The 229217-nt window shown below is 67.3% G+C and carries 222 protein-coding genes, 5 tRNA genes, 3 rRNA genes and 2 pseudogenes (2 of these 232 running past the window's edge); 62 read left to right on the plus strand and 170 right to left on the minus strand.

Annotated features, from left to right (window positions below; genetic code table 11):
• Together ACXYX3_RS17230 and ACXYX3_RS17235 are read right to left on the minus strand one after the other, a co-directional pair.
• Positions 1-670 carry the start of a purine-cytosine permease family protein gene (locus ACXYX3_RS17230; RefSeq protein ID WP_458608343.1) on the minus strand. It extends 722 nt beyond the left edge of the window, so the window shows 670 of its 1392 coding nt (coding positions 1-670); it begins with the start codon at positions 668-670; its stop codon lies beyond the left edge, outside the window.
• Positions 671-736: 66 nt separating this feature from the next.
• Positions 737-1345 carry a mycothiol-dependent nitroreductase Rv2466c family protein gene (locus ACXYX3_RS17235; RefSeq protein ID WP_241205979.1) on the minus strand — a complete coding sequence of 203 codons (609 nt, stop codon included), beginning with the start codon at positions 1343-1345 and terminating at the stop codon, positions 737-739.
• A gap of 85 nt (positions 1346-1430) precedes the next feature.
• Between ACXYX3_RS17235 and pepN the strand changes: the two genes are divergently transcribed.
• Entirely contained in the window at positions 1431-4016 is a 2586-nt protein-coding gene (gene pepN, locus ACXYX3_RS17240; protein ID WP_458608344.1) for an aminopeptidase N, read from the plus strand.
• Positions 4017-4125: 109 nt separating this feature from the next.
• The gene (locus ACXYX3_RS17245) at positions 4126-4518 is read left to right on the plus strand and encodes an HNH endonuclease (RefSeq protein WP_458608345.1); all 393 of its coding nucleotides are present in this window, start codon (positions 4126-4128) and stop codon (positions 4516-4518) included.
• Between the two features lie 17 nt (positions 4519-4535).
• Here ACXYX3_RS17245 and ACXYX3_RS17250 read toward each other — a convergent pair whose 3' ends face one another.
• Genes ACXYX3_RS17250 through ACXYX3_RS17260 form a run of 3 tightly spaced genes read right to left on the minus strand, consistent with a single transcriptional unit; the run spans position 4536 to position 5800 of the window.
• Complete coding sequence (locus tag ACXYX3_RS17250; RefSeq protein WP_241205976.1) at positions 4536-5012, minus strand: DUF5130 domain-containing protein; 477 nt, start codon at positions 5010-5012, stop codon at positions 4536-4538.
• On the minus strand, positions 4999-5241 hold the full coding sequence (gene ctaJ / locus ACXYX3_RS17255) for an aa3-type cytochrome oxidase subunit CtaJ (protein ID WP_241205975.1): 243 nt from the start codon (positions 5239-5241) through the stop codon (positions 4999-5001). Before ctaJ ends, ACXYX3_RS17250 begins: the two co-directional genes overlap by 14 nt.
• A 25-nt stretch (positions 5242-5266) precedes the next feature.
• Positions 5267-5800 (minus strand): HNH endonuclease, encoded by a 534-nt coding sequence (locus ACXYX3_RS17260; protein ID WP_374238387.1) that lies wholly within the window; start codon positions 5798-5800, stop codon positions 5267-5269.
• 290 nt (positions 5801-6090) lie between these two features.
• Between ACXYX3_RS17260 and ACXYX3_RS17265 the strand changes: the two genes are divergently transcribed.
• From ACXYX3_RS17265 to ACXYX3_RS17275, 3 genes are read left to right on the plus strand one after another with little or no spacing between them, the layout of a single operon-like run.
• A complete protein-coding gene (locus tag ACXYX3_RS17265) occupies positions 6091-7272 on the plus strand; it encodes a catalase family protein (protein ID WP_458608346.1) in 1182 nt (393 codons plus the stop codon).
• A gap of 38 nt (positions 7273-7310) precedes the next feature.
• Positions 7311-9905 (plus strand): helix-turn-helix transcriptional regulator, encoded by a 2595-nt coding sequence (locus tag ACXYX3_RS17270; protein ID WP_458608347.1) that lies wholly within the window; start codon positions 7311-7313, stop codon positions 9903-9905.
• 39 nt (positions 9906-9944) lie between these two features.
• Positions 9945-10334, plus strand: coding sequence for a globin (locus tag ACXYX3_RS17275; RefSeq protein ID WP_458608348.1), 390 nt, complete (start codon positions 9945-9947; stop codon positions 10332-10334).
• A gap of 85 nt (positions 10335-10419) precedes the next feature.
• Here ACXYX3_RS17275 and ACXYX3_RS17280 read toward each other — a convergent pair whose 3' ends face one another.
• From ACXYX3_RS17280 to ACXYX3_RS17320, 9 genes are all read right to left on the minus strand, one after another.
• Complete coding sequence (locus ACXYX3_RS17280; protein ID WP_458608349.1) at positions 10420-11061, minus strand: DUF8010 domain-containing protein; 642 nt, start codon at positions 11059-11061, stop codon at positions 10420-10422.
• Positions 11058-11486, minus strand: coding sequence for an acyl-CoA thioesterase (locus ACXYX3_RS17285; RefSeq protein ID WP_458608350.1), 429 nt, complete (start codon positions 11484-11486; stop codon positions 11058-11060). The genes ACXYX3_RS17280 and ACXYX3_RS17285 overlap by 4 nt, the downstream gene beginning before the upstream one ends.
• 7 nt (positions 11487-11493) lie before the next feature.
• Complete coding sequence (locus tag ACXYX3_RS17290) at positions 11494-16392, minus strand: NAD-glutamate dehydrogenase (RefSeq protein WP_458608351.1); 4899 nt, start codon at positions 16390-16392, stop codon at positions 11494-11496.
• 91 nt (positions 16393-16483) lie between these two features.
• Positions 16484-18157, minus strand: coding sequence for an energy-dependent translational throttle protein EttA (gene ettA / locus ACXYX3_RS17295; protein WP_241205968.1), 1674 nt, complete (start codon positions 18155-18157; stop codon positions 16484-16486).
• A gap of 99 nt (positions 18158-18256) precedes the next feature.
• Positions 18257-18718 carry a single-stranded DNA-binding protein gene (locus tag ACXYX3_RS17300; protein ID WP_458608352.1) on the minus strand — a complete coding sequence of 154 codons (462 nt, stop codon included), beginning with the start codon at positions 18716-18718 and terminating at the stop codon, positions 18257-18259.
• A 167-nt stretch (positions 18719-18885) separates the two neighbouring features.
• Positions 18886-20910, minus strand: a complete 2025-nt coding sequence (locus tag ACXYX3_RS17305) for a bifunctional copper resistance protein CopD/cytochrome c oxidase assembly protein (protein WP_458608353.1) — start codon at positions 20908-20910, stop codon at positions 18886-18888.
• A 34-nt stretch (positions 20911-20944) separates the two neighbouring features.
• The gene (locus ACXYX3_RS17310; RefSeq protein WP_458608354.1) at positions 20945-23293 is read right to left on the minus strand and encodes a glycerol-3-phosphate 1-O-acyltransferase; all 2349 of its coding nucleotides are present in this window, start codon (positions 23291-23293) and stop codon (positions 20945-20947) included.
• Complete coding sequence (locus tag ACXYX3_RS17315; RefSeq protein ID WP_458608355.1) at positions 23290-24924, minus strand: HAD-IB family hydrolase/lysophospholipid acyltransferase family protein; 1635 nt, start codon at positions 24922-24924, stop codon at positions 23290-23292. The genes ACXYX3_RS17310 and ACXYX3_RS17315 overlap by 4 nt, the downstream gene beginning before the upstream one ends.
• Positions 24925-24941: 17 nt before the next feature.
• A complete protein-coding gene (locus ACXYX3_RS17320) occupies positions 24942-26432 on the minus strand; it encodes a wax ester/triacylglycerol synthase family O-acyltransferase (protein ID WP_241205963.1) in 1491 nt (496 codons plus the stop codon).
• Between the two features lie 75 nt (positions 26433-26507).
• Here ACXYX3_RS17320 and ACXYX3_RS17325 point away from each other — a divergent pair.
• A tRNA-Arg gene (locus ACXYX3_RS17325) sits at positions 26508-26580 on the plus strand.
• A gap of 23 nt (positions 26581-26603) precedes the next feature.
• Here ACXYX3_RS17325 and ACXYX3_RS17330 read toward each other — a convergent pair.
• The gene (locus tag ACXYX3_RS17330) at positions 26604-29213 is read right to left on the minus strand and encodes a CocE/NonD family hydrolase (protein ID WP_458608356.1); all 2610 of its coding nucleotides are present in this window, start codon (positions 29211-29213) and stop codon (positions 26604-26606) included.
• A 274-nt stretch (positions 29214-29487) separates the two neighbouring features.
• Here ACXYX3_RS17330 and ACXYX3_RS17335 point away from each other — a divergent pair, with 274 nt between their 5' ends.
• The 6 genes from ACXYX3_RS17335 (at position 29488) to ACXYX3_RS17360 (ending at position 35967) form a co-directional block, all read left to right on the plus strand.
• Positions 29488-30807: a PE-PPE domain-containing protein gene (locus tag ACXYX3_RS17335; protein WP_458608357.1), complete on the plus strand. Its 1320-nt coding sequence runs from the start codon at positions 29488-29490 to the stop codon at positions 30805-30807.
• A gap of 5 nt (positions 30808-30812) precedes the next feature.
• Positions 30813-31409, plus strand: coding sequence for a class I SAM-dependent methyltransferase (locus ACXYX3_RS17340; RefSeq protein WP_458608358.1), 597 nt, complete (start codon positions 30813-30815; stop codon positions 31407-31409).
• A 111-nt stretch (positions 31410-31520) separates the two neighbouring features.
• Entirely contained in the window at positions 31521-32879 is a 1359-nt protein-coding gene (locus tag ACXYX3_RS17345; RefSeq protein WP_458608359.1) for an HNH endonuclease signature motif containing protein, read from the plus strand.
• 11 nt (positions 32880-32890) lie between these two features.
• Complete coding sequence (locus ACXYX3_RS17350; RefSeq protein ID WP_458608360.1) at positions 32891-33655, plus strand: acyl-[acyl-carrier-protein] thioesterase; 765 nt, start codon at positions 32891-32893, stop codon at positions 33653-33655.
• Between the two features lie 92 nt (positions 33656-33747).
• Entirely contained in the window at positions 33748-35016 is a 1269-nt protein-coding gene (locus ACXYX3_RS17355; protein ID WP_458608361.1) for a histidine phosphatase family protein, read from the plus strand.
• A gap of 111 nt (positions 35017-35127) precedes the next feature.
• Positions 35128-35967: an IclR family transcriptional regulator gene (locus ACXYX3_RS17360; RefSeq protein ID WP_458608362.1), complete on the plus strand. Its 840-nt coding sequence runs from the start codon at positions 35128-35130 to the stop codon at positions 35965-35967.
• Positions 35968-35974: 7 nt separating this feature from the next.
• Here the strand turns inward: ACXYX3_RS17360 and ACXYX3_RS17365 are convergent, their stop codons facing one another.
• Positions 35975-37042 (minus strand): acyl-CoA dehydrogenase family protein, encoded by a 1068-nt coding sequence (locus tag ACXYX3_RS17365; RefSeq protein WP_458608363.1) that lies wholly within the window; start codon positions 37040-37042, stop codon positions 35975-35977.
• A 93-nt stretch (positions 37043-37135) separates the two neighbouring features.
• Here ACXYX3_RS17365 and ACXYX3_RS17370 point away from each other — a divergent pair, with 93 nt between their 5' ends.
• Positions 37136-37942: an acyl-CoA dehydrogenase family protein gene (locus ACXYX3_RS17370; protein ID WP_458608364.1), complete on the plus strand. Its 807-nt coding sequence runs from the start codon at positions 37136-37138 to the stop codon at positions 37940-37942.
• A gap of 4 nt (positions 37943-37946) precedes the next feature.
• On the plus strand, positions 37947-38699 hold the full coding sequence (locus tag ACXYX3_RS17375) for an enoyl-CoA hydratase (RefSeq protein ID WP_458608365.1): 753 nt from the start codon (positions 37947-37949) through the stop codon (positions 38697-38699).
• A 3-nt stretch (positions 38700-38702) separates the two neighbouring features.
• Here the strand turns inward: ACXYX3_RS17375 and ACXYX3_RS17380 are convergent, their stop codons facing one another.
• From ACXYX3_RS17380 to ACXYX3_RS17415, 8 genes are all read right to left on the minus strand, one after another.
• Positions 38703-39836, minus strand: a complete 1134-nt coding sequence (locus ACXYX3_RS17380; protein WP_458608366.1) for a dihydrolipoamide acetyltransferase family protein — start codon at positions 39834-39836, stop codon at positions 38703-38705.
• Positions 39833-40852 carry an alpha-ketoacid dehydrogenase subunit beta gene (locus ACXYX3_RS17385; RefSeq protein WP_458608367.1) on the minus strand — a complete coding sequence of 340 codons (1020 nt, stop codon included), beginning with the start codon at positions 40850-40852 and terminating at the stop codon, positions 39833-39835. Before ACXYX3_RS17385 ends, ACXYX3_RS17380 begins: the two co-directional genes overlap by 4 nt.
• A 1-nt stretch (position 40853) precedes the next feature.
• Complete coding sequence (gene pdhA, locus ACXYX3_RS17390; RefSeq protein ID WP_458608368.1) at positions 40854-41933, minus strand: pyruvate dehydrogenase (acetyl-transferring) E1 component subunit alpha; 1080 nt, start codon at positions 41931-41933, stop codon at positions 40854-40856.
• A gap of 100 nt (positions 41934-42033) precedes the next feature.
• Positions 42034-42852 (minus strand): HpcH/HpaI aldolase/citrate lyase family protein, encoded by an 819-nt coding sequence (locus tag ACXYX3_RS17395; RefSeq protein WP_458608369.1) that lies wholly within the window; start codon positions 42850-42852, stop codon positions 42034-42036.
• On the minus strand, positions 42849-43331 hold the full coding sequence (locus ACXYX3_RS17400) for a MaoC family dehydratase (protein WP_458608370.1): 483 nt from the start codon (positions 43329-43331) through the stop codon (positions 42849-42851). The genes ACXYX3_RS17395 and ACXYX3_RS17400 overlap by 4 nt, the downstream gene beginning before the upstream one ends.
• The gene (locus ACXYX3_RS17405; protein ID WP_458608371.1) at positions 43328-44488 is read right to left on the minus strand and encodes an acyl-CoA dehydrogenase family protein; all 1161 of its coding nucleotides are present in this window, start codon (positions 44486-44488) and stop codon (positions 43328-43330) included. Before ACXYX3_RS17405 ends, ACXYX3_RS17400 begins: the two co-directional genes overlap by 4 nt.
• Complete coding sequence (locus ACXYX3_RS17410; RefSeq protein WP_458608372.1) at positions 44485-46467, minus strand: acetyl/propionyl/methylcrotonyl-CoA carboxylase subunit alpha; 1983 nt, start codon at positions 46465-46467, stop codon at positions 44485-44487. The genes ACXYX3_RS17405 and ACXYX3_RS17410 overlap by 4 nt, the downstream gene beginning before the upstream one ends.
• Before the next feature lie 2 nt (positions 46468-46469).
• Positions 46470-48020 carry a carboxyl transferase domain-containing protein gene (locus ACXYX3_RS17415; RefSeq protein WP_458608373.1) on the minus strand — a complete coding sequence of 517 codons (1551 nt, stop codon included), beginning with the start codon at positions 48018-48020 and terminating at the stop codon, positions 46470-46472.
• A 99-nt stretch (positions 48021-48119) separates the two neighbouring features.
• On the opposite strand from ACXYX3_RS17415, the gene ACXYX3_RS17420 reads away from it, so the two are divergent.
• Complete coding sequence (locus ACXYX3_RS17420) at positions 48120-48740, plus strand: SACE_7040 family transcriptional regulator (RefSeq protein WP_241205945.1); 621 nt, start codon at positions 48120-48122, stop codon at positions 48738-48740.
• 3 nt (positions 48741-48743) lie between these two features.
• On the opposite strand, the gene ACXYX3_RS17425 is transcribed toward ACXYX3_RS17420, so the two are convergent.
• The 3 genes from ACXYX3_RS17425 to ACXYX3_RS17435 all read right to left on the minus strand — a co-directional run bounded on the left by ACXYX3_RS17425 (position 48744) and on the right by ACXYX3_RS17435 (position 51060).
• Complete coding sequence (locus tag ACXYX3_RS17425; protein ID WP_241205944.1) at positions 48744-48899, minus strand: DUF6131 family protein; 156 nt, start codon at positions 48897-48899, stop codon at positions 48744-48746.
• Positions 48900-48928: 29 nt separating this feature from the next.
• Positions 48929-49132: a hypothetical protein gene (locus ACXYX3_RS17430; RefSeq protein WP_011781249.1), complete on the minus strand. Its 204-nt coding sequence runs from the start codon at positions 49130-49132 to the stop codon at positions 48929-48931.
• Between the two features lie 101 nt (positions 49133-49233).
• Positions 49234-51060, minus strand: a complete 1827-nt coding sequence (locus ACXYX3_RS17435; protein ID WP_458612128.1) for an alpha/beta hydrolase family protein — start codon at positions 51058-51060, stop codon at positions 49234-49236.
• Between the two features lie 123 nt (positions 51061-51183).
• Between ACXYX3_RS17435 and ACXYX3_RS17440 the strand changes: the two genes are divergently transcribed.
• Positions 51184-51978, plus strand: a complete 795-nt coding sequence (locus ACXYX3_RS17440) for an MmpS family transport accessory protein (RefSeq protein ID WP_458608374.1) — start codon at positions 51184-51186, stop codon at positions 51976-51978.
• Here ACXYX3_RS17440 and ACXYX3_RS17445 read toward each other — a convergent pair.
• Positions 51975-53294 carry an MFS transporter gene (locus tag ACXYX3_RS17445; protein ID WP_458608375.1) on the minus strand — a complete coding sequence of 440 codons (1320 nt, stop codon included), beginning with the start codon at positions 53292-53294 and terminating at the stop codon, positions 51975-51977. The two genes, ACXYX3_RS17440 and ACXYX3_RS17445, sit on opposite strands and share 4 nt — an antisense overlap.
• A gap of 26 nt (positions 53295-53320) precedes the next feature.
• Here ACXYX3_RS17445 and cmrA point away from each other — a divergent pair, with 26 nt between their 5' ends.
• Positions 53321-54127 carry a mycolate reductase gene (gene cmrA, locus ACXYX3_RS17450; RefSeq protein WP_241205941.1) on the plus strand — a complete coding sequence of 269 codons (807 nt, stop codon included), beginning with the start codon at positions 53321-53323 and terminating at the stop codon, positions 54125-54127.
• 10 nt (positions 54128-54137) lie between these two features.
• Here cmrA and ACXYX3_RS17455 read toward each other — a convergent pair whose 3' ends face one another.
• On the minus strand, positions 54138-55730 hold the full coding sequence (locus tag ACXYX3_RS17455) for a helicase HerA-like domain-containing protein (RefSeq protein ID WP_458608376.1): 1593 nt from the start codon (positions 55728-55730) through the stop codon (positions 54138-54140).
• 43 nt (positions 55731-55773) lie between these two features.
• Here ACXYX3_RS17455 and orn point away from each other — a divergent pair, with 43 nt between their 5' ends.
• Both orn and ACXYX3_RS17465 read left to right on the plus strand, forming a co-directional pair.
• Positions 55774-56409 (plus strand): oligoribonuclease, encoded by a 636-nt coding sequence (orn, locus tag ACXYX3_RS17460; protein ID WP_458608377.1) that lies wholly within the window; start codon positions 55774-55776, stop codon positions 56407-56409.
• Positions 56410-56437: 28 nt separating this feature from the next.
• Positions 56438-56513 (plus strand) — tRNA-His (locus ACXYX3_RS17465).
• Positions 56514-56611: 98 nt separating this feature from the next.
• Here the strand turns inward: ACXYX3_RS17465 and ACXYX3_RS17470 are convergent.
• Entirely contained in the window at positions 56612-56824 is a 213-nt protein-coding gene (locus ACXYX3_RS17470) for a hypothetical protein (protein WP_458608378.1), read from the minus strand.
• 101 nt (positions 56825-56925) lie between these two features.
• Between ACXYX3_RS17470 and ACXYX3_RS17475 the strand changes: the two genes are divergently transcribed.
• Positions 56926-57858, plus strand: a complete 933-nt coding sequence (locus ACXYX3_RS17475) for a hypothetical protein (protein WP_458608380.1) — start codon at positions 56926-56928, stop codon at positions 57856-57858.
• 4 nt (positions 57859-57862) lie between these two features.
• On the opposite strand, the gene ACXYX3_RS17480 is transcribed toward ACXYX3_RS17475, so the two are convergent.
• A complete protein-coding gene (locus ACXYX3_RS17480) occupies positions 57863-58231 on the minus strand; it encodes a tyrosine-type recombinase/integrase (protein WP_458612129.1) in 369 nt (122 codons plus the stop codon).
• A 76-nt stretch (positions 58232-58307) separates the two neighbouring features.
• On the opposite strand from ACXYX3_RS17480, the gene ACXYX3_RS17485 reads away from it, so the two are divergent.
• Both ACXYX3_RS17485 and ACXYX3_RS17490 read left to right on the plus strand, forming a co-directional pair.
• Complete coding sequence (locus ACXYX3_RS17485) at positions 58308-58496, plus strand: hypothetical protein (RefSeq protein WP_458608381.1); 189 nt, start codon at positions 58308-58310, stop codon at positions 58494-58496.
• Positions 58497-58523: 27 nt separating this feature from the next.
• Complete coding sequence (locus ACXYX3_RS17490; RefSeq protein WP_458608382.1) at positions 58524-59105, plus strand: hypothetical protein; 582 nt, start codon at positions 58524-58526, stop codon at positions 59103-59105.
• Positions 59106-59125: 20 nt separating this feature from the next.
• Here the strand turns inward: ACXYX3_RS17490 and ACXYX3_RS17495 are convergent, their stop codons facing one another.
• The 7 genes from ACXYX3_RS17495 to ACXYX3_RS17525 form a co-directional block, all read right to left on the minus strand.
• Positions 59126-60298, minus strand: coding sequence for a hypothetical protein (locus tag ACXYX3_RS17495; protein WP_458608383.1), 1173 nt, complete (start codon positions 60296-60298; stop codon positions 59126-59128).
• A gap of 69 nt (positions 60299-60367) precedes the next feature.
• Entirely contained in the window at positions 60368-60838 is a 471-nt protein-coding gene (locus tag ACXYX3_RS17500; RefSeq protein ID WP_458608384.1) for a DUF4411 family protein, read from the minus strand.
• A complete protein-coding gene (locus tag ACXYX3_RS17505; protein ID WP_458608385.1) occupies positions 60835-62034 on the minus strand; it encodes an XRE family transcriptional regulator in 1200 nt (399 codons plus the stop codon). The genes ACXYX3_RS17500 and ACXYX3_RS17505 overlap by 4 nt, the downstream gene beginning before the upstream one ends.
• 388 nt (positions 62035-62422) lie before the next feature.
• Positions 62423-63334: an MBL fold metallo-hydrolase gene (locus tag ACXYX3_RS17510; RefSeq protein ID WP_458608386.1), complete on the minus strand. Its 912-nt coding sequence runs from the start codon at positions 63332-63334 to the stop codon at positions 62423-62425.
• Positions 63334-64131, minus strand: coding sequence for a cyclase family protein (locus tag ACXYX3_RS17515; RefSeq protein WP_458608387.1), 798 nt, complete (start codon positions 64129-64131; stop codon positions 63334-63336). The genes ACXYX3_RS17510 and ACXYX3_RS17515 overlap by 1 nt, the downstream gene beginning before the upstream one ends.
• A gap of 1 nt (position 64132) precedes the next feature.
• Positions 64133-65431 carry an MFS transporter gene (locus ACXYX3_RS17520; RefSeq protein WP_458608388.1) on the minus strand — a complete coding sequence of 433 codons (1299 nt, stop codon included), beginning with the start codon at positions 65429-65431 and terminating at the stop codon, positions 64133-64135.
• On the minus strand, positions 65428-66645 hold the full coding sequence (locus ACXYX3_RS17525; RefSeq protein WP_458608389.1) for a M20 metallopeptidase family protein: 1218 nt from the start codon (positions 66643-66645) through the stop codon (positions 65428-65430). Before ACXYX3_RS17525 ends, ACXYX3_RS17520 begins: the two co-directional genes overlap by 4 nt.
• Positions 66646-66726: 81 nt before the next feature.
• On the opposite strand from ACXYX3_RS17525, the gene ACXYX3_RS17530 reads away from it, so the two are divergent.
• Positions 66727-67746: an Lrp/AsnC family transcriptional regulator gene (locus ACXYX3_RS17530; protein WP_241205934.1), complete on the plus strand. Its 1020-nt coding sequence runs from the start codon at positions 66727-66729 to the stop codon at positions 67744-67746.
• Here ACXYX3_RS17530 and ACXYX3_RS17535 read toward each other — a convergent pair.
• Complete coding sequence (locus ACXYX3_RS17535) at positions 67743-68954, minus strand: L,D-transpeptidase (protein ID WP_241205933.1); 1212 nt, start codon at positions 68952-68954, stop codon at positions 67743-67745. The two genes, ACXYX3_RS17530 and ACXYX3_RS17535, sit on opposite strands and share 4 nt — an antisense overlap.
• A 191-nt stretch (positions 68955-69145) precedes the next feature.
• On the opposite strand from ACXYX3_RS17535, the gene ACXYX3_RS17540 reads away from it, so the two are divergent.
• From ACXYX3_RS17540 to ACXYX3_RS17555, 4 genes are all read left to right on the plus strand, one after another.
• Positions 69146-69218: transfer RNA gene (locus tag ACXYX3_RS17540), tRNA-Lys, on the plus strand.
• A 367-nt stretch (positions 69219-69585) separates the two neighbouring features.
• Positions 69586-69915, plus strand: coding sequence for a hypothetical protein (locus tag ACXYX3_RS17545; protein WP_458608390.1), 330 nt, complete (start codon positions 69586-69588; stop codon positions 69913-69915).
• The gene (locus tag ACXYX3_RS17550; protein ID WP_458608391.1) at positions 69915-70070 is read left to right on the plus strand and encodes a hypothetical protein; all 156 of its coding nucleotides are present in this window, start codon (positions 69915-69917) and stop codon (positions 70068-70070) included. Before ACXYX3_RS17545 ends, ACXYX3_RS17550 begins: the two co-directional genes overlap by 1 nt.
• A 172-nt stretch (positions 70071-70242) precedes the next feature.
• Positions 70243-70557, plus strand: coding sequence for a hypothetical protein (locus ACXYX3_RS17555; RefSeq protein ID WP_458608392.1), 315 nt, complete (start codon positions 70243-70245; stop codon positions 70555-70557).
• Between the two features lie 254 nt (positions 70558-70811).
• Here ACXYX3_RS17555 and ACXYX3_RS17560 read toward each other — a convergent pair whose 3' ends face one another.
• The 9 genes from ACXYX3_RS17560 to ACXYX3_RS17600 all read right to left on the minus strand — a co-directional run bounded on the left by ACXYX3_RS17560 (position 70812) and on the right by ACXYX3_RS17600 (position 76239).
• Complete coding sequence (locus ACXYX3_RS17560) at positions 70812-71285, minus strand: hypothetical protein (protein WP_458608394.1); 474 nt, start codon at positions 71283-71285, stop codon at positions 70812-70814.
• 16 nt (positions 71286-71301) lie between these two features.
• Entirely contained in the window at positions 71302-71694 is a 393-nt protein-coding gene (locus ACXYX3_RS17565) for a hypothetical protein (RefSeq protein WP_458608395.1), read from the minus strand.
• Positions 71687-72157: a hypothetical protein gene (locus ACXYX3_RS17570; protein WP_458608396.1), complete on the minus strand. Its 471-nt coding sequence runs from the start codon at positions 72155-72157 to the stop codon at positions 71687-71689. Before ACXYX3_RS17570 ends, ACXYX3_RS17565 begins: the two co-directional genes overlap by 8 nt.
• Entirely contained in the window at positions 72157-72432 is a 276-nt protein-coding gene (locus ACXYX3_RS17575) for a holin (protein WP_458608397.1), read from the minus strand. The genes ACXYX3_RS17570 and ACXYX3_RS17575 overlap by 1 nt, the downstream gene beginning before the upstream one ends.
• Positions 72433-72513: 81 nt before the next feature.
• A complete protein-coding gene (locus ACXYX3_RS17580; protein ID WP_458608398.1) occupies positions 72514-73743 on the minus strand; it encodes a hypothetical protein in 1230 nt (409 codons plus the stop codon).
• A complete protein-coding gene (locus ACXYX3_RS17585; RefSeq protein WP_458608399.1) occupies positions 73743-75266 on the minus strand; it encodes a peptidoglycan recognition protein family protein in 1524 nt (507 codons plus the stop codon). Before ACXYX3_RS17585 ends, ACXYX3_RS17580 begins: the two co-directional genes overlap by 1 nt.
• A gap of 66 nt (positions 75267-75332) precedes the next feature.
• Positions 75333-75533: a hypothetical protein gene (locus ACXYX3_RS17590; RefSeq protein WP_458608400.1), complete on the minus strand. Its 201-nt coding sequence runs from the start codon at positions 75531-75533 to the stop codon at positions 75333-75335.
• On the minus strand, positions 75530-76117 hold the full coding sequence (locus tag ACXYX3_RS17595) for a PE-PPE domain-containing protein (protein WP_458608401.1): 588 nt from the start codon (positions 76115-76117) through the stop codon (positions 75530-75532). The genes ACXYX3_RS17590 and ACXYX3_RS17595 overlap by 4 nt, the downstream gene beginning before the upstream one ends.
• A complete protein-coding gene (locus ACXYX3_RS17600; RefSeq protein ID WP_458608402.1) occupies positions 76114-76239 on the minus strand; it encodes a hypothetical protein in 126 nt (41 codons plus the stop codon). The genes ACXYX3_RS17595 and ACXYX3_RS17600 overlap by 4 nt, the downstream gene beginning before the upstream one ends.
• Positions 76240-76347: 108 nt before the next feature.
• On the opposite strand from ACXYX3_RS17600, the gene ACXYX3_RS17605 reads away from it, so the two are divergent.
• On the plus strand, positions 76348-78393 hold the full coding sequence (locus tag ACXYX3_RS17605) for an acyltransferase family protein (protein ID WP_458608403.1): 2046 nt from the start codon (positions 76348-76350) through the stop codon (positions 78391-78393).
• A 7-nt stretch (positions 78394-78400) separates the two neighbouring features.
• On the opposite strand, the gene ACXYX3_RS17610 is transcribed toward ACXYX3_RS17605, so the two are convergent.
• The 32 genes from ACXYX3_RS17610 to ACXYX3_RS17765 all read right to left on the minus strand — a co-directional run bounded on the left by ACXYX3_RS17610 (position 78401) and on the right by ACXYX3_RS17765 (position 108872).
• Positions 78401-80722 carry a polysaccharide deacetylase family protein gene (locus ACXYX3_RS17610; protein WP_458608404.1) on the minus strand — a complete coding sequence of 774 codons (2322 nt, stop codon included), beginning with the start codon at positions 80720-80722 and terminating at the stop codon, positions 78401-78403.
• Positions 80719-81510: a hypothetical protein gene (locus ACXYX3_RS17615; protein ID WP_458608405.1), complete on the minus strand. Its 792-nt coding sequence runs from the start codon at positions 81508-81510 to the stop codon at positions 80719-80721. Before ACXYX3_RS17615 ends, ACXYX3_RS17610 begins: the two co-directional genes overlap by 4 nt.
• Positions 81510-81908 carry a phage tail fiber protein gene (locus ACXYX3_RS17620; protein WP_458608406.1) on the minus strand — a complete coding sequence of 133 codons (399 nt, stop codon included), beginning with the start codon at positions 81906-81908 and terminating at the stop codon, positions 81510-81512. The genes ACXYX3_RS17615 and ACXYX3_RS17620 overlap by 1 nt, the downstream gene beginning before the upstream one ends.
• Positions 81909-81910: 2 nt before the next feature.
• Positions 81911-82132 carry a hypothetical protein gene (locus tag ACXYX3_RS17625; protein ID WP_458608407.1) on the minus strand — a complete coding sequence of 74 codons (222 nt, stop codon included), beginning with the start codon at positions 82130-82132 and terminating at the stop codon, positions 81911-81913.
• Positions 82129-82449 (minus strand): phage fiber-tail adaptor protein, encoded by a 321-nt coding sequence (locus ACXYX3_RS17630; RefSeq protein WP_458608408.1) that lies wholly within the window; start codon positions 82447-82449, stop codon positions 82129-82131. Before ACXYX3_RS17630 ends, ACXYX3_RS17625 begins: the two co-directional genes overlap by 4 nt.
• Before the next feature lie 13 nt (positions 82450-82462).
• Positions 82463-84112, minus strand: a complete 1650-nt coding sequence (locus ACXYX3_RS17635; RefSeq protein ID WP_458608409.1) for a PE-PPE domain-containing protein — start codon at positions 84110-84112, stop codon at positions 82463-82465.
• Positions 84112-84543, minus strand: a complete 432-nt coding sequence (locus ACXYX3_RS17640; protein ID WP_458608410.1) for a hypothetical protein — start codon at positions 84541-84543, stop codon at positions 84112-84114. Before ACXYX3_RS17640 ends, ACXYX3_RS17635 begins: the two co-directional genes overlap by 1 nt.
• Positions 84544-84546: 3 nt before the next feature.
• Entirely contained in the window at positions 84547-84912 is a 366-nt protein-coding gene (locus ACXYX3_RS17645; RefSeq protein WP_458608411.1) for a hypothetical protein, read from the minus strand.
• Positions 84912-86549 carry a DUF7257 domain-containing protein gene (locus ACXYX3_RS17650; RefSeq protein WP_458608412.1) on the minus strand — a complete coding sequence of 546 codons (1638 nt, stop codon included), beginning with the start codon at positions 86547-86549 and terminating at the stop codon, positions 84912-84914. Before ACXYX3_RS17650 ends, ACXYX3_RS17645 begins: the two co-directional genes overlap by 1 nt.
• On the minus strand, positions 86546-87028 hold the full coding sequence (locus tag ACXYX3_RS17655) for a hypothetical protein (RefSeq protein ID WP_458608413.1): 483 nt from the start codon (positions 87026-87028) through the stop codon (positions 86546-86548). The genes ACXYX3_RS17650 and ACXYX3_RS17655 overlap by 4 nt, the downstream gene beginning before the upstream one ends.
• Positions 87021-87974 carry a hypothetical protein gene (locus ACXYX3_RS17660; RefSeq protein WP_458608414.1) on the minus strand — a complete coding sequence of 318 codons (954 nt, stop codon included), beginning with the start codon at positions 87972-87974 and terminating at the stop codon, positions 87021-87023. The genes ACXYX3_RS17655 and ACXYX3_RS17660 overlap by 8 nt, the downstream gene beginning before the upstream one ends.
• Positions 87975-88018: 44 nt before the next feature.
• Complete coding sequence (locus tag ACXYX3_RS17665) at positions 88019-88561, minus strand: HNH endonuclease (RefSeq protein WP_458608415.1); 543 nt, start codon at positions 88559-88561, stop codon at positions 88019-88021.
• 251 nt (positions 88562-88812) lie between these two features.
• Complete coding sequence (locus ACXYX3_RS17670; RefSeq protein WP_458608417.1) at positions 88813-90531, minus strand: Gp37-like protein; 1719 nt, start codon at positions 90529-90531, stop codon at positions 88813-88815.
• A gap of 6 nt (positions 90532-90537) precedes the next feature.
• The gene (locus tag ACXYX3_RS17675; protein ID WP_458608418.1) at positions 90538-91545 is read right to left on the minus strand and encodes a hypothetical protein; all 1008 of its coding nucleotides are present in this window, start codon (positions 91543-91545) and stop codon (positions 90538-90540) included.
• Positions 91542-96893, minus strand: a complete 5352-nt coding sequence (locus tag ACXYX3_RS17680; RefSeq protein ID WP_458608419.1) for a transglycosylase family protein — start codon at positions 96891-96893, stop codon at positions 91542-91544. Before ACXYX3_RS17680 ends, ACXYX3_RS17675 begins: the two co-directional genes overlap by 4 nt.
• A 37-nt stretch (positions 96894-96930) precedes the next feature.
• A complete protein-coding gene (locus ACXYX3_RS17685; protein ID WP_458608420.1) occupies positions 96931-97233 on the minus strand; it encodes a hypothetical protein in 303 nt (100 codons plus the stop codon).
• Between the two features lie 32 nt (positions 97234-97265).
• Entirely contained in the window at positions 97266-97958 is a 693-nt protein-coding gene (locus ACXYX3_RS17690) for a hypothetical protein (protein WP_458608421.1), read from the minus strand.
• Between the two features lies 1 nt (position 97959).
• Positions 97960-98865 (minus strand): Ig-like domain-containing protein, encoded by a 906-nt coding sequence (locus tag ACXYX3_RS17695; RefSeq protein ID WP_458608422.1) that lies wholly within the window; start codon positions 98863-98865, stop codon positions 97960-97962.
• A 14-nt stretch (positions 98866-98879) separates the two neighbouring features.
• Positions 98880-99416: a phage tail termination protein gene (locus ACXYX3_RS17700; RefSeq protein ID WP_458608423.1), complete on the minus strand. Its 537-nt coding sequence runs from the start codon at positions 99414-99416 to the stop codon at positions 98880-98882.
• Positions 99413-99787 (minus strand): hypothetical protein, encoded by a 375-nt coding sequence (locus tag ACXYX3_RS17705; RefSeq protein WP_458608424.1) that lies wholly within the window; start codon positions 99785-99787, stop codon positions 99413-99415. The genes ACXYX3_RS17700 and ACXYX3_RS17705 overlap by 4 nt, the downstream gene beginning before the upstream one ends.
• A 2-nt stretch (positions 99788-99789) precedes the next feature.
• On the minus strand, positions 99790-100149 hold the full coding sequence (locus ACXYX3_RS17710) for a hypothetical protein (protein WP_458608425.1): 360 nt from the start codon (positions 100147-100149) through the stop codon (positions 99790-99792).
• Positions 100131-100577 (minus strand): hypothetical protein, encoded by a 447-nt coding sequence (locus ACXYX3_RS17715; protein ID WP_458608426.1) that lies wholly within the window; start codon positions 100575-100577, stop codon positions 100131-100133. Before ACXYX3_RS17715 ends, ACXYX3_RS17710 begins: the two co-directional genes overlap by 19 nt.
• The gene (locus ACXYX3_RS17720) at positions 100574-100912 is read right to left on the minus strand and encodes a hypothetical protein (protein ID WP_458608427.1); all 339 of its coding nucleotides are present in this window, start codon (positions 100910-100912) and stop codon (positions 100574-100576) included. The genes ACXYX3_RS17715 and ACXYX3_RS17720 overlap by 4 nt, the downstream gene beginning before the upstream one ends.
• On the minus strand, positions 100912-101961 hold the full coding sequence (locus tag ACXYX3_RS17725) for a major capsid protein (protein WP_458608428.1): 1050 nt from the start codon (positions 101959-101961) through the stop codon (positions 100912-100914). The genes ACXYX3_RS17720 and ACXYX3_RS17725 overlap by 1 nt, the downstream gene beginning before the upstream one ends.
• 14 nt (positions 101962-101975) lie before the next feature.
• Positions 101976-102383, minus strand: coding sequence for a head decoration protein (locus ACXYX3_RS17730; RefSeq protein WP_458608429.1), 408 nt, complete (start codon positions 102381-102383; stop codon positions 101976-101978).
• A gap of 8 nt (positions 102384-102391) precedes the next feature.
• Positions 102392-103033: a hypothetical protein gene (locus ACXYX3_RS17735; RefSeq protein WP_458608430.1), complete on the minus strand. Its 642-nt coding sequence runs from the start codon at positions 103031-103033 to the stop codon at positions 102392-102394.
• A 158-nt stretch (positions 103034-103191) separates the two neighbouring features.
• Positions 103192-104364, minus strand: coding sequence for a hypothetical protein (locus tag ACXYX3_RS17740; RefSeq protein WP_458608431.1), 1173 nt, complete (start codon positions 104362-104364; stop codon positions 103192-103194).
• A complete protein-coding gene (locus ACXYX3_RS17745; protein ID WP_458608432.1) occupies positions 104345-105808 on the minus strand; it encodes a phage portal protein in 1464 nt (487 codons plus the stop codon). The genes ACXYX3_RS17740 and ACXYX3_RS17745 overlap by 20 nt, the downstream gene beginning before the upstream one ends.
• A gap of 6 nt (positions 105809-105814) precedes the next feature.
• Positions 105815-107485: a terminase gene (locus ACXYX3_RS17750; protein ID WP_458608433.1), complete on the minus strand. Its 1671-nt coding sequence runs from the start codon at positions 107483-107485 to the stop codon at positions 105815-105817.
• Between the two features lie 6 nt (positions 107486-107491).
• Positions 107492-107977, minus strand: a complete 486-nt coding sequence (locus tag ACXYX3_RS17755) for a phage terminase small subunit (RefSeq protein WP_458608434.1) — start codon at positions 107975-107977, stop codon at positions 107492-107494.
• 44 nt (positions 107978-108021) lie between these two features.
• A complete protein-coding gene (locus tag ACXYX3_RS17760) occupies positions 108022-108474 on the minus strand; it encodes a hypothetical protein (RefSeq protein ID WP_458608435.1) in 453 nt (150 codons plus the stop codon).
• A complete protein-coding gene (locus tag ACXYX3_RS17765) occupies positions 108474-108872 on the minus strand; it encodes an HNH endonuclease (protein WP_458608436.1) in 399 nt (132 codons plus the stop codon). Before ACXYX3_RS17765 ends, ACXYX3_RS17760 begins: the two co-directional genes overlap by 1 nt.
• 272 nt (positions 108873-109144) lie before the next feature.
• Between ACXYX3_RS17765 and ACXYX3_RS17770 the strand changes: the two genes are divergently transcribed.
• Entirely contained in the window at positions 109145-110428 is a 1284-nt protein-coding gene (locus tag ACXYX3_RS17770) for an IS256 family transposase (RefSeq protein WP_434085903.1), read from the plus strand.
• Between the two features lie 159 nt (positions 110429-110587).
• Here the strand turns inward: ACXYX3_RS17770 and ACXYX3_RS17775 are convergent, their stop codons facing one another.
• From ACXYX3_RS17775 to ACXYX3_RS17925, 31 genes are all read right to left on the minus strand, one after another.
• Positions 110588-110941, minus strand: a complete 354-nt coding sequence (locus ACXYX3_RS17775) for an HNH endonuclease (RefSeq protein ID WP_458608437.1) — start codon at positions 110939-110941, stop codon at positions 110588-110590.
• Positions 110942-111056: 115 nt separating this feature from the next.
• Complete coding sequence (locus ACXYX3_RS17780; protein ID WP_458608438.1) at positions 111057-111266, minus strand: hypothetical protein; 210 nt, start codon at positions 111264-111266, stop codon at positions 111057-111059.
• Between the two features lie 95 nt (positions 111267-111361).
• Positions 111362-111541: a hypothetical protein gene (locus ACXYX3_RS17785; protein WP_458608439.1), complete on the minus strand. Its 180-nt coding sequence runs from the start codon at positions 111539-111541 to the stop codon at positions 111362-111364.
• Between the two features lie 215 nt (positions 111542-111756).
• The gene (locus ACXYX3_RS17790) at positions 111757-112566 is read right to left on the minus strand and encodes a hypothetical protein (protein WP_458608440.1); all 810 of its coding nucleotides are present in this window, start codon (positions 112564-112566) and stop codon (positions 111757-111759) included.
• Positions 112563-113876 (minus strand): hypothetical protein, encoded by a 1314-nt coding sequence (locus ACXYX3_RS17795; RefSeq protein WP_458608441.1) that lies wholly within the window; start codon positions 113874-113876, stop codon positions 112563-112565. The genes ACXYX3_RS17790 and ACXYX3_RS17795 overlap by 4 nt, the downstream gene beginning before the upstream one ends.
• Positions 113869-114294 (minus strand): WhiB family transcriptional regulator, encoded by a 426-nt coding sequence (locus ACXYX3_RS17800; RefSeq protein WP_458608442.1) that lies wholly within the window; start codon positions 114292-114294, stop codon positions 113869-113871. Before ACXYX3_RS17800 ends, ACXYX3_RS17795 begins: the two co-directional genes overlap by 8 nt.
• A complete protein-coding gene (locus ACXYX3_RS17805; RefSeq protein ID WP_458608443.1) occupies positions 114291-114485 on the minus strand; it encodes a hypothetical protein in 195 nt (64 codons plus the stop codon). Before ACXYX3_RS17805 ends, ACXYX3_RS17800 begins: the two co-directional genes overlap by 4 nt.
• Entirely contained in the window at positions 114482-115051 is a 570-nt protein-coding gene (locus ACXYX3_RS17810; protein WP_458608444.1) for a hypothetical protein, read from the minus strand. The genes ACXYX3_RS17805 and ACXYX3_RS17810 overlap by 4 nt, the downstream gene beginning before the upstream one ends.
• On the minus strand, positions 115048-115422 hold the full coding sequence (locus ACXYX3_RS17815) for a hypothetical protein (protein WP_458608445.1): 375 nt from the start codon (positions 115420-115422) through the stop codon (positions 115048-115050). Before ACXYX3_RS17815 ends, ACXYX3_RS17810 begins: the two co-directional genes overlap by 4 nt.
• Positions 115415-116188 carry a hypothetical protein gene (locus ACXYX3_RS17820; RefSeq protein ID WP_458608446.1) on the minus strand — a complete coding sequence of 258 codons (774 nt, stop codon included), beginning with the start codon at positions 116186-116188 and terminating at the stop codon, positions 115415-115417. Before ACXYX3_RS17820 ends, ACXYX3_RS17815 begins: the two co-directional genes overlap by 8 nt.
• A 165-nt stretch (positions 116189-116353) precedes the next feature.
• Positions 116354-116905, minus strand: coding sequence for a hypothetical protein (locus tag ACXYX3_RS17825; protein ID WP_458608447.1), 552 nt, complete (start codon positions 116903-116905; stop codon positions 116354-116356).
• Positions 116905-117948: a DUF5131 family protein gene (locus ACXYX3_RS17830; protein WP_458608448.1), complete on the minus strand. Its 1044-nt coding sequence runs from the start codon at positions 117946-117948 to the stop codon at positions 116905-116907. The genes ACXYX3_RS17825 and ACXYX3_RS17830 overlap by 1 nt, the downstream gene beginning before the upstream one ends.
• Positions 117949-118014: 66 nt before the next feature.
• Entirely contained in the window at positions 118015-118911 is an 897-nt protein-coding gene (locus tag ACXYX3_RS17835) for a DUF2303 family protein (protein WP_458608449.1), read from the minus strand.
• 33 nt (positions 118912-118944) lie between these two features.
• Positions 118945-119316: a hypothetical protein gene (locus tag ACXYX3_RS17840; RefSeq protein WP_458608450.1), complete on the minus strand. Its 372-nt coding sequence runs from the start codon at positions 119314-119316 to the stop codon at positions 118945-118947.
• Between the two features lie 233 nt (positions 119317-119549).
• The gene (locus tag ACXYX3_RS17845) at positions 119550-119693 is read right to left on the minus strand and encodes a hypothetical protein (RefSeq protein WP_458608451.1); all 144 of its coding nucleotides are present in this window, start codon (positions 119691-119693) and stop codon (positions 119550-119552) included.
• Positions 119690-119845 (minus strand): hypothetical protein, encoded by a 156-nt coding sequence (locus tag ACXYX3_RS17850; RefSeq protein WP_458608452.1) that lies wholly within the window; start codon positions 119843-119845, stop codon positions 119690-119692. The genes ACXYX3_RS17845 and ACXYX3_RS17850 overlap by 4 nt, the downstream gene beginning before the upstream one ends.
• Positions 119842-120354 carry a DNA N-6-adenine-methyltransferase gene (locus ACXYX3_RS17855; RefSeq protein ID WP_458608453.1) on the minus strand — a complete coding sequence of 171 codons (513 nt, stop codon included), beginning with the start codon at positions 120352-120354 and terminating at the stop codon, positions 119842-119844. Before ACXYX3_RS17855 ends, ACXYX3_RS17850 begins: the two co-directional genes overlap by 4 nt.
• A 229-nt stretch (positions 120355-120583) precedes the next feature.
• On the minus strand, positions 120584-121318 hold the full coding sequence (locus ACXYX3_RS17860; protein ID WP_458608454.1) for a hypothetical protein: 735 nt from the start codon (positions 121316-121318) through the stop codon (positions 120584-120586).
• Entirely contained in the window at positions 121315-122502 is a 1188-nt protein-coding gene (gene bet, locus ACXYX3_RS17865; protein WP_458608455.1) for a phage recombination protein Bet, read from the minus strand. Before bet ends, ACXYX3_RS17860 begins: the two co-directional genes overlap by 4 nt.
• A complete protein-coding gene (locus ACXYX3_RS17870) occupies positions 122499-123572 on the minus strand; it encodes a YqaJ viral recombinase family protein (RefSeq protein ID WP_458608457.1) in 1074 nt (357 codons plus the stop codon). Before ACXYX3_RS17870 ends, bet begins: the two co-directional genes overlap by 4 nt.
• Positions 123569-123838 (minus strand): DUF3310 domain-containing protein, encoded by a 270-nt coding sequence (locus ACXYX3_RS17875; RefSeq protein ID WP_458608458.1) that lies wholly within the window; start codon positions 123836-123838, stop codon positions 123569-123571. Before ACXYX3_RS17875 ends, ACXYX3_RS17870 begins: the two co-directional genes overlap by 4 nt.
• Before the next feature lies 1 nt (position 123839).
• The gene (locus tag ACXYX3_RS17880) at positions 123840-124103 is read right to left on the minus strand and encodes a helix-turn-helix domain-containing protein (protein WP_458608459.1); all 264 of its coding nucleotides are present in this window, start codon (positions 124101-124103) and stop codon (positions 123840-123842) included.
• Complete coding sequence (locus ACXYX3_RS17885; protein ID WP_458608460.1) at positions 124100-124441, minus strand: hypothetical protein; 342 nt, start codon at positions 124439-124441, stop codon at positions 124100-124102. Before ACXYX3_RS17885 ends, ACXYX3_RS17880 begins: the two co-directional genes overlap by 4 nt.
• Positions 124434-125036, minus strand: a complete 603-nt coding sequence (locus ACXYX3_RS17890) for a hypothetical protein (RefSeq protein ID WP_458608461.1) — start codon at positions 125034-125036, stop codon at positions 124434-124436. Before ACXYX3_RS17890 ends, ACXYX3_RS17885 begins: the two co-directional genes overlap by 8 nt.
• 139 nt (positions 125037-125175) lie before the next feature.
• Positions 125176-126000, minus strand: a complete 825-nt coding sequence (locus ACXYX3_RS17895) for a hypothetical protein (RefSeq protein WP_458608462.1) — start codon at positions 125998-126000, stop codon at positions 125176-125178.
• Entirely contained in the window at positions 125997-126647 is a 651-nt protein-coding gene (locus ACXYX3_RS17900) for a DUF732 domain-containing protein (RefSeq protein ID WP_458608463.1), read from the minus strand. The genes ACXYX3_RS17895 and ACXYX3_RS17900 overlap by 4 nt, the downstream gene beginning before the upstream one ends.
• Positions 126644-126901, minus strand: coding sequence for a hypothetical protein (locus ACXYX3_RS17905; protein WP_458608464.1), 258 nt, complete (start codon positions 126899-126901; stop codon positions 126644-126646). Before ACXYX3_RS17905 ends, ACXYX3_RS17900 begins: the two co-directional genes overlap by 4 nt.
• A 66-nt stretch (positions 126902-126967) precedes the next feature.
• A complete protein-coding gene (locus ACXYX3_RS17910; protein ID WP_458608465.1) occupies positions 126968-127300 on the minus strand; it encodes a helix-turn-helix domain-containing protein in 333 nt (110 codons plus the stop codon).
• Positions 127297-127686 carry a GIY-YIG nuclease family protein gene (locus tag ACXYX3_RS17915; protein ID WP_458608466.1) on the minus strand — a complete coding sequence of 130 codons (390 nt, stop codon included), beginning with the start codon at positions 127684-127686 and terminating at the stop codon, positions 127297-127299. Before ACXYX3_RS17915 ends, ACXYX3_RS17910 begins: the two co-directional genes overlap by 4 nt.
• Positions 127683-127904: a hypothetical protein gene (locus ACXYX3_RS17920; RefSeq protein WP_458608467.1), complete on the minus strand. Its 222-nt coding sequence runs from the start codon at positions 127902-127904 to the stop codon at positions 127683-127685. The genes ACXYX3_RS17915 and ACXYX3_RS17920 overlap by 4 nt, the downstream gene beginning before the upstream one ends.
• Positions 127901-128221, minus strand: coding sequence for a helix-turn-helix domain-containing protein (locus ACXYX3_RS17925; RefSeq protein WP_458608468.1), 321 nt, complete (start codon positions 128219-128221; stop codon positions 127901-127903). Before ACXYX3_RS17925 ends, ACXYX3_RS17920 begins: the two co-directional genes overlap by 4 nt.
• A 98-nt stretch (positions 128222-128319) precedes the next feature.
• On the opposite strand from ACXYX3_RS17925, the gene ACXYX3_RS17930 reads away from it, so the two are divergent.
• Complete coding sequence (locus tag ACXYX3_RS17930) at positions 128320-129150, plus strand: helix-turn-helix domain-containing protein (RefSeq protein ID WP_458608469.1); 831 nt, start codon at positions 128320-128322, stop codon at positions 129148-129150.
• A 31-nt stretch (positions 129151-129181) separates the two neighbouring features.
• Positions 129182-129796 carry a hypothetical protein gene (locus ACXYX3_RS17935; RefSeq protein WP_458608470.1) on the plus strand — a complete coding sequence of 205 codons (615 nt, stop codon included), beginning with the start codon at positions 129182-129184 and terminating at the stop codon, positions 129794-129796.
• Here the strand turns inward: ACXYX3_RS17935 and ACXYX3_RS17940 are convergent.
• On the minus strand, positions 129793-131088 hold the full coding sequence (locus ACXYX3_RS17940; RefSeq protein WP_458608471.1) for a tyrosine-type recombinase/integrase: 1296 nt from the start codon (positions 131086-131088) through the stop codon (positions 129793-129795). The genes ACXYX3_RS17935 and ACXYX3_RS17940 overlap by 4 nt on opposite strands.
• Positions 131089-131178: 90 nt before the next feature.
• Between ACXYX3_RS17940 and ACXYX3_RS17945 the strand changes: the two genes are divergently transcribed.
• Both ACXYX3_RS17945 and ACXYX3_RS17950 read left to right on the plus strand, forming a co-directional pair.
• Positions 131179-131269, plus strand: a tRNA-Lys gene (locus ACXYX3_RS17945).
• A 187-nt stretch (positions 131270-131456) separates the two neighbouring features.
• Positions 131457-132350, plus strand: coding sequence for a manganese catalase family protein (locus tag ACXYX3_RS17950; RefSeq protein ID WP_458608472.1), 894 nt, complete (start codon positions 131457-131459; stop codon positions 132348-132350).
• 57 nt (positions 132351-132407) lie between these two features.
• Here the strand turns inward: ACXYX3_RS17950 and ACXYX3_RS17955 are convergent, their stop codons facing one another.
• Positions 132408-132992: a hemerythrin domain-containing protein gene (locus ACXYX3_RS17955; RefSeq protein ID WP_241205931.1), complete on the minus strand. Its 585-nt coding sequence runs from the start codon at positions 132990-132992 to the stop codon at positions 132408-132410.
• Positions 132993-133214: 222 nt separating this feature from the next.
• On the opposite strand from ACXYX3_RS17955, the gene ACXYX3_RS17960 reads away from it, so the two are divergent.
• The gene (locus tag ACXYX3_RS17960) at positions 133215-133811 is read left to right on the plus strand and encodes an SDR family NAD(P)-dependent oxidoreductase (RefSeq protein ID WP_458608473.1); all 597 of its coding nucleotides are present in this window, start codon (positions 133215-133217) and stop codon (positions 133809-133811) included.
• Positions 133812-133823: 12 nt separating this feature from the next.
• Here ACXYX3_RS17960 and htpG read toward each other — a convergent pair whose 3' ends face one another.
• The 3 genes from htpG to ACXYX3_RS17975 all read right to left on the minus strand — a co-directional run bounded on the left by htpG (position 133824) and on the right by ACXYX3_RS17975 (position 136944).
• Entirely contained in the window at positions 133824-135761 is a 1938-nt protein-coding gene (gene htpG, locus ACXYX3_RS17965; protein WP_458608475.1) for a molecular chaperone HtpG, read from the minus strand.
• Between the two features lie 43 nt (positions 135762-135804).
• Positions 135805-136185: a hypothetical protein gene (locus tag ACXYX3_RS17970; RefSeq protein ID WP_458608476.1), complete on the minus strand. Its 381-nt coding sequence runs from the start codon at positions 136183-136185 to the stop codon at positions 135805-135807.
• A 534-nt stretch (positions 136186-136719) separates the two neighbouring features.
• Positions 136720-136944, minus strand: coding sequence for a DUF3618 domain-containing protein (locus tag ACXYX3_RS17975; RefSeq protein ID WP_241205927.1), 225 nt, complete (start codon positions 136942-136944; stop codon positions 136720-136722).
• A gap of 110 nt (positions 136945-137054) precedes the next feature.
• On the opposite strand from ACXYX3_RS17975, the gene bcp reads away from it, so the two are divergent.
• A complete protein-coding gene (gene bcp, locus ACXYX3_RS17980) occupies positions 137055-137528 on the plus strand; it encodes a thioredoxin-dependent thiol peroxidase (protein ID WP_241205926.1) in 474 nt (157 codons plus the stop codon).
• On the opposite strand, the gene ACXYX3_RS17985 is transcribed toward bcp, so the two are convergent.
• The 4 genes from ACXYX3_RS17985 to ACXYX3_RS18000 all read right to left on the minus strand — a co-directional run bounded on the left by ACXYX3_RS17985 (position 137505) and on the right by ACXYX3_RS18000 (position 149872).
• Complete coding sequence (locus ACXYX3_RS17985; RefSeq protein ID WP_458608477.1) at positions 137505-138851, minus strand: dipeptidase; 1347 nt, start codon at positions 138849-138851, stop codon at positions 137505-137507. The genes bcp and ACXYX3_RS17985 overlap by 24 nt on opposite strands.
• Before the next feature lie 19 nt (positions 138852-138870).
• Positions 138871-139263 (minus strand): holo-ACP synthase AcpS, encoded by a 393-nt coding sequence (acpS, locus tag ACXYX3_RS17990; RefSeq protein ID WP_143820172.1) that lies wholly within the window; start codon positions 139261-139263, stop codon positions 138871-138873.
• Positions 139264-139285: 22 nt separating this feature from the next.
• Positions 139286-148576, minus strand: coding sequence for a fatty acid synthase subunit beta domain-containing protein (locus ACXYX3_RS17995; protein WP_458608478.1), 9291 nt, complete (start codon positions 148574-148576; stop codon positions 139286-139288).
• Positions 148577-149140: 564 nt separating this feature from the next.
• Complete coding sequence (locus ACXYX3_RS18000; RefSeq protein ID WP_241207960.1) at positions 149141-149872, minus strand: MerR family transcriptional regulator; 732 nt, start codon at positions 149870-149872, stop codon at positions 149141-149143.
• Between the two features lie 351 nt (positions 149873-150223).
• Here ACXYX3_RS18000 and ACXYX3_RS18005 point away from each other — a divergent pair, with 351 nt between their 5' ends.
• The gene (locus ACXYX3_RS18005; protein WP_241207961.1) at positions 150224-151480 is read left to right on the plus strand and encodes an MFS transporter; all 1257 of its coding nucleotides are present in this window, start codon (positions 150224-150226) and stop codon (positions 151478-151480) included.
• Here ACXYX3_RS18005 and ACXYX3_RS18010 read toward each other — a convergent pair.
• Positions 151477-152688, minus strand: coding sequence for a low temperature requirement protein A (locus tag ACXYX3_RS18010; RefSeq protein WP_458612130.1), 1212 nt, complete (start codon positions 152686-152688; stop codon positions 151477-151479). The genes ACXYX3_RS18005 and ACXYX3_RS18010 overlap by 4 nt on opposite strands.
• Before the next feature lie 104 nt (positions 152689-152792).
• Here ACXYX3_RS18010 and ACXYX3_RS18015 point away from each other — a divergent pair, with 104 nt between their 5' ends.
• Positions 152793-153509, plus strand: coding sequence for an IspD/TarI family cytidylyltransferase (locus tag ACXYX3_RS18015; RefSeq protein WP_241207791.1), 717 nt, complete (start codon positions 152793-152795; stop codon positions 153507-153509).
• On the opposite strand, the gene ACXYX3_RS18020 is transcribed toward ACXYX3_RS18015, so the two are convergent.
• The gene (locus tag ACXYX3_RS18020; protein WP_241207790.1) at positions 153475-154152 is read right to left on the minus strand and encodes an IspD/TarI family cytidylyltransferase; all 678 of its coding nucleotides are present in this window, start codon (positions 154150-154152) and stop codon (positions 153475-153477) included. The two genes, ACXYX3_RS18015 and ACXYX3_RS18020, sit on opposite strands and share 35 nt — an antisense overlap.
• A gap of 92 nt (positions 154153-154244) precedes the next feature.
• Between ACXYX3_RS18020 and ACXYX3_RS18025 the strand changes: the two genes are divergently transcribed.
• On the plus strand, positions 154245-155543 hold the full coding sequence (locus ACXYX3_RS18025) for an acyl-CoA dehydrogenase family protein (protein ID WP_241207789.1): 1299 nt from the start codon (positions 154245-154247) through the stop codon (positions 155541-155543).
• A gap of 4 nt (positions 155544-155547) precedes the next feature.
• On the opposite strand, the gene ACXYX3_RS18030 is transcribed toward ACXYX3_RS18025, so the two are convergent.
• The 4 genes from ACXYX3_RS18030 to ACXYX3_RS18045 form a co-directional block, all read right to left on the minus strand.
• The gene (locus ACXYX3_RS18030; protein WP_458608479.1) at positions 155548-156693 is read right to left on the minus strand and encodes a thiolase family protein; all 1146 of its coding nucleotides are present in this window, start codon (positions 156691-156693) and stop codon (positions 155548-155550) included.
• Between the two features lie 64 nt (positions 156694-156757).
• On the minus strand, positions 156758-157165 hold the full coding sequence (locus tag ACXYX3_RS18035; RefSeq protein WP_458608480.1) for a Zn-ribbon domain-containing OB-fold protein: 408 nt from the start codon (positions 157163-157165) through the stop codon (positions 156758-156760).
• Positions 157166-158374 (minus strand): thiolase family protein, encoded by a 1209-nt coding sequence (locus tag ACXYX3_RS18040; protein ID WP_458608481.1) that lies wholly within the window; start codon positions 158372-158374, stop codon positions 157166-157168.
• 15 nt (positions 158375-158389) lie between these two features.
• Entirely contained in the window at positions 158390-160630 is a 2241-nt protein-coding gene (locus tag ACXYX3_RS18045; RefSeq protein WP_458608482.1) for an acyl-CoA dehydrogenase family protein, read from the minus strand.
• Positions 160631-160747: 117 nt separating this feature from the next.
• On the opposite strand from ACXYX3_RS18045, the gene ACXYX3_RS18050 reads away from it, so the two are divergent.
• From ACXYX3_RS18050 to ACXYX3_RS18060, 3 genes are read left to right on the plus strand one after another with little or no spacing between them, the layout of a single operon-like run.
• On the plus strand, positions 160748-161326 hold the full coding sequence (locus ACXYX3_RS18050; RefSeq protein WP_458608483.1) for a TetR/AcrR family transcriptional regulator: 579 nt from the start codon (positions 160748-160750) through the stop codon (positions 161324-161326).
• Positions 161327-161365: 39 nt separating this feature from the next.
• Positions 161366-161812, plus strand: coding sequence for an SRPBCC family protein (locus ACXYX3_RS18055; protein ID WP_458608484.1), 447 nt, complete (start codon positions 161366-161368; stop codon positions 161810-161812).
• Complete coding sequence (locus ACXYX3_RS18060; RefSeq protein WP_458608485.1) at positions 161809-163608, plus strand: sulfatase-like hydrolase/transferase; 1800 nt, start codon at positions 161809-161811, stop codon at positions 163606-163608. The genes ACXYX3_RS18055 and ACXYX3_RS18060 overlap by 4 nt, the downstream gene beginning before the upstream one ends.
• Here ACXYX3_RS18060 and ACXYX3_RS18065 read toward each other — a convergent pair.
• The gene (locus tag ACXYX3_RS18065) at positions 163591-164241 is read right to left on the minus strand and encodes a TetR/AcrR family transcriptional regulator (RefSeq protein ID WP_458608486.1); all 651 of its coding nucleotides are present in this window, start codon (positions 164239-164241) and stop codon (positions 163591-163593) included. The genes ACXYX3_RS18060 and ACXYX3_RS18065 overlap by 18 nt on opposite strands.
• Before the next feature lie 123 nt (positions 164242-164364).
• On the opposite strand from ACXYX3_RS18065, the gene ACXYX3_RS18070 reads away from it, so the two are divergent.
• On the plus strand, positions 164365-164637 hold the full coding sequence (locus ACXYX3_RS18070) for a WhiB family transcriptional regulator (RefSeq protein WP_241207780.1): 273 nt from the start codon (positions 164365-164367) through the stop codon (positions 164635-164637).
• Between the two features lie 6 nt (positions 164638-164643).
• Here the strand turns inward: ACXYX3_RS18070 and ACXYX3_RS18075 are convergent, their stop codons facing one another.
• The gene (locus tag ACXYX3_RS18075) at positions 164644-165537 is read right to left on the minus strand and encodes an alpha/beta fold hydrolase (protein ID WP_458608487.1); all 894 of its coding nucleotides are present in this window, start codon (positions 165535-165537) and stop codon (positions 164644-164646) included.
• Positions 165538-165703: 166 nt separating this feature from the next.
• Here ACXYX3_RS18075 and ACXYX3_RS18080 point away from each other — a divergent pair, with 166 nt between their 5' ends.
• Positions 165704-165946 (plus strand): hypothetical protein, encoded by a 243-nt coding sequence (locus ACXYX3_RS18080; protein WP_458608488.1) that lies wholly within the window; start codon positions 165704-165706, stop codon positions 165944-165946.
• Positions 165947-166028: 82 nt separating this feature from the next.
• Here ACXYX3_RS18080 and ACXYX3_RS18085 read toward each other — a convergent pair.
• Positions 166029-166112 (minus strand) — tRNA-Leu (locus tag ACXYX3_RS18085).
• Positions 166113-166148: 36 nt separating this feature from the next.
• Between ACXYX3_RS18085 and ACXYX3_RS18090 the strand changes: the two genes are divergently transcribed.
• Both ACXYX3_RS18090 and ACXYX3_RS18095 read left to right on the plus strand, forming a co-directional pair.
• Positions 166149-166529 (plus strand): hypothetical protein, encoded by a 381-nt coding sequence (locus ACXYX3_RS18090; RefSeq protein ID WP_241207777.1) that lies wholly within the window; start codon positions 166149-166151, stop codon positions 166527-166529.
• Positions 166526-166870, plus strand: a complete 345-nt coding sequence (locus tag ACXYX3_RS18095; RefSeq protein ID WP_241207776.1) for a DUF3817 domain-containing protein — start codon at positions 166526-166528, stop codon at positions 166868-166870. Before ACXYX3_RS18090 ends, ACXYX3_RS18095 begins: the two co-directional genes overlap by 4 nt.
• A gap of 1 nt (position 166871) precedes the next feature.
• Here the strand turns inward: ACXYX3_RS18095 and rdgB are convergent, their stop codons facing one another.
• The 11 genes and pseudogenes from rdgB to clpS all read right to left on the minus strand — a co-directional run bounded on the left by rdgB (position 166872) and on the right by clpS (position 174310).
• On the minus strand, positions 166872-167480 hold the full coding sequence (gene rdgB, locus ACXYX3_RS18100) for an RdgB/HAM1 family non-canonical purine NTP pyrophosphatase (RefSeq protein WP_458612131.1): 609 nt from the start codon (positions 167478-167480) through the stop codon (positions 166872-166874).
• Positions 167477-168259, minus strand: a complete 783-nt coding sequence (gene rph, locus ACXYX3_RS18105; RefSeq protein ID WP_241207775.1) for a ribonuclease PH — start codon at positions 168257-168259, stop codon at positions 167477-167479. Before rph ends, rdgB begins: the two co-directional genes overlap by 4 nt.
• Before the next feature lie 100 nt (positions 168260-168359).
• Positions 168360-169134, minus strand: a pseudogene (locus tag ACXYX3_RS18110) (cyclic nucleotide-degrading phosphodiesterase).
• A gap of 58 nt (positions 169135-169192) precedes the next feature.
• Positions 169193-170023 carry a glutamate racemase gene (gene murI / locus ACXYX3_RS18115; RefSeq protein ID WP_458608489.1) on the minus strand — a complete coding sequence of 277 codons (831 nt, stop codon included), beginning with the start codon at positions 170021-170023 and terminating at the stop codon, positions 169193-169195.
• Positions 170020-170706, minus strand: a complete 687-nt coding sequence (locus tag ACXYX3_RS18120; protein WP_458608490.1) for a rhomboid family intramembrane serine protease — start codon at positions 170704-170706, stop codon at positions 170020-170022. The genes murI and ACXYX3_RS18120 overlap by 4 nt, the downstream gene beginning before the upstream one ends.
• Entirely contained in the window at positions 170697-171659 is a 963-nt protein-coding gene (locus ACXYX3_RS18125) for a PLP-dependent cysteine synthase family protein (RefSeq protein WP_458612132.1), read from the minus strand. The genes ACXYX3_RS18120 and ACXYX3_RS18125 overlap by 10 nt, the downstream gene beginning before the upstream one ends.
• Positions 171656-171928, minus strand: a complete 273-nt coding sequence (locus tag ACXYX3_RS18130; RefSeq protein WP_458608491.1) for a MoaD/ThiS family protein — start codon at positions 171926-171928, stop codon at positions 171656-171658. The genes ACXYX3_RS18125 and ACXYX3_RS18130 overlap by 4 nt, the downstream gene beginning before the upstream one ends.
• Before the next feature lie 41 nt (positions 171929-171969).
• On the minus strand, positions 171970-172350 hold the full coding sequence (locus ACXYX3_RS18135; protein ID WP_458612133.1) for a M67 family metallopeptidase: 381 nt from the start codon (positions 172348-172350) through the stop codon (positions 171970-171972).
• Between the two features lie 43 nt (positions 172351-172393).
• Positions 172394-173416: a P1 family peptidase gene (locus ACXYX3_RS18140; protein ID WP_458608492.1), complete on the minus strand. Its 1023-nt coding sequence runs from the start codon at positions 173414-173416 to the stop codon at positions 172394-172396.
• Positions 173416-174000: an oxidative stress transcriptional regulator AosR gene (aosR, locus tag ACXYX3_RS18145; protein ID WP_458608493.1), complete on the minus strand. Its 585-nt coding sequence runs from the start codon at positions 173998-174000 to the stop codon at positions 173416-173418. Before aosR ends, ACXYX3_RS18140 begins: the two co-directional genes overlap by 1 nt.
• Before the next feature lie 7 nt (positions 174001-174007).
• On the minus strand, positions 174008-174310 hold the full coding sequence (gene clpS, locus ACXYX3_RS18150) for an ATP-dependent Clp protease adapter ClpS (RefSeq protein ID WP_241207768.1): 303 nt from the start codon (positions 174308-174310) through the stop codon (positions 174008-174010).
• Positions 174311-174435: 125 nt separating this feature from the next.
• Between clpS and ACXYX3_RS18155 the strand changes: the two genes are divergently transcribed.
• The 3 genes from ACXYX3_RS18155 (at position 174436) to ACXYX3_RS18165 (ending at position 179265) form a co-directional block, all read left to right on the plus strand.
• The gene (locus ACXYX3_RS18155; RefSeq protein ID WP_458612134.1) at positions 174436-175707 is read left to right on the plus strand and encodes a nicotinate phosphoribosyltransferase; all 1272 of its coding nucleotides are present in this window, start codon (positions 174436-174438) and stop codon (positions 175705-175707) included.
• Positions 175708-175711: 4 nt separating this feature from the next.
• Positions 175712-177706 (plus strand): ATP-dependent DNA helicase, encoded by a 1995-nt coding sequence (locus tag ACXYX3_RS18160; protein ID WP_458608494.1) that lies wholly within the window; start codon positions 175712-175714, stop codon positions 177704-177706.
• Between the two features lie 110 nt (positions 177707-177816).
• Complete coding sequence (locus ACXYX3_RS18165; RefSeq protein ID WP_458608495.1) at positions 177817-179265, plus strand: neutral zinc metallopeptidase; 1449 nt, start codon at positions 177817-177819, stop codon at positions 179263-179265.
• Positions 179266-179290: 25 nt separating this feature from the next.
• On the opposite strand, the gene ACXYX3_RS18170 is transcribed toward ACXYX3_RS18165, so the two are convergent.
• Positions 179291-181921, minus strand: coding sequence for a glycosyltransferase family 1 protein (locus tag ACXYX3_RS18170; RefSeq protein WP_458608496.1), 2631 nt, complete (start codon positions 181919-181921; stop codon positions 179291-179293).
• A gap of 206 nt (positions 181922-182127) precedes the next feature.
• Between ACXYX3_RS18170 and ACXYX3_RS18175 the strand changes: the two genes are divergently transcribed.
• Together ACXYX3_RS18175 and glgB are read left to right on the plus strand one after the other, a co-directional pair.
• Positions 182128-184221, plus strand: a complete 2094-nt coding sequence (locus tag ACXYX3_RS18175) for an alpha-1,4-glucan--maltose-1-phosphate maltosyltransferase (RefSeq protein WP_458608497.1) — start codon at positions 182128-182130, stop codon at positions 184219-184221.
• A gap of 4 nt (positions 184222-184225) precedes the next feature.
• The gene (gene glgB, locus ACXYX3_RS18180; RefSeq protein ID WP_458608498.1) at positions 184226-186448 is read left to right on the plus strand and encodes a 1,4-alpha-glucan branching protein GlgB; all 2223 of its coding nucleotides are present in this window, start codon (positions 184226-184228) and stop codon (positions 186446-186448) included.
• A gap of 91 nt (positions 186449-186539) precedes the next feature.
• Here glgB and ACXYX3_RS18185 read toward each other — a convergent pair whose 3' ends face one another.
• The 3 genes from ACXYX3_RS18185 to ACXYX3_RS18195 form a co-directional block, all read right to left on the minus strand.
• A complete protein-coding gene (locus tag ACXYX3_RS18185; protein WP_241207762.1) occupies positions 186540-187445 on the minus strand; it encodes a tetratricopeptide repeat protein in 906 nt (301 codons plus the stop codon).
• A gap of 25 nt (positions 187446-187470) precedes the next feature.
• On the minus strand, positions 187471-187857 hold the full coding sequence (locus ACXYX3_RS18190) for a DUF3817 domain-containing protein (RefSeq protein ID WP_458608499.1): 387 nt from the start codon (positions 187855-187857) through the stop codon (positions 187471-187473).
• 64 nt (positions 187858-187921) lie between these two features.
• Complete coding sequence (locus ACXYX3_RS18195; RefSeq protein ID WP_458608500.1) at positions 187922-189103, minus strand: acetyl-CoA C-acetyltransferase; 1182 nt, start codon at positions 189101-189103, stop codon at positions 187922-187924.
• Between the two features lie 93 nt (positions 189104-189196).
• Between ACXYX3_RS18195 and mce the strand changes: the two genes are divergently transcribed.
• A complete protein-coding gene (mce, locus tag ACXYX3_RS18200) occupies positions 189197-189670 on the plus strand; it encodes a methylmalonyl-CoA epimerase (protein WP_241207759.1) in 474 nt (157 codons plus the stop codon).
• 12 nt (positions 189671-189682) lie between these two features.
• On the opposite strand, the gene ACXYX3_RS18205 is transcribed toward mce, so the two are convergent.
• On the minus strand, positions 189683-189973 hold the full coding sequence (locus tag ACXYX3_RS18205) for a hypothetical protein (RefSeq protein ID WP_458608501.1): 291 nt from the start codon (positions 189971-189973) through the stop codon (positions 189683-189685).
• Positions 189973-190644 (minus strand): endonuclease NucS, encoded by a 672-nt coding sequence (nucS, locus tag ACXYX3_RS18210; RefSeq protein WP_241207757.1) that lies wholly within the window; start codon positions 190642-190644, stop codon positions 189973-189975. Before nucS ends, ACXYX3_RS18205 begins: the two co-directional genes overlap by 1 nt.
• 46 nt (positions 190645-190690) lie before the next feature.
• Between nucS and ACXYX3_RS18215 the strand changes: the two genes are divergently transcribed.
• The 7 genes and pseudogenes from ACXYX3_RS18215 to ACXYX3_RS18245 all read left to right on the plus strand — a co-directional run bounded on the left by ACXYX3_RS18215 (position 190691) and on the right by ACXYX3_RS18245 (position 200082).
• Complete coding sequence (locus tag ACXYX3_RS18215; RefSeq protein ID WP_241207756.1) at positions 190691-192304, plus strand: adenylate/guanylate cyclase domain-containing protein; 1614 nt, start codon at positions 190691-190693, stop codon at positions 192302-192304.
• 106 nt (positions 192305-192410) lie between these two features.
• Entirely contained in the window at positions 192411-193505 is a 1095-nt protein-coding gene (locus ACXYX3_RS18220) for an acyl-CoA dehydrogenase family protein (RefSeq protein WP_458608502.1), read from the plus strand.
• A gap of 1 nt (position 193506) precedes the next feature.
• Positions 193507-194699 (plus strand): annotated as a pseudogene (locus ACXYX3_RS18225) (acyl-CoA dehydrogenase family protein).
• A gap of 5 nt (positions 194700-194704) precedes the next feature.
• The gene (locus tag ACXYX3_RS18230; RefSeq protein WP_458608503.1) at positions 194705-197050 is read left to right on the plus strand and encodes a CaiB/BaiF CoA-transferase family protein; all 2346 of its coding nucleotides are present in this window, start codon (positions 194705-194707) and stop codon (positions 197048-197050) included.
• Between the two features lie 55 nt (positions 197051-197105).
• Positions 197106-198038 carry a LysR family transcriptional regulator gene (locus ACXYX3_RS18235; protein ID WP_458608504.1) on the plus strand — a complete coding sequence of 311 codons (933 nt, stop codon included), beginning with the start codon at positions 197106-197108 and terminating at the stop codon, positions 198036-198038.
• Between the two features lie 56 nt (positions 198039-198094).
• Positions 198095-199579 (plus strand): DNA-3-methyladenine glycosylase 2 family protein, encoded by a 1485-nt coding sequence (locus tag ACXYX3_RS18240; protein WP_458608505.1) that lies wholly within the window; start codon positions 198095-198097, stop codon positions 199577-199579.
• Positions 199579-200082, plus strand: a complete 504-nt coding sequence (locus ACXYX3_RS18245; RefSeq protein WP_458608506.1) for a methylated-DNA--[protein]-cysteine S-methyltransferase — start codon at positions 199579-199581, stop codon at positions 200080-200082. The genes ACXYX3_RS18240 and ACXYX3_RS18245 overlap by 1 nt, the downstream gene beginning before the upstream one ends.
• Before the next feature lie 62 nt (positions 200083-200144).
• Here the strand turns inward: ACXYX3_RS18245 and rrf are convergent.
• The 4 genes from rrf to murA all read right to left on the minus strand — a co-directional run bounded on the left by rrf (position 200145) and on the right by murA (position 206988).
• Positions 200145-200257, minus strand: a 5S ribosomal RNA gene (gene rrf, locus ACXYX3_RS18250).
• Between the two features lie 108 nt (positions 200258-200365).
• Positions 200366-203488 (minus strand): 23S ribosomal RNA (locus ACXYX3_RS18255).
• Between the two features lie 385 nt (positions 203489-203873).
• Positions 203874-205393 (minus strand): 16S ribosomal RNA (locus ACXYX3_RS18260).
• Together the 16S, 23S and 5S rRNA genes form the textbook arrangement of a ribosomal RNA operon.
• A gap of 341 nt (positions 205394-205734) precedes the next feature.
• On the minus strand, positions 205735-206988 hold the full coding sequence (murA, locus tag ACXYX3_RS18265; protein WP_458608507.1) for a UDP-N-acetylglucosamine 1-carboxyvinyltransferase: 1254 nt from the start codon (positions 206986-206988) through the stop codon (positions 205735-205737).
• Positions 206989-207066: 78 nt separating this feature from the next.
• On the opposite strand from murA, the gene ACXYX3_RS18270 reads away from it, so the two are divergent.
• Complete coding sequence (locus ACXYX3_RS18270) at positions 207067-207642, plus strand: cob(I)yrinic acid a,c-diamide adenosyltransferase (protein WP_458608508.1); 576 nt, start codon at positions 207067-207069, stop codon at positions 207640-207642.
• Here the strand turns inward: ACXYX3_RS18270 and ACXYX3_RS18275 are convergent.
• From ACXYX3_RS18275 to fadD1, 16 genes are all read right to left on the minus strand, one after another.
• A complete protein-coding gene (locus ACXYX3_RS18275) occupies positions 207636-208082 on the minus strand; it encodes a DUF2550 domain-containing protein (protein WP_241207375.1) in 447 nt (148 codons plus the stop codon). The genes ACXYX3_RS18270 and ACXYX3_RS18275 overlap by 7 nt on opposite strands.
• A 6-nt stretch (positions 208083-208088) precedes the next feature.
• A complete protein-coding gene (locus ACXYX3_RS18280; RefSeq protein WP_241207374.1) occupies positions 208089-208454 on the minus strand; it encodes a F0F1 ATP synthase subunit epsilon in 366 nt (121 codons plus the stop codon).
• A gap of 36 nt (positions 208455-208490) precedes the next feature.
• Complete coding sequence (atpD, locus tag ACXYX3_RS18285; protein ID WP_241207373.1) at positions 208491-209942, minus strand: F0F1 ATP synthase subunit beta; 1452 nt, start codon at positions 209940-209942, stop codon at positions 208491-208493.
• 33 nt (positions 209943-209975) lie between these two features.
• Positions 209976-210905, minus strand: coding sequence for a F0F1 ATP synthase subunit gamma (locus tag ACXYX3_RS18290; RefSeq protein WP_241207372.1), 930 nt, complete (start codon positions 210903-210905; stop codon positions 209976-209978).
• A gap of 41 nt (positions 210906-210946) precedes the next feature.
• Positions 210947-212587: a F0F1 ATP synthase subunit alpha gene (gene atpA, locus ACXYX3_RS18295; protein WP_241207371.1), complete on the minus strand. Its 1641-nt coding sequence runs from the start codon at positions 212585-212587 to the stop codon at positions 210947-210949.
• 49 nt (positions 212588-212636) lie between these two features.
• Positions 212637-213974 carry a F0F1 ATP synthase subunit B/delta gene (locus ACXYX3_RS18300; RefSeq protein WP_458608509.1) on the minus strand — a complete coding sequence of 446 codons (1338 nt, stop codon included), beginning with the start codon at positions 213972-213974 and terminating at the stop codon, positions 212637-212639.
• Positions 213974-214483 (minus strand): F0F1 ATP synthase subunit B, encoded by a 510-nt coding sequence (locus ACXYX3_RS18305; protein WP_458608510.1) that lies wholly within the window; start codon positions 214481-214483, stop codon positions 213974-213976. The genes ACXYX3_RS18300 and ACXYX3_RS18305 overlap by 1 nt, the downstream gene beginning before the upstream one ends.
• Positions 214484-214492: 9 nt before the next feature.
• Positions 214493-214741: a F0F1 ATP synthase subunit C gene (locus ACXYX3_RS18310; protein ID WP_046361386.1), complete on the minus strand. Its 249-nt coding sequence runs from the start codon at positions 214739-214741 to the stop codon at positions 214493-214495.
• A gap of 71 nt (positions 214742-214812) precedes the next feature.
• On the minus strand, positions 214813-215622 hold the full coding sequence (atpB, locus tag ACXYX3_RS18315) for a F0F1 ATP synthase subunit A (protein WP_241207368.1): 810 nt from the start codon (positions 215620-215622) through the stop codon (positions 214813-214815).
• Positions 215623-215642: 20 nt separating this feature from the next.
• Positions 215643-216116, minus strand: coding sequence for an ATP synthase subunit I (locus ACXYX3_RS18320; protein WP_458608511.1), 474 nt, complete (start codon positions 216114-216116; stop codon positions 215643-215645).
• A 261-nt stretch (positions 216117-216377) separates the two neighbouring features.
• Positions 216378-217583, minus strand: a complete 1206-nt coding sequence (locus ACXYX3_RS18325; protein ID WP_458608513.1) for a glycosyltransferase family 4 protein — start codon at positions 217581-217583, stop codon at positions 216378-216380.
• Between the two features lie 15 nt (positions 217584-217598).
• Positions 217599-218261: an L-threonylcarbamoyladenylate synthase gene (locus ACXYX3_RS18330; RefSeq protein WP_458608514.1), complete on the minus strand. Its 663-nt coding sequence runs from the start codon at positions 218259-218261 to the stop codon at positions 217599-217601.
• Positions 218262-218274: 13 nt separating this feature from the next.
• The gene (prmC, locus tag ACXYX3_RS18335) at positions 218275-219102 is read right to left on the minus strand and encodes a peptide chain release factor N(5)-glutamine methyltransferase (RefSeq protein ID WP_458612135.1); all 828 of its coding nucleotides are present in this window, start codon (positions 219100-219102) and stop codon (positions 218275-218277) included.
• Between the two features lie 23 nt (positions 219103-219125).
• Complete coding sequence (gene prfA / locus ACXYX3_RS18340) at positions 219126-220202, minus strand: peptide chain release factor 1 (RefSeq protein ID WP_458608515.1); 1077 nt, start codon at positions 220200-220202, stop codon at positions 219126-219128.
• A gap of 94 nt (positions 220203-220296) precedes the next feature.
• Positions 220297-220533, minus strand: a complete 237-nt coding sequence (gene rpmE, locus ACXYX3_RS18345; protein WP_458608516.1) for a 50S ribosomal protein L31 — start codon at positions 220531-220533, stop codon at positions 220297-220299.
• 159 nt (positions 220534-220692) lie between these two features.
• Positions 220693-222267 (minus strand): fatty-acid--CoA ligase FadD1, encoded by a 1575-nt coding sequence (fadD1, locus tag ACXYX3_RS18350; protein ID WP_458608517.1) that lies wholly within the window; start codon positions 222265-222267, stop codon positions 220693-220695.
• Positions 222268-222395: 128 nt separating this feature from the next.
• Here fadD1 and ACXYX3_RS18355 point away from each other — a divergent pair, with 128 nt between their 5' ends.
• Positions 222396-223007 carry a TetR/AcrR family transcriptional regulator gene (locus ACXYX3_RS18355; RefSeq protein WP_241207361.1) on the plus strand — a complete coding sequence of 204 codons (612 nt, stop codon included), beginning with the start codon at positions 222396-222398 and terminating at the stop codon, positions 223005-223007.
• Position 223008: 1 nt separating this feature from the next.
• Here the strand turns inward: ACXYX3_RS18355 and ACXYX3_RS18360 are convergent, their stop codons facing one another.
• Positions 223009-223599, minus strand: coding sequence for a maleylpyruvate isomerase family mycothiol-dependent enzyme (locus ACXYX3_RS18360; RefSeq protein ID WP_458608518.1), 591 nt, complete (start codon positions 223597-223599; stop codon positions 223009-223011).
• A gap of 68 nt (positions 223600-223667) precedes the next feature.
• Here ACXYX3_RS18360 and ACXYX3_RS18365 point away from each other — a divergent pair, with 68 nt between their 5' ends.
• On the plus strand, positions 223668-224102 hold the full coding sequence (locus ACXYX3_RS18365) for a MarR family winged helix-turn-helix transcriptional regulator (protein WP_241207359.1): 435 nt from the start codon (positions 223668-223670) through the stop codon (positions 224100-224102).
• Positions 224103-224106: 4 nt separating this feature from the next.
• Here the strand turns inward: ACXYX3_RS18365 and rho are convergent, their stop codons facing one another.
• Positions 224107-226122 (minus strand): transcription termination factor Rho, encoded by a 2016-nt coding sequence (gene rho / locus ACXYX3_RS18370; protein WP_458608519.1) that lies wholly within the window; start codon positions 226120-226122, stop codon positions 224107-224109.
• A 362-nt stretch (positions 226123-226484) separates the two neighbouring features.
• On the opposite strand from rho, the gene ACXYX3_RS18375 reads away from it, so the two are divergent.
• Entirely contained in the window at positions 226485-227741 is a 1257-nt protein-coding gene (locus ACXYX3_RS18375) for an integrase catalytic domain-containing protein (RefSeq protein ID WP_176215952.1), read from the plus strand.
• A 126-nt stretch (positions 227742-227867) separates the two neighbouring features.
• Here the strand turns inward: ACXYX3_RS18375 and thrB are convergent, their stop codons facing one another.
• Together thrB and thrC are read right to left on the minus strand one after the other, a co-directional pair.
• The gene (gene thrB / locus ACXYX3_RS18380) at positions 227868-228830 is read right to left on the minus strand and encodes a homoserine kinase (protein ID WP_241207357.1); all 963 of its coding nucleotides are present in this window, start codon (positions 228828-228830) and stop codon (positions 227868-227870) included.
• Between the two features lie 6 nt (positions 228831-228836).
• Positions 228837-229217: the 3' portion of a threonine synthase gene (gene thrC / locus ACXYX3_RS18385; protein WP_458608520.1), read on the minus strand. 699 nt of this gene lie beyond the right edge of the window; only the last 381 of its 1080 coding nucleotides appear in the window; the start codon falls outside the window, past its right edge; it ends in the stop codon at positions 228837-228839.

Consider the following 229217-nt stretch of genomic DNA (forward strand, 5'->3'; position numbering starts at 1 on the left):
CATAGCCGAACGACGTTCCCACCGTGAGCAGGAAGCCGCCCAGGCCGCCCACCCCCTCGGCAGCCGGTGCGGCGTTCCCGATGTCGGCGTGGGCGAAGATCGCCACCGAGGCCGCGAGGAACACCACCGCGAGCACCGGGAACGAGTACCGCTCGAACGCCTGCACCAGGTTGTGGCCGAAGAACGCCAGCGCGGTCTGCGCAGCCACGATGATCACCAGGCCCAGCAGCGGCCCGATACCGAACAGCGTGGACAGCGCGAACGCACCGCTGACGCTGTTGGTGGCGAACCAGCCCACCCCCGCGGTGACCGACATCAGCACCGAGGGCACCGCATTGCCCTTGAAGCCGAACGCCAACCGCCCCAACACCATCTGCGGCACACCGTGCAGCGGACCGCGGGCCGACAAGAAGTAGTGCGCCAGCGCGCCCAGGCCGGTACCCACCACGATGCCGGCGACCGCCTGCCAGAACGTCATTCCGAACGCGAGCACCGCGAGCATGCCGACGAAGATCGTCGCGAACTCCAGGTTCGGCGACGTCCACGTCCAGAACAGTTGGCTCGGCTTCCCGTGCCGGTCGGCCTCGGCGATGTACTCCGTGCCGCCCGGTTCGACGGCGACCACGCGATCCCGGTAGGAGCCGTCGGTGCTGCGTTCGGTGACTGTCACCGATCTACGGTGAGGGCGGCGTCCTCACTGCGCAACCGGAGGCAACCTGTTGGTAACACACAGCACTCAGTCGAAGGAGGGCGCCTCGGTGCGGGAACGCTTGAGCTCCCAGAAGTGCGGGTAGGACGCGAACGTCACCGAGGCGTCCCACAGCTTTCCGGCCTCTTCGCCGCGCGGGATCTTCGACAGCACCGGCCCGAAGAACGCCACCCCGTTGACGTGAATGGTCGGCGTGCCGACGTCGTCACCGACGGCGTCCATGCCCTCGTGGTGGCTCTTGCGCAGCGCCTCGTCATGGGCGTCCGAGTCGGCCGCCTCCGCGAGTTCGGCGGGCAACCCCACCTCGGCGAGCGATTCCGCGATCACCTGGGTGAAGTCCTTGTTGTCCTGGTTGTGGATGCGGGTGCCCATCGCGGTGTACAGCGGTGCGAGCACGTCGGCGCCGTGGGCCTGCTCGGCGGCGATCGCGACACGCACCGGTCCCCAGGCTTTCTTCATCATCTCCTGGTACTCCTCGGGCAGGTCCCTGCCCTCGTTGAGCACGGCGAGGCTCATCACGTGGAAGTTGACGTCGATGTCGCGGACCTTCTCCACCTCGAGAATCCAGCGGGAGGTGATCCAGCACCAGGGGCACAGCGGGTCGAACCAGAAATCGGCGCGGGACTTCTCGGCCATGAGGTCTCCTCTTCGAGTCGGTGTTGACCGGGTCAACCATCTGGACCCGTCCTGTCTTCCCGGGTTGAGACTAGTGTTGACGACCGTGGCCCTTCCTAATCTGACGCGCGACCAAGCTGCCGAACGCGCTGCCCTGATCACCGTCGACAGCTATCGCGTCGCCCTCGATCTGACCGACGGCGGGGGCTCGCCGAGCGAGAAGACATTCCGTTCGGTGACGACCGTGGAATTCGACGCACTCGCCGGTGCCGACACCTACCTCGACCTCGCCGCTGACTCGATCCGCAGCGCGACGCTCAACGGCGAAGTAATCGACGTGTCCGGCTACGACGAGTCGACGGGCATCCCGCTCGTCGGGCTCGCCGAGCACAACGTCGTCGTCGTCGACGCGGACTGCCGCTACTCCAACACCGGCGAGGGGCTGCACCGTTTCGTCGATCCCGTCGACGACGAGGTGTACCTCTACTCGCAGTTCGAGACCGCCGACGCCAAGCGGATGTTCGCCTGCTTCGACCAACCCGACCTCAAGGCCGCCTTCGACATCACCGTCACCGCGCCCGCGCACTGGGAGGTGATCTCCAACGGGGCGACGATCGAGACCACCGACGAGGACGGCGCCAAGAAGCACACGTTCAAGGCCACCCCGCGGATGAGCACGTACCTGGTCGCGTTGATCGCCGGCCCCTACGCCCGCTGGGACGACGTGTACACCGACGACCACGGCGACATCCCGCTCGGCATCTTCTGCCGCAAGTCACTCGCCGAGTACATGGACGCCGACCGGCTGTTCACCGAGACCAAGCAGGGATTCGGCTTCTACCACAACAACTTCGGCACCCCGTACGCGTTCGGCAAGTACGACCAGCTGTTCGTGCCGGAGTTCAACGCCGGCGCGATGGAGAACGCCGGCGCGGTGACGTTCCTCGAGGACTACGTGTTCCGGTCCAAGGTGACCCGCTACTCCTACGAGCGCCGCGCCGAGACCGTGCTGCACGAGATGGCGCACATGTGGTTCGGCGACCTCGTCACCATGCGGTGGTGGGACGACCTGTGGCTCAACGAGTCCTTCGCGACCTTCGCGTCGGTGCTGTGCCAGGCCGAGGCCACCGAGTACGACCAGGCCTGGACGACGTTCGCCAACGTCGAGAAATCATGGGCGTACCGGCAGGACCAGCTGCCGTCGACGCACCCGGTGGCCGCCGACATCCCCGACCTGCACGCCGTCGAGGTGAACTTCGACGGCATCACCTACGCCAAGGGCGCCAGCGTGCTCAAGCAGCTGGTGGCCTACGTCGGGCTCGACGCGTTCCTCGCAGGCCTGAGGGACTACTTCCGCGACCACGCCTACGGCAATGCGACGTTCGGCGATCTGCTGGGTGCGCTGGAGAAGTCGTCGGGCCGCGATCTGTCCGGTTGGGGACAGCAGTGGCTCAAGACGACCGGATTGAACACGCTGCGGCCCGATTTCGACGTCGACGGCGACGGGACGTTCACCCGTTTCGCGATCGAGCAGGGCGGCGCCAAGCCCGGCGCCGGGGAGAGGCGCGTGCACCGGCTCGCGGTGGGGATCTACGACGACGATGCCTCGGGCAAGTTGGTGCGCGTGCACCGCGAGGAGCTCGACGTGGAGGGGTCGACGACCGAGGTGCCCGGCCTCACCGGGGTGAAGCGCGGGAAGCTCATCCTCGTCAACGACGACGACTTCACCTATTGCTCGCTGCGGTTGGACCCCGACTCCTTGCAGACGGTGCTGGCCCGCATCGCCGACATCGCCGAACCGCTCCCCCGCACCCTCGCGTGGTCCGCGGCGTGGGAGATGACCCGCGACGCGGAGCTGCGCGCCCGCGACTTCGTCGCCCTGGTGATGAGCGGTCTGCACGCCGAGTCGGAAGTCGGTGTGGCGCAACGGCTCCTGCTGCAGGCGCAGACCGCGCTGGGGTCTTACGCGAATCCGCAGTGGGCCGCGGAGAACGGCTGGCCCGCCTTCGGCGACACCCTGCTGGACCTGGCCCGCGAGTCGGCGCCGGGCTCGGATCACCAGTTGGCGTTCGTCAACGCGCTGTGCTCGTCGGTGCTCGCGCCCAATCACGTTGCGGTGCTCGAGACGCTGCTCGACAACGAGCCCGCCGCGGTGAACCTCGAAGGGCTCGTGGTGGACACCGATCTGCGTTGGCGGGTGGTGACGGCGCTGGCGCGCGCCGGCGTGCTCGACGCCGACGGACCGGATACCCCGAAGATCGACGCCGAAGCCGCGAACGATCCGACCGCAGCGGGCCGGCGTCAGGCCGCTGCCGCCGCGGCGGCGCGTCCGCAGGCGGCGGTCAAGGAGTCGGCGTGGCAGCAGGTGGTCGAGGACGACACGCTGGCCAACATCACCGCACGGGCGATCATCGGCGGCTTCGCCGGCCTCGGGCAGGGCGAGGTGCTGGCACCGTTCCGGGACCGCTACTTCGAGGCGATCTCGGGCGTCTGGGAGCGGCGGTCCAGCGAGGTTGCCCAGACCGTCGTGGTCGGGCTGTACCCGTCGTGGGACATCAGCGCCGACGCGCTCGAGGCCGCCGATCGGTTCCTGTCCGATCCCGAGGTGCCGCCCGCGCTGCGCCGGCTGGTGCTGGAAGGCCGGGCCGGGGTCGAGCGGTCGCTGCGCGCCCGCGAGTTCGACGCGCGCTAAGCGTTAGCCCGGCCCGGTACCGCGAGAGCGCGTGTCTGCCCGCGACACGCCGCTCGCGGTCGACGGTCTGCGCGCGCTCGCGGCGCCCGAGCGCGCTTAAGCTCACGCGGTGGCGGTCAGTAACAGTCGCAAGGCGAGGGCGGCGCGCCGGCGCAAGCGGCGCGTCGCGGCCGTCGTCAACGATCTCACCGCCGCCCAGTGGACTGCGATCAAGGCGGCCTGGAACGGCTGCGCCTACTGCGGGTCGACGACGGGCACGGTGCAGCGGGACTGCGTGATGGCGATCTCGCGCGGCGGCCGCTACACCGTCGACAACGTGGTGCCGGCGTGCGGGCCGTGCAACGCCAGCAAATGCAACGACGAGGTCACCGGCTGGCTGCGCCGCAAGCGCCTGGACGAGCGGTTGTTTCTGGAGCGCTACGTGCGCATCCGGGCCCACCTCCAGGCCCTGAACGCCGAAAGTGCACCCACGGTAGTCGCCGACGCCGGCCGGCTACCGTGAGTGCACTCTCGTGAGAATCAGCGCGGGGACACACCTGCCGACAGCACGCGGATGCCGCTGATCAAGCCGTCGATCAGGTTGCCTTCGCGGAACGACGCGGCAGCCGCGGACACCCCCAGCGGTGCGGCCTCCTCGATGCCCCGGCCCTTGACCTTCGCTCCGTAGACCACCTCGATGGCCCGCTGATTGGGCGAGACGGCCAGCAGAACGGCGTTGTCCGGTGTCGGCACCCGACCCAGGATCGCCCGCGCCGACGCTGCGGTGTCCTCGCCGAGATCGCCGATGTACACCGCGAAGCGCGCCTTGGCCGCGCGCGATCCGAACTTCAGCGCGTTGTCCAGCACCACCAGGTCGCGCGTCGGGAAGGGGTAGTGCACCGACAGCTCGCCGGGCTCGGTGACCCCGGAGATCCGTCCGCTGGCCGTGACGACCGAGCCGTACGGCAGTTCGGCCAGGTCGAGTGCTCCGGCCCGGGTGACCTCACCAGTTGCCACTTGCGCCGCCTCCGATCGTGACGTGCGAACCGTGGCCACCATGTCCTTGGTGGCCGTGATCCGCGGGTTCGTCCGCCGCCCACAGGATGGGCTCGTGGGTCCAGGTCTCCGCGAGGTTGTACGTCGCGGGGTGCGGCCCCTTCTTGCGGTAGATCAACAACGCCAGGATGCCGGCGAGTGCGAGCGGAATCAGCAAGAAGCTCGCGTGCAACAGAGCAGTGTTGTTCACGGCCAAACCGTAACGCACGTGCCGGTCAGGCCGCGCCCTCACCCAGGTATCTGACCCACGCCGGGTCGAGTTCCTTCACGCTGGACAGCAACCGCCAGTGCTGACCCTTCGGCGGCATCGGCGCAGAGCGCAGCGTCCAGCCCAGCTCGCTGAGGAGCCGATCGGCCTTGCGGTGATTGCACGGCGAACACGCCGCGACGCAGTTCTCCCACGAGTGCCCTCCACCGCGGCTGCGTGGGATGACGTGATCGACCGTGTCCGCCTTGGCGCCGCAGTAGGCGCACCGGAACCGGTCGCGGTGCATCAGCGCGGCCCGGGTCATCGGCACCCGCGCGCGGTAGGGCACCCGCACGTAGGTGCGCAGCCGGATCACCGACGGGACGACGATCGTGCGACTCGCCGAGTGGATGACCGGGCCCATCGGATCGTCGTGCACCACGTCGGCCTTGCCGCACATCAGCATGACGACCGCCCGCCGCATCGGCAGCGCCGTCAACGGTTCGAACGTCGAGTTGAGCAACAGCACCCGGCGCCGCCCCCAGATCGACGGCTCGGGCATCACAGGGGTCAGAGCGTCGTTACCCGCGGTGAGGCTGTGCAGAGCGCGCGCAGGGGCAGTCGCTGTCGACCCGGTCGAACTCGTCGCGGTCCGGTGGTGCCGGTGGCCGCGACCATTTCTGCGCTGCGCCATACGTCCTCCGCTCGACAGTCCACCACGGATTCTCAGAGATCGCACGACAATTCTGGTCGTGTTCGCTGGTCAGTCCGGTGAACATCTCGTGACCGCTTGCGGAGTGCAGGTAGCGCATTACTCATGCCGGCCGGACCCGATGCCCTCAGACTGGGCCCATGAGCGACGGGGGAACACCCACTTTTCTGCGCTATGGGCCCGGCCTGGCCGCGTTCCCGCCCGGCGAGGACGCCCTGATCTCCCAATTGGTGGCCGACCTGCACCGCAACAACCAGTTCCAGTATCTGAAGAGCCGGTGTTTCGCGAAGTACCGCCGCCACGGCCGCCCGCACGCCATCCGCGATGCGCACGCCAAGAGCTGCGCGGTGTTGTCCGGCGAGCTCACCGTGCACCAGGACCTCGACTCCACCCTGCGGCAGGGCATGTTCGCCGAGCCGGGCGCGACATTCGGTGTGATCGCCCGGATCTCACAGACGTCGGGGGCCATCCGCTCGGATCAGGTGCGCGGCGTGCGCGGCCTCGGATTGAAGATCCTCGGCGTGACGGGACCGAGCGGGGAGCGCGCCGACGCCCGCTTCCCCGACACCAACCAGGACTTCGTGTTCGTCACCGAACCGGCGTTCCTGTTCCGTGACGCCGCCGACTACGCGAAAGCGGGCATGCGCACCGCCCGAGTCCTGACCGCGCTGCCCGATCCCGGAATGTTGGCGATCAACCGCGCCTTGCGGGCGCTGCGCTACGTCCGGAAACAGACCGGGCGTGACCTGCCGCCCAAGTTGCGGGTGTTCGCCGAGGAAAACCATCACCCACTGCGGCAAACGTTCTACACCGCCGCGCCGGTGCGGTTCGGTGACTTCGTGGCAAAGCTGCGAGTGGCACCGACCCCGGCCACCGTTGCCGCCGCCGTCCCGGCGACGATCAGCGACGGTCACTACGACGCCGCGTCACGGGCGGTCGCCTCGTATTTCGCGAGCAAATCCGCCGAGTACGAACTGGCGGTGCAGCTGTGCACCGACGAGGTTCGGATGCCGCTCGAAGATGCCACGGTGGAATGGCCGGAGGACGTGTCGCCCTACCGGCCGGTAGCGACGATCCGGTTCCCAGAGCAAACGGGATATGACGAGGTCCTGCGGGATTTCGCCGACGACGCGCTGGCCTTCAACTCCTGGCGCGGGATCGCAGAACACCGTCCCCTGGGGTCGATCAATCGCCTGAAGCTGCGCGTGTACGAGGCGTCGAGCGAATACCGGCATGCCAAGAACGGGGTTGCCCACGTGGAGCCGCGCGACCTCTCGGCATTTCCTCGCACCGCGTCGCGCCCGCTAACCGACGGTCATTAGCGAGAACTGGCAGTCTCTGCGCACTACACTCACCGAACATGCCGCATGGTTGGCAGCTGCTCGACCGCCCTGCGCAGTTCGACGCGGTACGGTCCGCGCTGACGGGTGCCGGGTCCTTCGGGGCCGTGCTCGTCGGTGATGCCGGCGTCGGCAAGACGACGCTCGCCCGTCTGGTCACCGAATCGGTGCGCTCTCAAGTGCATTGGGTGGCATCGACGAAATCGTCACGCAGCATCCCCCTCGGCGTCTTCGCCCATCTGGTGGGTTCCAGCCCGTCCCGCGACGCGACGGCGCTCCTCGCGTGTGCGCGCGAATCGCTGGTGGCTGCGGGCAACGCCATCGTCGGGGTGGACGACGCGCATCTGCTCGACGAGCTGTCGGCCACGCTGCTGCACCAGCTCGCCGTCGACCAGACCGGCCGGATCCTGGCCACCGTCCGCAGCGGAGAGCCGGTGCCCGACGCGGTGACCTCGCTGTGGAAGGACGGTTATCTGCGTCGCATCGAGCTGCAGCCGTTCAGCAAGGCCCAGAGCATCCACCTGGTCGAATCGGTGATCGGCGGGCGGCTCGAGGGGTTGTCGGCCGACCTGATGTGGCGGTCCTCAGGCGGTAACCCGCTGTTCTTGCGCCATCTGGTCGAGGGATCCATCGACGCCGGAACGCTTCGCAGAGTCGACGACGTGTGGCAGCTGCGCGGCCCGACGGCCGTGCCGTCGGGTCTGGTCGCGCTGCTGGAGACACGGCTCGAACACGCCGGTGATGCCGTCATGACGGCGCTGAAGCTGCTCGCGCTGTGCGAACCGCTCGACGCCGATGCGCTCACCGAGCTCGTCGGTGACGTCGCGGTCGACGAGGCCGAGATGCGTGGCCTGATCCGGTTCACCGAGGACGGCGCCACTCTGAACGCCCGGTTCAGCCACCCCCTCGTCGGCGACGTCGTGCGCACCAAGATCGGCCGGGCCGCCGAGCGTCGGCTCAAAGGGCAAGTGGTGCAGATACTGCGGCGCCGCGAGCTCTCCACAGCGGCGAGCCGGATTCGGATGGCCAATCTTTCGATCGACAGCGATCAGGCTGTCGACGTCGACCTGCTCACCGCGGCCGCCAAGGACGCGATCTTCCTCTCCAACCTGCCACTCGGAGAACGCTTGGCGCGCAGCGCATTCGAGCGCACCGGCAGTCTCGCCTCGGGCGCCCTGCTGTCCCGCGCGCTGCTGTGGCAGGGCATGCCGGCAGACGCCGAGGCGATTCTCGCCCAGTTCGCGCCCGACGATCTCGACGAGGTGCAGCTCGTGCAGTGGGGTGTGCCCAGGGTGTCGACGCTGTTCTGGTCCATGGGTGAGGTGGCCAAGGCGCACGAGGTGCTCGCGCTGGTGCGCGAGCGCGTGCACATCCCGATCCTGGCGCTGATCCTGCGCGCCACCGCGGCCGCGATGGCGGTGCACGAGAACAAGATCGCTGACGGCATCGCGGAGGCGCTGGCCGTGCTGGCGGATCCGCAGGCACCCGAGCAGGCTGTCGAGTTCGCCGCGTTCGCCGCCGGGTTGGCCATGCCCGTCGCGGGCCGCGGCGACGAGTTCGAGCCGATCGCTGCCCGCTGCCGCGCCGAGCAGAAGGCCACCGACGGCATGATCCGCGTGATGGTCCGCTACTGCGACGTGCTCGCGTTGACGCACATGGGTGACTTCGAGACAGCTGCCGAGCGTGCCCTGCGATACGCCGATTTCTCCTCTGTGGGCCAGTTCCTCGCGTGGGCGATCGCCAAGATCATGGCCGGTGTCGTGGCCACCGCGCGCGGCGATTTCCACGAGGTGGTGTCCTCCATCGAGCAGGCCCTGGCCGCCTTGTCCGCGGAGAGCCCGTTGCCCTGGCAGCTGCCGGGACGGTTGCTGCTGGCACGCGCCTATGCCGTCCTCGGACGGATCGGCGAGGCCGAGCGCGTCCTCACCGACGCCGCGGAGCACTCCGGTCCCTCGATGGCGCTGCACGAACCGCAGCGGCTGATCTCGCGGTCCTGGTACGCCGCCGCCAAGGGCATGGAGCGCAATGCCGTCGAGCTGGCCCGGGCAGCGGCGGACAACGCCCGGCGATCCGGCCAGTTCGCGCTCGAGGCCGAGGCGCTGCACCACGCCACCCGGTTCGGGGATCGCACCACGGCCGGCCGGCTCGCCGAACTCGCCCACGTCGTGCACGGGACCGTGGTCCCGTTGTTCGCCCGCCACGCCGCGGCCGTCGCCGCCGGGGACGCCGCGGAGCTGGACGCGGTCAGCGCCGCATTCGAGCGGGCGGGCCTCATGCTCTCGGCCGCAGACGCCGCCGCGCAGGCCGCGCCGCTGCACGACGCCTCAGGAGATCGCCGGTGCACCACCGAGTCGGGGGCCGCCGCGCTGCGGCTCGCCGAGGCATGTGGCGGCGCGTCCACACCCGCCATCAAGACCGCGGCCCGCCCGCTGCCGTTGACTCCGCGGGAGCGGGAGATCGCCGAGCTGGTGTCGGCGGGGCTGTCCAACCGCGAGGTGGCGGAGGCGCTGACGCTGTCGGTGCGCACGGTGGAGGGACACGTCTACCGCGCGTGCTTCAAGCTCGACGTCGCCGACCGCGACGAGCTGGCGCGGCTGATCCGGAAGAAGTCCTGACCGACGGCCGTAGGAGGGCATGGCCCACAATGGGCGGTGATGGATCAACAATCGTTCTACGACGCGGTCGGCGGTCACGAGACGTTCCACCGGATCGTGTCACGGTTCTACGAGCAGGTGCGCGACGACGAGATCCTGCGCCCGCTCTACCCCGAGGATGAGCTCGAGGCCGCCGAGGAGCGGCTGCTGCTGTTCCTCGAGCAGTACTGGGGTGGTCCGCGCACCTACTCCGATCGGCGGGGCCATCCCCGGCTGCGGATGCGGCATGCGCCGTTCCGGATCGGCTACCTCGAGCGCGATGCCTGGCTGCGGTGCATGCACACCGCCGTCGCCGAGATCGACGCGCAGACCCTCGACGACGAGCATCGCGGCGAACTGCTCGCCTACCTCGAGATGGCCGCCCAGTCGATGGTGAACTCCCCGTTCTGACCCCTTTTTTCCCGGCGAACAGACACGAACTCGAGTGACTCGCCCGGGAAATTGCTCGAGTTTGCGTCTCCTCGCCGGGGAGACGTCAGTGCAGGACCACGGCCGGGTCGCCGCGACGGCGGTACACCGTGCCGAATCGGGCGTCGACGCGCAGCCACGTCGCGGTCGCGCGCACCCGCACCACTTCGTCGTCGTTCGCCCGGTCGGGGAGGAACCCCATCGCGGTCAACGCGAACACACACCGCATCGGCACGCCGACCCGGTGATCTCCCGCCGCGACCTCGACGACGTCCTGGTCGAGCAGCGACGTCGGCGGACCGTGCGCTCCGGTGTGCTCGCGGGCCAGCGCCGTGCCGCGCTGAGCCAGCGCGAGCACCTCGCCGGCGGGCACGTCGTCCAAGTGCACGAACCCGGTGTCCGGGGGCAGACCACCCCGCCACGCGGAATCCATCGCGAACCCCGGTTCGACGTAGCCGTCGGGTGACATCGCCGCGAGGCCGCTCAGCAGCGCATCCGCTGCGACGGACAGGTCGGCCGGGCGCACCCGACCCCCGACCGTCCGGCTGGCCAGCACGTCGAACCCAGTGGCCACCCAGGCGGCCACGAGCCCACCGGGACGCTCCCGCAGTCGGACCACCGCGGCCTCGTCGACGCCGCGGGCACGCTCGGTGAACGCCGCGAGGTCGTCCCGATGCGTGGGGTCGAGCCAGAGGCCGCGTTCGCTCATCGGGCCCAGCGGTGCAGATATTCCCGCTGGGCGGCGGAGAGTCGTTGCAGCCGTTGCTCTTCGATGTGCACCGCGGCCAGCTGCGTCTCGGCGATGACGGCGGGTTTGGAATCGGGCGCGGCGCCGACGGAGCGCACCTCGTAGGCGACCGTGAAATCGACCGATCGCACCCGGGTGGTCCACATCGTCACCTGAAGCGGCGAGTCGATCAGCCGCAGCTGCGCCTTGTACGCGATCTTCACGTCGGCGATGAGCAGGCCGATCGTCGTGATGTCCGCCTCGAACGGCTCGCGCAGGAACGGGATTCGCGCTTCCTCGAGGATCGTCACCATCGTCGCGTGGTTGATGTGCTGGTACATGTCGATGTCGGACCATCGCACGTGCACCGGCGCCGTGAAGCCCTGCTGCGTCACCTCTCTCGTCATCCCTGAGTCACCCCGACGTTCCCGTTCCGCTCGTCCTGGTCATGCTGCGGATCTGGCGGGCCGCCACCGACAGCGTCGCCAGGTCGTGCTCACCGCTTTCGTACAGCTCGGTCAACGTCCGGCGGGCGCGAGTGACCCTGTTGTTGTTGGTCATCTCCCACTCCGCGATCTTCTCCTCGCCGTTCTCCTCGGGCTCGCCGACGGCCAGCACATCGAAGCTCAGCGCGCGCAACGAGCCGTAGATGTCATCGCGAATCGCCAACCGCGCCAACGAATGCCATCGATCATCGCGCGAGAGCCGGGAGACCGCGGTGAGCAGGCCGTCGGTGCCGAGGTGATCCATCAGCGCGAAGTAGGTGTCCGCCACCTCCGCCGGGTCGCGATCGTTGATGTCGGCGATGTCGATGACGTCGAGCAGGCTGAACTGGTAGAGCCCGGTGGCCACCTGGAAGGCCAGCTCCTCGGGCACCCCCTGCGCACTGAACTCCCCCGCCTCTTTCATCACGATCGCCCTGTCGTCGCCGCGCAACCACTCCGACATCCGCGGTGTCAGCGCGGCCACCTTGTCGGCGAACCGATTGATCTCGGCGCCCACCGCCAGCGGCTGCGGGCGGTAGTTCAGCAGCCAGCGTGCCGCGCGGTCGATCAACCGGCGCAGATCGAGTGTCATGCGGTCGGTCACGGCCACCGAGGCGCCATCCACCCCGGCGGCGCGGATACGCCGCCACACCTCGCCGACATCGAAGATCGCGTCGACGGCCACGAAGCTGCGCACCGCATCGACCGCCGACACCCCGACGTCCTCGGCGACCCGGTAGGCGAACGAGATGCCCGCGGTGTCGACCACGTCGTTGACCAGCATGGTCGTCACGATCTCGCGGCGCAGCTGATGGCTCCGGATCTCGGTGGCGAAGCGATCCCGCAGCGTCGTCGGGAAGTACGACGGCAACCGCGACGCGAACACCTCCTGATCGGGCAGGTCACCGGCGAGCAGATCGTCTTTGAGCGCCAATTTGACGTGGGCCATCAACGTCGCCAATTCCGGTGAGGTGAGTCCGATTCCGGCTTCGGTGCGACGCCGGATCTCCTTCTCCGACGGCAGCGCCTCCAGCTCGCGATTCAAGCCTCGCTCATCGACGAAGTCCTTGATCATCCGCGCGTGCACCGACAGCATGCTGGCGGCGTTGGCGCGGCTGGTGCCCATCAGATCGTTCTGACTCTCGTTGTCCGCGAGCACGAGTCGGCCCACCTCATCGGTCATCGACAGCAGCAGGTCGGTGCGGTCCTCCGAGGTCACCTTGCCGGCCGTGACCAGCGAATCGATCAAGATCTTGATGTTGACTTCGTGATCGGAGCAATCGACGCCCGCCGAGTTGTCGAGTGCATCGGTGTTGATCCGGCCGCCGATCAGATCGAATTCGATACGGCCGAGCGACGTCACACCCAGATTGCCGCCCTCGCCGATCACCTTGGCGCGCACCTGGTTTCCGTTGACGCGTACCGCGTCATTGGCGCGATCGCCCACGTCGGATTCCGTCTCGGCCTTGACATAGGTACCGATTCCGCCGTTGAACAGTAGATCCGCCGGCGCCTTGAGGATCGCCCGCATCAGGGCCGGCGGCGTCAGCTCGGTGACGCCGTCGTCGATGCCCAGCGCGGCGCGGGCCTCGGCGCTGACCGGGATCGACTTCTGCTCGCGGCTGTAGACGCCGCCACCGGCGCTGATCAGCGAGGCGTCGTAGTCCTCCCACGACGAGCGCGGCAGGTCGAACAGGCGCTTGCGCTCCTGCCACGACCGAGCGGAATCGGGGTCGGGATCGATGAAGATGTGCCGGTGGTCGAACGCGGCGAGCAGCCGGATGTGCTGCGACAGCAGCATTCCGTTGCCGAACACGTCGCCGCTCATGTCCCCCACCCCGACGACGGTGAAGTCCTCGCTCTGGGTGTCGATTCCCATCTCGCGGAAGTGTCGTTTGACCGACTCCCAGGCACCTTTGGCGGTGATGCCCATGGCCTTGTGGTCGTAGCCGACCGAGCCGCCAGAGGCGAATGCGTCGCCCAACCAGAATCCGTAGGACTTCGCGACGTCGTTGGCGATGTCGGAGAACGTGGCGGTCCCCTTGTCGGCGGCGACGACGAGGTAGGCGTCGTCGCCGTCGCGGCGCACCACGCCTTCGGGGGTGATGATCGCGCCCGATGACTTGTCGACGTTGTCGGTCAGATCGAGCAGACCGGCAATGAACAGCCGGTAGCAGGCCACACCCTCCTCGCGGGTGGCGTCACGGTCGACGGCGGCATCCCCGGTGGGCGCCGGTGGCCGCTTGACCACGAACCCACCCTTCGCGCCGACCGGCACGATCACCGCGTTCTTCACCGCCTGCGCCTTAACCAGGCCGAGGATCTCGGTGCGGAAGTCTTCCCGACGATCCGACCAGCGCAACCCACCCCGGGCGACGAACCCGAACCGCAGGTGCACACCTTCGACCCGCGGCGAGTACACGAAGATCTCGAATTTCGGCCGCGGCAGCGGCAATTCGTCGATCAACTCGGGATTCATCTTCAGCGACAACACATTGCGTTCACGCGCCGACCCCGCACGGGTCACGAAGTAGTTCGTGCGCAGCGTCGCCTGGATCATCGAGGCGAACGCCCGTAGCACTCGGTCGGTGTCGAGGCTGACCAGCGCATCGATGTCCGCAGCCACCGCGGCGGCGGCGGCCTGGGCGTCTCGGCGACCCCCGGTTGGGCCTTCGTCGGACGGGCCGGACGGGCCGGACGCCGCCGGATTGAACGCCGCGGGATTGAACAGCGCCTCGAACAGCTCGACCAGCGAGCGCGCGGTACCGGCATTGTTGTTCAGCACGTCCTCGATGTGGGACTGGCTGTACGAGAAGCCGGCCTGCTTGAGGTATTTGGCGTAGGCGCGCAGCACCGTGACCTGCTGCCACGTCAGACCGGCCCGCAGCACCAACTCGTTGAACCGGTCGATCTCGCAGTTGCCGTGCCAGATCGCGGTGACGGCGTCGGCGAACCGCTCGGCCGTCGCATCCCGTTCCTCGCCCGGCCCCGACATCGGGATGCCGCGATGCGGGGAGACCTTGAACTGATAGATCCACACCGGCAGGCCGTCGGGCCGGGTGACGGTGAAGGGTCGCTCCTCGAGCACCGTCACGCCCATCGACTGCAGCATCGGAAGCAACCGGCTGAGCGAGGCCGACTGGCCGCCGAGGTACCAGATCAGAGTCGAGATGCCGTCGTCGGCGGTGCTCTCGGTCTCGTCGAGCACGAGCTTGACGGAGTTGTCCTCGAGGTCCTCGATGATCTCGATGTCGGCCAGGGCGTGCAGCGGGGCGACCGCCTGCTTGTACACCTCCGGGAACGCCCCGGCGTAATGCTCGGCGATGGTCTGGTCGATCGACGCGGTGCGCACCGCACCGAGCATGCGGTCCGCCCAGGTGCGCGCGGCCTCGGTGAGCAGATCCTGGATGCGCGATTCGTTCTCGTCGGAGACGTCGACGTCCTGGAATCGCGACCCCTCGGGCAGGCGGACGGTGAAATGCACCAACGCCCAGGGCGATTCGCTGACGCGCGCGGCGTAGTCGATGCTGATCCCGCCGAGTTCGCGGACCAGGATGTCCTGCATCTCCAGGCGCACGGCGGTGGTGTAGCGATCACGCGGCAGATACACCAGGCACGACACGAAGTGGGCGAGCGGATCGGCTCGCATGAACAGCAGGGTGCGCCGTCGCGAGCCGAGATCGACGACGGCCATCGCCATGTCGAGCAGGGCACGCGCGGACAGCGCGAACAGTTCCGAACGAGGGATGGTCTGGATGATGTCGAGCAGCAACTGGCCCGGGTGGCCGGGATCGCGGTGGGCCATCGCGAGCGCATCGTTGACGCGGCGCGAGACCAACGGGATCTCGAGCACATTGGCGTTCATCGCCGCGACGGTGAACAGCCCGACGAACCGATGCTCGATGGCAGAGCCGTCACCGCCGTCGCCGGGTTGCTCACGCACGACCACGATCTGCGGGTAGGCGCCGTAGCGCAGGAAGCTCGGGATCGTCGCCTGCGCCAACGCGAGCAGTTCGTCTTTGTTCGTCAGCTGGGGCAGCACGTCCTGGCGCAGCCGCAGCACGCCGAGGCGGCTGGCGGCGTCGACGGTGGCCTGGCCGTCGTTCACGGGGCAGCGCTGATAGCCGAGCAGCACGAAGTGACCGTCGGCGAGCCAGCGCAGCAGCGCCGCCACATCTCTGCGGTCGGCGCTGGGAAAGCGCCGACCGCCATCGCTGTCGAGTTCGGCGGCCAGCCCGCGCAGCGCCGCACCCATGTTCTGTGAATCGAGCGCCACCTGGCGCGCGTCGGCGACCACACGGGGCAGCAACCGTTCTGCCTCGGCGAGCGCCCGCCGGTCCACGGCACTGGAGAGCTGCACGTGGACCCACGTTTCGTCGACGCCGTCACCGAACGTCGCCTCCGAGGACGGCACGATGTCGAGGAGTTCACCGCCCGCCCCGCGGCGCACCCGGAAGACCGGATTCATGATCGCCTTGTAGGCGACCCCGACGCGGTGCAGCAGCACGGTCACCGAATCCATCAGCATGGGCGCGTTGTCCGTGATGACCTGCAGCGCGGGACCCACCCCGGAGGAATCGTCGGCACCGTGGACCGCGACCAGCGTGGCCCCGGCGGACCGCTGGCGTCCCAGTCGGTACTGGGCCTCCACCATGGCAGCCCAGCCGTCCGACGGGCGCCGCAGCGGACCGGTGACCGCGCCCTCCGAGCCGGGGGCACCGCCGTGGGGCCCGCGATAGGTCTGCAGGTACGCAGGGATCAGACGATCGATCACCTCAGGGGTCAGGTCCTTCTCCGTCGCCCCGATCGCACCGGGATTCAACGACATCCGCCGCTCCTCCAGTCACACGCCGCGCACCGGCCGCCGTTGGCTGCAACCGGCCGCAGGCGCGATCGGTCACGTGGTCCGCACGACGAGACTATCCCCGTGTCAGCTTGCGGTGGGTGACCCTGTGCGGACGGGCTGCCTCGGCGCCGAGCCGCTCCACCTTGTTCTCCTCGTAGCCACCGAAGTTGCCCTCGAACCAGAACCATTTGGCCTCGTTGTCGGTGTCCCCCTCCCACGCCAGGATGTGCGTGCAGGTGCGGTCCAGGAACCAGCGGTCGTGGGAGATGACCACGGCGCACCCGGGGAACTGCTGCAGCGCGTTCTCCAGCGAGCTCAGCGTTTCCACGTCGAGGTCGTTGGTGGGCTCGTCGAGCAGGATCAGGTTGCCGCCCTCTTTCAGGGTCAGCGCCAGATTGAGCCGGTTGCGCTCACCGCCGGAGAGTACGCCTGCCGGCTTCTGCTGGTCGGGGCCCTTGAAGCCGAACGCCGACACATACGCGCGCGACGGGATCTCGTTCTGCCCGACCTCGATGTAGTCCAGGCCGTCGGAGACCACTTCCCACACCGTCTTCTTCGGGTCGATGCCGGCGCGGCTCTGGTCGACGTAGCTCAGCTTGACGGTCTCACCGATCTTGACGGTCCCGCTGTCGGGCTGCTCGAGTCCGACGATCGTCTTGAACAGCGTGGTCTTGCCGACGCCGTTGGGGCCGATCACTCCGACGATGCCGTTGCGCGGCAATGTGAACGACAGGTCCTTGATCAGCTGCCTGCCCTCGAAGCCCTTGTCGAGGTGCTCCACCTCGACAACCACGTTGCCCAGCCGCGGACCGGTGGGGATCTGGATCTCCTCGAAGTCGAGCTTGCGGGTCTTCTCGGCCTCGGCCACCATCTCCTCGTAGCGGGTCAGACGGGCCTTGCTCTTGGCCTGCCGGGCCTTGGCACCCGAGCGCACCCACTCGAGTTCGTCCTTGAGCCGCTTCTGCAACTTGGCGTCCTTGCGGCCCTGCACGGCGATGCGCTCGGCCTTCTTCTCCAGGTACGTGGAGTAGTTGCCCTCGTACGGGTAGGCGCGGCCACGGTCGAGCTCGAGGATCCACTCGGCGACGTTGTCGAGGAAGTACCGGTCGTGTGTGACGGCCAGGATCGCGCCCTTGTACTCGGCGAGGTGCTGTTCGAGCCACAGCACGCTCTCGGCGTCGAGGTGGTTGGTCGGCTCGTCGAGCAGCAGCAGGTCGGGCTTGGACAGCAGCAGCTTGCACAGCGCGACGCGGCGCTTCTCACCACCGGACAGGTGGGTCACGGGCTCGTCGGCGGGCGGGCAGCGCAGGGCGTCCATCGCCTGCTCGAGCTGGCTGTCGATGTCCCACGCGTCCGCGGCGTCGAGCTCCTCCTGCAGCGCGCCCATCTCTTCCATGAGCTCGTCGGTGTAGTCAGTCGCCATCAGTTCGGCGACCTCGTTGTACCGGTTGAGCTTCGCCTTGATCGCCACGCCCTCTTCGACGTTCTCGCGAACCGTCTTGGTCTCGTCGAGCTGGGGCTCCTGCATCAGGATGCCGACGGTGGCGCCCGGCGCCAGGAACGCGTCGCCGTTGTTGGGTTGGTCCAAACCGGCCATGATCCGCAAGACGCTCGACTTACCGGCCCCGTTGGGGCCGACGACGCCGATCTTCGCGCCCGGAAGGAAATTCAGGGTGACGTCGTCAAGGATGACCTTGTCGCCGTGCGCCTTGCGGACCTTCCGCATCGTGTAGATGAATTCGGCCATGCCTCTGATATCGCCTTTCTCGGGTCTTCGCGATCTGCGAGAGTCCGGGCCCATCCTAGGCGCGGCCGTGATTGCGGGTGAGGGCGGCGGCGCCCGGCGCTACGCGGTGAGCGCCAGTCCGTCGCCCTCGTCGGCGCTCGGCTCGGCAGATGATCCGGTCTCGGTGTCGGAACTGTTTTCCGGGCCGGCGTCGGCGGGTTCGGAGTGGCGACGCTTGTCGATGCGGGCGATGCAGCGCGCCAAGTCCGGCCCCACCGATGTGGCCCTGATCTCCAGCGAGGACCGACGGTTGCCGTCGCGGTCCTCGTATTCGCTGGTGTACACGTTGCCAACAACGATCACCGCGTCTCCCTTCCCCAGGCCCGCGCCGACGCCGGTGACCAGGCGCCCCCAGCAGTTGACCGTCGCGTAGAGCGAGTTACCCGGCTCCCAGGTGCCGTCGGTGGTGCGCCGCCGGGAATTGCTCGCGACGCGGAACTTGAACAGCTCCTGGTCGCCGACCCAGCGACGCTCGGGGTTGGTGACGATCGTGCCGACGACGGTGATCGGTGTTTCGAACATGGCGGTTCTCCTTCTCGAGGCTGCGGCGCGGGCACAGCACCTGCGCCGTCGGTGACACAGCCATTGACCGCCACGGCACCGACAGCCCGGCCGCGCGACAGTCGAGCGCACGGAGAACCTGTGGATGAAACGGGCTCTGGGGACAGCCCCGAGCGACGTACGCCGGATCAGCTGTCGGCGCGGTCGCGCCGGGCCAGTTCGGCCAGCATCGCGTTGTACGCGGCCAGGTCCGCGTCTTCATCGCGGTCGGCGGCGCGGTCGAGCCGGCGCGCGGTCCTGTCGTCGCTGCGACTCCACTGCACGAACAGCGCGATCAACACCACCACGAGCGGCACCTCGCCGGCCGCCCACGCGATGGCCCCGCCCAGCTTCTGATCGGCGATCAGATCGGTGTTCCACGGCAGCGCGAGCGAGCGGTAGAAAGCGCCGCCCATCGCGGTGTCGGTTCCCATCAGCACCACGCCGAAGAACGCGTGCAGCGGGAGCGAGGCGAACACCACCGCGAGCTTGGCGATCGGGGGCAACGGCCGCGGCGTCGGATCGACACCGATCACCACCCAGTAGAACAGGTAGCCGCTGAGCAGGAAGTGCACGTTCATCGCCAGATGCGCGGCGTGGCTGCCGGCCACCGCGTCGAAGATGCCGCCGAAGTACAGCCCGTAGAAGCCGACGATGAACAGCGCGGTCGCGACGACGGGATTGGTCAGCAGCCGCGACACCCGCGAATGCAGGGCCGCCAGCAGCCACTCCCGCGGGCCGGGCGCGGCATCCCGTCCCGCCGTCGGCAAGGCACGCAGCGCCAATGTGACGGGTGCGCCGAGCACCAGCAGGATCGGCACCATCATCGACATCATCATGTGCGCGATCATGTGCATGCTGAACATCGCGGGCATGTACCGGCCGAGGCCCGACGAGGTCGTGAACAGCAGCAGCAGGCAGCCGAGCAACCAGGCCACGACGCGGCCCGCCGGCCACGCGTCCCCCCGGCGCCGCAAGCGCCGGTACCCGGCCAGATAGACCGCGGCGAACACCAGCGCGGCGGTCCCGAACACGAGGTCGAACCGCCAGTCGAACAGCAATCGGCCCACGGTCGGCGGGCCGGCCAGGTCGTAGCCGATCTCGACCGCCGGGATGGACAGGTTCGTCTGCACCGGTGGCGGCGGCGGAGTGCGGCCCAGAGCGACGGCCACCCCGAAGGTCAGGCCGAAGACCACCGCTTCGATCAGAGCCAGCCGGATCAGCGCGCCCCGCGCCGGCGGATCGGCGGCCAGGGCGGCGATCCCGCGGCGCCGCTGCTGCCAACCGAGGATTCCCAGGGTCACGAGTGCGAGCAGTTTGGCGATCACCAACCAGCCGTACCGGGTGTGGATCAGGTCCTCGGGCCGCACCCGCACCAGCGCGTTGATGATTCCGCTGAGCGCCATCGCGACGAAGCACCACAGCGCCACGGTCGAGAACCGCCGCGCCGCCAGGTGGTCGTTCCGACCGGAGCCGCCACGCAACGCGTGCACCAGTAGCGCCAGGAGCCCCCCGGCCCACACCGCACCCGCGATGAGGTGAACCAGGAGGCTGTTGGTCGCGATGTCGTGAGATCCGCCCGAGGACGAATGCCCGGTCAGCGCCAGCGGCAACAGGGTCACCAGGGAGCCGGCGAACAGCACCGGTGTCCACGACCATCGCAGCACCGGAATGCTCACCACCGTCACGACGGCAGCGAACAATGCGGTCCATCGCCACGCGCCCGCGATGTCGATCAGGTCGGCGACGGACCAGATGTCGGCCGGACTCAGCCGCGTCATCAACGGCTGACCGCTGACGTCGGACACGGTCAGCGGCACCATCAGCACCGCGCACACCGTCCAGAACCCCGCCGCCGCGGTCCCGATCCGCAACGCCCGGTAGCCGTCCACATCGAGAACCCCGGTGGACTGCGGCGGCACCAAAAACGCCGCGAACAGGAAGGATCCGGTAGCGACCACCGCGGCGATCTCGCCGGCGGCCTTGACGAACGGCAACCCGTACGTGGTGACCGCACCCGGGTCGGGCAGGCCCGTGGCGGTCAGCGCCTCGGCCAGCGACAGCGCCGACAGCGCCGCCGCAGTCAGGCCTGCCAGCACCGCGACGCCGTAGAGCAGCGGCCACACCGAGGCACTACGCACCCGCGCGGGCGCGGCAGAGCCGGTGAGTGTCATGCCTCAAGCGTATGACCCCTGCGCGAGTGACCTCTCACACCGCCTGTTCGCGCAGCCGCCGACGACTGCGTTCCCGCGCCATGAACTGCTTGCGCGCGTACCGATCGACGGTGTTCATATCGGCCAGGATGCCGCGCAGTTCGTTGCGGAAGGCTCTGCGCCGGTCCTCGAGATCGGCGGCGGGCTCGAGCAGATGTTGGTCGGCGGCGACTTGGCGCGCAGTGGCGAACAGCAGCGCCGACACCGACTCGTTGCTCTGCACACGGCCCTGCGCCACGTACTGCTCCCCCAACCCCAGCGCCTTGGCGGTGAGGTCCTTCTCGGAGATGTCGGCCGGCGCGTCGAGCAGCGCGTCGGCGACGATCTGATACGCCTCGAAGAACGGCCGCAGCAGGGGTCCGGCGATCGTCGGTCGCTTGGCCGCCAGTACCGCGTCGATCCGGTCGCCGCCGGCGGCGACATCGCCTTCCCAGTCGTCGTGCCAGGACATCTCCTCGGCGACGTGCGCACGGAAGGCCGCGGAGTCGGCGAAGTAAAAATCGAATTTCAACAGGTCGCGCAGCCGCATCACCTGCGTCCAGAACGCCTCCACCCGGTCGCCGTCACTGCGGGCGGCGTATGCCAATGCCAGCTCGACCAACGATGTCTCGAGGAACGCGTCGATCAGCGAGTTGCGGTAGAACGCCGCCTCGAGTTCGTCCTGCGGCGCGATGTACCAGACCGTCTCGCGACCGCGGTCCACGCGCGTCACCGGATGACCGCCCGACAGCGCGTCCAACGCGGCGCGCACCCCATCCGGGGTACGTAACCGCAACGCGCTGTTGGTCATCGGTGTCTGCTTGCGCTCGAGATAGTCCAGCGAATCCTGCAGCGTGTGATGCAACTGATCGAGGGTGAGCGCGACCCCGCGGGTCGAGAGCAGCAGCGCCGAGACCAACCCGGTCGCGTTGACCGGGGTCACCTGCACGATGCGCCACGCCACTTCGAACGCCATCTTCTGCAGCGCAAGACGTTTGGCCGCCTCGTCGGTGGTCATCGGACCGTGCGGCTCGCCGAGGTACTCCCGCATCGACACCGCGCGCGGGAACCGGACGTAGATCTTGCCGTAGTTCCGTTCGCCTTGGGCGCGAATGTAGTTGACCAACCAGGACAGACCCTCGGGGGTCTTCTCGCCGCCGCGCGCATAGGACGCGTACTCAGCGGTCTCGTGCAGCTGATCGAAGCTGATAGACACCGGCTGCAGCAGGATGTCGTCGCTCCGGCCGTCGAGATAGGCGTCGGCCACGTACGCGAGCAGACCGAGCTTGGGCGGCAACATCTTTCCGGTGCGTGACCGGGTGCCCTCGATCGCCCAGGCGAGGTTGAACCGCTTCTCGACGATGTAGCCGACGAACTGACGCAGCACGTATTTGTACAGCGGGTCGTCGAGTTTGCGGCGCAGGAAGATCACGCCGGAGCGGCGCATCAGCGGTCCCATCGCGCCGAAGGACAGGTTGATTCCGGCGAATGTGTGTACCGGCGGCAGCCGGTTCTCCTGCATCGCGACGGGCACGATCGCGCCGTCGAGATAGGAGCGGTGGGAGAACAGCAGGACGGCCGGATGGGCCTCGAGCGCGTGGCGCATCGCCTCGACCTCGGTGCGGTCGTAGTCGATGTTGGGATCGAAGCCGCGGCTGAAGATGGCCCTGCCCAGCGACGGGATGAGGTCGACGGAGAACCGGCTCCAGCCGGTGCCCAACTCGTCGAGCATCTCGCCGGCCTTCTCGACCGTCGCACCGGGAATCTGCTCGAGACCCTCGCGGAACCGGGCCGACGACAGCATCTCCGGCTTGATCAGCCGCGGTGACTTGTATTCGGGTCCCAGCAGCCTCAACTCCACGCGCTCGATGGCCAGAATCGCCCGTCGCAGCACGAAACGTGCGAACTCCCGGGGGTTTTCGGCGGTGGTGTTCTCACTCCAGTTCTGGCGCAGTTCGGAGACCTTGGCAGGCTCGCCGGCGACGACGCGGGCACGTGACGGATCCCGCTTGAGGATGCTCCGCTGCAGCACCCGCGGCGGGCAGTAGGTGTCACGTCCCGACAGCAGCGCGACCACCTTCGACCGGGTCGGCAACCCACCGGGCACCCAGAACACCCGCACCGGGACGACCGACCTGTCCTCGTCGGCTTCGAGCATCTCGACCAGCCGGGCCAGGACTCCTGGCGGCGGATCGTCGTCGGCGGGCAGCTTCAGCACCTCGATCTTGCTCTCCGGGTGCGCACTGCGCTGCTCGTCCAACCAGTCGGCGAGCAGCGCCTCCTCCGCGGGCGAGGACACCGATGCGAGGACGAGCGTGTCGTCCACGGCGGTGAACGCCGTGATGTCGTCGGCGCGGACTTTCACGGCCGCCCCTTGGCCGTGGTCGACGTCGTGCTCGACGTGGCAGTCTTCTTCGCCGGCTGCTTCTTGGCCGCGGTTTTCTTGGCCGCGGTTTTCTTGGCTGCCGCCTTCTTCGCCGGCTGCTTCTTGGCTGCCGCCTTCTTGGCCGGGGCTTTTTTCGCCGGCTTCTCCTGGCGCCGATACAGCTCCGGCTCCGGCAGTTGGTCGTGGGGCCAGTCCTTCAGGGTGTCGAGGTAGAGCTGGCGCACCTCGGCGATGCGGTCCTCGAGATTGTCGTGGGTCCAGCCCTCAACCGAAATCGGCGGATACACAACGACATCCACGGTTCCGGGGTTGAAGGTGCTGGAGTCTCGGGCCGCGATCACCTCTGCGTTGCGGATCACGATCGGCACGATCGGGATGCCCACCGACATGGCGATGCGGAAGGGCCCCTTCTTGAATTCGCCCACCTCGGTGGTGTCCAACCGCGTGCCCTCGGGCGCGATCAGGATCGACAATCCCTTGCGGGCGAGTTCCTCGACCTTCTTCAGACCCTCGACGGCCTTCTGTGGATCGTCGCGGTCGATGAACGCGGCATCCATGATCCGGCCCATGGTCCCGACGATCGGGTCGTTCTCGAGTTCCTTCTTCCCGACCGAGGTGAAGTTGTCGCTGACGAGCCTGCCGGCGATCATCGGATCGGCCTGGTTGCGATGGTTGAAGATGAACACCGCCGGCCGTTGTGCGGTCAGGTTTTCCGCGCCCAGCACGTTGAGGTTGATGCCGACGGCCGTCAACAGCGTCCGGCCGAACACGGACGTGAAGAAGTTGACCCCGCTGCGCCGGTTGCGGGTCAGCAACCCGACGCCCAACGCACCCCACGCCACCGGCACCATCGACGCGATGCCTGCCACGGTCCGCAGTTGCGCGACGGGGTTGGCGCCGCTGCGGCTGGTGAACCGCAAGACGGGCCAGCCGCGCTTGGCGGCGACCGCCGCCATCTTGCCCTCCGGATTGGTCGGCCGCGGGTTGCCGACGAGGTACATGAGCGCGACGTCTTCGTCGCCATCGGCATAGAAGTAGCTCTTCGACAGATCAACACCGTTGGCGGTCGCGAACTCCTGTACGGCGCGGGCCTTGCCGGGGCCCCAGATGATGGGCCGCTCGACCTCGCCGGTGATCAACCCGTTCTCGTCGGTCTCGAACTTGTTGCTGAGGATGTTTTCGATGCCGAGGAACCGGGCAACGGGTTCCACCTGCACGGTCAGCGCGGACGAGCTGAGCACCACGGTGTGGCCGCGCGCCATGTGGGCGCGGACGAGCTGCCGCATCTCGGGATAGATGCGGCCGATGATCTTCTGGGCGAAGAGGCGTTCGGCGAGTTCGTCGATGTCGTCGACCGAGTTGCCCCGCAGCATCCGGGCCCCTTTGCCGATCAGGTCCTCGAACTCCGAGCGGCCCAGCTGGTGGTTGAGCCCGGCCTGCACCATGCCGATGAACTCGCCCACCGACATCTGGCGCCGCCGCAATCGGTCCTGGGTCATCACCACCCCGGTGAACCCTGCGACGAGGGTGCCGTCGAGGTCGAAGAACGCGCCGACCTCGGGCCCTTCCGGTGAGGCTTCGATTTCGGCGACCGAACCCGGAAGGCGCATCTGGGGATTGTCGGGGCTCACTGTGCGGCACTTCCCTTCGTCGAAACGGTGTGAGACAAGGGTGACGGGGACTCGGCGGTGAACGTCGCCGGGTGGGCGCGTCCGTCGCCGCCGAGCGCGAGAACTTCGTCGAAGCCTGCCAGCAGACACTGCGCCAACAGCGTCGGATCGGTGATCGCGGCGCGGTCGTAGCGCGCGGTGACGGTGCAGTAGCCGGAGCGGGAGATCAGCACGACCATCATCGCCACGCCGGGCAGTGGGCCGAGTCCGTACTGCCGCAGCACCTGCGCACCGGCGATGAACGTGTCGCCCGCGTAGACCGGCACGTTGCTGGCTTGCACATCGGAGTTCACGATGGAACCGGCCATCGACTCCAGCACGCTGTCGGGCAGCAGCGACACGACGGGCGCGATCGCCCCGACCAGGTCGAGCGCGCGCTCGTCACGCTTACGCGTCATCTGGGTCCTGATGTTGCGGATACGCACCGCGGGATCGGTGAGCCCGATCGGTGCGGCGAGGTTGACGCCGGCGAACCGGTTCCCGCCCGCGGGGTCCGCCTCCGAGCGCAGATTCACCGGGACCGCCATCGGCAACGTGTCGACCGGAACGCCCTTGGCCTGGTGGTAGAGGCGCAGCGCTCCACACAGACCCGCCAGATACGCGTCGTTGATCGAGCCGCCGGCGGCCTTGGCCGCGCGGTGAAGATCACCGAATGCGATGTCGATGGCGTCGCTGCGGCTCGACAGCGAGCGCCGGCGCAGCAGCGGCGACGGGTCGGCGACCGGCCCGATCACGCGGGCACCCGACATCGCGTAGTCGATCACGCTGCCCAGCCGCGACACCGGGTCGCGGACGACATGGCCGGCGGCCTGCGCCGCGCCGAACAGCACGTCGCGCAGCCCGCCGGCGATGGTGCTGGGCAGGCGGTTGAGCCCCTGACGCATCAGGTCGTTGGGCGACAGATCGGCGGGGATGGGTAGCGGCGGCACCGGCTGCTTCGGCGGCTGGCGTTCGAGGTCGTAGAGGTTCGCGAACATCTCGACCCCGCCCACACCGTCGGTGACGGCGTGGCTGAGGTGCACCATCAGCGCGGCCTGGCCGTCGTGCACCCCTTCGATCAGGGTCGCGGTCCACAGCGGCCGGGAGATGTCCAGCGGTGACTGCGCGGCCACCTCGGCGAGATCCATCACCTGCCGGAAACTGCCCGGCTCTGGGACGCGGACCCGGCGGAGGTGGAAGTCGAGATTGAAGTCCGGGTCGACGACCCAGCGTGGCGCTGCGGTCGGCAACGTGGGGATCACGACCTTCTGCCGCAGCCGCAGCACTTTGCGCGAGGCGGTGTCGAAGCGTGCGCGGAAGGTGTTCCAGTCGGGCGTGGTGTCGAGCAGTTCGACGGTCAGGATGCCGGAGCGGGTCCGCGGGTTGGCCTCGCCACGATGCAGGATCTGGTCGAGGGGGCTGAGCTCCTCGGGCAGTCCTGCCGCGTCCAGGTCCGGCGGATCACTCATGGGCACCACGCTAGTCGGCCGCCTTGTGACGCGGAGCGGCTTTACGGCCCGCGCGCGATAGACTCCTCGGGCACTGCCTCCGTAGCTCAGTGGATAGAGCGACCGCCTTCTAAGCGGTTGGCCGCAGGTTCGATCCCTGCCGGGGGCGCTTACCTCTCTACCCGTCTGTCGCTACACCGGCAGCAGGTTCGGCCCCTGGTTCACGCCCGCCGAGGTGGTCGGCAGGCTCACCTCCACGCTGTCGATGTGCACGAATCCGAACTGGGTGAAGTTAAGGAACGGCGTTGCGGTGGTGAAGATCTGCAGCTCCAGCTCGCTGTCGGGGGTCATCGTGTAGGCGATGTCCTCGAGGTCGATCTCGGCGACCTGATCGCGACCGTTGAGGGTGACCGGCACCGGCGAGACGATGTTGCCGACGACGAGCCCGGTGCTCTTGTCGACCACCTGGGCGTAGATGTGACGGCTGCTGCCCAGGCCGCTGTAGTTGATCACCACGTGCGGCGCACCGACGACGTTGGCCTCGCCATCCGGGTTGCTCAGCGGAATCGTGACCGCGTTCGTCGCCACCGAACCGTCGCCCAACCCGTAGGGCAGCGGCACGTCCGGGCTGGGACCCGAACCGCCGATGAACGGGATGATCGGCAGCGTCTTGCCGGTGCTCCACACCGTCGCCGGAACCTTGCTCTCGGCGTCGTAAAAATCGCTCGCGGTCGGCCGAGTCACCGACGACCAGCGATCACCATTCTGATCGGTCCACTCGAATGCGTAGGGCTCCGGGATGGGGAGGTCCTTGACGTACTTCAGCATCCACGTCGCGGTCTCGCTGAGGAACCACACATTGTCGGCATCACCGTTGCCCTGACCCGGCAGGCAGGTGCCGTGGCCGCCGCAGTACCAGATCAGCTTCACATTCGGATTGTTGGCCATGTAGCCCATGTTGATGATGGACTGCTGCAGCGGGAACAACACATCGACGGTGCCCTGGATGATCAGGGTGGGGATGTCGATGTTGCGCACCGTCTGACCCGGGCCGCTGGTCTGCAGCAGCTGAATCTGACTCGGCGTGAGGATTCCGAGCGAGGCGCCGGTGAGGATGCCGCCGTAGATCTGCGGGTTGATCCGCGCCCCGGTCTCGATCAGCCCGAGCAGCAGCAGGCCGGCGTATGAGGTGCGGAACGCGCTGTGCGGGTACAGCGAATCGGGCAGGGTGTTCCAGGCCCAGCCGGGTGCGATGGCGTCGACGCGGTCATCGCTTGCGGCCGTGACGAATTGGATGCCGCCGCCGTAGGAGACGCCGACCATACCCATTCTGGGATCGCCGGCCTTGTCCAGTTCGACGCCGCTCTGCGTTGCGACCCAGCTGATCAACTCGGAGACGTCCTGACCCTCGTACTGCGGGCTGTCGAGTTGCAGTACGCCGCCCGAGGCGAACTCGCCGCGGGGGTCCCACGTGACGACGTTGTAGCCCAGGGAGCGGAATGTGGAGACGAACGGGTCGGCCGGGTCGGTCGCGCCCGGCTGCGCCAGGCCGGGTCCGTTGAAGATGGTCTCGTAGCCTGCCTGACCGTCGTTGTCGGGGACACCCGCCAGCGCGGGGAAGAAGTTGGTGCTGATCTTGGTGCCGTCCCAGGACGTCACGAACGTGGTGAACGCGACCGGCGCGCCCGCCCGCAGCGCGGTGATGTCGACGGAAATGTCCTGCAGCTCAGCGGTTCCGAGCAGACCGGACAGGACGCCCGCCTGCTGCAGTCTCTGCACGACAGGTGTGATGAGCGACGATCCGACGATCGGCAGGCCGGTGATCACGGTGGTGAACTTGGTGTTCTGCGCCACCAGCACCGAGAAGGTCTCCGTGCCGTTCGGCCCGTCGGTGAGTTTCTCGTCGGCGTAGGGCAGGAAGCGGAAGGCTCCTGTCGTCGCGTCCAGGGTCAGCTTGCCGCCGTTGCTCGGCCGATCGATGACGGTGTAGGTGGAACCGTCCGCGGTGGTGCACGTCGTCCCGACGACGCAGCCCGCGATCACGCCCTGCACGACTGCGACCGAGTAGGGATCGATGGCCGTGGGCTGAACGAGCGCGGACTCGCGCCGCGCGCCGGCGAGCAGCAGCAGGTCCGACAACGACCCGCCGACCGGCGCCGAGCCGTTCCCCGACGACGCGGGAGTGAACGCCCGGTCGAGTGCGGTCAGCAGGCCGGAAACCACGGTGCGAGCGGGCGCCTCCTGGACGTCTTGGCTGCGCGGCGTCCACAGCGTGGTCCGCACCCGGGGCTCGGCGGCCTGCTCGCGGCCCGCGACCGCGCGGGGCGTCTGCAGCCAGGACAGAACGCGGGGCTGTTCCGCGGCGGGTTCCGGGTCGTCGGACGGCGCCGATACCGCGTCGACCTCCGATGAGACCTGCTTCTTCTCCACCGTGTCGGAGCGCTTCTGGCGACGGTCGGAGCCGCCACTGCGGGGAGACTCGTCGGCCGAGTCGGCGTCGTCCGCGCCGGCTTCCGCTCTGGCCTCGGCTCGCTTCTGGCGTTGCTCGGCCACCCGGTCGGCGATGCCCTTGACCGTGTCCGACAGCGACGTGCGCTCGGTGCTGCGGTGCTTGCCCACCGGCCGCGTGTCGAGCGTGGCCGAGTCGCCCCGCGGAGAATCCGACTGGGACTGGGACGGGCGTGAGACGGACGCCCCGGTGTCGTCGGCATACGCCACGCCCTGCCCGGTGATGATCGCGGTCCCCACTCCCAGGGCGATCGCCAGGCCGCCCACGCGACCGATATAGCTAGCAGCACTCATGACACAACCTCCGCCGTCACCATCGGAAACGGGGCAGACACTACGCCGACGACGCGATGATCACAGCGAAATCCGGCCAGAGATTTATGACAGCGTCAATTGTCCGAGGCTGACACTTTCCGCCTCAGCCACAACAGCATTGACGCTGCGCCGTGACCGGCAGATCACGCCAGGTCATGTATCAGCGAACGGCCACCGGGGGTTCTTCGGCAAACGCCTCGGACTGCCGGTGAGATACGGTGACCCCGAAAGCGTCGGGGGAGGATACGGGAACATGGCGAAACATCGCAGGAGCGGTCGGGGCAAAGCCGGCGTCGTCAGCGCAGCCGCGATCGGGGTCGCAGCAACGGTCGCCGGTGTCGCAGGCGTGCAGCCGACAGCGCTCTCGGCACTTCCGGTGGACCTGTCCGCACTGATCGTGGTGGGCAGCTCGACCCATCCGGATGGCAGCGGCAACGAGAACTTCTTCGAGGGTCTGTTCAACCAGGCGCCGTACAACCCCGGCGGCCAGCCGGGTGCCGATCTGATCGGCGTGCCCTTCGGTGGCGGCCCCGCGGCGATCGACGCGGCGCTTCAGGCGCACTCGGGTGAAGCCAACGCGGTTCTCGCGTCAGGGTGGGGCGCCGCGAACGCCAGCGTGGTGCTGTCGCGCCTCGATCGCCACCAGGATCCGGCGCTGCCCTCGAGCGTGTTCGTCCTCGACAACAACGTGTCGCGGCCCGATGGCGGATTCGGCACGCGTTACCCGTGGTTCTCGCTCATCGGGGTCAACCCGTTTCCCTCGCCGGTGGACACCGCCGCTGCCGCGGTGGTCGACATCGCCTACCAGTACAACTACAACTCGAATGCGCCCGCGGACCTGCTGAACCTCGTCGCCCACGTGAACTCTTTGGTCGCCTATCTGTACGGCTATCGCGAGCAGGACCAGATCGACCTTCCCGTGGACGAGGCGGGACGCCCGACCGTCTCCTGCGGCGGCGCCAGCACCTGCGCGGTGCTCGCCGGCAGCGCGGACGCAATGCCCTGTAGCGACGCGCGATGCGACGCTCCTGACGGTGACCGCGTGGTCGCCTACGTGACGACTCGCGGGAACACTACCTACGTCACCTACACCACCAAGGAATTGCCGTTGGCACGGCTGATCCGCGACGTCGTTCCCTTCGGCGACGCGATCGCCGACGTCAGCGAGCCCCTGCTTAAAGTGATCGTCGACTCGGCGTACTACGACAACAACCCGATCCCGTCCGACCCGAGTCGGTATCGGCCCGCGCGTCTCGCGCCGACGGTCGGCGAACTCGCCGAGACGGTCGCAAAAGTGCCGGGCGCGGTTCGCGACGGTCTGAAAGCCCTGTCGGACAAGGACACCGAAGCTCCTGAGGTCGAGTCGACCGACAAGGCCGAGATCGAGAAAGCCGACAGCGCCACGACCGGTGCGGAGACGCGTCGCGAGCGTCGGCTGGAGCGAATTCGAGCGCGCGCTGCCGAGCGTGAGGACGCTTCGCAATCGAAAGCCGTTCAACAGAGAGAGGTCTCGAAGACCCCGGCCGACTCACACGGTGCAGCAGACGGAGACGACGCCGATACCGCGGACTGAGGCGGATGGGCCCGTACTGGAACCACAACACCGCTTACCATCCGTGGGTACTGGCACGCGCCCACGGCCGTGACGTCCTCGACGTCGGTTGCGGCGACGGACTTCTCGTGTCGCGGCTCGCGCCGGTGGCCCGCTCCGTCGTCGGCATCGATCCCGACCCTGACGCGATTCGGCGAGCACGCGCGAGACTGGCGGACGTCGCGGGCGTATCCGTCGTCGAGAGCACGTTCGATGAAATCGCCACCACCAGTGTGCGATTCGACCTCATCACCTTTGTCGCCAGCCTGCATCATCTGGACTTGCGGCCGACACTGGCGGCCGCGAAGCAGATGCTGCGGCCCGGCGGTGACCTCGCAGTGGTCGGACTGAGCGCGAACACGACCGTCGCCGACTGGATGTGGTCCGCGTTGTGCTTGCCGGCGGTACGCCTGGGCTCGTGGTGGCACCGCGAGACGCGTGACATCGGCGTGGCCGTCGCCGATCCGCGTGAAAATCTGGCCGAGATCCGCCGCTCCGCGTCCGAGGTGCTGCCGGGTGTGACGATCCGCCGCGCGCTGTACTACCGCTACCTGATGCGGTGGACGAAGCCCCGCGACGGCTGATCCGTTTCTGTCAGTGGGTCACTGCAATCTCTTTGGCCTCAATTGCCCCAGCGGCATATGTCGTCACATCCGAGGCTCTTCTTGTCGGTGGTTCGAACTATTGTTCGAGACGTGGATGTGGTGGCGGACGCGGTGGCGGGAATGCGGGCTCAACTCGCGATCCTGCACGACGCCTGCGACGGGCTGTCCCACCGCGACCTGGTGGTTGCGATGGCGGAGGTCACGTCAGTGATCCGGTCTGTCCCGGCGCTGGAACACCAGATTCTGGCTCGACTCACTGCGGAGACGGAGCCCCGTCGGCTCGGGGAGGCATCGTGGAAGAAAGTACTCACCACCGCGCTGCGGGTGTCCGAGCGTGAGGCGAAACGACGCCTGGCTGACGCCGAGAACCTGGGGCCCCGGCAAGCCCTGACCGGCGAACCGCTGCCACCGGCCTGGGAGGCAACAGCGGCCGCGCAGGCGACCGGCGCCCTGGATGCCGAGCATGTCGCGGTGATCGCGACGTTCCACAAGGACCTGCCCGGGTGGGTCGACGTCGACACCCGCGCCGCCGCCGACCGCCAGTTGGCGTCGCTCGGTGCGGGATTGACCCCCGAGGATCTGAAGAAATCCGCCGATCGGTTGGCGGCGATGATCGACCAAGACGGTCCCGAACCCACCGACGCCGACCAGGCCCGCCGACGCGGCCTTAAGCTCGGCGAGCAGCAGGCCGACGGGATGAGCCGCCTCACCGGGTGGGTCACCCCCGAATGGCGCGCCACCTACGAAGCCATCCAGGCGAAACTCGCCGCTCCGGGGATGTCCAATCCTGATGACGAGACCCCCTGCGTCGACGCAGAGCCCGCTGACGAACAGCGCCGGTCCGACACCCGTAGTGCAGCCCAACGCAACCACGACGCGTGGCTGGCCGTCGGCCGGATGGCGCTGAGCTCCGGAGACCTCGGCTCCCACAACGGGTTACCCGTCACGGTCATTGTTTCCTTAACACTCCAAGAACTCGAGAAGGGTGCGGGGGTGGCGGTGACCGGTGGGGGTTCGCTGTTGCCGATGGCGGATTTGATCCGGATGGCCGCCCACGCCCACCATTACTTGGCGGTGTTCGATCAGCACACCAACGAGCCGCTCTACCTCGGCCGCACCAAACGACTCGCCTCCCCGGCGCAGCGGATCGTGTTGCACTCCTCCGCGCGGGGCTGCACCCGCCCCGGCTGCACCGTGCCCGGCTACTGGACCCAGGTCCACCACATCGAGGACTGGAAGCGCGGCGGGGCCACCGACATCACCAACCTCACCCTGGCCTGCGGGCCGGACAACCGCATGGTCGAGCAGACCGGCTGGACCACCCGCATCAACGACCGCGGCCAGACCGAATGGCTCCCCCCACCCGACCTAGACACCGGCCAACGCCGCACCAACGGCTACCACCACCCCGAACGCCACCTCCTGCCCGAAGACGACCACGGACCGTAGGCTGACCGGCGATGAGCACCGAAGACGTCGACCGTCGGTTGAGCCCGCGCCCCGAGTCGGGCTATGTGTACACCACCTCGTGGCGGGTCGCGACGGGAGATGTCGGCGACGACCTCAACCTGCGCCTCGACGGGGTGGCCCGCTACATCCAAGAGGTGGGTGCAGAAAACCTCGTCGATGCCGGAGAAGCGGAAGAGCACCCGCACTGGCTGGTTCAGCGCACCGTCATCGACGTCATCGAGCCGATCGAGTTCCCCAACGAGGTGACCTTCAGCCGGTGGTGCTCGGCACTGTCACTGCGGTGGTGCACCATGCGGGTGGACCTCGTCGGCAGTGACGGCGGCCGCATCGAGACAGAGGGTTTCTGGATCGCGATGAACGCCAAGACCCTGACGCCGCAACGCGCCACCGACACGCTGCTCGAGAAGTTCGGCACCACCACAACCGAGCATCGCCTCAAGTGGCGGCCGTGGCTGAAGAATCCGGAGACCATCGAACACACCGAGCCGTTCGCGTTGCGCCGCACCGACATCGATCTCTTCGAGCACGTCACCAACACGGCATATTGGCACGCGATCCACGAGGTGATGGCGCTGGCGCCCGAGGTGTGTTCAGCGCCCTACCGGGCGGTCATCGAGTATCGGAAACCGATCAAGTACGGCGAAGACGTCACCCTGGGCTGGACTCGCGACGGCGACCTCGACAATGCCACTGTCCACATCGCGCTGAGCGTCGACAGCGACGTCCGAGCCGCGGCACTGTTGCGCAGCCTCTGAGCCGGTCTCGGTGAGTGGGACTGAACCTTGTCCCCCGTTGACCCGCCGTTCACCGTGGACCCGACCTTGACCAACGGCGGGAGGAACCCTTCATGAAACAGGCGTCTGATCCGGACGTGCCCCACGGGCAGCCAGGCGCGCTGTGGCGCGTTCTCGGCGTCGCTGTGGCCGTCATCGGCTTGCTGATCGGCGCCGCGGTGCCGGCGTCGGCGGCCGAGCTGATGAGAGTGACATTCATCCGCCACGGTGAGTCGGCCGGCAATGCGTCGGGCAACATCGACACCTCGACGCCCGGGCCGGTGCTCACCGCGAAGGGGCAACTACAGGCCGAGGCCGTGGCCGCGCTGCTCTCCGACAACAACTACGACGGCATCTACGCCTCGACGATGGTGCGGACCCAACTCACCGCCGCACCCATGTCCCAGGATCTCCGGCTGCCCATTCAGGTTCTGCCCGGCCTGCAGGAGATCGAGGCAGGCGTATTCGAAGGCACGCCGGAGAGCCAGGCATCGAGCGGCTACGGCCTCTACCCGCTCGCGTGGGCCGTCCAGGGCAATCGCGACCTGCGGATCCCGGGGTCCATCGATGGCAACGAGTTCGACGCTCGCGTCGACCAGGCGCTCGAGGCGATCTACGACAACGGCGATCGCAACGCCGCGATCTTCTCCCACGGCGGCGCCATCATGTTCTGGACGATGATGAACGCCCAGAACCTCACGGCTGCGCAGAAGATCGATCTGCTCAGGACCGCCCCGCTGGGCAACGCCCAGTACGTGATCGTCGAGGGCAACGGCGAGGACGGATGGACCCTGGTCAACTGGAACGGAAAGCTGTTCGCGCCGGAGCCCACTTTCGTCGCCGAGGTGCACCGACAGAGACGGACGTTGAACCGCCAACTCGCCTCCAGCGCGCAGGAGTTCGTCGCGTCATTCGAGTCCCGCGACCTGGCCACCATTGCGGCCGCGCTCAATCACAGCATCACCGACGCGGCGTTCTCGGTCTCCAAGTACCACCGCGCCATTCGGGCCAAGATCATCGACAGCTTCGGCACCAAGAATGATCCGGCGCCGGCGATCTTGCCCACCGACGAGACCACCGATGTCGCGACCGCACGGGCCACCAAGGCCACCAAAGCCACCAAGACCGAGGTGGCCGAGGCGACTCAGGCGCCCGAGGCCAGCGAAACCACTACGCGGACATGGAAACGCGATCGCACCAGGAAGTCCGAGGCCGTGCAGCAGAGCGACGACTCCCCGGCCAAGACCAGAAAACCGTTCGGCAAGCGCCGCAGCCCCGTCGCAAGCAGTGCCGCTGGCGACGGCAGCAAGAGGGTTGCGGACAACCACGACGCCGCGGCCTGACGTCCCTTGAGGAACCGGCTACCGGTCAGCCCCTCTGCCCCACAGGCAGAGGGGCTGATCCGCGTGGCCATTCGGCGCCGCCACCGGGCGTTCGCCGCTACGGTGACTCAGGTGCGGCACGCAGACGTCGAGGGATCTTCGTCAATGGTGGCCCGGGTGTCGTTGATCCTCAACGCGTTCGACCACGCGGGCACCCTGCTGCGCCTGGATCACATCGCGTCCCGAACCGGACTCCCCCGCTCGTCGACGCACCGCATTCTGACCCAGCTGCACGCGACCGGCCTGGTGGAGCACCGGGCCGACGGTTACCGCCTCGCCGCCGCGGCGGTATCCGCCTCCGGCGATCATCAGGCGCTGCGCCGCGTGGCCGCGCCAGTGCTCGAACGCTTGCAGAGCGACACCATGCTGGTCGTGCACCTCGGCGTGCTCGTCGGCGCCGATGTCCACTGCCTGGACAAGATCGCGGGCAGCAGCGGGATCGTGGTTCCGTTCGGCGTCGGTGGGCGCACGCCTGCGCATGCGAGCGCGCTGGGCAAAGCCGCGCTGGCCCAGACGTCCGCGGAGGACATCGATGCGCTGCTCGACCGCACGCTCCGCAAGATCACCCCCGCCACGATCGCCGACTTGCCGACCCTTCACCACGAGCTCGCACGCGTTCGCGCCAGGCACGGCCTGGCCTACGACGACCAGGAACTGGTGGTGGGGCTGGCCAGCGTCGCTGCGGCGATTCGCACACCGGCCGGTGAGATCGCCGGCCTGTCCCTGACCGGTCCCGCTCCTGCCGAGCGCCTGAAAAGAGTCGCGCCGTTCCTGACCCGCGCCGCGCGCGGGATCGCCGACCGGTTGGGCGACGCAGCGGCACCGACGGGCGCCCAGGCAGACCTCGCCGCCGTCACCGACGACATGCTGTCTCGCGTGCTGCGCACGCTGTCCTCCGACGACTGGGTCTGACGCCCGCTCACCAGATCAGATCGTCGATGCTCAGCCCCACGGCGAACCGGCCGGCGACCGTGAGCACCTGCTCGACGTTGCTCGACACGTGCTTACGCGCCGTCTGCACGTCGCGCCACAGACGTTCGATCAACCCCTCGCCGTCGTCTGCGTCCGCGACGACAGCGCGCACGGCACGCACCGCTCGCTCGCACGCCATCACCTGGTCACGCCGGTTGCGCAACACCAGAGCGGAATCGGGATGCCCACCGTCATCGACACACCGGACGAGATCGCGAACGTTGCGCTGGATCTGGCGCAATGACAACTCGATGTCTTTGTCCGACAATGCGATCGAACTCAGCGCCGCACGCCCCGCGCTACCTCCCACGCTTTGCAGCGCGCTCTGAGCCGCACCCAGCAGGGGCATCGTTCCCGCCAGTGTGAACACCGTCGGCTGAGGGAGCCGATCCAGCGCCGTCACCGACGCCTCGCCGTCGAGGTGCAGCCAGCTGAACGCACGGTGGTCGGGCACGAAGGCTCCTGCCACCACGACGTCGTCAGCACCTATTCCCCTCAGACCCAAGCCGTTCCACGTCGGTTCGACGACGAAGTCGGAACTCGGCACCAACACGGCCATGAAATCCTGAGCGGCACCATCGGCTCCGACCCGCAGCGCCGCAGCGCTCAACCAGGACGAGTGCCGCGCACCGGTACATCTCGACCATCGACCCGAGAGCCAGAACCCGCCCTCCCGGCGATGCAGCCGCCCCGTCGGGGCATAGGAGGAGCAGAGCAACGCACGCGGGTCAGGTCCCCAGATTTCCCCGAGCACACGCGGGTCGCGTACCGACAGGCCCCAGCTGTTCACCCCCAACCAACCGGCCAGCCACCCGGTCGACGTGCACGCCATCGAAAGTTCGCGCGTCGCCGTGAGATACGTCCCGAGGTCGGCGTCGATTCCGTCGGGTCGCCGAGACTGCAGAAGCGCGAAGTAGCCTGCATCGTGGAGCGCGGCGATCACGTCCGGGGCCACCTCACCGCGTCGGTCCACCTCGGCGGCCGACGCTGCGATCGCGGGGAGTAGAGATCGCACCGATTCGAGGACGGTTCGAGCGGACGGACTCGACATCGACGATCGGCGTGCCACGATCATGCTTACCACTGACCGCCGTCGAGAAAGGCCGGTATGACGGGTCCGGACACACGGGTTCGCGAATTCGTCTCGCGTATCCATGAACTCGCGATAGCCGACGGCACCCGCGCGTGGCTCGACGCGATGTTTGACATCGGTTCCCTCGAGGCCTCGGCCGCCGGCGGCGCGTGGCCCGACACCACCTTGATCGCACGGGCCCATTGCGGCTGCGGCGAACTCTCCGACGGCCGGCTCACCGGGCGGTGGACCGCGGTCGGCGGAGCCCGCTACGCCGACTGGTTCGTGTTGCCGGCCCGCCACACCGCCCTGTGCCGCGTCCTGGTCCCCCGCGACTGTGTGGCTGTCGGCATCGAACCCCGCGGCGCGGGACTGGCCGAGGTGGCCGCATCCGACGTCGTCGTCGACCCCGGCCACGTCCTGCTCGGCGACGGCGCCACAGCGTCGCTCCTCACCGCCACCGGCGCGGCCGCCGCGGTGCTCGGTTCCACCCAGGGACTCTGGCGCCGACACGTGGGGCAACTCCGCAGCCACCTCGCGGCGTACCACGGCGGCACGACGGCGGACTCCGACGCGGCCCAGGTCGCACGCGCCGCGTCGGACATCGACGCCGCCGAGCTGCAACTGCTCGAATCCGCCACCGCTGAGGCGAGTCTCGAGGACACGGTGTGGGTGTGCCGCCAAGTCGTCGCCCGTGCGCGGGCGGCCGCCGACCGACTGCTCGAACACAGCAGGCACGCACTCGACGCCGATGATGCGGTGACGCAGAGATGGTGCGAGGTGGACGTGGGTGCCCGGGTGGCCGTTCGCCTGTTCGACGATCTGAGCGCCTCGCTACGCTGACCCGATGTCCGATCTGGTACTGACCGAGGTCACCGACCGCGTCGCCCTCATCACCGTGAACGATCCCGACCGCCGCAACGCGGTCACGGCCGAGAGTTCGGCGGCGTTGCGCACCGCCGTCGAGGCCGCCGAGGCTGACCCCGACGTGCACGCGCTGATCGTAACCGGCGCAGGCAAGGCGTTCTGCGCCGGAGCGGACCTGACCGCGCTCGGCAAGGCCACCGAAGACGGGCTGCGGGTCATCTACGACGGCTTCCTCGCCGTCGCGGAATGCAGCCTGCCGACCATCGCCGCGGTCAACGGACCCGCCGTCGGCGCCGGCCTGAACCTCGCCCTGGCCGCCGATGTACGCATCGCCGGCCCGGCGGCACTGTTCGACCCCCGCTTCCAGAAGTTGGGCATCCATCCCGGCGGTGGAGCGACGTTCATGCTGCAACGCGCGATCGGACCGCAGGCCGCGCGGGCCGCGCTGCTGTTCGGACTGCGCTTCGACGCCGAGTCGGCCGTCCGGCACGGGCTGGCACTCGACGTCGCCGACGACCCCGTCGCCGCCGCACGCGCCCTGGCAGCCGGTCCCGCGTCGGCGCCGCGCGACGTCGTCCTCGCGACCAAGGCGTCGATGCGGGCAACGGCCAACCCCGGCATCACCGACATGCACCAACACCACATGGCCGTCGATGTCGAGATCGGCCCCCAGGCGCGTTCGATCGAGTCCCCCGAGTTCGCCGAGCGCCTGGCCGCCGCACAACGCCGATAGCCGTCAGAGATCCAGCAGTGCGGTCGCCGGCGCCTCGATCGACGACCGCAGCTCGGACAGGAACGCGCCCACCTGCGCGCCGTCGGCGACGCGATGATCGAATGCACATGTCAGGCGCATCGTCGAGCGCGCCACCACCTCCCCGTCGACCACCACGGCGCGCGGCCGCAGCGATCCCACGCCGAGGATCGCAGCTTCGGGATGGTTGATCACCGGCACCCCGTCGTCGAGCCCCAGCGCCCCGAAGTTCGACACCGTGAACGTCGACCCCTGCATCTGCGACGGCGTGAGTGTGCCGTCCCGCGCGGCGGCGACGAGACCCGCGACCTCGTCGCCGAGCCGGCGGGCGGTCCGGTTCTGGGCATCCGGCACCACCGGGACCAGCAGCCCGCGCGGCGCTGCCACCGCGACGCCGAGGTGGATCGCCGAATGGGTGTGGATGCGTGGCCCGTCGACAGTGTCCAGCCAGGTGGCGTTGAGCGCCGGATGTCTGAGCAGCGCCGCCACCGTGAGTCGAAGCACCAACACGAACGGTGTCACCGTCGTCGCGCCGACGGATCTGCAGTGGTCGCGTAACCGCAGCAGCTCGGTGGCGTCGACGTCGACCGACGCGTTCGCATCCGGGATCTCGCTGCGCGACAGAGCCATTCGGCGCGCCATCGCCAACCGCACGCCGGTCACCGGCGCGTCAGCCGTCGGTTCGGCAGCCGCGAGCACATCGGCTCTCGTGACGATGCCCTCCGGTCCAGAGCCGTCGATGCGGCCCAGGTCCACGTCGAGGTCGGCGGCCAGCTTGCGCACCGGCGGCTTGGCGCGGACGCGCCGACGGCTGCCGTCGAGCGCGGCATCGGTGCCATAGCCCACCAGCACGGGCGTGCGCTGCGGCTCGCTCCCGGTCGTCTCGATGCGGACGAGCAGGGAGCCGACCGGCAACGTCTGCCCCTCGGCACCGCCGAGTTCGACGACGCGCCCGGCGTAGGGGCTGGGGATCTCCACCTCGGCCTTGTTGGTCTCGACGGTGCACAGCGTCTGGTTCAGCGTCACCTCGTCGCCGACGGCGACGACCCAACTGGTGATGGTGGCATCCTCCAGCCCCTCACCCAGGTCGGGGACGAGGAAGTCGCGCGACGCGCTCATGGCCGGCTCATCGCGTCGTCGATACAGTCGAGCAACCGGTCGACGCCGGGCAGCCACAGTCGTTCCAGCCGGGCCGGCGGATACGGTGTGTCGAAGCCGGTGGCGCGCAGCACGGGCGCCTCCAATTCGTAGAAGCACTCCTCGGAGATCCGGGCCGCCAACTCGGCACCGAAACCCAGTGTGCGCGAACCCTCGTGCATGACCACCGCCCGTCCGGTCCTGCGCACCGACGCCGCGACGGTGTCCATGTCGAGCGGGTTCAGCGTCCGCAGATCCACGACTTCGACGCCCGCGGAACAAGTGTCGGCCGCGTTGAGTGCGGTCGCGACCAGCGGTCCGTAGGTGATGACGGTGACGTCCTCGCCTGGCCGCCGGATCACCGCGCGCCCCAGGGGTTCGGCCGGATTGCGGGTGTCGACGGGTTCGCGGGCCCAGTACCGGCGTTTGGGTTCGAGGCAGATCACCGGATCGCGTTCGGCGATGGAGTACCTCAGCAACCAGTACGCGTCCGATGGCGTGGCGGGGACCACGACTTTCAACCCCGCCGTGTGCAGCCAGTAGGTCTCGGTGGATTCCGAATGGTGCTCCACCGCACCGATTCCGCCGAACGACGGGATGCGGATGGTCACCGGCATGTCGATGTCGCCATGGGTACGCATCCGGTACTTCGCGAGATGGCTGACGATCTGGTCGAACGCGGGCGCGGCGAAACCGTCGAACTGGATCTCCGGAACCGGGACGAATCCGCGGATCGCCATGCCGATCGCAATACCGATGATCGCGGACTCGGCGAGTGGGGTGTCGAAACACCGGCCGTCACCAAACTTCTGGGCCAACCCGTCGGTGACGCGGAAGACACCGCCCAGCGTCGCGACGTCCTCCCCGAAGACCAGCACCCGATCGTCGGCGAGCATCGCATCCGAGAGCGCGCGGTTGATGGCCTGGGCCATCGACAACGCCTCCACCTCCGGTACGTCGTCGTCGAACCCGAAGGGCCGCTCGATCAACTGGGTCATGTCAGACCTCCTCGAGTGCGTCGGCGGCCAGTTCTGCGCTCAGCGCGTCGCGCTGGCGGACCAGGTCGGGTGTGATCCGGTGGTAGACGGTGTCGAACACCTCTCGGATGTCGGCGTCCGGTTCGCTCAGCACTGCCTCGCGCAGCTCGCTGCGCATCCGCTGCACCCGGTGCGCGACACGGTCTTCCAGCCGCTGGGACCACACGTCCTCGCGCTCGAGATAGGTGCGATACCGGGCGATGGGATCCCGTGCGCGCCAGCGATCCACCTCGTCGTCGTCGCGGTAGCGGGTCGGATCGTCGGAGGTGGTGTGCGGCCCCATCCGGTAGGTCACCGCCTCGATCAACGTCGGTCCGTCACCGGCACGGGCACGTACGGCGGCCTCACTCATCACCGCGAAGCACGCGAGGACGTCGTTGCCGTCCACGCGCACCCCGGGCATGCCGTAGCCGTCGGCGCGCGAGGCGATCGACGCCGCGGCCATCTGCCGTTGCACCGGCATCGAGATCGCCCACTGGTTGTTCTGCACGAAGAACACACACGGCGCCCGGTACACCGCCGCGAGGTTGAGCGCTTCGTGCACATCGCCCTCGCTGGTGGCGCCGTCGCCGAGGAACGCGACGGTCACGCTGTCCTCTCCGAGCCGTTGCGCCGCCATCGCGGCACCGACGGCATGCAGGCCCTGCGTGCCGATCGGAATCGAGATCGGGGCGCAGCACTTGTCGGTGAACCCGACGCCGCCGTGCCACCGGCCGCGCCACAGCGCGCCGATCTGCGGTGGCGAGATCCCCCGAACCAGGAACGCGCCGAGTTCGCGGTACTGCGGGAACAGCCAGTCGGTCTTGCGCAGGCAGGCCGTCGCGCCCACCTGCGCGGCTTCCTGCCCGCGGCACGACGCGTAGAGCGCCAGCCCGCCTTGGCGCTGCAGGTTCACGAACTCGGTGTCGAGCTCGCGGGTGACGACCATCGACTCGTAGAGCCAGGCCAGGGTCTCGGGAGGCAGCTGTCTTCGGTATCGGGTGTCCGACGTGGGTGCGCCGTCTGGCGCGACGAGCACAATCGGGTCGACAACACCGGCCATACCGCCTCCTAGGGTCACTGCCGGCGGATCGCGCCGTCAGTCGACTGAGGTGCTCAGCACAGGGGCGGTCGGTGCTGACCTCTGGTGGGAGGTCTGTCCGTCAGCTGCCGGGGTGGGGCGCCAACGCGACGATGCGCTCCGCCCGCCGAAGTACTGGGGCATCCACCATGATGCCACCGAAAGCGAAGACGCCCCGTTGTGTTCGGGCCGTGTCGAGCACGCGGCGCGCCCAGTCGATCTGCTCCTGCGTCGGCGAGTAGGCCGCCCGGATGACTGCGACCTGCGTCGGATGGATGGCGACCTTGGCGTCGAACCCGACCGCGACCGCGTCATCGCTCTCCTCGCGCAGCCCGTCGAGGTCATTGATGTCGAGGTAGACCGAATCCAGCGCGAGACGGCCATGGGCCTTGGCGGCGAGGAGACTCTGCGACCGGACATGGCGGGCGACGTCGCGATAGGTGCCGTCGGGCCAGCGGTTGGCGGTTCCGCCGGTCGCCGCGAACAGGTCCTCGGCACCCCACATGACGGCACAGGTGTTGTCGACGCGGGCGAGCTCGACCACGGCCAACGCACCCAGTGGCGTCTCGACGAGCACGACGACGTCGCGGGGCGCCAATGAGGCCACCTGGTCGGCGGTTTCGGTCTTGGCCAGCATGACGGTGCTGTAGTCGGTCGACGCGAGCGCCTCGAGATCCCGTGCATGATCCGGCGTTCCGGCCGGATTGACCCGCACGACGGTGCGCGCCGGGTCCAGGGGTGTCGCGATCAACGCGGCGCGGGCGGCCTCTCGGTCCTTGGCGGCCACCCCGTCTTCGAGATCGAGGATCACGACATCAGCTGCAGCCGCGGCTTTTCCGAAGCGTTCCGGCCGATCGGCCGGACAGAACAGCCAGCCCGGGCCGGGCGCGTCGAGCATCATGTCTCCCCGTCGGGACGCTTGCGCACCATGGTCTTCCGCGACGCCGTGGCGACGACGTCGCCGTGTTGGTTGCGGCCGGTGTGGGCGAACGTCACGATCCCCTCACCGGGACGGCTCTTGGACTCCCGCTTGTCGGTGACCTCGGTCTCTGCGTACAGGGTGTCCCCGTGGAACAGCGGCTTGGGGAAGGCGACGTCGGCGAAGCCGAGGTTGCCGACGATCGTGCCTTGCGTCAGTTGCGCCACCGACAGACCGACCAGCGTCGACAGCGTGAACATCGAGTTGACCAGCCGCTGATGGAAGGGCGGTAGCGCGTCGGAGAACGCGGCGTCTAGGTGGAGCGCCTGGGTGTTCATGGTCAGCGTGGTGAACAGGACGTTGTCGGCCTCGGTGATCGTGCGGCCCGGGCGATGCTGGTAGAGCACGCCGGTCTCGAACTCCTCGAACCACAGACCGCGCTGCACGACGACCCGGGTCACAGGCCGAGCTCCCGGCCGATCAGCATGAGCTGCACTTCCGTTGTGCCCTCGCCGATCTCGAGGATCTTGCTGTCGCGGTAGTGCCGCGCCACGGCGTACTCGTTCATGAAGCCGTAGCCGCCGAAGATCTGGGTGGCGTCGCGGGCGTTGTCCATCGCCGCCTCGCTGGCCACCAGCTTCGCGACCGCGGCGGCCTTCTTGAACGGCTTGCCCGACAGCATCAGCGCGGCCGCGTCGTAGTACGCCGCCCGCGCGGTGTGCGCCCGCGCCTCCATCCGCGCGATCTTGAACGCGATGGCCTGGTTGGTGCCGATCGCGCGGCCGAAGGCATGCCGGTCCTTGGAGTAGGTCACGCATTCGTCGACGCAGCCCTGGGCGGCGCCCACCGACAGCGCCGCGATGGCGATACGCCCCTCGTCGAGGATGCGCAGGAAGTTGGCGTAGCCGCGGCCGCGCTCGCCGAGCAGGTTCTCCTGCGGCACCCGCACATCGTCGAAGCTCAAGGGGTGCGTGTCCGAGGCGTTCCAGCCCACCTTGTTGTAGGCGGGTTCGGCGGTGAAGCCGGGCGTGGGCACGGGCACCAGGATCGAGCTGATCTCCTTCTTGCCGTCGACCTCACCGGTGACCGCGGTGACGGTGACGAGCTTGGTGATGTCGGTGCCGGAGTTCGTGATGAACTGCTTGCTGCCGTTGATCACCCAGTGTCCGTCGTCGAGGCGCGCGGTGGTCTTGGTGGCGCCGGCATCGCTACCCCCGCCCGCCTCGGTCAAGCCGAACGCGCCCAACGCCTTTCCCGACGCCAGCAGCGGCAGCCACTCCTGTTTCTGCTCCTCGGTGCCGAACCGGTGCACCGGCATCGCGCCGAGCGAGACCCCGGCCTCCAACGTGATCGCCACACTCTGGTCGACCTTGCCGAGTTCCTCGAGCGCGAGGCACAGCGCGAAGTAGTCGCCCCCCATGCCGCCGTACTCCTCGGGGAACGGCAGCCCGAACAGGCCCATGTCGGCCATGCCGGCGACCACCTCGTAGGGGAACGAGTGCTCCGCATCGTGCTTGGCGGCGACGGGCGCGACCACATGCTGTGCGAAGTCGCGGACGGTCTTGGCCAGCTGCGCGTAGTCGTCGGGCAGTGTTCCGGTCGAGAGGAAGTCGGTCATCGCGGTTGCTCCTTGGTCGCCGTGATCCGGGCCAGTACCTGGCCCACTTTCACCTGTTCGCCCGCGCTGACGAGGAGTTCGGCGACTCCGTCGACCGGTGCGGTGAGGGTGTGTTCCATTTTCATCGCTTCGACGGTGACGACGACGGTGCCCGCAGTCACCGTGGCGCCGTCGTCGACGCCGATCGCCACGACCGCGCCGGGCATCGGGCTGGCCAGTTCGGCGTCCCCGCTGTGTTCGTCGTCGGGTCGCACCGGCGCTTCTCGCACCTCCTCGACCACGATGACCCTCCCCCCGGCGGCCAGCCACATCGCGTCGCCGGTGTCGGCCACCAGGTACTCGACGCGCACGCCGTCGATCGTGACAGCGAGCCTCTGATCCTCCAGATCGGCGCGCAGCGAACGAGCGTCACCTCCCTCGACGGCGGCCGTGGCCGCCGTCGGTGTGCCGGTCAGATAGACGTGCTCGGTGCGCTCCCCCGCACGCAGGCGGATCGACACCGGCGCGCGACCGGCGATGCGCCACCCCGAGGGCACCTCCCACGGGCTGGCCGGCTGGGCCGGCCAATCCCTGCGCCACCGGTAGACGGCGGCGGCGATCAGATCGTCCTCGCGCGCCGGCGACGGCGTGAAGTCGGGGAGTCGCCGGTCGAGCAACCCGGTGTCCAGGCGCCCTGCGGTCACGTCGGCGTCGGCCAGCAGGAAGCGCAGGAAGTCGATGTTGGTGGTCACCCCCAGGACCACGGTGTCGGCGAGCGCAGCGTCCAGCGACCTCAGCGCGCCCGCCCGGTCCTGTGCGTGGGCGATGACCTTGGCCAGCATCGGGTCGTAGTCACTGCCGACCACGGTGCCCTCGGCCAGGCCCGAGTCCACCCGCACGCCGGTCCCCTCCGGTTCGCGCAACGCCGCCACGGTGCCCCCGGTGGGCAGGAAGCCGCGAGCCGGGTCCTCGGCATAGACCCGCGCTTCCACCGCGTGACCGTGCATCGAGATGTCGTCCTGGGCGACAGGCAGTTTCTCTCCCGCGGCGATGCGCACCTGCAGTTCGACCAGATCGAGTCCGGTCACCATCTCGGTCACCGGATGCTCCACCTGCAACCGGGTGTTCATCTCCATGAAGAAGAACTCGTCGGGCCGATCGGCGGAGACGATGAACTCCACGGTGCCCGCACCGGTGTAGTCCACGCTGCGGGCGGTGTCGCACGCGGCCGCGCCGATACGCGCCCGCGTCGTCGCATCCAGCAGCGGCGAGGGCGCCTCCTCGATCACCTTCTGGTGCCGGCGCTGCAGGCTGCACTCGCGTTCACCCAGATGCACCACGCCGCCGTGGGTGTCGGCGAGCACCTGCACTTCGATGTGACGCGGGTTGAGCACGAAACGTTCCAGGAACAGGGTGTCGTCGCCGAACGCCGAGGCCGCCTCCCGGCGTGCACTCGTGAGCGCACCCGGTAGCTCGTGGGCGTCATGCACCACGCGCATTCCCTTGCCGCCGCCACCAGCCGACGGCTTCACCAGGACGGGAAAGCCGATCTGCGGGGCGGCGTCGATGAGGTCCTCATCGGTCAGACCGGGCCGCGAGATTCCCGGCACCACCGGAACTCCGGCCGCCGACACCGTCGCCTTCGCCGAGATCTTGTCGCCCATGGTGGCGATCGCCGCGGTCGACGGGCCGATGAACGTGATCCCGGCGGCATCGAGCGCGCGGGCGAATGTCGCGTTCTCCGAGAGGAACCCGTATCCCGGGTGGACCGCCTGGGCGCCGGTGCGCTGGGCCGCCGACAGCAGCGCGTCGATCGACAGATAGCTCTGCCGGGCCGGCGCCGGGCCGAGACGGACCGCGACATCTGCCTCGGCGACGTGCCGGGCGCCGGCATCGGCGTCGCTGAACACCGCGACCGAACGGATCCCCATCGTCCGCAGCGTCCGGATGACGCGGACCGCGATCTCACCGCGGTTGGCCACCATCACCGTATCGAACATCGTCACATCCTGAAGACGCCGTAGGAGACCGGATGCAGCGGCGCCTGGGCGGCGACGGAGAGAGCCAGTCCGACAATTGTTCTGGTGTCGGCGGGGTCGATGACACCGTCGTCCCAGAGCCGGGCGGTCGAGTAGTACGGATTGCCCTGCGCCTCGTACTGGGCGCGGATCGGCGCCTTGAACGCTTCTTCTTCGTCGGCGGTCATGTCACCGCGGACGGTGGCGAGCACTGCGGCGGCCTGCTCACCGCCCATCACCGAGATCCTGGCGTTCGGCCACATCCACAGGAAGCGAGGCGAATACGCGCGTCCGCACATCGAGTAGTTGCCGGCGCCGTAGGACCCGCCGATGACCACGGTCAGCTTCGGCACCCTCGCGCAGGCCACGGCGGTGACCATCTTCGCGCCGTGTTTGGCGATGCCGCCGGCCTCGTAGTCGCGGCCGACCATGAAGCCGGAGATGTTCTGCAAGAACAGCAGCGGGATGACGCGCTGGTCGCACAACTCGATGAAATGCGCTCCCTTGACAGCGGATCCACCGAACAGCACGCCGTTGTTGGCGACGATGCCGACGGGGTGGCCGTGGATGCGGGCGAAGCCGGTGACCAGCGTGGTGCCGTAATTCGCTTTGAACTCGTCGAATTCGCCCCCGTCGACGATCCGGGTGATGACCTCGTGCACGTCGTAGGGCACCCGGGGGTCGACGGGCACGACGTCGTAGAGCTCGGTCTGATCGGCCACCGCGTCCACGGCGGGCGCCTTCTGCCACGGGATCTCGATCTTGGCAGGTAGCGTGCCGACGATGCGGCGGACGATGCGCAGTGCATCGCGGTCGTCATGGGCCAAGTGATCGACCACCCCGGACACCTTGGCGTGCAGGTCACCACCACCGAGGTCCTCCGCAGAGACGACCTCGCCGGTCGCGGCTTTCACCAGCGGTGGTCCCCCGAGGAATATGGTGCCCTGGTTGCGCACGATCACCGATTCATCGCTCATCGCGGGCACATACGCCCCGCCCGCGGTGCACGACCCCATGACCGCGGAGATCTGAGCAATCCCGTTGGCGCTCATGGTCGCCTGGTTGTAGAAGATGCGGCCGAAATGTTCGCGATCCGGAAACACCTCGTCCTGACGGGGCAGGAACGCCCCGCCGGAATCCACCAGGTACACGCACGGCAACCGGTTCTGCAGCGCGATCTCCTGCGCGCGCAGGTGCTTCTTGACCGTCACCGGATAGTAGGTGCCGCCTTTGACCGTCGCGTCGTTGGCAACGATCATGCACTCGCGCCCCGATACCCGACCGATGCCGGCGATCATGCCCGCACCCGGGCACTCGTCGTCGTACATCCCGTCGGCGGCCAGCGCGGCGACTTCTAGAAAGGGGCTGCCGGAATCCAGCAAGCCGGTCACCCTGTCCCGGGGCAGCAACTTCCCCCGCTCGACATGGCGATCACGAGATCGCTGCGAACCGCCCAGAGCCGCGGCGGCCAACTTGGCACGCAACTGCGCGACCAGTTCGACATGGTCGTCGCGATGTGATGTCCGCGTCGGCATCGCAGGACCCCGCCTCACGTCGAGTTAATGATGACTAACCGGTGGTATGTTAATCACAATTAACTCGCAGTGTCCATCACCGGATCGGCAGGATGCGTCATGACCACCACCGACGCCACGTCCCCGCGCAACCGCGCCAAGTCGGATCGGCGCAGCCAATTGATCGCGGCGGCAGAACACCTCTTCGCCGAACACGGGTATCTGGCGGTCAGACTCGAAGACATCGGCGCCGCCGTGGGCGTCAGTGGACCCGCGATCTACCGCCACTTCCCCAACAAGGAATCGCTGTTGACCGAGCTGCTCGTCGGTATCAGCGCGCGGCTGCGGGCGGGGGCTTCCGAGGTCGCCGCCTCCACTGCAGACCCCGACGCGGCATTGGCGGCGCTCATCGATTTCCATCTCGACTTCGCGTTCGGCGAGCCGGACCTCATCCGCATCCAGGACCGCGATCTCAACAACCTGCCGGCGCCGGCCAAGCGTCAGGTGCGCCGCTCGCAACGCGAATACGTCGAGATCTGGGCCGGGGTGCTCCGGCGTCGCGAGTCGGGATTGTCGGAAGCATCAGCCCGGGTGATGGCACATGCCACGTTCGGCCTGCTGAACTCGACGGCCCACAGCATCAAACCGGGCAGCACGAAAGCGGCCGAGGCCTCGTCGCGGACCGTCCTGCGGGCGATGACGGTGGCGGCGCTGACCTCGGCCGAAATCCATTCCGCGTGAGCGTCAATACCAGGCTCGGCGACCGCCGACGGGGCGGCCGATCGAGCCGAGCACCCAGAACACCGCGCCGATCACGAGCAGGACGACGCCGATGTACAGGATGGTCGAGATGTTCAAGAACCAGCCCAGCAGCAGCAGGATCACGCCCAGAACGATCATGACTCCTCCAATCTCCGACGGGTCAGTCGCTACTGACTCGGTTGGGGCACGTTGCAATCCGTGACTTTCGGATTCACACCCGCATAGTTGAGCGGTCCGGCGACGACCGTGAGCGCAATGCTTCCGGCAGTGGCACAGTTGGCCTCACCACCGGAGAAGTAATCGCGTTGGTAGGCGGCGAACACCCCGATCAACAACCAGACGAGCACAATGACGCCGAGAATTCCTCGCATGTCCTGCCTCCTCCGTCATGGCACCCCAACGAGGCGCGCAGTCGGGTTTACCCGGCAGATAATTACGGTAAACACCGCTATCAAGCCGGCGCGGTAGCACCTCAGCCGGCGAACGCGGCAGTCAGCCAGCTGGTCATGGCTTTCAGAAGTACTGCACGGTTTTCGCGTTTGTCGATCTCGTGTCCGTCATCGTCGAACAGCAGCAGCTCAGCGTGCTTGCCCTGCTCGACCAGAGTCTCGTACATCTGCTGGGATTCGCTGGGCGGGACGTTGGTGTCGTTGAGGCCGTGTACCAGGAGCAGCGGTGCCGTGATCGCCTCCGCGCGGGGCAGCGGTGAGAGCTGCTCGAGCAGATCCTGATCGCTGACCGGATGCCCGTATTTCGGGTAGGCGGCCGCGGCGATCCACTGCTCGGTGGTGCGGTACCAGTTGTTGAGGTCGCTCATCCCGCAGATGCTGATGCCTGCGGCGAACGCGTCGGGATGGAACGCCAACGCCGCCTGCGTGAGATATCCACCGTAGGACCAGCCGCAGCACGCGACGCACCCGCGGGGCGCGTAGGAGTTGTCGACCAGGAACCGCACCGCGTCGGCGACGTCGTCGATTGCGGCGAACCGCTTCTCCCGATCGTCGGCGTGCATGAACGACCGGCCGAAGCCGCCCGAGCCACGCACGTTCGGCAGGAACACACAGATGCCCGCTTCGAGCAGACCGGGGAAGAACTCGTTGTATCCCGGCCTGCCCTGCCCTTCGGGACCGCCGTGCAGGAACAGCATCGCGCCGATGGTCGCCACCCCGTCGGGCGGGCGGAACAGCCAGCCGGTGAACGCCAGACCGTCGCGCGCGGTGACGGTCTCCAGCGTCGGGTCGGCCGACACCGGACCGCGGCTCGGTTCGCGATCGACCGTCTCCCACTCGCGGGTGCGCGGGTCGACGAGCTCGACGGTCGGTGGCATGGACGGCCCCTCGACCGTCAGCGCCAGCATCGATCCGCCGGCGCTGATCGACAGCTCGCTGGCCACCATGCCGGGCAGCGGAATCGGGTCGTAGAGCGTGTAGTCGGCGTACTCGAGGATCTGTAACTCGCTGGCGCCGTGCCGGTTCCACAGCATCGCGACGGTGGACAGGTCGTCGCTGACGGTGAATTCGTCGAGTTCACACCCGGGCCGCTCGGCGACGACGTGGTAGGCGACGCCGTCGGCGGTGACCGTAACCTCGAGCAGCCGCGCGTGCTCGGTGCCGTTCTCACTTCGGATCAGCGCGCGCACGTACCCTTCGGTGCTGTTGACGTCGTAGTCGCGCGCCGGGTGGTAGAGCTTGGTCTGTTCGCCCTCGGGTCCGTACCGCAGCCGGCGCGGGCTGTGATCGTCGAGGATGATGCCGGTGTCCGTGGTCGAGCCGGGGTCGAACGGCAGCAGGCCGGTCTCGGTGAGGCCACGCAGCATGATGAGGTCGCGGTAGCCACGCGGCCCCACGCGCACCAGGGACGCGCCGCACCATGCGTCGACCAGGCGGCCCGCGGAGCGCCGGTCGAGCACGATCGTCGAGCCGTCGGCCGGATCGATCAGGCACGAGCTGCCCACGCCGTCCTCACCGGTGAGGATGGCCGCGACCCGCGTGCCGTCCCAGCTGATCAGTTCGGCGGTGCCCTCGACCCCCGACGGCCAGTGGTCGATACGCCGCGCCGCGCGATCGTCGGGATCGGTTGTGACAACCCAGATCTGGCTGCGGGTGCCACCGACGGGTGAGACCTGGCACGCCAGCCAGTGGCCGTCGGCCGAGTGCAGGACACGGGTGACGGGCCCGTCGACGGGCAATTCCACATCGCGCGACGAGCTGGCCCGCCAGCCTCGGAGGAACCGCTGCACCGCGCGCGGGTATCCCCCGTCGTCGACCAGATGGGCGAACGCGGTGGCGTCGGGGGACATCGACGCCCCGTAGACCCGGCGAACCTGCTGTGCCACGGTGCTCGATTCTCACACGGTCCGCGGGCGACGGCGCCTCGGGCCGCCGCGGCGCCGCCACAGGTACCCTGCAGCCATGAGGTGGGTATGACGGATTCCCCCGACGGACGTCGCGATGAGCCGACGCAAGCCTTCGGCGGCGGTTACCCCACCTATCCCGGTTACTCCGACCCCGCCTACGCCGGGCAGGCCTACCCGCCGCCCACTGGCTACCGCCCCACCGAGCAGCTGCCGCCGTATTCGCCCTACGGGTACGACCCGTACGGCACCGGCCAGTATCCGCCCGGCCCCGCGTACGGCAGTGGTCCCGCTGCCTACGGCGGTGAACCGCCGCCCCCGCCGGAGGACCCCAAGCCGCCGCGGTGGCTGTGGGTCGTCGCGGGACTGGCCGTCCTGACGATCATCGGCCTGGTCATCGCCCTGGTGATCGTCAACAGCTCACGACAGCAGACCGTGATGGCACCCGCACCGGTCGCGCCGGAACCGACTGCCACGTCGAGCCGGCCGACGCCGACGACGACGACGTCGCGCCCGCCGCTCACCTCGGTCCTACCGCTGCCCACGGCGCCGTCGGCACCCATCACCACCCCGGAGCAGACGACCACACCCGGCGCGACCGACACGGTCGTCTACACCGTGTCGGGCACCGGGCGCGTCATCAACATCACCTACGTCGATACCGGCGGCCTGCTCCAGACCGAGTTCAACGTGATGTTGCCGTGGACCCGGGAGGTCTCGCTGCCCCAGCCCGCGGAGCGCTCGGCCAGCGTCAGCATCATCAACGTGGGCCGGGAGGTGACGTGCTCGATCACCGTCAACGGCACCGAGGTCCAGCAGCGCGAAGGCGCCGGTCTGACGGTCTGCGCGGCGGGTCGGCGCTAACCGGCGACGTGCCTGCCCGGCACGCGCACGCACGCGAACGCGACCAGACCCATCACGAGCACGACCAGCAGACCGCCCAGTCCGGCGCGGTCGCTGTCGAAGACGTCGATGAACACCGAGAACAGCCACGGCGCCAGGAACGTCGCCGCGCGCCCCGCGGTGGCGTAGAGGCCGAACGTGATGCCCTCCTTGCCGTGCATGGCCATCCGCATCATCAGCGTGCGCGCTGAGGCCAGCACCGGCCCGATGAACAGGCACAGCGACAGCCCGAGGATCCAGAAAGCGACGGCGCCGGACAGCGCCATCAACGTGATCCCGACAGCGATCATCGTCACCAGGGACGCGACGATGACCCTTTTGGCGCCCAGCCGGTCATGGGCGTACCCGCCGATGACGGAACCGACGGCGGCGATCACGCAGGCCGCGATGCCGAACAGCAGCACATCGGCCGACGAGATGCCGTACACCTGGACGCCCAACACGGCACCGAAGGTGAACACGCCGGCCAGACCGTCGCGGAACAACGCGCTGGCGCCCAGGTAGTAGATGACGTTGCGGTCGCGGCGCCACTCGGCGCGGACCTCCTGCCAGATTTGACGGTAGGCGCCGACGAAGCCCACCCGCTGCGGCAGCACACCCGTGCCCGCGGGGCCGCGCAGCAACAGCGGCAGCGCGAAGAGCGCGAACCAGACCGCCACCAAAAGCATTGCCGCACGCACGTTCTGACCGTCGGCGGCGGGCAGGCTCAGCAGCCCGCGGGTGTCGCCGGTGCCGGAGATGAAGCCGACGTAGACGATGACCAGCACCACCACACTGCCGACGAAGCCCGCGCCCAACCCCATTCCGGACACCCGGCCCGCGGTCTGCGGGGTGGACAGCTCGCGCAGCATCGCGTTGTAGGGCACCGTGGACAGCTCGCTCAGCGCCGCGGTGGCGGCCAGCATCACCAAGCCCGGCAGCAGGAAACGGTGGTCGTCGCGGATCAGACTCATCGACGCGACGAGCACCACCATCGCCCCGGTGAGCAGCGCGAGCGCCCGGCGCCGCCGCCCCGGCGCGTCCACCCATACCCCCGTGACCGGCGCGAAGAGCGCCACCGTCAGTCCGGCGATCGCCAGCGCCCGGCCCAGCCAGCTCGCCGGACTGGCGTCGCCCGGGAGATCGTCGCCCACCGCGTTGGTCAAATACACCGAGAACACGAATGTCACCACGATCGCGTTGACGGGGGTGGCGCCGAAATCCCACAGCACCCAGGCCGCGACGCGGGATCGCACCGGACCGGCGACAGGAGCCTGGACCGGAGGCGACTCGCTCATGGACGCCCACGATATAGTCAGCGCCCATGCCCGTCCCCGGACCCAGTGCGCAGGCGCGCGCGGTCGTCACCGGCGCGTCCCAGAACATCGGCGAGGCGCTGGCCGTCGAGCTCGCGGCCCGCGGCCACCACCTGATCATCACCGCCCGCCGCGGCGAGGTGCTCGAGGCGCTCGCCGAACGCATCCGCAGCCAGTACGGCGTCACCGTCGAGGTGCGCGCGGTCGACCTGGCCGACCCGGCCGGCCGCGCCGAGTTGTGCACCGAGCTGGCAGAGCGCGAGATATCGATCCTGTGCGCCAACGCCGGGACCGCGACGTTCGGGCCCGTGGTGACGCTGGACCCGGCAGAGGAACGCAAACAGGTGCAGCTCAACGTGCTCGGGGTGCACGACCTGGTGCTCGCCGTGCTGCCCGGCATGGTGGCGCGGCGGGCCGGCGGCATCCTGATCTCCGGCTCCGCGGCGGGCAACTCCCCCATCCCGAACAACGCCACCTACGCGGCGACGAAGGCGTTCGCCAACACCTTCAGTGAATCGCTGCGCGGTGAGGTGAAATCGGCCGGCGTGCACGTCACCGTGCTGGCGCCCGGGCCGGTGCGCACCGAACTGCCCGATCCCGATGAGCAGTCGCTGGTCGAGCGGCTGATCCCCGACTTCTTGTGGATCGACACCGAGTACACCGCGAAGGTGTCGCTCGACGGGCTGGACCGCAACAAGATGCGCGTCGTTCCCGGCATCACGTCGAAGGCGATGTCGGCGGCCAGCGGCTACGCACCGCGCGCGATCGTCGCGCCGATCGTGGGCGCGGTGTACAAGAAGCTCGGCGGCGACTGACTGCGCCTGACTACCGCCGCCGGCGGCGGCGTCCGGTGCCGAAGATGCTGCGGGTGATCTCGCGGCCGATCACCGTCCCGGCCGAGCGCATGGCGCTCTTGAACGCCGGACTGTCCATCACGGTGTCGAGGAAACCTGGCTCGCGCGGCTGCACCGGTTCCGGCATCGGCGGCAGATCCCACGGCTGCGGCAGCGGAATCTGTTGCGGGACAGGCTGTTCCGCGAGCGACGAGGCCGCAGGCGAGGCGAGCTTGGCCGCCAGCCTCTCGTAGGCCGACTCCCGGTCGACAGTCTGGCCGTATTCGGCCTGCAGTGGGCTCGCAGCCGCCGCGGCTCGAATCGCGTCGGGTCCGATCGTGTCCATCAGCGAACGCGGTGCACGCACTCGGGTCCAAGCCACCGGCGTCGGCACCCCGGTCTCCGACAGCACCGTCACGATCGCCTCACCGATGCCCAGCGATGTCAACGCGGACTGCAGGTCGTAATCGTCGGTCTTCGGGTAGGTGCGCACCGTCTTGTTCAGCGCCTTCTCGTCGTCCGGGGTGAACGCGCGCAGCGCGTGCTGGATGCGCGCACCGAGCTGGCTGAGCACGTCCTTGGGCACGTCGGTGGGCAGCTGGGTGCAGAAGAAGACGCCGACGCCCTTGGACCGGATGAGCTTGACGGTCTGCTCGACCTGCGTCAGGAACGCCTTCGACGCGTCGGCGAACAGCAGATGGGCTTCGTCGAAGACGAACACCAGCTTGGGTTTGTCGACATCGCCGACCTCGGGCAGCATCGTGAACAGATCAGCCAGCACCCACATCAGGAACGTCGAGAACATCGCCGGGCGGGTGGCCTGCGCACCGAGCTCGAGCAGTGAGATCACCCCGCGACCGGAGGCGTCGACGCGCAGTAAATCCGCGGGCTCGAGCTCCGGTTCGCCGAAGAACGTGTCGCCGCCGTCGGCCTCGAGGTTGATGAGTGCGCGCAGGATCACGCCGGCGGTGGTCGTCGACACCGCGCCGAGCGCTTTGAGTTCGGGTTTGCCCTGCTCACTGGTCAGGTACTGGATCACCGAGCGAAGATCCTTGACGTCGAGCAGCGGCAGGCCCTGCTGATCCGCCCAGTGGAAGATCAGCCCCAGCGTCGACTCCTGAGTTTGGTTCAGGCCCAACACCTTCGACAGCAGGATCGGCCCGAAGCTGCTGATGGTGGCGCGCACCGGCACCCCGGAGCCCGACGTGCCCAAGGACAGGAACTCCACCGGGAAGGATGCCGGCATCCACGCATCCCCGGTGTCGGCGGCGCGCTGGGTGACCTTGTCGCCCCCGGCACCGGGACGAGACAGCCCGGACAGGTCGCCTTTCACGTCGGCCATCAGCACCGGCACGCCGGCTTCGGACAGCTGCTCGGCGAGCATCTGCAGCGTCTTGGTCTTGCCGGTGCCTGTGGCACCGGCGACCAGGCCGTGCCGATTGACCGTCGCCAGCGGGATGCGCACTCGCGCGGTCGGATCGCTGACGCCATCGACGACGACGGACCCGAGTTCGAGTGCGGGCCCCTCACCGGCGTAGCCCGCCGCGATCCGCTGCGCCGCGCTGCTGGACGACTCCGTCACCATGCGTCGCACCTTAGTGCGGTGTGAGGAATTAGGGTGGATCGCTGTGCGTGACGAATTGGTGTGGATCGACTGCGAGATGACCGGCTTGGACCTGGGGTCCGATCGACTCATCGAGATCGCCGTCTTGGTGACCGACTCGGAGCTCAACATCCTCGGCGACGGTATCGACGTGGTGATCCACGCCGAGGAGGACGCGCTCACGTCCATGGTCGACGTCGTCACCCAGATGCACACCAAGTCGGGGCTGATCGACGAGGTCCGGACGTCGACGATCGATCTCGCCACCGCCGAGACCATGGCGCTGGACTACATCCGCGAACACGTCAAACAGGCCAAGACGGCACCGCTGTGCGGCAACTCGATCGCCACCGATCGCGGCTTCCTGGCCCGCGACATGCCCAAGCTCGACGACTACCTGCATTACCGGATGATCGACGTCAGCTCGATCAAGGAACTGTGCCGCCGCTGGTATCCCCGCATCTACTTCGGCCAGCCGGAGAAAGGTCTGACTCACCGCGCGCTCGCCGACATCCACGAATCGATCCGCGAGCTGAAGTACTACCGGCAAACCGCGTTCGTGCCGCCGCCCGGGCCCGCGACCAGCGAGATCGCGGCGATCGCGGCCCAGTTGGGCCCGACATCGACAACTGATTCGGCTGACGGGGGTCCCACCGGCTAGTATCGACGACGCCGCGCGAGCGGCAATGGTGGCTGTAGTTCAGTTGGTAGAGCACCAGGTTGTGATCCTGGCTGTCGCGGGTTCGAGTCCCGTCAGCCACCCCAGCTGAAACATCGCCCCACCTGCATATTCGCGGGTGGGGCGATGTCCGTTTCGGGGTCCATGCAACGGATCATGCAATAGTGGCCCGCCAGCGCGGCGGTCAGGTGGTCTCGCGTCCGCCCATCTCGTTGCGGACCTCGGCGCGCAAGTCGTCCTCGGACAGCTCGACGCCGGTTTCCTTGCGGTAGGCGTCGATGACGTAGGCGACCGCACGATCCTCGGTGAGGCCGTCGGGGATGTTGATGGTCCGGTCGAACTGCTCGGTGACCTGACGCTTGATCTCTTCCTCGAAGTCGTCCGAGAACGATGCCATCGGGCACTCCCTCCTGTGGTTGCGGGTGGGCGCAGTGTAGGCGCGCCCGCCGACACCCAGCGGTCGTCGGAGGTGTCGGCCTCCGTCAATAACATGGATCTGTGGACACCATGGCTGCGCCACCGGCGCTGACGCGCGCAACGTTGCGCGACGCGATCACGGAGGCGCTCTACCCTATTAGCGCCTACGAGCTGGCGGACATCTGCGTGGCGTTCGGTCTTGCGGAGAAAGGACCGGACGAAGACGACCCGTTCCTGAGCAAGCGGGCCTACATCAAGCGCCGGGTCAACACCATGTCCCGCGACGACCTCCTCGACCTCGCACGCAAGGTTCATGAGGAGTACCCGACAGACGAGCTAGCCGTGCTGGTCGGCTCCCCCGGCTACCGCGGTGTTGACGGCGAGATGAAGAACCTGATCTTCGCCGCCAACGGCGCGAAGCCGAAGATCGTGCTCACCGACGCCGTCAACAACACGATCGACATCGTTGAGAACGCCGACAAGTGCCTGGTGTACGACCGCCCCCTCGCCGAGAACGGCCTGTCCTGGCGCGAGTTGGTGGCATGGTGGAGCAGCGAGCACGACCCAACCACCGGAACCGAGCGTGATGCCGCACACCACCTCTACAACCGCCTGCGCGCGTCGATGGGCGACAACGAAGCCGAACAGTTCTTGTTCGCCGAGTACGGGAAGCGATACGGCACCCTCGGGTTCGACCAACCGGCCCTGATCCCACAGATCTACCTCCACTACGACCCGTATACCAAGCGGACGGGAGCCACGCTGCTTCGACAGCGGATGGACTTCCTGATGCTGCTGCCGGGACGGCGGCGCGTGGTGTTGGAAATCGACGGCAAGAAGCATTACTCCCGCGACGACGGGAACGCAGATCCGCGACGCTACGCCGAAATGGTCGCCGCCGACCGGGAACTGACGCTCGCCGGATACGAGGTGTACCGGTTTGGCGGTCAGGAATTGGTTGATCGCGCCGCCGCGTCGACCATGCTGGATCGCTTCTTCAACGACCTGTTCTGACTCCTCAATCGGTGCCGGACACCGCCGCCGCGAACCGGTCCACCGCCGACCGCTGCATCGTCGGCGTGACGTGGGAATAGATGTCCATCGTGGTGGTGAACGTGGTGTGGCCGAGGCGTTCCTGCACCACCTTCGGGTTCTCCCCCGCCTCCAACAGCACCGTCGCGTGCGTGTGGCGCAGACCGTGCAGCGTGATCACCGGCAGCGCGTCGGTGCCCAGAGCCTTACGGGCCTTGGCCACGCGGCGGGTGAACATTTCCGACACCGACATGGGGTTGCGCGGTGTCCCGTCGATGGTGCCGAACACCACCGCGTCCGCTCGGGTGAAGTCCAACGCCACCGAACCGCGTTCAGCGCGCCACCGCCTGAGCACCTTCGCCGTCTCGGCGTCGATCTCCACGGGGCGCGCCCGGGTCGCCGGGTACCTACCCGACCTCGAGGCCCAAGCGGTGACTTGGGAGGCCGGTCAGCACCATCCCGACCGGGTGGCCGCGGCAGTGGTGGCCCACGACGTGCTGGCGCATACCGTCGGTCACTACGTCCACTTTGTGAGCCCCATCGACACCGTCCGACGCGCCCGCGAGGGCAAGCTTCCACCGCCACCCGCCTGGATGCGCCGCCGGATCGGCGGACAGTGAGGCGCCTAGGCCGATAGCTTCGGCTCCGTGGACCTCGCCAACGTCATCATCAGCGGAGTCAGCGCAGCCGTGGCCTTGGGGTCGGCCATTGCGGCGGGCGTATCGGCGTTGCGGTCCCGCGAAGCCAAGCGGATCGCCGAGGAGAAACGGGACGAGGCCGTGCAGGCGGCGAAGGACGTCGCGTCCGACGTCGGTCGGATCGCAACGGTGCAGGAGTCTCGCCAGCGTGCCGAGGAGGCGCGCAACACCGCTGAGCAGTCCGCGCAGGCGTCCAGCGTGTTGATCGTGCTCTCTGAGGTGCAGCGAGGTTTCAGCGGCTGGAAGGTTCACAACGAGAGCAGTCAGCCCGTCACGAACGTCGTGGTTAGCGGCCTGGCGGGCGCGCAGATCGTTGTCTACCTGGGTTCAGAGCCGGAGCCGCGGTCCGAGTACGTCGAGCCCACGGTGGGCGCATATCAGCAGTCTCGGTTGATGTTTCGGCCCACTGGCACTGATGCCGTCCACGCGGACGCCTCCGAGATCGAGCGGATGGCGCTGCGGTTCACCGACGCACGCCAGCAGACGTGGGAGAAGATCGGCAGCCAACCCGTGCGGCCAGTTGTCTCCTAATCGGTTGATCGACGCTTCCGTCACCCCCGCTGGAAGCCGCGGGGCGTGATCGGCAGATACGACCGTCGACCCGTCGAGACAAGCTGACGGTCACGCTCGCGAGCGGGCAGCGGCACCGGACGAATCACCATCGCGGGAGCCGCTCGCTCCGGCGACCACGGTCGAGGGATGTGGTAGCCGACGATGCGGTGATCGGTACCGTCCACGGTGCCGTCCGGCTTCACCTTGATCAGTTCGTGGGTCGCGCGCTTGAGCAGGTTCATCGCCTGCATCGTGGTGCCCCACACGGCGATCTCGACCGCCGCCTTGCTGATGTAGGTGATGGACCCGCTTTCGCCCAGGTACCGGCGGCGGGCAACGTCCCACAGGGAGTCCAGCGCCTTGGTGATCAGCACCGACACCGCCAGTTCGCGGCCGGGGTTCGAGTCCTCCATGGTGAGCCACCAGTGCGCCTCGTTCTTCGCCGCTTCAGGGTGCCCCTTCCTGTGCAGGTAGACGTGGACCGGACCCTCGTGAATAGTGACCGGCTCGCCGTCCATCGGCTGCCACGACACTTTCGCCTCGTCGTCATCGACTGCGACCGCGCTCACCCCGTGCTTGACCGCGTTGTAGACGAAGGCGTCACCGAGAACCCGGTTGGCGCAGTCGATCAGCAACATGGCCAGCGCGTCGATGGCGTCCTCGAACTCGTCATCGGTGAGTTGCACTACCGCGTCGACGCGGCTGGTCCCACCTAGAAACACGGTGGCGATCTGCTCGCGGTTAAACCCTGCGTCGAGCGCGGCGTCGAGCTTCGCCTTGTACTCGCGGAAGTCCGTCGAAGCCGACATGCCGAGCCACGGGCATTCGGGGTGCTCGGTATGCGCGAAGAACATCCGCAGCAGCGTCTCGGAGGCGTGGTTGGCGATGGTCACCGCCTCCATGCGCATGTACCGCTGTCGAGCCTCCGAAGTCGGCGGTGGCATCGCGCCGAGGTACGCGGCACCGATGGTTCGGTCGGTCCCGTACAGCGGGGCGAGCTGGTCGTCGCTGCACGCCATCAGCGACAGCGACTCGATGCGCATCTTGATGAACTCCGCCGGGTCGGCGGTGTAGAACACGGCGTTCAGCTCCGGGTATTGGCTGGGGTCGAGCCGACGGCCCTTCGGATCGTTCTTTTCCCACGGCTTCGGCCCACCTCGATACTTGCCCATGAACGGGAGTGTAGGAACGTCAGCTGACATGACTGGCCTGGCCGCCCGGCTCGCGGTGACCGCGACGGGTCAGAACGTCCACCCTTGGGCCTCGATGTACTCCATCAGGTTGAGGCACGGCACCCCGAGGTCACCGCACACATCGGGGATGCGCGGCTTGTCCAGATTGCCGGTGGCAATTTCCTCGGTGACGACGGTGCCGTTGCGCACCATCGCCAGGGCGATGACGAACGGGTCAGCGCCGCTGCGCCTTCCACCTTGACGGACGAGCTTGTCGTGCACGGTGAGTATCTGGGCGGCGCTCTGCTGGATCGGAGTTTCGAGCGGCACGAACAGGTCGCCTTGGGCATCGGCCCACCGCTTGGCGTCGTCGTCGCGACGGCTCAGTTCGCGTTGCACCTCATCCACGGACCTGATCTGCCCTGCCGCAATGGCGTCCTCGATCTGCACCCATAGCGTTTGAAACACTCTGGGCCGGAAGAGGTCACGTCGCCCGTTGAGGATCGCGCTGGTGTCGAACGAGTAGAACTTGTCGGTCACACAACGCTCCGCAGCTCGGCGGACTCGGCCAGGCGCGGAATCTGGCTCACCTTCGCGTCCAGGTAGATCGCGGCGGTGTTGCTGTCAATGACCCGACGGCGGTGGGCGTCGGCGACGGCGCGCACGTAGCCCTTGCCGAGGTCGCGCACGGTGTTGCGGTACCAGTCCCCGCCGCCGGTCGACCGCGCGCGGTCGGCCTCCTCATCGTGGGCGGCGATGAACTCGGCACGGCGCTGCCGGTACAGCTCGACCGGCACCAGGCCCAGCGTGGACAGCCGCCGCAGAAAAGCCTCGGCGCTCACACCGAACTGCGCAGCCACCGGGCGCAGCGTCTCGTAAGTCCACGAGGCCGGGATGTCGGTGCGCGCGATCACTTCGGGCCTTCCGCGCACCTGGGCGGCGGGCATCAGTATGGCGGCGGCGATGGCGTTGCACCGCGCCTCCAAGGTCCGGTTGGCGCTGCGGGGCCGGTCGTCGGTCACCACGTCGCACAGCCCTTCGGTGTGCAGCACCAGGTGGACGAACTCGTGTAGCAGTGAGAACAGCCGCGGGCGGGGGTAATCGCCGCCGTTGAGCACGATCACCGGCAGCACGTCGAAGAACAGCGACATGCCGCGCATCTCGTCCACGGCCACCTTGCCGCCACGGGTCGCCAGCACCAGCACGCCGGACGCCTCGATCGCCGACACCCACGCATTCAGGTGCTCGTAGGGCGTCGGCGAGTTCGGCGGGATGGGCAGCGGCCCGACCTCGATCAGGGCCGCGCGGATGCGCGCCGCGATGTCGGCATCGCTGTCGTCCTCGGACACTGGGACGCGCCAGGCATCGGGTAGCTCCCGCTCCTCGGTCTCGGCCAGCTCCAATGCATAGTCACGCTGTGTGTGCGCTCGCCGGAACTCCTCATGCAGCTCGAGCGACCACTTCCCGCCGTCGGCACCGTCGAGCCGCCGGAAGTCGCGCAGAGTGTCGAACCCCTCGGGCGGCGCGGGGAGGAAGAACACCGCCAGCGACCGCTTGTACACCTCGGCCGCCTTGCGCAACTGCGCAATGGTCGGCACCGCCGTGCCCGCCTCCCATGCGGCCACCCGGTCGTCGGGCACCCCGATCTTGCGCGACGCCGCGACCTCGATCAGGCCGCACGACTCGCGCGCCCAGCGGAGCACCGATGGCTCAACGGGGGCGGGTATGGACGGCATGCTCACGATGATGCACCACCCCTACCCACAACGATGCCCGAACATCCCCACCAACCACCCTCGTGCCCAGGTAGAGGCACGGCGTCGCCGATTCCATGCAACGAACCATGCAACGTCGTCGTTGCATGACGGTGTACCGCCGCGTACCCAGATGTAGGGGCCCACACCACTGCGTCCCAGCTCAGAGGCATATTTTCGCGCTTTGATGTACCCGGATGCGCGTCGCACACGGGAGTTCGAGTCCCGTCAGCCACCCCGCAGGTCAGGGGCCCCTCACGGGGCCCCTGACGTGTTTCCCGGGTCGCCGGCTTTTCAGATCGCGACATGAAGCATCGTCATTGCGGACGCCGTCCCGCCCGGAAGGTTTGGTGGCGCGCGGTCTCGAGGCTCAGACCGGGTCGAAGTCCTCCCAGTGCTCGATCTCCAGACGGTCCCCTCGCACCCTCGGAGTCAGCGCCCCGGGCCCGGCGAAGTGCGCGGGGTAGACGGCCGTACCCTGCTGCGCGGCCCTCGCGAGTACGCGGGTGCGGCTGATCCGTGCCTGCTCGGCATCGATGTCGAACGCACAAGAATCGTTGGTCCTGCTGATCTGAAGCGGAGTGTGCACCAGATCGCCGACGAACACGGCGCCGGCTCCGCTCTCGAGCCAGACCACCGACGAACCCGGGGTGTGACCGGGCGCGGGTTCCACCCGCACGGCGTCATCGATGCGGTGCTCGCCCCGCCAGGTCTGCAATTGTCCGGAGGCCGCGATCGGGGCAATGCTGTCCTCGAAGACCAACCGGATGCCCGCGAATCGCGCCTTCTCGTCCTCGGTGCGCGCGGGACGCATTCGTTCGGCGTTCTCCGGGCGGAAGTAGTCGTAATCGGCTTCGGGCACGACGAAGGTGGCGTTGGGGAACGTGGGCACCCACTGCCCGCCGACGAGTGTGGTGTTCCACCCCACGTGGTCGTAGTGGATGTGGGTGTTGATCACCACGTCGACGTCGGCGGGCTGCACCCCGAGGCCGGCGAGGTCGGCCAAGAAGTCCGTGTGCAGGTGGTCGAGAACAGGGGCCTGCGGGCGCTCACGATCATTGCCGACCCCCGTGTCGATCAGGATCGTGCGACCGCCCGTGCGCAGCACCCAGGTTTGGATCGCGGCGCGGTAGGCGCGGGTCTGCGGAACCCAATGGTGCGGAGCCAGGTCGTCGGTCCACAGGTCAGCCGGGGTGTCGGGGAACATCTCCCCGACGGTCTTGAGCGGGCCCACCCATTCCAGCACCCGAGCGATCTCGACAGAACCGATCCTGACAACCATCACCGGGCTCCCTGTTCATCGAGCAGCGCCAACGGCCGCACGGGTGCACCCGTGGCGCCGAGCATGTTCAGCGGCGCACAGACGAACGCGAATTCGCGCTGTCCACCGAGATTCTCGAGATTCATCACCTCGATCAGATGGATTCCGTGCTCGGCGAGCAAGATGCGATGAACCGGAAGCTCGGCGAGCCCGATCGCGGACGAGATGCATTCCAGTGCAACGGTGTCGGCGCCGACAACGGCGACGCCTCGCTGGGCCAGCCACTCCGCACCCGCGGGGTCCAAACCCGGAACACCGGTTCGTCGCCCGACGTAGGCCTCGGAGTCAGGCCAGAGCTGCGCCCAACCGGTGCGCACCAGCACCGCGTCACCGGGCCCGATCGGCACATCGACCAGTTCGAGGTCGTCGGCCGACACGGCCTCCCCGGCTCCGAGCCGGTCGACGCCACGCAGAAGCGGCACGTCGACGAGAACCGCGCGGCGCACTGCCAGCGGGAACTCGTCGATCCCGCCGGCTGCATAACGGCCGTCGACGACGTCGGTGCGCCGACCACCGAAGATCTTGCCGTCGACCGCAACGTGACACAACGCGTCGACGTGTGTCCCGACGTGGCCACCGGAGGTGAACATCTCGTGGGCGCCGGTCATCCCGTCCGGTCGCACGGCGTCGCCGTGGCGCAGCGTCAGTGCCGACCGAAATCCGGGGTGCGACGGTGACGATGGCGCACCGTTGAACAGCGGCTGACCCAGGTCGAGAACACGAACGGGGTTTTCGGCGAGGTGGTCGAGGAGTCGCATGTCAGTAAGCCTCGTCCAACGCCCTGTGGCGCGTCTCGGGCAGGGTGAGCACCGTGGCGGCGGTGATCAGAAGAACGACCACCACGTAGCCGTCGAAGGCAGACCGGCCGAAGTGCTGCCCGACCCAGCCCTGCAGGTAAGGGGCCGTTCCACCGAACAGCGCCACGGTAATCGAGTACGGGATGGCCATTCCGCTCGATCGGATGCCGGTGGGAAACAACTCGGCGTAGACGGCGGGCAGGATCGACACGCCGGCGGCCAGCGGCACCATGGCGATCAACAGAGCCGAGAACAATTGCCATGCCGAATCCTGCAGTAAATACTGCAACGGGAATTGTGCTGCGGCACTACCTAATACGCTGATCAACAGCACCGGCTTACGGCCGATTCTGTCGGAGAGCGCACCCCACAGCGGCATGGCCGCCATGAATGCCAGTGCCGCCCCGATCGCCGCGGTCAGCGCCTGCGCGGACCCGATGTGCAAGGTGGTGATCGCGTAAGACGGGGCCGCGATCACCCAGGCGTAGTAGACGACAGTGAAGCCGATGCTCAGTCCGACCACCTGCGCCACCTGCCGGCGGTGACCGAGTATCGCCCGGAAAAGCGTTGTTCGTTGCGGCTTTTCGTCATTCTTCCGGAAGACTTCCGGCTCGTCCATCACTCGCCTCATGTACGCCGTGATCAGACCGAACACTCCGCCGAGCAGGAACGGCACCCGCCAGCCCCATTCGTGCATCGCCGCGGTGGACAGTTGGGAGGTCAGCAGGAGCCCCACCGCGATCCCGATGGTGTTTCCGCTGACACTGGCGATGTAGATCAGGCTCGACCAGCGTCCGCGGCGCGGGGGTGGCGCGATCTCCGACAGGTACGTCTGCGCGGCGGGAAGTTCCCCGCCGCACGCCATCCCCTGGATCAGCCGAGTCGCCACCAGCACGATCGGCGCCCATAGGCCGATCGCGTGGTAGGACGGGGTCAGCCCGAGGACGAAACTCGCCGCGGCCATGCATCCGACAGCGACCATCATCGCGAAGCGTCGCCCGCGGCGGTCGGCGAGCAACCCGAACACGATGCCGCCCAGGGGACGCGCGCCGAATCCGACCGCGAACACCGCGAGGCTGGCGAGTACGGCAGTCGTGGGATCGCCCGCGGCGAAGAACTGGTCGGCGAAGAACGGCGCGAAGACCGCGTAGACACCCCAGTCGTACCACTCGATCGCGTGCCCCAGGCCGATGGCCGCGAGGTGGCGCTTCGGCGTGGGGTGGTCGGTGGTCTGCCGGTCAGCCGTTCTCGCGGTGGTCATGATGCTTCTCGCTTCGACGTGGATGAACAGAGCTGCAGCCGCCGGACCGCGAGTGAGGCCAGCAGGACCGCACCGTCGACGAGCCCGCCGTCGTCGAAAAGGGCTGCAGGGCTGTGGTTGTAGGCGGCATTGTCGGCGCACATGCCGGCCGGCATGGCGCCGAGGCTCAGGAAACAACCCGGCACGTGCGCCAGGATGCGGGAGAAGTCCTCGGAACCGTTCTCGGGTCGAGACGATCGGTGCACCCGGGTGGGTCCGAACAGCTCGGTACCGATGTCGATCGCCAGATCGGCTTCGCCACGATCGTTGACCGTCGGCGGACGCATCGGCGTGAACGTGATGTCCGCTCGGACCCCATGCGCGGCGGCGACACCGTCGAGCACCCGGCGCGCGAGGGCGTGCACGCGCTCCTGCGCGGCGGTGGAGAGCGTTCGGATGTTGGCGACGAAGCGGGCCGATTCGGGAATCACGTTCGGCCGCTCACCGGCCTCCACCACACCGACGGTGACGACCGCCGGATCCTGATTGTCGAGGTCGCGTCCGGCGGCCCGCTGCAGTGCCAGGATCATCTCCGCGGTCGCCGGAACGGGGTCGTGGGCCAAGTGGGGTGCCGACGCGTGACCGCCGGCACCGACGACGCGGACCTCGAGCTGCGCGGAGGCAGCCAGCACGGCACCGGCGCGCGTACGGACATGGCCTGCAGGCTGATTCGAGAACACGTGCAGTGCGTACGCCGCGGCGACCGGGACTCCCGCCGCCTCGAGAAGACCTTCGTCGAGCATTGCCTGCGCACCTTCCCAGCCCTCCTCCCCGGGCTGGAACATCAACACGACGTCGCCGTCGAGTTCATCGCGGCGCTCGCACAGCAGTTCTGCGGCCCCGACCAACATCGCGGTGTGCAGATCGTGGCCACACGCATGCATCGCACCGGGCACTTCCGATGCGTACGACAGGCCGGTGGCTTCCTGCACCGGCAACGCATCCATGTCTGCACGCAGCAGCACAGCGTGCGAGGCGCGTCGTCCCCGCACGATCGCGGTCACGGAGGTCAACGCATCACCGGTGCTGATCTCGACGGGGAGCCGGCCCAGCGCGTCGAGGACCTCGGCTTGGGTTCTCGGGAGCTGCAGGCCGATCTCGGGTCGGCGGTGCAGCCGTCGGCGCAGCGCGGTCAGCCGGTCGCCGAGGTCGCCGCGTTGGAATGTGTGAGGCATGGGTCTACCGTGGGCCGCTGAGCATATACGGCGCCCAGAATCGCAGATATGTGAATTGCGGTGCGCATATACTCCGAATTCGTGCACGCACTACCGCTGCAGGAGCTGGATCTGCAGCTGATCCATGCACTGCAGATCGCGCCGAGAATCAGCTGGTCCGAGGCAGGTCGGATACTCGGCGCCAGCGCGCAGGCCCTGGCCGCACGCTGGGAGCGGTTGCGCGCCAACGGTTTCGCCTGGGTCGCGGTTCATCCCGGAGGCACCTACCAGCACCAGACCACCGCGTTGATCGAGGTCGACTGCCGCGCCGGGGCACAGCGGGAGGTGGTGCAGGCGTTGTGCGCTGATCCGCGGGTGGTGACAGTGGAGGAATCCACCCAGGGATACGACCTTCTGCTCACGGTGATGACGGCCGACATGTCGCAGATGAGTCGGTTCGTCGTCGACGACCTCGCCACCATGACGGGGGTGGCCGGCAGGCGCACCTACGTGGCAACCGCCGTTCATCGGGACGGCAGCAGCTGGCGGCTCGACGCCCTCGACCCGGCCCGGGTTCGGGCGCTGGAGAACGTCGCGCGGCGAGCGCGCCGTGCCACGGCCCCCGGCCCGCCACCAGCTGCGTGGCCGCTCATCCAGGCGCTGAGCGGTGACGGGCGGCGCACTGCCGCCGAGATCGCGGACCTCGTCGGGCGCAATCCGGCGACCGTGCGCCGCCAACTTCCCCGCCTGCTGGCCTCGGGGATGCTGTCGATACGCTGCGAAGTGGCGCACACCGCGGCGCGCCGCCCGATCAGCTGTACGTGGCGCGCACGGCTGCGGCCGGCCGATCGGGCCCGCACGGTTGCCGCCTTGCACACCCTCCCCCACGTGCGCCTGTGTATGTCCACCACTGGTGATGCCAATCTGCTGATCACCGCGTGGACTCCCGATCTGGCGCGCATCCTCGAGATCGAACAGGTGCTCGGCGACAGATTGCCCTGGTTGGAGCTGCGCGACAGCGGGATCAACCTGCGAACGTCCAAGCGGGTCGGCTGGCTCCTTGACGAGCGCGGGTGCGCGACCGGGGAAGTGGTGACTCCGATCGCGCTACGGCCGACCTAGACGTTGGCGTTACCGGCCTGCCATTGCTCCCACGGGATGTTCCAGTCACCGAGGCCGTCGGTTCCCGGCAGAGGCGACCCCACCGTGTTGACGATCTCGACGATGTCTCCGCGCTTGGCGTTGTTGTAGAACCACTGCCCGTTGCTGGTACTGACGTTGATGCACCCGTGGCTGACGTTGCTGTAGCCCTGGCTGCCCACCGACCACGGGGCGGCGTGCACGTAGATGCCGCTGTAGGAGATCTGGGTGGCCCAATCCACTTCGGTGCGATAGCCGTTGGGTGATTCGACCGGCACACCGTAGGTCGACGAGTCCATCACCATGTGCGCACGACGATCCCCGACGATGTAGGTGCCGTTGTTCGTCGGCGTGCTGTTCTTGCCCATCGACACCGGCATCGACTTGATCACCTCGCCGTTGCGCCTCACCGTCAAGGTCTTGGTGTTGTCGTCGACGGTCGTGATGACCTGATCGCCGATCGTGAAGGACGTCGAGACGTTCTCCTGACCGAACAGCCCGTCGCCGAGGTCGACGCCGTAGGTGTTGACCTCCACCTCGACCTTGGTGCCCGGCTTCCAGTACTCGGCCGGACGCCAGCGCACCTCGCGATTGCTCAGCCAGTAGAAGGCGCCCTCGACCTCGGGGGTCGTCTTCACCGTGATAGCGCGTTGCGCCGCAAGGCGATTGGGGATGTTCTCGTCGAATCGCACGGCGACGGGTTGTCCCACCCCGACCACTTCACCCTCGTTGGGCAGCACATAGGGCATCGTCAGGTTCTCCGGCGAGTGCGTCTCGAACGACATCTGCCGCTTCGCGACGCCACCGAGACCGAGAGACTCCGCGGTGAGCGTGTAGCGCTTGTTGTAACCCAACGGCTCCGCGGTCTCCCACGTCAGGCCGTCGTCGGACAGTCGGCCCTGCACGGGCTTGCCGTTCTCGTTCATCATCGACACCGCACCCAGAACCCCGAACTCGGCGCTCACGGTCACCGGAGAGTCCACACTCACCCCGACTGCGCCGTCTTTGACCGAGGAGGTCAACTTCGGTACCAGCAGATCACCGAACGGGGTGCCCTTCTCGTCGATGACCTGCGGTGCGGCCGACTCCGTCCGGCTCCCACACGCTGTCATCGCCAGCGCCATCGCGGGAACCAGCACGACCGCGGCCAGCCAGGCCCGCCCGCGCGTCGCCGTGTTGCGCTGCCACATAGTCGCTCCATCTCTTCTACACAGACTTGTCGGGGAATACCCACAGGAGGTTCCCAGCATTGTCGGGTTCGATTCTACGATGCATTCGGCACGCGCACATGAACGCGACGTTGCGATCGGGAAGTGCCCTGACAAGCGGATTCTTCGGTGATTTCCGTCCTGCGCCGCGGGCCTGTTATTGTCTCACACGCGCGCCGTTAGCTCAGTTGGTAGAGCAGCTGACTCTTAATCAGCGGGTCCGGGGTTCGAAACCCTGACGGCGCACAGGTAGGGAAGGGTTTCAGCGTTGGGACTGCACCCAACGCTGAACCCAATCCCGAAAATCGCTGTACCCTACGGCCATGGGCTCTGACCCACTCTCCCCCCAGCCTGTCGATCAGCCGCGACCAGCGGATATGCAAAACGGTGCTGTCCAGGACAGCACGGACCCGCAGCCCTGCAAGCACTGCGACGACCGCATCGCCATCACGCCGAAGTCATCGGATTACGTGCATGTCGAAGGGTGGCAGCAGGGCAAGCACACGTGCGCGGTCAAGCCTTATGGCTTCCATGCAGAACCAGTCGGTGCGTCGTGCGGTGACCATCCGGCGAACCCCTGCAACGGGAGTCGCGGCATGGAACCGAGGCGAGCGTGACCGCGCCTGATCCGTTCGGCACGCCGGGCTGGGATGCGCTGCGGTCGCGCCGCGACCACTTCCCGCCAACGATGGCGACCGCAGAGGTAATCGCAGAGTTGGCGCGCCGGAAGGCGGTCGAGCACCAGGCGCGGGAAGAGGCGGCGATCCGGGCGGCGCTCACCAAGCGGGCGAAAACCGCGCTGATCGACACCGTTGACCACGGCGACTTCGGCGACGCGTCTGGACATCTGGGCGGCGACGGCTTCGACGCGATGGCCACGGCCGCGGTGGATGCGCTCGAGCAGTTCTATAACGACGGTCGGAAGGCGATGGGCGGGCTCTGATGGATTACCCGAGCAAGATCGTGGCGCGACACGGCAAGGTGTCGGCGACCTATTTCAAGCGGAGCCGGCGAGTGATGATCGTGGCTGACGACGCCGCGTTCGACGACATCGACATCGCCGTGAAGCGACTCAAGAACGAGATCGCAGACCGCTGATGATTACGGATTACTCGTCGCCGTGGGGTCGGATGCCGGCGCCGCAGAGTTACGTGGCGATGCAGTTCAATAGCGATGGGACGGCGGTGGAGCGCCGCGTGGTCGACGGCCGGGTTGTGGCCGAGCGTGCGCATGCGACACCGCCTGATCATTGGCCGACCGAGGGGTTGTGATGGCTGGTCTCGCGGGTCTGTTGCTGCTGATCGCCACGGTGGGTGCGCTGTGGCCGTGGCTGCTGCTGACCGGCTTCGTCGTGGTAGTGATCAGGTTGATCGTGCGGCAGGCGCGGCGAGAGGATGCGCGGTTGCGGGCGGAAGCGGTTGAGCACGCCGGGCTCGAGCAGCGCGCCGACGAGCAGAACGCGTTGGCGTTGGCCGGCGACCCGCGCGGCGTCTACGGCGACTGGCCGCCCGCCGAGCCGAACGAGTTCCGCACTGCGGCGGGCCCGTTCACCACGGTGCAGAGCGGGTCGATCGGCGGGCCGTAGATGACGGCGTCGCACTCGCGGCATGCCCAGGTGGTGTGGCCGCCTTGGTGGGTGTTGCAGGCGAGGTGGCCGACGAGCACCTGGTGCGGGCCGAGCTCGTGCAGTTGCGGGCAGCGGGTTGGCGCGACGGTGATCCACTTTCCCGCCCTGGTCTGCACGACGTCGCCGACCTGAGTCATGCCGCCGACAGTAGACCCCGCCAACGACGAAACCGCCCCGGCCGAAGCCGGGGCTGTTGGTTTCGGATGCTGGCGCTATTCCTCTTTGCGAATCATCACTTCGCGAAGCCTGATCATCTTGTCGTCGAGGTCTTCGTGTGCGCGGTCTAGGTCGTCGGCCAGCCGCTCGCGCTCGGGCCCGTCGCTCACTGCGTATCGCTGGCGCAGTGTCGACATGATCTCGTACTTGGCGAGCATGTCGTAGGTGGCGAAGTCGCGGCGGTTGAGCTGCTCGTTGTAGTCGCGGCGCAGGCTGTCGACTTGCTCGTGACACTCGGTGCATGCGTCCTCGGCCTTCTGGCGGGCTTCCTCGGCGCGTTTGGCGGCTTGCACCGCCTGATCGACCACCCAGGTGCGGTCCTCGCGGCGGGTGTCGGCGTCGACGTGGCGCCCCTCGGCTTCGTCACGCGCGCCGGCGCCGGATGCTTGGCGGGCGCGGCCTTCGGACTCGCGGCGGTTGACTAGCCAGCCGATCAGCACGGCCAAACCGCTTGCGCCGCCGAGCTTCATGATCTCGATCAGGTAGCTACCCATCACGCTTCTTTCTGCGCAGCCACCTCCAGACGACACCGGACCGCCATGCGCAGGCCGCGCCAAACAGCCCGAAGAACGGTGCGAGACTCAGAACACCAGCCGATTCGGGGATGTTGGTCGAGTAGAAGAACAGTGCGATCGTGCAGAGCTGCAGGCCGACGAGCTCGACTACGGCGTACCCGCGGCCGACGCCCTGGGTAGACAGCAGCGCGAGCAGTCCCCCGCCGAGCAGCATCGCCGCGAACAGTGCTTGCGCCCACCCAGCCATTGCGAGGACCACGCGCGAACCGGGGCCGAACGCGAGTTGCACCGCGGCGAGGAATGCCAGGCTGACGACGGTGCCGACCTGCATGGGGTGGCGGGCGTCGTGGCGGCGGTCAGCCATAGTGACGCTCGCGGGCGAGTTTGGCGCGGCGAGCGTGGAGGACTGCGAGATAGAGGCACATGGCGACGCCGAACGGGTTGGCCGCACCGCTGGTGATGTCGCCGCGGATGTAGAGACCGATCAGGTCGTCGACGATCGCGATGCCCCAGAAGAACGCGATCATCGCCCACCAGTACATGCCGATCGTGCAACCGACGCGGTGGCTGCGCCTGGCTCGCGGGGTGTCGCAGGCGCGACCTCGGTACATGAGGACGCCGCCGACGAGCAGGACCGCTCCCCAGGTAGCCGGCGCACCCGGGATGGCGAGTGCCGTCTCCCAAATCGCCGACGCCCAACGCCGCGCACCCGATTCGAGGTGACACGCCAGGATGACCAGTCCGGTCACGATGGCCAGGAGGGAGAGATCGCGGCCGTTGAGCTCGATGATCTCGTTCTTGGCGTCCTCGCTGAGATCGTCAGGCATCAGCCTTGGGTGGGCTCGACGGCTGTGGTGAGCGACGCGGTGCCGCTGCCGCCGATGGGCGCGGACAGCACCGATGAGACCAGGGAGGCGAGGGCCATGCCGCCGGCGGTGGATGCGGCTGCGGCCCATGGCATACCGATGATCTCGACGTGTTCGGCGACGATGGTGCTGCCGATCTTGAGGATGCCGGCGCCGACGGCGAAGCCCTGCACGGCGGACTTGAAGGCGCGCTCGGCGGCGTCTTTCCAGAATGCGGTGGTGGTGAGAGTTGACATGGTGCAACACCTTTCGAGTAGAAGCGTTCGCGCAGGTCAGAGGCTGCAGACGGCTTTACAGCAGGTTTCGAGTACGACGGGTCAGAGCAGGAGCTGGTAGTTCTCGGGCCGTGTGCACCAGTCGCGGACGTGCATGCGGGCGAGGTCGAGGAATGTCGGTCCGCCGGGCCAGGCGGGGTCGATGTGGTAGCGGATGTGTGGTCCGGTGCCGGCGGCCATGAACTCGAGCGCGTACCGGGCGGCCCAGCCTGCGGCCGCGGTGCCGGTCAGCTTCTCGGGCGGGATGTGCACGTCCTTGGCGATGAGTCCGGTGATTGCGCCGATGAGCGCGGGCACACCGAATGCGAGAACGCCCGGGATGCCGCCGGCGAGCGCGCCGAGCACGCCGGTGAGCGGGATGCCGGCGGCTTTCATCACGGTCGGTACGGCTTCGACCATGCGGCGCGCGAACTCAAGCGGGTTCGACAGTTCGAACTTCGTGACTTCGATGAAGATGAGTTCCATTAGTTCGCCGACTTGGCCGCCGGGGATCTGCCCGTACATGTCGCCGTCGTTGCACAGCCAGATGCCGCGGTAGTCGGTGGTGTCGCCGAGTTCCATGTCAGCTATTCCGTTGCCCCACTTCGGTATCTGTCCGTAGAAACCGCCGCCGCCGGGGCGGGTGGGCGGTCCGAACGAGAACGAGCACAGGTAGTTGTCGGGGTGCTCGGCGCGCACCCACTGCTCGAACAGCGATCCAACGACGTCGCCGGCGGAGTACTTCCCGATGACGATCTTGGTGTCCGGCCAGGCCGTCCGGATCGCGGTGAATCGCTGCTGGGCGAGCGGCAGGGCTTCCTGCACGGCGCGCCACATGGACGGGTCGTTGACGCTGCCCGCGGTGCCGACGGGCAGGCCGCCCATCGTTGCGGCCCACGGGGTGTTGATCTCTTCCACGAGATCGGTGTTGGCCTGGCACACCAGGGAGACGAGGTCTTGGCCGATAATGCCGCCGGTGCCGCGGAACACAAAGGCCGGGAAGCGGCGCTTCGGTCGGGGCGGCGGGGCGTACTGGCCGATCTGCATCTGCTTCTTGACCGACCAGTCGAACGCGCCGCTGGTGTTGACGAGCGGGAAGGGCCGTGTGCCCTTGCGTACCTGATCGTTGACGCGCTCGGCGTAGGTCAGCATCGCGGTGCGGAACACCTCGGTGTAGGTGTCCCCACCTTCGGCCTGCGCGGCTTTGCCGTACTCCTGGCGTCCGAGGACGTCGCGGGCGTCGGAGATCAGCGGATCGGTGTCACCGATCTCGGCGGCGACTTTCCACGCCATCAGGGCGCCTCGGGGGCGGGGCACTTCGACAGCACGAACTGCGCGCGCGCGATCGCGCTCTCATCTCGGCTGCCGTCGCCGAGCTTGGCGCCGGCGCTCTCCCCTTCGGCGGTCGCGCGCACCAGCTCGATGGCGTCGGGGTAGCCCATCAGCGCCCGGTTCTCGACAGTGAGCTCATGCACCGAGCCGTCGACGTTGAGCAGCATGCCCACGGTGTCGTCGACGCCGTCGTTGGTGGCGCGGTAGATCGAACGCGACGGCCACCGGCCGCCGATGTCGGGGCTACCGGGGTAGGCCATGATCTTGTCGTAAAGCTCTTGCTGCTGCTTGTCGGTGAGTGCCATGAGGAAGCCCTTTCGCGTTGGCCTGCGGTCGATTTGCGCCTGAACGTCGGCGCGGACGACTGTCATGTCGAGCGCCCCTGGATCCCATTTGCCCTCGGCGGTCGGAGGGTCACCCTGGTCCCATTCCTTGTGACTGAGTGCGTGACTAGCGTCGGCGTCAATGCGGCGCAGGAACGCGGCGTTGACCTTCACCAGCGCGTCGTACTGAGCGTCGGGCCACGACGAGCGATGCGGCTTGCCGGGTGATCCGCCGCCGTCGTTCTGGGCTTCAATGCCGATGCACCGCTGGTTCGCGTTGTGGCGGCCACACCCGGGCGCGTAGCCGGTGCCGGCGTGCCAGCAGGAGCCGACCGCGACGAGCTCGACCACGCCGTCGCGCCGCAGGTGGATGTTCGCGAGCGGGCCGGGCAGGTCCGGGCGGCCGCCGCGGATGGACTGCCACGTCGACCCGTTGCTGCCGGTGTGGTGGTTGATGACGCCCCACAGCGAGCCCATGTCGCCGTGGCCGGACTGCAGCCATCCGGGCGTCTCGACGACGGTCAGCCCTTCGGCGCGCAGCACGTCGGCCAGCCAGGTCGGGTCGCCGGTCCAGGGGCCGTGCTCGTATTCGACAGCTTCGGGTGGCATCGGCACGGTGACGGGAGTGCCGGCCTTCACCTCGTTGTAGAGGCGGATCGCGTCGCCCCACCACTGCGCGTAGGCGGTCGGAACTCCGCTGCGTTGCACTCCCTGTACAACGTTGTTGGCCGCCATCGCCTCGGCGATGAAGTGGCCGGCGTCGATGCCGTCGTTGGCGTGGAACTCGCGCGGCAACCGGGACATGAAGTTGCGAATTGCGGTGCGCGGGTTCATCTCGTCGGCGACGGAGCCCCACCACAGTTCGCCGTTCGGACCGCGCTGCTGCTGGCAGATGCCGCACGAGCGGCCGTCGTTGGACTCCGAGTCGTGCGGGTAGTTCACGCTCGAGGGTTCGCGGGTCGGGTTGGCGGGGCACCAGATGCGCCGCTCGAACGGTGCGTCGTTGTCCTTGACGCCCGCCTCTTGCATGCAGCACATCGCGGCGAGCACCGCGGTGGGCTTCTCTTCGAGGCCGAGTTCGTTGGCGACGTCGATGAACAGCTGCATGTACCACGCGCGGGTGTGTAACGGGTCGTCTTGCAGGAACCGGGTAAAGCTCACGGGGTGGTCCTTTCGGGCATGCCGAAGAACCCGCATGCCGAGCGGCGGGCGGGCAGGGTCAGCGGGCTACAGGTGCAGCAGGCGGAAGAGTGCGGCGCGGCGGTGGGGCCACTTCGCCGAGCCGTCGCCGATCGAGCCGATCTCGTGGCCGGGATGGTCGACCACGCGACGGTCTCCGAAGCAGACGGTGCAGATGTCTTCGGGCTGGCCTTCGCGGTTGTCGGGGTCGTCGAATCCGAACGCGTCGAGGCGGGCGAACAGGGTCACGGGACGACCCAGTAGGCGGTGCGGCCGACGCGCTCCACGTCGAGCTTGTCGCGGTCGAGCGTGGGCAGCGACACGCGGAAGTAGTTGCTGTGGGCGCCTACGCTGGGCTTGCCAGCGGGGAATGCGTACTGGTCGCCGTAGCGGGCGACGTCGTCGACGATGTAATCGGTGTCCGTCGGGGTCGGCTGGACAGGTGCGGCGTTGAACCGGTCGCAGGGTGCGGCACCGTGTGCGACGCCGCGGACCGGGTTGGCCAACAGCACGAACCGCAGCCGCGCCGCGTCGGGGCGGTCAGCGCGGCGGCCGTGGTCCTCGAGCCAGCGTGACGCGATCACCGATCCGAGGCTGGCGGACAGCACGACGACCTGGTTGTCGAAGTCAGCCAGCGCCGACCGTATCGCCGCGTCGAGGATGTCGGCGCCGCCCGGGACCGCGGTACGCGTCGCCGACACCTCGGTGCGTACGGGGACATGGCGGCGTTTCCCGGTGATGGCGTAGAAGCGGCACACCGCCTTACCCCACAGCACGCCGGCTGGTTCCGCGCCCGCCAGCCACGGCGGGACCGTCAACACGGTGGTGGTCATGCCGGCCACGCGCTCTCGGGGAACGGGCCCCACGTGAGCCACCAGTAAGCGATGGCCAGGTCGACCGCGATCGTCGCGACGACCGACGCCGCCAGAATGTGGCAGAGACGCGCAACTTGCATAGTGATCATCCCCTGTCTCGGGTTAGGGTGTGGCTTTGCTGAGTCACTGGGGGGCCAATGACAACTCGCGAACGCCATCGCGCACACCGCCGCCGTCTCGTGTTCGAGATGGCGAAGCGACCAGACCTGCAAGGAATGCGCGCAGTCGCCGTACTGGCCGTGTTCGCAGACCACCTGTTCGCGTGGCCTTCCGGCGGGTTCGTCGGCGTCGACATGTTCTTCGTGCTATCCGGGTTCTTCATCACCGGACTACTGCTGAAAGAACGCTCCACCACAGGCGGGTTGTCGTTCCAGAACTTCTACGTCCGCCGCGTCAAACGCATCCTGCCGTCCGCACTGCTCGTCCTGGCCGTCACCGTGGTCGGCGGCTACCTGCTGTTCCCCGCGGTCCGAGCACGCGAAACCCTCATCGACGCACTGTGGGCGGCGCTGTTCGGCGCGAACTTCCGGTTCCAGGCCGTCGGAGCCGACTACTTCCAGCAAGGCCAGCCACCCTCACCGATACAGCACTACTGGTCCCTGTCCATCGAGGAACAGTTCTACTTCGTGTGGCCGGTCCTACTGTTGCTGCTGTTCGGGGTCACACGGAAGCTGTACCGGCGGGGACGTTTGTGGGCGCGGCACTGGGGACTATTCGCCGGCATGGGGGTCATCGTCGCCGGATCGTTCGCGTGGGCGATGCACCTGTCCGTGGCCGACCCGAACGCCGCCTACTTCTCAACCTTCACCCGCGTGTGGGAACTCGGTGTCGGGGCGCTGCTCGCCATCGCGGGACCGTGGTTGGCCCGCATCCCGACGGCTGCCCGCCCCGTGCTGGCCTACCTCGGTCTGGCCGGTGTCGTCGCCTCACTGCTGCTGATCGACTCGACAGTGCAGTTCCCCGCGCCGTGGGCGGCGCTGCCCGTCCTCTCGACCGCCCTCGTCGTCGCGTCGTTCCACGGCGGGACAGTGCGCGGCGTGCCGATCCTGACCAACCCGGTCGCCCGCTACATCGGCGACACCAGCTACACCATGTACCTGTGGCACTGGCCGGTCATCATCCTGCTCGAGGCCGCACTCCCCCGAACAGCAACGTTCTACACCATCGCTGTCGCTCTGACCGTCGCGTTGACCGCTCTTACCTTCCGGTTCTACGAAGACCCGATCCGGAAGTCGAACTGGCTGCTCGACAAACGCAACCGAGCCGGCAAGAAGCCGCGGATCAGTCAACGCCGTTGGGGTGTGGTCGGCAGCGGTGCCGCTGTCGTCATTCTGTTTACGCTGCTGACCCTGCAATACAACGACCGGATGACAGCTATCAGGGAACGAGCCGCCGTCGAAGCTGAGCAGAGTGGCGACGTTTCGCCGTCCAGCGCGCCCATTGCCGCACAGGCCGACCCGTGCTTCGGCGCCCCCGCCATGGTGACCCCCGGCTGCGCGCTGTGGAATCCAGACGCCCCACTACGACCAAGTGTCGATAGCTACATCAAGGACACCGACGCTGAATCGGCGCGGTGTTTCCGCCACAAAGACGAAAAGCTGAAAGCCTGCACCTTCGGCTACAGGGGTCCCGACGCCATCCGCATCGCGCTCGTCGGCGACTCCCATGCGGGCCAACTTATCGGCCCGTTGCTGTCGGTGCTGAACGAAAATAAGTGGCAGCTCACAACATACGCGGGAATCAGCTGCGCATGGATGTCACCCGCGCCCGACTGCGATGGTGGCGACATCGTTGGACCGGCACTCCTATCCAACAGGTTCGATCTCGTGCTGACCGCAGCGTCCCGCGAGGACGGCAGCGTCAAAGCTTATGAGCGAGCGTGGACACCCGTGGCCGCCGCAGGAAGCCGAATTGCGGTCCTCGTCGACGGCCCGATTGCCAGCGAAGATTCGCTGAACTGCCTGACCCGAGTGACCGGATCTGTCGGCGACTGCGGCACACCCGCCGACGAGGCGTTCTCCATCCCGGACCCCCAGGTCACAGCCTCCAAACTGGTGCCCGGAACCACGCTGATCGACTTGACCCCGTTCTACTGCAGCTCCAACAATTGCCCCTCCGTCATCGGCAATGTCATCGTGCATCGTGACAGCCACGGCCACATGACCCAGACCTACCTACAGACCCTTGCGCAGCCTCTAGCTGAGAGTATCCGCCAGACGCTGGCCCAACCTTGAGCCTGACTCACCAGGTGGAAAGCGCCGCCCGTCGCCAGGTGTTCAAGGCTGTGCAGTAATACACATAGTTGGCGTCAGCTGCCCACTGTCCCGGTTTACCCGTGCTGGACGCGGTTGCCGGCACCGACACCTTTGTGCCGACTGGACTTCCGCCCACGGTGAGATCACCCGTGCCCTTCGGCAACACGTTGATCCCTGCGTCGACGTCGGAACCCGCCGCCGCTATTGAAACCGGCTGCCCAGCCGCGGATGCAGAAACCTGCAGCCAGTTGACCGGGTTCGTAACAGACGAGAACTGAGCGACCGGAATGTTGCCGCTGTTCATGACGGTTACGCCGGCGGTCCCCTTAGGCCGGATCGAAATACCAATGTTGGGGTCGGTGCCGCCCGTTCGTAACGCCACGCCCGACCCAGCGGCAGAGTTCTCGGCCCGCAGATAGTTCACGGCGTTCGCAGTGGAGTCGATTGCCAACGACGTGTTTCCGTTTGAATCGAGCAGGCTGGTGCCAATTTTCGGTGTCGGCAGCGTCTTGTTTGGCAGTGTCTCGACCCCGGACAGTGTCGCCGCGCCGATACTGTCCGCGAAGGCCGCCGATTTCCGCAGTACCTCGCCTACTGGAAGCACCTCAATACCCGACGATGCGGCGTAGTCGATCAGCTGCTGGAAGTCAGAGAAGTCCCAACCAATTGACCCCGCACCGTCAAAGCGATGCCCATACAGGTGAGCCCACCCCTTGCCTGAAATGGCATTGTCTATGCGCGCTTTCGCCAAAGCTAGCGAGCGGCCCGAACTCAACGACGCTGCCCTCATCCGATAAGACTCGGATGGCGGCAACGATTCAATGCCACCCTGGCTGTAGGTGCTGCGGGCCGAACCGCCCGGGAAGTATCGCTTGACAGCATCCAGTACGGCGGCAGTCATCTTCCCGCCGGGGTAACAGAAGTGATTTGCTGCCGCGAAACCGTTTTTCACCATCCAGTTTTTCAGCCCAGATAGTTCGACATTCAACGCTTCGGGGGACAGCGCCGGGTAGAAGGCGTTGTGCGCCGCGGTTGTTAAGGCGTGCGCCCCAATTTCGCAACCGTAGAGATCCTGTGCTTGACGCAACTGCGCGGTGGTCAGATACCCGGAGGCGTCGAGCGCATCGGCAATTGTGTAGAGCGTGGGCCGGAAGTCATAGCGCGCCATGTAGCGGTATGCGTTGAATTGCGACCCAAAGCTGTCGTCCATTGAAATCGACAGCACCCCATTGGGAAAGGGAAGGCTGCTGTCGGGGACTGCATCCACGCGCAGCAGCGACCAATCTACCGCGCCACCGCTATCGTCGGTCATGATTACCTGATAGTCGGTAATTGCCGAACGGTTTGGGCTGCCCACTATGGCGGCGGCATCAGCGAAATTCAACGTTAAGACGAGCGTTCGCCCATCGATAAATAGCTCCTGCAGATCGGGCTTGAGATCCCACCGCCAATAGTTCGCTAGCCCCGCGGAACCGATGTAAATGGCGAACGTATTGATGTGTGCACCCGCCGCGATGTAGAGCAGGAATCGCGGCAGCTTTCCGGTGAAGTTCCGCGACGTCCCGCCCGTGCGGCGAAGCCGCGACTGTCCCCCAGCGCCGTTTGAAATGCGCGACACCGACTGATCACCGATGATTGCTCGGCTTGTGTCGTTCAGCGTCGTCAAGCCGCCGACTGAGCCGGTATCGACCCAGCCGTGCCCCTGCTGTGCCCCTTCGACCACGATTCCTCTTGCGGGTCGGCTGGTCTGGGGTGGTGCGAGCTTCGTCAGGGAGTCGTATTCGGCGGCACTGATAACGGAACGGGCAACACTGGCATCCGCGGCCTTCGCCACATTCTTGCCGACTGGGGTGACACCTGCCGTGGTATCGATATTCGCTGACGGAATGATTGGCGCCAGATCAACGCGGCTGATCTCGTCCCCGTTGACTTTCGACACAAGCTCGGTGCCGTCGAGATCCACATCGCTGACCGCAAGCATCTCGGCGTTGTCCATGACGTACTTGCCGACAGCGGCCGCGAGCGCCTCGGTAGGTGTCTCCGGCGGGTACGCAAACGCGTCTTCCAAAAGTGCTGCCAGTGTGCAGTCCTCGGCGGGCACCAATGCCGGGATCTTGTTGTCTCCCACGGTGACAATGACCGGGCCGGGGGGAAGATCCACGGTGAGCACGCCGCCGATCGGCTTCACTTGGCGCGGCTTCGATGTGATGATCCCGCCGCCGTGGGTGCGTAGGTAGCCGGTGAACGTCCACATGTCATCATCGGCGGCCAGCAGGGTGTCGTTGACGGGCCCGGTCACTGTGGTCACAGGACTTCCTCTCTCGCGTCAGCAGGCAAGCGCCAGTACCGGTCGGGGGATGGTTCGACGCCGCGGTCATAGATGCCGATGCCGGCCGTCGAGAACTCGACCGGCCCGACGGACAGATCGGCGCCGATGTCGATGGCGGCGGCGGTGAGTGGGAAGCCGAGTGCACCCCAGTCGTCGGTGGATGTCTGTGTCGCTGTCATCGCGACGGATGCTCCGCCGGCGGCGTCCTGCAGTACGAGGTTGCCCTGCAGCCACGATTTCGCTTCGGCGCGCTTGGCCCGGTTCACGGCGGTGATCGACCCGGACTTCCCGACGGCGTGCACGCTGACAAATCGGCCGGCTTCCACTCCCCCGGTGAGGGTGACGGTGTTCGCGGTCGCGGCGGAACCACCGGCCTGGACGAGATCGCCGAGTTCTTCGTAGCCGGTGAATGCGGCCGCGATGACGTGCAGGGTGCGCTTGCCGAGCTCGGTGGGCACGCTGGCCACGTTGACGGAGACGGTGTTCGGGCCGCCGGCGATGTCCTCGAGCAGCCACAGCCGCATCGTCTCTTGGTTCGCGTCGAACGTGCGAGAGCCCTTGAGCAAGGGGGTGCTGCCGCCGAACGATGCGGTGAAGGCGGCGCCGGTGGTGTCGACGTCGGTGACGAGCAGCGCGGCGACCAGGCCGAGCATGCGGTCGTTGCCGAGCGGGTTGACGTTCAGCGTGAACGACACGCTTGCCGACGTCTCGACTCCGAGGAACGTGTCGACTTCGTTGCCGCGCGATGTCGAGAACCGCGCTGGCATCAGGCGACCGGCCCGTTGTATCGAACAGTCAGTCCCCCAGCGAGTTTCACGACGTCGCCGTTGGTGACCGTCTCGGGTCGGGTGACTCTGGCGTTGAACAGATGCAGCCCGGCGGTGAACGCGTCGTGCCCGGAGACGTAGGAGATGAGCTCGTCACCCGAGACGCCGGCGATGTCCCAGGCGGGCGGAGAGCCGGTGATGGGCATGATGAGCGTGTCGGGGTCGGGTTCGTCGAACAGCACCTGTGAGCGGTCGGTGACTGCGGACAGATTGTTCAGGCCGCCGGTGCCGGGGTCGTCGACGTGCATCTGCAGCACGGTGATCGGCACGATGAAGGGGATGCCGCGCCAGCAGTTGAACCAGCCGATGACGGAGCCCGCAGAGGGTCCAACGCCCATGATCAGATTCCCTTCGTGAAGAGTCGATTCGAGAATTGACGCCACCGGAACAGGCAGCGGGTGCAGGTGCGTTGCACGAACCCGTCGGGTGCCGGTGCGGCGTGATGCCGGTCGACGTGTGAGCAGGCGGTGCACGCTGTGACCGGCTCGTACGGTTGGCAGCGCGTCACCTCGAGGTCGACGACGAGTTCGACTTGGCCGACGCCGACGATGGGCGCGTTCACGGCGCGGTCACCTGAACCTTCACGGACTGGCGGAGCTGCCGGCCCATCGCGGTCGTGGCGTGGCACACCAGCGTGTACTCGGCGCCCAGAGGCGGGTTGCCGCGGGCCCACACCTGCGCGCGGTGGGTGGTGTTCGTCGGGGAGAACAGTTCGATGCCTGCGCCGCTGTCGATTTCGAACCGCGCCGACGTCAGGCGGTCGTCGTCGGCGAGCCGCTTATCCCAGCCCAGCGTGAACTCGAGGACTTCGCCGGGATGGAATTCGAACAGGCGAACCCTGGTCCCGTCGTCGGAGACCACCCACTTGATCTGGGCCATGCCTACCTCCCGGTCATTGCGTCGTCAACATCCGAGCTATCAACTGGCGCTCAAATGTGTTGGCCGCTAACACTTCTGGAACTGGCGGATCGTTCGGCGGCCGGTTCGTGTAGGCGGATTCGCACACCGCGCGGGTCGCCGACACCAGAGACTCCGGCTGATCGCTGCCCTTGAAATACGGCAGGTCGTCCTCGCGGGTCAGCACGAAGATCGTCGAGCCGACCCGCCAGATCGTGTGGTCAGGGTCGTAGAGATCGACCTGGTCGTACCGCTTGTGCAGGCTGTTGCGTCCGCGGTCAGCGTTCAGCGAAGCGATCGTGTTCGTGGTGTCCTGCACCGGGTCGGGCCAGCCGTCGTAGCGGCGCGCCACGTCGATCAACAACCACCGCACATCCGTGCGGGTGGGCTCCCCGATATGCCCGTCGACCTCCGCGACACCGATCCCGGCGCCGCCGGTCGCCCGCAGCGGATTCCCGGTCCCGATGAACATGAGCTCGTCGCCGCCGGGGGCGTCCGGGTCATCGGCGTGCTCGTCCATCCACCGCGACGCCACCTGCATGCCCTGCGATTGGGCGAGCACGATGATCGGCTTCGGGTAGTACGTGATCGCGGCGTCGAGCGCGGTCACACCGCGCGGGATCGATTTCGGGTCCAGCGACGCCGGGTAGGACACCTCGTGCATGTCGTAGGGCGCGGCAGAGAAGATGCCCTGGAACTTCTGCGGCATGTCGTTCGGGTTGAGCGAGCCGAACAGGTTCAGCCCGCGCAGCGTCAGCACCGTCGCCGCCGGAAAGACGGGCAGCCCGGACCACGGCTCGTAGGTGGCCAGGCGGAGCTCGGCCGGGCGCGCCTGAATGCGGGTGCACTGCCGCGCCGGACCGGGGGCGCCGGCCAGCAGCAGCCGCGCCGGCCGGGCGGTGATGCGGTTGTTCCCGTCGAACGGCTCGTACCCGGTGATGGTCAGTTCGGCGGGGCGGGCCGCGATGACGGTGGACTGGCTGGCGATCAGCGGCAGCGCGACACCGGCCCACGCGGAACCGACCGCGCGGCGGCCGGTGAAGGTGACTGTGCCGCCCGCGGTGTCGCCGATGACCGTGTCGTAGGGGCGGCCCGTGCCGACGTCGTCGAGCCGCACCCGCATCGGCCGGTTGTAGTTGCTGATCGGAGTGAACCATTCCTGCAGGAAGCCCTGCAGGATGACACTGTCGGCGGGGGCGTCGACCACCTGCTCCATGGCGGTGGTGAACGCGCCGCCGAACACGACGGCCAGATCGCCGACGCCGGACACACCGGTGTAGGACAGGCTGGTGGCGCGCATCTGGATCTGGTCGACCGCGCCCAGCGGCGACGACCACGACACCGCCCAGTCCTGCGCGTCGGCCGGCGGGTTGAGCAGGTAGAAGTACTGCAGCCACCCGGAGCGCGGGGTGGTGTTCGAGACGCCGTTGCCCCACACCTGCGCGCACGTTGTCATCGGAATGTCGCCGTAGGTGACCGCGATATCGACGGCCTTGCCCGCCTTGCGGTAGCCGGCCACCGCGACAATGACGATGCCGTTCGGCCCGTCGGCGCCCGGGTGTGTGCCGGTGAACGCGCCGCCGGCCTGGCCGTCGAAGGTGCGGGGTCCGCCGCCGGCGCCGACTGCTTCGAACAGGGCCGGCATCAGCCGAGGGTGAGCACCGGGTACGGCGAGCCGTCGTTGTCCAACTTGAGCTCGTTACCGACGGTCGTCACCTTGTCGACACCGGTGTCGTCGAGCTGCAGGTAGGCCAGCACGTCGCCACCGACTTCATAGATCGCGGCCTTGTTCGCGACCAGGCTGCTGGTCACCACAGTCCATACCGGATTGACCGTGAACGCGACCGAAACCAGGTCGGTGCCGGTGATCGTGAAGGTGACCGCGACACCGCCAGTGGCGTATCCGCTGCCAGCGGCGACTTCGTCGGTCACCGAGGCGTAGCTGGTGGACGCGGCGCCGAGGTTCGACGTCGACTGGAACAGCGCCACCTTCCACGCGTCGGAGTCCAGGTCGAACTGCCCCGTGACCAGTCGTGCACGGGCCGCCGACGTGACCTTCCACTGATCGAACGCCACAGGTCAGCCCTCCGTCTCGGGGTTGTAGATGCACTTCCAGTCCGCTTCGGGCTGCAGGACGGGCTCGTGGATGTCTTCGGTGCCGCCGTCGGGGTTGGAGACTTTCCAGAGCGGGATACCGGCCGGGCTGATCGCGCGGGTCGCGGACTGCCTCGTCTTGGTGTTGCGCAGGATGGTGCCGATCGGCGAGCCGAGCCACAGCAGCTTCGCCTTGCCGCACGCGTCCTTGACGACGACGCGCACCGCGGCCATCACCTGTTCGGTGTCGCCGGTGGTGACGGCGTCGAGAAGCACTGTGCTGTCGGTGGTTTGCAGGTTGTGATCGACCTGGTCGATGAAGGCGTCGTAGGCCACATTGGTGTCGGGCATCAGGCCAAGCTCCTGTTGTCGAGGACAATCTTGGAATAGGTTTGGCGGCCGTTGGGATCGCCGGTGAGCGAGCCGGCCCCAAAGCCTGCAGCGTCGGTGCCCCATCCGACGCTGTCGCCGGCCTGCAGCGGCACCGTGATGTCGGCGGAGCAGGCCAGCGGGTCGACGTTGCCGCCGAGGATGTTGACGCCGCGGTGGTGCGCGTCGCCCGCGTACTCGTAGGGGTCGTCGTTCACGTACAGCACAAACGTGAACTGCTCGGGCAAACCGTTTGTGCGGCACTGGATTTTGCAATAGTAGTTGCCGTCCATGGTGACGGTGAACGTGCCGTTCGGGCGGCTGACGATGTAGTCGGGAGTGGTCGCCCCGGAGTTGTCAAAGAAGTCGGCGGGCAGCGGGTTGAGACCGGCCGCGATCGAGACCGTATCGGTGGAGCCGCGGTACATCTTGGCGATCGACCCGACCAGGGTGGGCGGGTAGTTGTCGGCCATCGCCCACGCGAGCATGTCGCCCGGTGCCGTGGTTCCGAAGCCGGTCGCGACGGCGTACACCGCGCCGCCACCGCCGCGGTAGTCCGCACCGGCCTGGCTGGTGGTCCCGACTTCGGTGTGCGACAGGATCACCGAACCGTTGGAGTCGAGCAGACGGAACACCCGCAGGCCAAGAGCGCCGACGGTGCCGCACTCGAGCGCGTACAGGCCGGTCGATCGGAAACTGAACCCGGAGGTGCGGGACACGAAGCTGGTTTTCGCGCCGTCGACGTAACAGCCGAGTTCGGCGCGCCCCTTCTCCATCGCGGCGTACACGTAGGTGGTGCCGGCGTCGTTCTTGCGGCCGTGGATTTCGTTGCGGGCCGCGTTGCTGCCGAACTGCGCGGGCGACGATCCGAACGCCACCCACACTTTCTGGTAGTCGGTGGCGGTCTGCAGCTGGTTGTACCGGAACAGGCAGGTGCGGGATGCGTCGTTGCGGGCCGTCCAGCGGGCGCCGGCACCGTTGACGATGCCGAGGGTGCCGGTGCCGGCGCCGGTGTAGCTCTGGTCGAAGTCCGAGCCCAGTGTCGAGGATGTCGGCCGGGTGGTGAAGTCGACGACGGCGCTCTTGCCGCCGACGTTGGCGTTGCGGTCGTTCTGCAGTTCGGCGACGGCGGCGCCGAGCGCGGCCACGGTGGCGGCGTTGTCGCGCAGCGACTGGTCTGCCTGCTCGCTGGTGGCGTCCCACACATCCCAGCCGAACAGCCCGTTCACCAGACGGTTGCGGTTGTTCTGGTGTTCCTGCCGCCACCGGTTGATCGCGGTGCCGAGGTCGTTGAGGTTGCCGTCTTCGCGGTCGGTGATGACCTCGAGGAAGTCCCCGATGAGGGGTAGTTGCTGGGTGAGGTGCCACGCGGATTGCGCGGCGCTGGCCAGCGCATCGTTGAGGTCGCCGAACAGGCCGTCGACTTCGCGTTTCGCGCCGCGGATCCGCGGATTGTCGCGGACCTTCTTTCCCTTGAGTTCGCGTTCGACGTTCTCTTGGGTGAGGTCGTATCCGCTCGAGATGCGGCGCTTGAAGTGGCCGGGGCCACCCATTGGCCACAGCAGATCAGGGAGCCGGTCGGGGATCGTGACGTCGTCAGGACCGCCCGGCAGCGTCACTTCCGCTGAGCCTCAGTCATCGCTCGGTCCAGCAGCTCCTGCGACTTCTCCCACACCTCGGGGTGCTTCTTGACGATGTCGTTGAGCACGATGGCCTGCAGCTCCGGATCGGTCTCCGCCCGCTTCACCCGCTCGGCCAGGGCCGGGTCGTGGGTGCGCAGGAAGTCCATCATCAGTTCCCGTGCCTGCGCCATCCGTTCGACGTCCGGGTTCTGGTCCCCGACCCGCGCCGGGGTGCCCTTCGTGACCGCCTGCACCGGGCCGTTGTTGCCCATCTGCGTCTTGACCCGCACCAGTTCCTCGGTCGCGAGGTCTTCGTGCACACGGAGACCGAACTTGTCGTGCAGCTCGGTGGCCCACATGCCGATGATCGGCGCCGGGATACCGACGTAGGGGCGTTCCTTGTTGCCGGTCGGCATCCGGGTAAGCACCCGGCCGATCGCGAGGATCTGGTCGGCGCGGTCGTCGATGTCAGACATTGATGCCGTCCTGAGCGGAAATGCTGGTCAGCTGATTGCCCGAATCGAACAGCGACGCTTGGAAGTTCACACCGAAGTACCGGAATCCGGGACCGTGGGGGAACTCGTCGTTGTCGTCGGTCCAGCCGATGATCTCGGTGACCATGTCGGAGGTGAGCAGCGACAGCCGTTTGGTGCCGTCGTCGTAGCGCAGCTTGTAGTTCGTGTTGCTAACCACGGTGTGGTTGACCTGCGGCACCTTCTGCACCAGCGGCTGCACCGGCCCGTGCCCGACGCCCATGCGGACCTTGTCGATACCACCCTCGAGCGCGCCCGGGTCGTGGAACTGCACGTACAGGTAGTCGGACATGGCGGCGTTCGAGCACACGGCGATGCAGGTGTCGCCGGCACCCTTGTGCAGCAGATTGAACGAGATGATCGGGCTGTCGGTGTTCAGCGGCGCGTAGTAGCGCATCGCCGCGGTGGCGAAGAACTTGCGGTTCGGGCCGACACCGTTCGGGTCGTCGCCGTGATCGAAGATCGTGGGCCGGCCGTCGGTGACGAACCACTTCGACCCGACGCGGCCGGTCCGGTTGAAGAAGTCGTCGCGGAACTGCAGCGCACGGGTCGCGGTGTTACGCGCCGGCGCGCTGAAAAACTGTGCCTCTTTCCGGACGACGTTGCCGTACCGGATCATCTTCGTCTTGCCCTCGTCGTCGATCAGGAACGTCTCGTAGGGCGCGCCGGCGGGCACCAGGTTCACCTGTCCCGGGGCGGCGTCGAAGGTGATCTTGTCGGGGGTCACTTCCCCGAAGACGCGGGCGATCTCGCCGCCCGACGAGTCGTAGAACACGGTGTAGGCCGACGAGTTGTCCGTCCACGACCGGTAGCCGTGCGACATCGGGGTGAGCGGGGGCGGCTCGAATTGCTCGTTGCGGGACAACACCAGCGCAGCCATCTTGGGCATGTCAGGCAATATCCCTGCTGCACAACGACATAGCGTCTCCTAGATCATGTGACGTGCCCCCAAACCTTGCGGGCGAGGATGGCGCTGACGGTTGACTGGTTGAGCCCGTATTCGTCAGCGATGCGTTGCTGCGTGTAGCCGAGACTGCGCAGCTCGCGTATCCGCCGGACCGATGTCTCGTCGAGCTTCACCGCGTGTCCGCGCGGCTTCCCTTCCGGGAACACCTGCTGGCTGATGATCCTGTTGATCGTTCCGTGTGAGCAGCCGAACTGCTCGGCCAAGTGGGCGCGTGGAATGCCCTCTGCCGCTAGTCGTCTGATCTCGCTGACTTCTTCGTCTGTTCTCGACCGATAACCAGAAGCCGCTACGTGGCGGTCACGTTCGACCCGGTCGTTGGCGTTATCGCTGTGAGAACCGAGTTCAAGGTGTGCAGGGTTGGTGCACGGTGGGTTGTCGCATCTGTGTCGCACCAAGGCTTCCGCCGGTACTTTCCTGCCGTTCGCGACTTCCCACGCCACAATGTGTGCGCCGCGCTTCCGCTTCTGGCCAACAGCGATCAGACCGTAACCGCCCTTGTCCCGGCTCAACGGCCATTCCCAGCAGCCGTCGGGGTCACCGGCGGGGCAGTAGTGCCGCAGCCTCTCGCCTACGTCGTCGGTTTGAAAGACTTCGCGGATAGGGGCGTCGAGTGGAGCACCGCGGCGTTGGCGCGCCCAGTGCGTGGCACATAGTCCATGGCCAACTCGTTTGCGTCCGCATCCTGGTTGAGAGCAAATGTTCACACCAGTGACCATAGATCTTGACACCGACACATCTAGTCCAATATCGGCTGCTCAGGTCACTGTACGATATGAAATCCCACATCATTGATGCGTTCGAACAGTGCCTTCATCCGTCGGGCGTTGCGCTCACCGACGGACATGGTGGCCTTGTTCTTCCCGACCTTCTGCACGAATTCGAACTCGCCGTCACCCGAGCCCTGCAGCGACTGCTCTTCGATCTGGGCGACGAAGATCGACCCGTCGCCGGTGGCACGGCGGTAGGCGCCGTTGGTGGTGCCGAGCCGGTCGCCGGTGATGCCGTGCAGGCCGGGAATGAACCAGGTGTTCGGGCCGATTGCGCACGTGTTCGAGGTTTCGTCGTCGGTGGCGTTGAACCCGCCGCGCTTCACCGCGATCGCCGACAGCGACCACACGTTCATCTCCGCGCCGGACACGTACACCTCGTGCAGGTGAATCCAGCCGAGATTTGTTGCCCGCTTGGTGTTCTTGTGCTCGTCCCACGCCAGGATGGTGCCGACCAGGAACGGCATGATGATGTCGGAGGCGATGTCGCCGAGGCTGTCGAACCCGGCCAGCAGGAAGTAGCCGATCAGGTTGCCGGTGGCCGAGATGATCAGGTCGGCGATCGCGTCCACGGTGGGGTTGTCGCCGCCGATGATGACCGACACCGCGGTGGCCGGCGAGTGCGCCAGCTTCGACTGCAGATCGTTGAACCGCGAGTCGCGAAGGGTGTGGATCGGGCCGCCGGCCAGGCTGCCCATCAGCCCGGACTGGAAGTACTCGTCCTGGTACAGCTGCGGGGTGTCGTTGATCTGGGCCAGCGAGTCCTCGACGTTTCCGAGGCTGCGCTGCAGCACTGACCGGGCCAGGCCGGTGACGACGTTCCCGCCGAACCAGGTGCCGGATTCTTTGTTGAATCCGGAGTTGTCGACCACCTCGAAAACGAGTGCACCGTTGGCGATGTCGTCGACGACCAGCCCGGTGACCTGCTCGCCCTCGTCGGTGAAGATGCGGCGGTATTGCAGGGTGAGCTGCCCGTCCTCGAGTGCGTCGGCGATGATGCTGTCGATCGAGTTCATGCGCGACCCGAGGAACGTCCACAGGCTTGAGTCGTCGAAGAATTTCGGCACCTTGACGTGCACCTGCCAGGACTTCCAGTTCAGCAGTTCGGTCCACTGCCGCCGGTCACCCGGGTCGTCAGGCAGCACGTAGGGGTGCCCCTCCAACCGCAGAATATTGGGCAGCATCAGCATGCCGGTGATCGAATAGACCCCCGGTCCGCTAACCATCCAATCGCGCGGAAATTGAAATACAGGTATGGGCAGCAATGGATTTGGCGGACACAACATGAACTGGGCAAACTGCTTGTCGTCGTTCGCGGTGACCACCAGGTAGTCGACGCCGTCGCGGGTGTCGACCTCCCAGTGGTGCATCAGCCCGGTCCAGCGCCACTGCCCGCCGTACATGTCGACCCGGATCAGGACGTTCTTGCATTCCTCCGGGGTGTTCGGGATCGTCATGATCCACTTCGACAGGTAGTGGTCGGCGCGAACCTCGAACATGCCGGCGCTCGACACGTTCTGAACGTCGGGGAACTGGTTCTTCGAGAACTCGCGGTAGTTGTAGGTGCCCTGGAACACCGCGCCCGGCGTGCCATCTGGATTGTTCTTGTAGACCTTGACTTTCGGCTTCGACTGCTTCAGCGCGGCGTGATACGCGCGAACGTCAGCGACTCTCTCCTTGGCTTCGGCGAACCGTTCGGAGAGAACCGACACCGAGCGTTATCCCGCCCCGACCCCGACAGCAGTACCGACGACGGTCGGGGTGGAGAACGGATCGTCGTACCAGCGCGGCAGCTCGAGCTCGCACCGTGCACCATCAGGGTTGGTGACGTCGCGCACCGTCACAGTGCACCCGTTGTACGGATCGCCCATGCCCGGCTGAATCGGATACTCGAGATCCTGCCCGTTCAGCATCTGCTGCACCGGAACCTCGTTCGCCGCCACCAAGGTCATGACGTCCGGCCGCGAGTTCGCTTCCACCAGGCCGCCGCAGTCCGGCAGCGGCCCGACCTTGACGGTCTTACCGAGGTCAGCGACGCCGGTGCCGAACTCTTCCCACCCGAACGAGTAATCGGGCAGCCACCACGTCGCGTGATCAGACAGATACCACGTCGGCCAGATCAACGCCGACGCCGGGTTGTAGAACGGCAGCGTGAACCAGAAGTCACCCTGCCCCGGGGTCTCCCACTTGAACCGCTCTGTCGGGCCCACGTAGTACGGGTTCTCGCAGCCCAGCATCTGTCCGACCGAGCCGTACGCCCAGATGTGTGGGTCACCGCCCTCGAACTCGGCACCGACGAACGGTTCCGGATCCTTGATCTCACGAACACCGAGGTGGCGTTCACCGTCGATCGACGTGTAGACGATCGTGGACTCGTATTCCTTGTGGAACAGCGCCCGGTATCGCGAGTACACCAGATGCCATGTGTCGGCGTCTATTTCGTCGTACGGGTCGCCGGTGCGCGGGTTGACGATGTGCATGGTGCACGCGATGTCACGGCGCTGCGGAACCCACGACGAGAACTTCTGCCCGAGCATAGACTTCGACCAGTTCGTCTTGAACGGCGCAACGAACAGACCCTTCGAGTGCGGCGCCAGGATCGGACCCCACGTGTGCCGCGCCAACGGGCCCGCGATATGGCACTCGTCACCGTTCCAGCCGACGATCTTGATGTTGTCGGTCGACCGCATCCGGTGGTGGCCCATGGCCTTCTGCATCAGGCTCATCCGGGCGTCGCCGCCAATGCAGCCTGTTCCTTCAACGACTGGTGCATCTGAATCTCCCGGGCGATAGCCGGCGGGTCGTAGCCCGTCACCTGATACGTGTCTCCGCGCCCGCCGTACCGGTAGTCCGCGGTCGACGGGCGCCGCTGCTCGGCGTGCAGCACCTCACCCGACGGCTTATCGGTGAACGAGCCCGGCACCGACCCCACCAGCGCCGACGACACCACGTTCGCGACCTTCGTCGCGACCTTGCCTCCCTGCTGGAACAGACCCGACACCATCGACCCGGCCAGCCCCGCGGCCGGGCCAGCGCCGGCCGCGCCGGCACCCATCGACGCCGCGGTGGCCGCGATGTTCCCCAGCGTCGACGCGGTCGACATGATCGCCTGGTTAATCCACGGGAGGGTGTGGTCCATGCCTGACGGCGGCGCCACGATGCCCTGCGGCGGCGACCACGCGATGTCCGGCGCGCCCGCGGCCTGCTGCGGCTGCTGCGGTGCTGCGGGAGGCTGAGCCGCCGGCGGCGGAGGTGTGGCCGGCTGGGTCGCGACGGGCGGCTTCGGCGCCGGCGCAGGCTGCACGATCTTCGGCTTCGCCGGCGGAATGATCATCCGCGCATCGGGCACCTTGGGCGGCACCGGAGGCGGCGTCGGCAAAGCCAGGTTAACCGGCCCGCCTTGCGCGAACTGCGGCAATTCGCGGGGGTCCACCTTGCCGGTGTTCAGCGCATGCAGGAATGAATCCGGAACCGTCGCGCGGCCACGCGCACTGATGACGTACTCGTCGCCGTGCAGCACCGCCGGGAACGCCTTCTTCCGGCCCGCAGGTGTCGGCCCGCCAGTCTCGTAACCCTTCGGCTTGTACCAGATGTGCACATGGTCCTGGTGGTCCTGCGTCGGGTTGCCAGTATGTCCGGCGCTGTAGTCCTTCGCCGTAAGCCCGTGCCCGTAGCCGTAGGTCTGGTTATTGAAGATCGCGCCGTACACGTTCGGATCGGACAGCGCCTGCTGCAGGACACGCTGGCCGGTCGCCAAGTCGGGCACCATGATGTCCAGCGCGCCGTTCTGATGCTCGCCATACTGATCGGCCGCGTGGTCACCAACGGTGAAGCCCTGGCTCTGCCAGTAGGGCATCATCGCGCGATGCGCGAAGTCCCGCGCGGACTCGCCAGACTGCGGCATGCCCACGGCGCCTCCGCCGCCGAACAGTTGCTGCAGCATCGCCGGCGTCAACTGGCCTGCACTGGCCGCCGTTTGAATCGTCCGCGTCTTGAACGTGTTCGGCCACGCGCCCGCGCCCTGCGCCGCGTAGATCTTCTCGGCAATCTTGATCTGGTCGTCCTTGGACGCCAGGTTCGCAGTGGGCGCGTACGCGGTGCCACCGAACTGCTGCCAGGTGGAATCGAGAATCTGCAGCCCGCCGCGGTACGGGCCACCGCTGTTGTCGGACGGGATCGACCAGTTGCCGCCGGACTCACCCTGCGCGATCGCTTCCCAGTCAGGGACGGTCGTGGTGCCGCCCAAAGGTGACCCGTTGGGAAACAGTGCCTGCAGCGTCGCCGGATCCAGATTCCCGAGCGCGTTGAACGGGATGCTCGCCGCGCCGGTCTGCTGCTGCATCGCCAGCCCACCGAAGTGCCCGATCGCCTGCCCGACGCCCTGGATGACCGGGTTCTGCAACAGGCTGCCAGCGCCGAAGAAGTTCAGCACCCCGCCGAGCAAGGTCTGCCCGAACGACAGCAGCGTGTTCGCACCCCAGTTGGCCAACCACTGCCCGGTCTGACCCATCCACTGCTGCTGCAGCGCAGGGTTACCGCCGGCCTGGAACAGTCCTGCCAGTCCGGGCAGCAGTGTCGACTGCCCGGCACCTGCGCCCCCACCGGAGCCGCCCAGGCCGGGGATGATGCCGCCGAGCAGGTTGGAGCCGAACGTCTGCAGCGGGCTGCTACCCGGCTGCTGGCCGCCGGCCACCGAGCCGAGCAGGTTCGACAGGTTGCTGATCGGACCCTGCACACCGGAGGCGATGCCGCCCACGATGCTGTTCAGGCCGCCAGCATCGCCTGTCGGGTTCGCCGCGATGATCGGGTTGGACGGGCCCGGAGCCATCCCGCCCGGCGTCAGGCCCGTCGCGATACCGGCGTAGTTCGGATCGTTCGGGTCGGTCGGGCCACCCGGCGCGAACCCGGGAAGCAGGCCGCGCAACGCTTTCGGGTCGATCTTCCCGCCAGCGAGCGCACCCATGATGTCTGGTCCGTACCGCTGCACGGTGTCGGCGTTGTGCACCCACTCCTGGCCGTGCAGCATCGCGAGGAAGCCATCGTTGCGGCCGCCCGGAGTCGGGCCCTTCGACCCGGTCTTGTATTCCTCGATCATGGCGCCCGGCGGCACCGTGATCGTCCAGGTGCCGTCGACGTTCTGCTTCCCGGTGATGCCAGCGGTGTTCGGCGGCGGCGGGTTCTGTGTCACAACGTCGAAGCCCTGCCCCGGCCCCTGCGACTGCGCGGGCGTCCCCGCTGGCACACCGAGCGTCGCCGCGCCCGCAGCCGACACCCGGAACTGCCCGTACCGCGCCTGATTCGCCGCCCGCGTCGGATCGCCCGACGGCAGCGTCGACGACAGCGTCGTCAACGCGCCACCAGAAAGCACCGACGCCTGCCCCGTCGGTGACAGCCGCTTCGCGATCTCCGCCAGGCTGTACGCCTGGTCGACCATCCGTAGCGTCGCCTGATCACCGTTCGCCCGCTGCCGAATGCCCTGCAGCGACTGGTTGTACTGATCCACCGCGCCCGGCGCGCCGATCAGCGCGTTGATCAGCGACTCCTGCGTGATCTCACCGTTGGAGTACTTCCCCATCGACGCGACCAGTTGCTGCAGATCGCCGTTGGCCTGGAACTCGGGCAGCAGGTTGTTCTTGATCAGGATGTCGCGGATCTGCTTCTGCGCGTCCGGGTTGTTGATCAGGCCCTGCGCGTACAGGTCCGGCGCGATACCGAGCTTCTGCGCCGCCGCGAGCGCATCACCCTTCGAGATGCCCGGGATGTTGCCGCCCTGGCCGCCCGGGTCGTAGTTCTGCGCCGCGGCGATTTGCGAGTCCAGTGTCTGGCCGGTCAGCTTGCCGGTGACACGGTCCAGCGTTTCCTCGAGCGCCTTCTGCCGCTCATTGAGGTAGTCGGTCTTCTCCGCCGACTCCTGGTTCTTCGTGTCGAGCTGCTGCAGCGCGTAGATCAGGCCGGGGATCGCGGTCGCGGCGAGCGCACTGATTGGGCCGCCGACCGCGCCGAGCGCCGACATCCGCGACGCGAAATTGCCGAGCTTGGAGTTGGGCTTTCCGGCGTCGTCGAACGCCTTGTTCACCCGACCCATCTCGTCGTTGATCTTCTGCCGGGTGCCGGCGAAGCCGGTGCCGAGACCGATGATGCCGGTGTTCAGCAGGCCGATGCCGGTGCTGACTGCCTGCACGATCGGCTTCGTGGAATTCCACGCGATATATGCTGCGACAGCAGCTTTCACGAGGTCGGGGTGCTCGCCGAGGAATCCGGCTACCTCTTTCAGGATGGGAAGTAGGCCACCGATGTAGGTGGATGCGCCGTCACTGACCGCGCTGAACAGACCCGGCAGCTCGGCCAGCAGCGGCTTGACCTCGCGCAGCATGTCGCGACCCTGTTCGAAGTAGTCGCGCAGGTAGTTCTGTCCCTGTGTTGAGTTGAGGAACGTCTGCAGATCACTGGTTGCCGTCTGCAGCCATTCCAAGAACCCGCGGCCGCCACCTGCCGCCTTCGTGACAGCGTTGACAGACTTGCCGATGTCGAGGACTGCATTGCCCAGCATGCGGGCGCCATCGATGCCGTCGTCCAGCATCTTGTCCAGGCTTCCGTTCTGGTCGGCCTCGATTAGGGCGTCGCGGATGCGGTCACTGACCGCTGCGAGGCCATCCGCTAGTCGCGGCAGTTTGTCGGTGCCGGCAGCGGTGAGCGTGCCGAGTCCCTTCACAAGCGGATCGATTGCCGCGGAGAACTTCTGCTGCGCGTCACCGGTGTTGCCGAGGATGCGGTCGATGATGCCGCGGCCGTCAGTCGACCCGACGGAGTCGAACAGGGCGCTGATGTTCTGGTTCCAGCCCTTACCGATCTGCGCCACACCGCTTTTCAGGTTCGGGGCGACCAGGTTGAAGAAGTTCCGGAACTCTTCGGCCTTGCCTTCCAGGATCGGCTCTGCGGCGGCGGCGCGCAGATCGCGGAACGCGGGCCGCATGTCGACCAAGGTGTCGACGAGCTTCTTCGCGCTCGGTGAGATCCCCGCCATTGCCTGCTGCGCCTTGTCCTGCGCCGCGCCCATCGTGGCGCCCGTCTCGGCGACCTGAGCCTGCGCATCGGCGACTTGTTGGTGTGAACGGGTCAACCGCTCATTGGCGGCCACCACACCGTCGGCATTCGCGATGCCCTTCGCGTCGGCGTCCGCGAGCTTCTGCTGCGTCTGCAGGTTCCGGTTCCGCGACTCAATCACTCGCTGATCTGCCTCGGCGACACGCAGGATCTGGTCGCGAACGTCAGAGAAGTTGCCGCGCAGCAGATCTTCTCGTGCCTTCTGCGCCTCGAGGATGGCGCGGGACTCGTCGATCATCCCGCCCTGCTGCTCGATGCGCAGATCCTGCAGTTCCTGCTTCGCGTCGCGGGTGGCGCGCGCGACGTCCTTGCGTGCCTGCGCCTCGTCGACGATCGCGTTCCGCAGCTGGTTCGACGCGGCCGCCGACGCGCGCGCCTGCGCCGCCTGGTCCTTACCGGCGGAGTCCGAGGCCGCGGACACCGCGTCGTAGGCGTCCTTGATGCCCGACAGGCCGAGCACCAGCGTGCCGATCGACGCTGTCGCGCCGGCCAGCACACCCGGCAGCGCCAGCCCGGCCTGCATCACCTGCTGCAGACCCGCCGCCACCTGAGCCAGCCCGGTGATCGCCGGCTGGATACCGGCGATCAGACCCGCACCGAGGTTCAAGCGCAGAAAGTCCGACCGCCGGAACGACTCGAGGTGCTTGTTAATCTCGCCGAGCTTGCGGTTGGCGCCGTCGGTGTCAGCGTCGACCTTGATGACCATGCCGTTGGCGCGCTGCCGGGCACGGAACGCGGCCAGGTCCGCTTCGGCCTGACCGAGACCGACGTCGACACCGAGCTTCATGCCGTTGCGCTGCTGCGACTGACGGAACCGGTCGATGTCAGCGCGCGCCTGCCCGGTGTCCGCGGACACCTGCATCACGAACTCGGCCTGCTTCGCCGCGAGATCGCGACGAAGCTCTGCGATGAACTTCGTTGCGTCAGGCTTGATCCGGATGGAAGCGGAGCCAGCTGAACGATCGGCCACTACCCCACCTCCATCCGAATCATGTTGCACTGCAGCATCAGTCGATGATCATTCCGAGAGCTTTCGGGTCCACCTTGAAGATGTCGCCGAACAGCGAATCCAGTTCCTTGTCCTCGGACTGCTTCTCCCACAACTCGTAGGCCGTGACCGGGCCCTGCGGGATCGGCAACCCGGGGTTCTTCGTCACCGCCGCCAACACCCGCGTCGTCACCTGCTCCAACTGGTGCACATGGCGGATCAGCCGCGAATAGCCGAACAGTTCCGGCCTCGGCGGCTTCTCGGGGTCGATGTCGGCGAAGACCTCGTTGAACTCGGCGAGCAGCTCGTCGTCCACCGACATCGCGGCGAACGTCTCGGTGCCCTCCGTGCGGGCTACGCGCTCGGCGTAGTTGACGAACTGGGACCAGGGACGGAGTCCTCGGAACCAGTCTCGAGCGTCGGTTCCGTTGAGCTCGATGGCGAAGTCGTTTTCGAGCTCGTCCCAGAAGTGCTCGACAAACCAGAGGACTCGCCCTCGGATTCCCCCTCGTGCTGATCCACCACCTGACCGCACGCCTGGCAGCAGCCGTTCTTCGGGAGACGCCGGAATTGCTCGTTGATCGCGTTCTCGAACGCTTGCCGCTCCCACTCCGGGCGGGGATCAAAGTACTCGTTGACCCGCTGGTACACCTCGGGCCCACCGAACAGTGCCTCGTTGAATGCCTGCTCGGCCTTCTCCGCGGTCTCGTACGCGTTGCGCAGCGCCTCCTGCTGCGTCTGCGCCCACCGGATCCGCTCGTCCTGATCCTCCGGGGGTTCGCCCTGCGTACGGATCAGGTCGACGGCGACGGACTGGGCGAGGATGTAGGCCGCCGATGCCTGCTCGAGTTGCCGCTGACGCGCCTTGTTCGGCGGGAACAGCACCAGATCGTCGGTGATCTCGAACTGCTCGATCGCCAAACCGGCGGAGCGGGTTTCGGCCAGTACCTGTGCGAAACGACCGACGGGCTCCCCGCCGGCGGTCACCACACGAGGTGATGCCGCCCGCGGGGAGCCCTTGGCCGCCTTCTTCTGCGCTGCCGCCATGTCAGGCGATGACCGTCACGGCGGTGGTGTCGGTCTTGCCCGAGTACGTGGCGGTGATCGTCGTCGGGCCGGCCGCCACCGGGGTGACCAGCCCGTGCAGGCCGACCGTCGCCTTCGTCGGGTCGCTCGAGCTGAACGTCGCCGACCCCGTGCGATCGTTGCCGAGGTCGTCGACCACGGTGAGCTGCTCGGTCTCCCCGTTCGACAGATCCAGGGTGAGGACCGCCGGGGTGACGCTGATCGACGTGACGCCGACACCGAACCCGGCGTTCGCGTTGGCCTGCATCGCCGCCCAGCCAGCACCGAAGATGTCGATGATGAACGGCTCGCCGTCGTGCTCGTCGACGCCCTGGAAGTTCATCGTGTACGGGTACGCGATGACGTCGGCGTCGGTCACGTTCTGGGTGTCGGTCTCGGTGATGTTGACCCGGTTACCGATCCACGCGATGTAGGCCGGCAGACCGTTGTAGTCCCACTTGCCCAGCAGGGCGACGCGGGACATCTTGTTCAGCGGCAGCGACGGCACCCGCAGCGTGACACCACCGGACGCGTCGGGCTCGACGTCGGACCAGTCGGCACCCCAGTAGTTCTCGAGGTTCCGGCGATGCGTCTCGTAGGGCTCGAGGCCCACACCGATGCGCCGCTCTGTGGGGATCTGCAGCGTCGGGCCGCCTTCGCCGTGAGCCATCACGTCGTTGAGGGTCTGCGCGTTCGACAACGCGCCACCGCGCTGCTTGCGGTGCAGACCGATGACGGTGCCGTCGTCGGGCAGGACCAGCGCGCCGGTCGTGGGGTTGTGCAGCGTCTCGATCAGCGGCACGTTGTAGTCCCACTGGATGACCGCCAGCTTGCGCGCGGCGAACTGGAGATCCTTGCGGGTTGTCCACGGAGAAGCGGTTGCCACCATGGGTTACTTTCCTTTCACTCGTCGTCGAGGCTGAGCGCCTCGCGATAGTTGGGAAGGCCGCGAGGCACCGCCGCATGGATCTCCCACGTCGCCGGCACAATGCGTTTTTCCCTGATCAGCTCCTGGATCAATTGCGGCCCAACAACTTCACCAGGAGCTGACATGAAGGTTGTTGAGAGTCCACAGCGGTGCGGCGTCGACCGATGCACGGTCCCGCCCTCATCGCCGAAGGCGTCGAGGACGCCGGTGATGTAGGCCATCAGGTCATTCGATTCGTCGCGCGACGGCGTCAGCGCGGCCAGGTCGACGACGCTCTGGTCGATCAGTTGATGGCTGTCGTCCATGTGCAGGTTCCCGCCGCGGCGGTGCACCAGCAAGTAGGCGTTGCCCAGCTTCAGCCACGCCTCGCGGTCGCTGTTCGGTGCGAAAAACGGCTCCAACCGGAGCCCCTCCACTGCGCTCGGGTTCTGATCAAAGGTGAACAGGTCGTTGAGCAGACGTTCGACGTCCCAACGGAATCCGCGCCACCACGCCGGATAGGCGATGGTCACATCGGCACCAGCGCGATCAACTCAAGCACCATGTCGAGGTCGTGGGCACCCTGCGTCTCATCGAACAGCGGATCGCCGCGGTTCTCGCTGTAGCGTTCCCGGGCGCCGAACTCGTGCGGCAGCACGTAGTCGAGCAGGCCGACGCCCGACGGGCCGCCGACGGTTAGGACGCCCTCCCAGTAGTTCCGCTTCGGCCCGCCCAACTCGGTGCTCACCCGGGTCGCACGCGCGAGCCGCCCGGTGCGGCGCGACACCTCCGCCTGGTACAGCATCTGCGCGGTGTTGATCCGCTCGGTGACCAGCACGCGGCACTCGCTGCTCTTCAGCCACTGGCCGCGCCACGGGTTCTTCTCCGGGATGTCGACGTCCACGGCTACCCGCGCTCCACGTTGTACCGCTTCACGCCGAAGTCGTGCCCGTCGAGCGGGTTGATCTGATCGTTCTCCGCGCCGCCCCGCACGATGAAGTCACCTTCGGGCAGGGTGACCTTGTCGAGGTCGCGGACGTCGCTGTCGCGGAGCACGTAGATCAGCCCGGCCTGTGTGTAGGCGCGGCCGCCCTCGTCACCGGGAAGGCGTTGCGGTGCACCGATGCGCCGCACCAGCCGCACAGTCGCGGTCGTCTGCGGCGGGTACGTGAGCTCGCCGAAGTCGGGGACGGGTCGCCGCAGCGGCGCGTCGATGCCGTGCTCGTCGATCGCCGCAGCGAGATCGCTCAACACGGCACCTGCCACGGCGCCGCCTTCAGCGTTCCGAGTCGCGGCCGCCGCTTCTTCGGCAGGCGAACCCGGTTCAACTCGTCCTCGGTGAAGGCGATACCCGGTCCGGCGTCGCGGTTCTGCGAATACCCGTAGGTGGTGGTGAACCCGTCCATGCCAGAAGATTTCGACGTCTTGCGGTCCGGGTTGCGGTACAGGTCGAGCACCTTGTCGATGACTAGGGTGCGGACCCGCCCGACACGGATGCCTTCCGGGGTCTCCGGGTCAGCATCCGTGTTGAGCGTGAGCAGCGACGGAACCAGACCGATCAGTTCGTTCTCGACGTCGAGAATGCGCCACTTGACCCGCGCGACCCGGTCCGAGGGGATGGTCCCCTCGAAGCGGGCTCGCACGGCGTCGATGGTGACGAATCGGCCGTCGGCTGGTTCCGTCGGGCTGGTCACTCGACCGGGATGTCCTTCGCCTCGAGGTAGGCGATGATGCCGTCGCGGCCGTCGACGTCGGCGGGCAGTTCGATGCCCTTCGACGCCGCGTAGGCGCGCCACTTTTCCTCACCGGAGCCCTTGCCGGACTGCGGAGGCGGCCCATCGCTGGACCCGCCGCCGTTGTCCTCGGCGCCGCCGGCGGGGAAGGGGACGTCGCCGTCCTCCCACACCTTCGGGTTGGTGATCTGCCGGGTCGCCCACTCCGGCAGTTCGTCCGACGTGAGCGGAGGACCGAAGGAGTGGGTGACGCCGTCTGCGTCGCGCACGGCCACGTGCATCGCGAGCGCGGCCATCAGGCGACGTCCAGCACGGACAGCAGACCCGCGTTGGCGAGGATCGGCATGCCGACTGCGTCGACGAAGGTGAACTCGCGGTAGGGCGGGCCCACCTTCTCCACCAGGCCGACAACGCCGGACGCGTTGCCGAACGTCATCTCCGCCTGGTTCGACCGGACGAGCTCGAGGGCGGTGGCCGACAGGCCGAACGCCATGAAGCCCAGCGAGCCGATGTCCTCGGGCAGCATGATGACCTTGTCGACGCCGATCACCCGCGTGGTGGTGCCTTCGACCGACAGCGTCGAGTCGTAGGCACGCACGGTGGGCAGGTTCTCGGCGGTGAGCAGCCGGTTGAGTTCCTCGACCGTGACGCTGGTGCGGCCCTGCGTGGAACCGTAGACGGCGTCGATGATCTGCTTGTTGCGCCGCAGGATGCTGATGCGCGTGCGCGACATCAGCGCCTGCGCGGCCGGGGCGTAACCGTTCGCGATGCGCACTTCCTGCTGCGCATCGAAGTCGGTCAGCGGCACCGCGGTCGCCTGGTTGGCGTCCGTCCAGGTCGCACCCGCCGGGGCGGAGATCTGGTTGGCCGGCACGCCGTAGTCGGCCTCACCGTTGAACCCACCCTCGTTGATGGTGAGCTTGCCGTCGGTGAGCACGTCGCCCCACGCGAGCTCGATGCGGTTGTTCATGGTGCCCATGAGCCGCTCGGCGTCGTTGTAGGCCGCCCGCACCAGGCGGTCGGTGTTGGTGCCCGCGTTGAGCGCGATCTCGGCGGCGATCCGCTCGTACTCGCCCTTGTTCAGCGAGTCCGAGAACGGGATCAGTTCGACGTACTTCCCCGAGCCGGCGTCGCGCGCCGACACGTGGATGAGACCGTCGAACGACCGGTAGGCCGCGGTGCGGTTGGTCTGTACCAGCTCGGCCCAATCGACCCGGTTGGTGTCGAAGAACCGCGTCGGGAACAGCTGCTGCAGCAGGTTGCTCGCCGGGATGGGCACGTTCCGGATGAACGTGGTGATCGCATCGGGCCGCAGGCCCATGGGACCGTCGAAGACGATAGCCATCTGTCAGTCCTCCCTTACAGCCAGACGATCTTGGACAGGTCGGTCTTGCCGGCGGAGTCGACACCCGAGTTCGCGGGCAGCTTCGACTCCTTCACGGCGCCGTGGACGAAGATCGCGCCGCCCACCTTGGCCACCGTGTTACCGGTGGCGTCGATCGCCTTGACGAAGCTGAACAACAGCCCCGCAGCGACCTCACGGCCATCGTTCGCCGCGTTGTCGTACGGGCCGTACAGCCCGGTGGCGGTCACCTTGCCCAGCAGCGTGCCCGACGGCACGTAGCCGTTCGGGTAGTGGGTGTTCTTGGTGAACTTCGAAACATCCAGCGTCACACCAGGGGTCAGGTCCACGCCGTGGGTTCCGATGAGCCACTCGCGGTTGTCGACTTGGTATGCGCTGGAGTGAACGGTGATGTCGCTCGACATCGTTCCTCCTACTTCTTGACGTAGCCGCGGCGCTCAGCCTCGGCCAAACCGATTGCGCTCGCCGACGGCGCCGGCGGGCGATCTCCTGATTGGCCCCACTGTCTGGGTGGCGGTGCCCCCTGGCCACCGGACTCGACACCGCCGAAAGCCTGTGCGAGACCGGTCAAATGACCGATGAGAGCGTCCTTGTCGAACTTCCCGTTCTTGACGAAGGACATCGGGTTGAGTCCCGCCATGACGGCCGGTCTCTGGTTCTCGTCAGTCACGAACTGGCTGACGACGGCCTCCGCGAGCTGCGGAGCCCACTGCTCGGCCGCTGCTGTCGCAGCCGCAGTCTGTGCCTGAGTCCGAGCGTCCTCGAGAGCCCGCTCGGATGGCGTCTGCTGCTGGCGCCGAGCCTCTTCTGCTTCGTTCTTCCACTGCAACGCCTGCTCGGGCGTGATGCCCTGGAACTTGTCCAGCAGGTTGCTCTTCTGCCGATCGTGGTACTTCCAGTACGCCGCCTGCTGATCAGGTGTCATGTCCTTGATCGGCGTGTGCGGAGGAAAGCCCCTGTCGGGCGGATCCTGCGGCGGGTCGGCCGGAGGGTTCTCCGGGGGATCGGCCGGCGGCGGGGTTGCGGGATCACCGTGCGGCTGCGAACCGCCCATGACGGGCCACACTGGCTTGCCGCTCTTCGGGAGTATCCCGATAGCTCGCAGACCAGTCCGGGGATGGATCGGCAGATCGTGGAATTCACTCAACTTGCTACTCCCCTGTCGGGATGGGAAACCCATGACGGGTCGACCGCCGAGATGGCGGAAGTTCTTCAGGCAGCGCGCTTGAACTTGGCGATCTGCTGCAGGTGGTACTGGATCTGCGGCGAGTCGGCCGGGAGGCCGTCGGCGCGCAGCTTCGCGAGGTTGGCTTCCAGGATTGGCAGGTGCCGCGCCGCGACCTGCGCCGGCGATTCGACGGCGGCCACACCCGTCCCCGCGGACTGGGCTTTCGCGGTCTTGCTGCGCGGCTTGTAGTTCCGTGTCGGGACCAGCACCGGGCCTAGCTCGCCGTGCTCGTCGATCTGGTAGCGGGTTCGCTTCAGGTGGGCGCCCGATGTGCCGCCCGACGCGTCGTACAGCGCGCCTAGGTCGACCGCGTTCAACTCGTCGGCGGGGTCGTAGTCCGCGGTGACCGGCGCCGTCGTGCACTGGCAGCGGTCATGGATAGGGCGCAACTCGCGGACGGTATAGAGGCGGTCCGATGCCGCAATGCACAGCCCGCACGTCCCGGTGCGCGACAGTTCCGGGTGAATGATGCGCCGCATCGCCACGACCGGATTCGCGACAGTGTCGAGATCGGCCGCAGCAAAGAGGATCTCGGACTCTGCGAATCGCTGAGCGAGCATGACATTGTCGTCGACGAGCAGTTCGATGCGCTGGCGTGCGGCCTCGTCCGCGACTGCACGGGTCGCGCCCTTGGCCTCGAGTGCGCGCACGGTGCGCGCCGGCCGGTTGAAGATCGCCTCGGTGGTGAAGTCTTCGGCGCTGATCACGGCGTGCCCGCGCGTCCGATAGTCGACCTCGACCTGGTCGGGCCGCTCCAACTTGAGCCGACCGTCGATGACGGTCGCCGCCGGCGCCCGCACGTTGATCGGGTTCGACGGCACACCGCGCACCGTCACACCCATCGCCGACAGCAGTTGCTTCTGCCCCGCCGCCGCGGCGCGCGCCGTGGACGTCTGCGCGGTCCGCATGTGCTTCGCCGCGGCCTCGGTGAACGCCTGCACATCGGCGCCGGAGTACGGGTCGACCGCGGTCCACAACCCCAAGATCAGCGTCTTGGCGTACTCGCCGGCGGTGTCCCGCGCGGCAATGACCGTCTCCGACAGGCTCGCTGTCGACGCCAGCAGCGTGTTACCCGCAGCGGCCGCTGCGCGCGCCGCCGTCACTGCGGCGAGAGCGTCAGCGGTCGTCGCGATGCCGCTAGGCGACGGCTGGGTCATTCACCGGCTCCGGCGCCGGCTGACCGGACGTCGGCGGCGGCTGGGTGCTCGCTGTCGCCTGCGCGGCGAGCGACGCCACCAACAAACGCTCGGCATCCAGTTCCGCGAGGTTCTCTTCGATGTCCTCGGGCGGCATCTCCCAGATGTCACGCATGATCCGCTGCTTCGACAGCACATTCGCCGCCTGCGCGCTCGCCGAACCCTTCTCGGCCAGCGACTTGTACTCGATCGGACCCCAACGCAACTTCACCGTCTTGCCGCGCGACGCGTCACCGTCCATCGCAAACACGATGCGCCACAACAGCTTCAACTGCGGTGTCGTGCGCGCCCGACGATCCCGCACCTTCGACGTCAACGCCTCCCGCAGCAGACCAGCACCCTCGGCGGACCCGTTCGCATCATCGGGGGTGATCAGGTACAGCGGCGTGTGCGTGACCGCCGCGAACGTCTTCACGTCGCGCAGCTCGGCCGCCAGCATGCCCGACAGATCAGCCTGACCGGACTCCCAGAACTGCCAGCCCGCCGGCACCTTCCACACCGCGCCCGGGCCGGCCTTGAACACCTGGTCCCAGTCGATGTCGTCCTTGGGCGGCGTCTCTTCGTTCTCGTCGTCGTACTCTTCGTCTTCCGGCTCGTCACCGGACACGCCGCGCTGCTTGAACGCCTGATAGCGCATCAGCACCATGCGCTGCAGCGTCGTGTCGATCATCCGGTCGAGCACGTCGACGTGCGCCTCGTACTCGCCCACGCCCAGCTTGTTCTCGAACTTCACGATCGGGATGCCGCCCAGATCATCGAGCCCCGTGATCTCTTCGGGCTGATCGGCGGTGCGTTCCCACTGCCGGTAGTCGTTGCGGCGCAACGTCCACTTCTCACCCGGCAGGAACAGGTGCGCGATCTCTTCGTCTTCCTCGACGTCGTAGGACCGCACCAGCGCCGCGCGCAGCCGCACCGGATTGTTCGGGTCTGAGATACCGACGCAGCGGCGCGGATCAATCGCGTGGATCGTGGGCCCGTAGGGCGTCGGCACCACCATGGCGTACGCCTCACGCATCGCCAGCATGTAGGTCAGCAGATCCTTCAACTGCGCCGTGAAGCCCGTGTCTTCCATCAGCTCGGCGGCACGATCGTCACCGTTCGGGGTCGAATCCGTTCCGGTGGAAACCGCCAGCAGTTCCATCCGATCCACGACTGCGGTGACGCACATCTCGGCGTAGTTCGACCGCGACTTCCGCATCACGTCGCGGAAGATGTCCTGGAACTCCGGAGCGATCTGCGGAAGCGGCGGATCGCCGGCGTAGTACGACCACAGCGTGTCCAGCCACTGATTACGCGGCCGGTACGTCTCCGGGCGGTGCTGCTGGTCCTGCCAAGATGTCTGCGTGTTCGCGGTGAATCGCCGCTCGAGCCGGTCAAACCAGTCTGAAGGGGACAGCACGGCCACGACGATTCACCTCACTCTCACGACCCGCCCCAGCCGCTTCTTCGGCAGGAACTTCAGGCATTCCATGCGGGCCTGCCACGACAGCACCCCCGCCATGCAGGCATCGAACTTCCGGTCCTTGTGCAACTTCCCGAGAATCCAGAGTTGCTTCCCGGTTTCCTTGTCCACCCGGGTCAGGTACTTCTTCCCGGCGTTACCGACATGCCGGGTCAGCCGCCCGTGCTTCGTCGGCTGGCCGATCTCATCGGTGTCGGTGTAGGTCACCGCCGACGAGTTGATCGCCGTCTCGTACGCGAGCAGCGCCTTGATCATGCGGGTTTCCTGGTTCGTCCAGAACTCCTGCACCACAGGCTTTTTGGTGTACGGACTGTCACCCAGTTTGGCTGACCACTGCCCGATCACGGTCTGGTAGTAGGCCGGGTCGCAGTACATCAGCATGACGCGGTAGTGCCGCTTCAGATACATCACCCGCGCGGTCAACGACGTCTCGTTAACTTCCCAGTCGTCGTCGTTCAGCGGCTTCTCAGCGAGGAACTCAATCTGCTGCAGACCGGTTCGGACGTCGGTCATCACGATGGACGTCGAGTCGCGGAACTTCGCGCCGTCCATGCCGAGCGTGACGAACGCGCCCTTCGGGATGATGCCCTCCGGCCGGGCCAGCGTCTTCCATTGTCCCAGGTCGAACGCCTGCGCACCCTGCTGCGTCCACCGGTTACACCACACCCGCTCGAGGTACGGCGTATCCGCACCCGGAATGTCCCACTGCGACGCCAGATCCTCAAGGTCCGTGCGCGCGGCCAGCTCCGGGCCAGACGCGTCGCGGATCGCCTCCACCCGATCTTCGAACTTGTCCATGTTCCAGCGGTCGTCGGCCTGCCGGTGGAAGTACCACATGCGCGGGCGTTTGATCTCGCCGCGCGCCATCGCCTCCGCCTCGAGGTGGTCGGTTTCGGCGACGGAGTTCTGCCCCGGCTCCCCCGCCGTCGTCGTCGACATCGACCACGGATCCTGTGCGACGCGCTTGCCCAGGTTCGCTTCCATCGTCGTGACCGCTTTGCGCTCCGACGGCAGGTACAGGCGGTGTGTCTCGTCGAAGCACTGGAATGTCGTGCGGCCGCCGTCGTTCGAGTCCGGCGAGTTCGCCAGCGGAACAGCCTTACCGTCAGCCTTCCCGCGGTCATCCAACCGGATGATGCGGTCCGCCCCGGTGTCGAACACGTCTGCGTCACCGCACTCTTCGCAGATCAGCTTCAGCGCGCCGTACGCGAGCTCTTCGACCTGCAACTTGGCGTTCGCCAGCATCGGGATGTACGGGTCGATGACCGGCCGGCCAGGCGCCAAACCGAAGTCCGCGTCGTCGTCGAACCCGTCGAACCGCACCGGGCCCTCCGGATGCAGCTCGGCGAACGCGATCAACGCCGCCAACTCTGTCTTCGCCGCACCCTTGCGCACCGACATCGCGATGCGCTTCCACCGACGCTTCCCCGCCCGCGGATGCCCCTTCGGCCACACCTCATAGGCGCGGTGAATGATGAACTTCCGGTCCTCGTCGAGAACCAGCGGCTGGCCCTTCAGGTCACCAGGGCCGAAACACGCCCGTTCCTCGAGGAACGCACACACTTGATCGCCCAGCGTCGGGAAGAACTCATCCTCAATCGGCGGGACGATCAGATCCATGCGGCACTAGCCGCCGTTGACGACCCGGAACCGCGCTCTCGGGTCAGCAGGCCCCGCCTTCTTCGCAGCCGCCTTCTTCGCCGGCGCCTTCTTGGCAGCCGCCTTGCGCGCAGCCGCGGCATCTTCGACGCGCAGCACCTCCCACTGAAGCGACCGGCGAGCCATCGGCGTGAGACCGAATTGCACCAAGATCTGGCGGTACTCGCCTGCGAGAGCTTTCGCCGCGGTCACCTTGGTCTCCGGGTCAAGCATCATCTGGTACAGGCGCGCGGCCACGTACAGCAGGTGAATATCGACATCGATCCACTCTTTGCGCGGTTCCGACTCCCACAGGTCTTTCCACCAAGCCTTGACCTCGGGATACCAGTCGATGGTCCTGGGCAGTGGTGGAATTCGCACGCTCCGCCTGGCCGGCTTCTCCAAGACCGCGCGAGTGACGGTCTTGTTTGTGCGGGCACGGACGGAAGGGTCTTTCGGTGGTGGTCCAGGCATGAGCGGGCTCCTATGTCAGGAAAGGTGTTCCCATGGCGGGAAAGTCAGGCGTAGAAGCCAGTGGCGCGAAGCACCGCGCGTGAGATTTCGTGCACCGCATAGCACAGCGGTTCCTCTGTGTGATCCATCTGCTCGCGCGTCCGTCCGAGGCGGAGTTCCGTCACGAGCTTCTGCGCCTGGACCAGGGTCACGGCCGCGTGTGTGGATTCGTGGATGACGACGTGCGGATACAGGTTCTGGCGACTCAGCCGCATCACCCCGATAAACGACGTCGATGGGTGCCGCGTCAGCTTCCCGGTCTTCTTGTCCCGCCACGACGAGAACCGTCCATGGAAAACGCCGCCGGCGTTCGTGAAGTCCTCGTGCGGGCTGTACTTCGTCGCCGCAGCCTGCAGCATCTTCGTCGTCGGATAGACCCGCAGAATGAACCAGAACCGCATGCCGACATCGAGTGGGTCAGTCGAGATGTAGAACGTCCGAATCCTTCGATCAGGCATCACACCATCGCCAGCTGCTCGCCTCCACCACGATTACCCTTCACCGAATTGCAGAGAAAACACGCCGTCGCTGTGTTCGCGCGGGTGTGCTCACCACCTTCAGCGAGGGGAATCAGGTGGTCGAGCGTCGGCGCCATCGGATGCGGAACCACCACGTCACGCCGACACCGCTTACCGCACATGTGACAGCGGTACCGATCCCGGGTGAAGATCTCCACCGACTCAAACAGTTCAACTGCGGTGGTGCTCTTCTTCGCGCGGCGTCGCTGGTCGTAGCCAAGCCGAGCGGCCTTGTACTTCGGACTGCCCTTCCGTCTCTCGTACGACGCTTTCGCGCCGCAGCGATTTGAGCAATAGCGCCGACCCAGCGACCGATGAGTGATCAACGCCCCGCACACGACGCACGGTGTAGTCATCTCCTGGCGGCGCGCCTTCTCATTACGCCGAGTGCGCCACTGGTCTGCTCGTCCGTCGGCGGCAGCCCGCTCATTGCTGGCCGCGACTCGGCACGCAGTCGAGCACCAGATTCGATGCGGCCTACCTACCAGCTCGGTGCCGCAACGCCGACATCCCATGTGCCAAGCCTACTTTCGGGCGCCGACACGGGACTGTGGAAATAACGGTGTTTCCGGTACTGACACGCTGAGCGATGCTCGGCGAGAAAGGTGCCGTGATGACGACACTGGAAGATGTGGCGAAGAAGAAGGCGGCTGAGCAGTCCGCAGAGCAGAAGGCTGCCGTCGAGCTGGTCCGACTGGCACAGGAACAGGGCCTGTCGCTGACTGGGCCCGACGGGCTGCTCAAACAGCTGACCAAGACGGTCCTGGAGATCGCACTCAATGAGGAGATGACCGAGCACCTCGGTTACGAGAAACACGACCCGCCGGAGGCGGGGTCGGGCAACATCCGCAACGGGACCCGCACCAAGACGGTGCTGACCGACACCACCGGCCCGGTCGAACTCGACGTGCCGCGCGATCGGGCATCCACGTTCGAGCCCCAGATCGTCAAGAAACGTCAACGCCGATTGTCCGGGGTCGATGAGGTGGTCTTGTCGTTGTACGCCAAAGGGCTTACCACTGGGGAGATTTCAGCGCATTTCGCTGAGATCTACGGCGCGTCGGTCTCGAAGGAGACGATCAGCCGCATCACCGACAAGGTCATCGAGGAGATGAACGATTGGTCGGTGCGGCCACTCGATGAAACCTACGCCGCGATCTTCATCGACGCGATCGTGGTGAAGGTCCGCGACGGCCAGGTCGCCAACCGCCCGTTCTACGCCGCGATCGGAGTGACCCTGGCCGGGGAACGCGACATCCTCGGATTGTGGGCCGGCACCGGCGGGGAGGGCGCGAAGTTCTGGATGAGCGTGCTCACCGATCTGCGCAACCGCGGCGTCAAGGACAGCTTCTTCGTCGTCTGCGATGGGCTGAAGGGACTGCCCGAGGTGGTGGGCAACGTGTGGCCGCAGGCGATCGTGCAGACGTGCATCATTCACTTGCTGCGCAACACCTTTCGGCTCACGTCCCGCAAGTACTGGGATGAGATCAAGCGTGATGTGAAACCGATCTACACCGCAGTCAACGCGACCGCGGCCCGCGCAGCGTTCGACGATCTGGCCGAGAAATGGGGGCAACGCTACCCGGCGGTGATCCGCCTGTGGGACAACGCCTGGGCGGAGTTCATCCCGTTCCTGGACTACGACGTGGAGATCCGCCGTGTCATCTGTAGCACCAATGCCATCGAGTCGCTCAACGCCCGCTACCGCCGCGCGATCAAGGCCCGCGGCCACTTCCCCTCCGAGCAGGCCGCCCTCAAGTGCCTCTATCTGGTCACCCGATCACTGGACCCGACCGGTGCAGGCAGGGCACGATGGACGATGCGGTGGAAACCTGCCCTGAATGCGTTCGCGATCACCTTCGCCGATCGATTCCCGGCAGCCGAAACCTACTGATGAAAACCGCCGGAAACACCGTTAGCGAGATAGTCCCGCCGACACTGCCGGGGGTTGATTTTTCCGGAACCCGTAGCCGGAGTAAGTCACAGTGCGTTGCGGCAGGCTGGCTGGGCCCCGGGGGGAGGTGGTGCCCCTCCCCTTCTGCGTTTCCGCAGGTCAGGGGCGTTTGTCGCTGGTGCGGGCCTTGTGGTCGTTGCACTCGGTGCAGGCGGCCTGCAGGTTGTTGGGGTTGAGCGCGAGGTCTGGTCTTCGTGCGGCCGGTTGGCGCTTGTCGGCGACGGTGGCGTACCCGGTGCAGATGCCGGGGTACTGCAGTTGGCACACGTGGTGGTCTCGCTCGAGGACGTAGTCGCGGATGGCCGGCCACTGCGAGTTGGTGGTGGCTTGGCTTGAGGCGGTGCGGGCGCCGCGCCATGCGACGGTGTGCGTCGGGCAGTAGCGAGCTGATCCAGTGATGAGTTGATCGCACTGGTAGTCGTCGCCAGGGCATCGGCGCGGCGCCCGAGGCATCAGGGGTAGGTGTGCGGCAGAGCGTTGAAGAACATCACTGTGCCGACCATCATGCCGATCATGCTGCCCACGGTGGCGAGGGAGAGCAAGGTAAGCAGCACACGTTCGAGCAGGGTCATGAGTGCTTGCCGGGTGGGTGGCCTGTGGCCATGCGGTGGACGACGTTGCAGTAGCCCTCGGGGTCTGCGACCTTGCCGCGGAGGTGGTTGACGCAGCGATCGAAGTCGCCAGGTGTGTTCCATTTGATCTTGGCGGCGCCTTCTTCGAAAGCCCAATACCGTTTGAGCCGTTCGCCGGCGCCGTCACCTGGTTTCCCGTTGGCCATGTCGCACCTCCCCCGACATGCAGAAAACCGCTATACCCGGGTTCGGGCACAGCGGTGCTTGAGGTTGAGGGTACTACGTAGCACTGACATGTGTGTCAACGCTGGTTGCCGGTGCGGCGCTGCACGAGTTTGCGTTGGTAGTCGATGACGGATTGGACGGAGTATTCGGGGGCGCCGTCGGGGCCGGTGCGTTGTTCGATGTGGCCGAGTCGTGCCCAGTTGTAGATGTCGCGGCGGCTGCGGTCGATGGCGTGGGCGAGGTCGGGTGCGCTCATCCAGTCATCGGGGTCAAGCAGGTTGGGGCGTGTTGGGAGTACCCAGTGGGCACCGACGCTGTTCCAGTATTGGTCGAGGCGGTGTAGGTCTCCGGCGGGGTCGGGGCAGCGGTTTTGTGCGATGTCCTGTACGAGTTGGCGGTAGGAGCGGGCTACGCGTTTCGCGCGGTCTTCGCGGGAGTCGGCGGGCCATGGCCAGGGCAGGACGTGGCCGCTCATCGGCGTGATCGCTTGTCGTTGCGGCCGCGCGCTGTAGCGGGCCGGCGGCGTGAGGTGTTGGCAGCAGTCCAGCCGGTCTGTTGTGGTCCGGTGGTGGGGTGGTCGTCGGTTGCCCATGCGGTGAAGTCGTAGCCGGATCGTGGTGGTGTGGGGATGTCGGGCGTGGTGAGCACCGGCCAGAGGTTCCTCACTTCTACTTCGAGCGGTGTTAGCAACCACGTTGCGCGGGGGAATTGCAGGTGTGGACGCTGTATCTCGTGGTGCCAATTCTGTGGGCCAAATTCGATGGTGATGGGTGTGCGTAGGCATCGGGGGGCGGACTGCTCGGGGAGGCGGTAGCTGCCGGCGGTGAATGTCCAGACCGGTTCCCATGTCTGGCTGTACGCCGTGAAGAACGCCGTGGCCTGTGCCCCAACGCTTTCGATTGCTTCTCGGAGGCGAGCCATGGCGGCCTGCCAGCCGCTGGTGTCGATGTCGACCGTGATGATGCCGCTGACAAGTGGTCCGCGCTTCCGGCTCGGGTATGTGGGTGGCGGGCGTCTTGGTCCGATGAAGTCGGAGCCGTCACAGAGCACGGGGCTGGCGTCGCTGGCGTACTCGTAGCCGGGGTCATACCAGCGGCGCGCGTACATGTCGACGATGCGGGCTGTGATGGGGAGTCCGTGCCAGTGGCGGCCACAGTGGGGGCAGCGCGGATAGTCGGGGTCGGGTTCAGGGTTCCAGTCTTCGTAGCCGCCCGCGGGTTCGCCGGCGGCCAGAGACTCGTCGACGAGTTGGTCGATGCGGTCGATGATGTCGGTAGTCACGCGCACTCCCCCGCGTGGATCATGTTGCACTGCTTGCACTTTTGGTTGCCGAGTCGGAGTTGGTCGATGGTGGTTTCATCGATGTCGGTGAGGGTCGTCAGCGAGCTGGCGGCGTATCGCTGCTTGGGCTCGGGCTTGGGCTTTGCGCGCTTGCGTTTCGGCGGCTTGTAGGGGGTTTCGTTGCGCCATGACCAGTTGTCTTCTTCGATCTGGCGGGCGGTGGTGGCGGCGCGGTTGGTGCCAATGGTGCGGTCGGCGGGCTTCTGGTGGCCGGCGAGGTGGGGTTTGATGGCGCCGATGACGAGTTGCACGGCTTCGATGTCGCGGGTGGCTTCGTCGGTTTCGAGGTCGGCGACGAGGGCGGAAATGCTGTCTAGTCGTGAATATGCCTCTGTGACAAGCCATTTCAGGATGTCTTCTTCGCGTCCTTCGATGACGAGGCCCTGCAGGAATTTGAATTCGCGTTCTGTCCACGAGCCGTCGCAGGCGGGGTTGTTGCAGTCGACGATGGTGGTTCCGTCGTCGCGGCCGCATTTGGATCCGCAGCGGGGGCAGGGCAGTCCGTAGTCGTGGCGGAGTTTGGTCTTGCCGAGTTCGGCGCGTACGCGGTGGTGGGTGTCGGTGAGGTCGAGGGCGAGTTCGAGGCCGGTGAGTTCGACGAAGAGTTTGCCGTGGCGGCTGGCGGGTTGGCCGGTGTCTTCGTCGAGTTGGAGTGGGTCGTCGGTTTCTTCGCCGGGTCGGTCCCAGATGATGAACGCTTCGGGGCCGGCCGCGGCGAGGGTGTGGACGTGGGGTTCGACGAGTGCGATGCAGGCGCGGAGTGCTTGGAGGGCGTCGGGTGTGACGGCGTCTTCGGCGGTCCAGGCGGGTGTGTCGGGTAGCGGTTTGGTGGGTTTTCCGTCGACGAGGATGGGCGGTGCGGTGTTGTGCCGGCCGGTGGGTGGTTCGGTGTTGAGCGCGATCGCGACGGTGGTGGCGGCGCGTTCTGCTTGTTCGACGATGTCGGACATGAGCGCGATCTTGTTGGACGAGATCGGGATGCCGGGTGTGCGGGTGGATGCGACGGCGGGGGCGCCGCTGCTGCTGGCCTTCTCGCCGAGTGCACGGGACAGCTCGAGCCAGTCCGACGGGAGCTGCTTGATGGCGGAGTGAATGCGCTTGTAGCAGGGTTCGCAGAGGGTGCCGGGGTCGTCGGTGAAGGCGGGGATGCGGTGGCCTTCGATGGTTTTCCCGTTGATGCAGTGTGTGCCGGCGACGCATTGGTGTGCGGAGGTTTCGGGGCGGGCGTCGCTGGTCGACTTCTCAAACATCGGTGTGTTGACCCTTCTTCCGGTTCTGCTTTCGTCGGTCCCATGCGTGCTGTGCAGCTTCGAGGCATTCGTCGTCGACGGGTTCGCCGTAGTCGAGGTGGCGGTAGTAGCCGCGTTCGGTGCCGCATCGTGGTTTCGGGCCGTGGGCTTTCGGTGCGTCCATGTGGCGGCCGCCCCACACTCCGAACGGGATGTCGAGAGTTTCGGCCTGTCCTCGGCATTCGGTTTTGACGGGGCATCGGTTGCAGATGGCTTGGGCTGCGTGGCGGCCGGCTTTGTCGTTGGGGTGGGGGAAGAAGCTGTCGGCGTGTTTACGGATCTGGTCGGGTGTTCCGTCGATGCGGCAGGCGGCGTTACGCATCCAGTCGCGTTCGGCGGGGCCGTGTTTGGTGTAAAGCTCGTAATGGGCGCCGCTCATTCGGTGGACGTCCATTCAGCGGGGACGAAGAGGGTGTCGGCGGCCATGGGTCCGTCGCATTCCATGGCGCCGCCTGGTAGCGGTTCGTCGTGCAAGGGTCGGCGGGCATGAAGCTGCTCGATGATGCGTTCGCAGGCGTAGATGGTGGCTTGGCAGGCGAGCTCGAGGACAGCGGCGGCGAGGCGGCTCACGGGCGGTCTCCTTCGGGCCAGTCGAACGTATTCAGATTGAGGTCTTCGATGGTTTCCGCCCAGATGGGTGTCATGGGGCAGTACCAGCAGTGGGGCTCGCCGACGCAGTGGCACCAGCGGGGCCCGACGAAGGCGAGCCACCAGGCGCGGACTGCGTCGGCCATCGCCCCGCAGGGCATGCCGAGCAGGGTGGCGAACATGCTGTCCCAGTCCGCGGCGATCGCGAGGACTTCGGGCGGCACTGGGATCGCGGGTTCGGATGGTCTGGGTTCGACGTGTGGGATGGCCCAGAGCGCGCCGGGTCCGGCGGCCAGGGCGGCTTTCCAGTCGACGTCTTCGGGAATCGCCGGCACCCACGGGGCGCCGGCGGTCAGGTGGCACGGGCCGGTGTAGTCGATGGGCTCGTCTTCGCGTGGTTCGAAGGTGCACCCGGGGGTGTGTGGTTCTTCTGCGGGGGTGTTGCAGCACCAGGTGCGGAGCAGTCCGGTGCGCACGTTCAGCGGCTCACCTTCGGGGCTGTGCGGCCCGCTGGCGGCCGTTTCGGGGTCGGGCGGGGTGATGTTCATGCTTGACCCTTCTCGGCGCTGGGTGTGTCCCAGCCCATGGCTTCGCGGACTTTGGCCATGCCGCTGGTGGCGGTGCGGCTGCGATCGACGTGATCGCACAGGACCAGGCCGCGGTAGCCGTCGTCGTCGCACATGCCGCAGTTGACGATGCGCATCGCTTCTCGTGCGGCTTCGGCCTGTGACGTAACCGCGGCGCGGTGGCGGCGGGCGGCGTCGGACTGGTCGCGGCTGAGTGGTGCGTGTACGGCGCGTGATTCCGCGAGGCTCTGCCGGCGCTGGCGGGCGGCCTCGGCGGCGGCCGCGGTCTCGCGGGCTTGGCGGCGTGAGTCGAAGTCGACGACGGGATCGGTCTCGCCGTAGCGGTCAGGCATGGCCTGCCTCCTGGTGGTCGCAGCGGATGGTGCTGTCGCCGAGTGGGCGTAGGCCGTTGTGGTCGCAGAGTGGGCAGGCGTCGATCGCGGCGCGGCGGTTGCGACGCTCGGCGAGCTCGTCGGCTTTTTGGCGGTCGGCTGCGGCGCGGTCCCATTCGCGGCGGCGGGCGCAGTCCGGGCAGGCTTCTCGCGCGTTGCTGTCTGGGTGGCGGGGGCAGGTGGGGCGGGGGTCGCGCGCGTCTGCTGACGTAACTCCCCCACTTGAAGTAACCACTATGGGATTGGGGTGGGGTGGGGTGGGGCTTGGGGACTCCCCGGGGGACACGTTTTTGCTGGGTTCGGTGGTGTCCCCTTGGTTGTCCCCGGGGGACATTTGGTCATCTATGCCGGTCACGAAGTTTCTGCCGCGCCGTCTTTGGTTCCGTTTCTTCTCGGCTTCGCGTTTGCGCTTGGCTATGTTTTCGGCCCGAGTTGGTTGCCATTTTTGCCAATTTCTGACCTGAATTCCGTCCGGTTTACGGTCACAAAGTGGCGCGTCGAGGGTGCCGGGGCCGGTGATCGCTTCGATGACGGAGCGGGGTGCGCGCAGTGATTTCAGCTTCGAGTCGGGGATGAATCCGTCGAGTTCTTCCTTGGCTGACCAGCTTCCGCCGAGCACCCATAGCCCGGACACTGCGAGCCGCATGGGTACGCGGACGAGGTGGTCGGGGATGGACATGACGGGCTTGGAGTCGCTAAATCCGTCGTCGACGTAGAACCAGGGCACTACGTGGTCACCTCCGGGTCTGGGGCGCCGGGCGGGACGGTGGGTGGTGCGCCGCAGATGTGGAGTGCGTGGCAGGTGCTGCATCGTGGTCGGCCGGCGGAGTGTTCGGCTTTTCGGCAGTCGACGCAGCGGCCGTCGCGATAAGCGGCTTTCTGCTGCTCGGTGCTACCCATGGGGTGCTGCCTCTGCGCTGCTGCGTTTTCTGTCGTGGTTGGTGGAGTCACCGCGGATCTGCTGCGCCGTCTGGTAGGCGCGGTCGTCGGCCGCCCAGCCGGCGCACACGACAGCTGGGCGGCCGTCTGCCTGCCATGCCCGGTCGCCGCGCTCAATGGGACGGTAGTCGTCGTACCGCGTGCCGGGCGGTGTCTCGCGGCGCTCACCGCACGGGTGCTCGTAGGCGACCGCGCGGGGCATACCGACGTGGCAGAGGAACACGCCGCCCGGGATGTAGGGCATGGTGTCGCCGTCGCGCTGCGCGCGCTCAGGGCTATCGCGGCGGTACGCGCAGTCGCCGCAGCGCCGCGTGTTCACCGGCATGGGGCCTTCTTGCACCTCGGGCGTCGGTACGGGCTCGAGGATCGGCTCCCAGCATGTGCATTTCTCACCGTCGTAGACCGCGGCGCCGTAGCAGCACCCGTTCGCCGTCTGCTCGGGCGCGCGGAACAGGTCAGAGGCGTGGTGGTAGTGCTCGTATTCGACGACGCGAGGCTCGGCCATCAGACGGTCACCGCCTCGGGGTACTGGTCCCAGGTGCGGCCGTCGAGTTCACGACCGGCGGCTTTCTTGCCCCACCGCTTCATGCCTTCGGCCATCGAAGGGGCGTCGGGCGCGCGTTCGACGGACCATGGTCTGTGGCTGAGTTCCATGAAGTGCTCGATGACGTAGCCGTCGAGGTCGTTGTAGAGGCCGCCGGTGAAGGCGTGAGAGGCGCCGTCGGCTTCGGCGCGGCGCTTGTAGTCGAGGGTGAATTCGCCGGGCTGTTGGGGGGTTACGGACCAGGGTGCCGGTCCCCATTCCCCCCACTGTTTGAAGAAGAACGCGACATCGGCGGTGGTGCATTGGTCGCGGAGGCCGCGGACCCAGCGCGGGTTCATCGGGCGGGCACGGTGCCCGGATTCGCCGCCCACGATCACCCAGTGCAGCATTTTGCTCTGCAACCCGACCAGGTGGCGGTACAGGTCAATATGCCCGAGAAGTGGTTCAGCTGAGATGAATCGGACAGCTGCCGGTGTGCCGAGCAGTGCGGGGATGCGGATGTCGGCCCACCGCTGGTTTTCTACGCTTACGCCGAGCCATACGTTCGGCAACGGGTTGTTTACGCCGATGTGGGGTCCGTCTCCGGTGAATCCTTGAGCGAGGGCGATCTTCCGCTCGTAGTAGCAGACGCTCATCCAGAAGGTGTAGGAGTTCAGCAACGATCGCATGCGGCCGTGACGTTTGGTGAGCACCTGGAATGTGTGCCGCGGTGATGCGGCCATGACGCCGAAGACCTGCGCGATGTAGTCATCGGACACGTCGTCGTGGAACAGATCGGACATCGAGTTGACGAACACCATGGCGGGTTTGCGCCAGCGCAGTGGTTCGTTGAGGCGTTCGGGACGCAAGGTGACGTCGAAGCCGTTGGGGTATGCCTTTGTGCCGGCGAAGCGGCGGGCGATGGTTTCGGCGTAGCAGTTGTTGCAGCCGGGGCTGACTTTCGTGCAGCCGGACAATGGGTTCCACGTCCGGTCCGTCCATTCGATGGCGGTGGTGGCGCTCATGGGTGTCCGTTCTGTTCGGGTGTGGGTGGGTGTCGACGCCGCGGCTTGACGCCGACACCCACCGGGTCAGGGCTGGGCGTAGACCGGCCTGCCGACTGCTGCGGTAACGCCGGCGGTGATCTCTTCCCATGCCTGTCGGACGATGACGCGGGTCGGCTTGAGCTTGATCGTGAGGGCCAGCGCGCCCTGGTTGATATTGAGCCGGAAGTAGGCGTCCACCTCGTAGTCGGTGGCGTGGCCTTCCCACGGGCGCAGCCGGAGGGTAATCAGCTGTGGCACCTCGAGCTGCCCGGTGCGACCGGCTTTCGCGTTGATCTCGGTGTTGTAGGTGACGCGCTGCGCGCCGTTGGCGCGGGTGATGCTGGACTCGAATTCGCCCTTGCTCGATGCGCGGACGGAGTCGATGATCTCGAGCAGGTCGGCCTGGTCGGGTCTGACGACGGTGTGCAGGAGTTCTTCGACGATGTCGCCGAACTTTTCTTGTCGGAACGCTTCTCCGCTGATCTTGTGCCAGGCGAGCCAGTCGGGATCCTGTTTGAGTTGGAGCGTCAGTTTGTCGTCGCGCCAGCCGGCGGCGCGGTCGTCTTTGCCGATTTCTGCGGTGTTGTCGCTGCCTTCGTGGTCGTTGTAGATGGCGGTGAGTTGGCCGCGTTCGGCGTTGCCCCAGAGTGTGCCGGTGTACTGGTCGAGGGGGCGTCGTTCGAGTTCGGCGAGGAACGATGCGAGGTCGGTGACGGTGCGGGTGCCTTCGGCGCGGTGTGGGTTGGCGCGGAGGTCTTCGTCTTCGATGACGACGACCTGCAGCCCCTTCTCTTCGGTGACGGCGACGGCGTGGCGCCGGTGCGGGAGTTCGGTGTCGATGATGTCGGCGGGGTGTGGTGCGTGTTCGGACGAGATCATCATGCTGGGGAGTCCGGTGTGTTCGACGGTGCCGAGGACTGCTGCGTCGGGTGTGGTGGCCATGGGTGGCGTGTGCCTTTCGGTGGTGGGGTGTGGTCAGTCGCGGCCGGCGGCGGCGCTCTTGCCGTCGGTTGCGGTGTTGGTGCCGTAGTCGAATTCGCGTTGGGTGGGGTCGTTGCGGTGGAGGCCGCCGTCGTCGTCGGTGTAGAAGATGGCGGGTCGGCGGGGCGCCTGCGGGATTTTGGCGGTGGGGTTGGCTTCGATCTGCACGACCGCGGTGTTGTTCTTGACGGGGGTGATCTTCATACGAATGTTGATCTCGGCGGGCTTGCCCTGGTCCTTGACGGCGGCGACTGCTTCGCGGAGCAGCTCGGACGCCTTGTCGTGGACCAGGCCCTTCTCGCATGCGAGCAGGATGCTGGCGAACTCCTGCGGGGGGTTGTTGTCGGACAACGGTTTTCCTTTCATCGGTGGGTTATATGTGATGGCGCTCGAGGGTGGCGATAGTTGGGCATGGCCACTCGGTGTTGCAGTGGTGGCAGACGCCGGCGGGTGTGCCCAGGGGTGCGTGTGCGTGAAGGTCGCGGATGGCGTCAATGGCTTGGCGCTGGGCGGTGACGCGGTCGGCGGTCGATAAGATGCGGTCGATTGGACTGCCACCCGGAAGGGTTGAGCCGATACGGCTCATGCCGCGGGTTGCGTCAGGCATCAGCGGGCTCTTCCGCGTCGAGCCACACGAGCAACTTCTCGGCGGCCGAGATGATGACGTCTCCCCTGCTGCCGACCGCTGTGACTCCGCCGTAGCAGGCGCCGGCGGCGAGTAAGGCGATCTGGCGGTTGTTCACCACGTGACTCCGTTCAGGTGTTCGGTGTGCTCGTCTTCGTCTGTCGCCCATGCGTTCTCGTGTCCGGAGGGGCATACGCGGGTGCCGTCGGTGTCGGGGAACATGCGGCGGCAGGTGTTGCACTCGATGTAGTCGGGGGCTGGCGCGGTCATGCTGCAGCTCTCCATCCGGTCACGTATGTCCCTGCGAGCTGTGATGCGGCGAGCCGGTGGGCGTCGTCGGCGCCGTAGGCGACGAGGCAGGAGGGGGCGCCTGAGTTAGCCGCGGCACGTTCGCCGTTGGCATGGTGGAAGTGGAGCCGGCCGTGGAGAAACAGGACGGCGTCTGCGGCTTCCCAGACTTGGCGGACGAAGCCTGCGACCTCGGTGCGGGCGAAGATGAGTGCGGTGCCTCGGCCGTGGAGCGAGAGACGTTCGAGCCATGCCCAGGCTTCTTGCCCGTACGGGGGATTGAGCCAGACGCGGCCGTGCCAGGGTTCGGCGAGTCCGTCGCGTGGGAGGGTGATGTGTTGCGCGGCGGTGGGCCAGAGTGTGGGGTCGGGTGCTGAGCAGGGGTCGAGGTCGAAGGGGCCGAGTGCGTCGAGAATGTGGCGGGGTGTGAGCCAGGTATCGGTGCGCATGCGTGCCGATTGGTGGCCGCCGATGCCGAGCCCGCTGCTCATCGCGTGCTCGCTGCGGGTCCGAAGCCGTAGTGGCGGCGTCGCGGCGGCGGGGGTGGTGGGGGTACGGCGCGGAGGTGTGGCCGCGCGCCGGGCTGGTGGATGCTTGCGAGCATCAGGTCGAGGCTGGCCATGGTGTGGGCGAAGTTCATGGCTGTGCGGTGACTCGGTGCTGCCCATCGGCGGTGGAGTGGGCCGGTGACGGTGTTGTCAGCGGACACGAACCAGGCGCTCACGCGATCGCCCCGGCGATGTCGGGCGGCTGCCACCCTTCGGGTTTGATGACCTTGCCGTCTTCGCGGAACAACGGCAGTCCTTCGCCGATGACCTTGGCGAGGTTCGAGCGAGCGACCTCGGCGGCCGCGGCTTTCGCCTTGTCCGGGCCGACGTACGCGAGCAAGCTGCCCCACGCGATGACGATGACGTCGAGCAGGCCGTCGACGACCTCGAGCAGATCGCTGCGCGCCTCACCGACGCGGTACTCGTCGAATTCCTCGCGTAGCAGCTTCTGGCGGAGCTCCCGGAGTGCTGATCCGGGTTCGGGGAAGCCGACGGTTTCGAGCTGCTTGGCGAGTTCCATGAAGGTCTCGGTGGCGTCGAGCAGGTTCGGCGTGTCGGGTTGCAGGATGTAGTTCCGGCCTTCCCAGTTGAGGACCGACCCGTCGTTGGCGGCGAAGCACTGCGGGCCGATGATGGTGGTGTCGCCTATGGGGAAGGGGTAGGGCTGGCGGAGTACTCGGTCGGGGTGTCCTTCGCGGCGGAGTACGACGGTGGCGTCGGGGCCGTGGACCTGTTCGATCGCGGAAAGGGCACCGCGTTCCTCGCTGTACCGTTCAGTGGGCCGTTCGAAGGGTTCGTGGTTTCCGGCGTCGGAAACGAGGTAGCGCCAGGGCTGTTCGGGCTTCCGGCCGGGGAAACGGCGGATGCCGGGCATCTTCAACAGTTCGATGAGGATAGTGGGTTTCATGACTGGTTCCCCTGGTTTTCGGCGGCGATGGTGGCTGCGTTGATGGCGTCGCGGACGCGGTCCTCGAGGACGGTGCCGCCGAACTCGGACCATTTGTAGAGCTGGTCGCAGAGTTTCCCGATGTCGGTGCTCTCGATGTCGTTGGTGGAGTTGATGTTCGGATTGTCGAGCATCTGTCGGTAGAGCAGGATGCGGTCTTCGCGGTCGAGTGGCGGGTCGAGCTTGCCGAGCAGCGTGAAGAGGCGCCGTTCGGCGGCTTGGCCGACCTTGGTGCGCTCCCGCTTCGGAGTCGGCTCGGGTTCGCGCTGCGGTTCGGTGTCCGCCGGCGCCGTCGGTTCGACCACCTCCCCTTCGACCACGTCGTCCGGCGGCGCGGCGGCAGTGGTGGTCTTCTGCTTCGCGCGATCGCGCAGTCCGCCGACGCCGCGGCCGCCTTGGCGGGTCTTCTGCTCGGGTTGCGCGTTGCCGTCCTCGTCGATGACGACGGGTTCGTTCTGGACCGCGTCGTCAAGCAGCAAGCCGCCGAGCTCGTCGGGGAACGCAGCCTGGATCGCGCCGGCTTCCGCGCACTTGCGGATCTGGTTGCACGGCATCTTCTTCCACATGCTGTTCGGGCCGCCGTCGCGGTTCGTCTGCACGAATTCGGAGAAGTGCGCGATGAACGGGTATCGGTGTCTGTCGCGGTACACCACGAACTTCGCGGCGACGGGTGACTTCGCCTCGGTCCAGACCTCTTTCCAGACGCCGTCTTCGCCGCACCACAGCGGGTCGTCTTGCCGGTACTCGACGCCCTTCTGGTCGGCGATCTCGCGGGCCTTCTTCCGGAAGCCGTTGATCGACGTCTGGATGGTGTATTTCGTGACCCAGCGCATCACCTTGCGCTTCTGGCCGTCCGGCTCAGCGGGGTTGACCGGTTCCCAGTGCGCCACTTCGGTGTTGCGGCCAATCATGTAGACCTCTTTGTTGAAGGGGTCCAGGCCGGATTTCTGGCAGACGTGGAAGAACAGTTCGATTTCGCCGTCGGATGCGTCCTCGAGGCCGAGCATGCGGCGCACGGCGAGGCTGAATTCCCGCACCTGCTGCGCCGGGTCGACCGCGGCGGGCAGGTTCTGCGCCGGCTGCGGGTCGGTGGCGTGGGACCAGTCGGTATCGGTGGTCTGCTCGGCGGTCATGGTTTCGGTCATGCGGCGGTTCCCTTCTTGGCGGCGGTGACGGCGGGATGGGTGCGGGACAGGTTGAGCGCGACACTGCCGCGGGCATGCGGTGATCGAGTCGCGACCTTGATGCCGTTGAACTCGGCGTACTGGGCGTTGCCCATGGCGTCGAGCAGTTGCGTCTTGAGTCCGCGGAGGCGCTTCTCAGCGTCCTTGTGGTCCGAGCTGGCGTTGTGCACCGCGATCGCGAGGTCGGGGTCGACTTCGGCGGTGCTGCCGTCGATATCAGGGTGTAGTTCACGGACACACTCGTACGTGGCCACGCTGTCGTCGAGTTCCGGTGTGCGACCGGTCAGCAGCGCGTCCCAGAAGTCGCGGCACTCTGTGGTGATCCATTCGGCGACGAGCGGATCGTGTGGGATGTCGTAGACGCGATCCTGGTAGTAGGGGCCGATCGCGCAGAGATGGCCGTCGTACTTCGTGAGGCCGGTGAACGCCATCTGCGCCGACACTTGGGCGGCGTAGTCCTCGGGGAGGTCGCCGGTGAAATCGTCTCCCCACTGCTCGAGGTCGGACATGGTGAGTGCGCGCTTCAGCTCGACGACACGCTGCGCGCGGCCGCGGTTCGCGCGCCGGTCGAGGGTGACGACGAGCGGGAAGCCGAAGCGGTTGGGGTCGATGACGAACTGGACTTCGCCGGCGGAGAGGCGCCAGCCGGGGTTCTTGCGGCGCCACCGGTTCGCGGCGTATGCCTCGAGGTCGTGGCCGACGTCGAACGCGTCGGATGGTGGTTCTTCGGCGACCTGCCCGGTCATGCGGTGGAACAGCCGGTACTGAGATTCCCAGCGGGACAGCCGCAGGATCGCGGGCACCTTCGACGGGGAGATCACGGCGCGGTGCTCGGGTGTGCCGGGTGCTATCCATCCCTTCTGGCCGCGACGCCACACACCCGGGATGTATGGGGTGTCACCGAGACCGGCGTCGGAGCGGCACGCCGCGCACAGCCATGCATCGGCGGTCGGCATCCACAGCGCGGACTCGCCGACCTGCTGGCGGCGGCCGGGTGGGCACACCTCGCAGTGCTGCAGCGCGGCGGTCACGAGCCGACCTGCTGCTGGTCTCGAACTCCTGCGACGGCTTCCGGTGAGGCTTCTTTGCCGTCGTCGATGATGCGGTTGATCTCGCGGTCGAGGTACCACATGGCCTTGTAGAGGTCGGTCAGGGTTTCGGCGCCTTCTTTGCGGCCGGCGCGGGCGATGTATTTGATTGCGTTGCCGCGGTTGAAGTTCAAGCGTTCGACGATGTCGATGACTTCGGCGCCGTTGGAGAAGCCTTTGTAGTGGCCGGGGTTGATCTGATCGTGCATGTCAGCGCGCCTTCGGGGTGAGGATGATGTGGACGTCGACGCCGAGCGCGTTGGCGTGGGCCAGCAGACGGGTCAGGGTGGGTGCGAACACTTCGCGTTCGAACTCGGACACCCACTTCCGGTAGCGGCCGGCGCGGTGCGCGACGGCGTCTTGGGTGCGGCCGGACCGCCGCCGGTATGCGGTCAGGGCCGCGGTGATGTCACCGAGCGGGATGAGCAGTGTCTTCGGAATGACGACCGATTCGGGTTGCAGCGCGGTGGTCATGACGCGGCTCGTAGGTGGTCGTTGATCCATTGGTCGGCTTCGGATCGGCGGAGGTCGAAGATGTCGTCGAGGTCTTCGTTCTCCGCCATGATGAGCCGGGCATAAAACGCGCGAAAATCGTTGTTGAGCTTGAAGTCCGGTGTTTTCGTCTGTATCGCGATCTCCCAACGAGCACGCTCAAATAGCGCACCGATACCGATCTTTCGGCGCCCGGTCTGCTCAATCCACTGGCGGGCCAGCTTGATCAGCAGGCCGTAGACATGCGGGTTCTCTTTGTCGAACTGTTCGAACCGGTCGGCGATCGTCTGACCGAACGGAAGACACGGCTGCTCAGACACGAGGACCGCCCATCACTGCATCCCACTGGGCCTTCACCCAGAGCACGTCGCCCATCGCGGTGTGCCGCTCAAATTCGTCGGCGGGGACACCGACCGCGCTGGACAGTTCGTCTGACGACCACGGCGGCGCGATAAGGGTTAGGTCCAGCTCCGGCAGTCGTCCGTCGTTGACTGCCTCCTTACCCACGCCGACGAGGTATCCCACGATGACGTTCTCGATGTCGACGAGGTGGTAGTGCCACGGATCGTCTGCACCGGGTGGCATAAGCACCCCGGTCTGGTTCAGGAGCTTCGACAGGCGGAGAGCGTCGAAACTGGGGACTGCGCCGACCACGTGGGCTCCGCTGGTGGCTTCGATGACTTGATTCGCTGCCTGCCAACGGGTTAACGCTTCGGACGGGCGGTACCGGTCGCGGTAGTCCTGCTGAAACTGTTCAGGCAGGCTGTCGTACCACGGCAGCGGGTAGTGGTCGATGAAGAAGTGATAGGCAGTCTCTCGGCCTTCCGGTGTGCGTCGGATGGCGGCGAATTCCCAGATCGGCGCATCGGGGTGTAGGCCGAGCGTTTCGATATCCATGAAGACGATGTCGGTCACGCGGGGACTCCTGGTCGTGTTGCGCCGAGTAGGACGCGGAGAGGGTGGGTGGCGTAGAGGCAGGGCGGGCAGACGAGGCGGATGCGAGCGGTTTCGAAGGGGCGGCCGCAGCGGTCGCAGAAGAACGCCAGGAGCGCGGTCATGACGCTGCCCGTTCGGTGGGGGTGACGACGCGGCGGGGCCGGTAGCCGCGCTGGTACAGCATCCGTTCGAGCGTCTCGATCGTGTAGCCGAGCTTGTCGGCGATCTGCTCGTCGGTGTAGCCGAGATCGACCAGCTCGCAATACCGTTCGATGAACTTGACGCGGGTCGGTGCGTACCGTTCGACGGTGGCGTTTGGGTCGTCGATGGCGCCTTCGTCCCAGGCGAGCGGGAGGGCCCACCCGAGCCTCTGGGCGCGGAGGCGGGCACGGCGACCGCCGTAGCTGTCGGGTGCCGGGGTGTTCTTCAGGCGTTCGAACAGTTCCGCTGCGGCGCGGGCGGTGGCAGCTTCCACGGACGGCTTCTTGCCGTGAAGCACTTTCGCGAAGTGGTGCGGGTCGTAGTCGAGCATTGACGCGACCTGCTCGCTGGTGTAGCCGATGGCGATGAGTGCCTGCAGTCGGCGGGCTGTGCCGATGACGGGAACGCGGCTGCGGTCGTCGACCTTGTAGTACGGGATGTCCGGCACGGTCACGCCGAGGACGCAGCGCGCGGTGGGCGCGGTGATGAATTGGCGGCTGCCGTTGGCGATTTCGTGCAGAGTGCGCGCCGGGATGGTGGACAGATTGCTGATGTGCCGCCATGTGAGCCCGGCGTCGCGGAGCTGCTTGATGTGTTCGCGCGCTGGCGCGGGATCCAGCACGGGGTTTGCTTCGCGCCAGTGCACGTAGTGGGCGGCGCAGAGTCCGCGGTGGTGGACAACGCCGAGACATTTCGGGCGGATGCACTCGCCGGTGCGGCAGCGGGTCTTGTCGACGTTCACCGCAGCACCGTCCCGTTGCTTGTGGCTGCGGTGTCGGTGGCGGGGATGTAGCTCGGGCAGTAGGCGCCAATCGCTGCGGCGGTCAGAGTCGCGGCGTCGTGGCGTTCCCAGCCGGCGCGCATGAAGCCGCGGACGACATCGGTGAACGTCGACTCGTTGTCGAGTTGGGAGCAGACGGACAGGCCGGCGGCGATCGCGGCGCCGTCGCTGCTGTAGTACACGCCGTACTCGTCGAGGGTGGAAAGGAATCCGTAGTCCTGGAACGGGTTCGCGTGTGCGTCGGGTGCAGGGGCGAACAGTCCGACGGGAATGATGAGCAGAGGCATCGCGGCGATGAGATAGGTGCCCCACCGGTCGCGAGCGCGGCCGAGGTCGTCGAGGCGGTCGGCCGCCCGGGCTGCATTCGGCGAGAGACGGTGCATGGCGTCTTCGCTGAGTCCGAACTTCTGGACCGGCCCGAAGGGTGACCATGTCTGTCGTGCGCGCTGTTCGTGGTAGATGGCGCGGTCGACGGGCAGGCAGATGACGAAGATGCCGAATGCGACGAGCAGTTGGACGAGGTGGAGCGTCCAGTAGGCGTGGCCGGCCCAGCCGGCGGATGCGGCGGCGACGGCCCACACGACGCGGCGCGCGATCACGAGGCTCATCGGTTCACCGCCCGGGCGGCGGTGCGCGCGAACAGTTCGGCGAGTTCGCGAGCACCCTCTTCGTCGCTTGCGATCGCGGAGGCGTCACCGCCGAATGGATCGAACAGCGACACCTGCCAGGCTTTGTAGAAGCCGGGCACATCCATGTTGAGCGGTGACGCGATCGCGACGGTGTTGCCGTCGACCTTGAACCAGAGCCTGTCGTCGCGCTGCTCGGTGGTGAAGAGGTCTTCACCTATGCTGGGTGCTGACACGGGATTTCCTTTCAGTGTGTTCCGCTGTCTGAGTTGGCCCGCACCCGTCGCAGGGGTGCGGGTTTCTCATTTCGTGGGGAGTTGGTTGCCCGCACCCCGCGGGGGGAGGTGGGGTGCGGGCGCCCTGCCTCCGCCGGGGGGTCGCGACAGCAGGGGGTTCGTGGCCTGGTGGTCGATGCCGTCCAGGAGTTCTGAGAGCGTCACGCCAGCAAACGCGGCGTAACGGCGAAGCATGTGGAGGCCGGGTTCGCGGATTCCGGTCTCGTAATCGGAGATTCGGTTGGCGCCGGTCCAGAGGCGGGTCGCGAATTGCTTCTGGTTCAGGCCGGCGTCTTCACGAATCCAACGCAGGCGGGAGGCGAGGATGGTCGGCGATTTGACCTTGGCCCCGGAAGTCATGCGCGGGCCAATCGCTCGGCGGCGCGCTTCAAGTACTGGGGAAGTTCCGACCCCGCAGCGCGTTCGATGCGCATCTGGGAGAGAGCGGCGTCAAAAACCTCGCCGAAATAGTTTCCGTCGGCATCGAAGTTCACGATGTCGTCGATCTGCGTCGCGGACAGTCCGTTGAACCAGGGGTGCTCGTCGCGGATGGCGGCCGCTTCGGCTTCCCGTAGTTCCTCACGCGAGGCGTGGTGCTCGACGGTGATCTTGGCGACCCACTGCCACCACGGCTTGCCGCGGTGGTCGCTGAACCGGCTTGACGGGTTGTTGGTGATGCCCACGTACAGCAGGTCATCGGCGTCGTTGAAGATCCGGTAGAGGACGTGAGTCTCGGCGCGGGTCATCGCTTCGGCTCCCAGGACTTGCATTCGCGGGCAAACCGACGAACTTCTTCGACCGGAAAAACGACGCGGGAACCAATCACTTTCGGGGTGATTTCTCCGGCTCGCATCAACACTTCGAGGCGGTCGTGAGAGATACCGCCGAGCACCTGGCAGGTGGTGGCTTTATCGAGAAACTCGGGCTCGATCACGACGCTGACTGCGGGTTCGCTGAGAGTCATGCCGGCACCTGCGTCACTACTGCGCCGCTTCTACGCGGGGAGTACTGGGTGTCGATCGCTTCGACCGGGATGCCCAGCGCGCTGGCGATGGCGGCCAGCATCTGCGCGCTCGCGCCGCGGTGGCCGTTCTCTATCGCGGAGATGGTCCCCCGCTCGACCGGCTTGGGGAAGTCGAACTCTCCGTTGATGTGGTCGCAGACATCTTGAAGCGTGATGCCGAGCGCCTTGCGGAGAGTCGCTGTCGTGACGACCGGCGCCGTCACCTTTTGCCTTTGATTGGCGTACTTGCCGCGTTGAGTTGCGGGTAGTTTGGCCATGCCGCCAACAGTAGGGCAAACATGGCGGATTGGCAAGCAACTTACGGGCAAACATTGCCGAGACGTGCTGAAAGACAGCCGTGTAAGTTCTCGTGCAGGTGGGGCGCTATATCCCTCTGTTTGCCGAACTGAGCTTTTGTTTGCCGAACTTTTTCGGCATTGTTGGCCTCGTGAATCCCGACTGGCAGCGCCTCGGAAAACGCGTTCTTGCGCGTCGAACTAGCCGCGGTTGGTCTCAGACCGCTGTCGCCAAGCGCGGCGGACCCTCCGACACACTTCAATCGCAGATCGAACGCGGAGAATGGCGACCCTCACGAGGCGTTAACGACACGCTGAAAAAGATCGACGCCGGCCTGCTCTGGGCAGAGGGAAGCGCCTCCATCGTTCTCGAGGGAGGCGAGCCGACTCCCGTCGACGACGAGAGACTGGGCAGCGGAACGGTTAGCCAGAGCCAACGAGCAGACCGTCGACCGGACCCTGTCGCCCTGGCCTCCCTCTCCTGGAAGACACTGCGTGACGCGGCCAAGCGGAGCCGGCAGGATGACTCTGACGCCGCGCACCAACGGATCATCGTCGAGCTACTTCTTGAGGTACTCGACATCCTGACTGAGCAAATCCTGAGCAGCAATGCCGGCAAGCGAGCGCGCCCCGTGTTGCAGGAATTCTTTACGGACGAAAACCAGTTGAGGGCCGAGCACGCCCGGCTGTCTCAGTCTCTGCACGCCCACGCAGTGCCGTTCGTAAAGGACCGCGATTACGACGAAGGCGATCTAAGCTTGCCGGCCCCGGAGGTACACCACGTTCCGGAGACGACGTCGGTCCTCCCGGATCTCGTGGAGGACTCGGAGGACTCGACTGGCTTCGGCGGGAGTCCAGGTGTGCGGGGGAATGTCGAACAGGATGGACCGGATGCGGCGGCGGAAGGTTAGGGTTCCCGTCGGTTCCCGGCAAAGGTGCGGCATGGGCCGAGTTTCTGCGGCGTTGTTGTTGAGCAATGGAATGCATTCTCCTGCCATGCATTGCATCCCCCCGGATGCATCGTTGGTCAAATTGCACGCCCCCAGCAAAGCTCCGGCACGTTCTGTCAGCTTACTGCCAGGATCGGGCGGCAAGTCAACCGCTGTGATCGCCGCGGTAACGCTTGCTTCCTTCATCGCAGGGTGCGCCAGTGCCGAGCGTCCAGCGGGTACAACGGTGACAGAGACGGTGACGATGACAGCGCCGCTGGTCGCCGATCCGGCGCCGATCAAACTCCCCGCCGGGTCGCATCTCCATGACCGTGGTGTCGACAACCTGACGGGTGCGTGGGCCGATGTCTGGTATCTGCCGGAGTCCATGACCGCCGATGAGGTGCTCGCCTATCTGCGCGGCGTTCTACCCGTCGGTCGGCCCTTCGAAGACGCGCCCGGTTCTCATCTTGAGTGGTGCGTCGGCGGACCGACGTCATGGTCCTGGCAGAAGGTCGGCGGCGGCGATCAGCCCGACGTCATCGACCGGCTCGCGGTCTTCATGATCAGCGACCACATCGTCAAGATTTCCCGAGACGCCGACAAGCCATTCGACTGCAGCCGCTAATCGTCCGCGTCTGCCGCCAGTAGTTCGGCCAGGCTGTCCATGGCGGTGAGGTGGCGTGCGCGGTCGGCGTGGGCGTAGACGCGTTGGGAGTCGACGGTGGCGTGGCCAAGGATCTCCATGCGGGTCTGTTCGTCGACTCCGGCGGCGCGGAGCATCGTCGCGGCGGTGTGGCGGGCGACGTGTAGCGGCATTGTCTCCCCCGGGGCGAGGACGCCGGCCGCGGTGAGTAGCGACTTCCAGTTGCCGTAGTCGGCGCGCGGCCGGATCGGGCGCCCGTCGGGGTAGTGCCAGACCAGTTCGTGCGGGTTGATGCCCTGTCGTTTGTGCATGGCGCGCAGCAGGCCGAGCAGCGGCGCGATGATCGGGATCTCGCGGCCGCCGGCCTCCGATTTCGGGCGGGTCCAGAGCAGCGAGCGGTGGCACACCTCGTGGTCGAAGTCGGGCGGTAGATCCCAGCGCCGGTCGGGGCACCAGCCGGGTCGCTTCCGCCGGCAGGGGTAGGCGCCGTCGGTGTCCGGGGCGCCGCAGCCGTGGACCTGGGACAGCTGCTGCAGCTGCCACGAGATGTCCATGACGCCGTGCTCGAGGTCGACGTGGGACCAGCGCAGGCCGAGCAGCTCGCCTTGGCGGGCACCAGTGAGGAACGCGGCGATCCAGCGGGTGGCTTCGCCGTCGGTGCGGGTGTTGATCGCGGTGCGCAGGACGTGCTTGGCGACGTCGACGGACAGGCTGGTGCGTTTCGCGCGCTTGTACTTCGGCCGGTCGACGAGCTCGGCGACGTTGACGGTGAGCATCCGTTCCCGGACGGCGTCCTTGAGTGCCTTCTGCAGCACGACGTGGGCGAGCTCGCAGGTTCGGGATGGGCCGATCTTGCGGTGCATGTCGCGTACGTGCTGCGGAGTGAGCTTGTCGAGCCGCTTCCCACCGATCGCGGGCACGATGTGGTTCTTGATGGTGCGTCGGTAGTCGTCGAGTGTGGTTGGCCGGACCTTGTGGGCGTGGATCTCGTTGATCCACCGGTCCAGCCACTTCTCGAGGGTGGTGGCCGATGTGACGGCGATCTTGCCTGAGTCGACGTCGGATCGGAGCTTCCGGAGCGCCGCAGCGGCGACATCGTATTCCTTCGATGAGACGGTCTTGCGGCGGCGTTCGCCGTCCGGTCCGGCGGGGAGTTCGACGCGGCCAATCCACATGCCGTCGGCGCGTTGAAACAGGCCGCCGTCACCCTTTTGCCGACGGATCTCTTTACCGTCTCTGCCGAGTCGAGCCACCAGCACCTCTCGCGAGTCCATTTTGTGATCGGATCGTTACTGTACCCAACCGCTGTACCCAATGTATCCGTACGTATCGGTACGTTTCGTCCCGCTACAACACGTTGAGCTGCGCATTTGCTGCAAGAACGCACCGTAATTCTACCGCAGCAGCTGACTCTTAATCAGCGGGTCCGGGGTTCGAAACCCTGACGGCGCACCACCCACAAAGCCCCGCCCCGGCGGGGCTTTTGTCTTGTGCTCCGGACCCCGCTGCGGCGACCGACTGGCCGCACCCGCTCACGCGTACATCTGTGCCGTCGAACTGCCGTCCGCGATCCCGTTTGGCCGTCGCCACCTCGGGTAGCGGCTCCGGACCACACCCACATCGAGGGCGCCCGGAGGTGCAGATGTTCATTCACAACAAGGATTTGCAGTTCGAGGTCAGGGTCGACAAGCCTGATCCCAGGTTCGCCACCCTGCTGCAGGAACAATTCGGCGGAGCCAACGGCGAGCTCAAGGCCGCCATGCAGTACTTCACCCAGGCGTTCGTGCTGCGGCAGAAGAACCCGAAGATGTACGACCTGTTCATGGACATCGCCACTGAGGAGTTCAGCCACCTCGAGATGGTCGGTTCGCTGATCACCATGCTCCTCGACGGCCTCAACGACGACCTCAAGCAAGCCGAACGACGGTGCGACTGGATGCCGCTGGTCTCCACCCGCGACGGGCGTGAGCAGGCCATCCACGCGGTCGCGGTGAATCCGTTGGCCCTCATCGAGAGTGCGGGCGGGCCTACGGTCGGCGATGCCGCGGGCAACTTCTGGAGCGGCGCTTTCGTCAATGCGAACGGTGAACCCACAGTCGATCTGCGCAGCAACATCGCAGCCGAGTCGCGGGCGAAGATCGTCTACGAGTACCTCAAGCAGCTCACCGACGATCCTGGGGTCCAAGACACCTTGACGTTTCTGATGACCCGCGAGGTGACGCACTACCAGCAGTTCACCGCAGCGCTCAATGACCTGCCGGTGAACTTCCCGCCGGGACACCTCGCCGGCGACGAACGCTTCCAGACCGTGGCGTTCAACATGTCTGACGGCGAGGGTTCGGTGCGTGGACCGTGGAACGAAGGCCAGGGTCCGTGGCCCGACGGCATCAGCTGGGACTACGTGGAGAAGCCGACCGAGCAGTGGCTGCAGGGTTCGACCCGGGAGAACACGGGCAAGCAGAACAATCCCGAGGGGCAGCCCGCGGTGGCCAGCGAGAAACCGTTCACGCACGAACAGCGCACGCCCACAAAGTAATTCGGAGAGGCAAGAGCCCGGTCGGCACGCTGCGACCGGGTTCTTGCCCGTCACCGATCAGCGGACCTGCGGGTCGGGTGGGTTCTCGTCCGACCGTCCGGTGACCGCATCGCGCACATGATCCACGACCGCCGCCCCCATGCCGGCGGTCTTGAGGACCGCCGGATTGGGTGGGGTGTTCGGGTGGGGCCGGGTCGGCGCCGCCTTCCTCGCGGTCTCCAGTTTCTGACCGAGTTCCTCGAGCGCCTCTCGGCTGAGCGCCTCGGACACGGCCGGCCACACGACGTCCTGTTCGTAAGCGATGTGTTCCCTTGCCGCGGCTGCGAATTCCTTGATCGCCTGCTGGTAATCCGGTTCACCGGGGCTACCGTCCTCCAGCCTCTGCAGAAGCTGCTTGCCCTGCTGTTCCTGTTCGATGGCGGTGTCGGCCAACTCGTCGCCGTCGGGGAGCGCTGCGCGCACAGCCGGCCAGAAGAACTGTTCTTCGATCGCCTCGTGTTGGGACTCGGCGATGACGAGATTGGTGACGTACGTTGCCAGGCCGCTGCTGTGGGCGCCGTCCTGCGCCGGTGCGCCGTCGAGCGCCTCCAGCATTCCGAGAACGCTCTCATGGTCTTGGCGGAGATAGGTCAAAGCGTCCATTGTCGTGATTGCTCCTCGGGTGGTGTCGGTGTCGAGCTGTGCGACGCCGTTACCCCGGGAGCGGGCACCGAAACAGTGCCGGCATCCGGCGCCGACACACCTCAGGCCGCAAACGATCCCTTAGTGTTATCTTAAGTATGCCTTATTTTTCTTATTTTCGAACTAGGCTCGACGCATCGACGACGGATACGGCCAGCGAGACCCGACACGAAGGAGTGCACCATGTCCGCGGAAGCAGAACGCGTCGTACTCGTCAGCGGAGGCTCGCGCGGCCTCGGTCACGCCGTCGCCCGGCGTCTGGGCGATACCGAGGGCCGCGTCGTCACCGCCGACGCCGGGAGTGCGTCAGCCCAGCGCACCCTCGAATCCGTGGCCGCGCAACACGGTCGCCTCGACGCGCTGGTACTCGACGCGTCCGAGTGTCTGTCGCTGGCCGATCCCGATCCCGGCGCGCTGCGGGCGTTCCGCGACGCGCAGCGCGCGCTGGTGTCGCTCGCGACGCCCCTCATGCGACCCGGCGCGCGCATCGTCTATGTCACCGACCACCGAGCACACTTCTTCCCGCACAAGGCGGTGCCCAAGGGCGGTACCGCGGCGGTGGCGAGCATGCGCGCCGGCGAGACGGCCCTTTACGCCATGCGTTCGCAGCTTCTCCGCCTCGGTGTCCACCTGAGCGTGGTGTCCAGCCAGAGGATCGACGCGATCCACCCGTCAACCTCTATGCACGAACTGGCCGCGGCCGTCGTCGCAGCGATCACCGCGCGCACCCCGGCCGGCCTCGTCTGCGTCGGCGGAACGACCTACCTCATGACGGCCTGACCGTCCCCCGGGCTACAACGTCCGGGCCAACCTCGCCGCGAGCAGGTCGGCGAACCGCGCCGGATCGTCGAGCGCCCCACCTTCGGCCAGAAGCGCTGTCCCGTAAAGCAGTTCGGCCGTCTCAGCGACCGCCGGATCGTCGGGCCGGTCCTGATGGGCCTGACGAAGGCCCGTGACGAGCGGATGGTCCGGGTTGAGTTCGAGGATGCGCTTGGCGACGGGAACCTCCTGACCCGACGCCTTGTACAGGCGCGCCAGCGCCGGGGTGATGTCGAACGCGTCGGTGATCAGGCAGGCCGGCGATTCGGTGAGCCGAGACGACAGCCGCACCTCCTTGACGTGCTCGTCGAGCGTCTCCTTCAACCAGGACAGCAGCTCGGCGAACGTCTTGGCCTGCTCCTCGCGTTCGGCCTCACGCGCCGAGCGTTCCTCGTCGGACTCCAGGTCGACCTCGCCCCTGGCCACCGACTGCAACGCTTTCCCGTCGAACTCGGTCACGGTCTGCACCCAGACCTCGTCGACCGGATCCGTCAGCAGCAGCACCTCATAACCCTTGGCCTTGAATGCCTCCAGGTGCGGCGATCTCAAGATCTGCTCCCGGGACTCGCCGGTGGCGTAAAAGATCTGTTCCTGCCCGTCCTTCATCCGCTCGACGTAGCCCGCCAGTGTGGTGGGCTCCTCCTCCGCATGGGTCGACACGAACGAGGCGATTCGCAACAGCGCGTCGCGGTTGTCGGCGTCGGAGAGCAGACCCTCCTTGACGACGCGGCCGAACTGCGCCCAGAACATCCGGTAATCCTCCGGACGTTCCGTCTGCAGCTCGGCGATGGTCGAGAGAACCTTCTTGGTCAGCCGGCGACGGATCGCCGTCACCTGGCGGTCCTGCTGCAAGATTTCCCGAGACACGTTGAGCGACATGTCCTGTGCGTCGACGACACCCTTGACGAAGCGCAGGTACTGCGGCAGCAGCTCGTCGCAGTCGCCCATGATGAACACACGCTTGACGTAGAGCTGGATACCGACGTGCGCGTCGCGGTCGAAGAGGTCGAACGGCGCGTGCGACGGGATGAACAGCAGCGCCTGGTACTCGAACGTGCCCTCCGCCTTCATCGCGATGACCTCGAGCGGCTCGTCCCAGGCCCGGGCGATGTGGCGGTAGAACTCGGTGTACTCCTCGGCGGCCACCTCGTCCTTGGATCGCGACCACAGCGCCTTCATCGAGTTCAGCGTGTCGGTCTCGACGGTGACGGTGTCTTCGCCGCCGTCGCTGTCCGCCGGGCGCCGCCGCTCGACCTGCATCCGGACGGGCCAGGAGATGAAGTCGGAATACTTCTTCACCAGGCTCCGCAGGGTCGGCTCCGCGGTGTAGTCACCCAGCTCGTCCTCGGCGTCGGCGGGCTTGAGATGCAACGTGACCGACGTGCCCTGCGGGGCATCGTCGACCGCGGCGATCGTGTAGGTGCCGTCACCGCTGGACTCCCAGCGGGTGGCCTCGCTCTCGCCCGCTTTGCGGGTGAGCAACTCCACCCGATCGGCGACCATGAACACCGAGTAGAAGCCGACGCCGAACTGACCGATCAGCTGGTCCCCGGCTTGCTTGTCGTCACCGGTCGCCTCCCGCAGCTGCTGACGCATGCGCGCCGTACCCGACTTCGCCAGCGTGCCGATGAGCTCGACGACCTCGTCACGCGTCATGCCGATGCCGTTGTCGCGCACGGTCAGCGTGCGCGACTGCGTGTCGGTGACGAGCTCGATGTGCAGATCCGACGTGTCGACCTCGACGTCCTTGTTGCGGTACGCCTCGAGCCTCAGCTTGTCCAGGGCATCCGAGGCGTTCGAAATGAGCTCGCGCAGAAACGATTCCTTGTGCGAGTACACCGAATGGATCATCAGGTCGAGCAGCTGCCGTGCTTCGGCCTGGAATTCGAACTGCTCCACATCCGCGCTCATGACGTCCTCCTCCTGGTGTTCGCGCAGTGGGAATCGGGTGGGGTCAGCGCCGCGGCGCGCCTTGGCCGGGCTGACCGGTCAACGGGTTGGGGGCCGCGCCGGGCTGCCCCGGATGATGCTGCTGCTGATGTGCCTGCATCGCCTGGACGAGAGGATTCTCTTTCATCAGCGCACGGCGATCGTCATCGCTCAGCTCGTAGAAGGTCCACATGGCCCACGCGGCGGGCCGCACATACAGCGTGACCTTTTGCCGCTTGCGGTTGTTCTGCGGCAGCATCGCGGGAATCGGCACCACGCGGTCCAGCGTCACGGCACTGACCAGTTCCTGCGCCAGCTGATCGACATCGGTCAGGTCCTGCAATTCGTACACCGAAGCCTGGTGGCTGGGCTGCGACGGGCCCTGCAGGGCGAGAAACCACGCCATCGCGCGTCTCCTTTGCTCGTGGTGGGTCAGCCGTCAGCGTAGATGACCCGTGACCGGCGGCGCCGACCCTGTCGGTCGACGGCAGCGCACACCTCTTTTTGACGATCTCGAAAAATTCCGGCGTTCGTTCGGACGGCGGCAGAATCATGTGCTAAGAATCGCCCGATCCGGCGAGAATAGACCCGACCGTCAACGCCGTGGCTCGGTCCGAACATTTCCTCAGTTCGCGGCCCGGTTGACGATTGCGCTGGGCATAGGGCAGATCGGGTGTTAAGGTGCCGTTAGCTGCTTGCAACGGAAACGGGGCCCTCCTCGTTCCGTGATGGGAAACGAGGAACTTAGCTGATGTCAGGGCTGATGGAGCCGACAGCGACTGCGACCGCACCAGGCGGCTCGGGCGCGGACACAGCAGATGAGCGTCCGGTTCTCGTGCACAGCTGTAGTCGGCTGGGCCGCGTGGCCAACCCACCCGGGTTTTCCTTGAGGAACTGGTTCCGCTCGGCTCGTCGGCGCTGAACCGGCGGCGCTGACGTGTCAGCGGCGCGCGCGCCGCACCGCCACCACGAACACCAGCACGCCGACGCCGGCCAGCGAGATCGCCACCGGCGGCCGCGTCACGAAGCGCACGACACCTGCCTTGAGATCGTCGGCGAGCCGTCGCGGGTTGGCCCGCGCCGCCAACGAGTCGACGGTCAGAGCCAGCTGATCGCGCGCCTGATCGATCTCGGCCTTGATGGTGTCGGGATCACGATCCGCCACGTATGCCTCCGCCCGTCTGTCGGTCCTGCCGCACTACCCTAGTTCAGCGGGTGCTGCGCGCAGCGCCCGGTCGCGCATCGATGCCACGGATTGAAGGAGAGCCACCAGCCATGCCGCAGACTCCCCGCCTCGAGGTGGGCGATCAAGCACCCGCCTTCAGCCTTCCCGACGCCGACGGCAACACCGTCTCGCTCTCGGACTACCGCGGGCGCAAGGTCGTCGTGTACTTCTACCCCGCCGCCTCCACGCCCGGGTGCACGAAGCAGGCGTGTGACTTCCGTGACAATCTGGCCGAACTGGGCGACGCCGGGCTCGACGTCGTCGGCATCTCGCCGGACAAGCCCGAGAAGCTCGCGAAGTTCCGGGACAAGGAAGGGCTCACCTTCCCGCTGCTGTCCGATCCCGACCGCGCGGTGCTCGAGGCGTGGGGCGCCTACGGCGACAAGACGATGTACGGCAAGACCGTGCAGGGCGTGATCCGCTCGACGTTCGTCGTCGACGAGAACGGCAAGATCGAGGTGGCGCAGTACAACGTGCGGGCAACCGGCCACGTCGCGAAGCTACGTCGCGACCTGTCCGTCTGACCCGAGCTTCTGCAGCAGGAGCGCTTCGGCCGTCGCGGCACGCTCCAACACACCCAGGTGCAGGCTCTCGTTGACGCTGTGCGCCTGCGTATCGGGGTCCTCGACGCCCGTCACCAGAATTTTTGCGTCGGGGAACGCGGCGGCGAAGGCCGCGATGAACGGGATCGAGCCGCCGACGCCGGTGTCGACCGCGTCCTGTCCCCAGGCTTCCCGGAAAGCCTCGCGCGCTGAGTCGTAGACCGGGCCCGCGGCGTCGATGGCGTAGGGCTGGCCGACGTCGCCGGGGGTCACCGTCACCCGGGCACCCCACGGCGTGTGCTGTTCCAAGTGCCGGGTCAGGGCGGCCAGGTGCTCGCCGGCATCGCCGCCGGGCGCCACCCGCATGCTGACCTTGGCGCGCGCCGCCGGGATCAGCGTGTTGGATGACTTCGCGATCGGCGTGGTGTCGATACCGATGACCGTGATGGCTGGTTTGGCCCACAGCCGCTGTGCCACTGCGCCGGAACCGATCTCCGTGACGCCGTCGAGCAGCCCGGTGTCGGCGCGCACGCGCTCCGCGGTGTAATCGACGTCGGCTGCCGTCGCCTCGTGCAGACCCTCGACGGCCACGTTGCCGTCGTCGTCGTGCAGGCTGGCCAGCAGCCGCACCAGCACCATGAGCGCATCGGGCACGAGGCCACCCCACATGCCGGAATGCAGGCCGTGGTCGAGTGTGGCGACCTCGACCACGCAGTCGGCCAGCCCGCGCAGCGACACGGTCAGCGACGGGGTGTCGGTGCTCCAGTTGTCGGAGTCGGCGATCACGATGACGTCGGCAGCCAGTGCGTCCTTGTGCACGTCCAACAAGCGTGACAGCGACGGTGAACCCGATTCCTCTTCACCCTCGACGAACACTGTCACGCCGACGGGCGGATTGCCGCCGTGCGCCCGGAACGCCGCGAGATGCGTTGCGATGCCTGCCTTGTCGTCGGATGCACCCCGACCATAGAGGCGGCCGTCGCGTTCGGTGGGCTCGAACGGAGGACTGTGCCAGGCGGTGGAATCGCCTTCGGGTTGCACGTCGTGGTGGGCGTACAGCAGGACCGTCGGCGCTCCGTCGGGCGCGGGGTGGTGAGCGATGACCGCGGGCGCGCCACCCTCGGAGACGATGCGGACGTCGCCGAAACCCGCGTCGGACAACAGCTTCGCCACGGCCTCTGCGCTGCGGGTGACCTCGTCTCGACGCTCGGGATCCGCCCAGACGGACTCGATGCGTACCAGATCCTCGAGATCGGCCCGTACCGACGGCAGCACGTCGCGGACCCGCTGAACGAGATCACTCATAGCGACGAGGGTAGTGCCGCTACCGCTCTTCGAGGACGGCGACCGCGGCCGCGGTGTCCTTCTCGTGAGTGAGCGACAGGTGGATGGTCACCTCTTTGAGGTGCTCGGCCACCGCGCCCGTCAAGCGGACGCGGGGCCTGCCCCACATGTCGGTGATCACCTCGATGTCGCGGTGGATCGCCTCGGGCAGCACGGGCCGCTTGGAGAACCGCGACCCGGACCAGGCCTTGATCACGGCCTCCTTGGCCGCCCACCGCGCCGCCAGGTGGCGCGCCGCCGACGAACTCTTGTCGGCGGCGTCGCGCCGCTCCCCTGGCGTGAACGTCTCGGCGAACACCGTGCCCGGCCGGTCCACCTGCTCGGCGAAGTCGGGAATGGAGACGAGGTCGATACCTATCCCGACGATGCCCACGGCCAGCACGCTATCCCACGGGTCACCGCTGATACACCCCGTTCTCGCCGAGGCGCGAGGCCGTGTCGAGCAGCATCGCTGCCTCCTGCGCCTTCTCGGGGTGCTCGCCATCGAAGCGACGTCCCTCGGGCCGCTCGTACAGCGGCCGCCCGCCGGCGATCGCCGAGGCCAGCCGGCGCTGACCGGCCAGCGTGCGCTCCTGAGCCTGGGCGGTGTAGGCCGCCCGCTGCTCCGGGGTCAGCGTCGCCAGGAACGCCTGCGGATGCACCAGCGCGATCAGACCCGACACGTGCCCGAACCCGAGGCTGGTCACCAGACCGGCCTTGAGCGGGTACTTCTCGCCCAGGCGCAGCGTCTCCCGCGGCCACACGAAGTGCGCCGAGGTGGCCAGCTCGTCGTCGACGCAATCCAGGCTGCGGTTCGGCGGGATGACGCCGTCGCGCAGAACCTGGCACAGGCCCATCATCTGGAAGACCGCGGCACCGCCCTTGGCGTGGCCGGTGAGGCTCTTCTGGCTGATGACGAACAGCGGCGCACCCGCCGAGCGGCCCAGCGAGGCCGCCAGGCGCTCGTGGAGCTCGGTCTCGTTGGGATCGTTGGCCAGAGTCGAGGTGTCGTGCTTGGAGATCACCGCGATGTCGTCCGCAGTCACGCCGAGCTTGTGCAACGACCGCGCCAGCACCGAGTCCCGGCCACCGCGGCCGGCACCCAGTGCACCCAGCCCGGGAGCCGGGATCGAGGTGTGCACGCCGTCGGCGAAGGACTGGGCGTAGCCGACCACCGCCAGCACCGGCAGACCCATCTTCAGCGCCAGATCACCACGCGCCAGCAGGATCGTGCCGCCGCCCTCGGCCTCCAGGAAGCCCAGCCGCCGCCGATCGTTGGCCCGCGAGATCTTCGAGTCGCTGATGCCCTTGGCGCGCATCATCTCGGTGTCGGCGGTGGCCGCCATGTCACCGAAGCCGGTGATCGCTTCCAGCGTCATGTCGTCGAAGCCGCCCGCGACCACGAGCTCGGCCTTGCCGAGGCGGATCTTGTCCACGCCCTCCTCGACCGAGACCGCGGCGGTGGCGCAGGCACCCACCGGGTGCACCATCGCGCCGTAGCCGCCGACATAGGACTGCATGACATGCGCTGCAACGACATTCGGCAGCACCTCCTGCAGGATGTCGTTCGGCTTGCTGCGGCCCAGCAGGTTGCCGTGGTACATGGTCTGCATTGAGGTCATGCCGCCCATGCCGGTGCCCTGGGTGGAGGCCACCAGGCTCGGGTGCACCCACCGCATCAGCTCGGAAGGCGTGAAGCCCGACGACAGGAACGCATCGACGGTCGCCACGATGTTCCACAGCGCCACCCGGTCGATCGAGGTCGCCATGTCGGGGCTGACACCCCACACGGTCGGATCGAACCCGGTCGGAATCTGCGCGCCGACGGTCCGCGACAGCTTGGTCTTGCGCGGGACGCGGATCTCGGTGCCCGCCTTGCGGATCACCTCCCAGTCGCCGGAGTCCGGGATCGGCCGGGCCACGGTGTGCTCGGGGTCGAACGCCACGAACGCGCGCGCGTCGGTCTCGCTGGACACCACGAACCGGAAATCCTTGTCCAGGAACACGCTCACCAGCAGCGGCGACGCGTGATCGGGATCGATCGCGCCGTCGTCGACGAACTCGCGAATGCCGCAGCGCTCCACGACCGCGTCGTGGTACCGCTCGACGAGCTCGGATTCGTCGACCAGCTCACCGGACTGCGTGTCGTACCACCCTGGCTGGGGATCGTCCTCCCACGTGATCAGCCCGGTCGTCCACGCCAGTTCGAGCACACCGGCCGCCGACAGTTCGTTGTCGACCTCCATCTCGAAACGGGTGCGCGACGAGCCGTAAGGCCCGAGTTCCGCGCCACCGACGATGACCACGAGATCGGCCGGGTCGACGTCGAGGTCGGCCCACTCCGGCACCGGCGCACCGGTCACCACCCGAGGCGGCGACGGCAGAGCCGAGATCGTGTGCGCCGCAACCTCGTCCGCGGCATCGTCGGCAGCCGGTGCGGTCGTCGCCTCGTCGCGCGCCTTGGCGGCGAGCTCGGCCATGTCGAGATTCGCCTCGGCCAGGCCACCGGTGAGGTCGGCCTCGACCGGTTCCCGTGCTGCCGCCACCTTGGTCTCGACGTCGCACAGGTCCAGCAGCATGCTCGCCATCTGCTCGGTCGAGTAGGTGGTGACACCGGCCTCTTCGACCGCGTCGACGATGACGTCGTTGTGGCCCATCAGGCCGGTGCCCCGGGTCCACCCGATCAAGGCGTGCGCGAGGCTGACTCGCTGCGCCCACGGCGTCTCGGCCTTCCAGCGTGACACCAGCGCGTCGAGCGACGCCTTGGCCTCGCCGTAGGCACCGTCACCGCCGAACATGCCGCGGTTGGGCGAGCCCGGCAGCACCACGTGCAGGCGTGCCGCGATGTCGCGGTCCGCCCCGATGTGGGACAGCCCGGCGATCAGCCGCTGCACGGCCCACAGCAGGACCTTCATCTCCATCTCGGCGCGTGCTCCGACCTCGGACAGATCGCCACCGACCCGCGGCGCTGCGAACGGGAACAGCAGTGTGGGCGACAGCGCGTCCTTGACGTGGATCGATTTCGGCCCGAGGCTCTCGGTCTGCTCGTTGCCCACCCACTCGACAAGAGCGTCGATGTCGTTGTAGGAGGCCATGTTCGCCGGCAGCACCCACAGCTTGGCACCGAAGCAGGCGTTGTCGCGGTAGAGCTCGCGGTAGAAGGCCAGTCGCGAATCGTCCAGCTTGGAGGTCGTCGCGATCACGGTCGCGCCACCGGCGAGCAGCTGCGCTGCCACCGACGCCGCGATCGAGCCCTTCGACGCACCGGTCACCACGGCGACCTCGTCGCTGTAGCGGCCCTTGCCGGGATTCTCCGCACCCGCCGCCGCACGGGCGTACAGCGACGCGTGCACCGTGCGGCCGGCAGCCAGGGCCTTGCCCTGCCAGTAGGTCGCCTGCGTGCCGACCACGTGCCCGGCTCCCTCGAACCGCTCCGAGAGCCGCGCCCAGTTCGCGTCGATCTCGTCCTCGTCCATCAGCCAGATCTTGACCAGATCCTCACGCGCGCTGGCCCACCGGTCGTCGAGCAAGACGGCCTTGCGGGCGTCGAACGACGGCGCCACCAGACGCGGCCAGTCCGAACCCAATTCGGCAGTGACCAGGTCGATGAGCTCCGCGTCGGCCGCAGCCTCCGGCGTCACCAGAGGTGCGCCCAGGCCCAGCTGATCCAGGATCGTGCGGGCCGCCGAGGCCAGCACGCCGTCGGGTCCGGTGACCTGCTCGGCGAATTCGCTCAGTGCCGCCGAGTCGACGACACCGCCACCGGCGCCGCCGGCAGAGGGCAGCGACACCGACACACCGCGGCGTGCCGCCACCGCGGCCACCGCCGCGTCGATCGCCTTGTCGACCGCCGCCGCGTCGGCGAGCGCACCGTCGTGCAGACCGCCCAGGGCGCCGCCGCGCACGCTGGAGCCCTCGCGGGTCCCCAGTGCCACCTCGACGGTGGCGTGCTTGGCCCAGCCCTCGCCCAGCTCCCACGTCTTGGTGACGCGTTCGGTGATGTAGGCGGGACGCTTGCCCGACGGCCCGAGGACCGTGCGCAGCTGGTCGTTGATCGCATCGGAGAGCACCGGTCCGAACGGCTTGTACGTCCGGGCCAGCTTGGTGACCTGAGACTTCAACCCGGCCAGATCCGCTTCTGCCGCACCGTCGATCGCGCCCAGGTTCAACTCCGACCCGAGATCGACGAGCATCTGGTTGCGGCGCGACGACGCACCGTCGGTGATCGACTCGATGGAGTCCAACGGCTCGATCTGATCGATGCGGATCTTCGCCGACAGCGCGATCAGCGCCATCGTCGCATCGGAGGCGTCGAAGGCGATGTCCTCCGGACGCGGCCCGCCGGTCGGTGCGGCGGCGGGCGCCGGCGCCGCGGGGGCCGCCTCGACCGGCGCGGCAGCCGGTTCGGCGGAGGCCGGCGGAGGCGGCGTGTCCTCGATCTCGGGTTCGGGATCGGTGTCGGTCGCGAACAGCACCGCGGCGTCCCGCTCGGCGTTGAGCACCTCGGTGGTGTTGTGCGAGTACTCGGGCAGCTTCAGCGTGTTCGTGGCGAGCCCCGCGACCGTCGGCGCGTTCTTCACACCGATCTCGACGAAACGCTCCACCCCGAGGCCGCCCGCGGCCTCCTCGATGAACAGCAGATCCTGGGTCTCGATCCAGCGCACCGGGCTGGCGAACTGCCAGGCCAGCAGCTCGATGACGATCTTGCGGCACAACGCATTCGGACGTTCGTTACGCCAGGTGTCGTAGTCGGCGAGAATCTCGTCCAGCGGCTCGGCGGGCACGAGATCGCGGATCTCCTGCACGAAGTCGCGGTCGAGGGTGAACGGCCGCGGCACCAGGTTCGGGATGTAGCGGCCGACCAGGAGCTCGGCGTCACTGGGTTCCGGCATGACCCGCTCCAGCGCACGGCGGAAGTCAGCGACACCGACCCGCAGCACCGAGGAGTGGAACGGCACGTCGATACCGGGCACCAGGATGAACGACCGCTTGCCACCGCTGATCTCGCGACGCCGCTCGACCTCTTCCTCGAGCGCTTCCAGACCCGCGACCGTACCCGCGATCGCATACTGCGAACCACGCAGGTTGAAGTTCACGATCTCCAGGAATTCTCCTGTGCGCTCGGCGATCTCGGCAACGAAGTCCTTGACGTCGGCGTCGTCGAGATCGATCTGCGACGGACGGATGGCGGCCAACCGGTAGTTCGACCGACCCTGCGCGTCCCGCGGCACGATGTCGTGCATCTTGGACCCGCGGTGGAACACCACCTCGAGCAGCGCGGGAAGTTCGTAGACGCCGGATACGCACGCCAGCGCGGTGTACTCACCGACGGAGTGACCGCAGGCGATCGCGCCCTCGACGAACGCGCCCTGCTCGCGCATCTCGGCGACCTGCGCCGCGGCGACCGTGGCCATCGCGACCTGGGTGAACTGCGTCAGGTACAGCACGCCCTCGGGATGGTGGTAGTGCACACCGGAGGCGATGAGGCTGGTCGGGTTGTCGCGCACCACGTGCAGCACCGAGAAGCCGAGCGTCTCGCGGGTGAACTTATCGGCGATGTCCCAGACCTTGCGGGCGGCCTTGGAACGCGCACGCACGTCCATGCCCATGCCCTTGGACTGGATGCCCTGGCCGGGGAAGGCGTACACGGTCTTCGGCGCGGCCAGCTGCGCGGTGGCAGCCATCACCAATTCGCCCGAGACCTTGGCCGACACCTCGATGATCTCCGCGCCACGGTCGATGCCGACCCGGTCGACGCGGAACTCGATCTCGTCACCCGGCAACACCATGCCGAGGAAGCGCGACGTCCACCCGACCAGACGCGCGGGCGGGGTGGCCCGGCCGTCGGTCGCGGTGACCGCGTGCTGCGCGGCGGCCGAGAGCCACATGCCATGCACGATGGGGGTTTTCAGACCGGCCAGCAGTGCGGCGGCCCGATCGGTGTGGATCGGGTTGTGGTCGCCGGAGACCACCGCGAACGCGCTCATGTCGACCGGCGCGGTGACGACGACGTCACGCCGGCGCCGGCGCGGGGTGTCGGTGGCGTTGTCGGTGATGGCTCCGCCGGCGCGCGGCGGATCGGTCAGCTCGGCAGCACCCGTGCGGCCGCGGATGGCGAAGCGCTCCTCGAGAGTCGCCAGAACGGTGCCGTCGGAGTCCGCGATCGACACCTCGACCGGGACCACGCGGCCGACCTCGGTATCTGTCGCCGCCAGTGTGGTTGCGGTGACTGTCAATTCGGACGTAGTGGTCGGCATCGGCGCCAGCAGGTGTGCGGCGTGATCGAGGTGCACCAGGCTGAGCAGACCCTCGACGACGGGGAAGCCGTCCTCGGTGAGGGCGGAGCCGATGGCCGAGAAGACCGCGGGCCAGCACAAGCCGACCAGAGCGTCGGGCACCAGGGTGAGACCCGGCGCGAGCGGAGCGCCGAACGTGGCGGTCACGCCCGTGTGATCGGCGACCTTCTCCGGATCCCATTCCACGGTCACGGTCGCGGTGTTGTCGGTGACCGGGGGCAGCGCGTCGGGGCCGTCGACACCAGCGGCGATCGCGAGCACGGCACGCATGGCCGCAGAAGCGTCCTCCACGGTGACGATCGGCATACCGCCGTCGACGGTCGTCGAGGGCAGGGTGAAGCGGATCTCGATCCAGATGTCGGACAGCGGAACGCTCAGCGTGACAGCGACATCCCCCGGTCGCTCCGCTCCTGCCCGCCGATCCTGGCCGGCCGCGAGCTCCAGGCGCGCACCGGTGTTCGGATGCGTCGCGCTCGGCTTGCCCGGCACGTCGTTGACCTGCCACTCACCGGGCGCACCGATGCGGTGCACGGGGTTGATGGCGGTGCGACCGGCCCACAGGACGTCGGGCGAGTCGAGGACGACAGCCAGCGGACCACCGACGTCGGCGCGCGCCTGGCGGCGCGACACGACAGGCACCGGCCGCTCGCCGGCGGCCAGCACGCGGTCGACGATCTCCTTCTCGAATCGGTCGAGCAGGTCGCCGACCGGCTCGTCGACGCGGGTGATACCCGCGACTGCCTGCGTGCCCGGGATGATGCACACCTGGTCTGCGGTGTAGCGGGCGTCATGGGCCTGCCACAGCGAGTCACTGCGCCACCACCGGCGGACGTCCTTGTCGATGACCGGCACGAAGTTCACCGGCTTACCCGGCTTCTTGCACAGCGTCACGAAGAACGGCACGTCGGCGGGGTGCAGCCGCACCGCCTCGGCGTCGGGGTAGCGGGTGAGCAGTGCGTCGATGGCCCGCTCCGGCTGTTCGAGCAGGGCCGCACCGTCGGCACCGAAGAGCGTGTCGATCGGACCGAAGTCCTTCTCCGACAGCCGCGCCTCTGCGCGCTTGAGCATCTCCTCGAACCGGTCCCGCCACGTGTCGGCCAGCCAGGGGCTCCCGGGGGCAGCGGTGTCGGCGGTGCTGTCGCCGTCGCCGATGGCCAGCTCCACGTAGCGCTGCAGCCACTGCAGGTAGGTCATGTCGCCGACGTCGCCGAAGTACGGCTTGGCCGTCCCGGCCATCGCGGCGATGATCTCGTCACGGCGCTCGGCGACGGCGTCGGCGTCGCCGGCCACCTCGTCGAGCAGGCGACCGCACCGCGAGGCGGCGTTGTCGATCTCATGGATGTCGGCGCCCAATTGGCTACGGCCACTGGCCATTCCGTTGATGGCGTGACCGGCGCCCACCCAGGTGTCGGTGCCGGTGGTCTCGACCAGCATCTGCTTGACGGCGGGCGACGTCGTGGCTTCCTTGGTGGCCATCGCGGCGGTGCCGACGAGGATGCCGTCGACCGGCATCTCGGGGAAGCCGTAGGCCTTGGCCCACTCGCCGGAGAGGTAGTCGGCAGCGCGCTCGGGCGTGCCGATGCCGCCGCCGACGCAGATCGTGATGTTGCGGTACTTGCGCAGCTCCCCGTAGGTGGACAGCAACAGGTCGTCGAGGTCCTCCCACGAGTGGTGACCACCGGCGCGGCCGCCCTCGATGTGCACGATGACGTCGCGGGTGGGCACCTCGGTGGCGATCTTGATGACCGACTTGATCTGGTCGACCGTGCCGGGCTTGAAGCAGACGTGGGTGATGCCGACGGTGTTGAGCTCCTCGATGAGGTCGACGGCCTCTTCCAGATCGGGGATGCCCGCGGTGACGACGACACCGTCGATCGGCGCGCCGGACTGGCGGGCCTTCTGCACCAGGCGCTTGCCGCCGACCTGCAGCTTCCACAGGTAGGGGTCGAGGAAAAGCGAGTTGAACTGAACGGCACGGCCCGGCTCGAGCAGCTGCGTCAGCTCCTGGATGCGACCGTCGAAGATCTCCTCGGTGACCTGGCCGCCACCGGCCAGCTCAGCCCAGTGCCCGGCGTTGGCCGCAGCGGCGACGATCTTCGCGTCGACGGTGGTGGGCGTCATGCCGGCGAGCAGGATCGGCGACCGGCCGGTGAGGCGGGTGAACTTGGTCGACGCCTTGACCGAGCCGTCGGGCAGGGTGACCGGCGTCGGCGCGTAGCTCGACCAGGCCGGGGCGACGTCCGGGGCGGCGCCGACGGTGAACAGGCTGCGCTGGCCGGCGCGGGTGGCGGCCGCGACGATGCCGATGCCGAGACCCCGGATCACCGGGGCGGTCAGCCGGGTGACGGTGTCACTGGGGCCGAGGTCGACGATCCACTTGGCGCCCGCCGCGGCGAGGCCCTCCACCTCGGCGACCCAATCGACCGGCGTGATGAAGATGTGCTCGGTCAGCTTGCGGGTCAGCTCACGATCCAGACCGGTACGGGCCGCCCACTCCTCGACGAGATCGACACCGTCGGCCAGCCGCGGGGTGTGGAACCCGACCTCGACGTTGAGCTGGTTGAACACCGGGCGGAAGATCGCACCGCCGCGGGTCTTGTTCTTGCGCTCGGCCTCTTCGCGCTCGGTGATCTTCTCGCAGTAGAGCTCGAACCGGGCCAGTTGCTCGGGTGTCCCGGTGATCACCACGGATCGGCGGCCGTTGCGGATGGACAGCGCGGGCGCGAGTACGGTGCGCACGTCCTGGGCGAACTCGTCGAGAAGTGCGGCGATGCGGTCCGGGTCGACATTGGTCACCGACACCATCGGCGACTTATCGCCGCGACCGACCATGCCGCGGCGGCGGGACACCAGCGAGCCCGCCGCGCCGATCAGCTGACCGATGGCCAGCAGCTCGGCGTCGCGCGCACCGTGCGCCTTGAGCGATTCGACGGCGGTGATGCCCTGCGAGTGGCCGGCGATCGCGACCGGCGGATGCCCCTCGAGATCCAGTCCCTGACGCTTGAGCGCGCGCTGGGCGGCCATCTGCGTGAGCAGGATGCCGGGGCCGGAGATGGCGGCGGTGGTGAGGTCCTTGAGCGACGGCAGCGGCTCGTCGGCGGCCAGCGCGCGGATCCACTTCATCGGCTCGAAGCCGATGGGGCGGACCACCACGAGTTCGCGGGCCAGCGGCTCGAGCAGCAGCTCGGCCTCGGCGACCAGCTGGCTGATCTCGGACTCGATGCCGGCGGAGTTCACCAGCTCTTCCAGATTCTCCAGCCAGGGGCCACCCTGGCCGCCGAACGCGACCGCGTAGGACTCACCGGCGTGCAGCCGATCGACGAGCGCGTGCGCCCCGGCCAGGGAGTCGACGTTTCGCCCGCCCTCGGAATCGGAGCGAGTGGTCGCACGGTGCTGGTCGTTGATCGTCACGTCGTGTGTTCTCCTCAGTGATACGTCGCGCGGCCTTCTCGGCGCGCCGCGCGTGGTGTGGCTCGGTGCTCGTGGGTCCTCGGTGGGGCGGACAGCTCGTCGTCGACGGCAGGCGAGCCCGCGTCGTGGGCCAGGGCGATTCGGCGTCGAATCCGGCTGGTCTCGACCACTGCGCCTCGGACTCGTGAGGCGCTGCGGCGGACACTGCAGCCGTACTAAGAGTGTCATAAGAGACGACTCGATTTTGGCGTGAGAATTGGTTACTGGCGAGTTCTACGCACGGGTAACAGAATCACGCGTAACGCGGGACGGAACACGGTCCGTCGGCTTCCGGGACAAACGTCCTGCTGGCGGGTGGTTACGGTTCAGTAAGGTAGAAGCGCAGTTCAAAGCCGCATTGTTATGCAATCGTTATCTGAAAATCGCCGTTCGCAGATGGTGTACCGGCGTGGCGGGCAGGTTCGACAGTCGAGCGCGAACTGTATGGTCCCCAATTCGCGGACTGGACAGGTGTTTGCTGCAGAATCTTACTGATCAGTAAGTCTCGCTGAATGGCCGAGACGGTCAGCCTGTCGGGCGCTCCCAGACGCCGGTGAGGAGGATGCCTGCGGTGTAGTCCGACCCGGAGGAGGACATCAGCCGCCGGGTCGTCAGATCGAACCGGGACGCCATCACCTTCTTGGCGAGCAGACGGTAATCCTCGACGATCTGGCGAAGCCGGCCCATCTCGTCGGGCTTGGGGAGATAGGACCCTCCGACCTCGGTCCGGTACAGCTCCACCAAGCTGTTCACGAAGGTTTCGGCCAGTTCCTCCACCGAGATGTCGGCCGCCTCGATGAACCGCAGAAGGGTGCGCACGTAGACCGTGTGGTCGTGCGACCGGGCCAGGATCTCGCCGGCATCGGTGTCGGTCAGGACCAGTTTGCGGCCCTTCACCTCGGCCATGCCGTGGGCGATCAGCGTGTGCGCTTCGGGAGCGTCGGGCTCGATCGGAAGGATCGGGTTGTCGTGCTCGTCGGTGTCGGGACCCAGCACGGCTCGTTGCAGGCCGAGGATGTCGGCGAGGTCTTCGCCCTCCCGCATGCTCGTGAAGAACTCGGCGATGTGCGCCGAGTTGTATCCCTTGCGCAGCAGCTGGCTGATCGTGTTGAGCTGCGAGAGGTGATAGTCGTCGTACAGGGCGGAGCGGCCCACGCGGCGCGGCGGGTCCAGCAATCCACGTTCGCGGTACGCGCGGATGTTGCGCGCACTGACGCCGGACTCCCGAGCCAGATCCTCGAGTCGATATTCAGCCACAGCGGCACCCCCTTGACACTGACCCGTGAGCGACCAGACGGTGGCCTGCGCAGTGTATGGACAACTGTAACGCGCCTGACTACCGTCTGAGCGAAGTTGACTGATCCTCCGATCGCACTGGGCTGATAACTTTTCATGCCGGTTCATCTGCGGAGATAGGAACTGACCGTCAAGTAATATTACGTGCCGGCGCGACTTCAGCCAACATGTTTGCCAACGGCGCGGCAGTCGAGCAGCTTCTCCCCGGGAAAGCGGTTGGCATCGGCACCGCGTCATGGGAGAGCATGGTCGGGTGGTCCGGCGCCGCCGAACCAACCGTCCCCGTCGTCATTCGCCCCGAGAGGTTGCAGCGTGCGCCCCTGGATCATTTGGGCGACCGGGCTTCTCGCCTACATCGTGGCTGTTCTCGATCGCACCACCCTGGGCGTGTCCGGCCTGCCCGCCTCCGAGCGGTTCGCCGCCGGACCCGGCCTCCTCTCGATGTTCGTCGTGCTGCAGGTGGTCGTCTACGCCGGCGCCCAGATCCCCGCGGGACTGTTGCTCGACCGGTACGGCTCACGAGCGCTCATACTCGCCGGAGCGACGCTGATGGCCACCGGCCAGTTGGTGCTGGCGCTGACGACGTCGCTTCCGCTCGCGATCGCGGCGCGCGCAGTGCTGGGGCTCGGCGACGCGATGACGTTCATCTCCGTCCTGCGCCTGGTCCCGCGGTGGTTCACCGCACGGCAGGTGCCCCTGGTGACCCAATTGACCGGAATCTGCGGCCAGTTGGGACAGGTGCTCAGCGCGGTACCGTTCCTCGCGCTGCTCTCCGCATCCGGCTGGACGCCCGCCTACACCTCTGCCGCCGCACTGGGCGCTCTCGTCCTGGTGCTGGTCGCAGCGCTGGTCAAGAACGCGCCTGACGGCACGGTGGTCAGCGCCGAGGCGATGAACGTGCGGGAGACCCTGGCGAGCGTGAAGACGGTCTGGCTGCGGCCGGGCACCCGGCTCGGCTTCTTCACCCACATGGGCACGCAGTTCTCCGTGACGGTGTTCGCCCTGATGTGGGGAGTGCCCTACCTGACCGTCGCCCAGGGGTTGTCACCCACCGCAGCAGGCACTCTGCTGACGATCTCCGTTGTCGCCGCGATCGCTGCAGGGCTCGTCATCGGCGTCCTCACCGGCCGATTTCCCCACCGTCGCTCGCGTCTGGTGCTCGGCATCATCGCGAGCAACGCCGCGATCTGGACCGTGGTGCTCGCGCTGCCCCACCGGGCACCGGTGTGGCTGCTGGTGATCCTGGTGGTCGTCATCTCCGTCGGCGGGCCAGGATCGATGGTGGGCTTCGACTTCGCCAGGACGTTCAACCCCAGCCATACCCTCGGCACCGCCCAGGGCATGGTGAACATGGGCGGCTTCCTGGCCTCGCTGGTGCTCATGCAGCTGATGGGGATGATCCTGCAGGCCGCCGGCGGGCTGTCCTTCGACTCGTTCCGGCTGGCGTGGACCCTTCAGTACACGGTCTGGGCGTTGGCGGTGATCGGCATCCTGATCACCCGGCGAAAAGCCCGCCGACTACTGGCGCAGCAGGACGATCGCATCCTGCTGGAGGGCATCAACGGTTAGCGGTTCTCCAGTGCGCGGGAGACCGCGGCGGCAGTGTGCCGGTGGCCCCGCAGCTCGTGCGCCACGACCGAGACGACCGGAGCGAGGGTGACGACGAGCAGGCAGTTGGCCATCGACACCCCGGCCGCCGCCAGCACCACGGCCGCCGCGAGGATGGCCGCCGTGAGGACCATCACCGCGACGTGGAACAGCGCGACAGTGCGCGTCAACACCGTGTGCAGCACGAAGGTCATCAGCAGATACACCCCGACCGGCACGACCACGGTCAGCACCGTGGCCACCGATCCGAGCTCCGTGTGGTGCTCGACGTAGTACGCCGCCACGTGCAGACCCGCGCCGGTCGCCACGATCGCCCCGAACACGATGATGTGCAGGTAGCCGAACCAGAACGAGCGTTCACGGCGCACGTGCAGGACCTCGGCCTGCGGCAACGCGAAGTAGGTCCACCACATGCCGAACGTCAACCCGATGCCGGCCACCGCGACGAATGCCGCATCGAACGTCCAGCCCTGCGCCTCCACCACCGCGGTCAGCGAGGCGACCGTGCCGACCACACCCTCGCCGAGCGCGATGATCGTGAACAACCCGTACCGCTCCACGATGTGGTGGGCGTGCCACGGCGTGCCACCGCGAGTCGACTCCGCCAGCACCGGGCCCATCAGCTCGACCAGCACCAGCGCGATGACGATCACGGCGGTGACGGCGAGCGACGTGTGGACGAAGATCGCGACGATCCAGCCCACCTGCGCGAGCGTGATCCACAGCGCATACGTCAGGCACGCGCCGCGGTGGGCGGGGTCCTGGCGCGCCGCGCGCAGCCACTGCGTCACCATCGCCACCCGCATCACGACGTAGCCCGCGACGACCACGGCGTTGTCCACGTGACCGCCGTGCTCGATCGAGCTGTACAACGCCGGAATCCCGAGCGCCAGCACGATCACCCCCACCATCTGCAGCATGGTGGTCAGCCGATAGACCCAGTCATCGGTGTCGAACGCCGAGGCGAACCAGCTGAAGTTGATCCACGCCCAACTCACCGCGAACGTCGCGAAGAAGAACGCTGCGAGCCCGGCGAGGACGTGGCCCGCGGCCAGCAGATGGGCGAGCTGCGAGGCCGCGATCCCGAACGCGACGACGAAGGTCAGGTCGAAGAGCAGCTCGAGCGGCGTCGCGGCGCGATGCGACTCGTGCGGATCGCGACCGACCATCTTCCGGACCCGATGCGCCGCGGAGCTCGGCGCGTGCGGCTGTTCGGTCACCGGCTACCCCCTTCCGGGCTGGGTGTGGACCGTACCGGAGATACTGTGCCTCCATGGATTCCGACGCGGTGGCCGTGGTCCTGGCCGCGGGCAGCGGCTCCCGCGTGGGTGCCGACGGCAACAAGGCCTACCTGAGGCTGGACGGCCGCAGCATGCTGGTGTGGTCGCTGGACACGCTGGCCCGCATGCCCGAGGTGGCGCGCACCGTGCTGGTGTTCCGGCAGGGCGAATCGGACCTGGCGCGCAGCACCGTGGCCCGCGAATTGCCCGGCGCTGCTGTCGAGTTCGTGGAGGGCGGACCGACCCGGCACCAATCCGAGCTGAATGTGCTGCGCCACCTGGCCGGTGACATCGAATCCGGTGCCGTCGACGTGGTGCTGATCCACGATGCCGCCCGCCCGCTGGCCGACGCGGGCATGTTCGCCACGGCGATCACTCTGGCCCGCGGCGTCGGCGGAGCGCTGCCCACCGTCGCGGTCACCGGTCTGGCCCGCGTGCGAGACGGCGTGGTGCGACCGCTGACCGAGGCGGTGGTGCGGGTGCAGACCCCTCAGGCGTTTCGCGCGCGCGAGGTGCTCGCCGCCTATCGGTGCGCCGAGCGCGACGGCTTCGAAGGCACCGACACCTCGTCCTGCGTGGAGCGCTACACCGACGTCGCGGTGCACACCTTCCCCGGCAGCGCGGCGAACCTGAAGGTGACCTATCCGGGCGACGTCGCGGTGGCCCATCACCTGCTCACCGCGCAGAACCGGACTGCCGGCTCGCCATGACGGCCGCGAGATAGTCGGCGTCGCGAGGCAGCTCGACACCGAACGCGTGAGGGTCGCCGGTGACGAGGTGGAGCGTGGCGTGGGCGGACAGCACAGCGTCGAGGTCGTCGAACCGGTCGGCCGCGACACCGGACACGGCGCGTCGCAACACGTCGGCGGCGAACCCGCGCGGGTACTGCACCACCTCCAGTTCCGCGCGATCCAGTGTCGCCACGATGACGCCGTCGTCGTCGACGGCCTTGATGCTGTCGGTGACGGGCCGAGCGGGCGCCACCCACTGCGCGCCGTCATGCAGCGCCGCCACCAGCCGGTGCACCACCTCGGGGTCCACCAGCGGCCAGCCGACATCGTGGACCAGAACGTCCCCGGCGGCAGCAGCCTGCTCCAGCGCCGCCGCAACACAGCCCGCGGCGTCCCCGGGCGCCGCCGCTGCAACCACTGATACCTGCGAAAACCCTTGCGCATCAAGCAGTTCGCCGACCGGCTCCGCCAGCGCGGGCGCGGCAGCGACCACGACGGTGGCGACCTCGGCCAGCGCTCGCACCACCCGGATCAGTGCGGACTCGCCCGCGATCGGCGTCAGCACGGTATCGGCCCGATCGGCCACAGACGCCGGCACGGGAACGATCGCGGTCAGGTCCACGCGGCCGAGGCTATACCGAATGACCCGAAAACGCTCCGCCGCCAGCACCACGCGGACAGGGTGAGGTGAGCGCACCGCGACGAGGAGGCCGCATGTGGGATTTCGCTACCGACCCCGATTATCAGGAGCTGCTGGATTGGGCGGACGCCTTCGTCCGCGACGAGGTCGAGCCCCTCGATCTGGTGTGGCCGCACCTGCAGTACACCCCGCTGACTGCGGCGCGCCGCACCGTCGTCGACGACCTCAAACGCCGGGTGCGCGCGAAAGGGCTGTGGGCGACGCATCTGAGTCCGGACCTCGGCGGGCAGGGCTACGGCCAACTGAAGTTGGCGCTGCTCAACGAGATCCTCGGGCGCTCGGCCTGGGCACCGGTCATCTTCGGGTGCCAAGCCCCCGACACCGGTAACGCGGAGATCCTCGCGCACTACGGCACGCCCGAACAGAAGGAGCGCTACCTGCGGCCACTGCTCGACGGCGAACTGTTCTCGAGCTACTCGATGACCGAACCGCAGGGCGGCGCGGACCCGACGCAGTTCACCACCCGCGCGGTTCGCGACGGGGACCACTGGGTGATCAACGGCTGGAAGTACTTCTCCTCCAACGCCGCCACCGCGTCGTTCCTGATCGTGATGGTGGTGACGAACCCGGATGTGAGTCCATACCAGGGCATGTCGATGTTCTTGATCCCGACCGACACCCCCGGAGTGGACATCGTCCGCACCGTCGGCCTGCACGGTGAACCCGACGGTGAGGGCAGCCATGCGCTGATCCATTACCGCGATGTGCGCGTGCCGGATTCAGCGCTGCTCGGCGGCGAAGGACAGGCCTTCGTGATCGCCCAGACCCGGCTGGGCGGCGGCCGCATCCACCACGCCATGCGGACCATCGGGCTGGCCCGCAAGGCCATCGACATGATGTGCGAGCGCGCCCTGAGCCGCCGGACCGCGGGTGGTCTGCTGGCCGACAAACAGACCGTGCAGGCCTACATCGCCGACAGCTACGCACAATTGCTGCAGTTCCGCCTGCTGGTCCTCTACACGGCATGGCAGATCGACAAGTACAACGACTACAAGGTCGTACGCAAGGACATCGCGGCGGTGAAGGTCGTGATGCCGACGGTGCTGCACGACATCGCCTGGCGTGCGATGCAGGTGCACGGCGCACTCGGGGTCAGCAACGAGATGCCGCTGCTGTCCATGGTGACCGGCGCCGCGGTACTGGGACTGGCCGACGGTCCGACCGAGGTGCACAAGACCACGGTGGCCAAACAGGTGTTGCGGGCCTACTCCGCCAGCGACGACGTGTGGCCGTCAGAGTGGTTGCCGCGCAAGCGTGACGCGGCGCGGGCGCGATTGGCCGAACACCTCGAACGCGACATCGGCAACCAGTGAACGATCACGCCACGAGTTCGACGACGGTGGCGTTGGCGGTGCCCCCGCCCTCACACATCGTCTGCAACCCGTAGCGAATGTCGTTGTCGCGCATGTGGTGGATCATCCGCGTCATCAACACCGCGCCCGACGCGCCCAGCGGGTGACCCAGCGCGATGGCACCACCGAGCGGGTTGAGCCTGGCCTCGTCGGCGCCGGTGTCGGCCAGCCACGCCAGGGGCACCGGCGCGAACGCCTCGTTGACCTCGAACACCCCGACGTCGCCAAGGTCGAGGCCGGCCTTGTGGAGGACCTTCTCCGTCGCCGGGATCGGCGCGGTCAACATCAGCGTCGGATCCGCCCCGGTCACCGCGCCGGCGCGATAGCGCACCAACGGCGTCACACCCAGATTCACCGCGTTCTCCGCGGTCGTCACCAACAGGGCGGCCGCCCCGTCGGAGATCTGCGAGGAGTTGCCGGCGTGGATCACCCCGTCGTCGGTGAATGCCGGCTTCAGCGCCGCCAGTTTTTCCACGGTGGTGCCGCGCCGGATACCCTCGTCGGCGGTGACGACGTCGGTGCCGGTGAAGACCGGCACGATCTGGTCAGCGAAGGCACCGTTGTCCTGGGCGGTGGCGGCCAGGTCGTGCGAGCGCGCGGAGTATTCGTCGAGTCGTGCGCGCGACAGGTTCCACCGGCGGGCGATCATCTCCGCCGAGAGGCCCTGGTTGAACGAGAAGTCGTCATATCGGGCAAGCACTTTGGGCCCATAGGGCATGCCGCTGGCGCGCGCTGCACCCAGCGGAACCCGGCTCATCACCTCGACTCCCCCGGCGACCACCAGATCCTGCTGGCCTGACATCACGGCCTGCACCGCGAAATCCAGCGCCTGTTGGCTGGATCCGCAGGCCCGGTTCACCGTCGTGCCGGGTATCCGCTCGGGCCAGCCCGCCGCCAGCACCGCGAACCGCCCGATGTTGCTCGACTGGTCACCGACCTGCGACACGCAACCCCAGATGACGTCGTCGACGAGCTCGACATCGACCGCCGTCCGTTCGAGCAGTTCGTTGAGCACGAGCGCCGACAGATCTGCCGCGTGTTGCTCGGACAATCCGCCGTTGCGCTTACCGACAGGTGTGCGCACCGCTCCGACGATGACGGTCTCGCGCATGGACCCCGCTCCCCTCTGGGCGAGGACACCGCCCGTGCGAGTTCGGCTCGAAATTACACGGCGGTCAGGCCGGTTGGTAGCGCAACATCGTGATGTCGTGCTCGGGGTAGTCACAGAACACCGGACGGACCCGCATGCCAATGGTGATGTCGGCCGGCTCGACGTGGACCAGCTCGGTCGAGAACCGCGGTCCCTCATCCCATTCCACGATCGCCAGCAGCTGGGGAACTGCGCCGGCGAAATGCGGTCCCACGGGTCGGCGCGCGACCGTGTAGGTGTACAGCGTTCCCATTCCCGAGATCTGGCGCCATTCCAGATCGTCGGCGAGCGTGCGCGGGGCCCGCACACGCGGGTAGAACACATACGACTGAGCCGACGGCGAGTACTGGATCACCACCCGGCGTTCGGCCAGCGCGTCCCAGAAGGGTGCCGTGGTGGGCGTCTTCACCGGCATCGGCCGCTCGAGGTTCATCTAGTCTCCCTCCAGTACGAGGGTGGTCTGCTCGGAGAGGATCCCGCCGTTGCCGGACACGAACGCCCGGTGGCAGTCCGCCACCTGCGCCGCCCCGGCACGACCCATGATCTGCCGGGCGGCATCGCACACGTGGTGCATCCCGCCTGCGTTGCCCGCCTGGCCGAACCCGAGTTGGCCGCCGGCGGTGTTGACCGGAAAGTCGCCACGGAAGGTCAGGTCGTGCTCGGTGACGAACTGCATGCCGGCGCCCTTGGCGCAGAAGCCCGCGTCCTCGAGGCTCAGCAGCACCGTGATCGTGTAGCAGTCGTAGATCGAGACCATGTCCATCTGCGCGCGGCTCAGACCCGACATCGCGAACGCGGTCTCTGCGGCGCGGATCATCGGTGTGTGCAACAGGTCGTCGGCATAGGTGGGTGTCTTGTGCGGGACCTGCTCGCCGAACCCTTTGACCCACACGGGCCTCCGGGTCGCACGGGCGGCCACCTCGGCGCCGGCCACCACCACGGCGGCCCCGCCGACGCAGGGCATCACGATCTCGAGCATGTGCAGCGGATCCGCGATCACCGGGCTGGCGAGCACATCCTCGATCGACAGCGGAACGTCCCGCCAGATCGCTCCGACGGTGTGGTTGGCATTCACCCGCTGGTCGACCACGATCTTGGCCACGGCGCGTTCGTCGTAACCGTAGATCGACGCATAGCGCTGAGCGACCTGACCGTATGGCCCGTTCTGTCCGACGTTGCCGTACGGGATCTCGAACTCGGCTTGCGGGGAACCGTACTGATTGCTCGACGCACCGAAGAACACCGCATCGGTCAGCGGCCGCGGCCGCCGCAGCGAAGTCGGCGTCAGATATCGCGCCGGGATCGCACAGACGACGACGTCACAGATGCCGAGCTCGATCGCCGCGGCCGCGCGCCACACCATCGCCACCGCGCTGGCCCCGCCGAGATCGACGAGCTCGGCGAAATTCGCACGCACGCCCAGGTATTCGGCGATCGTCGACGGTACGAAGATCTCCGACTCGGCGAGATTGGTGGTGACGATGCCATCGACGTCCTCACCGGACAAGCCCGCGTCGGCCAGCGCCGCCGCGGCCAATTCCGCCCACTGCTCGATCATGAAGGGAGCCACGCCCGCCGACTTCAGCCGCTCGGGTGGCAGCTCGACGTAACCGACGATGGCCGCCTCGCCACGTAGACCCATGTGCGCTCCTGTCGATCAGGGTCGGGGTAGCCCGAGAATGAACTGGGCGATGATGTTGAGCTGGATCTCTTTGGTGCCCCCACCGATCAACTCGGCAGGCAGGTGGAAGTACTGCTCGATCAACGGCACACCGTCGGCTTCGCCGCTCTCCACCAACCCTGCGGGAGCCGATAATTCGAGGGTCGCAGCGAAGGTTCGGCGCAACATGACGTTCATCGCGACCTTGGCGATGCTCGATGCCGGACCGGGTTCCTGCCCGTCGAGCAGCCGCATCAACTCGCGCACGGCCAGCACCTTGATCGCGATCGCGAACGCGTCGGCGTCGCCGAGCGCGGTCAGCACCTGGACGTGCTCCGGCCCGCCGCGGCCGGCCAGGTCACGCAGGATGGCGGCCCGGTCGTCCTTGATGTAGGCGCTGATCGCCACCCTCTCCTGCGCCATGGTCGCGATGGCGAGACGCCAGCCGTCTGTGGGGCCGCCCAGCAGCCGGTCGTCGGGCACGAACACATCGGTGAGGAAGACCTCGTTGAAATGGGCCTCACCGGTCGCCTGGCGGATCGGTTGCAGATCGATGCCCTCGGACCGCATGTCGACGATGAAGTAGCCGATGCCCCGATGTTTGGCGGCGTCGGGGTCGGTGCGCGCCAGCAGCGCCCCGTAGTCGGCGGTGTGCGCCGAGGACGTCCAGATCTTGTGTCCGGTGATGCGCCAACCGCCGTCGACCTTGGTGGCGCGCGTCGTGAGCGCCGCCAGATCAGAACCCGCACCGGGTTCGCTGAACAACTGGCACCAGCCCAGTTCGCCCCGCAGCGTCGGCGGGATCAGTTCCTGCGCCACATGCCCGGGCGCCGCGCTGATCAGCGAGGGCACGATCCACTCCGCGATGCCCAGTGAGGGACGCACCAGCATGGGCCGCTTCGCGAACTCCTCGTCGAGGATCAGCTGTTGCCGCGTGGTGGCATCGACACCCCATGGCCGGGGCCAGTGCGCGGCGATCAGTCCCGCATCGGCGAGCAGGCTTCGCTGCGGCCCTGTGGCGAGATTCGGGTAGTCGCCCTGCCGTCCGGGCTGATCGTTGCGCAAGGCGGCGGCCTCGTCGAGCACCCCGGCCGCGAAAGCGCGGAAATCGGCATCGAGGTCACCGAGTCCTACCGAGATGTCCCGGTTCTCGGTGCGTGTCAGGGCGCCGAGCTGATGGGCATGACGGCTGATCGGGCCGATCGAGGCGGCCAGGCTGGTGGCTTTGCGCCAGTACAGGTGCAGGTCGTGTTCCCAGGTGTAGCCGATCGCGCCGAACATCGTGAGCGCGTCGAGCACCAGGCCCGGGGCGGGCCCGATCGACATCAGAGCGGCCGACGCACACGCTATCCTGTTCTGCGTCAACGACTCTGATGCCGAGCGGGCGGCATCCCAGGCGGCCGCGGTCGCGAGTTCGCTGTGGACCAGCAGCATGGCCGCCTGGTGCTGCAGCGCCTGGAACGCACCGATCGGCTTGCCGAACTGTTCGCGGGTGCGCAGATGCTCGGTCACCGCGGTCACGCACCACCCGATGAGCCCGGACGCGGCCGCCGCGGTCAACGCAAGCGACAGGCATTGCGCTCTGAGGTCGTCGATCCCCGTGAGACGGCTACGCGCGGGGCAGGCGTAGCGGTCGAGCCGAAGCACGCCCACGTCGACGGTCTTGTCGGTGCCGTCGAGCGGCGTGACGTCGGCGCCCGCGGCCGTCGGATCGACGGGCAGCCACAGCGCGCGGCCCGCCGAATGCGCGGTCACGAGGACGACCTGCGCCGAGCAGATACCCGGGACGGCCGTCGTCGTGCCGCTCAGCGACCAGCCGTCGTCGGTGGCCGTCGCCCGCAGCACGTCGCGGTCGAGGACCACTGCCGCGGGGGTTCCCTGCGCGAGCCGGCTGACGAGCTCGCGTGCGGCCGGCTCGTCGTCGGCGAGCGTGGCGATCGCGCCCGCGATGACCGTGGCAAGAACCGGGCCAGGGAGCATCGCGGTGGCGGCGGCCTCGAGGACACAGGCGGCGTCGGTCACCGAGCCTCCTCCGCCACCGAGCCGCTCGGGCAGATGTACGGCATGGAATCCGTTGGCGGTGAACCGATCCCACCATTCGGGCAGGCTGCCGGCGGTGAGCGAGCCGAAGGCGGCGCGCGTCTTGTCGATCGGCGCATGCCGCGCCGCGAAGTCGGTGACTGCAGCGGCGAGCTGCGCCTGTTCCGGGGTCAGGCCGATCGACGGTGCCGGTGTCACTGCCTTCACCCCTCGTCGACGTCACGTTCTTACGAGACGCAACGTCTCGTATTGTGGGACACTACGGGCACGACCCCAGCCTGTAAAGACGACGGGAGGTCGGACAGGAGGACGGCCATGGCCACGACGACGGCGAACGCACCACGGCGACGAAGCGAGAAGTCACGCCAGGCGATCGTCACGGCAACGCGGGAACTCCTGCTGCTGCGCGGCTTCGACAGACTGACCATCGAGGCGGTGGCGGCCCGCGCCGGCGTCGGCAAGCAGACGATCTATCGCTGGTGGCCGAGCCGGCACGCCCTGGCCGCCGACGTGATCCTCGCCGACGCCGACCGCATCCTGCGCCCGGTACCCGCCACCGCAGATGTCGTGGCGGACGTCTGCGCGTGGGCCGCCGAACTCGCCGCGGCACTGACCACGGCTCGGGGGAACGCGATGTTGCGTTTCCTCACCGTCGCCGGCATCGAACATCCCGAGACCGCGCAGCGGCTGCGGGCGGGGTTCACCATCCCGCTGCATGACGCCGTCCGTGACCGTCTCTGCGGCGCCGGCTTCGGCGAGTCATCGGTCGCCGATGCCACCGACGCCATCGTCGGCGGCATCGTCCACGCCGTGCTCACACAAGGACGGGCATTTCCTACCGACCGCGCGGAGTCGCTCACGCGAATGGTGCTCGCCGGGCTGACCGCACGCTGATCTCCCTCGCCGGCGGGCGCCAGCGACGATGATGAATCCATGATCGAGCTCAGCCGCGAGCGGACGGTCGCCGCGCCCGCAGCCCGGGTGTGGGAGCTGTTGACCGATTTCGGCGGCCTGGCCCGGTGGGCCTCCGGCGTCGATCACTGCTGCATGCTGCGCGACACGGACAGCCCGCCACGGGTGGGTTCACAGCGTCGCGTGCAGATCGGTCGCAACGCCGTACTCGAGACGATCAACGAATTCGCGCCGCCTCTCGCGCTGGGGTACACGATCGATGGTGTCCCCCGGCGCTTCTCGGCGGCCCACAGATGGGTGCTGCACCCACGCGACGACACGACGGTGGTCACGGTGACCTGTTCGGTCTCCACCACCGCCCCGCTGATACGCCCCGTCGCCGAACGCGCGCTGGCCCGTCACCTGGCTCAGCGTTGCGAAGCGCTGCTGCAGTCCTTGGCCCGCGCAACCGAGAGGATCCCGTCATGACACCAGCGCGCCCGGACATCGTGATCGTCATGACCGACGAGGAGCGGGCGGCGCCACCTTACGAACCAGCCGAGCTGGCCGCCTGGCGCCGCGAGATGCTGCCCGGCCGCGCCTGGTTCGATGCCCACGGCGTGCAGTTCCTCCGCCACTACACGGGTTCACTCGCGTGCGTGCCGAGCCGGCCGACGATCTTCACCGGGCAGTATCCCGATCTGCACGGCGTCACCCAGACCGACGGGATCGGCAAGGCGCACGATGACTCCCGCCTGCGGTGGCTTCGTCCCGGTGAGGTCCCGACGCTCGGCAACTGGTTTCGCGCAGCCGGTTATGACACCCACTACGACGGCAAGTGGCACATCTCGCACGCCGATCTCGTCGACCCCGAAACAGGTGGCGCGCTGGCCACCAACGACTCCCACGGCGTGGTCGACCCGCACGCCGTTGCGCGGTACCTGGAGGCTGATCCCCTTGCCCCGTACGGCTTCTCCGGGTGGGTGGGCCCAGAGCCCCATGGCGCCAAGCTGTCCGACGCCGGGATTCGCCGCGACCCGCTGATCGCCGATCGCGTGTTGGCATGGCTGGAGGACCGCTATGCACGGCGACGACGCGGCGACGCGGCCGCCCTGCGCCCGTTCCTGCTCGTCGCGAGCTTCGTCAACCCGCATGACATCGTGCTGTTCCCCGCGTGGTCGCGGCGCAGTCCGCTACGTGCGTCCCCCCTCGATCCCCCACCCGTACCGCCTGCACCCTCTGCCGACGAGGACCTGTCCGCAAAACCCGCGGCCCAGATCGCTTTTCGGGAGGCCTACTACTCCGGCTACGGCCCCAGCAGGGTGATCGAGCGCACCTACGAACGCAACGCGCAGAGCTACCGCGATCTGTACTACCGTCTGCACGCCGAGGTCGACGACCCGATCGACCGGGTCCGCCGCGCGGTCACCGACGGTGGCTCCGACGACGCGGTACTGGTTCGCACCGCCGACCACGGTGATCTGCTGGGTGCGCACGGTGGGCTGCACCAGAAGTGGTTCAACCTCTACGACGAGGCCACGCGCGTCCCGCTGGTCATCGCCCGCGTCGGGCGCCGGTCGACGACAGCTCGTACCGTGAGCGCGCCCACGTCCCACGTCGACCTGGTGCCCACTCTGCTCGCCGCCGCCGGCGTGGACGTGCCGGACACTGCCCGGGCACTCGCCGAGTCGTTCACCGAAGTGCACTCGTTGCCCGGCCGGGACCTGATGCCGGTAGTCGACGGCGCCGACGCCGACAGCGACCGCGCGGTGTACCTCATGACACGCGACAACGTCCTGGAAGGCGACACGGGGGCGTCGGGCGTGGCCCGCATGCTGAGGCTGACGTTTGCAGTGCCCCGACCGCTGCGCATCCGGATCCCGGCCCACACCGCCGCCAACTTCGAAGGCCTGGTGCTGCGCGTCGACGAGGACATCGCGCCGAACGGGGCAGGCCACCTGTGGAAATTGGTCCGCTCCTTCGACGATCCCGCCACGTGGACAGAGCCGGGAGTGCGGCAGCTGGCGGCGACCGGCATCGGCGGGCCCATGTACCGATCGGACCCGCTCGACGACCAATGGGAGCTCTACGATCTGGACGCCGATCCCACCGAGGTGCACAACCGGTGGACCGACGACGGCCTGCTCGAGCTGCGTACCTACCTCAGGACCCAGCTCAAAACCGTTCGCGCCGAGGCAGTCCCGGAAAGAAACCAACCGTGGCCGTATGCCCGGCGTCGGCCGCCGGAACGTCGGCGTCCGGGTCGTCTACTCCGTCGGCGCTGAACCGTCCGGTCGCTCCGACTCCGGCACGAACAGACCGTCGCGCAGCAGTGTGTCGACAGCCCGTTGCCACCGTTCGAGCTGTACCGGTTGCGTCAGCGGCGCGGGAAGATGCCGATCGATGTGCGAGCGGAGGCTGATGGCACCCAGGGCCAGCACGATGCCGTTGATCGCCGCCCAGGTCACGTCGACGTCCGGGCGCACCTCGCCGCGGTCCATGCGCTGCTGCCACCGCGCCACACCCACGCCGATCAGAGCGTCGAAGAGCCGGACTCCGACGGGGCTGCCGTCGACCAGCGCCCGACTCAGATAACCGGCCACGTCGGGATAGTCGGCCATGATCGCGGTGACGCGTCCGCCGATTTCCGCGACTGAATCGACAGGGGGTTCCGGCAGCGGTCGCGCCATCGACGACACCACGAGTTCGAGGACGAACTCGTCGACAGCAGCGATCAGACCTGCCTTGGTGGCGAAGTGATGCTGCACCAGACCGAGTGACACACCGGCGGCGGCGGCCACCCCCCGCATCGTGGTCGCACCGGTCCCGCTCTGGGCGAAACTGCGCAGCGCGGCCTGCCGAATTCGCTCGATGTTGCGGGGCTCGTCGGATCTTCCGCCGCGCGCGTCAGAGGCCACGACGTAACCGTAGACAACTGCGCCCACGGGCGGGTGCCACCATACAAATGTATCGTCATTGCCATACGTGCGTATCGTCGTCGCCAACGGGGAATACGTGAGGGCGAGAAAAGGGGTGTGGCCATGAATCCGTTGTCGATCGAGGAAGTGCCGTGGACCGCGCCGTGCACGCGCGATCCCGACCGCTGGACCACCGCCACCGACGAGGGCGCCAAAGAGCTGTGCCGGTCGTGCCCGCGCAGGTGGCAGTGCGCTCGTGAGGCATGCCTCACGCCGGGAGCCGTCGGTTTGTGGGCGGGCATCGTGTTGCCCGAAGGCGGGCGCAACCGGCAGTTCGCGCTCAAGCAGCTGCGTTCACTCGCCGAGCGCAACGGACACCCCGTCCGTAAACGCTGAACCCGATCACTTCAGGTCGGAGGACTCCAGCGAGGGGGAATCGACCGGCTCGTCAGGTTCTGCGGTGGCCCCGATGAAGTCGTCGATCAGTTCGATGACGGCGTCGGGCTCCTCGACGTGCGGGAAGTGCCCGACCCCGGGAAGCACCTCGAGCCGGCAGGCCGGCCGGAGCTCTGCCAGCGCATGCCCGTGCTCGACGGGGATGATCCGGTCGTCGTCGCCCCAGATCACCAGAGTCGGCAGCTCTGAGGTGAGGTACAGCCTGTTCAACGCGCTGACCGCCTGGCCGCGATAGTCGACCACCGACCGCAGAGTGCGCAGGAATGCCTGCCGGGTCTGCGCCTCCGACAGCGATGCGTACGCGCTCCACATCTCGGCGCCGCGTGGCGAGCGGATGCTGTGCGCGGAGAACCAGCCGCGAATGGCGTTGCCCACCCGCACCACCGGCGGAGGCGCGATGACCGGCAGCAGTAGCTCCGCCCCCGGCGCGGACAGCAGCCGCAGTGTCCACCCGACGTCCTGACCCAATCCGCCGCTGCTGATCAGAATTAACCGGCGGCAGTACTCGCGATGCTGGTAGGCGAACTGCATAGCGACCCCGCCGCCCAGCGACTGACCGACGACGGTGGCGTGAGAGACGCCGAGCTCGTCGAGAAAATCACGCAGGCCCACAGCGAAGGCACCCAGCGAGTAGTCGCTGCGGGGTTTCGCGGACTGGCCGTGGCCAAGCAGGTCGGGGGCGATGACGCGGTATCGCTTGGCCAACCGCGGGATGACGGACCGCCAGGTGTCCGAGCTGCCCGCCATTCCGTGGATGAGGAGCAGCACCTCCTCACCGCTGCCCTCGTCCCGGTAGGCGAGCCGATCGCCGTGCAGATCCATGAACTTCACGTCGCGCATGAGAAGAAAGTTCCCCTGTCCGCGGGCATCATGCGACCCGTCGTCGCAGAACACACTCTCATGGCGCAGGGGTGACCACAGTCACGCGAAGTCAGGTTTTCCCGCATTGACGAGCGGGTAACTTTCCGTCGACACGCTGGGATGCCGGCAGCCGGAGGAGGAAGTCATGGCCACGAGGCCGGAAAACGTCAGTGCAGACGACCCTTTCAACGAGGCCGTGGCCACCACCGGGCTGTTCCTGCTGATCTCGGCGATCATCGCGCTCGCGTTCGCTCTCGGCAGCTGGAGTCTGTCGGAGCCGTTGTTTGCTTTGCTGTCCGGAGCCGTCGCGTTGCTCAGTTTCGCAGCCAGCATGTTCTGCTTCACGTCCCAGGCGAGTGAGCCTGCGCCGGTCGAGGTCTCTGCCTGACTTGGCCGTGTAGGCGCGCGGTGTGCGCACAGCGCTGAGTTCCGGGTGATTCGACGCTCTGGACGCACACCAGCACCAGAGTTGGTGCGCGAGGGGGGACTTGAACCCCCACGTCCTAAGACACTGGAACCTAAATCCAGCGCGTCTGCCATTCCGCCACTCGCGCATGAGCCTGACGATCGTAACGCGGTACCGTTGAGCGGTGTCCACTACGCGGCGTAGGAGGCCGGCGCTCATCCTGCTGACGATCGCTGCTGCCTCGGGCTGCCTCGCGTTGGCGTGGTGGCAGTGGACACGCTTCGAATCGACCTCCGGCGACTTCCAGAACCTGGGGTACGCGCTGCAGTGGCCGGCGTTCGCTGGCTTCTGCATCTACGCCTACTACAAGTTCGTCCGCTACGAGGACGCGCCGCCCGCCCCGCAGAACACGCAGACGCCCACTGAGATCCCGGCGGGCCTACTCCCCGAGCGACCGAAGGCAGCGCCGATCGAAGCCGATGTGACGCTGCGCGAATACAACGCATATCTCGCAGAACTCGCCAGAAGCAATGGCGACGACAAGACGACAGGAACCGGTACGTGACCGCACCCGAATCCCCCTCGCCGCTCGCATCCGTCGAGACCGTCCGCAAAGCCCTGACGGGCTATCGGGTCATGGCGTGGGCGACCGGTGTCTGGCTGATCGCCCTGTGCTACGAGATGGTGATGAAGTACGGCTTCGGCGACGACTCGCTGGGCTGGATCGCCGTCGTGCACGGCTGGGTGTACTTCGTGTACCTGCTTTTCACGGCCAACCTGGCGGTGAAGGTCCGCTGGCCGATCGCCAAGACCGTCGGCATCCTGCTGGCGGGCACGATTCCACTGGTCGGCATCATCGTCGAGCACTTCCAGACGCAGAACATCAGGGCCCAATTCGGGCTCTGACTCAGACCAGCGCGCGCAGCGACGGCAGCAACGCGGCCAGCGCGCGACCTCGGTGCGACGCCGCGTCCTTCTCCTCCGGAGTCAGCTGGGCAGCTGTGCGTTCCGAACCGGCCGGCAGGAAGACCGGGTCGTACCCGAAACCCCCGGCGCCGCGCGGTTCGCGCACCACGGTGCCACGCCACTCGCCGCGCACCACCACGGCGTCGGCGTCACCGGGACCGTGGACCAACGCACATGCCGAGACGAACGCCGCCCCGCGGCGCTCGTCGGGGACGTCGGCCAGCTGACCGAGCAGCAGCGCGGTGTTGGCGGCGTCGTCGCCGTGCCGGCCTGACCACCGCGCGCTGAGCACGCCGGGCATGCCGTTGAGCGCGTCGACTTCGATACCGGAGTCGTCGGCCACCGCAGGCAGGCCCGTCGCGGCATAGGCGTCCCGCGCCTTGGCCAGCGCGTTGTCCTCGAAGGTCGCGCCGGTCTCGGGGGCCTCGTCGAACGCGGGAACGTCCGCCAGCGACAGCAGTGACAGACCCCTCACCCCCGCGGCATCGAGCACCCGCTGGAGTTCGGTCAGCTTCTTGGGGTTGCGAGTGGCAACCAGCAGCCGGGTCAGCTTCCGAACGCCTTCTTCGCGGGCTCGCCCGTTTCCGGCAGCGTTCCCGGATACGGCAACTCCAGCGCCTCACGCTGGATCACGAACAGTTGGTCGCAGGCCGCCATCGCCGCGTCGAGCATCTTGTCCAGAGTCGAGCGGGGGAACGTAGCGCCCTCCCCGGTGCCCTGGATCTCGACAAGCGTGCCGGTGTCGGTCGCGACGACGTTCATGTCCACCTCGGCGCGGGAATCCTCGGTGTAGGGCAGGTCGACCCGGATGCGGCCGTCGACGACGCCGACGCTCACCGCGGCGATCGCACACGACAGTGGCCGCGGGTCCTTCAGCTTGCCGGCAGCGGCCAGGTAGGTCACCGCATCCGCCAGGGCGACGTAGGCGCCGGTGATGGCCGCGGTGCGGGTGCCGCCGTCGGCCTGCAGCACGTCACAGTCGATCGCGATCGTGTTCTCCCCCAGCGCGGCCAGGTCGATGCAGGCGCGCAGCGAGCGCCCGACCAGCCGGCTGATCTCCTGGGTGCGGCCACCGACGCGGCCCTTCACCGACTCCCGGTCGGACCGGTCGTGCGTGGCCGCGGGCAACATCGCGTACTCCGCAGTCAGCCAGCCCTGACCGGAACCCTTGCGCCAGCGCGGAACACCCTCGGTGACACTCGCAGTGCACATCACCCGCGTCTGTCCGAACTCGACCAGCACCGATCCCGCCGGATGCGTGGTGAAACCGCGGGTCAAAGTGACCGGGCGGAGCTCGTCGTCGAGCCGGCCGTCTTCTCGTCTGGACACGGGCCAACCCTAGCGGGTCGTCATGACAGCGCCGAGATCGACGTACAGGCGGGCACGTCTCGCACTTTCCCACCCGAACGTCGGTTTGGGCGGAAGGAAATCAGGCGCGGGTGATGTCGAACGCCTCGTTGGCGACGACCGCGTGCACCGGCCCGTCGAACTCGGCCTTGGCCTCGCTGATGACGTCTTCGCGCGACGTCCACGGCGGGATATGGGTCAGCAACAGTTCGCCGACGCCCGCGTTGGCCGCGGCGCGACCCGCTTCGGTGCCCGACAGGTGCAACCGCGGGGGACGGCTCGGATCGTGCGTCCAGGATGCCTCACACAGGAAGACGTCCGCGTCGCGCGCCAGGTCGATGAGCGCGTCGCAGTAGCCGGTGTCCCCGCTGTACACCAGCGTGGCGCCGGACGGATCAGTGATGCGCCATGCCGTAGGACTCCGTGGGGTGACACACCAGGCGGGGCACGATCGTCAGCGACCCGATCTCGACGGCCTGGTTGTCCACGAAATGCCGGATGTCGAAGATGTCGCTGAAGTCGTCGATCTCCCCGCCCTCGGGCGACGACGCCGCTCCCAGCCGCGCCCAGGTGTTGGCGGGCCCGTACACGACCCCCCGCTCTGTGGCCGGGCTCGGGTGATACCGCCGCCACACGAACAGCCCGGGCAGATCCAGGCAGTGATCGGCATGCAGATGCGAGAGCAGGACGTGCACCGAATTCGGGTCGGCGTAGCGCTGCAGCGCACCGAGGACCCCTCCGCCGAAGTCGAGAACCAGCGGCGGTGTGTCGGGTGCGGTCACCAGATAACCGGACGCGGCCGAATCGGGACCGACCACACTGCCGGAACACCCCAGTACGGTGACTCGCACGCCCACCAGCTTGCCATGCCCGCCAGCGCCACGCGGAAAACATCGCCGCTTTGCGCGACCGAGATCATGTCCTGCTTCGGGCGTGACCGTGCACATGGCGCACACCGTCGAGGGTGGGCCCCAAGAAGCGCGCCGCCAACCGCGTGAACGCCTCCGGATCGCCGGTCGCCTCGAACACCCGGCGGGGCGCGGGGGCGTCGTCAGCGGGGTGCGGCCGCAGCAGATCCCGCTCGGTCAGGACCCGCAACAGATCCTTTGCTGTCTCCTCGGCGCTCGACACCAGCGTCACGTCCTGGCCCATTGCCAGCTGGATGAGGCCCGAGAGCATCGGATAGTGGGTGCAGCCCAGCACCAACGTGTCGACCTGCGCCCGTTGCAGCGGCTCGAGGTAGCCCTCGGCCAGGCCGAGCACCTGGCGCCCGCTCGTGACGCCGCGCTCCACGAAGTCGACGAAGCGCGGGCAGGCCACCGAGAACACCTCGAGGTCGCGGGCAGCGGCGAAGGCGTCCTGGTAGGCGCCGGACGCAATGGTCGCCGCCGTGCCGATCACCCCGACCCGGCCGGTGCGTGTGGTGCTCACCGCGCGCCGCACGGCGGGCAGGATGACCTCGACGACGGGAATCGGCGCATACCGTTCCCGAGCGTCCCGCAGGCAGGCCGACGACGCGGTGTTGCACGCGATCACCATCGCCTTGATGCCCCGCTCGGCGAGGTCGTCGCCGATGGCCAGCGCATACTCGCGGATCTGCGGCACCGTGAGCGGACCGTAGGGCCCGTGGGCGGTGTCGCCGACGTAGACGATCTCCTCGTCGGGCAGCTGATCGATGATCGCGCGGGCCACGGTCAGGCCCCCGACGCCGGAATCGAAGATCCCGATCGGCAGGTCCGCGCTCATCGGGACAGGTACGGCGGAGCCGGTGCGCCCCTGCCGACGGCGCGCGTGCGCCGCTCCGGGCCGGACAGCAGGTACGCCGCGAGGACGCCGGCCAGCGCGCCGCAGAGGTGGCCCTGCCAGGAGACGCCGAGCGTGCCGGGCAGGACACCGAGCAGCACGCTGCCGTAGAAGAACAGCACGACGACGCCGACGACGATCTGCCACACCTTGCGGGTGAAGAAGCCGAAGACGATCAGGAACGTGAGCCATCCGAAGATCAGGCCCGATGCGCCGATGTGGTTGGTCTCGCAGCGCACACCGACGTACGGGCACTGGGCGCCGACGTTGCCGATCAGCCAGGTGCCCAGACCGCCGACCAGCCAGATGATCGCGGTGGCGAACAGAAATCGCGACATACCCGCCAGCGTCATCAAGAATCCGAGCACCAACGCCGGAACGGTGTTGGCCATCAGGTGTTCCCAGTTCGAATGCAGCAGCGGCGCGAACAGGATGCCGGCCAGTCCGTCGGTTTCCAACGGCCGAATGCCGTTGCTGTCCAACCGGTGTCCGCTGACGGCGTCGAAAGCCTCGATGACCCAGAGCACTACGACGAACGACACGACGGTGAGCCCGCCGACGAGCCAGGCCGGGCGTTGCCGTCCCGCGGTCGGGCCGGGGCTCCCGCCGGTGCCCGTCATGCCCATAGTTGCCCTTCCAGCGCATCCTCTGCGTCGTCCAGGCTACCGGCGTAGGCACCGGTCGACAGATACTTCCAGCCGGCATCGCACACGGTGAACGCGATGTCGGCGCGCTCCCCCGCCTTGACCGCCTTGGCCGCCATGCCGAGCGCCGCGTGCAGGATCGCGCCGGTCGAGATGCCCGCGAAGATGCCTTCCACCTGGATGAGCTCGCGGGTGCGGCGCACCGCGTCGAACGACCCGACCGCGAACCGCGTGGTCAGCACGTCGGGATCGTAGAGCTCGGGGATGAAACCCTCGTCGATGTTGCGCAGCGCGTACACGCCTTCCCCGTAGCGGGGTTCGGCCGCGACGATCTGCACGCCGGGGACGTTCTCGCGCAGGAACCGACCGGTGCCCATCAGGGTGCCGGTGGTGCCGAGGCCGGCCACGAAGTGCGTGATCTCGGGCAGGTCCGCCAGCAGTTCGGGCCCGGTGGTGTCATAGTGCGCGGCGGCGTTGGCCGGGTTGCCGTACTGGTAGAGCATGACCCACGACGGATTCTGCGCGGCAAGCTCTTTGGCGTGCGCGACGGCGGTGTTCGAGCCACCCTCTGCCGGCGAATAGATGATGCGCGCGCCGTAGAGCTCGAGCAGCTGGCGACGCTCGATCGAGGTGTTCTCGGGCATCACGCAGATCATGTTGTAGCCCTTGAGCAGAGCCGCCATCGCCAGTGAGATGCCGGTGTTGCCGCTGGTCGGTTCCAGAATCGTCGCGCCGGGCGCCAGACGGCCGGCGCGCTCGGCCTCTTCGATCATGCGCAGCGCCGGGCGGTCCTTGATGGAGCCCGTCGGGTTGCGGTCTTCGAGTTTGGCCCACAGCCGGACGTGCGGCTCGCCATCCCAGGCCGGCGAGAGCCGCGGCAGCCCCACCAGCGGCGTGCCGCCGAGAGCCTGCAGCAGGGAGTCGTACCTCATCAGCCTCCCGCCACGGCCGGCAGGATCGTCACCGAATCCCCGTCGGAGATCTCGGTGTTCAAGCCGCCGGAGAATCGCACGTCCTCGTCGTTGACGTAGATGTTGACGAACTTGTGCAGCTTGCCGTTATCGACGAGGCGCTCGGTGATCCCCGAGTAGTTCGCTTCCAGATCGTCGATCACCGCCTGCAGGGTGTCGCCGGAGGCAGACACTCGCTTCTCCCCGCCGGTGTGGGTGCGCAGGATCGTCGGGATGGACACGGTGACGGACATGGCGGGACTCCTGGGTTCTGGGATCGGGGATGGTCTGAAAGTCAGTACTGCTCGACGACGGTGACGGGTTCCTCGGTGACCACACCATCCACGATGCGGTAGCTGCGCAACTCGTGCTCGTCGGGGTCTCGTGTCGACACCAGCACGTAGTGGGCGTGGGGCTCGGAGGCATACGAGATGTCGGTGCGGCTCGGGTAGGCCTCGGTGGCCGTGTGCGAGTGATAGATCACCACGGGCACCTCGTCGGCGTCCTCCATGGCCCGCCACACCTTCAGCTGTTCACCGGAGTCGAACCGGTAGAACGTCGGCGACCGCTCGGCGTTCACCATCGCGATGAACCGCTCGGGGCGATCCGAGCCCTCGGGTCCGGCGATCACCCCGCACGCCTCGTCCGGATGGTCGGCGCGCGCGTGATCGACCATCGCCGTTACGAGGTCAGCACGAATCGTCAGCACCCGCTCTCCTTCATTCGAACGCTCCGGGCAACAGCCCACGGTAGGTCGGTATTCCGGCGACCCCGTCGGCGGCCAGCACCCCGGCGAGCACCGCGCTGGCCAGTACGTCGGCCGCGGCGGCGCCGACTGCCGTCATCAACGGCACCTCCGGAGACATCGACGCCGGGATCGTGGGGTCGGGTTCGATCTCCACGGCGCCGGTGGCCAGCGCGAACACCGTGTCACCGTCCAGCGGTGTGTGGCACGGCCGGATCGTGCGGGCCAGCCCGTCCTGCGCGGCGACGGCGACGCGCCGACAGGCCGCCTTGCTCAGGGCGGCGTCGGTGGCCACGACGGCGATCGTAGTGTTGAGCGGGCTGAGCTCACCGTGCCGGTCGACATAGGCGGCGATCTGGTCGGCCGGAGGTGCCACCAGGCCGAACTCCTCGATGTGGCCCGCCTGCCACGGCAGTCCGGTGGCCGGGTCGACGACGTCGCCGGCGGAGTTCACGACGACCAGCGCGCCGACGGTGACGCCGATGTCCAGGGTCACCGACGCCGTCCCGACCCCACCTTTGAGCACCCCGGCCCGTGCACCGACGCCCGCGCCGACCGTGCCGATCGCGGTGTCGGCCGCCGCGCCGGCCGCCGCGCGATAGCCGAACTCGGCACTCGGCCGGCACTGCCAGCCGCCCACGGGCAGATCGAAGATGACCGCGGCGGGCACGATCGGCACGACCCCGCCGTCCATCGCGACGCCGCGCTGCTGCTCCTCCAACCACGTCATGACACCGTCTGCGGCCGCCAAGCCGAAGGCACTGCCACCGGTCAGCACGACAGCGTCGACGTGCCGCACCGAATTGCTGGGCTCCAACAGATCGGTCTCCCGGGTGCCCGGCGCCCCGCCGCGGCCGTCGACCGCACCGACCGTGCCGGGCGGTGTCAGCACGACGGTGGTCCCGGTCGCCCACCCCGAACCCAGCGCGGCGTCGGGATCGATCACGTGGTGATGGCCGACCCGGATGCCCGCGACGTCGGTGATCGCGCCCGGCATCAGCGCCCCGTCCCCATCAGGGCGACCACCAGGTAGTCCTGGAGCACGGTCAGCCACTGGTAGACGTCGAGATGGCCGGCCATCGGATGGTCGCCGGGCAGCCGGTCGGGCCCCTCGGGACCGATCTCGAGCATCGTGCCCAGCGCCAGGCGCACGTCGTTGACCGCCGCCACCCATGCCTGCGCGTCGTCCTCGGACAGCTCGAACTTGCCGCCGGCGGGGGGCATCGTCGCGAGCAGGCGATCTGCCGCCGCGCGCTTGGCGTCGATGATCTCGGGTTCGTGCAGACTGCGCAGCGCGCTGTTCAGACTTTCGGCAGGACCGGAGCCGGCGGGGTGATCGGTCGCCGGCTTGTAGAAATCCGGCAGCAGCCGCTTCATCGTATCGTCCTGCGGCGCAGTCGAATTGCCGGTGCGAATGCCGGTGATCTCGGCGAGCTCGTCCACCGGCGCCGACGAGGCCCGGTCGTCGAGCATGTCGAGCAGCGAGGTCACCAGGGTGGACAGCAGGTCGGCCTCGTGGGCGGCCAGCGCCGACCGGAACCTCGGGCCGTCACCGCCGTCGACCCTCTTCCATTTACGCACAGCCGGGTCAGCGGTCCTGCTGCAGCGTCGCCCACAACCCGGCGGCGTGGAGCTTGGACACGTCGACCTCCATGGATTCCCGGGTGCCGGCGGAGACCACGGCCTTGCCCTCGTTGTGCACCTGCAGCATCAGTTTGGTGGCCTGCGGCTCGCTGTAGCCGAACAGCTTCTGGAACACGTAGGTCACGTACGTCATCAGGTTCACCGGGTCGTCCCACACGATCGTGACCCACGGGGTGTCCGCCGCCGCGTCGGAGCTCACCTCACGCTCTTCGCGGGTATCCGGTCGTGCCTTCGCCGGCGTCACCATGCCGGCAAGAATACCGGGACCGCGCCCCTGCCCCGAACCGATACGGTTGGGCGGTGACCTCGTCGCCGGAGAACCCGTCTGCGCGCCCCTCACCGGCACTGCTGACCGACAAGTACGAGCTGACCATGCTCGCGGCCGCACTCAAGGACGGCACCGCCCACCGCCGCACCTCGTTCGAGGTGTTCGCCCGGCGGTTGCCCGACGGCCGGCGCTACGGCGTCACCGGCGGGACGGGCCGTTTCCTGGAAGCGTTGCCGCAGTTCAGGTTCGGCGAGGCTGAACTGGCCGCACTCGAAGAGTTCTGCGATGCCGACACGCTCGCCTATCTCGCCGACTACCGCTTCAGCGGGGACGTCGACGGCTACCCGGAGGGCGAGCTGTACTTCCCGGGCTCCCCGGTGCTCTCCGTGCACGGCACGTTCGCCGAATGTGTGCTGCTCGAGACGCTGGTGTTGTCGATCTTCAACCACGACACCGCGATCGCCTCCGCGGCGGCGCGCATGGTCAGTGCCGCGCAGGGCCGCTCGCTGATCGAGATGGGGTCGCGCCGCACACACGAGGCCGCGGCGGTCGCCGCGTCGCGGGCCGCCTACCTGGCCGGGTTCACCGGATCGTCGAACCTGGAGGCCGAGCGCACCCACGGCGTACCCGCGCTCGGCACCAGCGCCCACGCGTTCACCCTGCTGCACTCGGCGGCCGGCCAATCCGCGTCCGACGGGGAGAAGGCGGCGTTCCGCGCGCAGGTCGACGCACTGGGGGTCGGGACCACGCTGCTCGTCGACACCTACGACATCACCGCCGGCGTCGCCAACGCGATCGAGGCCGCCGGCCCCGAACTGGGCGCCGTGCGGATCGACTCGGGCGACCTCGGCGTGCTGGCGCGCCAGGTGCGGGCCCAGCTCGACGGGCTCGGCGCCACCGGCACCAAGATCGTCGTCTCCGGCGACCTCGACGAATTCGCGATCGCCGCGTTGCGGGCCGAACCGGTCGACCTGTACGGGGTGGGCACGTCGGTGGTGACCGGGTCGGGTGCGCCGACCGCCGGCATGGTCTACAAGCTCGTCGAGGTCGACGGTCTGCCGGTGGCCAAGCGCAGCAGCCACAAGGAGTCCCACGGCGGCCGCAAACGGGCCGTGCGGCTGGCCAAGGAGTCCGGCACGATCGTCGAGGAAATCGTCCACCCCCACCAGGAGGAGCCCGACGTGCCGTCCGATCTGGTGGCCCGCCCGGTGACGACGCCGATGGTGCGCGACGGACGCACCGTCGCCGATCTGTCGCTCGCGGCTGCCAGAGAGCGCGTGGCGCAGGGCCTGCTGAGCCTGCCGTGGGACGGGTTGAAGCTGTCGAAGGGCGAACCAGCGATCCCGACCCGGATGATCGCCCCGCGCGGACGGTAGGACGGTGAGCACCCGGCCCGGCGAGGTCGCCGAACTTCTCGCCGCCGCCGTCTCCGCCCTCGGCGGCGCACATCGCGAGGGACAGGTCGCGATGGCCGAGGCCGTTGCCCAGTCGTTCACCACCGGGGAACACCTGGCCGTGCAGGCCGGCACGGGAACCGGCAAGTCACTGGCTTATCTGGTGCCCGCGATCGCGCACGCACTGGCCGACGAGCGGCCCGTGGTCGTGTCCACCGCGACCATCGCGCTGCAACGCCAGCTCGTGGACCGCGATCTGCCCCGCCTCGCCGATTCGCTGACGCCTCATCTCCCCCGGCGCCCGGAGTTCGCGCTCCTCAAGGGCCGCGGAAACTACCTGTGCCTGAACAAGATTCACAACGGATCCGGAACCGAGGTAGGTGATGATCAGCCTCAAGACCAGCTGTTCAACCCTGCGGCGTCCACCGCACTCGGCCGCGACGTCGCCCGGCTCACCGAGTGGTCGTCGGAGACGCAGACCGGCGACCGCGACGACGTGGTGCCCGGGGTGCCCGACCGCGCCTGGGCGCAGGTCAGCGTCTCCGCGCGCGAGTGCATCGGGGTGTCGCGATGCCCCTTCGGCACCGACTGCTTCGCCGAACGGGCGCGTGACCGGGCCGCCGACGCCGACGTCGTGGTGACCAATCACGCGCTGCTGGCCATCGACGCGATCGGGGACGCCAACGTGCTTCCCGAGCACGACCTCCTCGTGATCGACGAGGCCCACGAACTGGTGGACCGTGTGACGGGGGTGGCGACGGCCGAGCTGTCGGCGACATCGCTGGGGGTGGCGCAGCGCCGGGCTGCGCGGGTGGTCGATGCCGAGCTCGCCGAACGCTTCGAGGCGGCCGCCGCCACGCTGTCGTCGGCGCTGTTCGACACCCGGCCGGGCCGCATCGACGTTCTCGACGAGGAGCTCGGCAGCTATCTGAGCGTGCTGCGCGACAGTGCGAGCCGGGCCCGCACCGCGGTCGAGACGGCGCCCAACGATCCGAAGACCACCACCGCACGCGCCGAAGCCGCGACCGCGCTCGGCGATGTCGCCGACACGGCTGCCCGGATCCTCGCCTCGTTCGTGCCCGCGATCCCGGATCGCACGGACGTCGTCTGGGTCGAACACATCGAGGACGCCCGCTCGGGCAATCGGACACTGCTGCGCGTCGCCCCGCTGTCGGTCGCCGGGTTGCTGCGTGCGCGCCTGTTCGGGCCCACGACCGCGGTGCTCACCTCGGCGACGTTGACGGTGGGCGGAGACTTCGACGCGATGGCCGCGGCGTGGGGGCTCGCCGACACGCCGGACGCCGAGGTCCGCTGGCGCGGACTCGACGTCGGCTCGCCGTTCGATCACGCACGGTCGGCGATCCTCTACGTCGCAGCGCATCTGCCGCCGCCCGGGCGCGACGGCGTCGGCTCGGCAGAACAGCTCGATGAGATCGCCGGTTTGATCGAGGCGGCCGGCGGGCGCACCCTAGGGCTGTTCTCGTCGATGCGCGCTGCGAGAGCCACGGCCGAGATCATGCGCGGCCGCCTTGCCACCCCGGTGCTGTGTCAGGGCGAGGACAGCACCGCCGCGCTCGTCGCGCGCTTCGCCGCCGACGAGCAGACCTCGTTGTTCGGCACCCTCTCGCTGTGGCAGGGCGTCGATGTCCCCGGCCCGTCGCTGTCCCTGGTGCTGATCGACCGGATCCCCTTCCCCCGACCCGACGATCCGCTGCTGACGGCTCGCCAGCGTGCCGTCGCCGCGCGAGGCGGCAACGGCTTCATGGCGGTGGCCGCCAGCCACGCGGCGCTGCTGCTGGCCCAGGGCGCCGGCAGGCTGCTCCGCCGCGTCGACGACCGCGGGGCGATCGCCGTCCTCGACTCCCGGATGGCGACCGCCCGCTACAGCGGCTATCTGAGATCGTCGCTGCCGCCGTACTGGGCGACCACCGACGGTGACGCGGTGCGCGCGGCGCTGCGGCGGCTGCACGGAGGCGACTGACCCGAGGTTGATCGACTACCCGGCAGCGGACGAGCCGGGTCACTATTCTCGACCTCGCAGGTGGCCGGCGTCTTCGCGGCGGGCCGCGGTACGACCCGAAAGGCGGCAGCATGGGTCCGTCGACGACACCGCGTTCGATCCTGGGCGTCGTGACGGCGGTCAGTGCCGTGCTGTGTGTCGCCGCCTGCTCGGCGAGCGTGCAGGGCAACGCCGTATCGGTGTTCAGCGATCCGTTCTCGGTCGCCGGGATGCCCGCCACCGACGGACCGACGGGCCTGCGCCCCAACGCCGAAGGACCGAGCCGCAGCGTCGACGGCACCGACGGCGGCGAGATCGACAATCTGGCCGCGAGCGCGGTCAGCGACGTCGAACAGTACTGGGAGAGCGCCTATCCCGAAACATTCGACGGTGACTTCCGCCCCGTCGAAGAGCTCATCTCCTGGGATGCCGGCGACTTCGGCGGGACGTTCTGCGGTGAGGACACCTTCGGTCTGGTCAACGCCGCCTACTGCTATCCCGACAGGACGATCGGTTGGGACCGCGGCGACTTGCTGCCCACCCTGCGCCGCGCCCACGGCGACATCGGCGTGGCCATGGTCCTGGCGCACGAGTACGGCCACGCGGTCAGCCGCGCGGCCAAACTCACCACCAGCAGCACCCCGACGCTGGTCGCCGAGCAGCAGGCCGACTGCCTGGCCGGCGCCTACATGCGCTGGGTCGCCGAAGACCAGTCTCCGCGCTTCTCCCTGAGCACCGGCGACGGGCTGAACAACGTCCTGGCCGGCGTCATCGCGTTCCGCGACCCGCTGCTGCGTGAGGGAGATCCAGAGGTCGGCATCGACGAACACGGATCGGCGTTCGAACGCATCTCGGCATTCCAGTTCGGCTTCACCGACGGCCCGTCGGCGTGCGCGGGGATCGACATGCGCGAAATCGGCCAGCGCCGCGGCGACCTTCCGGTCCTACTGCCCGAGGAGGGGTCCGGCGAGTTGGCGATCGACGAGAGTTCGGTGCGCTCGATCGTCGACGCGATGGGAATCCTGTTCTCTCCCAAAGTGGTTCCCGCGCTGAGTTTCGACTCTATGGCAGCGGGCACCTGCGCCGACGCACGCCCCAGCCCACCTGCGTCGTACTGCCCGGCCACCAACACCATCGTCGTCGACCTGCCCGCGTTGGCGGCACTCGGCGCCCAGGACGCCGAAGGTGGGCTGGCCGCAGGCGACAACGTCGCGTATTCGGTGCTGGTCTCGCGCTACATGCAGGCGATCCAGCACGAGCACGGCGGCGTGGCACTCGATGACGCCGAAGCCGCGCTGCGCACCGCATGCCTCACCGGGGTCGCGACGGTCAAGATGTCCAAACAGGTCACCACGCCCGACGGCTCGACGATCGCACTGACCGCCGGCGACATCGACGAGGCGGTGTCGGGCCTTCTCACCAACGGGTTGGCCGCCAGCGACGTCAACGGCGAATCCGTCCCCTCGGGATTCTCCCGGATCGACGCGTTCCGCGTGGGTGTGCTCGGTGATGCCGAGCGGTGCTTCGCGCGCTTCCGCTGATCTCCCCCAGCGATACCCCCGAGGATCAGCCCGCCAGCGTCACCAGACCCAGCTCGTTGTCACCCGCCAGCAGCCGATGGTGGGGCAGCACGCGCACGGTGTAGCCGACCGGACCGGTCACCGGCAGCGGCGTGCTGGCGGTGAAGATCTCCTCGCCACCGTCGGACACCCCCGAGTGCGTCATCGGGACCGTCACCGGATCGATCAGTGCGTCACCGGCATCCACGCGCCCGAGCATCGCCTGCACCGTCACCTCGTCGGGTCGCAACCCCTCCAGGCACACCCGCGCGGTCAGCGTCAGCTCCGAACCCAGCAGCGGCGTGTCGGGCAGCCCGTAACTGTCCACTTCGACGATGCGAACCTCCGGCCACGCCTTGTGGACTTTCTCCCGGTACAGCGCGAGTTCCCGCGCCGCGCCGAACGGCCCGTCGGTGGTGTCACCCGGCTCGATCGACTGCCGTAGGGCGCGGGCCGCAGGCAGGTAGTAACGCTCGGTGTAATCCCGCACCATCCGCGATGCGAGCACCTTCGGCCCGAGCACCTGCAGGGTGTGGCGCACCATCTCGACCCAGCGGGTCGGCACCCCCCGCTCGTCGCGGTCGTAGAACTTCGGCGCCACCGCGCGCTCGAGCAGGTCGTACAGCGCAGCCGCTTCCAGGTCGTCGCGTCGGTTCTCGTCGGCCAGTCCGTCGGCTGTCGGTATTTCCCAACCGTTTTCACCGTCGTACCATTCGTCCCACCACCCGTCGCGAATCGACAGGTTCAGTCCGCCGTTGAGCGCACTCTTCATTCCCGACGTGCCGCAGGCCTCCAGGGGGCGCAGCGGATTGTTCAGCCAGACGTCGCAACCGTGATACAGCGTGCGCGCCATCGACATGTCGTAGTCGGGCAGGAACGCGATGCGATGCCGGACGTCGGCCTGATCGGCGAACCGGACCACCTGCTGGATCAACGCCTTGCCACCCTCGTCGGCCGGGTGCGACTTACCGGCCACGATCAGCTGCACGGGACGCTCGGGGTCGAGCAGGAGCCGCCGCAGCCGTTCGGGGTCACGCAGCATCAGAGTCAGGCGCTTGTAGGTCGGCACCCGGCGCGCGAATCCGATCGTCAACACGTTCGGATCGAAAGCTGTTGCGATCCAACCCAGTTCGGCCTCGGCCGCGCCACGCTCCAACCACGAGCGGCGCACCCGGTCCCGGACGTCGTGCACCAGCGCTTCACGCAGCTGCGAACGGATCCACCACAGGTGACCGGGGTCGACTTCGTGCAGCCGCTCCCACGTCTCGGGTTCCTGCAGCGAGCTCAGATCCTGGCTGCCGAGCAGTTCCCGGCCGAGCTCCAGCCACTGCGGCGCCGCCCACGTCGGGGCGTGCACGCCGTTGGTGATCGAGCCGATCGGCACCTCGGCCGGATCGAATCCCGGCCACAGGTTGCTGAACATGTCGCGGCTCACACGGCCGTGCAGCAGCGACACCCCGTTGGCACGCTGCGCCAGCCGCAACCCCATGTGGGCCATGTTGAACTTCGTCGGATCGTCCTCGGCGCCGAACGCCAGGATGCGTTCGACCGGGACTCCCGGCAGCAACCGTGAACTGGCTCCTCCGGGGTCGGGACCGAAGTACCGCTGCACCATCTCCACCGGGAACCGGTCGATACCGGCGGGCACCGGCGTGTGGGTGGTGAACACCGTCGACGAGCGCACGACGGTCAGCGCGGTGTCGAAGTCGAGCCCCGCCTCGATCAGCTCCCGGATGCGTTCGGCGCCGAGGAAGCCGGCGTGCCCCTCGTTCATGTGGAAGACCTCCGGCGCGGCCAGCCCCTCGATCTGCGTGAACGCCCGGATCGCGCGCACGCCGCCGATACCGGCGAGCAGTTCCTGCCGGATGCGGTGCTCCTGGTCGCCGCCGTAGAGCCGATCGGTCACCGAGCGCAGCTGGTGGTCGTTCTCGGGGATGTCGGAGTCGAGCAGCAGCAGCGGTATGCGGCCGACCTGGGCGATCCAGATCCGCGCGAACAGCTGGGCGGAATCGGGCAGCGCCAGACTGACCAGCACCGTCTCGCCTGAGGTGTCGGTGAGCAGACGCAACGGCAGGCCCTGGGGGTCGAGCAGTGGGTAGCTCTCATGTTGCCAGCCGTCGGCCGTCAGCGACTGCCGGAAATAGCCGGACCGGTAGTAGAGCCCGACCGCGATCAGCGGCAGGCCGAGGTCCGACGCCGACTTCAGGTGGTCGCCGGCCAGGATGCCCAGGCCCCCGGAGTAGTTCGGCAGCACCTCGGCCACCCCGAACTCCATCGAGAAGTACGCGATGCCGTTGGGCAGCACGGCGCCCTCTCCGGAATCCCGGCCGCCGGCCTGGGCGAGCTGCTGGTACCACAGCGGACGGCTCAGGTAGTCGTCCAGATCGGCGGCGAGGGCACCCAGCCGCTGGACGAAATGCTCGTCCTCGGCCAGCGCCTCCAGCCGGTCGGGGCTGACGTGACCGAGCATCGCCACCGGGTCCCCACCGACGAGTTTCCACAGCTCCGGATCGATCGTCTGGAACAGATCCTGGGTCGGTTTGTCCCACGACCACCGCAGATTGATCGAGAGCCTTTCGAGGGCTTCCAGCGGATGCGGGAGGTGGGCGCGGACGGTGAACCGACGAAGAGCTTTCACGCGTGCTGACCTTACTGCCGCAGCCCCCGCCCATGGGTGACGTGCTGCACTTCGACACTCCCGCGGGGTTGGAGCTGACACTACGGTGGGTATAGGCGCGATGAAGGCGCTCGACGAGCTGTGAACCAGACCATCCAACGACGGCGCGCGGCAGGGTCCACAACTGCAGGGCGCGCTGGACATGCAACGCGTGAGGGAGTGTGTGAGTGACCGCCGGTCGTATCGAGATCGATGACGTCGCACCTGTGGTGTCCGGCGGGCGATTCCCCGCCAAGGCGGTGGTCGGCGAGGTGGTTCCTGTGACCGCGACGGTGTGGCGCGAAGGCCACGACGCGGTCGCCGCCACCCTGGTCGTCCGCTACCACGGCACCACCTACCCCGCCCTGGCCGACGAGCCGCCGGGCCGGACGAAGACCACCGAGGCGGTCCCGATCGACGAGGTGGTCACGCCGTCGTCGGCGCGCATCCGACCCGCCGCATTGCCGATGTCCGCAGGCCGCACGCCCGACGTGTTCCACGGCCAGTTTACCCCGGACGCCGTCGGTCTCTGGACATTCCGCGTCGACGGCTGGGGCGACCCCATCGCGACCTGGCGTCAGCACGTGATCGCCAAGCTCGACGCCGGGCAGAGCGAGGGCGAACTGTCCAACGACCTGCTAGTGGGCGCCAAGCTCCTCGAGCGCGCGTCCACCGGCGTGCCCCGCCAGATGCGCTATCCGCTAATGGAGGCCGCAGAACGGCTGCGCACGCCGGGTGATCCGTTCTATCGGGCCGGCGCTGCGCTGTCCCCCGAGGTGACCGAGCTGGTCGAGCAGTACCCGCTGCGGGAACTCATCACCCGCGGCGAGGCGTACGGCATCTGGGTGGATCGGCCGCTGGCGCGGTTCAGCTCCTGGTACGAGTTCTTCCCGCGCTCCACGGGCGGCTGGGACGACTCCGGCAATCCGGTGCACGGCACGTTCGCGACGGCGACCAAGGCGCTGCCGCGGGTCGCGCGCATGGGCTTCGACATCGTGTACCTGCCGCCCATCCACCCGATCGGCAAGGTGCACCGCAAAGGCCGCAACAACAGCGTCACCGCCGGCCCCACCGACGTCGGTTCGCCGTGGGCCATCGGCAGCGACGAGGGCGGCCATGACGCCGTCCACCCCGATCTGGGCACGATCGACGACTTCGACGACTTCGTCGCGGCGGCGCGCGCCGAAGGGCTCGAGGTCGCTCTCGACCTGGCGCTGCAGTGCGCACCCGACCATCCGTGGGCCAAAGAGCACCCTGAGTGGTTCACCGTGCTGCCCGACGGCACGATCGCATACGCCGAGAACCCGCCGAAGAAGTACCAGGACATCTACCCGCTGAACTTCGACAACGACCCGGCCGGCCTCTACGACGAGGTCCTGCGCGTCGTCAAGTTCTGGGTGTCCCACGGCGTCAAGGTGTTCCGCGTCGACAACCCGCACACCAAGCCGCCGAACTTCTGGGCCTGGCTGATCGGCGAGGTCAAGAACACCGACCCCGATGTGCTGTTCCTCGCGGAGGCGTTCACTCGGCCGGCGCGGTTGTTCGGGCTGGCCAAACTGGGCTTCACGCAGTCCTACACGTACTTCACCTGGCGCACCGCGAAGTGGGAGTTGATCGAGTTCGGGCAATCCATCGCCGAACACGCCGACTACGCCCGGCAGAGCCTTTGGACGAACACCCCGGACATCCTGCACGCCAGCCTGCAGCACGGCGGGCCCGGCATGTTCGCTATCCGGGCCGCGCTCGCTGCGACGATGAGCCCGACGTGGGGTGTGTACTCGGGCTACGAGCTGTTCGAACACCGCGCGGTGCGTGAGGGCAGCGAGGAATACCTCGATTCGGAGAAGTACGAGCTGCGGCCGCGCGACTTCGACGCCGCCCTCGCCGACGGCGAATCACTGGAACCGTTCCTGACCCGCCTCAACGAGATCCGCCGGCTGCATCCGGCCCTGCACCAGCTGCGGACGATCCGTTTCCACCACGTCGACAACGACGCCTTGCTGGCATACAGCAAGTTCGATCCCGTCACGGGCGACCAGGTGCTCGTCGTCGTGACGCTCAACCCCTTCGGCGCCGAAGAGGGCACGGTGTGGTTGGACATGGGCGCATTGGGAATGGATCAGCAGGAGCGCTTCTGGGTGCGCGACGAGATCACCGGGGAGGAATACCAGTGGGGCCAGGGCAACTACGTGCGACTCGAGCCCGCCCGGGCGGTGGCACACGTGCTCAACATGCCCCAGATCCCGGCCGACCAGCGATTGAACCTACTGCGTAGGGAGTGACGAGATGGCCAAAGCGTCGAAGACGACCAAAGAGATCGACAGCCCGAATCTGCGGCCGCACACCGCCGATCTGAACCGGCTGCTCGCCGGCGAACACCACGACCCCCACTCGGTCCTGGGCGCCCACGAGTACGGCGACCACACCGTCATCCGGGCTTATCGCCCGCATGCCGTGACCGTCGCCGCCCTCATCGGCGGAGTGCGCTATCCGCTGCAGCACATCGAAGCCGGGCTGTTCGCGGTCGCGGTGCCGTTCACCGATCTGATCGACTACCGGCTCGAGGTCGACTACTCGGGCGACGAGTCCGGGTTCGTGCACACCGTGGCCGATCCGTACCGTTTCCTGCCGACGCTGGGCGAGGTCGACCTCCATCTGTTCGCCGAGGGCCGCCACGAGCGGCTCTGGGAGATCCTCGGTGCGCATCCCCGCGCCTTCGAGACCCCCGACGGCGTGGTCAGCGGCGTGTCGTTCGCCGTGTGGGCGCCGAATGCCAAGGGCGTCAGCGTGATCGGCGACTTCAACCACTGGGGCAACGAGGCGCAGATGCGGGTGCTCGGCTCCACGGGCGTGTGGGAGTTGTTCTGGCCGGCCTTCCCCGAGAACGGCCTGTACAAGTTCCGGGTGCACGGCGCCGACGGAGCGGTCACCGAGCGCGCCGACCCGATGGCGTTCGCCACCGAGGTCCCACCGCAGACGGCGTCGAAGGTGTTCGCGAGCGACTACACCTGGGCCGACGATCAGTGGATGGCCGACCGGGCGCTGCGCAACCCGGTGTTCGAACCGATGAGCACCTACGAGGTACACCTGGGCTCCTGGCGGCCGGGGCTGAGCTATCTCGAACTCGCAGAACAGCTCACCGCCTACGTGGTCGAGCACGGCTTCACCCACGTCGAGATGCTGCCCGTCGCCGAGCATCCCTTCGGCGGATCGTGGGGCTATCAGGTGACCTCGTACTACGCCCCGTCATCGCGATTCGGTACGCCCGATGAGTTCCGCCACCTGGTGGACATGCTGCACCGCGCCGGTATCGGCGTGATCGTGGACTGGGTCCCCGCCCACTTCCCCAAGGACGCGTGGGCGCTCGGCCGGTTCGACGGCACAGCGCTCTACGAACACGGCGATCCCCGTCGCGGCGAGCAATTGGACTGGGGCACCTACGTATTCGACTTCGGTCGAGCGGAGGTGCGGAACTTCCTGGTGGCCAACGCGCTGTACTGGCTGCAGGAGTACCACGTCGACGGGCTACGGGTGGACGCCGTCGCCTCGATGCTCTACCTCGATTACTCCCGGCCCGAGGGTGGCTGGACGCCGAACATCTACGGCGGCCGGGAGAACCTGGAGGCCGTGCAGTTCCTGCAGGAGATGAACGCCACGGTCCACAAGATCAACCCGGGCATCGTGACGATCGCCGAGGAATCCACGTCATGGCCGGGTGTCACTCGGCCGACGAACCTCGGCGGTCTCGGCTTTTCGATGAAGTGGAACATGGGCTGGATGAACGACACGCTGGAGTTCATCAAGCGTGATCCGATCCACCGCAGCTTCCACCACGGCGAGATCACGTTCTCGATGATCTACGCGTTCAGCGAGAACTTCGTGCTGCCGATCAGCCATGACGAGGTGGTGCACGGCAAGGGCACGCTGTGGGGCCGGATGCCCGGCAATGACCACATGAAGGCGGCCGGCATCCGCGGGCTGCTGGCCTACCAGTGGGCGCATCCCGGGAAACAGCTGCTGTTCATGGGACAGGAGTTCGGTCAGCGGGCCGAATGGTCCGAGGAGCGTGGCGTCGACTGGTGGCAGCTCGACGAGCAGGGCTTCTCCGACGGCATCCTGCGGATGATGACCGACGCGAACGGCATCTACCGCAGTCGCCGCGCGCTGTGGTCGCGCGACACCAGGCCCGAGGGATACTCCTGGATCGATGCCAACGACTCGGCCAACAACGTGCTGAGCTTCCTGCGCTTCGGCGACGACGGCTCGATGATGGCGTGCGTCTTCAACTTCTCGGGCTCCGAGCACAGCAGCTATCGGCTCGGCCTGCCGCATGCCGGGCGCTGGCGCGAGGTGCTCAACACCGACAGCGACAACTACCACGGGTCCGGCATCGGCAACTACGGTGCGGTCGAGGCGACCGACGAGCCGTGGCACGGACGCCCCGCATCGGCGGTCATGGTGCTGCCGCCACTGGCGGCGCTGTGGTTCGAGCCGGAACAACCCGCCTGATTGTCGGCCGCGTTCTTCCGGCGAGCAGACGCAACCTCGAGTGTTTCGAGCCCTGATTCGCTCGAGGTTGTGTCTGCTCGCGGGAGAAAAATCAGTAGAGGGCGTTGGCCAGGTTGCGTCGGCCGGCGACGACCTCGGGGTCGGCGGGATCGAACAGGTCGAACAGTTCGATCACCCGGGTGCGCGCCCGGCTGCGCTCGTCGCCCGCCGTCCGCTTGATCAACCCGATGAGCCGATCGAAGGCCGCGGTCACGTCCTGGTTGAGGATCTCCACGTCGGCGGCGGCCAGTGCTGCGTCGACGTCGGTCGGGTCAGCATCGGCGCGCGCCACGGCATCCTGCGGATGTGTCGTGGCCCGCTGCAGAAAATCGATCTGCCGCACCGCTCCTTTGGCTTCCGCATGCTGCGGATCGGACTCCAGGATCGCTTGGTAGGCGCTGCGGGCCGCGTCGAAATCGCCCTGGTCGAGCAGTGCGCGCGCGTTGTCGAGCACCGGATCGGCCTGCTCGCCGTCGTCGGAACCGGGGCCGCCGCTGAGCTTCCCGGCCGTGGCGTCGAGCAGCGAATCGACCCAGCGACGAAGTTGGTCGGGCGGCTGCATGCCCTGAAAGCTCGACAGTGGCTGGCCGGCGGCCAGTGCGACCACGGTCGGAACGGCCTCGACGCCGAACATCTGCGCCACCCGAGGCGTCGTGTCCACGTTCACGGTGGCCAGCGACCACTTCCCACGGTCGGCTCCGGCCAGCTCGCCCAGGATGCCGGCCAGCTGGACGCTGGAGTCACTGCGCGGGGACCAGAGCAGTACGACGACGGGCACTTCGTTGGATCGCACGAGCACTTCGGCCTCGAAGTTGACCTCGGTCACCTCCACCCCGCCAGGCGCGCCTCCCGACGGCGCGGAGCGGGCGTCGGCACCGGTGGCCGGGCGCTGCTTGAGTGCTGACAGATCGACGGCGCCCGCCAGGGCAGGCGAGATGCGGGGTCCAGGACGTGTCACAGAGCCAAGTCTGTCACGACTCTCCTCAGGTGGTTTCCGGCGCCGTCCGTCCTGCCTGTCCGCCGCCCACGGCGATGGATCGTGACCCGGCCACATGGCCCATCCGACCGGTCCGATCAGCCCATATGAGGAAGATCACACTGCCCAATGGCACGATGCTGCCCAGCAACGCCAGCAACCAGGTGCCGGGGCGCCACCTGAGCGCCAGACCGGTGAGCACCGCCGCTGCGACGAAGGCGATGAACACGCCGCCGTGGATCGGACCGAAGATCTTCACACCGACCTCGGTGCGTGGTGTGCCCAGGTACTTGAAGTACATGCCGGCCAGTAGGCCGATCCAGGACAGTGCCTCTGCGAAGGCGATGAGCCGGAACCACGCCGCGGCACTGCGGACGTCGAATGCGCGAGTCATGGCGCCATTGTGCCGCAGGGCCGCCCCAGCTACTACAGAGTGTCGTTGTGGGCGCCGTCGTCGGTCAGGGCCGGCGCAGGATCAGCGCGTCACCCTGTCCGCCCGCACCGCACAGGGCGGCCACCGCGTAACCGCTGCCGCGGCGAGCCAGCTCCAACGCCGCGTGCAGCGTGATCCGCGCACCGGACATACCGATCGGGTGACCGATGGCGATGGCACCGCCGCTGCGGTTGACCTTATCCGGGTCGACGCCCAGTTCCTTGGTCGAAGCCAGGGCGACCGCGGCGAAGGCCTCGTTGATCTCGATGACGTCGAGCTGGTCGAGCGAGATGCCCTCCTTGGCGATCGCCTTCTTGATGGCGTTGGCCGGCTGGCTCTGCAGCGTCGAATCCGGGCCCGCGACCACACCGTGGGCGCCGATCTCGCACAGCCAGGTCAGACCCATGTCCTGCGCCTTCGCCTTGCTCATCACCACCACGGCACATGCGCCGTCGGAAATCTGGGAGGCCGAACCCGCGGTGATGGTGCCGTCCTTGCGGAACGCCGGGCGCAGACCCGCCAGGGACTCGACGGTGGTGTCGGCGCGGACTCCCTCGTCTTCGGTGAACTCGATCGGGTCGCCCTTGCGCTGAGGGATCGCGACGGGAACGACCTCGTCGGTGAAGACGCCGTCCTTCCAGGCCCGGGCTGCTTTCTGATGGGAGTTCGCGGCGAATTCGTCCTGTTCGGCGCGGGTGAACTTGTCGACGTCGTTGCGTTGCTCGGTCAGGGCGCCCATCGGCTGGTCGGTGAACACGTCGTGCAGCCCGTCGTAGGCCATGTGGTCGAGCGCGGTCACGTCGCCGTACTTGTAGCCCGACCGGCTGTGCATCAGCAGGTGCGGCGCCTGGGTCATGGACTCCTGGCCGCCGGCCACCACGACGTCGAATTCGCCGGCCCGGATGAGCTGATCAGCGAGCGCGATCGAGTCGATCCCCGACAGGCACATCTTGTTGATGGTCAACGCCGAGACGTCCCAGCCGATGCCGGCGGCGACGGCGGACTGACGCGCCGGCATCTGACCCGCGCCGGCGGTGAGCACCTGACCCATGATCACGTACTCGACAGCCGAGGCGGGCACGCCGGCCTTCTCGAGAGCACCGCGGATCGCGACGGCGCCGAGATCACTGCCGGAGAAGTCCTTCAGCGAACCCATCAACTTGCCCACCGGGGTGCGGGCCCCAGCAACGATCACCGACGTCGTCATGACTACCTCCACCTGAGTTTCGAGCGGCTGCCAAGAGGCTATCCGCAGTGACCGATCTATTCGAAACCGATCTTGTTAGGTAACTTCGCTGTTATGACCGCCGAGCAGACTGACGCCCGTCCTGTACTGGCCACCGCGCTGGTCACCGCCATCGACCACGTCGGTGTCGCCGTGCCCGATCTGGACGCGGCGATCAGGTGGTACCACGACCATCTCGGCATGATCGTGCTGCACGAAGAGGTCAACGAGGAGCAGGGCATTCGCGAGGCGATGCTGGCTGTGCGGGGTGCGCCGGTCGGCAGCACCCAGATCCAGCTGATGGCGCCGATCGACGACGAGTCGACCATCGCGAAGTTCCTCGACAAGCGCGGGCCCGGCCTGCAGCAGTTCGCGTACCGGGTCAGCGATCTCGATGCGCTCAGCGATCGACTGCGCGAGCAGGGCGTCCGGTTGATCTACGACGCGCCGCGACGCGGTACCGCGAATTCGCGGATCAACTTCATCCACCCCAAGGACGGCGGCGGCGTTCTGATCGAGCTCGTCGAACCGGCCACCGGTTCGCACTGACACACCCGCTGATCAGGACCAGCGTCGCGTGGGCCCTCGGGTCGCGCGATGCGTCCAGCACGGTGTGTGCCAGTGCCGGCGATCATCGACACTCGCCTCCCCCGCATCCGCCCGCCACACCACCACATGGGCGGTGGCCGGTCGGATCTCGTGATCGCAGCCCGGGCAGCGGTACACCTTGACCGCCCTCGCTGCTGGCACCGACCGCACCTCGTAGTCGTAGCCGTCGGGGCCCGTCTCGATCCGGCGCGCAGCGGGTAAAGGTGTGTGGCGCCGTGGTTTTCGCGCCGGGCGCCGGCCCATCAGAACAGCCGGAACTCGTCGTTGTCCATCCCGCGCATCTTGTCGTAATCCAGAGTGAGACAGCGGATTCCGCGATCGGTCGCGAGAGTACGGGCCTGCGGTTTAATCTGCTGAGCGGCGAACACCCCGGCCACCGGCGCCAGCAGCGAGTCCCTGTTCATCAGCTCGAGGTATCGGGTGAGCTGCTCGACACCGTCGATCTCACCGCGGCGCTTGATCTCCACGGCCACCGAGCGGCCCTGCTCGTCGCGGCACAGCAGGTCGACCGGTCCGATCGGGGTCATGTACTCCCGTCGCACCAGCGTGTATCCGGCGCCGAGCAGCTCCACGTGCTCGGCCAGCAGAGCCTGCAGGTGCGCCTCGACGCCGTCTTTCACCAGTCCCGGATCGACGCCGAGCTCGTGGCTGGAGTCGTGTTCGATCGCCTCCACGGTGATGCGCAGCTGTTCTCCCGCCTTGTTCTCGACCACCCACACCGGCGTCTCGCCGTCGGACTGCTCGGAGACCCAGCACGGCGGCGACATCCAGTTCAGCGGCTTGTAGGCACGGTCATCGGCGTGCACGCTCACCGAACCATCGGACTTGAACAACAGCAGTCGTTTCGCCGACGGGAGATGAGCGGTGAGGCGGCCGACGTAGTCGACGGTGCAGTGGGCGATCACGAGACGCACCGAACCACCATAGATGGCCGCGTCACTCACTAGGCTGACGCAACATATGAACGCCACGACGAGCGTGCCTCACCGGTTGGGCAAGGTGCTGGAACGGGTGACCCGGCAGAGCGGTCGGTTGGGCGACACCCCCGACTACGGCTCCTGGTTGCTGGGTAAACCCGACGAGAACCAGGCGCGGCGTCGCATCCGCATCCAGATCATCCTGACGTTCTTCCTGCTGTTCACCAACATCCTGGGCATCGGGGTGTCGCTGCTTCTCAACACCGTCGCCATCCCGGTGCCGAGCGTGTTCACCGATGCACCCGCATGGTTGACGTTCGGCGTAGTGCCCGCGTACCTCTTCGTGGCGCTGATCCTCGGCACGGTGTGGATCACGGCCCGAACCGTGAATTCGCTGCGGTGGGCGCTCGAGGAGCGCACACCCACCCGGGAGGATCAGCGCAACGTGTTCCGCGCGCCGGCCCGCGTCGCGAAGAGCGCGCTCATCCTGTGGGGCGTCGGCACCGCATTGCTGACGCTTCTGTACGGCCTGCAGGATTCCGCGTTCATCCCGCGGTTCCTGTTCGCGGTGGGTTTCCCGGGGATCGTCGTGGCGACCGCGTGCTACATGATCACCGAGTTCGCGCTGCGGCCCGTCGCCGCCCAGGCGCTCGAGGCGGGCCGCCCGCCGCGCCGGCTGACGCACGGCGTGATGGGGCGGACGATGACGGTTTGGCTGCTGAGCTCCGGGGTCCCCGTGCTGGGCATCCTGCTGCTCGCGATCTTCGCGCTGTCGCTGAGCAACCTCTCCAGCACCCAGTTCGCGGTGGCGGTGATGATCATCGCGCTGGTCGCGTTGATCTTCGGGCTCATCCTGATGTGGCTGCTCTCCTGGTTGATCGCGACCCCGGTGCGGGTGGTGCGGTCAGCGCTCAAGCAGGTCGAGGACGGGGATCTGGACTGCAACCTCGTGGTGTTCGACGGCACCGAACTCGGTGAGCTGCAGCGCGGTTTCAACGCCATGGTGCACGGTCTGCGCGAGCGGGAGCGGGTGCGCGACCTGTTCGGGCGCCACGTGGGCCGGGAGGTCGCACTGGCCGCCGAGAAGCAGCAGATCGAGCTGGGCGGCGAGGAGCGCTATGCCGCCGTCATCTTCATCGACATCATCGGGTCGACGAAGCTGGTCACCAGCCGGCCTGCCGTGGAGGTGGTCGAGTTGCTCAACCGCTTCTTCGACGTCGTGGTGGACGAGGTCGACAAGCACCACGGGCTGGTGAACAAGTTCGAGGGCGACGCCGTGCTCGCGGTGTTCGGTGCACCGGTGCCGCTGGAGAATCCCGAAGCCGAGGCGCTGGCGGCGGCGCGCGCGATGGCGCGCCGGCTGCGCGCCGAAGTGCCGGAATGCGACGCCGGCATCGGGGTCGCGGCCGGTCAGGTCGTGGCGGGCAACGTCGGCGCCAAGGAGCGGTTCGAATACACAGTGATCGGCGAGCCGGTCAACGAGGCGGCGCGGCTGTGCGAGCTGGCCAAGAAGGTCGACGGTCATCTCGTCGCGTCGTCGGACGCGGTGACCAAGGCGACCGAGGACGAACGTGAGCGCTGGACCCTCGGCGAGACGGTGACCCTGCGGGGACACTCCGAGCCCACCCGCCTGGCCACGCCGGTCGGTGAGCCCTGATCGGTTCGCATGTCTCGATGCGACATCCACCGGTGTCGGGATCGGTGATGGACAGCGAGCAGGCGGACCCCCACGATGGTGGGCGCGACCCGAGGGAGGCGTTGAGATGACGTTGGATGTGGCCGAACTGGCTGAGCTCTCCGCCGCGGTCAGCGACCTGTTGGCCGACAAATGCACCGAGGCCGACGTGCGCCGCGTCATGGACTCCGAGGACGGGTTCGATCGCGCGCTGTGGGCTCGACTGGCCGACCAGGGTGTGCTGGGCATGTTGGTCGCGCCCGAGCACGGCGGACTCGGATTCGGCGCCGCCGAAGTCGAGGCAGTCGCCGAGGAGACCGGCGCGGCATTGCTGCCCGCACCGTTCATCTCCAGCTCCGTGCTGGCCGTCGCGCTGATCAACGCGGCGGGTTCCGACGAGGACAAAGCCCGGCTGTTGCCCGGGCTGGCCGACGGTACGACGATCGGCACGGTGGCGGTGACCGGCCCGGCCGGGTCGTGGGAGCCGGGCGGCGTCGACGTGCGGGCGGCCTCCGACGGCGCCCTCACCGGCTCCGCGCATTACGTCACCTGGGGACATGTCGCCGACGTGGTGCTGGTCGTCGCACGGACCGACGACGGGATCGGGGTGTTCGAGGTCGAACCGGCCGCACCGGGGTTCGAGCGCCGCGCCGCAACGGTTTTCGATCAGACCGTTCGGCTGTCGACGATCACGTTGGCAGGCACGTCGGCCAGGAGGCTGGGCGCCGCCGGGTGGGAGGCGGTGAGCGACGCGCTGGACCACGCGATCATCGCATCGGCGGGTGAGCAGGTCGGTGGGGCACGGCACATCTTCGAGATGACGGTCGACTACCTGAAGACCCGCATCCAGTTCGGGCGGCAGATCGGCAGCTTCCAGGCGCTCAAGCACATATCCGCAGATCTGCTCCTGGACCTGGAGAACGCCACCTCCGCCGCCCGCCACGCCGCCGCCGAGCACGCCGATGGCAGCGAGAATGCCTCCGGCGCAATCGCGTTGGCAGGATTCGCGTGCGCCGAGGCCTATCAGACCATCGCGCTGCAGGCCATCCAGATGCACGGCGGGATCGCCTTCACGTGGGAGCATCCCGCGCACCTCTACCTGCGGCGCGCCCGCACCGGTCTGCACCTGTTCGGCGGCACCCGCCTGCATCGCGAACGCTACCTCGTCTCGAAAGGCGCCTGAGATGACCGACGAGACGCCACCCGACGCTGACGAGCTCCGCGTCGAGGTTCGAGAGTGGTTGCGCGACAACTGGTCCCCGTTGCCCGCAAGCAGCGACCCGTGGGTGAGTTCGCCGGAACGCATCGCGTGGATGGAGAAGGTGCTCGACGCCGGCTACGCGGTGCCGACATATCCGATCGAGTGGTTCGGCCGTGGCTATCCCAACAGGCTGGCCGCCGTGATCGCCCAGGAGTTCGCCGCCGTCAAGGCGCCGGGCTCTCGGCAGGACAGGTACAACATCGCGGCCAACACCGTGCTGGCGCTGGGCACCCCGCGTCTGCGTGAGGAGCTGTTGCGGAACTTCCTCGTCGAGCGCGCCCGCACGTGCCTGCTCTACAGCGAACCCGGCGCCGGTTCCGACCTCGCCGCGGTGCGTACGACGGCGGTCCGCGAAGGCGACCAGTGGATCGTCAACGGTCAGAAGGTGTGGACCTCGGGCGCCCAGACCGCCGAGTACGCGCTGCTGTTGGCCCGCACCGATTGGGAGGTACTCAAGCACAAGGGACTCAGCCTGTTCATCCTGCCCATGAAGCAGGCCGGGATCGACGTGCGCCCACTGGTGCAGATCACGGGCGAGACGCACTTCAACGAGGTGTTCATCACCGATGCGCGCGTGTCCGACGACTACCTGCTCGGCGGGCAGGGCAACGGGTGGCGCGCACTGCAGACCGCACTGGCCTATGAGCGTTCGATCATGGGAGACGGCAACCGTGGATCGCGGAACCGCACGGCGGACAGCCTGATCGAGTTGGCGAGAGAGAACGGCGTTCTCGGCGATCAGGCGCTGCGTCATGAGTTGGCATCGGCGTTGGCCATGCGGGAACTCAACCGGCTCAACAATGCGCGCGCCAAAGCAGCGGCGACCCAGGGCACGTCCAGCTCCATCATGTCCCTGGGCAAGCTCGCGATGTCGCGGATCCTGCACACGGAGGCAGCACTCAAGACCCAGATCATCGGGGCTCAGGCCCTGCTGGCAGGCGCAGAGCACCCCTGGCCGACGACGTGAACTTCCTGACGCTCAACGCGTTCTTCACCTCGATCGGTGGCGGCACCGACCAGATCCAGCGCAACATCATCGGTGAACGGGTGCTGGGATTGCCGAAGGAGCCCGACCCCGACCGCGACATACCGTTCCGGCAGGCTCGCCGAAGCTGACCGACATGCGCACCGCTGCCTACGATCCGCCGCTGGCGGGACTGCGGATCGTGGACGCCTCCAGCGGCCCGATGACCGCGATCGGGCGCCTCTACGCCGACCTGGGGGCCGAGGTCATCGTCCTGCAGATGCCGGGCGTCACCGTCGACGAGCCCGTCGGTCCCCACGTCGCGTCGGTACCGGTGCAGACCGCGATCGATCGCCACGGACTGCCCACCGTGCACATCCATGGGTCGGAAGCGTTGCGCCGCAAGCAGTTCGACGACCTCGTCGCCGACGCCGACATCTTCATCGAGAGCACCCGTCCGGGTTCGGACGCGGAGGCGGCCCTCTCGATACACGCGGTGCGAGCCCGGCACCCGGCGTTGGTGATCCTGTCGCTCAGCGATTTCGGCCGCGACAACGACTGGGCGCACTGGCGGGCCACCACACCGGTGTTCCACGCACTCAGCAGCGAGCTGTCCCGCTCCGGCATTCCCGGCCGCGCCCCGCTGATCCCGCCTGTCGAGCTGCCCTATCAGGTGGCCGCCGCCCAAGCCGCGGCGATCACACTCGCCGTGTTCCTCGATCGATTACGCACCGGCGACGGCGATCTCATCGACTTCGCGGTGCTCGACGGCGCGATGCAGACGCTGGACCCCCCGTTCGGGACGGCCGGCAGCGCATCGGCCGGTGTCGCGCTGAGCGCCCAACAGCGCGACTGGAACGCCGAGCGGCAGCGCTATCCGATCTTCGCCTGCAGGGACGGCCACGTCCGCATCTGCATCCTGTCGAAACGCCAGTGGCGCGGCATGTTCGCGTTGATGGGCAGCCCGCAGGAGTTCGCCGACCCGTCCTACGACAAGCTCGGCAAACGCTTCCACTCACCCCAGCTGCAGGAGGCGATCGAACGGTTCTGCGCCGACAAGACCCGCGCCGAACTCGAGGAGCGCGGGCAGGCACATGGCGTGCCGACCGCCGCGGTCCTCACGTTGCCCGAGGCACTGGCCGCCGACCATTTCACCGCCCGCGGCTTCTTCCGCGATGTCGAACTGGCGCCGGGTGTGGTGGCGCCGATCCCGGCCGGCGTCTGCGAGATCGACGGTCACCGCGCGACCGCAACAGAACAGCGTCGGCAGGAGCGCATCGCGTCCGCACCGATCCTCGGCGCGCGGCAGCGCCCGGGCCGAGGCCTGCCGCTCGAGGGTCTGCGTGTCCTGGACCTCGGCGTGATCGTGGTCGGCGCGGACACGGGGCGATTCTTCGGCGACCTCGGCGCCGATGTCGTGAAGATCGAACACTCGGCGCACCCCGACGGCTTGCGCCTGGGCAAGCCGACTTCGATGACCCAGCCGTACGCGGCCGGACACCGCAACAAGCGCTCGATCGGGATCGATCTGCGCTGTGACGAGGGCCGAGCGCTGGCGCACCGGCTGGTGCAGTGCAGCGATGTCGTGCTGACCAACTTCAAACCTAGAGTGGCCGCGGCGCTGGGCATGGACCACGCGACATTGCGTGAGATCAACCCCGAGATCGTGGTCGTCGACAGCTCGGCGTTCGGCCCGACCGGACCGTGGGCCGCGCGGCTCGGCTACGGGCCGCTGGTTCGGGCCGCGGTCGGGTTCACCGATCTGTGGGTGTACCCCGGTGAACCCGACACGTTCTGTGACACCGTCACCGTCTACCCCGACCATGTCGCGGCCCGCATCGGGACCGTGGCAGCACTGGCCCTGCTGATCCGCCGGGAGCGCACCGGACACGGTGGCGCCGCGAGCATTTCGCAGGCCGAGGTGATGCTCACCCATCTCGCTGCCGACATCGCCGCCGACGCCCTGCGACGCTCCGGACACGTCGACACCGGCCCGACACCACCCGACGAACTGTCGGGTGTTTACGCGGCCGCAGGCGACGACGAGTGGGTGGTGGTGACGCCACGTACCGACGACGACGTGGCCGCACTGGCCTCGGCCGTCGGCACCCCCGGCGCCACGGGGCGACGGCTCGACGACGCGTTGCGGACGTGGACGGCAGGCAGATCGAAGACGGACGTGATGACGGAGCTCCAGGGCGCGGGCGTCCCTGCCGGCGCGGTGCTGCGCGCCGACGAAGTGCCCGGCTTCGGGTATTACCGGCAGCGGCGGATGTTCCGCGAGGAGCTGCACCCGTTCGGGCCTGCACCGTTCGTGCTCGAGAACGTCCAGATCCACAGCGCCCGAGTGGCAGATCCGCCGTTGGGGCAGGCACCGCTTCTCGGTGAGCACACCGCTGAGATCGCCACTGAACTCCTCGGCCTCGATCCGGCGCAGATTGCCGCCTTGCACGACCGGGGCGTGCTGGAGACTCCCCACATGGACACCGCTGCCCCACGGTGACGGGGTGGCCGCGGCGATCTCGTAGCATGCCCGTAGGTCTTTCGACGGGCAGGGAATGGACATCGACTTCACCAGGCTCAGGTACTTCGTCGCCGTCGCCGACGAACTGCATTTCGCGCGGGCCGCCGACACGTTGATGATCACCCCTCCTCCGCTGAGCAAGCAGATCAAGTTGCTCGAAAAACAGCTCGGGGGTGAGCTTTTCGAGCGCGGCTATCACGACGTACGCCTGAGCCCCCTGGGGCAGCGGCTCATCGGACCTGCGCGGGAAATCTTGCGTCAGGTCGAAGACTTCAAGGCAGCGGCCGTGCAAGGGGTGCACGGGCCGGCTTCGCTCCGGGTCAGCGCCACGGCGTACGCGCCGTCGGATCTGCTCAGTCAGCTGGAAGCGGTGATCGCCGGGTGCCCGAGCCCGGTCGAGTTCAGCATGCCCGGCTCCGCTGCGGAGGTGACCGCGACGCTGATCGCGGGGCGCGCGGAGCTCGGCGTGATCCATCTGCCCGCCACCGACAAACGCCTGCGATCCCGGGTCGTCGCCAGCTATCGGGGCGGGATCGCCGTGCGCTTCGACGACCCGTTGGCAGACAGAGATGTCGTGGCAATCGAGGAGCTGCGTGACCGCGAGGTCGCCATCGACTTCGCGCGGCCGAACCCCGTGGTGCTGGCCGGGCTGACCCGACGCCTCAACCGCCGCGGCGTCCATCGGATCGTGCGCACCACCAACCGCCGTGGCGGCGAAGTCGAGATGGCCACCCAGGTCTTCAACCGGCACCTGGTCGCGGTGGTGAGCTATGCCCCCGACTCCTTCATCGGCAAGATCTTCTCGCCGCCCGAGTTCGCGCTGATCCCCATCGACGAGAACAGTTGGGCGCCCGCGGAGATCGCGTTGGCATGGGAGCCCGAGCGGCTGGGGGAACGGCTGGGTGATGTGGAGCGGATGGTCGAGCGAATCGCCGACCGGATGGGCCCGGTGCGCCGCCACGCCTGAACTGCGATGTCGCTTTTCCGCTAGTTCTCTCGTGGGCCGCGTGTCATTGTCGAGGTATGCACTCCGACTTCGACCGCTGTTACCGCGCCGTCCAGGCCAAGGACGCGCGGTTCGACGGCTGGTTCGTCACCGCGGTGCTCACCACGAAGATCTATTGCCGGCCGAGTTGCCCCGCTCGACCGCCGTTCGCCCGTAACGTTCAGTTCTTCCCCACCGCCGCGGCGGCGCAGCGAGCGGGTTTCCGTGCGTGCAAGCGATGCAGGCCCGACGCCTCACCGGGATCACCGGAATGGAACGTCCGCGGGGACGTCGTGGCGCGGGCGATGCGCCTGATCGCCGACGGCACGGTCGATCGCGACGGCGTCGGCGGACTGGCAGCGCGGCTGGGCTACACAGTGCGGCAGCTGGAACGCCTGATGCAGGCCGAGGTCGGGGCAACGCCGCTGGCTCTCGCCAGAGCACAGCGCACTCAGATGGCGCGGGTGCTCATCGAGACCACCGACATGCCGTTCAGCGACGCCGCGTTCGCCGCCGGGTTCGCCAGCATCCGACAGTTCAACGACACGGTCCGTGAGGTCTGTGATCTGACACCGACCATGCTGCGCCGGCGCGCTCGCGATCGGTTCGGCGACGATGCGGGCGGCCGCGGCGTGCTGTCGCTGAGATTGCCGGTGCGGACACCATTCGCCTACGAAGGGGTCTTCGGTCACCTCGCTGCGACCGCGATACCGGGCGTCGAGGAGACACGCGACGAGACGTACCGGCGCACCCTGCGACTGCCCCATGGCAGCGGCATCGCCGAGCTCACCCCACATCCCGATCACGTCCGGTGTCTGCTGCGGCTCGCGGACTTCCGCGATCTGCCTGCCGCGATCGCACGCTGTCGCCGCCTGCTGGATCTCGACGCCGATCCCGAGGCCGTCGTCGACGCGCTCAGTCACGACGAGCGGATGGCCGCGGTGGTCGCGAAGGCGCCGGGACAACGTATTCCGCGAAGCGTCGACGAGCACGAACTGGCGTTGCGCGTGGTGTTGGGGCAACAGGTCTCGACAGCGGCCGCGCGAACCCATGCGGCTCGATTGGTTGCGGTCTATGGACATTCGGTCAGCGATCCCGGCGGGAGCCTGACCCATACGTTCCCGTCGACCGAGGACCTCGGCGACATCGACATGCGCCATCTGGCGGTGCCGAAAGCGCGTCAGCGCACCGTCACGGCGTTGATCGACGCTCTGGGAAGTGGTGCGCTGGTGCTGGACGCGGGAACCCCGTGGGACCGCGGTCGGGAGCGGATGTTGGCGCTGCCCGGCATCGGGCCGTGGACGGCCGAGATGATCGCCATGCGCGGCCTCGGCGATCCCGATGCGTTTCCGGCAACGGATCTCGGCGTCCTGGTCGCTGCCCGTCGTCTCGGGTTGGCCGAGGATGCGAAGACTCTCACCGCATACAGCGAGCGCTGGCGACCGTGGCGTTCCTATGTGACACAACATCTTTGGACAACGCTCGAGCACTCGGTCAATCAATGGCCGCCGAAGGAGAAATGATGGAGAGCATGAAGTACCGCACTGTGGAGAGCCCCATCGGTGTGCTCACACTCGCCGGCGTGGGGATGCGATTGCGGCATGTGCGGATGGTCGACCAGACCTATGAACCGAACCGGGACGGTTGGGAACGACGTGATGACGCATTCGCCGACGTCGTTCAGCAACTCGACGAGTACTTCGGCGGTGAGCGGCAGGAATTCGATGTGGAGCTGGACCTGGTCGGCACCGAGTTCCAGCGCACGGTATGGGCTGCGCTGCAGACGATCCCGTACGGCGAGACGCGGTCGTACGGCGAGATCGCCGCACAGATCGGAGCACCCGGCGCGTCTCGGGCCGTCGGACTGGCGAACGGACACAACCCCATCAGCATCATCGTTCCGTGCCATCGGGTCATCGGCGCCAACGGCAGCCTCACCGGTTACGGCGGTGGACTCGACCGAAAAAAGTTGCTGCTCGGTATGGAGAAGAGGTACGCGCCTGCCGGCGCCACCCTCTTCGATTGATGCGCCGATACACAAATGCCTGTGCCCCCAACAGAATTGGGGGGCACAGGTCTTAAATGTGTGTTCGGCGGTGTCCTACTTTTCCACCCGTGTGGGTAGTATCATCGGCGCTGGTAGGCTTAGCTTCCGGGTTCGGGATGGGTCCGGGCGTTTCCCTGCCGCTATGGCCGCCGTAACTCTATTCACTTTTACAGTGATCCCCTTGTGGGGAAGTTTATAGCCCCTGTTTTTTGGTGGTGGGGGTGATGTGTGGTTTGTGGGTGTGGTTGCGAGTTTTTGGGGTTGTTGTAAGTTTTCGGCCGGTTAGTGCCAGTTCCCTGCGACTATTACTAGTCTTCTAGGTCTGGTCTATCGATCCCGTGGTCTGCGGGGGGCCTTATCCCACTTGATGGGTGAGAAGCCTGGTCTTGGAGGGGGTTTCCCGCTTAGATGCTTTCAGCGGTTATCCTGTCCGAACGTGGCTATCCAGCGGTGCCCCTGGTGGGACAACTGGTGGACCAGAGGTTCGTCCGTCCCGGTCCTCTCGTACTAGGGACAGATTTCCTCAAGCTTCTGACGCGCGCGGCGGATAGAGACCGAACTGTCTCACGACGTTCTAAACCCAGCTCGCGTGCCGCTTTAATGGGCGAACAGCCCAACCCTTGGGACCTGCTCCAGCCCCAGGATGCGACGAGCCGACATCGAGGTGCCAAACCATCCCGTCGATATGGACTCTTGGGGAAGATCAGCCTGTTATCCCCGGGGTACCTTTTATCCGTTGAGCGACACCCCTTCCACTCAGAGGTGCCGGATCACTAGTCCCGACTTTCGTCCCTGCTCGACATGTATGTCTCGCAGTCAAGCTCCCTTGTGCACTTACACTCACCACCTGATTGCCGTCCAGGTTGAGGGAACCTTTGGGCGCCTCCGTTACTTTTTAGGAGGCAACCGCCCCAGTTAAACTACCCACCAGGCACTGTCCCTGAACCGGATATACGGTTCGAGGTTAGAGGCCCAATACGATCAGAGTGGTATTTCAACAACGACTCCACAATCACTGGCGTGACTGCTTCATAGTCTCCCACCTATCCTACACAAACCGTATCGAGCACCAATACCAAGTTGTAGTGAAGGTCCCGGGGTCTTTTCGTCCTGCCGCGCGTAACGAGCATCTTTACTCGTAATGCAATTTCGCCGAGTCTATGGTTGAGACAGTTGAGAAGTCGTTACGCCATTCGTGCAGGTCGGAACTTACCCGACAAGGAATTTCGCTACCTTAGGATGGTTATAGTTACCACCGCCGTTTACTGGGGCTTAAATTCTCCGCTTCACCCTTGAAGGGTTAACAGGTCCTCTTAACCTTCCAGCACCGGGCAGGCGTCAGTCCGTATACATCGTCTTGCGACTTCGCACGGACCTGTGTTTTTAGTAAACAGTCGCTTCTCACTGGTTTGTGCCACCCACTCACGCTCAGAACCGCGAGGGTTCGTCACGCCGTGTGGGTCCCCCTTCTCCCGAAGTTACGGGGGCATTTTGCCGAGTTCCTTAACCATAGTTCACTCGTACGCCTTGGTATTCTCTACCTGACCACCTGTGTTGGTTTGGGGTACGGGCCGTGTATGCGCTCGCTAGAGGCTTTTCTCGACAGCATAGGATCACCGAATTCGCCTCACTCGGCTATGCATCACCTCTCAGGATATGTGAGATCCGGATTTGCCTAGATCTCTCCCTACAGGTTTGCCCCAGTATTACCACTGACTGGTACGGCTACCTTCCTGCGTCACCCCATCGCTTGACTACTACCACCGAAGGTCCCGCGCAGCACCAGAAACCATCACCCCGAAGGGATCCGTGGATCTGGATTTGGGCGGTTAGTACCGGTGATTCATCAGGGACGCTCATACACGGGTACGGGAATATCAACCCGTTGTCCATCGACTACGCCTGTCGGCCTCGCCTTAGGTCCCGACTCACCCTGGGCGGACTGGCCTGGCCCAGGAACCCTTGGTCTTTCGGCGGGCAAGGTTCTCACTTGCCTTATCGCTACTCATGCCTGCATTCTCACTCCCACACCCTCCACCACTCGATCACTCGGCGGCTTCACCGGATGCAGGACGCTCCCCTACCCAGCGTATGAATACGCTGCCGCGGCTTCGGCGGTGTGCTTGAGCCCCGCTACATTATCGGCGCACAATCACTTGACCAGTGAGCTATTACGCACTCTTTCAAGGGTGGCTGCTTCTAAGCCAACCTCCTGGTTGTCTTCGCGACTGCACATCCTTTTCCACTTAGCACACGCTTAGGGGCCTTAGCCGGCGATCTGGGCTGTTTCCCTCTCGACGCACGGAGCTTATCCCCCGCCGTCTCACTGCCGCATTACACCGTGTCGGCATTCGGAGTTTGGCTGACGTCAGTAACCTTGTGAGGCCCATCGGCCATCCAGTAGCTCTACCTCCGACACGAACACTGCGACGCTGCACCTAAATGCATTTCGGGGAGAACCAGCTATCACGGAGTTTGATTGGCCTTTCACCCCTACCCACAACTCATCCCCTCAGTCTTCAACCTAAGTGGGTTCGGGCCTCCACGCGGTCTTACCCGCGCTTCACCCTGGCCATGGGTAGATCACTCCGCTTCGGGTCCAGAACACACCACTACACCACACACTATTGTGTGGATACGCCCTATTCAGACTCGCTTTCGCTACGGCTACCCCACCCGGGTTAACCTCGCGACATGTCCCTGACTCGCAGGCTCATTCTTCAAAAGGCACGCCATCACCCCACTCAAAGAGAAGGCTCTGACGGATTGTAAGCGCACGGTTTCAGGTACTCTTTCACTCCCCTCCCGGGGTACTTTTCACCATTCCCTCACGGTACTAATCCGCTATCGGTCACTGAGAAGTATTCAGGCTTACCGGGTGGTCCCGGCAGATTCACAGCAGATTCCACGGGCCCGCTGCTACTCGGGGAAAACATTTCACGAAAGCCGTCAGATTTTCGGATACGGGGCTCTCACCCTCTCCGGCAGGCCATCCCAGACCACTTCACCTAACCCCACGGTTGATCACTTTCGCTCCTCTCGGCGGAGAGAAGAAGAAACGCCCCACAACACCGCACACACAACCCCCGCCGGGTATCACATGCACACGGTTTAGCCATCCTCCGCTTTCGCTCGCCACTACTCACGGAATCACTATTGTTTTCTCTTCCTACGGGTACTGAGATGTTTCACTTCCCCGCGTTCCCCCCTGCACCCTATGTATTCAGATACAGGTAACACGACATCACTCGTGCTGGGTTTCCCCATTCGGACACCCTCGGATCCACGCTCGGTTGGCAGCTCCCCGAGGCATATCGCAGCCTCCCACGTCCTTCATCGGCTCTCAGTGCCAAGGCATCCACCATGCGCCCTTAAACACTTACAACACAAAACCAAAAAATGAGTCATCACCCACACACACCCCGAAAAGCACGTGCGGGTATCAGAAAAATTTGCATTACATGCTGACCACACACAGCCCACAAAAAGCCATGCACAATCAGATGCTCGCAACCACTATCCACAAATCAAACACCACACCCCACCACCAAAGCAGGGCAACAACAACACCTCCCACCACACACAGTGGCCAGGGAACCAACGGGCTGTTGTCTCAAAGCCCAATAGTGTGTCTGGCAGTCCTCAAAGCAGCGTTCCCACACCACTTCTCACGTTTGTTGTGCACCAAACCCCCACCCACTACAGGTCGGGGGTTCCTCACGGCATCGCAGAAGACCCAGTGCCTCACTGCTTTTCGTGGTGCTCCTTAGAAAGGAGGTGATCCAGCCGCACCTTCCGGTACGGCTACCTTGTTACGACTTCGTCCCAATCGCCGATCCCACCTTCGACGGCTCCCTCCCACAAGGGGTTAGGCCACCGGCTTCGGGTGTTACCGACTTTCATGACGTGACGGGCGGTGTGTACAAGGCCCGGGAACGTATTCACCGCAGCGTTGCTGATCTGCGATTACTAGCGACTCCGACTTCACGGGGTCGAGTTGCAGACCCCGATCCGAACTGAGACCGGCTTTGAAAGGATTCGCTCCACCTCACGGCATCGCAGCCCTTTGTACCGGCCATTGTAGCATGTGTGAAGCCCTGGACATAAGGGGCATGATGACTTGACGTCATCCCCACCTTCCTCCGAGTTGACCCCGGCAGTCTCTCACGAGTCCCCACCATAACGTGCTGGCAACATGAGACAAGGGTTGCGCTCGTTGCGGGACTTAACCCAACATCTCACGACACGAGCTGACGACAGCCATGCACCACCTGCACACAGGCCACAAGGGAACTGATATCTCTACCAGCGTCCTGTGCATGTCAAACCCAGGTAAGGTTCTTCGCGTTGCATCGAATTAATCCACATGCTCCGCCGCTTGTGCGGGCCCCCGTCAATTCCTTTGAGTTTTAGCCTTGCGGCCGTACTCCCCAGGCGGGGTACTTAATGCGTTAGCTACGGCACGGATCCCAAGGAAGGAAACCCACACCTAGTACCCACCGTTTACGGCGTGGACTACCAGGGTATCTAATCCTGTTCGCTCCCCACGCTTTCGCTCCTCAGCGTCAGTTACTGCCCAGAGACCCGCCTTCGCCACCGGTGTTCCTCCTGATATCTGCGCATTCCACCGCTACACCAGGAATTCCAGTCTCCCCTGCAGTACTCCAGTCTGCCCGTATCGCCCGCACGCCCACAATTGAGTTGTGAGTTTTCACGAACAACGCGACAAACCACCTACGAGCTCTTTACGCCCAGTAATTCCGGACAACGCTCGGACCCTACGTATTACCGCGGCTGCTGGCACGTAGTTGGCCGGTCCTTCTTCTCCAGGTACCGTCAATCTCTCTTCGTCCCTGGCGAAAGAGGTTTACAACCCGAAGGCCGTCATCCCTCACGCGGCGTCGCTGCATCAGGCTTGCGCCCATTGTGCAATATTCCCCACTGCTGCCTCCCGTAGGAGTCTGGGCCGTATCTCAGTCCCAGTGTGGCCGGTCACCCTCTCAGGCCGGCTACCCGTCGTCGCCTTGGTAGGCCATTACCCCACCAACAAGCTGATAGGCCGCGGGCCCATCCCACACCGCAAAAGCTTTCCACCACAACACATGAATGCCGTGGTCCTATCCGGTATTAGACCCAGTTTCCCAGGCTTATCCCAAAGTGCAGGGCAGATCACCCACGTGTTACTCACCCGTTCGCCACTCGAGCACCCCGAAGGGCCTTTCCGTTCGACTTGCATGTGTTAAGCACGCCGCCAGCGTTCGTCCTGAGCCAGGATCAAACTCTCCAAACAAAAACCCCCAGGACCAAACCCGGGCAGAATTCGAATCAGAAAAATCCGATCACAAACAAAAGACACCAAAACTGGCATCCAAAAAACATTGCGCCCCACAAACGGGAAAATCCGGGACACAACAAAAAACAACAAACAAAAACCACCAAACACACTATTGAGTTCTCAAACAACAGATGCCGTTTTCAGGCAACCCTGCCACTGTACTGCATGTGATCAGGGCGGTCAAGCTCCAGCCTCAGGTCTTTCGACCGGGGTCATCGGCTTGTGAAGGAAATACTACGTGCTGTCGGCCAGAGGCCCAAATCCCCAGCGCAAGAGGCCAAAACGGGCGCCGGAGGCTAGCTGACGCGCTCGATCTCCGCGCCCAGACCGACCAGATTTTCCACGAACTTCGGATACCCGCGGTCGATGTGAAACACGTCGTGCACCTCGGTGTCACCATCGGCCACGAGTCCGGCCAACACCAGCCCGGCGCCGGCACGGATGTCCGACGACCAGACCGGAGCGCTGGACAGTTGCGGTATCCCCCGCACCACCGCGTGGTGTCCGTCGGTGCGTGCGTCCGCACCGAGCCGGATCATCTCTTCGACGAAGCGGAACCGCGCCTCGAAGACGTTCTCGGTGATCATCGATGTGCCGTCGGCGATCGCGGCCAACCCGATGGCCATCGGCTGCAGATCCGTCGGGAAGCCGGGGAACGGCAGGGTGGCCACGTTCACCGCCTTGGGCCGTTCGTACTGCACCACCCGAAAGCCGTCGTCGGACTGCGTCACGGTCGCGCCGGCATCGTGGAGCTTGTGGAGCACGAGCTGCAGATGCGCGGGATCGATCCCCGTCACCGAGATGTCCCCGCGCGTCATCGCTGCGGCTATCCCCCACGTCGCGGCCACGATTCGGTCGCCGATGACGCGGTGCTCGGTGGGATAGAGCCTCTCGACGCCGGTGATCGTCAGCGTCGATGACCCGGCCCCCGTGATCTCCGCGCCCATCTGATTCAGCATCGTGCACAGGTCCACGACGTCGGGCTCGCGTGCGGCGTTGTGGATGGTCGTGACACCGTCGGCGAGGACCGCCGCCATCAGGATGTTCTCCGTGGCGCCGACGGACGGGAACTCGAGCTGGATCTCGGCGCCGTGCAGATGGTCTGCTTCGGCGACCACACAGCCGTGCTCGATCGTGCAGCGTGCCCCGAGTTGGCGCAGGCCCGCCTGGTGCATGTCCAGCGGGCGGGATCCGATCGCGTCACCGCCCGGCAGCGCCACCTTCGCTCGCTTGCATCTACCGACCAGGGGCCCGAGGACGCACACCGACGCGCGGAACTGGCGCACCGCGGCGAAATCAGCGTCGTACTTCGGCTCGTCCGGTGAAGTGATACGGACGACGTCGCCGTCGAGATCGACGGTCGCGCCGAGCCCGCGGAGCACCTCGGCCATCAGCGGCACGTCGAGGATGTCGGGACAGTTCGTGATGGTGCTGGTGCCTTCTGCCAGCAACGACGCGGCCATCAGCTTCAAGACGCTGTTCTTGGCGCCTCCGACGGCCACTTCGCCTGCCAACCGGCTGCCGCCGGTCACCACGAAACGCTCACCCACGCGGTCAGTCTAAACAGCGCGATGACCCATGTCAGTCTCCGCGAACGCGCCCTGACACGCGTCCCGTACGGTTTGGGCATGGCGGTGCATCTGACGCGGATCTACACCCGGACCGGCGACGACGGGACCACAGGCCTGAGCGATTTCAGCCGGGTGGCCAAGAACGACCCGCGCCTGGTGGCGTATGCCGATTGTGACGAGACAAACGCCGCCATCGGTGTCGCGATAGCGCTCGGGCACCCCGACGAGCACGTTCTCGACGTACTCCGCCGCATCCAGAACGACCTGTTCGATGCCGGTGCCGACCTGTCTACGCCCGTGGTCGAGAACCCCCAGTACCCGCCGCTGCGCATCCAGCAGAGCTACATCGATCGCCTCGAGAAGTGGTGCGACGAGTTCAACGAACCCCTTCCGGCGCTCGATTCGTTCGTGCTGCCCGGCGGCACCGCGCTCTCAGCTCTCCTGCACGTCGCACGCACGGTGGCGCGCCGCGCCGAGAGATCAGCCTGGCTGGCTGTCGACACCCACGGTGACTCCATCAGCGTGCTCCCGGCCAAGTATCTGAACCGACTGTCCGACCTGCTGTTCATCTTGTCGCGAGTGGCCAACCCCGACGGTGACGTGCTCTGGCGTCCCGGCGGTCGCGCTCAGTAGCTGCGTCGGCGGGCCCGCGGCGAGGGTCGCGACTCGACCCATGACGTGAACGCGGTCAGTGCACCGCGATCGAGGGCGATCTCATATCCCCGGCCGCGGTCGGGCATGACATCGCGCAACTCCAGGACGACGATCTCGTCGGTCATGATGTCGAACTCGTCGCCGCGCGGCGAACGTCGCGACACGACCTCCAAGCCGCGACGGCTGAGCGTGCGATCGGGCCACCACCGCAGGCTGGACAGTCGGTAGAACTGCGCTTCGCCACCGCGATACCGCATCACACCGTGCCGCCAGCCGTGGCCACCCACCGCCGGCACATCACGCAGGATCGCCGCGGTGCCGCCCACCTGACGCAGCTTCCACAACCGGTAGCTCAACGCGATGACGGCCAGCAGAAGCACGCTGACCAGCGCGACCATGAACAGCATGGACGCGCTCATCGCCGGTCAGTCCAGCTGGCCGAGGGCGCGCAGCCGCGCCCTGCCCCATGCCGCCGTCCGCTCGTCGTCGGACTCGGAATCCTGCTTGGCCTCGTCGCTGTTGATCTCGGACTCGAACTGCGCGTTCTCGACCAGAATCCGGACGGTCTCTTCCGTCACGGACAGGAATCCGCCGTCGACCGCGATCCGCAGATCGTCCTCGCCGTCCCGCTCGACGCGCACCATCGCGTCGTCGACGAGCTGCGCGACGAGTGGGATGTGCCGCGGCAGGATGCCGATCTCCCCGGCGGTGGTGCGAGTGAACAGGAAGGACGCCTCGCCCTTCCACAGTTCACGCTCGACGGCGACGATCTCGACGTTCATCTCCGCCATGTCACACCACCTTTCCCGGAACAGTCACTCGCGTCATCACAACTTCGCGCCGAGGCTTTCGGCCTTCTTCGCCAGGTCGTCGAGACCGCCGATCAGGAAGAACGCCTGCTCGGGCAGGTGATCGAAGTCGCCCTTGGTGAGCTTGTCGAACGCCTCGATGGTCTCTTTGAGCGGCACCGTCGAGCCCGGCTGACCGGTGAACTGCTCGGCCGCCATCATGTTCTGACTCAGGAAGCGCTCGATACGACGCGCCCGGTTCACCAGCTGCTTGTCCTCTTCGGCGAGCTCGTCGATACCGAGAATCGCGATGATGTCCTGAAGGTCCTTGTAGCGCTGCAGGATTCGAATGACTTCCTGTGCCACGCGGTAGTGCTCGTCACCCACGACGGCCGGGTCGAGGATCGTCGAGCTCGACGCCAGCGGATCCACGGCCGGGAAGATGCCCTTCGAGAAGACCGTACGAGAGAGCTCGGTGGTCGCATCGAGGTGCGCGAACGTGGTCGCGGGCGCCGGGTCGGTGTAGTCGTCGGCGGGCACGTACACAGCCTGCATCGAGGTGATGGACTTGCCGCGGGTCGAGGTGATGCGCTCCTGCAGCTCACCCATCTCGTCGGCCAGCGTCGGCTGGTAGCCCACCGCGGACGGCATACGGCCCAGCAGCGTCGACACCTCGGAACCGGCCTGGGTGAACCGGAAGATGTTGTCGATGAACAGCAGCACGTCCTGGCCCTGCTCGTCGCGGAAGTACTCGGCCATGGTCAGCGCCGACAGGGCCACACGCATACGCGTGCCCGGCGGCTCATCCATCTGACCGAACACCAACGCGGTGTCCTTGAGCACGTTGGCGTCCTCGAGCTCGACCCACAGGTCGTTGCCCTCGCGGGTCCGCTCACCCACACCGGCGAACACGGAGGTGCCACCGAAGTTGCGGGCGATGCGGTTGATCATCTCCTGGATGAGCACGGTCTTGCCCACGCCGGCACCGCCGAACAGGGCGATCTTGCCACCACGCACGTAGGGGGTGAGCAGGTCGACGACCTTGAGGCCCGTTTCGAGCATCTCGGTACGCGGCTCGAGCTCGGAGAAGGCCGGCGGCTTGCGGTGGATCGACCAGTGCTCGAAATCCTTGCCGTAGCCGGGCTCGTCGAGGCAGTCGCCGAGGGCGTTGAACACGTGACCCTTGACGCCGTCGCCGACGGGCACCGAGATCGAGGTACCGGTGTCGGTCACCTCGACGCCGCGGACGAGACCGTCGGTCGGCTGCATCGAGATGGTGCGCACCAGGTTGTCACCGAGGTGCTGCGCGACCTCCAGCGTCAGCGTCTTCGACAGCTCCTTGTAGGAGATGTCGGCGTGCAGCGCGTTGAACAGCTCGGGCACGGCACCGCGGGGGAACTCCACGTCCACGACCGGACCGGTGATGCGAACCACCCGACCGGTGGTTTCCTTGGTGCTTTCCTTGGACTTCTCTTCTGCGGGTGCGCTCATTTTTCTTCGCTTCCTAACCGATGCTGCTGGAGGTCATTTGGCGTCGGCCAGCGCGTTGGCGCCGCCGACGATCTCGCTGATTTCCTGGGTGATCTGTGCCTGCCGCTCGCGGTTGGCCGCCAGCGTGAGGGACTTGATCAGATCGTCGGCGTTGTCGGTGGCCGACTTCATGGCCCGTCGGCGTGACGCCGACTCCGAGGCCGCCGCCTCGAGCAACGCGGCGTAGACGCGGGTGGCCACGTAGCGCGGCAGCAGTGCGTCGAACAGCGTTTCAGCGTTGGGCTCGAACGTGAACAAGGTGCGCGGACCGTCCTCGGGACGGTCGTCTTCGACGTACTCGACGACCATCGGGGCGATCCGGCGCGCCGCCGCGCTCTGCGAGAGCATCGACTTGAACTCGGTGAACACGATGTGGAGTTCGTCGACGCCGAGCACGCCGTCGGCGCCGGCATCGTCACCGTCGTCGTCGGCTCCCGCCATGAACGCCGACACCAGGGTCTCGGCGATCTCCTTGGCGTTCTCGTAGTCGGGTCGCTCGGAGAACCCGGTCCAGGACTCCACGACATCGCGCTGGCGGAAGTTGAAGTAGCCCAACGCCTTACGCCCGACGACGTAGAGCACGGGGTCCTTGCCCTCCTCGCGCAGCAGGGCGAAGAGCTCCTCGGACTGCCGCAGCACGTTGGCGTTGTACGCGCCGCACAAACCGCGGTCCGAGGACACCACCAGCACACCGGCCCGGCGACGGTTCTCCCGCTCGACCAGCAGCGGATGATCCAGCGCGCTGGCGCTGGCCAGCTCGGTCAGCATGTTGGTGATCTCGGTGCTGTAGGGCCGAGCCGCCTCGACTCGGGCCTGCGCCTTCGAGATTCGCGAGGTCGCGATCAGTTCCTGGGCCTTGGTGATCTTCTTGATCGACCCGGCGGAACGGATACGCCCCCGAAGCTCGCGCAGTGTTGCAGCCATCTAGCTCTCCAGACCCTTTCGGTCCAACGTCGTTGTCGGTCTTACTTCTTGGCCGGCTTGCGGACCTTGACGGACTCTTTCTCGACGTCTTCTTCGTCCATCGCCTCGGTCTTGTCGTCGACCGCGACCGAGCTTCCGTCCGTGGCGGAGAAGCCCTTCTTGAACTCGTTGATGATGTCGGAGACCTTGTCCTGCTCCTCTTCCGGGAACTTCTTGCTCTCCCGGATGTTGTCGAGGATCTCGCTGTGCGAGCCCTTGATGTGCTCGAGCAGCTCGGACTCGAAGCGCGCGACGTCTTCGACCGGAACCGAGTCGAGGTGCCCACCGGTGCCGAGGAAGATCGCGATGACCTGGTCCTCGACGGGGTACGGCGTGTACTGCGGCTGCTTGAGCAGCTCGACCAGGCGCGCGCCGCGGTCCAGCTGGGCCTTGGACGCGGCGTCCAGGTCAGAGGCGAAGGCGGCGAAGGACTCGAGCTCGCGGTACTGCGACAGCTCCAGACGCAGCGAGCCCGCCACCTCCTTCATCGCCTTGATCTGGGCGGCGCCACCGACGCGCGACACCGACACACCGACGTTGATGGCCGGGCGCACACCCTGGTTGAACAGGTCGGACTCCAGGAAGCACTGGCCGTCGGTGATCGAGATGACGTTGGTGGGGATGAACGCCGAGATGTCGTTGGCCTTGGTCTCGATGATCGGCAGACCGGTCATCGAGCCGCCACCGAGCTCGTCGGACAGCTTCGCGCAGCGCTCGAGCAACCGCGAGTGCAGGTAGAACACGTCACCGGGGAACGCCTCGCGGCCCGGCGGGCGGCGCAGCAGCAGTGAGATCGCGCGGTAGGCGTCGGCCTGCTTCGACAGATCGTCGAACACGATCAGCACGTGCTTGCCGTCGTACATCCAGTGCTGGCCGATGGCCGAACCGGTGTACGGCGCAAGCCATTTGAAGCCGGCGGCATCGGACGCGGGCGCGGCGACGATGGTGGTGTACTCCATCGCGCCACCCTCTTCGAGGGCCCGCTTCACCGAGGCGATCGTGGTGCCCTTCTGGCCGATCGCGACGTAGACGCAGCGCACCTGCTTGCTCGGGTCGCCGGTCTCCCAGGCCTCACGCTGGTTGAGGATCGTGTCGACCGCGACCGCAGTCTTACCGGTCTTGCGGTCACCGATGATGAGCTGGCGCTGGCCACGGCCGATCGGGGTCTGGCTGTCGATGGCCTTGATACCGGTCTGCAGCGGCTCGGACACGCCCTGGCGCTGCACCACCGACGGCGCCTGCAGCTCGAGGGCGCGACGGCCGTCGGCCTCGATGTCGCCCTGGCCGTCGATCGGCTCGCCCAGCGGGTTGATGACGCGGCCCAGGAACTTGTCGCCGACGGGCACGGACAGCACCTCGCCGGTGCGCTTGACCTGCTGGCCTTCTTCGATCTTTCCGAACTCGCCGAGGATCACGGCGCCGACGGTGTGCTCGTCGAGGTTCAGCGCGACACCGAGCACGCCGCCGGGGAACTCGAGCAGCTCCTGGGTCATGACCGAGGGCAGGCCCTCGACGTGGGCGATGCCGTCACCCGCGTCGACGACCGTGCCGATCTCTTCACGGTCGGAGTCGGCGGCGAAGGAGGAGACGTAGTCCTCGATCGCGCCCTCGATGTCAGAAGCCGAGATTGTCAACTCTGCCATGGGTTCGTCTTCCTGCCTTCGTGTTTCGTTGCTGGGAGTGCTGGGCCGGTCAGTCCGGCAGGCCCGTGCGGGCCGCTGCCAACCGGGAGGAGATGGAACCGTCGATGACCTCTTCGCCGACGGTGATGAGCAGACCTCCGAGGATGTCGGGGTCGACCTCGAGCTGCACCGACACCTCGGTGCCGTAGATGCGGCTCAGCACCTCGGTGAGACGGGTGCGCTGCGCGTCGCTGATCTCGGTCGCGGCCGTCACCTGCGCGACCGCCTCGCCGCGGCGGGACACCGCCAACTCGGCCAGGTCGGCGATTGCTGCGTCGGCGAGATCGCCGCGGAGCAACCGCACGGTCTGAGCGAGCAGCGCCGCGGTGGTGTCGTTGACTCCCCCGCCGGCTTCGACGACCTTGTTCAGCAGCTCGATCCGCTTGTCGGCCGGCACCGTCGGATCGGACAGCAGCCGGTTGAGCCGCGACTCCGCGTCGAGCACACGGCCCACACGGAACAACTGTTCCTCGACCTCTTCGCTCTGCTCGTCGCGCTCCGAGCGGACCAGCAGCGCGAGTCGGGCGACGTGCTCGAGGGCATCCACGAGGTTGCCGTCGGTCGACCAGCGCTGCGCCACAGCGGTCTTGAGCAGATCTACCGTCGATTGCGCGAGCTTGTCGCCGAACAGCCGCTCGACCAGACGCTCCTTGGCGGCCGGTTCGTCGGTCGGCTCGGCGAGGTGGGTGTTGAGCGCGTGCTCCTTGGTCAGGAGCGTAGCGACCGAGGTCAGCTCATCGGCGAGCGTCGTCAGGGCGCCGGCGTCGGCGCCGTCGGCGACCGACTCGCACTTCTTGACGACCTCGGCGAGTGCCTCGCGGCTGGCGGCGCGCAGTGTGAGCGGGGCACCGGCCTCGAGGACCGCCGGCGACGGTGCCATGTCGTCGAGCTCGTCGAGGAAGCGGTCCACCGATGCAGCCTGCGCGCCGTTGTCGGCGAGCTGGTCGCGGATGATCTGCTCGGCCTTGGTCACCGATTCCAACCCCAGCTGCTGGCGCAGCTCACGGATGGTCTGCTGCCGCAACAGCGAGACTTGTTGATCGCCTTGCGCTTTGATGCGCTCGGCTTCGGTGCCCGCTTGTTCGCGCAGGTGCTCGGCAATCCGTGAGGAGTCGGCGCGGGCCTCCTCTGTCAGCTTCTCACCGCGGCTCTTGGCTTCTTCGACGGCCTTGGCGTGTTCGGCGTCGGCATTCGCCAGCTTGTCGGCGGCGGCCTTGCTCTCCATGAGCGCGGCGCGCACCGCTTCCTGCTGGGTGCTCATCAGCTTGCGCACCGGCGGTACCACCCATTTGACGACGATCGCCACGATGATCACGAATCCGACCAGCTGTCCGATGAAGGTGGACATCAGCGCCTCTCGCTCGCAGTGCCGTTGACGTCGACGCCGAGGATGCGACTGGCCAGAGTGGCCGACAGACCGTCGACCGACGACTGCAGCTCCTCATTGGTCGATGCCGCGTTGCGCTCCAGCTCGGCGTTGGCCGACTGCAGCTTCTCCGACACCTCGTTACCGGCCTCGGCTCTGGCCTCGTCGACCACCTGGCGACCCTCTGCGCGGGCCTCGTCGCGGATCGACGCCGCCTCACTGCGCGCCTTGGCCATGGTCTCTTCGTAATCCGCCTGGGCAGCCGCCGTCAGCTCGGCGGCCTTCCGGTTGTCGGCAGCGGTCTTGGCAAGCATCGCCTCGCGCTCGGCCAACACCTTGCTCACCGGAGGCACCACCCATTTCCAGATCACGCCGAGCACGATCAGGAAGATGAGCAGGACGAAGAAGAAGGTGCCGTTGGGGATCAGGAAGTTGCTGGTCCCCCCGCCTCCTTCTTCGGCTGCCAAGACCCGTGCGGTGGTATCACCCATGACGACGAGTTAGCCGCCGACCGGGGTGGCGAACACGAACAGCGCCATGAAGGCCAGGTTGATGAAGTAGGCCGCCTCGACCAGACCGACCGTGATGAAGAACGGGGTGAACAGCCGACCCTGTGCCTCCGGCTGCCGGGCGATGCCCGAGATCAGGGCGTTACCGGCGATGCCGTCACCGATGCCTGCGCCGATCGCGCCGCCGGCCATGATCAGACCACCGCCGATGAGCGCGCCTGCAGCGATAGTGGGATCCATTACTTATCCTCCTTGATAACTGGCTGTCGGTTGTCGCCAGGTTCTGTTGGGTCTAACGGGTACTGCTGGTCTCAGTGAGCCGCGGCCGCGCCCTGCTTGGCGTGGTCGGACTCTTCCTTGGAGTCGTGTCCGGTGTCGTGGTCGTCGTGGTCGAGCTCCATCGACTGTCCGAAGTACAGGATCGTCAGCAGAGCGAAGATGAACGCCTGGATGAGGCCGATGAACAGGTCGAACGATTTCCAGATGGCGTTGGGCAGCCACAAGATCCAGGCCGGGAACAACGCGATCAGGCCGACCATGATGCCGCCGGCGAAGATGTTGCCGAAGAGTCGCAGTGACAGCGAGATCGGCTTGGCGATCTCTTCGACGATGTTGATCGGCGCGAGGAAGGCGACGTGGCCCTTGGCGACCTTGATGGGGTGGCCGATGACGCCGCGGCGCCACACGCCCGCCGCGTGGTAACAGAGGAACACGAACAGGGCCAGCGCCAGCACGAAGTTGATGTCCGAGGCCGGCGGCTTGATCAGTTCGGTGGTGACGCCCTCGGAATCGGTGTACTGCACGGGCAGCACCGACAGCCAGTTGGCGAACAGGATGAAGCAGAACAGCGCCACGGCCAGCGGCAGTACGAAGGGCGCGATGCGCATCCCGATCGCGCTCTCCACCTGGTTGCGCATCTGGATGGTGATCGCCTCGAAGAACAGCTGCACTCCGCCGGGGACGCCGGTCGAGGTGACCTTGGCGCGCAGGAAGAACGCCAGCGCGATCACGATGACGCCGGCGATGGCGGTCGACAGCACGGTGTCCACGTTGACCGTCAGGCCGAACCACTTCTGCTCGATGTGGTGACCGACCTCGAGGGCGAGCACGCTCTGGTTCATCTACGTATCAGTCCTTGAAGCTATCCGTCGGTGGGTGTCGAGGTGTCAGCAGCGGGGGCCGCTGCGCCGGCTTGGGCATCGGGGTCACCGGCGCGCAGCTTCTTGAGAACGGGCAGGGAGGTGCTCATGACGAGGACCACCTGGAACAGTGCCAGACCGAACAGCACGCCGAGGCCCATCGGCCGAAAGACGAACGCGATGGTGAGCCCGACGACGGTGATCGCCAGCAGCCGGGACGCCGAGTTCAGCGCCATCTTCTTCTTGAGCGGATGGTCGTCGGCGGTGATCGACTCGACCGCGCGGCGCACCATCAGCGCGTTGGTCAGGCCCAGCGCCATGCCGATCGCGAAGAATGCACCGAACAGCGGGTAGCCGACCAGGGCCGCGGCGACGGTGATGAGCCCGGAGACGGCCGCGCAGATCACGAGCAGACGAACCGGCCGGAAAGCCACGGACGGGAACACCAACGGCGCGTCCTGCGCTGGCGTCGTCACTGCGTCACCTCAATCCCGCGGTCGTGTCGTGTGAGCGTCGTCTCGTTATTCCTGTGAGCGTCCGTAGCGTATCGGAGGGCGACGGGCGCGCGGGAATCACCCAAGAGGTAGCTCCTGAATCGGTCGATCTGTCGGTCGTGTGTCCGCCCCGATCGGTACCCAGGGATCTGGGAACCAATGGTTCGGAGGCCGGCAACCCGCGAGGTTTTTTCGGGTTCTAACTGAACCCTAACACATGGTGAGAGCCCAAAAAGGGGCCTACTACTTTTTGTCGTATATCGGGTCTGCAGCGCTTCCCACCACGTCCTCGCCGTCGGCGTCGCGCCGCCTGAGCAACGGAATCAGTGTCACCACCCCGGCCACCACGATGGCACCTGCCATCACCGCGGCGGTGTGCCGCGGATCGAAGAAGATCGTGCTCGCCGCCCCCAGCGCGACGATGCCCACCCAGACGTAGATGAGCAGGACCACCCGGCGGTGCGAATGACCGATCTCGAGCAGACGGTGATGCAGGTGCATCTTGTCCGGGCTGAAGGGACTCAGTCCCGCGCGGGTCCGCCGGATGATCGCCAACAGCATGTCCAGAGCAGGCACGAACATCACCGCGACCACGAGCAGGAACGGCGACAGCAGGGCGAACACGTCGCGGGCGCCGTAGGCCGTCTGCGAGATGGGTCCCGCCGCAGTGGTGGAGGCGGCCGCGAGCATCAGCCCGATCAGCATCGACCCGGAGTCACCCATGAAGATCCGGGCCTTGTGGAAGTTGTGCGGCAGGAAGCCCAGGCACGCCCCGGCCAGCACGACCGAGATCACCGCGGGCGGATAGAACAGCACGTCGCCGCCGTGGTCGTGGAGCAGCCCGACGGAGAAGATGCAGATCGCCGACGCGGTGATCAATCCGAGGCCGGCGGCCAGCCCGTCGAGGCCGTCGACGAAATTCATCGCGTTGACGATCGCAACGGTCAGCGCGAGGGTGAGCAGAATGGATGCGACCTGGTCGAGCACGATGGTGCCGACCCCGCCGATCGGGATGTAGAGCACGCTCCACGCCACGCCCATGGTGACCATCACGCTCGCCGCGGTGATCTGACCGGCGAACTTGGTCAGCGCGTCGAGTCCCCAGCGGTCGTCGATGAGTCCGACCACCATGATCAGGCCGCCCGCCACCACCACGGCCGGCAGGCCGGAGGAGTACACGAACCCGCGGGTCAGCGCCGGCAGCTGGGACGCGAGAAGGACCGCGAACACCACTCCCGCGTACATCGCGAGTCCGCCCATCCGCGGCGTGGGCTGCATGTGCACGTCACGTTCGCGGGGATAGGCGACCGCGCCCCATCGGGTGGCCAGCACGCGCACCCAGCCGGTCGCGAGGTAGGTGATGATCGCAGCGGTCAGACCCACCAGTGCCAGTTCACGCAGCGGCACCCCTGCTCCGCGGTCGGTCAGTGCCAGCAGCGTGGTCGACATCGTGAGTCCGCCGCGTCAGTCCGGGAGCGCCGTCAGCGTGGCGGCCTCGACGCCCAGCACGCCGGCCACCGCGTCGGCCGAGACCGGACCTTGGCGCAGGACGCGGGGATGCGCCCCGGTGAGGTCGACGATGGTCGACGCGGCCTGCTGCTCGGCCGGTCCGCCGTCGAGGTAGACCTCGACCAGATCGCCGAGTTGCTCACGGGCCTGCTGCGCCGTGACGGACGCGGGCCGGCCCGAGATGTTCGCGCTCGACACCGCCATGGGTCCGACGTCGCGAAGCAGGTCGATCGCCACGGGGTGCAGCGGCATGCGCAACATGACGGTGCCGTTGGCGTCGCCGAGATCCCACTGCAGCGACGGTGCCTGGCGGACCACCAGACTCAACGCGCCCGGCCAGAACGCCCGGATCAGTTCTTTCGCGCTCTGCGGTACCGAGTACACGAGCCCGTCGATGGTGTGCCAGGAGCCGACCAGCACCGGGACCGGCATGTCACGGCCCCGCCCCTTGGCGGCGAGCAGTGACGCGACGGCGGCACTGTCGAACGCGTCAGCCCCGATGCCGTAGACGGTGTCGGTGGGCATCACCACCAGGCGGCCACCCTTGAGCGCGCTGATGGCTGACGCGATCCCGGCCTCCCGCTGCTCGGGATCGCCGCAGTCGAACATCTCGCTCACAAAGACCAGCCTCTCACTCCGCGCGCACGGCCGTCACGAAGCGTGGCCGCCCGGTGAGGTCGTGTCGAGCCGTCACGTCGGTGAACCGTCCGGCGCGGGTGAACGCGTCCACGGTGCGCGCCGAGGTGGTGTCGTCGTGTTCCACGGCACACGAGCCGCCCGGCCGCAGGAGGCGGGCGGCGGCGTCGACAATGCGGTCGATCACAGCCATTCCGTCCGGTCCGCCGAACAGCGCATGTGACGGATCATAGTGCGCCACTTCGGGTTCCAGCTGCGCGCCGGTCGGGATGTAGGGCGGATTCGCCACCAGCAGATCGACGGTGCCGTCGAGTTCGGCCAGCAGACCGGGCGCGGTGACATCGGCGCCCAGCACCTCCACCGGGGTGCCTGCGGCGTTACGGCGGGCGTAGCGGAGAGCATCGGACGAATCGTCGACCGCGATCACCCGGGCGCGCGCGCAGCCGCTCGCCAACGCCAGCGCCAGCGCGCCCGAACCGGTGCACAGGTCGACGATCAGCGGCTCGGCGGGCAGCGGCTGAGCCAGCGCCCATTCCAGCAGCGCCTCGGTCTCCGGACGGGGCACGAAGACCCCGGGCCCGACGTGCACCGACACGGGGCCGAAGGCGGCGGTGCCCGTCAGGTGCTGCAACGGCACGCGCTGGGCGCGACGTGCGACCAACGCGGCGAAACGTTCCCCGAAGTCGGTGTCCGGAACGGTGAATCCGAGCAGTCCCCGCTCGGTACCGGCAACGTGCGCGGCCAGCAACTCGGCGTCGACCCTCGGCGATGCGACCCCGGCGGCTGCCAACTGCTCCGCGGCATCGTCGATCAACAGGCGCATCGTCACGGGGCCATCGGCCACACTCACGACGCGCTCTGCAGCTTCGCCTGCCGGTCGGCCGCGGCCAGCGCGTCGAAGAGCGGGTCGAGATCGCCGTCGAGCACCTGGTCGAGGTTGTGGGCCTTGAAGTTGATCCGGTGATCGGCGATCCGGTTCTCGGGGAAGTTGTAGGTGCGGATGCGCTCACTGCGGTCGACGGTGCGGATCTGGCTGGCCCGGTCGGCGGATGCGTCGGCCTGCGCCTGCTCCTCGGCCAGCGACTGCAGCCGCGCGGCGAGCACCTGCATCGCCCGCGCCTTGTTCTGCAGCTGCGAGCGTTCGTTCTGGCACGTGACGACAATGCCGGTGGGCAGGTGGGTGATGCGCACGGCGGAGTCGGTGGTGTTGACGCCCTGGCCGCCCTTGCCCGAGGAACGGTAGACGTCGACGCGCAGGTCTGATTCGTCGATCTGAACCTGCTCCACCTCTTCGGGTTCCGGATACACCAGAACACCGGCCGCCGAGGTGTGCACACGACCTTGAGACTCGGTGACGGGCACCCGCTGCACGCGGTGCACGCCGCCCTCGAACTTCAACCGTGACCACACGCCGTCGGCGGAATCGCCCTTGCTGCGGATGGACAGTGTCGCGTCCTTGTAGCCGCCGAGGTCGGAGGCGGTCTCGTCGAGCATCGTGACGGTCCAGCCATGCCGCTCGGCATACCGGATGTACATCCGGGCCAGATCGGCGGCGAACAGCGCGGACTCCTCGCCGCCCTCGCCGGACTTGACCTCGAGCACGATGTCGTCGGCATCGTGCGGATCGCGCGGAGCCAACAGGTCGGACAGCGCGGTCTCGAGCCGCTCCACCGTTTCCGCCAGCTCATCGACTTCGCCGGCGAACGACGAGTCATCGGCGGCGAGCTCCCGAGCGGTCTCCAGGTCACCCTGCGCCGCCTCGAGCTTGCGGTACGTGGCCACGATCGGGGAGATCTGAGAGAACCGGCGCCCCACCTTGCGGGCCATGGCCGGATCGGCGTGCAACTCGGGTTCGGCGAGACGCTGCTCGAGCTCGGCGTGCTCAGCCACGATGGCGTCGATCGCTGTTGCCGTGTCGCTCATCTCGCCTCCTTCGTCCGAACCGGTTGGTCTACCCCAGTCACGAAACGGCGCCCGGCCTGCGCAGAGTGCGACAGAGCGGGCGCCGTTCGGTCAGCTATTTGTCGCCGGAAGCCTCGGACGACTTCGTGCGCTTGCCGTACCGCTTCTCGAAGCGGGCCACGCGGCCGCCGCTGTCCAGGATCTTCTGCTTGCCGGTGTAGAACGGGTGGCACTGCGAGCAGACCTCGACAGTGATGTTGCCGCTCTTCTTCGTGCTGCGGGTGGTGAAGCTGGCACCGCAACCACACAGCACCGTGGTGTCGACATAGTCCGGGTGGACGCCTGATTTCATGGTTTCCTCTTCGATCGTGGGCCCCGGGTCGCCCCTCCCGTGTCGGGAAGTTTCGGCGTGAACCGGAACCGAGGTGTAGGCACCCGGCCGGAGGCCGGAAGGCTGGCCCAAATTATGCCAGGTCAACCGCCAAGAGCCTAAACGTGCGCAGTACGCCCCCTATTCCGTCACCTCGGAGTACGCCCGACCGTCCCGACGCCAGAGCACTCGACCCGCGGGTTCAACCCCCATCGCGACGAGTTCCCGCTTGAGCACTTTGTTGGTCGCCGTCGCGGGCAGTTCAGGGGCCACCCAGACGTGGCCCGGCCAGGCCTTCGGCGACAGATCCGGCTGTGCCGCGAGGAAGGCGCCGAAGTCCTCGGGTGTCAGCGTCGCGCCGTCTGCCAACACGAGCGCGGCCATCACCTGGTCGCCGACGAGCTCGTCGGGAACGGGATAGACCGCGACCTGGCTGATCGCGGGCAGGCGACCGAGGATCCGCTCGATCGGCGCGGCGGTCATGTTCTCTCCGTCCACCCGCATCCAGTCGGCGGTGCGCCCGGCGAGGTAGATCCAGCCGGCGGCGTCGCGGTAGGCGAGGTCGCCGGACCAGAACATGCCGTGGCGCATGCGCTCGTCGGTGGCGTCCTGGTCGTTGTAGTAGCCGGCGAACATTCCCGGCCCCTCGGTGTTGACGAGCTCCCCGATGGCGGCGTCGCCGTTGCGCAATGCGCCGTGCTCGTCGAACTCGGCGACGGCGCACTCGGTCAGCGTCTCCGGGTCGTAGATGGCGACGCCCGGGAACCCCTTGCCGATCGACCCGGGCGGACAGCCGTCCTCCCGGGTGACGGTGACCGCGTTCTCGGTCGAACCGAAGCCGTCCCAGACCTGGCAGCCGAACCGGCGGGCGAATTCAGCGATGTCCCGGTCGCTCGCCTCGTTCCCGAAGGCGATGCGCAACGGGTTGTCGGCATCGTCGGGTTGCTCTGCCCGCGCCAGCAGGTACGCCAGTGGCTTACCGACGTAGTTCATGTACGTGACGCCGTGACGGCGCACGTCGTCGAGGAACCGCGACGCGCTGAACGGCGCGGGCACCATCGCCGCTCCGGAGTTCAGCGCGACCGACCAGCCGGCGAGGATGCCGTTGCTGTGGAACAGCGGCATCGACAGGTAGCAGACGTCGGCGGGGCTGAGCTCGAACCGCCCGCTCAGTGCGGCACCGGCCAGCACCACCATGGCGTGCATCATCTTCACGGCCTTGGGGTCGCCACTGGTCCCGGACGTGAAGATCAGCATGAACGTGTCGGTGGCGCCGACCTCGCGGTGCGGCACCAGTGGTGGCGCACCGGCGATGACCTGTTTCCATTCGGCACTGCCGACCGTCAGCACGCGGACGTCCGCCAGGTCCAGACCGTCGAGGAGGCCGGCGTGCGCCTCGTCGGTGAGCAGGATCTGCACATCGGCGCGCCGGATGTCGCGGCCCAGCGCCTCGCCGCGGCGGGTGTCGTTGATCCCGCACAGCACGTAGCCGCCCAATCCCGCGGCGGCCAGCGCGGTCAGCATCTCGGGGGTGTTGCCGAGCAGCACGCCCACATGCAGGGGCCGCGTCGGATCGGCCAGGCCGATGAGAGCAGCCGCCTGCGCCTCCGCATCTGCGAGGTGCTGACGCCACGTCCAGCGCTGCCCGTCTCGGGTCACCGCGAGTCCGTCGTCGTCGCGTCGTTCCCGCAGCAGCTGCTGCACGGTCTCGGCCATCGGCACGTCCTTCGCGGTGGTGAACACTTTCCCGTCGGTGTCTACTCGACCGGCCGGCGCAGCGTACCAACGGCGCGTCGACCATTTGCGAAGATAGGGCGGTGAGCGTGGACACCGGGGCAGATTCTGTGACCGATCCGCAGACCGCCCGTGGCCGGTCGGTGCGAGATCGCCTCATCGACGCCGCCGAGCAGTGCTTGACGGCCAAGGGCATTCGCGCGACGACGGTGTCAGAGGTCGCCGAGGTGGCCGGCGTGAGTCGGGGCTGGCTGTATCGGCACTTCCCGGACAAGGCCGAGCTGCTCGGAGCCGCGATCGTCCGGCTGAACGAGGCGTTCTGGAGCGAGTCGAAGTCCCGACTCGATGCGGTCGACGGGCTCGACGAGCGCATCGCCGTCGGTGTGGCGCTCGCACGGCGGGAGTCGGAGGCCCCGGGTGCGTTGGTGCTGAAACTGCGTCAGCAGGAGCCCGAAGCGTTCACCGCCTGCGCCGGACTGGGCGTACGCGGCCTGATCCCGGAGATCGCCGCGTTCTGGAAGCCGTATCTGGAGGCCGCGGTGGACGCCGGAGAGATCCACCCGGCCACCGATTGTGCAGAGGCCGCCGAGTGGATCGCGCGGATCGTCGTCAGCCTGGCGACGGTGCCGGGCGAGCACTGCGACCTCGATGACCACGCGTCGGTTCTGCGCCACGCCCGGCGCTACATCGTCGCGGGACTGCGGGCCGAGCCGGCGCCCTGAGTCACGCGGCGGCCGGCGGCCTGCCCGTCATCTGCATGAGGAGCTCGCGGATCGGCGCGTGGTGTGTGCGGCCCTCCCCCACCTCGAAGTCGACATCGGTGGCGACGAGCCGCACTCCGGCGAGACGCCGACGCGCCTGGAACGGGAAACCCATCTGCCAGACGCGCTGCGCGGCCGCGACGGCGGCGTCGTCAGGCATCGCTCGATCGACGCCGAGAGGAACGCACAGGTCCTGGCCGTGGACGAGCAGGTCGATCAGCGGCTCCATCGCCGAGGTTCCGGGCGGGTGCCGTCGCGATTCGGCGTCGGCCCGTAGCGCGGCGGCGATCTGCGCCGGGCTGCGCCGGTCTGTGCGAGCCATGCGATCGACCACAGCGTTGAAGCGAAAGCCGCTGCGTGCGGCCTCGAACAGCATGCGCGGCACGGGCAGGGTGCCGTGGGTGAGATGAGCGGCCACGTGACGGACCGACCACCCGGCGCACAGGGACGGCGTCTCCCAGCACCCCGGCTGGTCGGCGTCCAGAGCCTCGACGAGGTCGGCGAGCTCACGACGCTGGGCGGCGATGTGTCGCCACACAACTGCATCCTCCACGAGACCCTCCCCATTTAGTCAGTTACCCTGACGAAAATAGTCAGATACTCGTACTAAAGTCAACGACCATGGCGGACGACCCGAGTACGGCAACGCTGATGTTCATCGCGCACCGCGACGTCGAAACGCGGGTGATGGCCGCGCTGGCCACGGCGGGAATCACCGATGTGACGCTCGCGCAGTCGCGATTGCTCCAGCGCCTGAGCCCGGAAGGCACGCGTCTGACCGACCTGGCCGATCAGGCCCGGATCACCAAACAGACCGCCGGCGCGCTCGTCGATCAACTGGAACGTGCGGGCTACGTGGACCGCAGGCCCGACCCGCGTGACGCACGGGCACGCCTGGTGACGCTCACCGACAAGGGCGACGCACTGTGCCGCCTGGCAGCCGACGAGGTCGCCCGGGTCGAGCAGCGGTGGCGCGAGCGCCTCGGGGCACGGTCCTTCGAGGCGCTGCGCGCGGCGTTGATCTCGCTACGCGAGATCACCGACCCCTACCGCTGACAAGTCAGTCGTCGCCGTTGCCGCCGGGGGTGTTCTTCGAGACCTGGACCAGGAACTCGTAGTTGTTCTTGGTCTTGCGCAGCTGACTCATCAGCAGGTCGATGGCCTGGTGCGGGTCCAGCCCGGAGAGCACGCGGCGCAGCTTGTGCACGATCGCGAACTCGTCGGGCGAGAGCAGCAGCTCGTCCTTGCGGGTACCGGACGGGTTGACGTCCACCGCGGGGAACACCCGGCGCTCGGCGATCTTGCGGTCGAGCTTGAGCTCGGCGTTACCGGTGCCCTTGAATTCCTCGAAGATCACCGTGTCACCGGTGGAACCGGTCTCGACCATCGCCGTGGCGATGATGGTCAGCGAGCCACCCTCTTCGATGTTGCGCGCCGCACCGAGGAACCGCTTCGGCGGGTACAGCGCGGTCGAGTCGACACCACCGGAGAGGATGCGACCGGACGCGGGCGAGGCGTTGTTGTAGGCGCGGCCCAGCCGGGTGATGGAGTCCAGCAGCACGACGACGTCCTTGCCCTGCTCCACGAGGCGCTTCGCGCGCTCGATCGCGAGCTCGGCAGCCTGCGTGTGGTCTGACGGCGGACGATCGAAGGTCGAGGCGATGACCTCTCCCTTGACCGAGCGCTGCATGTCGGTGACCTCTTCGGGCCGTTCGTCGACCAGCACGACCATCAGGTGGCATTCGGGATTGTTGCGGGTGATCGCGTTGGCGATGTCCTGCATGATCGTGGTCTTACCGGCCTTGGGCGGCGAGACGATCAGGGCGCGCTGGCCCTTGCCGATCGGCATGATCAGGTCGATGACGCGCGTGGTCAGCTTGTCTCCGCTGGTCTCCAGGCGCAGCCGCTGATTCGGGTAGAGCGGCGTGAGCTTGGTGAACTCGGGCCGCTTGCGGGCCTCCTCGACGGGCTTGCCGTTGACGGAGTCCAGGCGCACCAGCGGATTGAACTTCTGGCGGGAGTTCTGCCCTCCGCCGTCGCCCTCCTTGGGCACCCGCACGGCACCGGTCACCGCGTCACCGCGGCGCAGCCCGTTCTTGCGGACCATGTTCATCGACACGTAGACGTCATTGGGCCCCGCCAGGTATCCGGAGGTCCGCACGAACGCGTAGTTGTCGAGGACGTCGAGAATGCCGGCGACCGGCTGCACGACGTCGTCTTCGCGCAGTTCGGTGTCGCGGTCCGCACCGCCGCCGCCACCCTCACCACCGCGTTCGCGGCGGCGACGATCACGGAATCGGCGGCCGCGCCGGCCCTGCCGGCCGTCACCGTCGTCGTCGTTGTCGTTGTCGGAGTTGCGGTTGTCCTGGTTGCGATTGCCCTGGTTGCGGTCGTTCTGCTGGTTCTGCTGCCGGTTGCCACCATCGTTCTGGTTGCGGTCGTTCTGGCTGCGGTCGTTCTGGTTGCGGTTGTCGTTCTGACGACCACCGTCGTTCTGCCGGTTGCCGCTCTCGTTCTGGTTGCGGCCCTCGTTCTGACGGGTGCCGCCCTCGTTCTGGGTGCGACCCTCGTTCTGGGTGCGGCCGTCGCGGTCGGACTTCTCCGCCGCGTCACGTGTGGTGTCCTGGCTGTCCTGCCCGCGCTCCTGCTCGGGCTTGCGCTCCGGGGCCTCGGTGGGCGCCGGGGCGGCCTCTGCACGCGGGGCGTCCTGGCTCTCGGGCTGGTCAGTGGTCTTGGCTTCACCCTGCCCGCGGGACGCGGATCGGCGCTCGCGGCGCTGCGGCGGCGCCGCATCGGCCGGCGCGGAGGCCTCGGCTGCGGGTGCGGATTCGGCAGACTTGCCGTTGGTGTCGCCGCGGCGCTCACGGATGGCGGCGATCAGTTCGCTCTTGCGCATCCCGGAGGCGCCTTCGACGCCGATCTCTTTGGCCAGCGTGCGCAGCTCGGGCAGCACCATGCTGGTCAGCGCGCCGCGGCGCGCGGGCGCCGCGGATGCAGCGGGAGCGTCGGTGGTCACGGCAGGAGACGCGCCGTTGTCAGCGCTGGAGTCAGCCGTGATGAGGTCCGTATCGGTCACGGATTTCCTTTCTTCCCTCGCTGATCTTCGTCTCGCGAGGGGTCTGTGCGCTCAGTCCAATCCGCTGAACGCTGAGGTCACACCGCTGCCACAGCATCGGTGATCCACGGGTCCGCCGGGATACGACACAACCGCCGGTCCACGAGTTGAGCACCTGAAAAGTTTGGATCGTCCTGAGGTCTGCAGTCGACGCAGGGCGAAATGCCTGCGATTGCTGGACGACTGCGAGAATAACCCGCTTCGGAGCCGGAAGCAAGAATCCGGCTTGACTCACGAAAAGTGCCCGCGAAACGCCCTCGGTGCCTCACGTAAGAATGCCCGCGAAATGGTGATCGTCGTGGAGCATGGGAAGTGGGTTGTCGATGGCGTCTCGTGCCGAGGTCACCGCCAGGTACGCCAAGGCGTATGTGAGGGCTTCGAAGAAGGACCGGGGCCGGATTCTGGATCAGGTGGTCGAGGTGACCGGCTGGTCGCGTGATAACGCCCGCCGGCGGCTCACGGTAGCGGCCAGGCGCCCGCCGGGTGCGGGCCGCAGTGTCGCAAAACGGCCGCGCAAACCGCGCTCGCCGAAGTACAGCTATGACACCCGTAAGGTGCTGCAGAAGGTCTGGGCCGCCTCGGGTGGGCAGTGCGGCAAGTACCTGGCTGCTTCGATGGCCCTGCAGCTCGACGGGTTGGAGCGCCACGGCGAGTTGGTCTTTGGCCGTGACCGTTACAGCCCGACGGTGCGCGAGGAGCTGTTGGCGATGAGCGCGGCGTCAATCGACCGCTATCTGGCGCCGGTGAAAGCCAAAGACCAGATCAAGGGCAAGTCCACCACCAAGCCCTCGCCGCTGTTGCGCTCGTCGGTCAAGATTCGCAAGGCCACCGACGAAATCGAAGCTGCGCCAGGCTTTTTCGAAGGAGACACCGTCGCGCACTGCGGGCCGACGTTGAAGGGCGAGTTCGCCCGCACCCTCAACCTCACCGATGTGCACACCGGCTGGACTTTCACGCGGACCGTGCGCAACAACGCCCACACCCACATCCTGGCCGCCCTGAAAGCAGGTGTGCATGAAATACCGTATGAGGTAACTGGTTTGGACTTCGACAACGGCACCGAGTTCCTCAACAAAGCCGTCATCAAATGGGCCGGGCAGATGGAGATCTTCTTCACCCGCTCCCGGCCGTACAAGAAGAACGACCAGGCCACCATCGAGTCCAAGAACAACCATCTCGTCCGCAAGTACGGGTTCTACTACCGCTACGACACCGACGAGGAACGTGCGGTGCTCAACCGGCTCTGGCCTCTGGTCAACGACCGGCTCAACTACCTGACCCCCACCATCAAACCCATCGGCTACGCCAGCAGCGGTGACGGCCGGCGCCGCCGTCTCTACGACCAGCCCAAGACCCCACTGGACCGGCTACTGGCGGCCGGCGTCCTCTCACCAGCCCAAGAATCGGAGCTCCTGACCTACCGCGACAGCCTGAACCCGGCCGCGATGGGACGCCAGATCGCCGACCTGCAGAACCGACTTCTCCAGCTGGCCAAGGAGAAAACCGAACAGCTCTACCTCGCCAGCATCCCCACCGCCCTACCCGACACCCGCAAAGGCATCCGGATCAAGGCCTCCTGACCCAACGCCGTTTCGCGGGCATTCTTACCTGAGGCATGGATCAGATTTCGCGGGCATCTTGATCTGAGGCATCACGGAATCGCCGTGATTCATCTGGTGCGTGTGTGACTGCGGCGGTGCCGGCGATCAGGACCGCGCGGCGACACCGGCCGACCAGGTCACCCCGTGTCCGACCGGGGTCTTCACGACGGTGAACCCGAGTTCCCGACCGCGTTGCACCGCCTCGGCGGGCAGTTCGGCATGGTGCTCGGCGTGGTTACCGAAGGCGAGCACTGCGGGCCCGGCGCCCGACAGCACTGCTGGTATGCCACAACGACGCAGGACGTCGAGGTATTCCGCGGACGCCGGTAGCGCAGGGGCCCGTTGCGGCTGGTGCAGCACGTCCTCGGTCGCAGCCATCAGCAGGTCGGGCCGCTCGGTCAGCGCCACGACCAACAGCGCCGCCCGACTCAGGTTGAAGCGGGCATCGGTGTGGCTGACCTGGTCCGGGAGCAGGATTCGGGTCTCCGCGGTGGACGAGCGCACGGCAGGGATCGCACTGAACAGCACGATGTCCGGATGCAGCCGGATCGGCGCAGCGGAGTAGCGAGGCGCTCCCCCGGCGCCCTCGGTCCACGACACCACTGCGCCACCCAGCACTGCAGCAGAGGCGTTGTCGGGATGCCCTTCGAACTCCGAGGAGGCCTGCACCAGGGCCTCGGTACACATCGGACTCGAACCCGCCTGTGCGGCAAGGCCGTTGGCAGCAGCCAGCCCGCCGACGACGGCAGCCGCCGACGAGCCGAGACCGCGCGAGTGGGGAATGGTGTTGCGGCAGCGGACGATCAGCCCCGGCGCCGAGACGTTCGTCTCCTGCAACCCGCGTTGGATGGCCCGCACCACCAGATGAGACGCATCGAGAGGCACCTGCCCCTCGCCTTCGCCCCGCACCTCGACCACGAGGCCCGATTCTGTTGTCTCGACCACGATTTCGTCGTAGATGCCGAGCGCGATGCCCATGCTGTCGAAACCGGGGCCCAGGTTGGCGCTCGAGGCCGCCACCACTGCGGTCGCGGTCAAACCCGGGGGCAGGGTACGGGTCGCGGACACGTCGTCTCAGACCAGGCCGAGCTTGGCGACGACGGCGACCGGATCGACCGGGACGGGGATCACCGCGGGCATGCCCTTGAGCGCCGTATCGGGATCCTTGAGGCCGTTCCCGGTCACGGTGCACACCACCGTGGACCCCTTGGCCACCCAGCCGTCCTCGATGGACTTCAGCAGGCCGGCGATGCTGGCCGCCGACGCCGGCTCGACGAAGACACCCTCGGTGCGCGCCACCAGGTGGTAGGCCGCGAGGATCTCCTCGTCGGTGGCTGCGAGGAACTTGCCGTCGGACTGCTGTTGGGCTTCGACCGCCTGCGTCCACGACGCAGGCGAGCCGATCCGGATCGCGGTCGCGATGGTCTCGGGGTCGCTGACGGGTTCGCCGGACAC

This window comes from Mycobacterium sp. Panama NTM2 (genome assembly GCF_054355555.1).

Bases quoted from the DNA above. Each gene is read 5' to 3' on its own strand.
- ACXYX3_RS17315 (WP_458608355.1), bottom strand. From the start codon at position 24,924: ATGCGCCTTCCGGGTTCGGTCGCCGAAATCGAAGCCTCACCGGAAGGG.
- ACXYX3_RS17515 (WP_458608387.1), bottom strand. From the start codon at position 64,131: ATGCGACTCCTCGACCACCTCGCCGAAAACCCCGTTCGTGTTCTCGAC.
- ACXYX3_RS17815 (WP_458608445.1), bottom strand. From the start codon at position 115,422: ATGCCTGACCGCTACGGCGAGACCGATCCCGTCGTCGACTTCGACTCA.
- ACXYX3_RS17575 (WP_458608397.1), bottom strand. From the start codon at position 72,432: ATGTCAACTCTCACCACCACCGCATTCTGGAAAGACGCCGCCGAGCGC.
- atpA (WP_241207371.1), bottom strand. From the start codon at position 212,587: ATGGCAGAGTTGACAATCTCGGCTTCTGACATCGAGGGCGCGATCGAG.
- ACXYX3_RS18040 (WP_458608481.1), bottom strand. From the start codon at position 158,374: ATGGGTCTACGTGGCGAGGCGGCCATCGTCGGTTACGTCGAGCTGCCA.
- ACXYX3_RS18075 (WP_458608487.1), bottom strand. From the start codon at position 165,537: ATGCGCGACGTGAAGTTCATGGATCTGCACGGCGATCGGCTCGCCTAC.
- ACXYX3_RS17830 (WP_458608448.1), bottom strand. From the start codon at position 117,948: ATGAGCGCCACCACCGCCATCGAATGGACGGACCGGACGTGGAACCCA.
- ettA (WP_241205968.1), bottom strand. From the start codon at position 18,157: ATGGCCGAATTCATCTACACGATGCGGAAGGTCCGCAAGGCGCACGGC.
- ACXYX3_RS18195 (WP_458608500.1), bottom strand. From the start codon at position 189,103: ATGACGACGTCGGTGATCGTTGCTGGGGCCCGCACCCCGGTGGGCAAG.
- ACXYX3_RS18230 (WP_458608503.1), top strand. From the start codon at position 194,705: ATGCGCACCGCTGCCTACGATCCGCCGCTGGCGGGACTGCGGATCGTG.
- ACXYX3_RS18280 (WP_241207374.1), bottom strand. From the start codon at position 208,454: ATGGCGGAGATGAACGTCGAGATCGTCGCCGTCGAGCGTGAACTGTGG.
- ACXYX3_RS17655 (WP_458608413.1), bottom strand. From the start codon at position 87,028: ATGTCTGACATCGACGACCGCGCCGACCAGATCCTCGCGATCGGCCGG.
- ACXYX3_RS18300 (WP_458608509.1), bottom strand. From the start codon at position 213,974: ATGTCCACCTTCATCGGACAGCTGGTCGGATTCGTGATCATCGTGGCG.
- ACXYX3_RS17685 (WP_458608420.1), bottom strand. From the start codon at position 97,233: ATGTCGGTGGACGACGAGCTGCTCGCCGAGTTCAACGAGGTCTTCGCC.
- ACXYX3_RS17735 (WP_458608430.1), bottom strand. From the start codon at position 103,033: ATGGGCGGTTCGCAGCCGCACGGTGATCCCGCAACCCCGCCGCCGGCC.
- ACXYX3_RS17725 (WP_458608428.1), bottom strand. From the start codon at position 101,961: ATGGCTATCGTCTTCGACGGTCCCATGGGCCTGCGGCCCGATGCGATC.
- ACXYX3_RS17340 (WP_458608358.1), top strand. From the start codon at position 30,813: ATGGGCCCGTACTGGAACCACAACACCGCTTACCATCCGTGGGTACTG.
- ACXYX3_RS17435 (WP_458612128.1), bottom strand. From the start codon at position 51,060: ATGTCCCCCGACGCCACCGCGTTCGCCCATCTGGTCGACGACGGGGGA.
- ACXYX3_RS17595 (WP_458608401.1), bottom strand. From the start codon at position 76,117: ATGACCACCACCGTGTTGACGGTCCCGCCGTGGCTGGCGGGCGCGGAA.
- ACXYX3_RS17395 (WP_458608369.1), bottom strand. From the start codon at position 42,852: ATGATGCTCGACGCGCCCGGCCCGGGCTGGCTGTTCTGTCCGGCCGAT.
- ACXYX3_RS17780 (WP_458608438.1), bottom strand. From the start codon at position 111,266: ATGGCCAACGGGAAACCAGGTGACGGCGCCGGCGAACGGCTCAAACGG.
- ACXYX3_RS17275 (WP_458608348.1), top strand. From the start codon at position 9,945: ATGGATCAACAATCGTTCTACGACGCGGTCGGCGGTCACGAGACGTTC.
- mce (WP_241207759.1), top strand. From the start codon at position 189,197: ATGACCGCCGAGCAGACTGACGCCCGTCCTGTACTGGCCACCGCGCTG.
- ACXYX3_RS17235 (WP_241205979.1), bottom strand. From the start codon at position 1,345: ATGGCCGAGAAGTCCCGCGCCGATTTCTGGTTCGACCCGCTGTGCCCC.
- ACXYX3_RS17850 (WP_458608452.1), bottom strand. From the start codon at position 119,845: ATGACCGCGCCAGCCCCCGACTACATCGAGTGCAACACCTGCCGCCGC.
- ACXYX3_RS17955 (WP_241205931.1), bottom strand. From the start codon at position 132,992: ATGGACGCTTTGACCTATCTCCGCCAAGACCATGAGAGCGTTCTCGGA.
- ACXYX3_RS18245 (WP_458608506.1), top strand. From the start codon at position 199,579: ATGGAGAGCATGAAGTACCGCACTGTGGAGAGCCCCATCGGTGTGCTC.
- ACXYX3_RS17660 (WP_458608414.1), bottom strand. From the start codon at position 87,974: ATGCCCAAGATGGCTGCGCTGGTGTTGTCCCGCAACGAGCAATTCGAG.
- murI (WP_458608489.1), bottom strand. From the start codon at position 170,023: ATGAGCGCGGACCTGCCGATCGGGATCTTCGATTCCGGCGTCGGGGGC.
- ACXYX3_RS17525 (WP_458608389.1), bottom strand. From the start codon at position 66,645: ATGCCTCACACATTCCAACGCGGCGACCTCGGCGACCGGCTGACCGCG.
- ACXYX3_RS17605 (WP_458608403.1), top strand. From the start codon at position 76,348: ATGGCGAAGCGACCAGACCTGCAAGGAATGCGCGCAGTCGCCGTACTG.
- ACXYX3_RS18120 (WP_458608490.1), bottom strand. From the start codon at position 170,706: ATGGGCATGACGGGCACCGGCGGGAGCCCCGGCCCGACCGCGGGACGG.
- ACXYX3_RS17900 (WP_458608463.1), bottom strand. From the start codon at position 126,647: ATGAGCCTCGTGATCGCGCGCCGCGTCGTGTGGGCCGTCGCCGCCGCA.
- ACXYX3_RS17305 (WP_458608353.1), bottom strand. From the start codon at position 20,910: ATGACACTCACCGGCTCTGCCGCGCCCGCGCGGGTGCGTAGTGCCTCG.
- ACXYX3_RS18290 (WP_241207372.1), bottom strand. From the start codon at position 210,905: ATGGCTGCAACACTGCGCGAGCTTCGGGGGCGTATCCGTTCCGCCGGG.
- atpD (WP_241207373.1), bottom strand. From the start codon at position 209,942: ATGAGCGCACCCGCAGAAGAGAAGTCCAAGGAAAGCACCAAGGAAACC.
- clpS (WP_241207768.1), bottom strand. From the start codon at position 174,310: ATGGTGACGCCGGCGAAGGCACGACCGGATACCCGCGAAGAGCGTGAG.
- ACXYX3_RS17880 (WP_458608459.1), bottom strand. From the start codon at position 124,103: ATGACCACCGCGCTGCAACCCGAATCGGTCGTCATTCCGAAGACACTG.
- ACXYX3_RS17370 (WP_458608364.1), top strand. From the start codon at position 37,136: ATGACGGGTCCGGACACACGGGTTCGCGAATTCGTCTCGCGTATCCAT.
- ACXYX3_RS17615 (WP_458608405.1), bottom strand. From the start codon at position 81,510: ATGCCAGCGCGGTTCTCGACATCGCGCGGCAACGAAGTCGACACGTTC.
- ACXYX3_RS17285 (WP_458608350.1), bottom strand. From the start codon at position 11,486: ATGACGAGAGAGGTGACGCAGCAGGGCTTCACGGCGCCGGTGCACGTG.
- ACXYX3_RS17445 (WP_458608375.1), bottom strand. From the start codon at position 53,294: ATGAGCGAGTCGCCTCCGGTCCAGGCTCCTGTCGCCGGTCCGGTGCGA.
- ACXYX3_RS17420 (WP_241205945.1), top strand. From the start codon at position 48,120: ATGACCACCACCGACGCCACGTCCCCGCGCAACCGCGCCAAGTCGGAT.
- glgB (WP_458608498.1), top strand. From the start codon at position 184,226: ATGGCCAAAGCGTCGAAGACGACCAAAGAGATCGACAGCCCGAATCTG.
- ACXYX3_RS17290 (WP_458608351.1), bottom strand. From the start codon at position 16,392: ATGTCGTTGAATCCCGGTGCGATCGGGGCGACGGAGAAGGACCTGACC.
- ACXYX3_RS17970 (WP_458608476.1), bottom strand. From the start codon at position 136,185: ATGGCGTGGTTTCTCGCCCTGCAGGGCCCGTCGCAGCCCAGCCACCAG.
- ACXYX3_RS17760 (WP_458608435.1), bottom strand. From the start codon at position 108,474: ATGCCTGATCGAAGGATTCGGACGTTCTACATCTCGACTGACCCACTC.
- ACXYX3_RS18325 (WP_458608513.1), bottom strand. From the start codon at position 217,583: ATGTCGACCACGCTGCTGGCACTGACCGACCGCGGAGCAGGGGTGCCG.
- ACXYX3_RS17720 (WP_458608427.1), bottom strand. From the start codon at position 100,912: ATGGCCGCGCTCGCGATGCACGTGGCCGTGCGCGACGCAGACGGCGTC.
- ACXYX3_RS17645 (WP_458608411.1), bottom strand. From the start codon at position 84,912: ATGCCCGACACCAATGTGGCCTACGACGCCTTCATCGACCAGGTCGAT.
- ACXYX3_RS18030 (WP_458608479.1), bottom strand. From the start codon at position 156,693: ATGCGCGAGACCGTCATCGTCGGAGCGGTGCGCACACCTGTCGGTAAG.
- ACXYX3_RS18190 (WP_458608499.1), bottom strand. From the start codon at position 187,857: ATGACTCGCGCATTCGACGTCCGCAGTGCCGCGGCGTGGTTCCGGCTC.
- ACXYX3_RS17600 (WP_458608402.1), bottom strand. From the start codon at position 76,239: ATGCAAGTTGCGCGTCTCTGCCACATTCTGGCGGCGTCGGTCGTCGCG.
- ACXYX3_RS18015 (WP_241207791.1), top strand. From the start codon at position 152,793: ATGGATTCCGACGCGGTGGCCGTGGTCCTGGCCGCGGGCAGCGGCTCC.
- bcp (WP_241205926.1), top strand. From the start codon at position 137,055: ATGCCGCAGACTCCCCGCCTCGAGGTGGGCGATCAAGCACCCGCCTTC.
- ACXYX3_RS18155 (WP_458612134.1), top strand. From the start codon at position 174,436: ATGCTCGCGGCCGCACTCAAGGACGGCACCGCCCACCGCCGCACCTCG.
- atpB (WP_241207368.1), bottom strand. From the start codon at position 215,622: ATGAACCAGAGCGTGCTCGCCCTCGAGGTCGGTCACCACATCGAGCAG.
- bet (WP_458608455.1), bottom strand. From the start codon at position 122,502: ATGACCGAAACCATGACCGCCGAGCAGACCACCGATACCGACTGGTCC.
- ACXYX3_RS17940 (WP_458608471.1), bottom strand. From the start codon at position 131,088: ATGGACTCGCGAGAGGTGCTGGTGGCTCGACTCGGCAGAGACGGTAAA.
- prfA (WP_458608515.1), bottom strand. From the start codon at position 220,202: ATGAGCGACACGGCAACAGCGATCGACGCCATCGTGGCTGAGCACGCC.
- ACXYX3_RS18165 (WP_458608495.1), top strand. From the start codon at position 177,817: ATGGGTCCGTCGACGACACCGCGTTCGATCCTGGGCGTCGTGACGGCG.
- rpmE (WP_458608516.1), bottom strand. From the start codon at position 220,533: ATGAAATCAGGCGTCCACCCGGACTATGTCGACACCACGGTGCTGTGT.
- ACXYX3_RS17265 (WP_458608346.1), top strand. From the start codon at position 6,091: ATGAGCGACGGGGGAACACCCACTTTTCTGCGCTATGGGCCCGGCCTG.
- ACXYX3_RS18305 (WP_458608510.1), bottom strand. From the start codon at position 214,483: ATGGGTGATACCACCGCACGGGTCTTGGCAGCCGAAGAAGGAGGCGGG.
- ACXYX3_RS17555 (WP_458608392.1), top strand. From the start codon at position 70,243: ATGGCTGGTCTCGCGGGTCTGTTGCTGCTGATCGCCACGGTGGGTGCG.
- ACXYX3_RS17300 (WP_458608352.1), bottom strand. From the start codon at position 18,718: ATGTTCGAAACACCGATCACCGTCGTCGGCACGATCGTCACCAACCCC.
- ACXYX3_RS17335 (WP_458608357.1), top strand. From the start codon at position 29,488: ATGGCGAAACATCGCAGGAGCGGTCGGGGCAAAGCCGGCGTCGTCAGC.
- ACXYX3_RS17380 (WP_458608366.1), bottom strand. From the start codon at position 39,836: ATGAGCGCGTCGCGCGACTTCCTCGTCCCCGACCTGGGTGAGGGGCTG.
- ACXYX3_RS18310 (WP_046361386.1), bottom strand. From the start codon at position 214,741: ATGGATCCCACTATCGCTGCAGGCGCGCTCATCGGCGGTGGTCTGATC.
- ACXYX3_RS17785 (WP_458608439.1), bottom strand. From the start codon at position 111,541: ATGAGCGCACCCGACCTCGCCCACGCCATCGACCGCAGCCGCCGCGAC.
- ACXYX3_RS17565 (WP_458608395.1), bottom strand. From the start codon at position 71,694: ATGGCTGACCGCCGCCACGACGCCCGCCACCCCATGCAGGTCGGCACC.
- ACXYX3_RS17425 (WP_241205944.1), bottom strand. From the start codon at position 48,899: ATGATCGTTCTGGGCGTGATCCTGCTGCTGCTGGGCTGGTTCTTGAAC.
- prmC (WP_458612135.1), bottom strand. From the start codon at position 219,102: ATGCGCCTGTTGATCGACGATGCCGCGGAGCAGTTGGCAGCCGCCGGG.
- ACXYX3_RS17385 (WP_458608367.1), bottom strand. From the start codon at position 40,852: ATGACCCAGTTGATCGAGCGGCCCTTCGGGTTCGACGACGACGTACCG.
- ACXYX3_RS17535 (WP_241205933.1), bottom strand. From the start codon at position 68,954: ATGTGGCAGCGCAACACGGCGACGCGCGGGCGGGCCTGGCTGGCCGCG.
- ACXYX3_RS17630 (WP_458608408.1), bottom strand. From the start codon at position 82,449: ATGGCCCAGATCAAGTGGGTGGTCTCCGACGACGGGACCAGGGTTCGC.
- ACXYX3_RS17675 (WP_458608418.1), bottom strand. From the start codon at position 91,545: ATGAGCCTGATGCAGAAGGCCATGGGCCACCACCGGATGCGGTCGACC.
- ACXYX3_RS18130 (WP_458608491.1), bottom strand. From the start codon at position 171,928: ATGTCCGTCACCGTGTCCATCCCGACGATCCTGCGCACCCACACCGGC.
- ACXYX3_RS17510 (WP_458608386.1), bottom strand. From the start codon at position 63,334: ATGGTTGTCAGGATCGGTTCTGTCGAGATCGCTCGGGTGCTGGAATGG.
- ACXYX3_RS17840 (WP_458608450.1), bottom strand. From the start codon at position 119,316: ATGAAAGGAAAACCGTTGTCCGACAACAACCCCCCGCAGGAGTTCGCC.
- ACXYX3_RS18205 (WP_458608501.1), bottom strand. From the start codon at position 189,973: ATGGGCCGGCGCCCGGCGCGAAAACCACGGCGCCACACACCTTTACCC.
- ACXYX3_RS17985 (WP_458608477.1), bottom strand. From the start codon at position 138,851: ATGAGTGATCTCGTTCAGCGGGTCCGCGACGTGCTGCCGTCGGTACGG.
- ACXYX3_RS17695 (WP_458608422.1), bottom strand. From the start codon at position 98,865: ATGGTGGCAACCGCTTCTCCGTGGACAACCCGCAAGGATCTCCAGTTC.
- ACXYX3_RS17330 (WP_458608356.1), bottom strand. From the start codon at position 29,213: ATGAGTGCTGCTAGCTATATCGGTCGCGTGGGCGGCCTGGCGATCGCC.
- ACXYX3_RS18135 (WP_458612133.1), bottom strand. From the start codon at position 172,350: ATGGTCGATCACGCGCGCGCCGACCATCCGGACGAGGCGTGCGGGGTG.
- ACXYX3_RS17280 (WP_458608349.1), bottom strand. From the start codon at position 11,061: ATGAGCGAACGCGGCCTCTGGCTCGACCCCACGCATCGGGACGACCTC.
- ACXYX3_RS18375 (WP_176215952.1), top strand. From the start codon at position 226,485: ATGGCGTCTCGTGCCGAGGTCACCGCCAGGTACGCCAAGGCGTATGTG.
- ACXYX3_RS17810 (WP_458608444.1), bottom strand. From the start codon at position 115,051: ATGAACATCACCCCGCCCGACCCCGAAACGGCCGCCAGCGGGCCGCAC.
- ACXYX3_RS17730 (WP_458608429.1), bottom strand. From the start codon at position 102,383: ATGTCGAGCGACATCACCGTTCACTCCAGCGCATACCAAGTCGACAAC.
- ACXYX3_RS18080 (WP_458608488.1), top strand. From the start codon at position 165,704: ATGGCCACGAGGCCGGAAAACGTCAGTGCAGACGACCCTTTCAACGAG.
- ACXYX3_RS17260 (WP_374238387.1), bottom strand. From the start codon at position 5,800: ATGCCCGAGCCGTCGATCTGGGGGCGGCGCCGGGTGCTGTTGCTCAAC.
- fadD1 (WP_458608517.1), bottom strand. From the start codon at position 222,267: ATGGCCGAGACCGTGCAGCAGCTGCTGCGGGAACGACGCGACGACGAC.
- ACXYX3_RS17375 (WP_458608365.1), top strand. From the start codon at position 37,947: ATGTCCGATCTGGTACTGACCGAGGTCACCGACCGCGTCGCCCTCATC.
- ACXYX3_RS18070 (WP_241207780.1), top strand. From the start codon at position 164,365: ATGAATCCGTTGTCGATCGAGGAAGTGCCGTGGACCGCGCCGTGCACG.
- ACXYX3_RS18025 (WP_241207789.1), top strand. From the start codon at position 154,245: ATGTGGGATTTCGCTACCGACCCCGATTATCAGGAGCTGCTGGATTGG.
- ACXYX3_RS17350 (WP_458608360.1), top strand. From the start codon at position 32,891: ATGAGCACCGAAGACGTCGACCGTCGGTTGAGCCCGCGCCCCGAGTCG.
- ACXYX3_RS17455 (WP_458608376.1), bottom strand. From the start codon at position 55,730: ATGGTGACGGAGTCGTCCAGCAGCGCGGCGCAGCGGATCGCGGCGGGC.
- ACXYX3_RS17635 (WP_458608409.1), bottom strand. From the start codon at position 84,112: ATGCCGGCCCTGTTCGAAGCAGTCGGCGCCGGCGGCGGACCCCGCACC.
- ACXYX3_RS17750 (WP_458608433.1), bottom strand. From the start codon at position 107,485: ATGGATCTGATCGTCCCGCCGATTGAGGATGAGTTCTTCCCGACGCTG.
- ACXYX3_RS17775 (WP_458608437.1), bottom strand. From the start codon at position 110,941: ATGCCTCGGGCGCCGCGCCGATGCCCTGGCGACGACTACCAGTGCGAT.
- pdhA (WP_458608368.1), bottom strand. From the start codon at position 41,933: ATGGCCGGTGTTGTCGACCCGATTGTGCTCGTCGCGCCAGACGGCGCA.
- ACXYX3_RS17755 (WP_458608434.1), bottom strand. From the start codon at position 107,977: ATGCCTGGACCACCACCGAAAGACCCTTCCGTCCGTGCCCGCACAAAC.
- ACXYX3_RS17270 (WP_458608347.1), top strand. From the start codon at position 7,311: ATGCCGCATGGTTGGCAGCTGCTCGACCGCCCTGCGCAGTTCGACGCG.
- ACXYX3_RS17550 (WP_458608391.1), top strand. From the start codon at position 69,915: ATGGATTACCCGAGCAAGATCGTGGCGCGACACGGCAAGGTGTCGGCG.
- ACXYX3_RS18365 (WP_241207359.1), top strand. From the start codon at position 223,668: ATGGCGGACGACCCGAGTACGGCAACGCTGATGTTCATCGCGCACCGC.
- ACXYX3_RS18215 (WP_241207756.1), top strand. From the start codon at position 190,691: ATGAACGCCACGACGAGCGTGCCTCACCGGTTGGGCAAGGTGCTGGAA.
- ACXYX3_RS17430 (WP_011781249.1), bottom strand. From the start codon at position 49,132: ATGCGAGGAATTCTCGGCGTCATTGTGCTCGTCTGGTTGTTGATCGGG.
- ACXYX3_RS17410 (WP_458608372.1), bottom strand. From the start codon at position 46,467: ATGTTCGATACGGTGATGGTGGCCAACCGCGGTGAGATCGCGGTCCGC.
- htpG (WP_458608475.1), bottom strand. From the start codon at position 135,761: ATGAGCGCGGATGTGGAGCAGTTCGAATTCCAGGCCGAAGCACGGCAG.
- ACXYX3_RS17960 (WP_458608473.1), top strand. From the start codon at position 133,215: ATGTCCGCGGAAGCAGAACGCGTCGTACTCGTCAGCGGAGGCTCGCGC.
- ACXYX3_RS17910 (WP_458608465.1), bottom strand. From the start codon at position 127,300: ATGACTTCCGGGGCCAAGGTCAAATCGCCGACCATCCTCGCCTCCCGC.
- ACXYX3_RS17405 (WP_458608371.1), bottom strand. From the start codon at position 44,488: ATGACCGACTTCCTCTCGACCGGAACACTGCCCGACGACTACGCGCAG.
- ACXYX3_RS17795 (WP_458608441.1), bottom strand. From the start codon at position 113,876: ATGTTTGAGAAGTCGACCAGCGACGCCCGCCCCGAAACCTCCGCACAC.
- ACXYX3_RS17560 (WP_458608394.1), bottom strand. From the start codon at position 71,285: ATGAAGCTCGGCGGCGCAAGCGGTTTGGCCGTGCTGATCGGCTGGCTA.
- ACXYX3_RS17835 (WP_458608449.1), bottom strand. From the start codon at position 118,911: ATGGCCACCACACCCGACGCAGCAGTCCTCGGCACCGTCGAACACACC.
- ACXYX3_RS17520 (WP_458608388.1), bottom strand. From the start codon at position 65,431: ATGACCACCGCGAGAACGGCTGACCGGCAGACCACCGACCACCCCACG.
- cmrA (WP_241205941.1), top strand. From the start codon at position 53,321: ATGCCCGTCCCCGGACCCAGTGCGCAGGCGCGCGCGGTCGTCACCGGC.
- ACXYX3_RS17505 (WP_458608385.1), bottom strand. From the start codon at position 62,034: ATGCCGTCCATACCCGCCCCCGTTGAGCCATCGGTGCTCCGCTGGGCG.
- ACXYX3_RS17800 (WP_458608442.1), bottom strand. From the start codon at position 114,294: ATGAGCGGCGCCCATTACGAGCTTTACACCAAACACGGCCCCGCCGAA.
- ACXYX3_RS17855 (WP_458608453.1), bottom strand. From the start codon at position 120,354: ATGAGCAGCGGGCTCGGCATCGGCGGCCACCAATCGGCACGCATGCGC.
- ACXYX3_RS17415 (WP_458608373.1), bottom strand. From the start codon at position 48,020: ATGCCGACGCGGACATCACATCGCGACGACCATGTCGAACTGGTCGCG.
- ACXYX3_RS17470 (WP_458608378.1), bottom strand. From the start codon at position 56,824: ATGGCATCGTTCTCGGACGACTTCGAGGAAGAGATCAAGCGTCAGGTC.
- ACXYX3_RS18275 (WP_241207375.1), bottom strand. From the start codon at position 208,082: ATGAGCGCGTCCATGCTGTTCATGGTCGCGCTGGTCAGCGTGCTTCTG.
- ACXYX3_RS17440 (WP_458608374.1), top strand. From the start codon at position 51,184: ATGACGGATTCCCCCGACGGACGTCGCGATGAGCCGACGCAAGCCTTC.
- ACXYX3_RS18220 (WP_458608502.1), top strand. From the start codon at position 192,411: ATGACGTTGGATGTGGCCGAACTGGCTGAGCTCTCCGCCGCGGTCAGC.
- ACXYX3_RS18240 (WP_458608505.1), top strand. From the start codon at position 198,095: ATGCACTCCGACTTCGACCGCTGTTACCGCGCCGTCCAGGCCAAGGAC.
- ACXYX3_RS18140 (WP_458608492.1), bottom strand. From the start codon at position 173,416: ATGCCGGGCGCGATCACCGACGTCGCGGGCATCCGGGTCGGCCATCAC.
- ACXYX3_RS18270 (WP_458608508.1), top strand. From the start codon at position 207,067: ATGGCGGTGCATCTGACGCGGATCTACACCCGGACCGGCGACGACGGG.
- ACXYX3_RS18050 (WP_458608483.1), top strand. From the start codon at position 160,748: ATGGCCACGACGACGGCGAACGCACCACGGCGACGAAGCGAGAAGTCA.
- ACXYX3_RS17925 (WP_458608468.1), bottom strand. From the start codon at position 128,221: ATGGCCAAACTACCCGCAACTCAACGCGGCAAGTACGCCAATCAAAGG.
- ACXYX3_RS18035 (WP_458608480.1), bottom strand. From the start codon at position 157,165: ATGAACCTCGAGCGGCCGATGCCGGTGAAGACGCCCACCACGGCACCC.
- ACXYX3_RS17355 (WP_458608361.1), top strand. From the start codon at position 33,748: ATGAAACAGGCGTCTGATCCGGACGTGCCCCACGGGCAGCCAGGCGCG.
- ACXYX3_RS17495 (WP_458608383.1), bottom strand. From the start codon at position 60,298: ATGGGCAAGTATCGAGGTGGGCCGAAGCCGTGGGAAAAGAACGATCCG.
- ACXYX3_RS17935 (WP_458608470.1), top strand. From the start codon at position 129,182: ATGGGCCGAGTTTCTGCGGCGTTGTTGTTGAGCAATGGAATGCATTCT.
- ACXYX3_RS17825 (WP_458608447.1), bottom strand. From the start codon at position 116,905: ATGGCCGAGCCTCGCGTCGTCGAATACGAGCACTACCACCACGCCTCT.
- ACXYX3_RS17580 (WP_458608398.1), bottom strand. From the start codon at position 73,743: ATGGCGTGGAAAGTCGCCGCCGAGATCGGTGACACCGATCCGCTGATC.
- ACXYX3_RS18060 (WP_458608485.1), top strand. From the start codon at position 161,809: ATGACACCAGCGCGCCCGGACATCGTGATCGTCATGACCGACGAGGAG.
- ACXYX3_RS17860 (WP_458608454.1), bottom strand. From the start codon at position 121,318: ATGAAACCCACTATCCTCATCGAACTGTTGAAGATGCCCGGCATCCGC.
- ACXYX3_RS17620 (WP_458608406.1), bottom strand. From the start codon at position 81,908: ATGGGCGTTGGACCCTCTGCGGGCTCCGTCATCGGCTGGTTCAACTGC.
- ACXYX3_RS17690 (WP_458608421.1), bottom strand. From the start codon at position 97,958: ATGGCGGCAGCGCAGAAGAAGGCGGCCAAGGGCTCCCCGCGGGCGGCA.
- ACXYX3_RS17915 (WP_458608466.1), bottom strand. From the start codon at position 127,686: ATGACCCGCGCCGAGACTCACGTCCTCTACCGGATCTTCAACGACGCC.
- ACXYX3_RS18235 (WP_458608504.1), top strand. From the start codon at position 197,106: ATGGACATCGACTTCACCAGGCTCAGGTACTTCGTCGCCGTCGCCGAC.
- ACXYX3_RS17740 (WP_458608431.1), bottom strand. From the start codon at position 104,364: ATGACCCAGCCGTCGCCTAGCGGCATCGCGACGACCGCTGACGCTCTC.
- ACXYX3_RS18055 (WP_458608484.1), top strand. From the start codon at position 161,366: ATGATCGAGCTCAGCCGCGAGCGGACGGTCGCCGCGCCCGCAGCCCGG.
- ACXYX3_RS17320 (WP_241205963.1), bottom strand. From the start codon at position 26,432: ATGAGTGATCCGCCGGACCTGGACGCGGCAGGACTGCCCGAGGAGCTC.
- ACXYX3_RS17875 (WP_458608458.1), bottom strand. From the start codon at position 123,838: ATGCACGATCAGATCAACCCCGGCCACTACAAAGGCTTCTCCAACGGC.
- ACXYX3_RS18010 (WP_458612130.1), bottom strand. From the start codon at position 152,688: ATGGTCGGTCGCGATCCGCACGAGTCGCATCGCGCCGCGACGCCGCTC.
- ACXYX3_RS17920 (WP_458608467.1), bottom strand. From the start codon at position 127,904: ATGACTCTCAGCGAACCCGCAGTCAGCGTCGTGATCGAGCCCGAGTTT.
- ACXYX3_RS17570 (WP_458608396.1), bottom strand. From the start codon at position 72,157: ATGCCTGACGATCTCAGCGAGGACGCCAAGAACGAGATCATCGAGCTC.
- ACXYX3_RS17950 (WP_458608472.1), top strand. From the start codon at position 131,457: ATGTTCATTCACAACAAGGATTTGCAGTTCGAGGTCAGGGTCGACAAG.